Origin of the sequence: Methylobacillus methanolivorans (assembly GCF_044751345.1) — a bacterium.
Classification (GTDB): domain Bacteria; phylum Pseudomonadota; class Gammaproteobacteria; order Burkholderiales; family Methylophilaceae; genus Methylobacillus; species Methylobacillus methanolivorans.
The window spans coordinates 692057-921344 of sequence record NZ_JBIWXY010000001.1 but is presented as its reverse complement, the minus strand read 5'-3'; the positions used below and the strand labels follow the sequence as shown (position 1 = coordinate 921344).

The 229288-nt window shown below is 51.0% G+C and carries 216 protein-coding genes, 6 tRNA genes, 1 other RNA gene and 2 pseudogenes (2 of these 225 cut by a window edge); 150 read left to right on the top strand and 75 right to left on the bottom strand.

From position 1 onward, the window contains the following. The 5 genes from ACIKP9_RS04270 to ACIKP9_RS04250 form a co-directional block, all read left to right on the top strand. Positions 1-323: the 3' portion of a CvpA family protein gene (locus ACIKP9_RS04270; RefSeq protein ID WP_400879720.1), read on the top strand. The gene continues 169 nt to the left of window position 1, outside the view; 323 of the gene's 492 nt are visible here — the last part of the coding sequence; the start codon falls outside the window, past its left edge; it ends in the stop codon at positions 321-323. 58 nt (positions 324-381) lie between these two features. Beyond that, positions 382-1917 (top strand): amidophosphoribosyltransferase, encoded by a 1536-nt coding sequence (purF, locus tag ACIKP9_RS04265; protein ID WP_400879717.1) that lies wholly within the window; start codon positions 382-384, stop codon positions 1915-1917. 201 nt (positions 1918-2118) lie between these two features. Continuing rightward, the gene (locus ACIKP9_RS04260; protein WP_400879714.1) at positions 2119-3297 is read left to right on the top strand and encodes an O-succinylhomoserine sulfhydrylase; all 1179 of its coding nucleotides are present in this window, start codon (positions 2119-2121) and stop codon (positions 3295-3297) included. A 74-nt stretch (positions 3298-3371) separates the two neighbouring features. Beyond that, positions 3372-3662 (top strand): sll1863 family stress response protein, encoded by a 291-nt coding sequence (locus tag ACIKP9_RS04255; RefSeq protein ID WP_400879711.1) that lies wholly within the window; start codon positions 3372-3374, stop codon positions 3660-3662. A 36-nt stretch (positions 3663-3698) separates the two neighbouring features. Continuing rightward, complete coding sequence (locus ACIKP9_RS04250) at positions 3699-3920, top strand: hypothetical protein (protein WP_400879708.1); 222 nt, start codon at positions 3699-3701, stop codon at positions 3918-3920. Between the two features lie 71 nt (positions 3921-3991). Here the strand turns inward: ACIKP9_RS04250 and ACIKP9_RS04245 are convergent, their stop codons facing one another. After that, positions 3992-4594: a peroxiredoxin gene (locus tag ACIKP9_RS04245; RefSeq protein WP_230347456.1), complete on the bottom strand. Its 603-nt coding sequence runs from the start codon at positions 4592-4594 to the stop codon at positions 3992-3994. Positions 4595-4836: 242 nt separating this feature from the next. Here ACIKP9_RS04245 and gyrA point away from each other — a divergent pair, with 242 nt between their 5' ends. The 11 genes from gyrA (at position 4837) to ACIKP9_RS04190 (ending at position 17518) form a co-directional block, all read left to right on the top strand. After that, entirely contained in the window at positions 4837-7401 is a 2565-nt protein-coding gene (gene gyrA, locus ACIKP9_RS04240; protein WP_400879705.1) for a DNA gyrase subunit A, read from the top strand. A 17-nt stretch (positions 7402-7418) separates the two neighbouring features. Next, complete coding sequence (serC, locus tag ACIKP9_RS04235) at positions 7419-8501, top strand: 3-phosphoserine/phosphohydroxythreonine transaminase (RefSeq protein WP_400879702.1); 1083 nt, start codon at positions 7419-7421, stop codon at positions 8499-8501. Between the two features lie 10 nt (positions 8502-8511). Next, positions 8512-9579, top strand: coding sequence for a prephenate dehydratase (gene pheA / locus ACIKP9_RS04230; protein WP_400879699.1), 1068 nt, complete (start codon positions 8512-8514; stop codon positions 9577-9579). A 129-nt stretch (positions 9580-9708) separates the two neighbouring features. Continuing rightward, positions 9709-10860, top strand: a complete 1152-nt coding sequence (locus ACIKP9_RS04225; RefSeq protein WP_400879696.1) for a diguanylate cyclase domain-containing protein — start codon at positions 9709-9711, stop codon at positions 10858-10860. Between the two features lie 43 nt (positions 10861-10903). Continuing rightward, complete coding sequence (hisC, locus tag ACIKP9_RS04220; RefSeq protein WP_400879694.1) at positions 10904-12013, top strand: histidinol-phosphate transaminase; 1110 nt, start codon at positions 10904-10906, stop codon at positions 12011-12013. A 223-nt stretch (positions 12014-12236) separates the two neighbouring features. After that, positions 12237-12308 carry a pyrroloquinoline quinone precursor peptide PqqA gene (pqqA, locus tag ACIKP9_RS04215; RefSeq protein ID WP_081774944.1) on the top strand — a complete coding sequence of 24 codons (72 nt, stop codon included), beginning with the start codon at positions 12237-12239 and terminating at the stop codon, positions 12306-12308. Between the two features lie 69 nt (positions 12309-12377). Beyond that, positions 12378-13295 carry a pyrroloquinoline quinone biosynthesis protein PqqB gene (gene pqqB / locus ACIKP9_RS04210; RefSeq protein WP_400879691.1) on the top strand — a complete coding sequence of 306 codons (918 nt, stop codon included), beginning with the start codon at positions 12378-12380 and terminating at the stop codon, positions 13293-13295. 9 nt (positions 13296-13304) lie between these two features. Then, positions 13305-14057 (top strand): pyrroloquinoline-quinone synthase PqqC, encoded by a 753-nt coding sequence (gene pqqC, locus ACIKP9_RS04205; RefSeq protein WP_400879688.1) that lies wholly within the window; start codon positions 13305-13307, stop codon positions 14055-14057. Further along, on the top strand, positions 14029-14352 hold the full coding sequence (pqqD, locus tag ACIKP9_RS04200; protein WP_400879685.1) for a pyrroloquinoline quinone biosynthesis peptide chaperone PqqD: 324 nt from the start codon (positions 14029-14031) through the stop codon (positions 14350-14352). Before pqqC ends, pqqD begins: the two co-directional genes overlap by 29 nt. Before the next feature lie 52 nt (positions 14353-14404). Next, the gene (gene pqqE / locus ACIKP9_RS04195) at positions 14405-15598 is read left to right on the top strand and encodes a pyrroloquinoline quinone biosynthesis protein PqqE (protein WP_400879682.1); all 1194 of its coding nucleotides are present in this window, start codon (positions 14405-14407) and stop codon (positions 15596-15598) included. A 543-nt stretch (positions 15599-16141) separates the two neighbouring features. After that, the gene (locus ACIKP9_RS04190) at positions 16142-17518 is read left to right on the top strand and encodes a DUF6056 family protein (protein WP_400879679.1); all 1377 of its coding nucleotides are present in this window, start codon (positions 16142-16144) and stop codon (positions 17516-17518) included. A gap of 85 nt (positions 17519-17603) precedes the next feature. On the opposite strand, the gene ACIKP9_RS04185 is transcribed toward ACIKP9_RS04190, so the two are convergent. After that, on the bottom strand, positions 17604-18224 hold the full coding sequence (locus ACIKP9_RS04185) for a phosphoadenosine phosphosulfate reductase domain-containing protein (RefSeq protein ID WP_400879676.1): 621 nt from the start codon (positions 18222-18224) through the stop codon (positions 17604-17606). 173 nt (positions 18225-18397) lie between these two features. Here ACIKP9_RS04185 and ACIKP9_RS04180 point away from each other — a divergent pair, with 173 nt between their 5' ends. The 3 genes from ACIKP9_RS04180 to fabV all read left to right on the top strand — a co-directional run bounded on the left by ACIKP9_RS04180 (position 18398) and on the right by fabV (position 22117). After that, a complete protein-coding gene (locus ACIKP9_RS04180; protein WP_400879673.1) occupies positions 18398-19594 on the top strand; it encodes a class I SAM-dependent methyltransferase in 1197 nt (398 codons plus the stop codon). A gap of 59 nt (positions 19595-19653) precedes the next feature. Then, positions 19654-20847 carry a multidrug effflux MFS transporter gene (locus tag ACIKP9_RS04175; RefSeq protein ID WP_400881852.1) on the top strand — a complete coding sequence of 398 codons (1194 nt, stop codon included), beginning with the start codon at positions 19654-19656 and terminating at the stop codon, positions 20845-20847. Positions 20848-20923: 76 nt separating this feature from the next. Further along, a complete protein-coding gene (fabV, locus tag ACIKP9_RS04170) occupies positions 20924-22117 on the top strand; it encodes an enoyl-ACP reductase FabV (protein ID WP_400879670.1) in 1194 nt (397 codons plus the stop codon). 73 nt (positions 22118-22190) lie between these two features. On the opposite strand, the gene fdxA is transcribed toward fabV, so the two are convergent. The 6 genes from fdxA to ACIKP9_RS04140 all read right to left on the bottom strand — a co-directional run bounded on the left by fdxA (position 22191) and on the right by ACIKP9_RS04140 (position 28191). Then, positions 22191-22514, bottom strand: a complete 324-nt coding sequence (gene fdxA / locus ACIKP9_RS04165; protein WP_230347441.1) for a ferredoxin FdxA — start codon at positions 22512-22514, stop codon at positions 22191-22193. Positions 22515-22633: 119 nt separating this feature from the next. Next, entirely contained in the window at positions 22634-23932 is a 1299-nt protein-coding gene (cysN, locus tag ACIKP9_RS04160; protein ID WP_400879667.1) for a sulfate adenylyltransferase subunit CysN, read from the bottom strand. Between the two features lie 102 nt (positions 23933-24034). Next, entirely contained in the window at positions 24035-24970 is a 936-nt protein-coding gene (gene cysD / locus ACIKP9_RS04155; protein ID WP_400879664.1) for a sulfate adenylyltransferase subunit CysD, read from the bottom strand. A 120-nt stretch (positions 24971-25090) separates the two neighbouring features. Next, on the bottom strand, positions 25091-25714 hold the full coding sequence (locus tag ACIKP9_RS04150) for a DUF934 domain-containing protein (protein WP_400879662.1): 624 nt from the start codon (positions 25712-25714) through the stop codon (positions 25091-25093). Then, positions 25707-27383 carry a nitrite/sulfite reductase gene (locus tag ACIKP9_RS04145; protein WP_400879659.1) on the bottom strand — a complete coding sequence of 559 codons (1677 nt, stop codon included), beginning with the start codon at positions 27381-27383 and terminating at the stop codon, positions 25707-25709. The genes ACIKP9_RS04150 and ACIKP9_RS04145 overlap by 8 nt, the downstream gene beginning before the upstream one ends. A 10-nt stretch (positions 27384-27393) precedes the next feature. Next, the gene (locus tag ACIKP9_RS04140) at positions 27394-28191 is read right to left on the bottom strand and encodes a sulfite exporter TauE/SafE family protein (protein ID WP_400879656.1); all 798 of its coding nucleotides are present in this window, start codon (positions 28189-28191) and stop codon (positions 27394-27396) included. A gap of 155 nt (positions 28192-28346) precedes the next feature. Here ACIKP9_RS04140 and ACIKP9_RS04135 point away from each other — a divergent pair, with 155 nt between their 5' ends. From ACIKP9_RS04135 to ACIKP9_RS04125, 3 genes are all read left to right on the top strand, one after another. Continuing rightward, positions 28347-29285, top strand: a complete 939-nt coding sequence (locus tag ACIKP9_RS04135; RefSeq protein WP_230347435.1) for a CysB family HTH-type transcriptional regulator — start codon at positions 28347-28349, stop codon at positions 29283-29285. Between the two features lie 106 nt (positions 29286-29391). Further along, a complete protein-coding gene (locus ACIKP9_RS04130; RefSeq protein WP_400879652.1) occupies positions 29392-30885 on the top strand; it encodes a helicase HerA-like domain-containing protein in 1494 nt (497 codons plus the stop codon). A gap of 32 nt (positions 30886-30917) precedes the next feature. Further along, complete coding sequence (locus ACIKP9_RS04125; RefSeq protein ID WP_400879649.1) at positions 30918-31478, top strand: IMPACT family protein; 561 nt, start codon at positions 30918-30920, stop codon at positions 31476-31478. An 84-nt stretch (positions 31479-31562) separates the two neighbouring features. Here ACIKP9_RS04125 and ACIKP9_RS04120 read toward each other — a convergent pair whose 3' ends face one another. From ACIKP9_RS04120 to ACIKP9_RS04100, 5 genes are all read right to left on the bottom strand, one after another. Further along, positions 31563-32219, bottom strand: a complete 657-nt coding sequence (locus ACIKP9_RS04120) for an OmpA family protein (RefSeq protein WP_400879647.1) — start codon at positions 32217-32219, stop codon at positions 31563-31565. A 162-nt stretch (positions 32220-32381) separates the two neighbouring features. Then, positions 32382-33188, bottom strand: a complete 807-nt coding sequence (locus ACIKP9_RS04115; protein ID WP_400879644.1) for a formylmethanofuran dehydrogenase subunit C — start codon at positions 33186-33188, stop codon at positions 32382-32384. Next, the gene (gene fhcD / locus ACIKP9_RS04110; protein ID WP_400879641.1) at positions 33185-34093 is read right to left on the bottom strand and encodes a formylmethanofuran--tetrahydromethanopterin N-formyltransferase; all 909 of its coding nucleotides are present in this window, start codon (positions 34091-34093) and stop codon (positions 33185-33187) included. Before fhcD ends, ACIKP9_RS04115 begins: the two co-directional genes overlap by 4 nt. Then, complete coding sequence (locus ACIKP9_RS04105; RefSeq protein ID WP_400879638.1) at positions 34093-35769, bottom strand: formylmethanofuran dehydrogenase subunit A; 1677 nt, start codon at positions 35767-35769, stop codon at positions 34093-34095. The genes fhcD and ACIKP9_RS04105 overlap by 1 nt, the downstream gene beginning before the upstream one ends. 21 nt (positions 35770-35790) lie before the next feature. Further along, a complete protein-coding gene (locus ACIKP9_RS04100; protein WP_400879635.1) occupies positions 35791-37086 on the bottom strand; it encodes a formylmethanofuran dehydrogenase subunit B in 1296 nt (431 codons plus the stop codon). A gap of 258 nt (positions 37087-37344) precedes the next feature. Between ACIKP9_RS04100 and ACIKP9_RS04095 the strand changes: the two genes are divergently transcribed. From ACIKP9_RS04095 to fae, 10 genes are all read left to right on the top strand, one after another. Continuing rightward, positions 37345-38355, top strand: a complete 1011-nt coding sequence (locus tag ACIKP9_RS04095; protein WP_400879632.1) for a beta-ribofuranosylaminobenzene 5'-phosphate synthase family protein — start codon at positions 37345-37347, stop codon at positions 38353-38355. A gap of 94 nt (positions 38356-38449) precedes the next feature. After that, positions 38450-39346 carry an NAD(P)-dependent methylenetetrahydromethanopterin dehydrogenase gene (locus tag ACIKP9_RS04090; protein WP_400881850.1) on the top strand — a complete coding sequence of 299 codons (897 nt, stop codon included), beginning with the start codon at positions 38450-38452 and terminating at the stop codon, positions 39344-39346. Between the two features lie 26 nt (positions 39347-39372). After that, positions 39373-40473: an ATP-grasp domain-containing protein gene (locus ACIKP9_RS04085; protein ID WP_400879630.1), complete on the top strand. Its 1101-nt coding sequence runs from the start codon at positions 39373-39375 to the stop codon at positions 40471-40473. 22 nt (positions 40474-40495) lie between these two features. Further along, positions 40496-41479 (top strand): methenyltetrahydromethanopterin cyclohydrolase, encoded by a 984-nt coding sequence (mch, locus tag ACIKP9_RS04080; RefSeq protein WP_400879627.1) that lies wholly within the window; start codon positions 40496-40498, stop codon positions 41477-41479. Continuing rightward, complete coding sequence (locus ACIKP9_RS04075; RefSeq protein ID WP_400879624.1) at positions 41479-42402, top strand: ATP-grasp domain-containing protein; 924 nt, start codon at positions 41479-41481, stop codon at positions 42400-42402. The genes mch and ACIKP9_RS04075 overlap by 1 nt, the downstream gene beginning before the upstream one ends. Beyond that, entirely contained in the window at positions 42399-43247 is an 849-nt protein-coding gene (locus ACIKP9_RS04070; RefSeq protein ID WP_400879621.1) for a triphosphoribosyl-dephospho-CoA synthase, read from the top strand. The genes ACIKP9_RS04075 and ACIKP9_RS04070 overlap by 4 nt, the downstream gene beginning before the upstream one ends. Before the next feature lie 136 nt (positions 43248-43383). Continuing rightward, positions 43384-44334 carry a transaldolase gene (tal, locus tag ACIKP9_RS04065; RefSeq protein ID WP_400879618.1) on the top strand — a complete coding sequence of 317 codons (951 nt, stop codon included), beginning with the start codon at positions 43384-43386 and terminating at the stop codon, positions 44332-44334. 144 nt (positions 44335-44478) lie between these two features. Beyond that, the gene (gene hxlA / locus ACIKP9_RS04060) at positions 44479-45108 is read left to right on the top strand and encodes a 3-hexulose-6-phosphate synthase (RefSeq protein WP_230347422.1); all 630 of its coding nucleotides are present in this window, start codon (positions 44479-44481) and stop codon (positions 45106-45108) included. Positions 45109-45225: 117 nt separating this feature from the next. Beyond that, positions 45226-45771 (top strand): 6-phospho-3-hexuloisomerase, encoded by a 546-nt coding sequence (hxlB, locus tag ACIKP9_RS04055; protein WP_230347421.1) that lies wholly within the window; start codon positions 45226-45228, stop codon positions 45769-45771. 348 nt (positions 45772-46119) lie between these two features. Further along, positions 46120-46656: a formaldehyde-activating enzyme gene (gene fae / locus ACIKP9_RS04050; protein WP_230347420.1), complete on the top strand. Its 537-nt coding sequence runs from the start codon at positions 46120-46122 to the stop codon at positions 46654-46656. Between the two features lie 85 nt (positions 46657-46741). Here the strand turns inward: fae and ACIKP9_RS04045 are convergent, their stop codons facing one another. Further along, positions 46742-47446 (bottom strand): HisA/HisF-related TIM barrel protein, encoded by a 705-nt coding sequence (locus ACIKP9_RS04045; protein ID WP_400879613.1) that lies wholly within the window; start codon positions 47444-47446, stop codon positions 46742-46744. A 37-nt stretch (positions 47447-47483) separates the two neighbouring features. Here ACIKP9_RS04045 and ACIKP9_RS04040 point away from each other — a divergent pair, with 37 nt between their 5' ends. The 17 genes from ACIKP9_RS04040 to ACIKP9_RS03960 all read left to right on the top strand — a co-directional run bounded on the left by ACIKP9_RS04040 (position 47484) and on the right by ACIKP9_RS03960 (position 62672). Next, positions 47484-48470 carry an ATP-grasp domain-containing protein gene (locus tag ACIKP9_RS04040; protein ID WP_400879610.1) on the top strand — a complete coding sequence of 329 codons (987 nt, stop codon included), beginning with the start codon at positions 47484-47486 and terminating at the stop codon, positions 48468-48470. Further along, positions 48463-49536: a hydantoinase/oxoprolinase family protein gene (locus ACIKP9_RS04035; RefSeq protein ID WP_400879607.1), complete on the top strand. Its 1074-nt coding sequence runs from the start codon at positions 48463-48465 to the stop codon at positions 49534-49536. The genes ACIKP9_RS04040 and ACIKP9_RS04035 overlap by 8 nt, the downstream gene beginning before the upstream one ends. Beyond that, on the top strand, positions 49536-50918 hold the full coding sequence (gene pabB, locus ACIKP9_RS04030; protein WP_400881848.1) for an aminodeoxychorismate synthase component I: 1383 nt from the start codon (positions 49536-49538) through the stop codon (positions 50916-50918). Before ACIKP9_RS04035 ends, pabB begins: the two co-directional genes overlap by 1 nt. Next, a complete protein-coding gene (locus ACIKP9_RS04025; protein ID WP_400879605.1) occupies positions 50905-51534 on the top strand; it encodes an amino acid kinase family protein in 630 nt (209 codons plus the stop codon). The genes pabB and ACIKP9_RS04025 overlap by 14 nt, the downstream gene beginning before the upstream one ends. Positions 51535-51546: 12 nt before the next feature. Further along, a complete protein-coding gene (locus tag ACIKP9_RS04020; protein ID WP_400879603.1) occupies positions 51547-51921 on the top strand; it encodes a 4a-hydroxytetrahydrobiopterin dehydratase in 375 nt (124 codons plus the stop codon). Positions 51922-52136: 215 nt separating this feature from the next. Continuing rightward, the gene (locus ACIKP9_RS04015; protein ID WP_400879600.1) at positions 52137-52328 is read left to right on the top strand and encodes a Flp family type IVb pilin; all 192 of its coding nucleotides are present in this window, start codon (positions 52137-52139) and stop codon (positions 52326-52328) included. A gap of 7 nt (positions 52329-52335) precedes the next feature. Continuing rightward, positions 52336-52830, top strand: a complete 495-nt coding sequence (locus ACIKP9_RS04010; RefSeq protein ID WP_400879597.1) for an A24 family peptidase — start codon at positions 52336-52338, stop codon at positions 52828-52830. After that, complete coding sequence (locus ACIKP9_RS04005; protein WP_400879595.1) at positions 52818-53312, top strand: TadE/TadG family type IV pilus assembly protein; 495 nt, start codon at positions 52818-52820, stop codon at positions 53310-53312. The genes ACIKP9_RS04010 and ACIKP9_RS04005 overlap by 13 nt, the downstream gene beginning before the upstream one ends. Before the next feature lie 41 nt (positions 53313-53353). Continuing rightward, a complete protein-coding gene (cpaB, locus tag ACIKP9_RS04000; RefSeq protein ID WP_400879592.1) occupies positions 53354-54253 on the top strand; it encodes a Flp pilus assembly protein CpaB in 900 nt (299 codons plus the stop codon). Beyond that, a complete protein-coding gene (locus tag ACIKP9_RS03995; RefSeq protein ID WP_400879589.1) occupies positions 54254-55615 on the top strand; it encodes a type II and III secretion system protein family protein in 1362 nt (453 codons plus the stop codon). It abuts the gene before it with no gap. Continuing rightward, positions 55615-56868: an AAA family ATPase gene (locus ACIKP9_RS03990; protein ID WP_400879586.1), complete on the top strand. Its 1254-nt coding sequence runs from the start codon at positions 55615-55617 to the stop codon at positions 56866-56868. The genes ACIKP9_RS03995 and ACIKP9_RS03990 overlap by 1 nt, the downstream gene beginning before the upstream one ends. After that, a complete protein-coding gene (locus ACIKP9_RS03985) occupies positions 56865-58118 on the top strand; it encodes a CpaF family protein (RefSeq protein ID WP_400879583.1) in 1254 nt (417 codons plus the stop codon). Before ACIKP9_RS03990 ends, ACIKP9_RS03985 begins: the two co-directional genes overlap by 4 nt. Before the next feature lie 8 nt (positions 58119-58126). Further along, the gene (locus ACIKP9_RS03980) at positions 58127-59038 is read left to right on the top strand and encodes a type II secretion system F family protein (RefSeq protein WP_400879580.1); all 912 of its coding nucleotides are present in this window, start codon (positions 58127-58129) and stop codon (positions 59036-59038) included. Between the two features lies 1 nt (position 59039). Further along, the gene (locus ACIKP9_RS03975) at positions 59040-59942 is read left to right on the top strand and encodes a type II secretion system F family protein (protein ID WP_400879578.1); all 903 of its coding nucleotides are present in this window, start codon (positions 59040-59042) and stop codon (positions 59940-59942) included. A 2-nt stretch (positions 59943-59944) separates the two neighbouring features. Further along, positions 59945-60706 carry a tetratricopeptide repeat protein gene (locus ACIKP9_RS03970; protein WP_400879575.1) on the top strand — a complete coding sequence of 254 codons (762 nt, stop codon included), beginning with the start codon at positions 59945-59947 and terminating at the stop codon, positions 60704-60706. Beyond that, positions 60703-60975 (top strand): DUF3613 domain-containing protein, encoded by a 273-nt coding sequence (locus ACIKP9_RS03965; RefSeq protein ID WP_400879572.1) that lies wholly within the window; start codon positions 60703-60705, stop codon positions 60973-60975. The genes ACIKP9_RS03970 and ACIKP9_RS03965 overlap by 4 nt, the downstream gene beginning before the upstream one ends. Positions 60976-60983: 8 nt before the next feature. After that, the gene (locus ACIKP9_RS03960; RefSeq protein WP_400879569.1) at positions 60984-62672 is read left to right on the top strand and encodes a TadG family pilus assembly protein; all 1689 of its coding nucleotides are present in this window, start codon (positions 60984-60986) and stop codon (positions 62670-62672) included. Between the two features lie 10 nt (positions 62673-62682). On the opposite strand, the gene sugE is transcribed toward ACIKP9_RS03960, so the two are convergent. From sugE to ACIKP9_RS03935, 5 genes are read right to left on the bottom strand one after another with little or no spacing between them, the layout of a single operon-like run. Then, positions 62683-63000: a quaternary ammonium compound efflux SMR transporter SugE gene (sugE, locus tag ACIKP9_RS03955; protein WP_400879568.1), complete on the bottom strand. Its 318-nt coding sequence runs from the start codon at positions 62998-63000 to the stop codon at positions 62683-62685. A 29-nt stretch (positions 63001-63029) separates the two neighbouring features. Then, entirely contained in the window at positions 63030-63215 is a 186-nt protein-coding gene (locus ACIKP9_RS03950; protein ID WP_400879564.1) for a hypothetical protein, read from the bottom strand. Positions 63216-63243: 28 nt separating this feature from the next. Continuing rightward, positions 63244-66384 (bottom strand): efflux RND transporter permease subunit, encoded by a 3141-nt coding sequence (locus ACIKP9_RS03945; protein ID WP_400879561.1) that lies wholly within the window; start codon positions 66382-66384, stop codon positions 63244-63246. 13 nt (positions 66385-66397) lie between these two features. Then, positions 66398-67450 (bottom strand): efflux RND transporter periplasmic adaptor subunit, encoded by a 1053-nt coding sequence (locus ACIKP9_RS03940; protein ID WP_400879558.1) that lies wholly within the window; start codon positions 67448-67450, stop codon positions 66398-66400. Next, positions 67447-68892: a TolC family protein gene (locus ACIKP9_RS03935; protein ID WP_400879555.1), complete on the bottom strand. Its 1446-nt coding sequence runs from the start codon at positions 68890-68892 to the stop codon at positions 67447-67449. Before ACIKP9_RS03935 ends, ACIKP9_RS03940 begins: the two co-directional genes overlap by 4 nt. A 342-nt stretch (positions 68893-69234) precedes the next feature. Between ACIKP9_RS03935 and ACIKP9_RS03930 the strand changes: the two genes are divergently transcribed. From ACIKP9_RS03930 to ACIKP9_RS03920, 3 genes are all read left to right on the top strand, one after another. Beyond that, positions 69235-71592, top strand: a complete 2358-nt coding sequence (locus ACIKP9_RS03930; protein ID WP_400879552.1) for a TonB-dependent receptor — start codon at positions 69235-69237, stop codon at positions 71590-71592. Positions 71593-71662: 70 nt separating this feature from the next. After that, complete coding sequence (locus ACIKP9_RS03925) at positions 71663-72877, top strand: PQQ-dependent sugar dehydrogenase (protein ID WP_400879550.1); 1215 nt, start codon at positions 71663-71665, stop codon at positions 72875-72877. Positions 72878-72964: 87 nt separating this feature from the next. Continuing rightward, positions 72965-73534: a YbhB/YbcL family Raf kinase inhibitor-like protein gene (locus ACIKP9_RS03920; protein ID WP_400879547.1), complete on the top strand. Its 570-nt coding sequence runs from the start codon at positions 72965-72967 to the stop codon at positions 73532-73534. A 3-nt stretch (positions 73535-73537) separates the two neighbouring features. Here ACIKP9_RS03920 and ACIKP9_RS03915 read toward each other — a convergent pair whose 3' ends face one another. The 3 genes from ACIKP9_RS03915 to ACIKP9_RS03905 all read right to left on the bottom strand — a co-directional run bounded on the left by ACIKP9_RS03915 (position 73538) and on the right by ACIKP9_RS03905 (position 74994). Further along, positions 73538-73786 (bottom strand): hypothetical protein, encoded by a 249-nt coding sequence (locus ACIKP9_RS03915; protein WP_400879545.1) that lies wholly within the window; start codon positions 73784-73786, stop codon positions 73538-73540. A gap of 185 nt (positions 73787-73971) precedes the next feature. After that, positions 73972-74056, bottom strand: a tRNA-Leu gene (locus tag ACIKP9_RS03910). An 851-nt stretch (positions 74057-74907) separates the two neighbouring features. After that, positions 74908-74994: transfer RNA gene (locus ACIKP9_RS03905), tRNA-Leu, on the bottom strand. 79 nt (positions 74995-75073) lie between these two features. Here ACIKP9_RS03905 and rnr point away from each other — a divergent pair. The 13 genes from rnr to der all read left to right on the top strand — a co-directional run bounded on the left by rnr (position 75074) and on the right by der (position 89330). Then, complete coding sequence (rnr, locus tag ACIKP9_RS03900) at positions 75074-77560, top strand: ribonuclease R (protein ID WP_449815900.1); 2487 nt, start codon at positions 75074-75076, stop codon at positions 77558-77560. A 4-nt stretch (positions 77561-77564) separates the two neighbouring features. Then, complete coding sequence (rlmB, locus tag ACIKP9_RS03895; protein WP_400879539.1) at positions 77565-78320, top strand: 23S rRNA (guanosine(2251)-2'-O)-methyltransferase RlmB; 756 nt, start codon at positions 77565-77567, stop codon at positions 78318-78320. A gap of 230 nt (positions 78321-78550) precedes the next feature. Continuing rightward, positions 78551-78976 carry a nucleoside-diphosphate kinase gene (gene ndk, locus ACIKP9_RS03890; RefSeq protein ID WP_230347382.1) on the top strand — a complete coding sequence of 142 codons (426 nt, stop codon included), beginning with the start codon at positions 78551-78553 and terminating at the stop codon, positions 78974-78976. Positions 78977-78986: 10 nt separating this feature from the next. Then, positions 78987-80075: a 23S rRNA (adenine(2503)-C(2))-methyltransferase RlmN gene (gene rlmN, locus ACIKP9_RS03885; RefSeq protein WP_400879535.1), complete on the top strand. Its 1089-nt coding sequence runs from the start codon at positions 78987-78989 to the stop codon at positions 80073-80075. Continuing rightward, on the top strand, positions 80072-80815 hold the full coding sequence (pilW, locus tag ACIKP9_RS03880; RefSeq protein WP_400879532.1) for a type IV pilus biogenesis/stability protein PilW: 744 nt from the start codon (positions 80072-80074) through the stop codon (positions 80813-80815). Before rlmN ends, pilW begins: the two co-directional genes overlap by 4 nt. After that, a complete protein-coding gene (locus ACIKP9_RS03875; RefSeq protein ID WP_400879530.1) occupies positions 80815-81771 on the top strand; it encodes a RodZ domain-containing protein in 957 nt (318 codons plus the stop codon). Before pilW ends, ACIKP9_RS03875 begins: the two co-directional genes overlap by 1 nt. Positions 81772-81774: 3 nt before the next feature. Continuing rightward, positions 81775-83061 carry a flavodoxin-dependent (E)-4-hydroxy-3-methylbut-2-enyl-diphosphate synthase gene (gene ispG / locus ACIKP9_RS03870; RefSeq protein WP_400879527.1) on the top strand — a complete coding sequence of 429 codons (1287 nt, stop codon included), beginning with the start codon at positions 81775-81777 and terminating at the stop codon, positions 83059-83061. A gap of 25 nt (positions 83062-83086) precedes the next feature. Then, on the top strand, positions 83087-84346 hold the full coding sequence (gene hisS / locus ACIKP9_RS03865; protein ID WP_400879524.1) for a histidine--tRNA ligase: 1260 nt from the start codon (positions 83087-83089) through the stop codon (positions 84344-84346). Further along, positions 84343-85176: an ATP-binding cassette domain-containing protein gene (locus ACIKP9_RS03860; RefSeq protein ID WP_400879521.1), complete on the top strand. Its 834-nt coding sequence runs from the start codon at positions 84343-84345 to the stop codon at positions 85174-85176. The genes hisS and ACIKP9_RS03860 overlap by 4 nt, the downstream gene beginning before the upstream one ends. Beyond that, positions 85176-85991, top strand: a complete 816-nt coding sequence (locus tag ACIKP9_RS03855) for an ABC transporter ATP-binding protein (RefSeq protein ID WP_400879518.1) — start codon at positions 85176-85178, stop codon at positions 85989-85991. Before ACIKP9_RS03860 ends, ACIKP9_RS03855 begins: the two co-directional genes overlap by 1 nt. Before the next feature lie 14 nt (positions 85992-86005). After that, positions 86006-86632, top strand: a complete 627-nt coding sequence (locus ACIKP9_RS03850; protein WP_400879516.1) for a YfgM family protein — start codon at positions 86006-86008, stop codon at positions 86630-86632. A 32-nt stretch (positions 86633-86664) separates the two neighbouring features. Beyond that, a complete protein-coding gene (gene bamB / locus ACIKP9_RS03845; RefSeq protein WP_400879513.1) occupies positions 86665-87837 on the top strand; it encodes an outer membrane protein assembly factor BamB in 1173 nt (390 codons plus the stop codon). Further along, on the top strand, positions 87837-89330 hold the full coding sequence (gene der, locus ACIKP9_RS03840) for a ribosome biogenesis GTPase Der (protein ID WP_400881846.1): 1494 nt from the start codon (positions 87837-87839) through the stop codon (positions 89328-89330). The genes bamB and der overlap by 1 nt, the downstream gene beginning before the upstream one ends. 83 nt (positions 89331-89413) lie before the next feature. Here der and ACIKP9_RS03835 read toward each other — a convergent pair whose 3' ends face one another. Then, on the bottom strand, positions 89414-90217 hold the full coding sequence (locus tag ACIKP9_RS03835) for an outer membrane protein assembly factor BamD (RefSeq protein ID WP_400879511.1): 804 nt from the start codon (positions 90215-90217) through the stop codon (positions 89414-89416). Positions 90218-90302: 85 nt separating this feature from the next. Here ACIKP9_RS03835 and rluD point away from each other — a divergent pair, with 85 nt between their 5' ends. Both rluD and pgeF read left to right on the top strand, forming a co-directional pair. Continuing rightward, complete coding sequence (gene rluD, locus ACIKP9_RS03830; protein ID WP_400879508.1) at positions 90303-91367, top strand: 23S rRNA pseudouridine(1911/1915/1917) synthase RluD; 1065 nt, start codon at positions 90303-90305, stop codon at positions 91365-91367. Continuing rightward, the gene (pgeF, locus tag ACIKP9_RS03825; protein ID WP_400879505.1) at positions 91357-92091 is read left to right on the top strand and encodes a peptidoglycan editing factor PgeF; all 735 of its coding nucleotides are present in this window, start codon (positions 91357-91359) and stop codon (positions 92089-92091) included. Before rluD ends, pgeF begins: the two co-directional genes overlap by 11 nt. A 16-nt stretch (positions 92092-92107) precedes the next feature. On the opposite strand, the gene ACIKP9_RS03820 is transcribed toward pgeF, so the two are convergent. The 10 genes from ACIKP9_RS03820 to ACIKP9_RS03775 all read right to left on the bottom strand — a co-directional run bounded on the left by ACIKP9_RS03820 (position 92108) and on the right by ACIKP9_RS03775 (position 100930). Continuing rightward, complete coding sequence (locus tag ACIKP9_RS03820; protein ID WP_400879503.1) at positions 92108-92530, bottom strand: cupin domain-containing protein; 423 nt, start codon at positions 92528-92530, stop codon at positions 92108-92110. 86 nt (positions 92531-92616) lie between these two features. Next, a complete protein-coding gene (locus ACIKP9_RS03815) occupies positions 92617-92979 on the bottom strand; it encodes a VOC family protein (RefSeq protein ID WP_400879500.1) in 363 nt (120 codons plus the stop codon). A gap of 18 nt (positions 92980-92997) precedes the next feature. Continuing rightward, a complete protein-coding gene (locus ACIKP9_RS03810) occupies positions 92998-93798 on the bottom strand; it encodes a heme ABC transporter ATP-binding protein (protein WP_449815898.1) in 801 nt (266 codons plus the stop codon). After that, positions 93795-94898: a FecCD family ABC transporter permease gene (locus tag ACIKP9_RS03805; RefSeq protein WP_400879495.1), complete on the bottom strand. Its 1104-nt coding sequence runs from the start codon at positions 94896-94898 to the stop codon at positions 93795-93797. Before ACIKP9_RS03805 ends, ACIKP9_RS03810 begins: the two co-directional genes overlap by 4 nt. Then, the gene (locus ACIKP9_RS03800; RefSeq protein ID WP_400879492.1) at positions 94895-95737 is read right to left on the bottom strand and encodes a heme/hemin ABC transporter substrate-binding protein; all 843 of its coding nucleotides are present in this window, start codon (positions 95735-95737) and stop codon (positions 94895-94897) included. Before ACIKP9_RS03800 ends, ACIKP9_RS03805 begins: the two co-directional genes overlap by 4 nt. A gap of 7 nt (positions 95738-95744) precedes the next feature. Continuing rightward, on the bottom strand, positions 95745-96788 hold the full coding sequence (locus ACIKP9_RS03795) for a hemin-degrading factor (RefSeq protein WP_400879489.1): 1044 nt from the start codon (positions 96786-96788) through the stop codon (positions 95745-95747). Positions 96789-96821: 33 nt separating this feature from the next. Next, positions 96822-99041 carry a TonB-dependent receptor domain-containing protein gene (locus ACIKP9_RS03790; protein WP_400879486.1) on the bottom strand — a complete coding sequence of 740 codons (2220 nt, stop codon included), beginning with the start codon at positions 99039-99041 and terminating at the stop codon, positions 96822-96824. A gap of 135 nt (positions 99042-99176) precedes the next feature. Continuing rightward, positions 99177-99806 (bottom strand): PEP-CTERM sorting domain-containing protein, encoded by a 630-nt coding sequence (locus ACIKP9_RS03785; protein ID WP_400879483.1) that lies wholly within the window; start codon positions 99804-99806, stop codon positions 99177-99179. Between the two features lie 78 nt (positions 99807-99884). After that, complete coding sequence (locus ACIKP9_RS03780; protein ID WP_400879480.1) at positions 99885-100565, bottom strand: PEP-CTERM sorting domain-containing protein; 681 nt, start codon at positions 100563-100565, stop codon at positions 99885-99887. 146 nt (positions 100566-100711) lie between these two features. Continuing rightward, a complete protein-coding gene (locus ACIKP9_RS03775) occupies positions 100712-100930 on the bottom strand; it encodes a hypothetical protein (protein WP_400879478.1) in 219 nt (72 codons plus the stop codon). A 183-nt stretch (positions 100931-101113) separates the two neighbouring features. On the opposite strand from ACIKP9_RS03775, the gene ACIKP9_RS03770 reads away from it, so the two are divergent. Together ACIKP9_RS03770 and rimO are read left to right on the top strand one after the other, a co-directional pair. Further along, positions 101114-101896 carry a ZIP family metal transporter gene (locus ACIKP9_RS03770; protein ID WP_400879475.1) on the top strand — a complete coding sequence of 261 codons (783 nt, stop codon included), beginning with the start codon at positions 101114-101116 and terminating at the stop codon, positions 101894-101896. A 59-nt stretch (positions 101897-101955) separates the two neighbouring features. Further along, a complete protein-coding gene (gene rimO, locus ACIKP9_RS03765) occupies positions 101956-103281 on the top strand; it encodes a 30S ribosomal protein S12 methylthiotransferase RimO (RefSeq protein ID WP_400879471.1) in 1326 nt (441 codons plus the stop codon). A gap of 33 nt (positions 103282-103314) precedes the next feature. Here rimO and ACIKP9_RS03760 read toward each other — a convergent pair whose 3' ends face one another. Beyond that, entirely contained in the window at positions 103315-103635 is a 321-nt protein-coding gene (locus ACIKP9_RS03760) for a hypothetical protein (protein ID WP_400879469.1), read from the bottom strand. A 65-nt stretch (positions 103636-103700) separates the two neighbouring features. Next, positions 103701-104333, bottom strand: coding sequence for a TetR family transcriptional regulator (locus tag ACIKP9_RS03755; protein WP_400879466.1), 633 nt, complete (start codon positions 104331-104333; stop codon positions 103701-103703). Positions 104334-104463: 130 nt separating this feature from the next. Here ACIKP9_RS03755 and ACIKP9_RS03750 point away from each other — a divergent pair, with 130 nt between their 5' ends. The 19 genes from ACIKP9_RS03750 (at position 104464) to ACIKP9_RS03660 (ending at position 125596) form a co-directional block, all read left to right on the top strand. Continuing rightward, positions 104464-105672: an efflux RND transporter periplasmic adaptor subunit gene (locus ACIKP9_RS03750; RefSeq protein WP_400879464.1), complete on the top strand. Its 1209-nt coding sequence runs from the start codon at positions 104464-104466 to the stop codon at positions 105670-105672. Positions 105673-105684: 12 nt separating this feature from the next. After that, positions 105685-108798: an efflux RND transporter permease subunit gene (locus ACIKP9_RS03745; protein WP_400879461.1), complete on the top strand. Its 3114-nt coding sequence runs from the start codon at positions 105685-105687 to the stop codon at positions 108796-108798. Continuing rightward, the gene (locus ACIKP9_RS03740; protein ID WP_400879458.1) at positions 108795-110240 is read left to right on the top strand and encodes an efflux transporter outer membrane subunit; all 1446 of its coding nucleotides are present in this window, start codon (positions 108795-108797) and stop codon (positions 110238-110240) included. Before ACIKP9_RS03745 ends, ACIKP9_RS03740 begins: the two co-directional genes overlap by 4 nt. Before the next feature lie 153 nt (positions 110241-110393). After that, entirely contained in the window at positions 110394-111791 is a 1398-nt protein-coding gene (gene gltX / locus ACIKP9_RS03735; RefSeq protein WP_400879456.1) for a glutamate--tRNA ligase, read from the top strand. Positions 111792-112053: 262 nt separating this feature from the next. Next, positions 112054-112299 (top strand): RNA chaperone Hfq, encoded by a 246-nt coding sequence (hfq, locus tag ACIKP9_RS03730; RefSeq protein ID WP_400879452.1) that lies wholly within the window; start codon positions 112054-112056, stop codon positions 112297-112299. Between the two features lie 22 nt (positions 112300-112321). Next, positions 112322-113437 carry a GTPase HflX gene (gene hflX / locus ACIKP9_RS03725; RefSeq protein ID WP_400879450.1) on the top strand — a complete coding sequence of 372 codons (1116 nt, stop codon included), beginning with the start codon at positions 112322-112324 and terminating at the stop codon, positions 113435-113437. A 38-nt stretch (positions 113438-113475) separates the two neighbouring features. Continuing rightward, entirely contained in the window at positions 113476-114657 is a 1182-nt protein-coding gene (gene hflK / locus ACIKP9_RS03720; protein WP_400879447.1) for an FtsH protease activity modulator HflK, read from the top strand. Next, the gene (gene hflC / locus ACIKP9_RS03715; RefSeq protein ID WP_400879444.1) at positions 114657-115541 is read left to right on the top strand and encodes a protease modulator HflC; all 885 of its coding nucleotides are present in this window, start codon (positions 114657-114659) and stop codon (positions 115539-115541) included. Before hflK ends, hflC begins: the two co-directional genes overlap by 1 nt. Before the next feature lie 15 nt (positions 115542-115556). After that, positions 115557-115742 (top strand): DUF2065 domain-containing protein, encoded by a 186-nt coding sequence (locus ACIKP9_RS03710; protein WP_400879441.1) that lies wholly within the window; start codon positions 115557-115559, stop codon positions 115740-115742. A 20-nt stretch (positions 115743-115762) separates the two neighbouring features. Continuing rightward, on the top strand, positions 115763-116926 hold the full coding sequence (locus tag ACIKP9_RS03705) for an ATP phosphoribosyltransferase regulatory subunit (RefSeq protein WP_400879438.1): 1164 nt from the start codon (positions 115763-115765) through the stop codon (positions 116924-116926). A gap of 21 nt (positions 116927-116947) precedes the next feature. Continuing rightward, positions 116948-118270 (top strand): adenylosuccinate synthase, encoded by a 1323-nt coding sequence (locus ACIKP9_RS03700; protein ID WP_400879435.1) that lies wholly within the window; start codon positions 116948-116950, stop codon positions 118268-118270. A gap of 7 nt (positions 118271-118277) precedes the next feature. Continuing rightward, a complete protein-coding gene (locus tag ACIKP9_RS03695; protein WP_400879432.1) occupies positions 118278-118826 on the top strand; it encodes a flavoprotein in 549 nt (182 codons plus the stop codon). Beyond that, complete coding sequence (locus tag ACIKP9_RS03690; RefSeq protein ID WP_400879429.1) at positions 118802-120322, top strand: DUF6513 domain-containing protein; 1521 nt, start codon at positions 118802-118804, stop codon at positions 120320-120322. Before ACIKP9_RS03695 ends, ACIKP9_RS03690 begins: the two co-directional genes overlap by 25 nt. Further along, entirely contained in the window at positions 120319-120894 is a 576-nt protein-coding gene (locus tag ACIKP9_RS03685; protein WP_400879427.1) for a DUF447 domain-containing protein, read from the top strand. The genes ACIKP9_RS03690 and ACIKP9_RS03685 overlap by 4 nt, the downstream gene beginning before the upstream one ends. Further along, complete coding sequence (locus tag ACIKP9_RS03680; RefSeq protein WP_400879424.1) at positions 120891-121601, top strand: (5-formylfuran-3-yl)methyl phosphate synthase; 711 nt, start codon at positions 120891-120893, stop codon at positions 121599-121601. The genes ACIKP9_RS03685 and ACIKP9_RS03680 overlap by 4 nt, the downstream gene beginning before the upstream one ends. Before the next feature lie 80 nt (positions 121602-121681). Then, the gene (locus tag ACIKP9_RS03675) at positions 121682-122776 is read left to right on the top strand and encodes an OmpA family protein (RefSeq protein WP_400879421.1); all 1095 of its coding nucleotides are present in this window, start codon (positions 121682-121684) and stop codon (positions 122774-122776) included. Positions 122777-122833: 57 nt separating this feature from the next. Then, positions 122834-124204 (top strand): TRZ/ATZ family hydrolase, encoded by a 1371-nt coding sequence (locus ACIKP9_RS03670; RefSeq protein WP_400879418.1) that lies wholly within the window; start codon positions 122834-122836, stop codon positions 124202-124204. Beyond that, entirely contained in the window at positions 124171-124890 is a 720-nt protein-coding gene (ubiG, locus tag ACIKP9_RS03665; protein ID WP_449815580.1) for a bifunctional 2-polyprenyl-6-hydroxyphenol methylase/3-demethylubiquinol 3-O-methyltransferase UbiG, read from the top strand. Before ACIKP9_RS03670 ends, ubiG begins: the two co-directional genes overlap by 34 nt. A gap of 1 nt (position 124891) precedes the next feature. Next, positions 124892-125596 carry an HAD family hydrolase gene (locus tag ACIKP9_RS03660; RefSeq protein WP_400879416.1) on the top strand — a complete coding sequence of 235 codons (705 nt, stop codon included), beginning with the start codon at positions 124892-124894 and terminating at the stop codon, positions 125594-125596. Here ACIKP9_RS03660 and recR read toward each other — a convergent pair. The 4 genes from recR to ffs form a co-directional block, all read right to left on the bottom strand. Next, the gene (gene recR / locus ACIKP9_RS03655; RefSeq protein WP_400879413.1) at positions 125593-126192 is read right to left on the bottom strand and encodes a recombination mediator RecR; all 600 of its coding nucleotides are present in this window, start codon (positions 126190-126192) and stop codon (positions 125593-125595) included. The two genes, ACIKP9_RS03660 and recR, sit on opposite strands and share 4 nt — an antisense overlap. An 18-nt stretch (positions 126193-126210) precedes the next feature. Beyond that, complete coding sequence (locus ACIKP9_RS03650; RefSeq protein WP_400879411.1) at positions 126211-126537, bottom strand: YbaB/EbfC family nucleoid-associated protein; 327 nt, start codon at positions 126535-126537, stop codon at positions 126211-126213. A 21-nt stretch (positions 126538-126558) separates the two neighbouring features. Then, positions 126559-128259, bottom strand: a complete 1701-nt coding sequence (dnaX, locus tag ACIKP9_RS03645; protein WP_400879408.1) for a DNA polymerase III subunit gamma/tau — start codon at positions 128257-128259, stop codon at positions 126559-126561. A gap of 115 nt (positions 128260-128374) precedes the next feature. Further along, an RNA gene (gene ffs / locus ACIKP9_RS03640) (signal recognition particle sRNA small type) lies at positions 128375-128472 on the bottom strand. A 315-nt stretch (positions 128473-128787) separates the two neighbouring features. Here ffs and ACIKP9_RS03635 point away from each other — a divergent pair. The 5 genes and pseudogenes from ACIKP9_RS03635 to ACIKP9_RS03620 all read left to right on the top strand — a co-directional run bounded on the left by ACIKP9_RS03635 (position 128788) and on the right by ACIKP9_RS03620 (position 133094). Next, the gene (locus tag ACIKP9_RS03635; RefSeq protein WP_400879405.1) at positions 128788-129855 is read left to right on the top strand and encodes an adenylate/guanylate cyclase domain-containing protein; all 1068 of its coding nucleotides are present in this window, start codon (positions 128788-128790) and stop codon (positions 129853-129855) included. Positions 129856-130024: 169 nt separating this feature from the next. Beyond that, positions 130025-130519, top strand: a pseudogene (locus ACIKP9_RS13495) (Tar ligand binding domain-containing protein); the annotation flags it as partial. Between the two features lie 303 nt (positions 130520-130822). Then, positions 130823-131581: pseudogene (locus ACIKP9_RS13490) on the top strand (methyl-accepting chemotaxis protein); the annotation flags it as partial. 202 nt (positions 131582-131783) lie between these two features. Then, the gene (locus ACIKP9_RS03625; protein ID WP_400879399.1) at positions 131784-132335 is read left to right on the top strand and encodes an NADPH-dependent FMN reductase; all 552 of its coding nucleotides are present in this window, start codon (positions 131784-131786) and stop codon (positions 132333-132335) included. A gap of 156 nt (positions 132336-132491) precedes the next feature. Beyond that, on the top strand, positions 132492-133094 hold the full coding sequence (locus ACIKP9_RS03620; protein ID WP_400879396.1) for a DUF5610 domain-containing protein: 603 nt from the start codon (positions 132492-132494) through the stop codon (positions 133092-133094). Positions 133095-133146: 52 nt separating this feature from the next. Here the strand turns inward: ACIKP9_RS03620 and ACIKP9_RS03615 are convergent, their stop codons facing one another. Beyond that, on the bottom strand, positions 133147-134307 hold the full coding sequence (locus ACIKP9_RS03615) for a sigma-54 interaction domain-containing protein (RefSeq protein WP_400879394.1): 1161 nt from the start codon (positions 134305-134307) through the stop codon (positions 133147-133149). Positions 134308-134666: 359 nt separating this feature from the next. Here ACIKP9_RS03615 and ACIKP9_RS03610 point away from each other — a divergent pair, with 359 nt between their 5' ends. The 12 genes from ACIKP9_RS03610 (at position 134667) to ACIKP9_RS03555 (ending at position 147549) form a co-directional block, all read left to right on the top strand. After that, positions 134667-135395 (top strand): class II aldolase/adducin family protein, encoded by a 729-nt coding sequence (locus tag ACIKP9_RS03610; protein ID WP_400881842.1) that lies wholly within the window; start codon positions 134667-134669, stop codon positions 135393-135395. 14 nt (positions 135396-135409) lie between these two features. Next, positions 135410-136468, top strand: coding sequence for an ABC transporter substrate-binding protein (locus tag ACIKP9_RS03605; protein WP_400879391.1), 1059 nt, complete (start codon positions 135410-135412; stop codon positions 136466-136468). A gap of 287 nt (positions 136469-136755) precedes the next feature. Beyond that, positions 136756-137850, top strand: coding sequence for an ABC transporter substrate-binding protein (locus ACIKP9_RS03600; protein ID WP_400879388.1), 1095 nt, complete (start codon positions 136756-136758; stop codon positions 137848-137850). Further along, positions 137847-138893, top strand: coding sequence for an ABC transporter substrate-binding protein (locus ACIKP9_RS03595; protein WP_400879385.1), 1047 nt, complete (start codon positions 137847-137849; stop codon positions 138891-138893). The genes ACIKP9_RS03600 and ACIKP9_RS03595 overlap by 4 nt, the downstream gene beginning before the upstream one ends. Positions 138894-139304: 411 nt before the next feature. Further along, on the top strand, positions 139305-140144 hold the full coding sequence (locus ACIKP9_RS03590; protein WP_400879383.1) for an ABC transporter ATP-binding protein: 840 nt from the start codon (positions 139305-139307) through the stop codon (positions 140142-140144). Positions 140145-140178: 34 nt separating this feature from the next. Further along, on the top strand, positions 140179-141009 hold the full coding sequence (locus tag ACIKP9_RS03585; RefSeq protein ID WP_400879380.1) for an energy transducer TonB: 831 nt from the start codon (positions 140179-140181) through the stop codon (positions 141007-141009). 36 nt (positions 141010-141045) lie between these two features. Continuing rightward, a complete protein-coding gene (locus ACIKP9_RS03580; protein ID WP_400879378.1) occupies positions 141046-141780 on the top strand; it encodes a MotA/TolQ/ExbB proton channel family protein in 735 nt (244 codons plus the stop codon). Beyond that, a complete protein-coding gene (locus tag ACIKP9_RS03575) occupies positions 141780-142187 on the top strand; it encodes an ExbD/TolR family protein (RefSeq protein ID WP_400879375.1) in 408 nt (135 codons plus the stop codon). Before ACIKP9_RS03580 ends, ACIKP9_RS03575 begins: the two co-directional genes overlap by 1 nt. A 36-nt stretch (positions 142188-142223) precedes the next feature. Beyond that, positions 142224-143042: an ABC transporter permease gene (locus ACIKP9_RS03570; protein WP_400879372.1), complete on the top strand. Its 819-nt coding sequence runs from the start codon at positions 142224-142226 to the stop codon at positions 143040-143042. Continuing rightward, complete coding sequence (locus ACIKP9_RS03565) at positions 143039-143821, top strand: ABC transporter permease (protein WP_400879371.1); 783 nt, start codon at positions 143039-143041, stop codon at positions 143819-143821. Before ACIKP9_RS03570 ends, ACIKP9_RS03565 begins: the two co-directional genes overlap by 4 nt. A gap of 79 nt (positions 143822-143900) precedes the next feature. Beyond that, positions 143901-145721, top strand: coding sequence for an ABC transporter ATP-binding protein (locus ACIKP9_RS03560; protein WP_400879368.1), 1821 nt, complete (start codon positions 143901-143903; stop codon positions 145719-145721). Continuing rightward, positions 145711-147549: an ABC transporter ATP-binding protein gene (locus ACIKP9_RS03555; protein WP_400879366.1), complete on the top strand. Its 1839-nt coding sequence runs from the start codon at positions 145711-145713 to the stop codon at positions 147547-147549. The genes ACIKP9_RS03560 and ACIKP9_RS03555 overlap by 11 nt, the downstream gene beginning before the upstream one ends. Here ACIKP9_RS03555 and ACIKP9_RS03550 read toward each other — a convergent pair. The 8 genes from ACIKP9_RS03550 to ACIKP9_RS03515 form a co-directional block, all read right to left on the bottom strand. After that, on the bottom strand, positions 147546-148934 hold the full coding sequence (locus ACIKP9_RS03550) for an exonuclease domain-containing protein (RefSeq protein WP_400879363.1): 1389 nt from the start codon (positions 148932-148934) through the stop codon (positions 147546-147548). The genes ACIKP9_RS03555 and ACIKP9_RS03550 overlap by 4 nt on opposite strands. An 80-nt stretch (positions 148935-149014) precedes the next feature. Next, positions 149015-150052, bottom strand: coding sequence for a sulfite exporter TauE/SafE family protein (locus ACIKP9_RS03545; protein WP_400879361.1), 1038 nt, complete (start codon positions 150050-150052; stop codon positions 149015-149017). A gap of 268 nt (positions 150053-150320) precedes the next feature. Then, positions 150321-150396, bottom strand: a tRNA-Asn gene (locus tag ACIKP9_RS03540). Positions 150397-150632: 236 nt separating this feature from the next. Next, positions 150633-151274 carry a peroxiredoxin gene (locus tag ACIKP9_RS03535; protein ID WP_400879359.1) on the bottom strand — a complete coding sequence of 214 codons (642 nt, stop codon included), beginning with the start codon at positions 151272-151274 and terminating at the stop codon, positions 150633-150635. Positions 151275-151440: 166 nt separating this feature from the next. Then, positions 151441-152484, bottom strand: a complete 1044-nt coding sequence (locus tag ACIKP9_RS03530; protein ID WP_400879356.1) for an ABC transporter substrate-binding protein — start codon at positions 152482-152484, stop codon at positions 151441-151443. A 226-nt stretch (positions 152485-152710) separates the two neighbouring features. Next, entirely contained in the window at positions 152711-154552 is a 1842-nt protein-coding gene (locus tag ACIKP9_RS03525; RefSeq protein WP_400881840.1) for an ABC transporter ATP-binding protein, read from the bottom strand. Then, positions 154542-156278, bottom strand: a complete 1737-nt coding sequence (locus tag ACIKP9_RS03520) for an ABC transporter ATP-binding protein (protein WP_400879353.1) — start codon at positions 156276-156278, stop codon at positions 154542-154544. Before ACIKP9_RS03520 ends, ACIKP9_RS03525 begins: the two co-directional genes overlap by 11 nt. A gap of 207 nt (positions 156279-156485) precedes the next feature. Then, positions 156486-158849 carry a TonB-dependent receptor gene (locus ACIKP9_RS03515; RefSeq protein WP_400879350.1) on the bottom strand — a complete coding sequence of 788 codons (2364 nt, stop codon included), beginning with the start codon at positions 158847-158849 and terminating at the stop codon, positions 156486-156488. A 538-nt stretch (positions 158850-159387) separates the two neighbouring features. Between ACIKP9_RS03515 and ACIKP9_RS03510 the strand changes: the two genes are divergently transcribed. The 5 genes from ACIKP9_RS03510 to ACIKP9_RS03490 all read left to right on the top strand — a co-directional run bounded on the left by ACIKP9_RS03510 (position 159388) and on the right by ACIKP9_RS03490 (position 163896). Next, positions 159388-160077 carry a class II aldolase/adducin family protein gene (locus ACIKP9_RS03510; RefSeq protein WP_400879347.1) on the top strand — a complete coding sequence of 230 codons (690 nt, stop codon included), beginning with the start codon at positions 159388-159390 and terminating at the stop codon, positions 160075-160077. Between the two features lie 267 nt (positions 160078-160344). Further along, complete coding sequence (locus ACIKP9_RS03505; RefSeq protein ID WP_400879345.1) at positions 160345-160983, top strand: HAD hydrolase-like protein; 639 nt, start codon at positions 160345-160347, stop codon at positions 160981-160983. A 252-nt stretch (positions 160984-161235) separates the two neighbouring features. Further along, positions 161236-162294, top strand: coding sequence for an LLM class flavin-dependent oxidoreductase (locus ACIKP9_RS03500; protein WP_400879342.1), 1059 nt, complete (start codon positions 161236-161238; stop codon positions 162292-162294). An 18-nt stretch (positions 162295-162312) separates the two neighbouring features. Further along, complete coding sequence (locus ACIKP9_RS03495) at positions 162313-163482, top strand: LLM class flavin-dependent oxidoreductase (RefSeq protein ID WP_400879339.1); 1170 nt, start codon at positions 162313-162315, stop codon at positions 163480-163482. Between the two features lie 138 nt (positions 163483-163620). Further along, positions 163621-163896 carry a cupin domain-containing protein gene (locus tag ACIKP9_RS03490; RefSeq protein WP_230347298.1) on the top strand — a complete coding sequence of 92 codons (276 nt, stop codon included), beginning with the start codon at positions 163621-163623 and terminating at the stop codon, positions 163894-163896. A 67-nt stretch (positions 163897-163963) separates the two neighbouring features. On the opposite strand, the gene ACIKP9_RS03485 is transcribed toward ACIKP9_RS03490, so the two are convergent. Continuing rightward, positions 163964-166534, bottom strand: coding sequence for a [protein-PII] uridylyltransferase (locus ACIKP9_RS03485; protein ID WP_400879335.1), 2571 nt, complete (start codon positions 166532-166534; stop codon positions 163964-163966). A 5-nt stretch (positions 166535-166539) separates the two neighbouring features. Next, complete coding sequence (gene map / locus ACIKP9_RS03480; protein WP_400879333.1) at positions 166540-167340, bottom strand: type I methionyl aminopeptidase; 801 nt, start codon at positions 167338-167340, stop codon at positions 166540-166542. A gap of 222 nt (positions 167341-167562) precedes the next feature. Between map and rpsB the strand changes: the two genes are divergently transcribed. The 15 genes from rpsB (at position 167563) to rnhB (ending at position 181912) form a co-directional block, all read left to right on the top strand. Continuing rightward, entirely contained in the window at positions 167563-168312 is a 750-nt protein-coding gene (gene rpsB / locus ACIKP9_RS03475; protein ID WP_230347295.1) for a 30S ribosomal protein S2, read from the top strand. A 100-nt stretch (positions 168313-168412) separates the two neighbouring features. Further along, positions 168413-169288, top strand: a complete 876-nt coding sequence (gene tsf, locus ACIKP9_RS03470) for a translation elongation factor Ts (protein WP_400879330.1) — start codon at positions 168413-168415, stop codon at positions 169286-169288. Positions 169289-169392: 104 nt separating this feature from the next. Further along, positions 169393-170109: a UMP kinase gene (gene pyrH / locus ACIKP9_RS03465; protein ID WP_230347293.1), complete on the top strand. Its 717-nt coding sequence runs from the start codon at positions 169393-169395 to the stop codon at positions 170107-170109. Between the two features lie 30 nt (positions 170110-170139). Beyond that, positions 170140-170697, top strand: a complete 558-nt coding sequence (gene frr / locus ACIKP9_RS03460) for a ribosome recycling factor (RefSeq protein WP_230347292.1) — start codon at positions 170140-170142, stop codon at positions 170695-170697. 65 nt (positions 170698-170762) lie between these two features. Continuing rightward, positions 170763-171515: an isoprenyl transferase gene (locus ACIKP9_RS03455; protein ID WP_400879327.1), complete on the top strand. Its 753-nt coding sequence runs from the start codon at positions 170763-170765 to the stop codon at positions 171513-171515. 2 nt (positions 171516-171517) lie between these two features. Then, a complete protein-coding gene (locus ACIKP9_RS03450) occupies positions 171518-172345 on the top strand; it encodes a phosphatidate cytidylyltransferase (protein ID WP_400879325.1) in 828 nt (275 codons plus the stop codon). A gap of 2 nt (positions 172346-172347) precedes the next feature. Further along, the gene (gene ispC, locus ACIKP9_RS03445; RefSeq protein ID WP_400879322.1) at positions 172348-173532 is read left to right on the top strand and encodes a 1-deoxy-D-xylulose-5-phosphate reductoisomerase; all 1185 of its coding nucleotides are present in this window, start codon (positions 172348-172350) and stop codon (positions 173530-173532) included. Continuing rightward, positions 173526-174893: an RIP metalloprotease RseP gene (gene rseP, locus ACIKP9_RS03440; protein WP_400879320.1), complete on the top strand. Its 1368-nt coding sequence runs from the start codon at positions 173526-173528 to the stop codon at positions 174891-174893. The genes ispC and rseP overlap by 7 nt, the downstream gene beginning before the upstream one ends. Before the next feature lie 17 nt (positions 174894-174910). Further along, positions 174911-177256, top strand: a complete 2346-nt coding sequence (gene bamA / locus ACIKP9_RS03435) for an outer membrane protein assembly factor BamA (protein ID WP_400879317.1) — start codon at positions 174911-174913, stop codon at positions 177254-177256. 70 nt (positions 177257-177326) lie between these two features. Then, a complete protein-coding gene (locus ACIKP9_RS03430) occupies positions 177327-177830 on the top strand; it encodes an OmpH family outer membrane protein (RefSeq protein ID WP_230347286.1) in 504 nt (167 codons plus the stop codon). Between the two features lie 25 nt (positions 177831-177855). Beyond that, a complete protein-coding gene (lpxD, locus tag ACIKP9_RS03425; RefSeq protein ID WP_400879314.1) occupies positions 177856-178908 on the top strand; it encodes a UDP-3-O-(3-hydroxymyristoyl)glucosamine N-acyltransferase in 1053 nt (350 codons plus the stop codon). Positions 178909-178936: 28 nt separating this feature from the next. Continuing rightward, complete coding sequence (gene fabZ / locus ACIKP9_RS03420) at positions 178937-179398, top strand: 3-hydroxyacyl-ACP dehydratase FabZ (protein ID WP_230347284.1); 462 nt, start codon at positions 178937-178939, stop codon at positions 179396-179398. A gap of 2 nt (positions 179399-179400) precedes the next feature. After that, positions 179401-180183 (top strand): acyl-ACP--UDP-N-acetylglucosamine O-acyltransferase, encoded by a 783-nt coding sequence (lpxA, locus tag ACIKP9_RS03415; RefSeq protein ID WP_400879310.1) that lies wholly within the window; start codon positions 179401-179403, stop codon positions 180181-180183. A gap of 14 nt (positions 180184-180197) precedes the next feature. Continuing rightward, positions 180198-181334 carry a lipid-A-disaccharide synthase gene (gene lpxB, locus ACIKP9_RS03410; protein WP_400879307.1) on the top strand — a complete coding sequence of 379 codons (1137 nt, stop codon included), beginning with the start codon at positions 180198-180200 and terminating at the stop codon, positions 181332-181334. Further along, complete coding sequence (rnhB, locus tag ACIKP9_RS03405; RefSeq protein WP_400879305.1) at positions 181331-181912, top strand: ribonuclease HII; 582 nt, start codon at positions 181331-181333, stop codon at positions 181910-181912. The genes lpxB and rnhB overlap by 4 nt, the downstream gene beginning before the upstream one ends. 59 nt (positions 181913-181971) lie before the next feature. On the opposite strand, the gene ACIKP9_RS03400 is transcribed toward rnhB, so the two are convergent. The 5 genes from ACIKP9_RS03400 to ACIKP9_RS03380 form a co-directional block, all read right to left on the bottom strand. After that, complete coding sequence (locus ACIKP9_RS03400) at positions 181972-182661, bottom strand: SAM-dependent methyltransferase (protein ID WP_400879302.1); 690 nt, start codon at positions 182659-182661, stop codon at positions 181972-181974. Between the two features lie 17 nt (positions 182662-182678). Continuing rightward, a complete protein-coding gene (locus tag ACIKP9_RS03395) occupies positions 182679-184112 on the bottom strand; it encodes a DUF4139 domain-containing protein (protein WP_400879299.1) in 1434 nt (477 codons plus the stop codon). 25 nt (positions 184113-184137) lie between these two features. After that, complete coding sequence (locus ACIKP9_RS03390; protein WP_400879296.1) at positions 184138-184716, bottom strand: Maf family nucleotide pyrophosphatase; 579 nt, start codon at positions 184714-184716, stop codon at positions 184138-184140. A 107-nt stretch (positions 184717-184823) separates the two neighbouring features. Beyond that, a complete protein-coding gene (gene oadA / locus ACIKP9_RS03385) occupies positions 184824-186674 on the bottom strand; it encodes a sodium-extruding oxaloacetate decarboxylase subunit alpha (protein ID WP_400879293.1) in 1851 nt (616 codons plus the stop codon). A 38-nt stretch (positions 186675-186712) separates the two neighbouring features. After that, positions 186713-188131, bottom strand: coding sequence for an acetyl-CoA carboxylase biotin carboxylase subunit (locus ACIKP9_RS03380; protein ID WP_400879290.1), 1419 nt, complete (start codon positions 188129-188131; stop codon positions 186713-186715). A gap of 73 nt (positions 188132-188204) precedes the next feature. Between ACIKP9_RS03380 and ACIKP9_RS03375 the strand changes: the two genes are divergently transcribed. The 17 genes from ACIKP9_RS03375 (at position 188205) to ACIKP9_RS03295 (ending at position 202664) form a co-directional block, all read left to right on the top strand. Continuing rightward, complete coding sequence (locus tag ACIKP9_RS03375; protein ID WP_400879287.1) at positions 188205-188729, top strand: YceD family protein; 525 nt, start codon at positions 188205-188207, stop codon at positions 188727-188729. A gap of 18 nt (positions 188730-188747) precedes the next feature. After that, positions 188748-188927 carry a 50S ribosomal protein L32 gene (gene rpmF, locus ACIKP9_RS03370; RefSeq protein WP_230341835.1) on the top strand — a complete coding sequence of 60 codons (180 nt, stop codon included), beginning with the start codon at positions 188748-188750 and terminating at the stop codon, positions 188925-188927. Between the two features lie 73 nt (positions 188928-189000). Next, positions 189001-190056, top strand: a complete 1056-nt coding sequence (gene plsX / locus ACIKP9_RS03365) for a phosphate acyltransferase PlsX (RefSeq protein ID WP_400879283.1) — start codon at positions 189001-189003, stop codon at positions 190054-190056. Beyond that, on the top strand, positions 190053-191009 hold the full coding sequence (locus tag ACIKP9_RS03360; RefSeq protein ID WP_400879280.1) for a beta-ketoacyl-ACP synthase III: 957 nt from the start codon (positions 190053-190055) through the stop codon (positions 191007-191009). The genes plsX and ACIKP9_RS03360 overlap by 4 nt, the downstream gene beginning before the upstream one ends. 37 nt (positions 191010-191046) lie before the next feature. Beyond that, on the top strand, positions 191047-191976 hold the full coding sequence (gene fabD, locus ACIKP9_RS03355; protein ID WP_400879278.1) for an ACP S-malonyltransferase: 930 nt from the start codon (positions 191047-191049) through the stop codon (positions 191974-191976). Positions 191977-191997: 21 nt separating this feature from the next. Continuing rightward, the gene (fabG, locus tag ACIKP9_RS03350; RefSeq protein WP_400879276.1) at positions 191998-192732 is read left to right on the top strand and encodes a 3-oxoacyl-ACP reductase FabG; all 735 of its coding nucleotides are present in this window, start codon (positions 191998-192000) and stop codon (positions 192730-192732) included. A 113-nt stretch (positions 192733-192845) separates the two neighbouring features. Continuing rightward, the gene (gene acpP, locus ACIKP9_RS03345) at positions 192846-193082 is read left to right on the top strand and encodes an acyl carrier protein (RefSeq protein ID WP_230347272.1); all 237 of its coding nucleotides are present in this window, start codon (positions 192846-192848) and stop codon (positions 193080-193082) included. A gap of 37 nt (positions 193083-193119) precedes the next feature. Further along, entirely contained in the window at positions 193120-194352 is a 1233-nt protein-coding gene (gene fabF, locus ACIKP9_RS03340; protein WP_400879273.1) for a beta-ketoacyl-ACP synthase II, read from the top strand. A gap of 330 nt (positions 194353-194682) precedes the next feature. Then, positions 194683-195498 (top strand): aminodeoxychorismate lyase, encoded by an 816-nt coding sequence (pabC, locus tag ACIKP9_RS03335; RefSeq protein ID WP_400879271.1) that lies wholly within the window; start codon positions 194683-194685, stop codon positions 195496-195498. A gap of 1 nt (position 195499) precedes the next feature. Beyond that, positions 195500-196504: an endolytic transglycosylase MltG gene (gene mltG / locus ACIKP9_RS03330; protein ID WP_400879268.1), complete on the top strand. Its 1005-nt coding sequence runs from the start codon at positions 195500-195502 to the stop codon at positions 196502-196504. Continuing rightward, entirely contained in the window at positions 196494-197105 is a 612-nt protein-coding gene (tmk, locus tag ACIKP9_RS03325; RefSeq protein ID WP_400879265.1) for a dTMP kinase, read from the top strand. The genes mltG and tmk overlap by 11 nt, the downstream gene beginning before the upstream one ends. Then, on the top strand, positions 197102-198115 hold the full coding sequence (holB, locus tag ACIKP9_RS03320) for a DNA polymerase III subunit delta' (RefSeq protein WP_400879262.1): 1014 nt from the start codon (positions 197102-197104) through the stop codon (positions 198113-198115). The genes tmk and holB overlap by 4 nt, the downstream gene beginning before the upstream one ends. A gap of 8 nt (positions 198116-198123) precedes the next feature. Beyond that, positions 198124-198492: a PilZ domain-containing protein gene (locus ACIKP9_RS03315; protein ID WP_400879259.1), complete on the top strand. Its 369-nt coding sequence runs from the start codon at positions 198124-198126 to the stop codon at positions 198490-198492. 46 nt (positions 198493-198538) lie between these two features. Further along, positions 198539-199315 (top strand): TatD family hydrolase, encoded by a 777-nt coding sequence (locus ACIKP9_RS03310; RefSeq protein WP_400879256.1) that lies wholly within the window; start codon positions 198539-198541, stop codon positions 199313-199315. Further along, positions 199306-200076, top strand: coding sequence for an MBL fold metallo-hydrolase (locus ACIKP9_RS03305; RefSeq protein ID WP_400879253.1), 771 nt, complete (start codon positions 199306-199308; stop codon positions 200074-200076). The genes ACIKP9_RS03310 and ACIKP9_RS03305 overlap by 10 nt, the downstream gene beginning before the upstream one ends. A gap of 64 nt (positions 200077-200140) precedes the next feature. After that, positions 200141-200515, top strand: a complete 375-nt coding sequence (locus tag ACIKP9_RS03300; RefSeq protein WP_400879250.1) for a hypothetical protein — start codon at positions 200141-200143, stop codon at positions 200513-200515. Positions 200516-200756: 241 nt separating this feature from the next. Next, positions 200757-202664 (top strand): putative bifunctional diguanylate cyclase/phosphodiesterase, encoded by a 1908-nt coding sequence (locus ACIKP9_RS03295; RefSeq protein ID WP_400879247.1) that lies wholly within the window; start codon positions 200757-200759, stop codon positions 202662-202664. A gap of 8 nt (positions 202665-202672) precedes the next feature. Here the strand turns inward: ACIKP9_RS03295 and ACIKP9_RS03290 are convergent, their stop codons facing one another. The 5 genes from ACIKP9_RS03290 to gloB all read right to left on the bottom strand — a co-directional run bounded on the left by ACIKP9_RS03290 (position 202673) and on the right by gloB (position 208663). After that, positions 202673-203497, bottom strand: coding sequence for an ABC transporter permease (locus ACIKP9_RS03290; protein ID WP_400879245.1), 825 nt, complete (start codon positions 203495-203497; stop codon positions 202673-202675). Continuing rightward, positions 203494-204513 (bottom strand): ABC transporter permease, encoded by a 1020-nt coding sequence (locus tag ACIKP9_RS03285; RefSeq protein WP_400879242.1) that lies wholly within the window; start codon positions 204511-204513, stop codon positions 203494-203496. The genes ACIKP9_RS03290 and ACIKP9_RS03285 overlap by 4 nt, the downstream gene beginning before the upstream one ends. Positions 204514-204565: 52 nt before the next feature. Beyond that, a complete protein-coding gene (locus ACIKP9_RS03280) occupies positions 204566-206221 on the bottom strand; it encodes a peptide-binding protein (protein ID WP_400879239.1) in 1656 nt (551 codons plus the stop codon). A 12-nt stretch (positions 206222-206233) separates the two neighbouring features. Next, positions 206234-207796, bottom strand: a complete 1563-nt coding sequence (locus ACIKP9_RS03275) for a LysM peptidoglycan-binding domain-containing protein (protein ID WP_400879236.1) — start codon at positions 207794-207796, stop codon at positions 206234-206236. A gap of 114 nt (positions 207797-207910) precedes the next feature. Continuing rightward, entirely contained in the window at positions 207911-208663 is a 753-nt protein-coding gene (gene gloB, locus ACIKP9_RS03270) for a hydroxyacylglutathione hydrolase (protein ID WP_400879233.1), read from the bottom strand. 51 nt (positions 208664-208714) lie between these two features. On the opposite strand from gloB, the gene ACIKP9_RS03265 reads away from it, so the two are divergent. The 3 genes from ACIKP9_RS03265 to dnaQ are packed head-to-tail and all read left to right on the top strand — an operon-like array spanning position 208715 to position 210586. Further along, positions 208715-209437: a methyltransferase domain-containing protein gene (locus ACIKP9_RS03265; RefSeq protein WP_400879230.1), complete on the top strand. Its 723-nt coding sequence runs from the start codon at positions 208715-208717 to the stop codon at positions 209435-209437. Next, entirely contained in the window at positions 209430-209888 is a 459-nt protein-coding gene (rnhA, locus tag ACIKP9_RS03260; RefSeq protein ID WP_400879227.1) for a ribonuclease HI, read from the top strand. The genes ACIKP9_RS03265 and rnhA overlap by 8 nt, the downstream gene beginning before the upstream one ends. Before the next feature lie 8 nt (positions 209889-209896). Beyond that, a complete protein-coding gene (gene dnaQ / locus ACIKP9_RS03255; RefSeq protein ID WP_400879224.1) occupies positions 209897-210586 on the top strand; it encodes a DNA polymerase III subunit epsilon in 690 nt (229 codons plus the stop codon). 10 nt (positions 210587-210596) lie between these two features. Here the strand turns inward: dnaQ and queD are convergent, their stop codons facing one another. The 4 genes from queD to ACIKP9_RS03235 are packed head-to-tail and all read right to left on the bottom strand — an operon-like array spanning position 210597 to position 214133. Beyond that, positions 210597-211037 (bottom strand): 6-carboxytetrahydropterin synthase QueD, encoded by a 441-nt coding sequence (gene queD, locus ACIKP9_RS03250; RefSeq protein ID WP_400879221.1) that lies wholly within the window; start codon positions 211035-211037, stop codon positions 210597-210599. Positions 211038-211083: 46 nt separating this feature from the next. Continuing rightward, complete coding sequence (locus ACIKP9_RS03245; RefSeq protein ID WP_400879218.1) at positions 211084-212007, bottom strand: histone deacetylase family protein; 924 nt, start codon at positions 212005-212007, stop codon at positions 211084-211086. Then, positions 212004-212876 carry a ribosome small subunit-dependent GTPase A gene (rsgA, locus tag ACIKP9_RS03240; RefSeq protein ID WP_400879215.1) on the bottom strand — a complete coding sequence of 291 codons (873 nt, stop codon included), beginning with the start codon at positions 212874-212876 and terminating at the stop codon, positions 212004-212006. Before rsgA ends, ACIKP9_RS03245 begins: the two co-directional genes overlap by 4 nt. 3 nt (positions 212877-212879) lie before the next feature. Further along, positions 212880-214133: a M48 family metallopeptidase gene (locus ACIKP9_RS03235; RefSeq protein WP_400881838.1), complete on the bottom strand. Its 1254-nt coding sequence runs from the start codon at positions 214131-214133 to the stop codon at positions 212880-212882. 105 nt (positions 214134-214238) lie between these two features. Here ACIKP9_RS03235 and orn point away from each other — a divergent pair, with 105 nt between their 5' ends. Then, a complete protein-coding gene (orn, locus tag ACIKP9_RS03230) occupies positions 214239-214787 on the top strand; it encodes an oligoribonuclease (protein ID WP_230347251.1) in 549 nt (182 codons plus the stop codon). Positions 214788-215028: 241 nt separating this feature from the next. Here orn and glgA read toward each other — a convergent pair whose 3' ends face one another. From glgA to hpnC, 5 genes are all read right to left on the bottom strand, one after another. Continuing rightward, on the bottom strand, positions 215029-216486 hold the full coding sequence (gene glgA, locus ACIKP9_RS03225) for a glycogen synthase GlgA (protein WP_400879211.1): 1458 nt from the start codon (positions 216484-216486) through the stop codon (positions 215029-215031). Positions 216487-216613: 127 nt separating this feature from the next. Next, positions 216614-217024: a phage holin family protein gene (locus ACIKP9_RS03220; protein ID WP_400879208.1), complete on the bottom strand. Its 411-nt coding sequence runs from the start codon at positions 217022-217024 to the stop codon at positions 216614-216616. A 17-nt stretch (positions 217025-217041) separates the two neighbouring features. Beyond that, entirely contained in the window at positions 217042-218364 is a 1323-nt protein-coding gene (gene hpnE, locus ACIKP9_RS03215; RefSeq protein WP_400879206.1) for a hydroxysqualene dehydroxylase HpnE, read from the bottom strand. Then, on the bottom strand, positions 218349-219185 hold the full coding sequence (gene hpnD, locus ACIKP9_RS03210) for a presqualene diphosphate synthase HpnD (protein WP_400879203.1): 837 nt from the start codon (positions 219183-219185) through the stop codon (positions 218349-218351). The genes hpnE and hpnD overlap by 16 nt, the downstream gene beginning before the upstream one ends. After that, entirely contained in the window at positions 219182-220036 is an 855-nt protein-coding gene (hpnC, locus tag ACIKP9_RS03205; protein ID WP_400879200.1) for a squalene synthase HpnC, read from the bottom strand. The genes hpnD and hpnC overlap by 4 nt, the downstream gene beginning before the upstream one ends. Positions 220037-220135: 99 nt before the next feature. Between hpnC and ACIKP9_RS03200 the strand changes: the two genes are divergently transcribed. From ACIKP9_RS03200 to ACIKP9_RS03190, 3 genes are all read left to right on the top strand, one after another. Beyond that, on the top strand, positions 220136-220882 hold the full coding sequence (locus ACIKP9_RS03200) for an S-methyl-5'-thioinosine phosphorylase (protein ID WP_400879198.1): 747 nt from the start codon (positions 220136-220138) through the stop codon (positions 220880-220882). Beyond that, the gene (def, locus tag ACIKP9_RS03195) at positions 220872-221405 is read left to right on the top strand and encodes a peptide deformylase (protein WP_400879195.1); all 534 of its coding nucleotides are present in this window, start codon (positions 220872-220874) and stop codon (positions 221403-221405) included. Before ACIKP9_RS03200 ends, def begins: the two co-directional genes overlap by 11 nt. A 64-nt stretch (positions 221406-221469) precedes the next feature. Continuing rightward, a tRNA-Ser gene (locus ACIKP9_RS03190) sits at positions 221470-221557 on the top strand. A gap of 252 nt (positions 221558-221809) precedes the next feature. Here the strand turns inward: ACIKP9_RS03190 and ACIKP9_RS03185 are convergent. Then, positions 221810-222529 (bottom strand): S24 family peptidase, encoded by a 720-nt coding sequence (locus tag ACIKP9_RS03185; RefSeq protein WP_400879192.1) that lies wholly within the window; start codon positions 222527-222529, stop codon positions 221810-221812. 777 nt (positions 222530-223306) lie between these two features. Between ACIKP9_RS03185 and ACIKP9_RS03180 the strand changes: the two genes are divergently transcribed. Further along, the gene (locus ACIKP9_RS03180) at positions 223307-224398 is read left to right on the top strand and encodes a phospholipase A (RefSeq protein WP_400879190.1); all 1092 of its coding nucleotides are present in this window, start codon (positions 223307-223309) and stop codon (positions 224396-224398) included. A 61-nt stretch (positions 224399-224459) separates the two neighbouring features. On the opposite strand, the gene ACIKP9_RS03175 is transcribed toward ACIKP9_RS03180, so the two are convergent. From ACIKP9_RS03175 to queF, 5 genes are all read right to left on the bottom strand, one after another. After that, positions 224460-224535 (bottom strand) — tRNA-Glu (locus ACIKP9_RS03175). A 40-nt stretch (positions 224536-224575) separates the two neighbouring features. Then, positions 224576-224651 (bottom strand) — tRNA-Ala (locus ACIKP9_RS03170). Positions 224652-224725: 74 nt separating this feature from the next. Beyond that, positions 224726-227008: a lipopolysaccharide kinase InaA family protein gene (locus ACIKP9_RS03165; protein WP_400879187.1), complete on the bottom strand. Its 2283-nt coding sequence runs from the start codon at positions 227006-227008 to the stop codon at positions 224726-224728. Positions 227009-227012: 4 nt separating this feature from the next. After that, positions 227013-229031, bottom strand: coding sequence for an LTA synthase family protein (locus ACIKP9_RS03160; RefSeq protein WP_400879184.1), 2019 nt, complete (start codon positions 229029-229031; stop codon positions 227013-227015). A gap of 32 nt (positions 229032-229063) precedes the next feature. Continuing rightward, positions 229064-229288: the 3' portion of a preQ(1) synthase gene (queF, locus tag ACIKP9_RS03155; protein WP_230347238.1), read on the bottom strand. It continues 195 nt past the right edge of the window; the window shows 225 of its 420 coding nt (coding positions 196-420); the start codon falls outside the window, past its right edge; it ends in the stop codon at positions 229064-229066.

Here is a 229288-nt window from a genome sequence, read left to right as displayed (position 1 = left end):
CGGCTGAAGAATTAAAATTCCTTGCCGCCTTTTTAATTTTATTTTTGACCACATTATTGGTATGTAGCCTACTTGCTATTGCGATCGCGCAGATATTCAAGACCATAGGCTTGAGTGCGTTGGATCGTGGGCTGGGTGGCCTTTTTGGATTTGCCAAGGGATTGGTGATTGTACTGACCTTGGTGTTGTTGGGCGGTTTGACATCGTTACCGCAAGATCCGCGTTGGCGGAATGCCATGTTCAGTGCGCCGTTGGAGGCAATGGTGGTGAGCATGTTGCCCTGGTTTCCGCAGGATATTGCAAAACATATTAAATACGACTAGATTGAGCCCAATGGCTTGTCTAGTTGCTCTAGATTTTCGTTTTTAAGGCATATAGCTCATGTGTGGAATTATCGGTGTAGTCGGTAAAAACCCAGTTAACCAGCTGCTTTACGATGGGCTGCTGGTCTTGCAGCATCGAGGTCAGGATGCTGCGGGGATTGTTACCTGCGATGGCAATACCTTCTTCATGCATAAAAACAATGGCTTGGTCCAAGATGTATTCCGGACTAGGCATATGCGTAGCTTGATTGGTAACGCAGGAATTGCCCACGTGCGATACCCGACTGCAGGTTCATCTTCCGCAGCCGAAGCTCAGCCTTTCTACGTGAACTCCCCATTTGGCATCGTGTTGGGCCATAACGGTAATCTGACTAATTCCGCGCAACTCAAGCAGGAGATGTTCAGGCAGGATTTGCGCCACATCAATACCAACTCGGACTCCGAAGTGCTGCTGAATGTGTTGGCCCACGAGATTGAGACTTCCTCGCATAACGCTGTCCTCAATACCGATATGATTTTTGAGGCGGTTGCTGGTGTTCACAAGCGTTGTCGTGGTGCTTATGCCGTCGTGGCCATGATCGCCAATTTTGGTTTGTTGGCATTCCGCGATCCGCATGGTATTCGCCCCTTGGTGATCGGCAAGAATGAATCCGAGCAGGGCACCGAGTACATTGTGGCTTCGGAAAGCGTGGCGCTGGATGTATTAGGTTTTACTCTGGTGCGTGATGTCGAGCCAGGTGAGGCTATTTTCATCGACCTTGATGGTAATTTATTCTCGCGTCAATGTGCTGAGGCGCCGCAGCTATCTCCTTGTATTTTCGAGTATGTGTATCTGGCTCGCCCCGACTCCGTGATCGACAATGTGTCCGTTTACCAGACCCGGTTACATATGGGCGAAAGCCTGGCAGACAAGATTGCGCGGGAATGGAAGCATCTTAAGATTGATGTGGTGATTCCTATCCCGGATACCAGCCGTCCAAGCGCGTTGGAGCTGGCAAACAAGCTTAACCTGACCTATCGCGAAGGGTTCATCAAGAATCGCTATATTGGTCGTACTTTCATCATGCCAGGTCAGGCGCTGCGTAAGAAGTCAGTGCGCCAGAAGCTCAACCCGATTGGTATGGAGTTCCAGGGCAAGAACGTATTGTTGGTAGACGATTCCATCGTACGTGGTACAACCTCACAGCAGATTGTGCAAATGGCGCGTGATGCCGGTGCCAACAAGGTGTTTTTTGCTTCAGCGGCACCTCCAGTACGCTTCCCCAATGTGTATGGTATTGATATGCCCTCTCGCCACGAGTTGCTTGCTACCGGGCGTACCGATGAGGAAATCTGTGCCGAGATCGGTGCTGATGCCTTGATCTACCAAGACCTAGATGCCTTGATTGCTGCAGTGCAAAAAAGTAATCCCGATATCAAGGTATTTGATTGTTCTTGTTTTGATGGCAAGTATATTACCGGTGATATTGATGAAGCTTATCTGGCACGCGCAGAAACCGTGCGAGGCGATGATGCGGCGAAAAAGCGTCCTGCCAATTCGACAACCCAACTTGATCTAAACCTTGTTGGAGCTGAAGAGGAGGAGTTGGTATAGTTGACGCCACACTCTGGCAGGACTAATATCAATCCATGCGCCGATTTGAGGAGTAGTAGCACTCAGCTTGCGGGCGCAATATAAATACTGCTAAAGCGAGTTGACATTGAAAACCCGTTTTAGCCAAGGTGCTACAGCGGGTTTTTTTATGCCCGTCCTTTTTGTTATTGAGCCCAACGTGGGTGGGAAGGTGTAGAAGTTATGAGTCAGCATGAATGGCATGCAGAGACATTGAGCGTGCGTGCAGGTAGCGAGCATACGCCATTTGGTGAAAATTCCGAGGCTATGTTCCTGACCTCCAGTTTTGTTTTTGAAAATGCCGCTCAAGCGGCAGCGCGTTTTGGCGGTCAAGAGCCGGGCAATATCTATTCGCGTTTCACCAACCCGACGGTCACCATGTTTCAGAACAAGCTTGCCGCGTTGGAAGGTGCCGAGTTTTGTGTTGCCACTTCCTCGGGCATGTCTGCCATTCTTGCGTGTGTGATGGGCGTGTGTTCCGCTGGCGATCATGTGGTTGCTTCGCGCAGCATCTTCGGCACCTCGGTGCAGTTGTTTAGCAATATTCTCAAGCGCTGGGGGCTGGAAACTACGTTTGTTCAGCTCTCAGACCCGGAGGCCTGGAAGGCTGCAGTCAAGCCTAATACCAAGTTGTTTTTCCTGGAAACCCCTTCTAACCCATTGACCGAAATCTGCGATATTGCAGCAGTCGCCGAGATCGCCCATCAGGCAGGTGCCTTGCTGGCCGTGGATAATTGCTTCTGCACACCGGCATTGCAAAAGCCCTTGGCGCTAGGTGCCGATATCGTGGTGCATTCCGCGACCAAATATATCGATGGGCAGGGACGTTGCCTGGGTGGTGCGGTGTTAGGGCGCAAGGATGTACTGGAGCCAGTCTATGGCTTTTTGCGCACGGCAGGCCCTACCATGAGCGCATTCAATGCCTGGGTGTTTCTCAAGGGCTTGGAGACTTTGCATGTGCGCATGGAAGCGCATGCGCGTAATGCCTTAGCGCTGGCGCAATGGTTGGAGCAACAGCCCCGTGTCGAACGCGTGTATTACCCGGGATTGCCCTCCCATCCGCAATATGAGCTGGCGCAGAAGCAACAGAAGAGTGGTGGTGCCATCGTGTCGTTTGACGTCAAGGGTGGGCAACCTGCCGCTTGGCATTTGATCGATGCGACCAAGATGATCTCGATTACGGCTAACCTCGGTGATGCAAAAAGCACGATTACGCATCCGGCGACGACAACGCATAGTCGTGTGAGCCCTGAAGCTAGGGCAGCCGCTGGGGTAGGCGACGGCTTGGTGCGTATTGCAGTAGGACTGGAGCATATCGATGATCTCAAGGCTGACCTTGCCTGGCTCGGTACGCAGGATTAAAGTGGGGCACTATTGCAGCGTGAGCTTGTCCTAATGCTAGGATATAACCTGATTGATCAAATAAGGAGAACAATATGAGCTTGAAAGATGAATACGTTGAAAAGCTGAAAGCGCAACTGGATGAATGGAGCGCTGATATTGATGTGCTTGAGGCCAAGGTGCGCAAGGCGGATGCTGAGTTGCGCATCAAGTATGATGAGCAGATTGCTACCTTGAAAGACAAGCGGGAAGATGCCAAGCTGAAACTGGGTGAGATTCAATCTTCAGCAGGTGAGGCCTGGAAAGAACTCAAGAAGGGTAGCGACGAGGCGTGGGATGCTATTAAGCACGCTATTGCAGAAGCTCGGAAGAAGTTCAACGAGTAATTCTATAATTGCTTGACTACAGGCGAGGAGGCCACAATGAAAACATCAATAATCGTTGGAGTATTGCTGGTTGTATTGGGTGCTGCGGCGTTGGTTTACAAAGGGTTCAGCTTTACGACAGAGGAAACGGTGGCACAGATTGGGCCATTGAAAGCTACTGCCGAGGTTGAAAACGATGTGGCGATTCCTGAAGTGTTGGGGATAGTCGCGATTGTGGCAGGTATTGCGGTAGTGGCATTGGGCGCACGCAAGAAATAGTGCATGGCCCATCAGTAAATAAAAAAAACGGGACATGATGTCCCGTTTTTTTTATGACGCTCCTGCTGTGATTACAGGGAGGAAGCGTTTTCTGCCAAATACTTGGCTACGCCTTCAGGAGAAGCGCTCATGCCAGCCTTGCCTTTCTTCCAGCCTGCTGGGCAAACTTCGCCGTGGGCTTCAAAGAACTGGAGTGCATCTACCATACGCAGCATTTCGTCGATATCACGGCCAAGGGGCAGGTCATTGACTACTTGGTGAACAACAACGCCATCCTTGTTGATGAGGAAAGAGCCACGGTAGGCAACGCCACCGTCAGACTCAACGTCATAGGCCTTTGCGATATCGTGCTTGATATCGGCTACCAGTGGGTAACCAACCTTGCCAATGCCACCCTTGTCGACAGGGGTGTTCTTCCATGCAAGGTGAGTGAAGTGTGAGTCAATGGAAACGCCGATCACTTCAACGCCACGAGACTTGAACTCTTCCAGGCGGTGATCAAATGCGATCAGCTCGGAAGGGCAGACGAAAGTGAAGTCCAGTGGGTAAAAGAAGATAACGGCTGGCTTGCCCTTGATGAACTGGGAGAGATTGAAATCTTCCTTGATGGAATTGTCGCCCAATACTGCAGCAGCGGTGAAGTCGGGAGCTGGTTTGCCAACTAAAACGGCCATTGTGTTTTCTCCTTTTAGGTTTGAATGAAGTATGCGAAGCACAATAGCCTAAAGCAACTCCCGATAAAATTCTAATAGATTTTTGCAATCATTAAGCTGAAGACCAAGCAGTTGCTGGTTGCTTTGATGCCTCACTGGGCTGAAATCTCCTGTCGGATCAAGGGTTAAATCCTGGCATGCTTTGGCGGGCGTATCGTGCTAGAATCCATGGCTTTAAGCCACTTTAAAGCCGATAGCAAACAATGGATCAGTTCGCCAAAGAAACCCTCCCTATCAGCCTCGAAGACGAGATGCGTCGTTCCTACCTTGATTACGCCATGAGCGTAATCGTGGGACGTGCATTGCCGGATGTGCGAGATGGCCTGAAACCTGTACATCGTCGCGTTCTCTTTGCGATGCATGAGCTCAGCAACGATTGGAACAGGCCTTACAAGAAATCTGCGCGTATCGTGGGTGACGTGATCGGTAAGTACCATCCTCACGGTGATACTGCGGTATACGACACCATCGTGCGTATGGCGCAGAATTTTTCCTTGCGCTACATGCTGGTCGACGGTCAGGGTAACTTTGGCTCGGTGGATGGCGATAATGCAGCGGCGATGCGGTATACCGAAATCCGCATGGCCAAGATTGCCCATGAATTACTTGCTGATATCGATAAGGAAACCGTCGATTTCGGTCCAAACTACGATGGTTCGGAGCACGAACCACTCATCATGCCAGCGCGCATCCCGAATCTGCTGATTAACGGTAGTTCCGGTATTGCTGTTGGGATGGCGACCAATATCCCACCTCATAACCTCAACGAAGTCATTGCTGGCTGTCTGGCATTGCTCAAGAACCCTGAAACCACGGTGGATGAACTCATTGAGATTATTCCTGCACCGGACTTCCCAACCGCGGGCATTATTTATGGCACGGTAGGGGTGAGGGAAGGTTATCGCACAGGCCGCGGTCGTGTTGTGATGCGCGGACGTACCCATGTCGAAGACCTCGAGAAGGGCAACCGCCAGGCGCTGATCGTCGACGAGTTGCCGTACCAGGTGAATAAGAAGACATTCGTTGAGAAAATCGCCGAACTGGTCAACGAAAAGAAGATCGAGGGCATTTCCGATCTGCGCGATGAATCCGATAAGTCGGGCATGCGCGTGGTGATCGAGCTCAAGCGTGGCGAAGTCCCTGAGGTTGTCCTCAATAATCTCTACAAGCAAACTCAACTGCAAGACACCTTTGGCATGAACATGGTGGCATTGCTGGATGGCCAGCCACGCCTGCTCAACCTGAAGCAGATGCTGGAAGCTTTCTTGCGCCATCGCCGCGAGGTGGTGACGCGCCGCACGGTATACGAATTGCGCAAGGCGCGCGAGCGTGGTCATGTGCTGGAGGGCCTAGCTGTCGCCTTGGCCAATGTGGATGACATGATTGCCTTAATCAAGGCTGCACCGACACCGCCAGAAGCCAAGCGTGAATTGATGGCGCGTACCTGGAAATCGCCAGTGGTTGAGGAGATGCTCAAGCGTGCAGCGATGGAAGCTTCGCGCCCTGAAGGCTTGTCTGTCGATTTTGGCATGACGCCGAATGGTTACAGATTATCTGATGTGCAGGCACAAGAAATCCTGCAGATGCGTTTGCAACGCTTGACCGGCCTTGAGCAAGACAAGATTGTCAATGAATACAAGGAGGTCATGGATGTTATTGCCGACTTGCTTGATATTCTCGCCAAGTCAGAGCGCGTCACGCAGATTATCGTAGAAGAGCTGTCTGTCATTCTCCAGCAGTTTGGCGATCAGCGTCGCAGTGAGATTGTGCACAATGCGCAAGATCTTTCTCTGGAAGACCTGATTACGCCACAGGATGTGGTGGTAACGCTCTCGCACACCGGTTATGTGAAGTCCCAGCCTCTGGAAGAATACCGCGCGCAACGTCGTGGTGGCCGTGGCAAGCAAGCTGCTGCGACCAAGGAAGATGATTTCATCGACAAGATGTTCGTCGCGAATACGCACGATTACATCCTGTGCTTCTCAAGCCGGGGCCGTGTTTACTGGCTCAAGGTCTATGAAGTGCCGCAAGGCAGCCGTGTCAGCCGCGGCAAGCCTATCGTCAACCTGTTCCCCTTGGAAGAGGGCGAAAAGATCAACGCTATCCTGCCAGTCAAGGAATTCGACGAGAACCACTTTGTATTTATGGCAACCGCCAAGGGTACTGTCAAGAAGACGGCACTGACCGAATTCTCTAATCCTCGTCGTTCCGGCATTATTGCCTTGAACCTTGATGATGGCGATTACCTGATCGGTGCTGAAGTCACCAACGGCGTGAATGATATTGTGCTTGTTTCTAACGGCGGCAAGGCAGTCTGGTTCGACGAAGAAGACGTGCGGGCAATGGGTCGTGCTGCGCGAGGCGTGCGAGGCATGAAGTTGCAGGCCAAGCAGCAGGTGATCTCCCTGCTGATCGCGGAGAACGATAAGCAGACCGTATTGGTAGCGACTGAAAATGGTTATGGCAAACGTACTGTACTAGCCGATTTTCGTCATTCTGGCCGCGGCACACAAGGTGTGAAAGCGATTGCGACCAGTGAGCGTAACGGTGTAGTTGTCGGTGCGCGCTTGGTCGGTGACGACGACGAGATCATGCTGATTACTACGGGAGGCGTACTCATCCGTACCCGTGTCAGGGAAATCCGCGAGCTTGGCCGTGCGACTCAGGGTGTGACCTTGATCAATCTGGGTGAGGGCGAGAAGCTCTCCGGCTTGGAAAAGGTCGTGGAAACAGATGATGACAACGAGAACGAAACTATCGCTGAGTAAGGTCAAGTACGGTATTTATGACGCAAATCTATAATTTTTCTGCAGGTCCAGCGGTACTTCCCAAGGAAGTCTTGCAACAAGCCAGTGAGGAAATGCTGGACTGGCATGGCTCTGGCATGTCAGTGATGGAAATGAGCCATCGTGGCAAGGAGTTCATCAGCATTGCACAAGAGGCTGAAGCGGACTTGCGCGAGCTGATGGGCATTCCCGCCAATTACAAGGTATTGTTCTTGCAAGGGGGGGCGCATGCGCAGTTTTCCATGATTCCCATGAATCTATTGCGCGGCAAAAAGACAGCGGATTATCTCGATACTGGTATCTGGGCGCAGAAAGCGATAGAAGAAGCTGCAAAATACTGTGAAGTGAACGTGGTCGCTTCTGCTGCCGAGCAACAATACCGGCAGGTGCCGCAGCAGTCGCAATGGAAGTTGAATCCAGATGCTGCGTTTGTGCACTACACCTCCAATGAAACCATTGGTGGCTTGGAAATGTTCTGGACCCCGCAGGTGGGACATGTTCCCCTGGTAGTGGATATGTCCTCCCATATTCTTTCACGCCCTATAGATGTGAGCCAATATGGCTTGATCTATGCCGGTGCGCAAAAAAATATCGGCCCGGCAGGCTTGACGATCGTTATCGTGCGCGATGACCTCATCGGGCAGACGATCGCTGGTACGCCAACGATGCTGGATTACAAGGTTCATGCAGACAATGAATCGATGTATAACACCCCGCCCACATATGGCATCTATATCGCTGGCCTCGTATTCAAGTGGCTAAAGGCCCAAGGTGGTCTAGCGGGTATTGAGAAGCTGAATATCAAGAAGTCAGGTCTGCTTTATGACTATCTTGATAGCACAGATTTCTATAGTTCTCCTATCGCTTTGGAAAATCGTTCGCGCATGAATATTCCATTCACGCTGAAGAATAGCGACTTGGACGCGGATTTTCTTAAGCAGGCACAAGCACAAGGCTTATTGCAGCTTAAGGGACATCGCTTGCTGGGTGGTATGCGGGCGTCTATTTACAACGCGATGCCTTTGGAAGGTGTGCAGGCGCTGATTGCCTTCATGCAGGATTTCGAGCGTACCAACGGTTAGAGAGGCCTGCATGAGCGACATCTTAAAAAATTGCCGTGACCAGATTGATGCAATTGACGAGCAATTGCTCAAGCTGATCAATGCGCGTGCGGCATTGGCGCGTGAAATTGGTGCTCTCAAGGGAGAGGGGCCGATCTATCGTCCCGAACGCGAAGCGCAAGTGTTGCGACGCCTGCTGGAGAAGAATACCGGGCCTCTTTCTGCAGAAGCTGTTACCTCCATTTTTCGTAGTGTGATGTCGAATTGCCGGGCGCTGGAACGCGAGCTTGCCGTGGCTTTTCTTGGGCCGCAGGGCACTTTCAGCGAAGAGGCGGCCAATAAGCAATTTGGCGGCTTGAGTTCTCCCAAGCCTTGCATCTCGATTGATGAAGTCTTTCGCATGGTCGAGTCTGGTGGGGCTGATTATGCTGTGGTGCCCGTGGAAAACTCTACCGAGGGTGCCGTTGGACGCACACTGGATCTCTTGACCACGACCAGCCTGCATATTTGCGGTGAGATTACCTTGCCAGTTCATCATTGCCTGTTGCGCCGTCAGGATGGCAATGGCGAGATCAGGCGTGTCTATTCTCATGCACAGTCGCTGGGCCAGTGCCATGAATGGTTGAATCTCAACCTGGGTGGGGTAGAGCGTGTCAGTACCGGTAGCAATGCCCAGGCAGCAGAACTGGCAGCGCAGGATCCATTTGCCGTCGCGATTGCCAGCAAGCGTGCCGCCGAGATTTTTGATCTGACTATCCTTGCCGAAAATATTGAAGATGACCCTAAGAATGTGACGCGCTTCCTCGTCCTTTCTCCGCATGAGGTTGAGCCGTCCGGCAAGGACAAGACATCTTTGTTGCTGGCAGCCAAGAATGTCCCTGGTGCCGTCGTTAGTTTATTGGCGCCGCTGGCTCAGCATGGCGTCGATATGACCAAGTTTGAGTCCCGTCCTTCCAAACTCGGCATTTGGGAATATGTGTTTTTTGTCGATATTGAGGGACATTATCAGGATCCCAGGATTGCCAAGGCATTATACGAGCTTGAGCAATGTGCCTCTTTGCTCAAGGTGCTTGGTTCCTACCCTGTTGCCGTAATATGATGCGGTTGTGCCAGATGCAATGTCTGGCGCGGGGTTGGCGCAGCAGTCGCCATGTGATTGACGACACTGTGAACTGAAAAGTATGTGCTGAGTAGTCAGCTAAATATGATCTGCTGTTGAAGGGGAAGTATGCCGATTAGCCAGAACTTGTTATGGTCTGCTTCGCTACGTAAATGGACGCTGAATTTCGAGAATGAGCGCCTGGAAGCGCTATATCAGTTGCATGCCATTTCCAGCCTGCGTCGGCATTCGCGTTTAGCCTTGGTCGTCGGGGCAGTCATGACCATGCTCTATGGTTTGCTCGATCCATTGTTCGTCAAACCAGAAGCTTTTGTCCACGTCTGGTATATCCGTACCATGACAGTCATGTTGTTTTTTGCCGTGTTCTGGCTTTCCTTCTATCGGCACTTCCTGAAATACAACCAGCTGTTCCTCGCTGTCGTATCCTTGTTCGGTGGCATAGGGCTATTGGCCCAGGTCAGTTATATGCCTGTGGCAGCCATCAACTTCTATTACACCGGCTTGGTGGTCATGGTGTTCTGGACGTACACCTTCTCCGGTTTGCGCTTTTTTAATTCGACCTTAGTCGGCATCGTGTTGTTGATTGTGTTCAATATCATGTTCCTGCTATTCAGTGCGTTGCCGGTCTTGCAAGTATTGATCTATGACGTGTTTCTGCTTTCGGCCAATATTGTCGGGGGCTTTGCAAGCTATGTGGCAGAAAAGCAGAGCCGTGAATTGTTCTTGCGTGAGAAAGACCTGGATAACGAACGCCAGCGCCAACAAGAGCGTGCCTTGCATGATCGCCTGACAGGCTTGCCTAATCGGGAATTGTTGCTGGATCGCATTGAGCAGGCCATCAATTTCTCGACGCGTAACGATCAGGTGTGCGCAGGCTTGTTTATTGACTTGGATAAGTTCAAACCCATCAATGATACCTATGGTCACCTGATTGGCGACATCGTGTTGAAGGAAGTAGCAACTAGGCTTAAATATACCGTGCGTGAGGCGGATACTCTGGCTCGGCTGGGTGGTGACGAGTTCTTTGTGCTAGCACGCGATATTGGTAGCCCAGAGGCTGCGGGGATATTGGCTGAGAAGCTCAAGCGGCAGTTCCTTGCGCCTATTATCCTGGATGGCTTGCCGCCGATCCGCGATTTATCTGCCAGTATCGGCATTTGTGTCTTCCCGTACCGCGATGTCTCAGCCGTGGATGTGATTAGACGTGCCGATCATGCCATGTATGATGCCAAGCGTGAAAGCAGGCGTGAGCCAGCTTAAGTCTCTATCAATCTTCATACTTTATCTGTAAAGGAACACTATCGTGACCAGGCTGTGCGACCTCGCGCCGTCCAACATCCGTGCGATTGCACCTTACCAGCCAGGCAAGCCGATTACCGAGCTTGCCCGGGAAATGGGCCTCAAGCCTGAATCTATCGTCAAGCTTGCATCCAATGAAAATCCCTTGGGTGTGAGTCCCAAGGCATATGAGGCTATGCAAGATGCCTTGGAAGACATTGCCCGTTATCCCGATGGCAATAGCTTTGCATTGCGCGACTGTGTGTGCCGCAAATTCAAGCTGCAACCTGATCAACTGGTATTCGGTAATGGCTCCAACGATATCTTGGAGCTCGCTGCGCGTGCGTTCCTGACACCCGGCACTGAAGCAGTCTATGCGCAGCATGCCTTTGCTGTCTATGCGCTTGTGACGCAAGCCACTGGTGCAACAGGCATCAGTGTGCCTGCCAAGGATTTCGGACATGACCTGGATGCCATGCTGGCTGCCGTGACAGATAAGACCCGTATTGTCTTCATTGCCAACCCGAATAACCCAACTGGCACATTGATAGGTAAGCAGGCCTTGCGGCATTTTCTTGCCAGCGTACCGAAGCACGCGCTGGTGGTGCTTGATGAAGCGTATGACGAATATTTGGCTGCGGATATCAAGTCCGAGGCATTGTCATGGCTGGACGAATTCGACAATTTGCTGATTTCCAGGACACTGTCCAAGGCCTATGGTTTGGCAGGATTGCGCGTCGGTTTTGGTGTGACTTCGCCTGCGATTGCAGACTTGATGAATCGTGTACGCCAACCATTCAACGTCAATAGTGTTGCACAGGCTGCTGCAGTGGCTGCTTTGCAGGATGACGAGTTTGTTGAGCGCAGTTATGCGCTGAACCAGGCAGGGATGTTGCAAATTACCCAAGGTCTGGCCAAACTGGGGCTGGGCTATATCCCTTCATACGGTAATTTTGTCAGTTTTCATGTGAGCAACGCAGCAGAGGTTTATCAGCAGCTGCTCAAGAGCGGCGTGATTGTTCGGCCTGTGGCAGCTTATGAAATGCCGGATTACTTGCGAGTCAGCATAGGCTTGCATTCCGAAAATGCCCGTTTCCTTGAAGTGCTGGAGCAGATATTGCAAGCGCGCAGTTAATTTAAGTTTCTACCTTGATCATCAGGCCTCGCAAGAGGCCTGATGTTTTTCCGGCCCTTGTTCTGCTTGGTTGTCCTTCATTGACTCATGATAATCATGAGATGACTTTCGGTGTTTTTGCCCTGTTTCGCCTGTCGTCTGCATTGCACAATGTACCCACGTTGTGACTAAGTGTTTTTCTCGGTGGCAGCGATATAAATCAATTCAATTTAAGGAGAGTATCATGTGGACAAAGCCAGAAGTTACTGAAATGCGTTTCGGATTTGAAGTCACTATGTACGTTTGTAACCGCTAAGTGACGGTAACAGCCGGGAGTTCTCCCGGCTGATTGCCAGTAGTAAATTGAGTTTTAGTAAGGGCTGATATGCATATTCATGTTCTAGGATCGGCAGCAGGTGGTGGTTTTCCGCAATGGAACTGCAACTGCCCGAATTGCGACGGCCTGCGTAAAGGGGCAATCAAGGCAACAAAGCGCACACAGTCGTCTATCTGTGTCAGTGCCGATGGCATCAACTGGGTGCTGTTCAATACTTCTCCCGATATTCTGCAGCAAATTCAGGACTTTGCTCCTTTGCAACCAGGGCGTGCCATCCGCGATAGCGGTATTGTCGGCATCGTGCTGATTGATGCGCAGATTGATCACACCACCGGCCTCTTGATGCTGCGCGAGGGCCAGGTGAAGCGTGAGATTTACTGTACCGATATGGTGTACCAAGACCTCACAATCGGTAATCCACTACTCAATATTCTCGGTCACTACTGTGGCGTGAATCGTCATGATGTGCCGATTGATGGCAAGAATAGCTTTGTTGTTGCCGGTGCCCCCGGCTTGCGGTTTACCGCGGTTGCCCTCAAGAGTGCGGCACCACCATATTCCCCGCATCGCAATGATCCCCATCCCGGCGATACCATTGGTGTGCTGATTGAGGACACCAATAATGGCAAGAAGGCATTTTATGCGCCTGGCCTGGGCGAGATCGAACCGCACTTGCCAGCGCTCATGCAGCAGGCAGATTGCATCATGGTGGATGGCACGTTCTGGACCAATACCGAGATGATCGACATGGGCCTGATGACCAAGAAGGCACGCGACATCGGCCATAACCCGCAATCAGGCCCTGGTGGCATGATGGAGGTGCTGGATGGTTATCCCCAGGCACGCCGTGTGCTGATTCATATCAATAACACCAACCCCATACTGCGCGAAGATTCTGCCGAGCGGGCAGAGTTGAATAGCCACGGTATCGAGGTCGCCTATGACGGCATGGATATCATTCTCTAGGAGTTAAGCATGAATGCACCTGTGATTGGAAATACTCCCTGGACTCGTGAAGAATTCGAGCAACAACTGCGTGATAAGGGCAGGGGCTACCATATCTATCATCCCTTCCACGTGATGATGTATGAAGGCAAGCTCAGCCGTGAGCAATTGCAATGCTGGGTGGCCAACCGTTTTTATTACCAGATCAGCATCCCGCAAAAAGATGCGGCCATCATGTCCAATTGCCCGGACAAGGAAATCCGTAAAGGCTGGATACAGCGCATTATCGACCATGATGGCGATGCCAATAGTGTAGGTGGTATTGAGGCGTGGATACAGCTTGGCCAGGCTGTTGACCTGAGTCGTGAGGATGTGACTTCCCTCAAGTTTGTGACCCCTGGTGTGCGTTTTGCGGTTGATGCCTATGTGAATTTTGCCAAGCAGCGCCCATGGCAGGAGGCTGTTTGTTCGTCCTTGACCGAACTGTTTGCGCCGCATATCCACCAACAGCGCATCAGCTCCTGGCCCAGCATGTATCCATGGGTGAAGGAAGAAGGCCTGGTCTATTTCAAGAAGCGCCTGACCGAAGCGCGTCGCGATGTTGAGCAGGGCTTGGCTGTGACGCTGGATTACTTTAGCCAGACACGGGAATTACAGGAAAAAGCATTGGATATCCTGCAATTCAAGCTGGATGTACTTTGGGTGATTGCCGACGCCATCATGTTGGCCTCTACAGATATAAAGGTTGAAAATAATGTCGACTATCTCAGACAGCCAAGATAACGCCAACCAGGCTAATCCTGGCGTCGCTATTGATGACGTTTACGCGATTGCTCGTCATTACCGCTTTCAATGGGAGGAGGCACAGGGCTGCTATGTGCTGCTGTTTCCTGAAGGCATGATCAAGCTCAATGGCGGAGCAGGCGAAGTGATCAAGCGCGTTGATGGGCAGCGGCGTGTTGCTGATATTGTGGCAGATGTACAAGCCACTTTCCCCGATGTTGCTGATATCGAGGCTGACGTGATCGCGATGCTGAACTTAGCCGTAGAAAAAGCATGGCTGGAAAAGCGTGCGTGAGATATGCCTAATCAGGCGGCCTGTGGCAGGCGCATGATGTGGAGGAGAAAAAATGAGTACACCAGTACAACAAAATAACGGCGTAGCTGCTTCCAAGACCAATACCCAGCCTTTATGGCTGCTGGCGGAGGTGACTTATCGCTGTCCACTGCATTGCGCGTTCTGCTACAACCCGACTGATTACGATAAGCACACCAAAAACGAACTGACCACTGAACAGTGGATACAGGTATTGCGCGATGCCCGCAAGCTGGGGGCCTTGCAGTTGGGGATTTCCGGCGGCGAGCCTTTGTTGCGTGATGATATCGAGGAAATCGTTGCCGAGGCAGGGCGGCTGGGGTATTACAGCAATCTCATCACTTCGGGTGTAGGCTTGACGGAAAAGCGCATCAGCGCTTTCAAGGCCGGTGGATTGGATCATATCCAGCTCTCCATGCACGACATCACCGAGGAGATCAATAACTTCATCACCAACACCCGCACCTTTGAACTGAAAAAGAAGGTGGCGGCGATGATCAAGGATCATGGCTATCCAATGGTGCTCAACGTGGTAATCCACCGGTACAACATCAAGCACGTCAAGGAAATCCTCGAAATGGCAGAGGCGTTGGGGGCTGATTTCGTTGAGTTGGCCAATACCCAGTATTACGGTTGGTCGTTGGTCAACCGTAACCAGCTGATGCCAACCAAGGAGCAGATCGACGAAGCCGAAGCAGTCACCAACGAATTCCGCAAACGAGTGGGCAACAAGATGAAAGTGTATTTCGTCGTGCCCGATTATTTCTCTGATCGCCCCAAGAAGTGCATGAATGGCTGGGGTGAGGTGTTCATGATCGTTACCGCAAATGGTGATGTATTACCATGTCACTCAGCTCGCGTGTTGCCTAATATGGCTTTTCCCAACGTCAAGGCCAATGGCCTCAAATGGGTGTGGGAGGAGTCGCCAGCCTTCAACAAATATCGTGGTGATGCCTGGATGAAGGAGCCATGCCGCAGTTGCCCAGAGAAAGAGAAAGACCTGGGTGGATGCCGTTGTCAGGCCTTCCTGTTGTCGGGCGACGCCGAGGCTGCCGATCCTGTCTGCACCAAGTCACCGCACCGTCACTTCATTGACGAAGCCATTGCCAATGCGCAAAAGCCTTACCTGCAAGCGCAGCCTATTTTCTTCCGTAATGACAAGAACTCGCGCAAACTCATCGAAGGGGAGCACAAGGAGTTGGTGGAGGAATTCCACGCACTACCCTGAAGTGGTTTGCAGGCCCATACTTCCCTATCAAAGTAAGTTGCAATGACTACTTTGATAGGGAGTTAATATATTGGGATGTAGTGCTGACACTTTGTAAAACCCCAGATAAGCAAATTGCACAGTGCTCATATGCCAATCATGCCATTTGTCATTTTTCATGATCGCTTTCCTTCACATCCTCTCTTTACTTATCCTTAAGAATAGATAGTGTCATTTTTCTAAAGTGGATATTGACTTTAATTAAATCTATTTAATTGTAAAAATTGAAACAATAATTGCAAAATTTTTAGCCTTGCCATAGAGTTATTCCTTACAAAAATTTACAAAAAATAACTTAAAGATTTTGTTGGGGAGATGTATGGCAGCATTGGTGATTGTGCCTGGAGGGAGAGGAGCCCTGTCGGTACAAAGCGGGAACTTGTCGCACTATCATTGGGTGGCGGGTGATGGATTAGGCTGGCGGAGAGTCGCACAATGATGGGCGCGGCACGATACTGGCAACGAATCCAGCTGTTCTCTTTGTCACTCGGCATGATGTGCATCATGCGGGGTATATGGATCATGACCCTGGTCTTGTTTTTAGCCTGGGTATTGTGGAATGCATTCCAGGCTATCCCTGCCGTTGATGATTTCTGTTATGGGCACGGCGGTAAGCTCAATGGTGTTCTGGGCAATGTGATTGATGTCTACCAACACTGGAGCGGCCGTTATACGGCGACTTTCCTCATTACATTATTTGGGGGTTCTGAGCGTACGCTGCTGCACTACTATTTCCTGGTGCCGTTGAGTATCTTGCTGTTGAATGTTTATGCAGTCCGGCGCTTGCTCAGCGTATTTTGTGAAGACAGGCTCATCATCTGGTTAGGTGTATCTGCGCTGCTACTCGCTTTTTTCCAGATGCGTCAATCCCTGTTCTGGCTTGCCGGTGGCGCTACCTATGGCATTGCCAGTGGTATCTTTCTATTATTGATCGCGGAAGAATTCAAGATACTGGTTGCCCAGGTGCCTGCGACAACCAAGCGCTTACTCGTCATCTGTACCGGTACTATTTTGCTTGCAGGCTGCAATGAAGGTGCCATGCTGGCACATATTGCCTTGCTGGTTCCACTTTCCTTGTTGTATTACATCAGTCACAAAAGCAAGAAAATGTTGTGGGTTCTGGGAGTTGCTATGCTGGCAGCATTAGTTGCAGGTGCTGCACCAGGCAATTTTGCCCGTGCTTCCATCATGCACGAACATTTAGGCGTTTTTCAGGCAGCATGGCTTTCACTGGTGATGATTGTGCGCCGCTATTTGTTGGCCCTGGTTTTACTGGTGGTGGTGTTTCATGTCTTTTTCCGGCTGTTTCCGTCGACCAAGCCAACACCTGTAGTGGCGCCATCTGATAAGCTGGTATTTGTGCTGTTACTATTCTTTGCGCTATGGGCTGGTATCTTCGCGCGTGCCTATGTCATGGGGGATTTGGGTCCCAGCCGTACGCGCACACAAGACTTCATGCTGATTATTCTGATGGCATTTTGCCTGGCTCGATATGGCTATTTCAAATGGGGGCTTGGTGGAGCTGGTCACCGCGGCATGCCACAGAGTGACAACCAGCCTGCAATATGGGGTATTGTCATGGTGACGATGGTGAGCCTGGTACTCTTAGGCACTTATATACGCTATCCCAACCAAAGCTGGGGCCAAGTGATGGGCGATGTGCGTGCCAGCGCTGAATTACGTCAGTTTATGGACCAGCGTTTTTCCCAAGTCAGCAAGGCGGCTGGTAAATTCTCATCGCTGGAAGTGGATGCCTATGCTGCGCCGCGTAAGCCGATTACCTTCTTCAGCGATATTACGCCTGATACACAACAATGGGAAAATACGTGTTTTTCCAATTATTTCGGTTTGCAGCAAATTCTGACGAAGACCGTGCACTGATCAAGTGGGCACCAAGCCCACTTGTTGTGCTCGTTTCTAATACATGACTTCATGCAGCTAGTCAGGCCTTTGCGGCCGGGCTAGCTTAGTGCGCCAGATGCAGGCCGCATTCGCGGTTTTCTTCACCTTTGGTAGGGTCAACATAATCGAAGTTGTTAGGCAGGTTGTGAGCAGTAAGGTATTGATAGAGGTCTTTTGAGCTCCAGTGCAACAGCGGGGCAACCTTGATGAGGCCATCTGGATTGATGCTCACTGGGTCCATTTGCGCGCGGACGGCAGTATCAGTGGCTCGCAGGGCAGTGAACCAGACTTCTGGTGCGGTTTCTCGTAGCGCGCGGGTGAAAGGTTCTAGCTTTACTTCCTCAGTAAAAGCAGCATGGCGTGGATCATCTAACGCAGGCACAGGGCCATCTACGGCTTCTTGATGGGCGCGCGAACGCTTTGGAAGATAGACAGTGAGGTTCAGCTGGAGTTGTTTAGTGACTTCGTCGGCAAAGCGGTAGGTCGCTGCGGTGTTGTAGCCACTATCCATCCAGATGACCGGAGTATCGGGTTGCACCTTGGCAACCATGTGCAGGATGACGGCTTCAAAAGGGCGAAAGTTGGTGGTAACGATGGCTTTTTTATTCAAACCCAAGGCCCATTCCACAAGCTTTTCTGCGTCGTGGCCGAGTTCTGCGTTGATCTTTCCCAAATCCAATTGCATGTTGTACTCCAGTTTGTCGTGCCCGTATGATAACGGCATAAGGTAAGTGACGTATTGTAGCAAAGCGTTGCGCTTGATTACATTTGAATGATCATCGCCACTGGGTATTTCCATTTGGCGTTTCCATGACATCAGCTTGATAAAGGATTCAACATTTAACCGAGGAGGTCAGGATGTTTAGTGCCCTATTGCAAAGCCAGATCCAGAAGAGTTTGACTGGTTTACCCGTCTCTGTCAGTTGGAATGGTGAACGACTCGCAGGAGATGCTGATGCGAAGGTCGCTATCTTGGTCAAGGACGCAAAAGTGTTGACGGTGCTGGCCAAACCTACCTTGGGTGGCTTGGCGCGGGCTTACGTCGAGGGATGGGTGGATTTGCAAGGCAAGGCGCAGGATATTCTGGCGTTGGGGCAGGCCTATTGCGGTGTTGATGCGAGCGACGATGCCGATACGCGCAAGGATTGGCGATGGTGGCGCCACACCCGCACGCGTGATCGACGCAATATCAATTATCACTATGATGTTTCCAATGATTTCTACGGTTTGTGGCTGGATAAGCGTCGCGTGTATTCCTGTGCCTATTTTGCTAATGGTGATGAAACCCTGGAGCAGGCGCAGGAGAAGAAGCTGGATCATATCTGCCGCAAGCTGATGTTAAAGCCGGGCGAGCGGTTTCTTGATATTGGTTGTGGTTGGGGCGGGTTGGTGCTGCATGCCGTGGAACATTATGGTGTGAAAGCGGTGGGGATTACGTTGTCAGATAATCAGCACGCTCATGTGCAAAGCCTGATTGAACAGCGAGGCTGGCACGATAGGTTAGAGGTTCGCCTGATGGATTATCGCGACCTACCGGAAAGTGAAACCTTCGATAAAATTGCCAGTGTTGGTATGTTCGAGCATGTAGGGAAGAAGAATCTCAGGCTGTATTTTGACAAGATTTACCGCTTGCTCAATACCGGTGGACTGGTGATGAATCACGGTATCACGTCGGTAGCGCTCAAAAGCAGTGGTCTGGGGAACGGTATTTCCGAGTTTATTGATCAGTATGTCTTCCCCGGCGGTGAGCTTACACATGTTTCTCATGTCATGGCCGAGCTTGCCACCTCTGGATTGGAGCCACTGGATGCCGAGAATCTCCGTCCACATTATGGCAAGACCCTATGGCAGTGGGTAGATAGGCTGGAGGCGCATCGTGAGCAGGCACTGGCCATGATAGGCGAAAGCAAGTATCGTATCTGGCGCATTTACATGGCAGGCTCTGCTTATGCGTTTGATCACAATTGGCTGGCGCTGTTCCAGATCGTGGCGGGTAAGCCCGATGCTCAGGGAGTATTGAATTACCCCTATAATCGTAGCCATATCTATCGTTAGACGATATTCTTGAGGCTTTTGCCGTGAAGCATCTTCACGCGATTGCCTTGCTCAAGAATATGCGCCATTCCTTTTTGCTGGTCTATGTGCTTGCCGGTCTCACGGCACTGGCACCATTTACCATTGATACCTATTTGCCAGCTTTCCCACTATTAGAGCGTGACCTTGGTGCGACGACGGTGGAGATTCAGCATAGCCTCACGCTTTACCTCTTGCCCTATGCCCTGATGACCTTGTTTCATGGTGCGATTAGCGATGCGATTGGCCGTATTACGACGATACGCTGGGGGCTGGCAGTATTTGTACTTGCTTCAATCGGTTGCATGCTGGCACCCAATGTCGAAACATTATGGGCAATGCGCGTGTTGCAGGGCTTATCTGCCGGGGCAGGCAATGTCGTGGCCCGTGCCATGGTGCGTGATTTGTTTCAGGGAGTGGAGGCGCAACGCGTCATGGCCACGGTGCAAATGTTGTTTGGCATAGCGCCTGCTATTGCTCCCATCATAGGTGGCTGGTTGCTAGGGATTCACTGGCAAGCGATTTTTGGCTTTCTGGCCTTGTATGCCCTCATTATCGGTTGGGCGGCATCGCGCTATCTACCTGAGACCATGCCCATAGAAAAACGTACACCGTTATCGCTGGGTAATGTCTGCCGCAATTACCAAGCGATTTTTGGTCATCGTGAATTCAGCTTGCTGGTCACGGCCATTGGTGCGAATTTTTCTGCGTTCTTTTTATATGTGCTGGCAAGCCCGGTGTTCCTGATCCATCACTTGGGCTTGAGCTCCCAACAATTTGCCTGGATGTTTATGCCGACGGTTGCAGGGATGGTGCTGGGCTCATGGTTGGCAAAGCGTGCAGCAGGGCGTTACAACGGCAGGCAGATATTGCGTTTTGCCTATGCCTGGATGGCGCTGATGGCGGCATTTAACCTCGTGATTAGCCTGTTACTCTTGATGCACCCTGCGTTGAGTATTTTGCCCATCGCCTTGTTTAATGTTGGCCTAGCATTCGCGATGCCGATACTCTCCATTACTGCCTTGGATTGCCACCCGAAAATCCGTGGTACTGCTGCCTCGGGGCAGGCATTTGTGCAAATGTTGCTTTCCACGATCTCGGCAGGCCTGATTGCGCCGCTGGTATGGCATCACCCAGCTGGGCTGGCTGTGGCAATGCTGGGGTACTTGCTGCTGGGGTGGCTGGTAGTGCAGCGTACCCGCTTATTTATGCAGAAACCCGATAGCCCTTTATAATAGCCGACTTTATTGCTGATACTTCAGCACACCCAACCAGGCAGCCCGGCTGCCACGATTTCGAGAAGAGGTATTCATGGTCATCAAACCCCGCGTGCGCGGCTTTATTTGTGTTACAGCTCACCCGACTGGCTGTGAGGCCAATGTCAAGCAACAGATTGATTATGTGAAAGCACAAGGACCATTCAATGGCCCTAAGCGCGTGCTGGTGATTGGTGCTTCCACCGGGTATGGCCTGGCAGCGCGAATCAGCGCGGCATTCGCCAGTGGTGCAGCCACAGTGGGGGTGTTTCTTGAACGTGCAGGTGAGGGCACTAAGCCAGGCACCGCCGGTTGGTATAACTCTGCTGCTTTTCACAAGCTGGCGGAAGCTGAGGGCTTATATGCCAGCAGCGTCAATGGTGATGCGTTCTCTGATGCCGTTAAGCAGCTGACGATTGACCTCATCAAGCGCGATCTTGGTCAGGTTGATTTAGTGGTATACAGCCTGGCAGCGCCACGTCGCACGCACCCAAAGACTGGTCATGTGTATAACTCCACGCTCAAGCCGATAGGGAAAGTATTGCACCAGCGCGGCCTGGATACCGATAAGGAAGTGATCAAGGAAAACGTGATTGAGCCAGCGACCGAAGAGGAAATCGCCAACACGGTTGCCGTGATGGGCGGAGAAGACTGGCAGATGTGGATGGAGGCGTTGGACCAGGCTGGCGTATTGGCGGATGGTGCTAAGACCACTGCCTTTACTTATTTGGGTGAGAAGATTACCCATGATATTTACTGGAATGGCACGATAGGCGCAGCCAAGAAAGACCTGGATCACCGTGTATTGCAGATTCGCGAGCAATTGGCTACCAAGGGCGGAGATGCACGAGTCGCCGTACTCAAGGCCTTAGTGACCCAGGCGAGTTCAGCGATTCCGATGATGCCGCTTTATCTCTCACTGTTGTTTAAGGTGATGAAGCAGGCAGGAACGCACGAAGGCTGCATTGAGCAAGTGGATGGCCTCTATCGGGATAGTCTCTACAATGACAAGCCGATTGTGGATGAAGAGGGCCGCTTGCGTGCGGATTACAAGGAGTTGGCGCCGGCAATTCAGCAGGAGGTTGCTGCTTTGTGGGATAAGGTCACGGATGACAATGTCTATGAGTTGACTGATTTTGCTGGCTACAAGTCCGATTTCTTGCGCTTGTTTGGCTTTGGTGTTGAAGGCGTTGATTACGAGGCAGATGTGAATCCTGACGTGCAGATTTCTAACTTGGTGCAAGCGTAAAATAGCGCGATCTACACAAAACCCCAATAAAAAGCCCACGTAAGTGGGCTTTTTTATTGCCATGCAGGGTGTTTTATTCAACCAGCAATTCACGCTTGCCTGGCGTACCGTTATTGGCATCGGCATCAGGCAATGGTGATTTACGGGCAGTGATAGCAGGCCAGATTTGGGATAGGCGTGCGTTCAGCTCAATGAATTCTTGTTGGTCTTCGGGGACGTCATCTTCCGAGAAGATAGCTTCCGCAGGGCACTCTGCCACGCACAGTGTGCAGTCAATACACTCATCCGGGTTGATGGCCAGGAAGTTGGGGCCCTCAACAAAGCAGTCAACCGGGCAAACATCGACACAATCGGTGTATTTGCACTGGATGCAGTTTTCAGTCACTACGTATGCCATTGATATTCCTCTAAAGGTCTTAGCGCACTACTTTGTTTTCGTGCGTGGATTATAAGCGATATTAAATTCGGTCTTTATTGATTTTTACAATAAGCCTGTTTGGTTTTGCTGATACTAAATCAGGCCTGAACCATGCCCGCACCGACAGTGTTGTTGGTGGATTCATCGATGATGATGAATGAGCCGGTGGCACGGTTAATCTCATAAGGGTCTACCATCAGTGGCTGTGCCAGCTTAAAGCTGAGGCGGGCAATGTCATTCATGTTCAAGCCGCCTTCGGCTGCCAGTTGCTCGGTGGTGTTGACGTCAATCTTGTACTCGATGGCGCCCACCTTGGCTTTGGATTCGCGTGTGGTATGGCGAATGATGTAAGTACGAGCAGGGGAAAGCGGTGTTTCCGACAGCCAGCACACCATGGCATTCAATTGCTTTGCTGGCGCTGGTGCATGATCTTTTTTCACGATCATGTCGCCGCGCGAAATATCAATTTCATCTTCAAGCAGGATAGTGATGGATTGCTCGGTAATGGCATGTTGCAGTGCGACATCGCCAAGCAGAAGAGACTTAACGCGTGAGTTCAGGCCGGAAGGCAATACTGTGACTTCATCGCCCACCTTGATCTCGCCTGATTCGACGCGGCCCATGAAGCCACGGAAGTCATGTAGCTCAGGGTCATCAGAGGCATGTGGACGGCAAACAAACTGTACGGGGAAGCGGAATGATTCCGTGCGCTCAGAATGCGCAGGAGGCGCTGATTCCAGCAGCTCCAGAATGGTTGGCCCTTGGTACCATGGCATGGCGTCACCGCGGTCGACGATCATGTCGCCATTGAGGGCGGACATGGGGACGAAGTGAATATCACGACCATTGCCTTGCAGGCCGATTTGCTCGGCAAATTCAAGATAGCTTGCGCGAATACGATCAAACTCGGCTTGCGAATAATCCACCAAGTCCATTTTATTGATGGCGACCACGATATGGGGAATGCCTACCAGCTTTGCCAAATAGGAGTGGCGACGGGTTTGCGTCAATACGCCCCGGCGTGCATCGATCAGGATGATCGCAAGGTTGGCGGTGGACGCGGCTGTGACCATGTTACGCGTATATTGTTCATGGCCTGGGGCATCGGCAATGATGTACTTGCGCGTGCCGGTGCTGAAATAACGATAAGCCACATCAATGGTGATGCCTTGCTCGCGCTCGGCTTGCAGGCCATCGGTGAGCAGGGAGAGATCAACCGATTCCATGCCACGCTTTTGCGAGGTGCGTTCGATCTGGGTCAGGGTATCCGCCAGGATGGTTTTGGTGTCGTATAACAGGCGGCCGATCAATGTGCTCTTGCCGTCATCCACGCTACCGCAGGTCATGAAGCGCAGCAGGCTATCGTTGTGTGCAGGTAGATTTTCTAGTTTGGACATCTCAGTACTCTTTAAACTTGTCGCTATGCAGCGGGTTAGTTGGTCGGCAGATGAATCTTGAGTTGATTCACGTTCAGGCCGTCATCTCGTATCGGGAGTGGCCTAGAAGTAGCCTTCCTTCTTGCGTTGCTCCATGGAAGCCTCCGATGTCTGGTCATCCAGACGCGTGGCACCACGCTCGGTGATGGTGGTCGTCGCAGTTTCCAGAACGATCTTGTTCAATGTGTCGGCATCGCTCGGTACTGGCGCTGTGCAGGTAATATCACCTACAGTACGGAAGCGCACCTGCATGCTGATCACCTCCTCATCGGCCTTGGGCTGATTGATGACCTCGCCGTTAGTGAGTGGCACATTGACTGGGAAGATGGAGCCGTTGCGCATGACGATATCGCGGTTGTGCGCGAAGTAGATGCTGGGCAAGCCCAGTTGTTCGCGTTCGATATATTGCCAGACATCCATTTCTGTCCAGTTCGAGATTGGGAAGGCGCGGATGTTTTCACCTTTGTGAGCGCGTGCATTGTAGAGGTTCCACAATTCCGGGCGTTGGTTCTTTGGATCCCATTGGCCGAACTCATCACGGAAGCTCATGATGCGTTCCTTGGCGCGTGCCTTTTCCTCATCCCGGCGTGCACCGCCGATGCAGCAATCAAAACCGAACTCTTCAATCGCCTCAAGCAAAGTCACGGATTGATGCTTGTTGCGTGATTCATCAGCTGACTTCAATACCACGCTGCCGCGCTTGATGGAGTCTTCCACTGAACGCACGATCAGGCGCTCGCCTAGTTCAGCGGCGCGTTGATCGCGGAAGTTGATGACTTCCTGGTAGTTATGGCCAGTGTCGATATGCATCAACGGGAAAGGGAAGCGGCCTGGGCGAAAGGCTTTTTCAGCCAGGCGCAGGATGCACAGTGAATCCTTGCCGCCAGAAAACAGCAGTACGGGGTTGGCGCATTGGCCTGCGACTTCACGCAGGATATGGATAGCTTCGGCTTCCAGCCAGTCAAGGTGGGAGAGGGTGGATTGAGTCAAGATTGTCATATCGATTTTGTGCTGAAACTGCTGCTGTTTGTCAGCTCACATCTCCAGTTAGGATTCCTAAACAAAACTACAACTTGCAAAGCCAGGCTGGCGTGTTTGTGGTGACCAGCCTGCGTAGGGTTATTGTGCCGATGGTTGCCTGTGCACACGGCGCCAGACAGGCAATTGGTTATCAACCGCACCTTGGTAAGGCTGGCTGAAATCATTCAGGCTAGCCAAGGCATCCTCCGCAGAGCGGTCTGCGCGAATCAGGTAGCTGTTGAAGCCACAACGCTTGAGGAAGAACAATTGGTCGCGCAACACATCGCCAAACGCACGCAGGATGTTCTTGTAGTGATGACGTGTACGTAGCAGGTTGCCGATGGAGAAAATGCGGCCATCGGCAAAACGCTCTACGTGCACGGCGATCAATGGCAGGCTGTTGATGTCTTCTACAGAGGCCACCAGGTCTTCAAGCAGTTCGTGCGTATCCAGCCAGATGGCTAATTCGCCAGCAGCATGGCGTGGTGCCAGCTCTGCTTTGCGAGCGATCCATACCGCGAGGGGTACCAGAATCTTGCCTGTAGCAGGGATCTCGGTATTGGCAATTTGTTCTGCGGTATGACTGGCTTCGCCAGTCAGCTTGAACAGGACGACCTTGCCAGCTTGTTTTTTGACGACTTCTTCACCAGCGGGCATGGTGACCAGCGTCCATTCATCCTCAACGATGGCGTTGTTCAGGATCAGGTTTGACTTGTTAGGCATGGGCTACTTCCTTTTTCTTCTCGCCATACACATGGGTTTTGAACGGTGCAACACCCAAGCGGCGCACCGTATCAATAAAGCGTTCTTCAGGGGTGCGTTCGCGCACGTAGACGTCAATCAGTTTTTGTACCACGCCTGGCATTTCTTCAGCGGCAAATGATGGGCCAAGTACTGTGCCGATGCTGGCATCGTTACCTTGCTTACCACCCAGGGTAACTTGGTACCACTCGGAGCCGTCTTTATCCACACCCAAGATGCCGATATGGCCGACGTGGTGGTGACCGCAGGCGTTCATGCAGCCCGAAATGTTCAGTTCGATGTCACCAATGTCATAGAGATAATCAAGATTGTCGAATTGTTGCTGGATAGCTTCGGCAATCGGGATGCTCTTGGCATTGGCCAGTGAGCAAAAGTCGCCACCTGGGCAGCAAATGATGTCGGTCAGCAAGCCGATGTTTGGCGTTGCCAGCCCAGCAGCGCGTGCCTTTTCCCATAATGGGAAGAGGTCCGATAGCTTGACGTCGGCAAGGATCAGGTTTTGCTCGTGAGATGGACGTACCTCGCCAAAGCTGTATTCATCAGCAAAGTCGGCCGCAATGTGCATCTGCTCGGAAGTAATATCACCTGGAGGATGCCCATGAGTCTTGAGTGACAATGTCACTGCACGATAGCCAGGTTGCTGGTGGGCATGGGTGTTGCGTTTAACCCAGGCAGCAAAGGCTGGATTGCTTGCCACTGCGCTGTCAAAGCTGGCGTCATGCGCTGGCAGTGTTTCATAAGGCATCTTGGTAAAATATTTACCAACCCGGACGAGCTCTTCTTCTGTGATGGTGTTGGGGCTGTCCTTGATGTATTGCCATTCTTCTTCCACCTGACGGCGGAATTCCTCAATACCCAGTGCTTTCACCAGAATCTTGATACGTGCCTTGTAGGCATTATCGCGGCGACCATGCAGGTTATAGACGCGGATGATGGCTTCGCAATAGGTCAATACATGTTGCCATTCCAGGTGCTCGCGCACGATGGAGCCCAGGATAGGGGTGCGACCAAGACCACCGCCCACCCAAACGCGAATCGCCATTTTTTCTTCCTGGTCGCGGTAGAACTCCAGGCCGATATCGTGTGCCTGGATCAATGCGCGATCTTGCTTGGTGCCAGAAACAGCAATCTTGAATTTGCGTGGCAGCAAGGCGAACTCAGGGTGGAAGGTGCTCCACTGGCGTGCAATTTCAGCGACAGCGCGTGGGTCAACCACTTCATCAGGGGCGACGCCTGCGAATTGATCAGTCGTGATATTGCGAATGCAGTTGCCGGAAGTCTGGATGGCGTGCATTTCAACCGAGGCAAGTTCTTCCAGGATGTTGGGCACATCTTCCAGCTTGGGCCAGTTCAATTGCAGGTTCTGGCGGGTACTGAAGTGACCATAGCCGCGATCATAACGCTTGGCGATATCGCCCAGTTTACGTAATTGCTTGGAAGACAGCATGCCATAGGGCACTGCAATACGCAGCATCGGTGCATGGCGCTGAATGTACAAGCCGTTTTGTAAGCGCAGGGGGCGGAATTCTTCGTCGGTCAGCTCACCAGCAAGGAAGCGGCGAGTTTGATCACGATACTGCCTGACGCGTTCGTCTACGATAGCCTGGTCAATTTCGTCGTATTTATACATGAGTTCACTTTTATGCTAAAACAAATTTCAAACCGATCAGCAGCAGAATTAATGCCAAGATCGGGCGCAATACTTTCTCTGGGATTTTGGCGCTCAAGTGACTGCCAATCCAGATGCCAGGTAGCGAGCCGATCAGCAGGCTGCCAAGCAAGGTAAAATCCACGTGACCGAGTGTCCAATGCCCAATACCGGCAATGGCAGTGAGCGGAATAGCGTGGGCAAGGTCTGTGCCCACCACTTTTAATGTACTCATCTTCGGGTAGAGCAGGAGGATGGCAATCGTGCCAAGTGCCCCTGCGCCAACAGAAGATAATGTCACCAACGCACCTAGTACCATACCAGTCAAGATGGTCGCAGCGACTTGTGTCGTGCCTGTGAAGCGCCCTGTGCTAGTGGTGCCTTCTTCCACTTCGCGTTGCTTGTTGCGCATGATGATGCTGCGGATCAACAGGGCGCATGCCGTCAGGATCAGCGCAATACCAAGCGCATAGGTAATCACGCCGGTGATTTCCTTGCCTATGGCCATCAAGTGCTTGATGACATATATCGTGGCTACCGATACTGGCAGGCTACCAGCAGAGAGCAAGCCAACTACTTTCCAGTCGACCGATTTATGCGTGCCGTGGTGAACCCATACACCACCAGTCTTGGTCAGTGCAGCAAATAGCAGATCGGTACCAACTGCGACTACTGGCTTGAAGCCAAACAGGAATACCAGCAAGGGCGTCATCAATGAGCCGCCGCCTACCCCGGTAATGCCAACAAGAAAACCTACGGCAAAGCCGGAGAGAATGTAACCTATGTCCATGAGTTGATTGTTGTTTTTATCTGGGACATCTGGTTGTCCAGTTTAAAAACTATGCCAGAAAAAGCCTTACATTATAACAGGTTAATTCAATATTTTAATAGTATGTTATGCTATGTATATGTGATTTTGTTATAACGCTAAGGCTGAACATTACGATGAAAGTACATCAGTTACGGTATATCCGTGAAGTCGCTCGCCAAGGCTTGAGCGTATCTCTTGCCGCCGAGGCATTGCATACTTCCCAGCCGGGGGTGAGCAAGCAAATCCAGTTGCTGGAAGAAGAGCTGAATTTGCAGATATTCAAGCGTAATGGCAAACGGCTAATTGGTGTGACAGAGCCAGGCAAGATTATATTGCAATTGGCAGAGCGCGTCATGATGGAGATGGATAACATTAAGCGTGTTGGTGATGAGTTTTCCCATGAGGATTCAGGCACTCTGACAATTGCCACTACCCATACCCAGGCGCGTTATCGCTTGCCTGCTGCGGTCAAGGAGTTCATGCAGCGTTACCCCAAGGTCAAGTTGACTATTCACCAGGGGAATCCGACACAAGTTGCAGAGCAAGTGCAAAAAGGGGAGGCGGATATCGGTATTGCTACCGAGTCTATCAGCAGCTACGACGATCTTCTGTGCCTGCCATGCTATCAATGGAATCGCTGCGTAGTTACGCCGCAGGGCCACCCTTTGTTGGCAGAGCAGCCAGTCACCTTAGAGAAGATCACGCGTTATCCATTGATTACTTATGATTTCGCTTTTACCGGTGGCTCACTGGTCAGCAAGGTGTTCGAAAAAGCAGGATTGACCCCGAACGTAGTATTGACTGCGATTGATGCCGATGTGATCAAGACCTATGTCAATCTGGGATTAGGGATTGGATTGCTCGCTAATATGGCTTACGACCCACAACGAGATAGTCATTTGGCAATGCTGGATGTGAGTGATTTGTTCCCTCCTAGCACAACCTATATTGGTTTACGTCGTGATGCCTATTTGCGTGGCTATTCTTACGCATTTATCGAATTGCTGGCACCTCATTATTCCCGTCAGGCCATAGAGTCTGAGTTAAAGAACAGCGGTTACAATGCATCGTGAGATGTAATCCTCGTGCCTGTGATATGACGCTACCGGCATGAGCATTCAATACTTCGTCTTTTAAGATTGTGCCCCTGAGGCTAAACACTGGATTATTCGAGGCGATATGACACTGACTCCTTTAGCTAAAAGTGCTGATTTTCTTTATCTGTTGCCTAAAATGGCTAATCGCCATGGCTTGATCGCGGGGGCGACTGGAACGGGAAAAACAGTCACTCTGCAGACCATTGCCGAGAGCTTCTCTCGCATGGGGGTGCCTGTATTCATGGCCGATGTGAAGGGAGACCTTGCCGGCATTAGCCAGGTGGGCGGAGGCAATGCCAGGGTTGATGCCCGGGTGGCCCAACTGGAGTTGCCGGCTTTCAGCTTTAACGCTTGCCCGGTGACGTTCTGGGATGTCTTTGGCAAGCAAGGCCATCCTATCCGCACCACCATTGCCGAAATGGGGCCTTTGTTGCTGGGGCGCATGCTCAACCTCAATGAGGTGCAGTCGGGTGTGCTGACAGCCGTTTTCAAGATAGCGGACGACAATGGCTGGCTGCTGCTTGATCTCAAGGACTTACGTGCCATGATCCAGCATGCTGCCGAGAATGCCGAGCAGTACAGTGCGCAATACGGCAATATCTCCAGCGCCAGCGTTGGGGCAATTCAACGTGCTTTGCTGCAACTGGAGCATGAAGGCGCAGATCAGTTTTTTGGCGAGCCAGCCTTGAATCTGGATGACATGATGCAGACCGATGCCAGGGGTTGGGGCATGGTCAATATTCTTGCTTCTGATACTCTTTACAATTCTCCACGCGTCTATGCGACATTGTTGCTATGGCTGTTGTCTGAGTTATTCGAGAAGTTGCCTGAAGTGGGCGACCTGGAAAAACCCAAGCTAGCCTTCTTTTTTGACGAGGCACATCTTTTGTTTAACGATGCGCCTAAATCCTTGATGGACAAAATTGAGCAAGTCGTGCGCCTCATCCGCTCCAAGGGCGTGGGTGTGTATTTTGTCAGCCAGAACCCGCTGGATATTCCTGATGTGGTGTTGGGGCAATTGGGCAATCGTGTGCAACATGCATTACGTGCCTTTACACCGCGCGACCAAAAGGCAGTCAAGGCCGCTGCAGAAACCTTCCGGGCTAACCCCTCGGTAAAAGTGAGCGAGGTCATCACCGAGCTGGCTGTAGGGGAGGCGCTGGTTTCTTTTCTGGATGATCATGGCCGGCCTGCACCGGTGGAGCGCGCCTTCATTTGCCCGCCAGGCAGTCGCATTGGCCCTGTCACGGCGGCTGAGCGGGAACAGTTGATCAAGAGCTCCATCATTTATGGGCACTATGAAAACAGCATAGATCGTGAATCGGCTTATGAAATCCTCAAGGGGCGCGCAACGGAAGCGCCTGCCGAGCAAGGGGAGGCAGATAAAGGATTTGATTGGGGTGATTTATTCGGTGGTGGTGCCGAATCATCCGCAAAAGGCAAAAAGCCCGCCAATCGCCAAGGCGTGCTGGAAGCCGCAGCCAAGAGCGCTGCACGTGCCATTGGCTCCGAGCTGGGGCGGCAGATATTGCGCGGCGTGCTGGGGTCGATTCTTGGGGGTAAGGGCCGCAAGTGATCGCGGATTAGAGGTCAATTAAGGTAGTAGCGTTGCAGATTATCGTACAGGCAGGTCAGGCCGAGCAGACCATCAATAAATCCCACTTTGTTGCGGTTGCCGAATATTGCGCTGATGAGCGTGCAGTGGGGGTGTCATTACGTCGGCTCGCGGCCGCGCACCAGAGCGCGCACCATCTGGCCTATGCGTTTCGCCTCAAGACACCGCAAGGTATCATCCAACGCTTCAGTGATGCCGGTGAACCATCCGGGACTGCGGGAAAGCCGGTATTGCAGTTTTTGGAAGGACGCGACCTGATTAATGTCTGTGTCGGCGTCATCCGCTATTACGGCGGCATTAACCTGGGGACAGGCGGTCTCGCCCGTGCTTATGGCGGCACGGCAAAAATGGCGCTGGATGCTGCAAGCATCGGGCCGTTTATCGAAATGCAGAAAGTGCGCCTGGATTTGGATTACAAGCAACTGGATACGTTTACCCGCGATGTTGCCCGCATGCAGGGTGAGATATTAGACAAGGCTTTTGCTGAATATGTGACCGTGATTGCTACGGTACCTGCGAGCGAAATTCCATACTTGCAGCAAAAGTATGGCTGATGTCTTCTTGGCAATTACCCATAAAAAAAGCCCGATAAACTCGGGCTTTTTTATTACTTAATCACAGTAGAGTGAGTAAAGGTTTTACTGCGCTGGTGCAGGCTCTGCGACAAAAATCTCTACGCGACGGTTCTTGGCGCGGTTGGCCGCCGTATCGTTGGCCACCAGTGGTTCACGTGAGCCGCGACCATCAATAGTAAAGCGATTGGCAGCAATGCCACGTGCGGTGAGATAATCACGTGTGTTGGCAGCACGGTTGATAGAGAGTGGGTTATTGATGGAATCAGACCCGGTGTTGTCTGTGTGACCAATAATGGTGACCAGAGTACGTGGGTTGTTCTTCAGTGTAGTGGCGAAACTTTCCAGCACCGGGCGGAAGTTAGGCTGGATATCTGCCTTGCCGGAGGCAAAAGAGACATCGCTTGGGATAGCAAGCTTGAGTTGATTGTCTTCAGTTTGAGAGACTTGTACACCTGTGCCTTGAGTGGCTTCTTCCATCTGGCGCTTTTGTTCTTCCATGCGCTTGGACCATACATTGCCTGCAATGGCACCAGCACCAGCACCGACGGCAGCGCCAATCGCTGCACCTTTACCCTTGCCTGCGATAGCGCCTACTACAGCACCTGCACCTGCACCAATGGCAGCGCCTTTTGCAGTACCTTTCTGAGTTTCAGACATATTGGCACAGCCGCTTAATACCAAGGCTGTGACGAGTGCGCTAACGGTCAGTTGAGTTTTCATGATCTTCCTTTATTGTTGGGTAACGCATTGATGCTTTTGTCAGTTTAACTCAGCATAAGTTCGCTATTTCAGTGATTAACATTTGTTGATATTTGATCGGAAAAACAAAAAAGCCCGTCCAGGCAGGCACGAGCTTTTTTGAGTGGTGTGGTGAAATGAAGTTTATTTGAATACCAGGATTTCACCCTTGCCATCATTGGCAATATCGCCAGCATAACGCTGTACGCGGTTTTTGCTGATGCTGGCAAATTTGCTTGGCAAGTTGCGGAATGACTTAAACATCAGGCTGAGGTAAGGCAGGGTGTGCGTGCCGCAGTCTTGCAAGGTGGCATGTAGTTGCGGCTCTTGCGTGAGCAGTAAGGTGCCACGGCGCATGCCGTAACCGACATACTCACCGACGCTGCCCAGCACACCAATGGTACCAGCCAGCATGCGAGAGGCGAGGTAGCTCCCTGCATTGCCTTCAATCAGGATGATGCCGCGACGCATCTGGTCACCCGCGCGCTCACCTACATTGCCGCTAATCAGTACGACGCCACCTTTCATGCCCTTGCGGTCACCTGGCAATGCTGCGGCAAGGAAGTCTCCGGCGTTGCCTTCGATTTCGATGAGACCACCTGCCAGACCACTTGCGGCGAAAGCATCAGCGTTGCCATTGAGCACAATATGGCCGTTACGCATTTGCAAGCCAAGATACGAGCCAGCGCTACCATTGATGGTGATGCGGCCGGATTTCATCTGGCTACCGATAAAATCCAGTTTGCCATTGGCATTATTGAAGACAATCTCTGCGGTATCGTCCCCGGCAATATCGAACAGGCTATCAACGCGCAGCTTTTTGCGGCCGCTATCAAGTAGCAGGCTGCCAATATCCGCCAAGCTTTTGCCTGCCAAGTTGTCAGGCGTGAGCGGGGATAAATCTACGCGTTGTTGCAGGGTGGTGTTGAGTGTGAAGGTCAAAGCGCTCATGCCATGATCTCCCTTAGCTTGAAGTGATAAGGACCGAGTTTTCCACCATAGTTACCTGCGGAAATACGCTTGATGCCGTTCTTGGCACCTAGTTCGCAGGCTGCTGCAATGCCTGCGCGCATGGCAACGCGGATATCGGGGTCGGTGAGGCCATCAATGACGATTTCCATCACGGATTCAATCTCGGGTGAAAGCTCAGTGTTGGTGATGCCTTTCAGTGTGGGGCAGAACGCATCGTTGGTTGATGCGATCAATGCCTTGTACTTGGAGCCGACCTTGGAGCCGGAGCGCACAACGCCGCCGGGGAACGGCATGATGACATTGGGCACTTTGCTCATGGCGTCGATGGCAGCTTCGCACGCTGCCAGGGCTTGTGGCTGGGATTCTGCGAGGATCAGGAAGTTGCCGCCGCCCACGGAGCGGATCATCCCCGTGCTTTCCTCGGTGAGGAATTCGCCGTCCATCACCGGCACGCGCCAGTAACGCTTGCCGTTGAACTGCTTGGAGATTTGGAATCCGTCACCAAAGAAACGCAGGTTCTTGCCGAGGTTGATCTTGGTGATTTCCTCGTAGCCATCATTGATGCCGGAGAATGCCGCTGCGGTAGGGCAGGTCAATACGCATTGCCCCATGCGGGTTTCCAGTTGCTTGATCAACACTGCGCTGCTCATGGCGAACATGAGGATGGAGACGCCAGGGCGGCCATCCGGAGTTTCTTCCTCTGTGAGCTCGCGTTCAATGCCAGCTTCTACGCCGCAGGCAATCACCGAAGTGGCAAAGCCAGTCATGGCGCGTGCTGCGTTGTAGGCCCAGCGCAAATTCTGCGCAGTGATGATGACACGGGTGCCGCGCATGCCGAAGGCTTCGGCAAAGGTGTCGTCTATGGTTACGCCGTTAATAATCATTATGCTGTTTTCTCCCTGCGACCCTTGGCTTCCTGAACAATGACCTTGCCACGGCCACCGTCTTCAAGCTCTGCAGCGTTGACCTTGTAATTTTCCATGTTCATGGTGTGATAGCGGTCGAAATATTGCTTGAGATCCTTCTCGATACTGCGGTCAAAGTCAGGCTTGACGGTATGCGTGCTGCCCCAAGTGACTTTGACCACTTGGCCGTCCCTGACGACCAGTTCGCCGTCCTTGAATACATAATCCGGTTTGGCAAACATGGCTTCGCGGTCTGGATTGTCGGTATAGACGGTGATGTCAGCTGCGCCACCAACGCCAAGATGTCCACGGTCATGCAGGCCGACCAGCTTGGCTGCACCGGCACGTGTCATGATGGCGATCTCGTAGAGGCTATATTCGCGCTCGATAGAGGTCAGCGTGCTCATGGCCTGGGCATCCAGGTTGAGCTTGGTGAACATGTCGTTGCGGAAGCTCTTGTCCATCAGCAAGCGGATCAGGTGCGGGTAGCTGGTAAATGGTGCGCCATTCGGGTGATCGGTGGTAAGGAAGATGCGCCATGGGTCTTCAGTTAACAGGAAGATTTCCAGGCCAATCGCCCATTGCAGCGCATTGACGAAATTCTTGTCTTTATACTTGAAAGGCACAACGCCGCATCCGGAGTCACACTCGATATCCATCAACACTGATTTGTTCGGCGATGCGTGGCCGGAATTGGCGTATTGACGCATATTATCGCCAGAGGCGGTAACGGTTTGGCCGAACAAAATCTGGCCTACGTCTGCCGAGACATTCTTGTGCTTGTTAAGCGCTTCTGCCACGGCTGCTGCTCCGGAGGAAAACTTGCGGTCACCTTCCGTGCCATAGCTGTGGAACTGGATATGCGTGAGGTGGACTGGGTAGCCTTCCACCGCACCCATGGTTTTGAGCGTGGTCTCGACGTTGCCGGGTACGCCCAGGTTATTGCCGTGCACATGCAGCGGGTGGGCAATGCCGAGTTCATATACTGCACGAGTCAGTGATTGCAGCACTTCGCGCGGTGATACCTGATAGTGGACGTTTTGTTCGTCCAAGTTTAATGCGCGCTGGTTAAACTTGAAGGCATTGATGCCGCCCGGGTTGACCACTTTAATGCCGATAGCCTGGGTTGCATGCAATATCCACGCAACGTAGTCATTGATGGCATTCTGGTCTTTCTTGGCGGCGAGCATGCGCAAGAAGTAGTCGTCGCTACCCAGCATGGCATAACCACCACGGTCCAGAATGGGAATATCGCACATTTCCAGGTGGGATTGGCGGGCATTGACTGGGGAAAGCGCAGGCTCAAAACCTGCGGTGTAGCCCATCTCTGCGTAGCGATAGCCGGTATTCAGCGTGGAAGGAGCGGCATGGCCACAGCCTGCACGACAGGCATCGCTATGGCTAGTGGCAGAGCTACGGTGATCTTCAGGCAGCATCAGGCGTGCGATGTTGACTTTGCCACCACCGATGTGGGTGTGCATGTCGATGGCACCTGCCATGACAACCTTGCCGCGCAGGTCGTATTCTTGGTCTATGGTTTCATTGTCGCGAGGGCGATCAATGATGCGGCCATCACGGACATAAATATCCATGACTTTGCCGTCAATCTGGTGCGCGGGATCGTAGACCCGGCCACCTGTCAGTTTAATCAGCATGTTTCTGGTTCCTTGACTTGCTTAAGCAGCCTTGAGTGCAGACTCTATGGAAGAGAGCACATCGGCGAGTGTGGGCAGGCTGGTGTCGCGCAATTTGCGCAGCGGCAATGTGACCGAGCTATCGCTGCGGAATTGCGCACCATTGGCTTCCAGGCCGGGAATCGCGATCGGGATAAAGACATCCGGGGCCTGCTTGAACTGCATGCCCGGATGGCCAATGACAATCGTGGGGCCGTTGCTCTGGGGCGGCAGGCGCTCGGGATTGAAGCTGTTGATCCAGACCAGGACATCGGTTTCACCTTCCGCCAACAAGCGGGCAGTATCGTAATGATATGGATCGTAGTCGGGATAGCCTCGGCGATAGGAGTTGCGGAAAGGATAACCGCTGATCCAGGTGCTGACGTTATACGCCGTGACATCGCCATCATTACCACTGAGTGGCAAGCCTGCGCTACGGGTAGTCTTGTTCAGCTCCTGCACAATACCGACGATATTCTGGATAGCGAGTTCAGCATGTGGGAAATCCAGTGCGCTACCTGTCCATGCCACAACGCTATATTTTGCTGCCTTGAGGCGCTCTGCCAGTTTCTCCAGTGACTCACGCGAAACTCCGGCGATGTTGTCGGCCTTGAGCGGCTTGCCAGCCACAATGGCGCGCAAAGCTGCCAGGACTTCAGGCACTTTGTCCAAGTCACAGGGCAGCACGTCGGGTTGTTTACCCGTAGGGGAAACGCCTGCAGCTGTATTCAGGTTGCGGCCACCCAGGTAAACGATGTCACGCTCAGCCGTATTCTCGGTGAACATGGCTTCCTTGTTCCAGATCATGCGCTCAAAAAAGCGTGGGAAATAACTCACGATATCGGTGCCAACCACCAATAATAGATCTACCCGGTTCTTGACTTCGCTGAGGGTGGTGACATACCAACCGGAGTTCTGCATCACCAGGATGTTCTTCATGGAACTCTTGGAATTCATGTGGTCTATGGTCGAGCCTGTGCTTTCGGCAAGATTCATGACGGCACGCATGCCATATACATCAGTGGCAAGGCCGCTTAGCAGCGGATGCTTGGCATCACGAAACAGTTCAGTCGCTTTCTTGATCGCGGCTTCCAGTGTCGTGACTTGGCCATCGATGGTTGGTGATGCGTCAGCATAGGTACTCTCGAAAAAGGCCTTGCTTTTGGGACAGTCTGGAGATTCGAGGGAAAGATTGCCTGCGCTATCGCGATTGAGCCGAAGGTCGTCGCTCAGAAGCCCGTCGGCGGGATAGGGCACGGCTTCCAGCGTAGCTGCTGGAAAGTGAGTTGATTGCGTCATGTTCTCCATCCGAAAACTGGTTGGTTCCTCAAGGATCATGCCTTGATCAGGCATGGTGCAAACCGGTGACACCGATTGCTATCGTGCAAGCCTGTTGTGCTTGGCTTGGAGGATTATACTCCGTGATTCTGCCTGAAAACAGCTTGAGCGCACGTTAACAGCTACTTTAGATATAGCGGATTTCATTGAGCTTCAAATTAGGAAATTCTTAGTCCGCACTTTTTAAACTTAAGCGGGCTGGGCTACAATGGCGGATTATTGGCATCACAAGTGCCGGTTTCTCGCAAGCTGAAGGAATTTATTATCAATAAGCAGGGCGTCAGTGTTGTTACCACGGCACGGTTGCATATGGGGTTTTTTGATCTCAACGGTAATTTGGGCCGCAAGTTCGGTAGTATCGGCGTGTCGTTGGACAAGCCTGCCACTTCCTTGCAGGTATTTGCTGCAGACACTATTTCTGTTGAGGGGCCCAGTGCTGAGCGTGGCTTGAAAATCGCCCAGGCGATTGCACAATCACTTGATATCCCTCATGGATTTCATATCCGCATTCAAACTGCCATCCCAGAGCATGCAGGCCTGGGGTCCGGCACGCAAATGTCATTAGCCGTTGGCTCGGCAATCAATCAGCTATTCAATCTCGACTTAAGTCTGCGCGACATTGCCGTGCTCACCTCGCGTGGTGCGAGATCGGGCATAGGGTTAGGCACTTTTGCGCACGGTGGGGTCATTGTTGACGGTGGTCGTGGCGAAGGTACGGATGTGCCTCCTATCATCGCGCGATCAGAATTTCCTCAGGAGTGGCGCATTATCCTGATTTTTGATCGTAGCCATACCGGTGTGCATGGCGCAGAGGAGTTGGAGGCTTTCCGCAGGTTGCCAGAGTTTCCTGCCGATAGTGCGGCTATCTTGTGCCGCCATTTGCTGATGCAAGCTTTGCCAGCGTTGGCAGAGCATGATTTACCGGCTTTTGGGCAGGCTATCCGCGAGTTGCAGTGGCGTACTGGCGATCATTTTGCGCCGGCGCAGGGGGGGCGTTATGCCAGCCCTGCCATTTCAAAGATTCTGGGCCAACTTGAGGCCGATGGGGTGGATTGCCTGGGCCAAAGCTCATGGGGACCTACAGGTTTTGCTATCTGTGCCGATGAAACAGATGCACGAGCACTGCTGGACGCGCTAGAATCCCGATATTCCCATTTTCCACAAGTGGAATTTGTGTTGTGTCAGGGGATTAATTCTGGTGCGCAGATCAGTACATGCTCAGTGGAATAGTCGCAAAGATTTTATGGAACGATGGCGGTTGCCATTATTTATTCAACGTGAAGCACCGCATTAAATGAGGGCAAGCGAAATGGAAGGGACCAAATTGGAAAAGCCTTATGTATTACACTTTATTACGCCATCAAAGAACGCGAGTCCTTTTGATGTCAACATGGCATACGATGCAGGTTACGATGCCATTGCACAATACACCAATGTGCAATTGAGCGAAGTGACTGGCCTGGTACAAGATGCCATTTTCTCTCGTGGTCCTCGCGGCGTATGGCGTACCGGCATGCTGATCGGTGGTCGTGATGTTGATTTGGCCATGGATATGCTGGAAACAGCCAAGAAGTCCATGGTGCCTCCGTTCGAGATTTCCGTGTTTGCCGATCCATCCGGCGCTTTCACTACTTCTGCCGCCATGATGGCGCGCGTTGAGCAACTGCTGATCAAGAATTTTGGTGGCACGCTTGAAGGTCGTAAGGTTAGCGTCTTCGGTGCGACTGGCCCAGTAGGTGGCTGTACTGCCGTGATTGCATCCAAATACGGTGCAACTGTGCAGATGGTGGCACACAAGACCATGGCAGATGTTGAAGACAAGGCTGCGGCATACAACAAGCGTTATGGCACCAACATTGTTTGTGTCGACGGTAGCAATGACGCACTGAAAACAGAGATTCTGGCAAGCACTGATATTGCGCTTTGCTGTGCAGCTGCTGGTGTGCGCGTGTTGACCATTGAGCAAATGAAGAGCTCCAAGACCTTGAAGGTTGTTGCTGACGTGAATGCTGTACCGCCAACCGGTGCAGAAGGCGTTGGCGTGATGGCTGATGGTGTATTGATCGAGGGCACTGAAATTTATGGTGTAGGCGCCTTGGCGATTGGCAACATCAAGTACCAAACTCAGCAGCGCCTGTTCAAGCGCATGCTGGAAGGTCAAAGCCATGTTTACATCGACTTCATGACCGCGTTTGAATTGGCACGTAAAGAGCTCGTGTAATTCAACTGCATCATAAAATCGCAATCGTGGCGGCGAATGTCCGCCCTTATGTTATTGCAGCGTCGGCAGCAGGATATCAAGTCCTGGCTGCCGATGTTTTTGGTGACGAAGATACGTTGCAGGCCTGTGCCAGGCACCTTGTGCTGGATTATGGCAAGCAGGGCTTTGTGCCAGATGCAATATTGCATCACCTTTTGCCTGCAATGCGTGAATTCGGCACCGAAGATTTGCTGTATGGCAGCGGTTTCGAGGCTCAGCCCACCTTGCTTGCGCAAGTCGCCTCACAAGTGAATCTAATCGGCAATATTCCAGAGATTGTGGACGCTAGTAAAAACGTCCCTGTTTTTTTTCAGCGATGCCGTCAATATGACATCCCTGTGCCAGACACCTGCGTTGGTCCCTCGGCTATTCCACCACATGACTTGTCTCGTTGGTTATGCAAGCGCCAGGGTGGTTGTGGTGGTATGCACATTCAGCATGCGGATTTATCAGTGCGTGATGACGGCGTCTATTACCAGCGTATTGTCGATGGTATCCCAGTTTCGTTGCTGTTCATGGCTCATGAGTCGGGTGTCTCTGCACTAGGGTTTCAGCGGCAAGTGTTATCCCCGACCAATCAGTTGCCGTATCGTTACGGTGGCTTGGCAGGGCCGCTGGTGTTGTCAGGTAGCGTAAGGCAGGGCTTGGTACAGGCTGCGCGCGATTTATCTGCGACATTGGGATTGCGGGGCTTGAACAGCCTGGATGTGATGGTGCAAGGCGAACAGTTCTGGGTGTTGGAAGTGAATCCGCGCCTGAGTGCAAGCCTGGGCTTGTATCCTGTTGCACGGCAAGCAGAATGGCTAGAGGCGCATATATCGGCAAAGCCTATAATTTCTCAGCCAACAGCGCTAATGCAAGCAGCGGCTAATCTGGTATTCTACGCTCCTTTCGATATACGCATTCCGCAGCATTTCCCCTGGCCTGAATGGGCAGTGGACAAGCCTTTGGCACATACCTTGATCACACGCGATATGCCGTTGTGTAGTGTTCAAGCCGAGGCAGATGATGTGGATGCGGCAGAAGCGCTTGCAAAAAAACGAATGACATTATTGAGCACCATGCTCAAGCCATATTACAACCATTGAATAGATAAATTAGGAGAATCTCATGTCCGAGGCTGCGATTGATACCAGTTACTGGCCTAGCGTTAATCAGCTTACCAATCCCTTGGTTAAATATCTGGTCGATAATGCCAAGACCTTGCGCCTACTGGTAGAAAAATTGCCAAGTGGTGCTACCGTCATTGATGCTGGTATCAAGGCCGAGGGTGGTCTGGAAGCTGGTCGCCTGATTGCTGAAATCTGCATGGGTGGCTTGGGGCACGTCAATCTGCATTCTTCCAGCACTTTCCCGCATTGGCCATGGACATTATCCGTGCATTCAAATAATCCAGTGTTGTCTTGCCTGGGCAGTCAATACGCTGGTTGGAGCTTGTCCCATGAGAAGTTTTTCTCTCTAGGCTCTGGTCCAGGTCGTGCGTTGGCTGGTCGTGAAGAGCTTTATAAAGAGCTGGGTTACAAAGACAGTGCCGATGCTGCTGTCTTGGTGTTGGAAAGCGACAAGGTGCCGCCACAAGAAGTCGTGGAGAAAGTGGCGCGTGATACCGGCGTCAAGGCAGAAAACCTCACTTTCATCCTCACCCCGACGCGTAGCCTGGCTGGTACTGTGCAGATCGTGGCACGCGTGTTGGAAGTGGCTTTGCACAAAATTCATACGTTGCATTTCCCCTTGGAGCATGTTGTGGATGGTGCAGCAAGTGCACCATTGCCACCTCCAGCGCCAGATTTCCTCATTGGCATGGGGCGCACCAATGATGCGATCCTGTTCGGTGGGCATGCACATATCTTCGTCAAGGGTAGTGATGAAGCTGCAGCCAAGCTGGCGAAGGAGTTGCCAAGCAGCGCTTCCCGCGACTATGGCCGTCCATTTGCCGAAGTGTTCAAAGCCGTCAATATGGATTTCTACAAGATTGACCCGATGTTGTTCAGCCCAGCTGCAGTGACCGTGACTGCAGTCGACTCAGGCAAGAGCTTCACTGGCGGCAAGCTGGATGCAGCGCTACTGGATCAATCGTTTGGCTATAGCGCATAGTGAATCAACGCATTCCGGTTTTTACTGATGATCCCGGCTGGCATGGTAAGCGCCTCAAGGAGGCGTTTGCTGCGCGGGGCTATGAAGCGGTATTTGTTTCACTGAAAGAGTGTGCGTTCAATCTGGCGGCAAATGGATTGCCGCCAGTGTTGATTCCAGGTTTTGAGCGTGAGCTACCCAAAGGCGTATTTGTACGTGGTGTGCCTGGTGGTACGTTGCAGCGCGTGATTGCGCGGCTGGATATCCTGCATGCGCTCAAGTTGCTTGGCGTGGTGGTGTATAACGATGGCTATGCGGTCGAGCGCACTGTCGATAAGGCCATGACCAGTTTTCTGCTACACCTGAATCATGTGCCTACGCCGCAAACCTGGGTCTGCGAGTCGCGCTACCAGGCGCAGGAAATCTACCTGCGGGAAACCATGGCCGGGCGTCCGGTGGTGCTCAAGCCTTTATTCGGCTCGCAGGGGCAGGGCATACGCAAGCTTACGCATGAAACGCCATTCCCTATCCCCATGGAGCAATATGTAGATGGTCTTTACTATCTACAGAGTTATATTGATAGCGGCGAAGGGGCTTGGCATGACCATCGCGTGTTTGTGATCAAGGGGCGGGCGGTCGCTGCCATGATCCGCCATGGTAGCCATTGGGTAAACAATGTGGCCCAAGGTGGGCGTTGTGAGGCGATTGAGGCGCAGGGTGAATTGGCACAATTGGCCGAGGCTGCTGCCAGGGCGGTTAATGTTGATTATTGTGGTGTGGATGTGATTCGGGAAGGTGACGGTAAGCTCTATGTGCTGGAGGTTAACAGCATTCCTGCCTGGAAGGGTTTGCAGGGCGCTACCGGCATAGATATTGGGCAGCTGCTAGTTGATGATTTTCTGTCGTGCATGCACACACAGCCAGCCTTGACGGTTGTTTCATGATGCCTCAACGTGTTGCTGAAGCATTTCGTGCGGCTTGCATGGCGGAACTGAGCAGCCTTAAGCCAGGCAATGTACATATTTTTGCCGATGGTCATGGCATGGTCGTGCAGGAATTCATCCACAGTGCCGATGCAGTAGCTGGCGTGATTGCACAGCCTGGGTTATCGGTAGGCCAGCGGATATTGGCCTCTGTTGAGGCTACCTGGCAAGTGGTGAGTTGCAATACCAATCTTGGCATTGTGTTGCTGTGTGCTCCCTTGATTCACGCGGCTTTATCCAATACGACCTCAGGGTCGCTACGCGAGAAATTGCAGTCCGTATTGGCTGGGTTGGATGTTGATGACGCTGAGCTTGCTTTCAAGGCGATCGCCCGTGCTGCTCCCGGAGGTTTGGGTGAGGCTGATGCGCATGACGTGCATGAGGCACCGACGATCAGCTTGTTTGTTGCCATGCAGGCGGCCGCTGAGCGTGACCGTATTGCCTGGCAGTATGCGCATGGCTTTGAGGATGTTTTTGGCGTAGGTCTTGAGTCTTATACGCAGGCGCTGCACAAGTGGGAAAATCCGGCTTGGGCTACGACAGTGCTTTATTTGACATTGCTGAGCGAGTTTCCAGATAGCCATATCCAGCGCAAATATGATCAAGCGCGTGCAGCAGAGGTCAGCCGTCAGGCTGCTGCGCATCTACATGCTTTGCTCGCCCATGAAAACCCCAAATTGTATCAACGTGCATTACTGCAGTTTGATGCGGAGCTGAAGGCGCAAAAGCTCAACCCGGGAACCAGTGCTGATCTGACGGTGGCCACCTTGCTGGCCCATACTTTGTCACACAGTGATGCTCTATAGTTATACCCGAATTTCAGTTATACTAGTCCGATTCCCTGGGAGGGGTCTCGGGCCTATTCGTGGCCTGAACAGCCTCCAAGCTGGGCAAGCAAATTTTCAAGCGTAATATTTCTGTATTTTCTCAAGGAGGAGCAATATGGCTAATTTATTCGATCAACTTAAGGAATTCACCACTATCGTGGCTGACACCGGTGACGTGGAAGCGATCAAGAGCGTTAAGCCCTACGATGCAACCACCAACCCATCCCTGTTGCTGAAGGCAAGCACACTGCCACAATACGCTCCGCTGATCGACGAAGCGATTGCTTATGCTAAGTCCCAAAGCGGTGACAAGGCACAACAAATCGAAGATGCTGCTGACAAGCTGGCTGTGCTGATTGGTCAAGAGATTCTCAAGCATATCCCAGGCAAGATTTCCACTGAAGTGGATGCACGTCTGTCCTTTGATACCGATGCTATGGTGCAAAAGGGTCGCAAGCTGATCAAGCTGTACGCTGACGCTGGCATTTCCAAGGATCGCGTGCTGATCAAGCTGGCTTCCACATGGGAAGGTATCAAGGCTGGTGAAATCCTTGAAAAGGAAGGCATTAACTGCAACCTGACACTGTTGTTTAGCTTTGCTCAAGCACGTGCATGTGCTGAAGCTGGCGTATTCCTGATCTCCCCATTCGTTGGTCGTATCCTCGACTGGTACAAGGCTAAGACTGGTGAAAGCTACACTTCTGAAACTGATCCAGGCGTGTTGTCTGTTCGCAAGATCTACGCTTACTACAAGGAACACGGTTACAAGACCGTCGTGATGGGCGCTTCCTTCCGTAACACTGGTGAAATTACTGCACTGGCCGGTTGTGACCGTCTGACAGTTTCTCCTAACTTGCTGGAAGAGCTGAAGGCTACCGAAGGTAACCTGCCACGCGTACTGGTGGACAATGGTGCAACCAAGCAACGTCCTGCTCTGTTGACAGAGAAGGAGTTCCGTTTTGATCAGAACGAAGATGCGATGGCAACAGAAAAGCTGGCTGAAGGCATCCGTGGTTTCGTGGTTGACCAGAACAAGCTGGAAAAGGCATTAGCTGAAAAGCTTTAATCGTTTCAATCGCCTAGATGCCAGCGCCTCATTGGCGTTGACATCCGGCGCGCTTGGCGATTACCATTGCCGTTCCGCTTTTGTATAAAAAGTAGTTTTGATTTTTAGTAGTACTCAATTTGTAACCCTTTTGGAGGAAGTATCGTGGCATTGACACAAATGGCATTAGATTCACTGGATTTCGACGCAACTGTTGCGCTGGCTGAAAAGGTAGCTCCACACGTTGACATTCTTGAAATCGGTACACCATGCATCAAGCACAACGGTATCAAGTTGCTGGAAACTCTGCGCGCAAAGTTCCCTAACAACAAGATCCTAGTTGACCTGAAGACTATGGATGCTGGCTTCTACGAAGCTGAGCCTTTCTACAAGGCTGGTGCTGATATCACTACCGTTCTGGGCGTAGCTGATCTGGGTACAATCAAAGGCGTAATCGACGCTGCTAACAAGTACGGTAAGAAGGCACAGATCGACCTGATCAATGTTGGTGACAAGGCTGCTCGCACCAAGGAAGTTGCTAAGCTGGGCGCGCACATCATCGGCGTTCACACTGGTCTGGACCAACAAGCTGCTGGTCAAACTCCTTTCGCTGACCTGGCAACTGTAACTGGCCTGAACCTGGGTCTGGAAGTTTCCGTAGCTGGTGGTGTTAAGCCTGCTACTGTTGCACAAGTTAAAGACGCTGGTGCTACCATCATCGTTGCTGGCGCTGCTATCTACGGTGCTGCTGACCCAGCTGCTGCTGCTGCTGAAATCACTGGCCTGGCTAAGTAATTTTTCGCTTAAGCCAAGCTAAAAAAATCCACCATACGTAGCTCGCAAGGGCTAAGTTGGTGGATTTTTTGTTATGGTCTTTTAGAATTTCATCATCGTTTATTTAAGGTGAATGCTATGAACAAATATCAAGAACTCGTGGTCAGCAAGCTGACCAATGTTATCAATAACACTGCTGAAGGCTATGACGACAAGATTCTGAGTCTGGTTGATGCAGCTGGTCGTACTTTTATTGGTGGTGCTGGCCGTTCCTTGCTGGTTTCCCGTTTCTTTGCAATGCGCTTGGTGCATGCAGGTTACCAAGTCAGCATGGTTGGTGAAGTTGTTACCCCAAGCATCCAAGCTGGTGATCTTTTCATTGTGATCTCTGGCTCTGGTAGCACAGAAACCCTGATGCCTCTGGTCAAGAAGGCAAAGAGCCAAGGTGCCAAGATTATCGTGATTTCCATGAAGGCTCAGTCCCCAATGGCCGAATTGGCTGATCTGGTTGTGCCAGTGGGTGGCAACGATGCCAATGCATTTGACAAGACTCATGGTATGCCTATGGGCACTATTTTCGAGTTGTCCACCTTGTGGTTCCTCGAAGCGACTATTGCCAAGCTGGTAGATCAAAAAGGTCTGACAGAAGAAGGTATGCGCGCGATTCACGCTAACCTCGAGTAATCTTCACTCTTGGGGAATGAAAACCCGGATGTGCCGTGAGGCCTCCGGGTTTTTTGTTGTTTATTTTTCAATCCTGTGTGAACTTATTTTTAAAGTATTACACTAACTCGCCGTTACCTTTTTATCATCGTCGGAATTGCAGTTGTGCCGGTGCGGCGGGGTGGAGGTCGTTGTTGAATTTGTATGGAAGCAAATTATTATTGTGCGAATTCACATAGTTTTCATAAACTATGTATAATATTTGCAAATTTTCAGGCTTGACGTTAAACAGACGTAAGGCAGTTAGATGGCATAGCTAACCCAGCAATGTCGACGTGTTTCTACGGAAACTTTATATTGGAGAATGAAATGGCAGTTATTGATCGCGTTTTAGTAGGTGAAGCTCTTGTTATTGACAACCGTCCTGACGGCAGCGGCCTCGACCTGCTGAACGTAGCTCACATCGATCTGATTATTGGCCCACGCGGTAGCGCTGCAGAAGACGCATTCTGCCGTACCCTGACCGATCAGAAGGAAGGCGTGAATGGCCTGTTGGCTATTGTGGCCCCTAACCTGATGGTGAAGCCTGCTACTGTGATGTTCAACAAAGTGACCATCAAGAACGGTAAGCAAGCTGTTCAGATGTTTGGCCCAGCACAACGCGGTATCGCGATGGCTGTGATGGATTGTGTTGCTGATGGCACCATCCCACAAGAAGAAGCTGATGACGTATTCATCTCCGTAGGCGTATTTATCGACAGCCGTGCTGACATCGATGAGCGTATCCAAGAGTGGAACTACCAAGCAACTAAGCAAGCGATCAAGAACGCTGTTGCACGTGAGCCTAAGGTAGCTGATGTACTGAAGAGCTACAAGGAATCTGCTCACCCATTCCAAGCTAAGTAATCATTTAGATTGGGAGATCCGGTATCGCCATCATGATGCCGGACACAAGAAAAAAGCCCTGATATTGCTATCAGGGCTTTTTGTTTTATATGCCGCCCAGTGAATGCAAGCTTGCCGCATCTAAACTCCCTTGATGCAGAGCACTGGCAACGAGGCTGCCTTTTATACCTAATTGATTCAGCAATTTTAGATCGGCTAGGTGGCGAGTACCGCCAGCAGCATAAAGTTGGTGATTGGGAGTGCGGGCGCGCAATTCTTTTAATCGATCAATATCCGGACCATGATTGCTGCCCACTTGCGGCAGGCTCATGATGATGACTTCTGGAGGCCATAAGCTAGCATTATCTAGCAACTCTACCGGGCCTTGGTAGCCAGCGAAGGTAAAGTCTAGTGACAGGATATGGCGGTTCGCACAGGCCTGCGAAAGTTGGTGCCACGTGTTGATGTCAGGAATACTTTCGCTCCCCAATACCGGGCGGAGGCGTTCATGTTGCCAGAGTTCGATAGCTGTCATTGAGTGAAGCCCGGCGTCAATCCATATTTCCAGGCGCGGGTGCGCAGCCAGTAAAGCGTCAACGAGCGGGCGATGATGTCCACGCTGTTGTATGGCATCCAGATCAGCAATGTAGAGGCTGGGGAATGGGTATAATCCAAGCAGGGTATGCACAATATCTGCGGCTGTACTGCCCTGGCACAGGCTGGATACAATTGGCTGATAATGTGCACGATCGCCTTTACGGGCGTGCACGACGACGCCATTCATCAGATCAACCACAGGTATAACTTGCACAAATACTCCTTGTTACTCAACACGATTACCGGCTTCTATGCGTATTCTGGTCTGTGAATACCTGACGGCAGGGGGATTATACCGTGAGCCTATTCCCCCAATGTTGGTGAAAGAGGCTGTCCTGATGCGGGATGCGATGCTGGATGCCATGCGCTGCATTTCTGGGATGCGAATATTCACGACACATGATGACCGTGTGCCATCTCCAGGGCATGTAGATTCTTGCCATGTATTGCAGGGCGATGATTTGCCTTGGCAGGAGTGGGCATTACTCATGGCAGAGGTCGATCTCGTATGGTTGGTCGCCCCGGAAAGTGCTGGCGTGTTATTGCAGATGACGGCGCTGGTGGAGTCATCTGGGAAAATGTTGCTTTCCAGTACTTCATCAGCAGTTGAAGTGGCCAGCAGCAAGTGGCAAACCTTCCAACACCTGCATCGGGCTGGTGTAGCTGTAGTGGAAACAACACGTGCACCAGCTTACCCCGCAGCGCCGCAAGGCTGGGTGGTTAAGCCTGACGATGGCGTGAGTTGTGATGGCGCACGTTATTTTCATGAGGTTGCTGCGTTAGAGTGCTGGTTAAGTGATATGCCAGCGGATTACATCATTCAGCCTTATGTGGAAGGGCAAGCAGCTAGCCTCACCATGCTTTGTCGCGACGGCAAAGCATGGCTGCTGGCGTGCAATCAACAGATCGTTGAGTTTGACCAAGGCGAGATTGCGTACCGTGGTGGTGTCGTCAATGGCTTGGTTGAGCAGTGGCAAGGCTTTGAACAGGTAGCGCGGCAGGTTGCTGCGGCTATTCCTGGATTGTTTGGTTATGTCGGGGTAGATTTGATCGTTGGTCTTGATGGTCGATTGCATGTGCTGGAGGTAAATCCTCGCCTGACGACTTCTTTTGCCGGATTGCAAGCGGCAATGGCCTATAACCCGGCGCGGCTGTTGCTGGACTTGCTTTATAATGCAGACTTCACGCTGCCCGCTGAGTTGCAGCGCAACCGAATTGAAATCAATCTGAATGACTGAAACAACCCCGTCAGCCCAACAATATCTTGGTTGGGACATAGGTGGTGCCAACCTGAAAGCGGCATTAGTGCGCGCAGATGGTGTTGCCGTCAAGGTAGTACAGGTGCCTTGCCCGTTATGGCAAGGGCTTGAGCAGCTGGATGCGGCGCTGGATGCAGCACTTGCACAGTTGAATGTACCGCCGGGTGTACGCCATAGCGTGACCATGACTGGTGAGCTGGCCGATATTTTCCCTGATCGCCCAACGGGTGTATGGCAGATCGCTACATGTGTGCATGCCAAGTTGAGTGGCGAAGTATGGTTTTTTGCCGGTGCTGATGGATTCGTCCCGTTGACGCAGGTGCAGGCTCACAGCCATGCCATTGCATCAGCCAATTGGCTGGCTAGTGCGGCCTTTGTTGCCCAAAAGTTGAAGCAGGGCCTGTTTATTGATATTGGTAGCACCACAGCTGATTTTGTCTTGTTGCAGGATGCGCAACCTGCCAACCTCGGTAAAACAGATGCTGAACGTATGCAGCAGGAGGAGTTGGTTTATACCGGCGTGATTCGTACCTCACTCATGGCATTGGCTTCTCGCATTCCCTTTGCTGGGCAATGGCACAACCTTGCGGCAGAACATTTTGCCACCACTGCCGATGTCTACCGCTTGCTGGGGGAACTTGACCCGCAGGAAGATATGGCTGCAACTGCCGATGGTGCAGGAAAAAGTGTGGAAGAGACTAGTAGGCGTTTGGCACGCATGGTGGGATGGGACGCTGGTGATGCCGACAGGGCTGCCTGGGTTCATCTGGCGCAGGCATTCAAGCAGCAGCAACTGGATTTGCTGCGCCATGCGACTTTGCGCAATCTTTCACGCAACCTGATTCGGCCAGGCACACCATTTATAGGTGCAGGTGCTGGTACTTTCCTGGTGCGCGAACTGGCTCAGCAATTGGGCCATGAGTTTATTGCGGCGAGTTCATTGATCAAGGCCGAGTCTGATCAAGTAAGAAACTGGGCCGGGGTCTGCTTGCCTGCTTATGCGGTGGCTAACCTGGGTATTCCTGCGACTGCTGGGGAGGCATGATGCTCAGACGAGAACTGCCATATCACGCAGATAGTTCCATGTTGTTTGCCAAAATCGCCCAGCGACCTTGGGCAATTTATCTGGATAGTGGGCGTCCCGGCAATGAGCATGGGCACTATGACATCATGGTGGCTGATCCTGTCATGACGTTGACGACACGCGATGGTGTTACTGAAATACATGACCAAGAGGGCGTGCGGGAGTCGGACCTAGATACTTTCTTGCTATTGAAACAGGCCTTACAGCAATACCCTCGCTTAGCGTCAGATTTGCCTTTCACCGGTGGTGCTGTCGGATACTTTGGTTACGACCTGGCACGTAATATTGAATCCTTGCCTGCCCAGGCCCACGATGGTGAACGTATTCCCGAGTTGATGGTTGGTATTTATGATTGGGCAGTTATTGTTGATCACCGTCAACAGCAAACCTGGTTGGTGTCTTGTGCCATCACTGAAGCACGCAAGGCCGAGTGGGAAGCATTGTGTGCATTATTCACACATGCTGCTAAGCAAGCGACTACTGCTTTTTCGATTAATTCGCCTGTCAGTTCCAATCTTGATGTGGCGACTTATCAGCAAGCATTTGAACGCATTCAGCGCTATATCCATGAAGGCGATTGCTATCAGGTGAACCTGGCGCAGCGCTTTAGTGCTGCGGCAGAGGGCGATGCATGGCAAGCATATCAATATCTGCGTGAAATAGGTCCGGCACCATTCATGGCTTTCATGAACCTGCCAGGGGTACAGGTGCTGTCAGATTCCCCGGAGCGCTTTCTTCAGGTCAGTGGTCGCCATGTTGAAACCCGTCCAATCAAGGGTACGCGACCACGCTCGAGCAATGCGGATGAAGATGCCCGCCAGGCGGCAGACTTGCAGAGTAGCCTGAAGGATAGAGCAGAAAACTTGATGATCGTCGATTTGCTGCGCAACGATATAGGCAAGAGCTGTGCGACAGGCTCGGTGCGGGCTGATCGGCTGTTCGCGCTGGAGAGCTATGCCAATGTCCATCATCTGGTCAGCACAGTGACAGGCAAGCTGGCTGAGCAATACGAAGCGGTTGACTTGCTGCGTGGTGCTTTCCCCGGTGGCTCTATCACAGGTGCGCCCAAGCTAAGGGCGATGGAAATCATTGAAGAGCTGGAGCCACATCGTCGAGGCATCTACTGCGGTGCCATCGGCTATATCGGTTTTGATGGCAATATGGATACCAATATTGCCATCCGCACTGCCGTTTATTCGCATGGCGAAATCCGTTTCTGGGCTGGAGGTGGTATCGTAGCGGATTCGGAAGGCGATAAAGAGTATCGTGAAACCTGGGATAAGGCATCAACCATGCTAAAACTCGTCGAACATTTTCGGGGTGACCAAGATGTGGGTAATTAAACTGGGAGGTAGTCTTCTCGGCTCATCTGAGCTTAATCTCTGGCTGGATATTGTCGCGCGCCATGGCGATGGCAAGGTGCTGATCGTGCCTGGCGGCGGTATCTTTGCCGATGCAGTGCGAGATGCGCAGATCAGCAGTGGTATTGATGATGCGACCGCACACCGCATGGCAGTGATGGCCATGGATCAATATGGTGTGCTGATGACGGGGCTTAGCCCACGTTTGGTGACAGCCAAAAGTGAGCTGGAAATCGCCGAGCGCGGCTGGCAGCACCGTGGCATTGTCTGGCTGCCGAGCGACATGATCTGCGCCGATGAAAGCATTCCCATGAATTGGGGCATTACCTCTGATAGCCTGGCTGCCTACTTGGCTGCCAAGCTCAATGCCGAGCACCTGATTCTGGTGAAATCTTCACGCCCTGATGCTGATCAGCAAGTGTCTCTTGAAAAACTCACGAAGGAAGGTTTTGTCGATAGTGCCTTTGGTGATCATATTGCTGGCCAGGCATTCAACACCTGGGTGGTTGGGCGGCAGGATTGCGTGGCATTCAATGATGGCTTTAGCGAGGCAGAACTGGAAAGGGTAGGTTTGCCAGTTCGATGTGCCTGGAACTAAAGGAGAGATGCGATGAGTGAAGCTGAGCGTACCTATAGTGAAGCGGAAATCCAGGCTAGGCTAGAAAAAGAGTTGCCGCACTGGTATTACGAAGACGGCTGGATTCGCCGCAAATACAAAACCAGTGGCTGGAAAGCGACGCTGATGGTGGTGAATACGGTGGGACATCTTGCCGAAGCTGCCTGGCACCATCCCGATCTTACAGTTTCTTATGCTTTCGTCATCGTCAAGCTTTCTACGCATACAGCCAAGGGCATTACCGATAAGGATTGGGAGCTGGCGCACAAGATAGAGTCTGTTATTCAGTGGCAACCTGCCAAGGAGCAAGGCGCTCTGGAAGGCACGCCCAATGAGGATGCGCGCTTCAAATATATCAAATACGATTAGTCGCTAGCGACTTGCTTGCATACCAAAACGGCCAGGATGATGAATCCTGGCCGTTTTTTTATATCTTCCTTAAAGAAATGAATGTTGCTGTCGATAGATATTTTGTAATTATCATATTTTTCATATTTACTGTATTTATCAAAATGTGTATGCTGTGTTTCAGAGTTATGCAAAATACCCAGCATGAATTGACTAAGTAGCTAAAGGAGATAGACATGTTTGCAATGATGAAGCAGTGGCTGGTGAATCTGTACCAGGATGAAGAGGGGGCGAGTGCAATTGAATATGCCTTGATTGTTGCGATGGTGGCGTTGGTTTTGGTCACACTCATGCCTGGAATGCGTACTGCTATTACGGCCGTATTTACTAACATACAAAATGCATTGACTGGAACAGGTACGGCTTAAAAGTTTTATGGAGCTGATGTTTTGTATTTGGGCTGGATTAATGGTGTTTTTTGATCTGGCCCATCGCAAAATTCCCAATCTACTCAGCTTGGGAGCATTGTTATTCGGTTTCAGTTATCTGTTGATTACTGGGCAAGTTTTCTACTACGGCCAACCCATCTCCTCTGCCTTTTGGGGCTTGGCCGTTTCTTTTCTTCTGACAATTCCCGGATATGCCACTAAAACACTGGGTGGTGGGGATGTCAAATTGTTGGCTGCGATTGCAGTGCTTTGTGGAGTGAAGGTGGTCGTGGCGAGTTTTGTGTTGGCTTCGCTCGGCGTGCTGGCAGGCTTGATGATTTGGTGGCAATTGAAGCCGCAGCTGGTGACTTCTGGTTGGGTATCGGTGAGCAGGGAAAGCAACAAGCGGCGGTATATTCCATTTGGTGCCGCATTGGCCTTGGCAATGGGCGTTGTCATCCTGTTTCCGGAAATATGGGGGATGGAATCATGGCATCTATAACACGCATTTCAAGAAAATCGTCATCCAGGCGCAGGCAATCAGGTGCTGCGGCCATTGAGTTTGCCATGCTGTTTATGTTGTTTTTCACTTTGTTCTACGCGTTGGTGACTTATGCCATTTTATTCTTGTTGCAGTCGTCTTTTGTGTTTGCCGCTTCAGAAGGTGCACGCGCTGCCATTGCGGTAGATCCCATGGCGTATGGCAGTAGCGCTCAATATGCCAGCGAAGGCATTGCCTCGCGGGTGAGGCATACCGTCGGTAATGCATTGACCTGGTTGCCACAAGGCGTGCGTGAGCATGTGCTGGGGGCAGGCAATAGCAAGGTGGTGGTGGATGTGGTTGGGAGCAGCCTGACCGTGAGGGTGGTGTACCCCAATTACAACAATAATCCGGTGATCCCCATCCTGAATATTCCTGGCTATGGGCCGATGCTGCCTATGCCACTGGATTTACAAGGTAATGCCAGAATCAATCTCGTTTGAGCTGGTATTACTGCTGATTTCAACAGCGGGCCATAATAAAAATGAGCGGAAATGCATTAAGGATTACGGCAATCCTTCTATTCATCGGGGCGGTATTGGTGGGATGGTATGGCATCCGGGCGAGTCATCGGCAGCCCGAGGTGCAAGCGCCAGCCCCAGTGACTGTCGTGCGCCATTCACAGGTAGTGGCGCGGCAGGATATTCCAGCCGGGCATGTATTGTTGCCGGAAGACCTGGCAATGAAGGAAAGCGACAGCCAAAACTCGTTGGCGTATAGCACCACGGCAGACTTGATAGGTCGCATGGTGGAAACGGCGATCGAGAAAGATGCGCCGGTGCTTTCTACTTACTTTGCTCAGCGTGGCCCGGCCGCGCAATTGCTCAAGCATGGGGAGCGAGGCGTTGCTATCAAGGTTGATGAGGTCATCGGTGTTGGTGGCTTTATCCAGCCGGGCGACCATGTTGATGTGCTGGTGTATATCAATAGCAGTAATGGCATGACAACAGATAGCTCCGCGCAGTCCATCATCAAGGATGTACGCGTGATCAGTTACGGTGAAATGTTGCAGCAGAATGTCTCCTCCTCAAGTATCTCCCCCGGATCAGCCTCTATCCTTGCTGATAGCGAAGGTGGCAAGGCACAGGCATTGAGTGGACATTCTGCTGTCATCGCCGTCAAGGAGGAGGACGTCTCGCGTCTCATGTTGGCAGCCAGCGGCGGTAGCTTGCGCTTATCCCTGCGCGGTGCCAGCCCAGATACACCAAAGACATCCAATGACTTGGTGCGCCTATCCGAAATTACCGGCTTACAACAGTCAAGCAAGCCCCCTGTAGTACCCAAATCAATCAAAGCAATGCCCGCAAAGAAAAATGCCGAAGTGGTCAATGTCATTGTCCACGCCGGTGATAAGACAGAAACCATCAGCTTCAAAGGACGGTAAATGGCTGCATTCTATTCACGGGGAAAACTGGCCGGCGTGGCAGGCGCATGCTGGCTACTGCTGGTGCAATCGGCCTGGGCCGAGGAGATGCTTGTCAGCATTGGGCAGCAAAAGCTTTATGAGCACACAGTGGCATTGCAACGTGTTGCGATTGCCAATCCTGAGGTGCTTGCAGTGACCATGACTAGCCCCAAGACGATGATGATCGTTCCCAAGGCAGTCGGCGCGACAGAAATCAGCTTGTGGGATAGCAAGGCGACCCAGCCATCGCGCGTGCTGCAAGTCAGTGTTACGCCATCGCTTGCATTGGAAAACCAGGGGTTGAAGGCTGCTGATGCCAATGATTTGCATGTGCAACCTGCTGGGAATGGGATAGCCCTAGTGGGTGAAGCTCGGTCATTGGAAGAGCATGCACGCGCATTGGAATCTTTACAGAAAGACCGTAAGGGTGCGCTGGATGTGGCAAGCACCGAATTCGAGAGTCATGTGCAGATTGACATCAAGGTGGTGGAGGTCAGCAGGCAGAATGCCATGAGGTTTGGGTTCCTGATGGGGCGCAACAATAGCAATCACCGTGAAAGTTTTGGCGTTGTAGCACCACCCAGCAACTTGTCAGGTGTTGAGAATACAGGGGATGGCTTTAACTTTACTAGCGGTTCGGGTTTTCTACCCATTCTCAATGCGTTTAATGTGGTATTCGGCAATCATGGTTCGGGCTTACTAGGAAGTTTGAGCATACTTGAAACCAATGGCTTCGCTTACACGCTGGCCGAGCCCTCCTTGTCTGCCATCTCAGGCCAAACCGCTACCTTTCTTGCTGGTGGTGAATTCCCGGTGCCGATCAGGACCGGTGGTGGGTCGGATAGTGCCATCACTATTCGCTACAAGGAGTATGGGGTTCGCCTGATGCTGACGCCCACTATCCTCAGTGGCGAGCGGATTTTTCTCAAGGTGGCGCCTGAAGTGAGTGAGCTGGATTTTGCCAATGCGGTGCAAACCGGAGGTGTCTCTGTGCCAGGCCTCAAGGTAAGGCGCACAGAAACCAGCGTATCGCTTGGCAACGGTGAGAGCTTCGTCATCAGTGGCATGGTGAGCCGTAATACCGTGAACAACATCGACAAGATGCCTTGGCTGGGCAATATCCCCATCATCGGTGCTTTTTTCAGCTCCAAACGCTTTGATCGCGAGGACAAGGAGCTATTGATGGTGGTGACACCGCGCTTGGTCCGCCCGATTGCCCGCAATGCTGAATTGCCAGCGTTACCGGGGGCTGAGCTTAAGCACTTTAAGCCATCATTCAGCGAGTTTTTCCTCTCGCGTGATGCCTATCCAAAACCACATTCAACCGGGATGTCACGCTAATGCAGGAAAGCCGAAACTATATCGTAGTCAGCAATGGCGATGAATGCATACGCTGGCTCAGGAACATTTCCGATCACTCCAGCAAGTTTATCTTTGTGGAGGAGCAGGATATCCGCAAGGTATTGCAACTGGTAGATGCCGTAGATATCAATGCTGTCTTGCTGCATATGCGGTCACAGGATTTCCGTCAGGAGGTCGCACTTTCGCCCGCATTTTTGCAGGAGATCGCTTTCATCGAGGAAATTAGCGCCACGCGACCTGATTTGCCAGTGCTTGCCTTGGCAGAGACTGCGGATGAGCAATTGCTGTTGACGATTATGCGGGCCGGTGCACGGGACTTTATCCGCATCGGTACCAAGGAAAACGAGCTGCTTGCCATTCTGGGGCGCTATAGCCTGCGTAGCGCCATTCGGCGTGAGCAGTCTACCCCTCAGCTGGAGTCTGGGCAGATTACGGCCATTATCAACGCCCGCCCAAGCCCTGATTCGGCGATGCTGGCTATTCACCTAGCCCAGGCAATGCAGGAAACGGAATCGACCCTCTTGGTGGATCTGGGCATACCTCATGCCGATAGCCTGTTGTTCATGGGCTTGCAGGGTAAATACAGCTTTGTGGATGTGATGCGTAACCTCGCACGCGTGGATGCGACCTTGATCGATACTGGTTTTGCACGCCATCGTTCCGGCTTGTCTGTATTGTCTATGCCGGATGATCCAGAGGACGACTTCCAGATTTCACCCGCGGACATTTACACCGTATTGCGCACGTTGAGGAAACATTTCTCCCAGGTGGTGATCAATTTGGGAGGCGTGACACGCGTGGATTTCCTGCAATTGTTGTTGTCAGCAGTGGATCGTACCATCTTGGTAGCGGAGCAAAGCGTACCTAGCTGTAAGCGTAATTACGAGTTGCTGCGTGCTTTGCGGGCACAAAATGAGCTACAAAACACCGGATTGGTGCTGGATCACTATCTCCCACGCTTATTGCCGGATGCGGATAACATCGCTAGCTCATTTGATTTGCCGCTACTGACGATGCTGCCCCCGGCGGGCATGATACGCCTGTCCTCGGTAAATACTGGCGATAGCATTCTGGAGTTAAGTCCCAAAAGCCAATATGCGATTCGCATACGTGAGCTTGCACAGACATTGCAGGACAGCAAAGATAAATACACGCATAAGCAAGGCCTGCTGGCGAGCCTGCAGCGTATTTTCAGTGATTGGCATATCTCCAGATCCAAGTTGCTATCATGAGACTCTCTGAATATCGCTTTGATCTCAAGGCTGCGGAGCAATCGCAAGATACCAAGCTCCTGCTGCATAGCTACCTGATTGCCGAGATCGAGCAGGACAGGGCAGACCTGGCCAATATGTCGCGCCAGCAAATGATCACCTATGTGAATAGCAAGGTGTATCGATATGTGGCGGAAAAGCAATTGGTGGTGAGTGCCTATGACTTGGAAAAACTCACCGAGGAAATGGTTGATGAACTCGCTGGCTTCGGCCCGCTGGAAACCTTGATCAAGGACGACAGCATCAACGATATTCTCGTCAATGGAGCGCGGGATATCTTTGTCGAGCGCAAGGGCAAGCTGGAGAAAAGCCAGTTACGCTTTATTGATGACGAACATGTACTCAGGGTGATTCGCCGTATCTTGTCGCCATTGGGTCGCCGCGTGGATGAAGCCAGCCCGACCGTAGATGCGCGCCTGCCGGATGGTAGCCGGCTTAATGTCATCATCCCGCCTTTGGCATTGAATGGACCTTGTATGTCCATCCGCAAATTCCGCAAGACGCCGATTCTAGGCAATGATCTCTTGGCTTACGGCACCCTGAACTCACAAATGCTGAGTTTCCTCACCAATGCGGCCCAGCGCCGCGTCAATACTATCATCAGCGGCGGTACCGGCGCTGGCAAGACCACCATGCTCAACTTCATGAGCCGCTCCATTCCCTCTGGTGAACGTATTGTTACGATTGAGGATGCTGCTGAATTGCGACTGGAACATGAGCATGTCGTGCGCCTGGAAACACGGCCACATAACCTCGATGGTGTCGGGGAGGTAACCGCACATGACCTCGTTCGCAATGCCCTGCGCATGCGGCCAGATCGCATCATCCTAGGCGAGGTGCGTAGCAAGGAGGTGATGGACATGTTGCAGGCCATGAATACCGGCCACGAGGGGTGCATGAGCACCGTGCATGCCAATAATCCTGCCGATGCCTTATTGCGACTCGAGACCTTGGCTGGCCTTGCAGGATTCCAAGGAGCGGAGGCAACCATGCGCAAGATGATCGCAGCCGCCATTGAGCTGATTGTTCAAGTGACCCGTATGCCTGATGGTCGACGCCGGATTACCTCAATTGTGGAAGTCGTCGGGATACGGGATGACCGCTTTGTGACCAATGAGTTGTTCAATTATGACCTAGAAATAGAGCAGTTTGCCAGCCTGCCAGTCACGCCGAGTAATCCCAAGCTTCGTGGAGCGCTTGCTTTCAGTTAGGAGGAGTCATGAATAGATGGATATTGCTATCGCTGTGCCTCATGTTTCTGGTGCTGGGTTTATTGCTGTGGTCGGCGAGTAAACAGAAAGAGCTACAAGCTAAGGCCAGAGTCAATTTTGAGCAGGCCTTGCCTTATTTTGGACATATAGAGAGTTTTCTACCAGGGCGAGATGAGGGCTGGGTAGCACGTGCCAAGCTGCGTTTTTCTGTTATCTACGGTTTTGATCTTGCACCATGGCATATCGTGACATTTACCTGCCTGGGTTTGCTAGTGCTGGGATTCAGTAATCTCTACATGTCGATGTTGCCTGCATTGGCCTCTACGCTGATATTGGCACTTCTACTGCTTGTGGTGATTCCTTATATCCGCATGCGGCGCCGTCAGCGCATGATCGTGACACAAATCCCCTTGTTTATTGACCAAGTCTCACGCGCCTTGTCCAGCGGAAAAAGTGTGGAGGGTGCGGTACGGGGGGTGACAGAAGATATGCAGATGCCATTGCGAGCTGTCTTGGATCGTGTGGTGCGTGCCACCGACCTGGGGGCAAGTTTTGCCGATGCTATGCAGAAGGCTGCTGAGCTACATCGCGTCAAAGAGTTGGGACTGATTGCATTGGCTATCCGTATCAGCAGTAATTACGGAAGTTCACCACAAGAGATGCTCAAGAGCATCGTGCAGATGATACGCCAGCATGAGCAGGCTCAACGTGAACTGGCTGCCATGACAGGTGAAACCAAGATCACGGCCTGGGTACTGTCACTTACCCCCCTGGCGATTGTCGTTTATATGTTCACTGCCAACCCTGGCTATATCGACATGATGCTGCATGATCCATCAGGAGCGTTCATATTCAAGGCAGCCTTGATCATGCAGGGCGTGGGCATCCTGATCTTCTGGCGCATGATGAAGAGCATCTAGCATGAATGTCTGGGTGTGGATCAGTGTCTTGGGCTTGTTGGCAGGCAGTGCGCTGTTGATGATCGCGGAGTTTTCCAAACGAACCCGCCATGATGCGCATGCACGCTTTGACGAGGTGTTTGGGCGCAAGCGTGGTGTTCATCTGCCATCCCCCAAGCGAGGTCTTGAACATTTCATTGAGCGTCTCTCCATTTTGCCTTCAAGCAAGGATAAGGAAATCCTCAAGCTATTGGTGCAGGCAGGCTACAGAGGGCGTGCACGTATTATTTTCAATGCAGTGATCCGGCTTGGGCCGCTGGTGACAGCAGTGCTGGTGTTATTGATCAATTTGATACAAGGGCATGACTTGTTACGCAGCTTGTCGTTTGCCTTGTTTGGGTTTGCATTTTTTTATGTTGGCATTCGCTACTTGTTGCGGAGGCTGGCAGCTCGCCGCTGCAAGCTCATCAGCAAGGAAATCACGACTTTTCTCCACATGCTGGTCATGCTCTTTGATTCTGGCCTATCCCTTGAGCATTCCCTGCGCATCATGGTGGAGCAGGCAACCGACATCATGCCGCAGCTGGCGCAAGAGTTGGAGCGCGTGCTGGCGCGGATCAGGGCTGGGCAGGATCAGGGCGAGGCTTTGCTGAGCATGAGCCAGATGCTGGATATTCCCGAATTGACGGAAGCCGTGGCAATGCTGAAGCAAGTGGCACAACAAGGCGGCAATGTGCGGGATTCCATCATGCGTTATGCCGCACTGATTGAAGAGCGGCAGTTTTCCATGTTGCGTGAACGTGTTAGCAAGCTGTCGGCCAAGATGACCATCGTGATGATGATCTTCATGTTTCCGGCATTGATGATTTTTATCGCTGGCCCTGGCTTTATCGGCTTGGGCAAGGCATTGAGTGGGCAGGGGTGAGCATGAGTAAAAAACGCTATTGGACTAGGATATTGTGCGCAGCCAGCTTCTCCCTGGCGGCCTTGACAACCTTCGCGGATGGTAAGGAGCAGAAAGACGGCAAGCAGAGTTGTACAGCCGCCAGCCAGGAAAATCGTACGCAATTGGAGATGATTGCCAAGGTGCTGGGAGAAGGCAAAGCCTATGCAGCCTTGGCCTTCCTTGATGCGGCCAAGCTGGATACTCCTGTTGCCCGTTTATACCGAGCCCATGCCTTGCGCCAGACTGCACAATTTGAACAGGCGGGCGACCTATACCAGCAGTTGCTTGCGACTTGTGTCGGTGGCTTGGCTTATCAGGGGCTGGGCTTACTCGCAGAAATGCAGGAGCAGCACGATACCGCCATTGGTTTTCTCAAGGTTGCCAGCCGGATGCTGCCGGTGGATAGCAAGGTACGAGGCGATTACGGCTATGTCTTGATGATGCATGGCGACCATCAGCCTGCTCTCAGTGAGTTGCTTACCGCGATTGAACTGGATGGCAGTAATCGGCTTGCTATCCATAACCTCATCATGCTCATGTACAAGACGGGGCAGGATGAGCGTGCTACCCAGCTCGCAAGCGACTTCAACATCACAGAGCAACATCTGCAAGGTATTCGCCGGGAAAGTGGCTTGCCTGCATTCAAGATCAATCAGCGCCAGCAATTCTCATCGGGTAGCTGCTATGGCAACACCCAGCTTTGCACCGGCATTTTGAGTCCCCAATTGGAGGTAGTGCAATGATGATGAAATTGCAGAAGACAATCACAGTGCTGGCCTTGTACATGGCAACCGCTGCCTTTGCTGATCAACATTCACAGAAGGCAGAAGCGGCCAGTACGCCTTCTCAAGCAGAGGCGTGGTTGGCATTGCAGCGAGAAGGAAGCCAAGCATCGCTCAATAAACAACCTTTGTCCGGCCCTGCCATGGAAAATATTCATAAGCGTTATCTTGAGAGCTTTACCCGCCCCATCCCAGAGCGCTTTGATCCCGGCCAGTTCAACCGACAATGATGTTGACCATGTCTAGACACTCCAAAAAACAACAACAAGGCGCTATCGGCCTGTTTGGCGTGCTTACCCTCATGATGGCTGTGCTATTTGTCGCTGTGGCCGTTGATAGTGGGCGCATGTGGATGATCAAGCGCCAGCTACAGAATGTTGCTGATATGGCCGCGATTGCAGCGGGGGGGCAAGCGGGAGGATGTGGGCAGGGCGGTGGGAGCAATATCCAGCAACAGTTGATCGTGGCGGCTGCCCAAAGTGCTGCCATGGCCAATGGCTTTCAAGGTGATCTCGCTGCCGCACCGAATGCCGTGCAATTGGGGACTTATGCCACAGACGAGGGTGGCGTGCGTACTTTTATGGCAAGCAACACGGAACGCCGTGCTGTTCGGGTATTAGCCACCAGAGAGGTACCTTCCAGTTTGTTTGCAGGGGGTATTTTCAATCAAAGGATATTGCTCCAAGCCGAGGCCATGGCGGCTATTCGTACGCCATTCGCGGCGTTTCGAGTAGGTTCTACTGCTGCGGCAATTGATACCGCAGAATCTGCATTGTTGAATAATCTGCTAGGTCGGGTATTGGGTAGCAACCTGAGTTTAAGGGCAGTGGATTATCGTGGCCTCGCGAATACCAATGTCACCCTGCTGGATTTGGTTAGGGCTGGTGACGCCCGTGACTTAAATGTTGGATCCGTTTCGGAGCTGTTGAATGCACCTATTGCACTGAATAATTTCATGCAGATATTGAACCTTGCTGTGACGCAAGAGGGAAACCAGGCGTCTCTGCTCGGAGGGGTAGACAGGGGGCTTGTGCAAAGTGCCTTGAGCCAGTTACTAGGGTCGGTGAATACGACACAAGTCAGGCTCGGGAATATATTGCAGGTGAGTAACCCAGACTCCAGTGCAGTAGCTGCTACAGGCATCAATCTTCTATCGCTGATCCAGACAGCAGCTTTTGTTGCTAATGGAAATAACTTCATTAGCTTGCCATTAGGCATTAGTTTGCTGGGACTGGCCAATATCAGTACTGATATCCGTGTGATCGAGCCCCCAAGACTTGCCGTTGGGGTTCCTGCTGGTAGAGGTAATCAGGTGGCTTGTACTATTGCTAGAACAGCACAGGTGAGAGTTGAAACTAGTGTCAATGCAAACGTTTTGGCACTTGCGGGAGTAAATTTGAAGCTTAATCTGGAGGTAGCTCCAGGACGTGCAGAGCTCATGGAAATTAATACTAGCAGTATGACCAATGTCACCATGAATGCCTATCCTGGCTTAGTAGCATTAACGCTGACTAACAATCAGAATAATGGGCCTGCAGAGATTACGCTATTGTCTTTTCTTGGCGGTGGCATTCCTTTAGCAAGGATTCGCTTGAATGCACCAATTGCTCAGGCTAGTGCGAGTACGATGGTGTTTGCAGTTGAGCATCCGGTTTCATCTCATTTGCCGATGGCTATGAATAGTTATAGTGGTGTGGGTAGAAGTCTTGCGGGCTTTGCGACGCAGGGCAGTTTGAATATTGAGGTGTTAGGGGTAAATCTTGGATTGCTTGATAGTATTGTCACAGGACTAGTAGTACCTTTGTTGGCAGCAGTTACGAGTTCTGTACTTGATCCATTGCTTAAGCTACTTGGCGTTAATATTGCCGGTATTACTGTGATTCTGGAAGGCGTTGGTTCTGGTAGCTCACAGGCATTATTGCGCTAAAAAAACAGTTTTACGGCGTTGCTAACTTCAGCCCGACAATCCCAATGATGATCATGGCGACGCTGATGAGTCGCATCGCACTGGTAGGTTCGTTAAAAAGGAATATCCCCATGATCACGGTACCTACAGCCCCGATTCCAACCCACACCGCATAGGCGGTGCCCATTGGCAATGAGCGCATGGCCAAACTTAATAGCACGACGCTGAGCACCATGGCGATGACGGTGCCTACGCTGGGCCATAAGCGCGTGAAGCCTTCGCTGTATTTGAGACCAACTGCCCAAACGACTTCAAGCAGACCTGCAATGGCAAGGGTAAGCCAATCCATGAGAAATCCTGATTCTTTGATGCACTGTCTTAATGACGACAGTTGTTGTCCTTGAAGGGGCCTTTGATTTGCACCCAGCCATGACCAGGTGAGGTTTGCAGGCAGACCAGTTTGCTATCCAGCTTGCTTTGCCAGAGGTACCAGGGAGCAGGCGCCGCAGCGAGCGGTGCTGCCCATATTAAACCTAGTAATATCAATCGCCATGCCGGATTCATGGCGATATTCTACAGAGAATCATGACGCTTAGGCCACAGTGTCGTGTTGTTCTATTAGGCGTTTTTCAAAGCGCCCGAGATGCAGCATGATGGCAGGCATAATGAGCAGGTTGAGCAGGGTAGACGTGACTAAACCACCTACGATGATGGTTGCCATGGGGCCTTCGATTTCGCGCCCCGGCTCGCCACTACCCAAAGCCAGTGGCAGCAAGCCCAAGCCTGTTACCAAGGCTGTCATGAGGATAGAGGGTAAGCGCTCCGTTGCTCCGCGGATGGCGGTTTCCAGGTTCCATTCCAAGCCCTCGTGATCAATCAGGTGCTGATAGTGTGAAATCAGCATAATGGAATTGCGCAGGGTGATGCCAAACAGGGTGACAAAACCGACCATGGAACCTATCGATATCCAGCCACCTGCCAGGATGGCGGCAAAAATTCCGCCTATCAAGGCGAATGGCAGGTTGAAAAAGGTGAGTACCAGGTTACGCAGGTTACCCAATGCGATGTATAGCAGGAGGAATATTCCGCCAAAAGCCAGCAGGGAATGCACGATAAGGTCTTGACTGGCCTGGCTCTCGGCTTGTGCTTCACCGCTGAAGGCCAGGTAATTGCCTGGGGAAAGCGTGACCTCGCGATTGATGTTGTGGCGTGCACGCTGGTAGAAGTCGTGGACATCACCTTCCCGCAGGTTAGCCGTGACGGTCTGGATGCGTTTGGCTCCTAAGTGCAATATCTTGGATTGGCCATTCTCCTGCCGTATGTCTGCAACGTCCTGGAGCTGAAGCATACGCCCTTCATTATTGCGCAAGGGTAATTTGCCTACCTGCTGTATGTGTTGCCTAGCCTCAGGCGCGAGCACCACCGCAATACCGATAACGCGATTGCCCTGGTAAACCTGATTGACTGGCATGCTTTCATAGGCAATACGGATGGTATCCAGGACATCGCTGGGATGTAGGCCAAATTGCAGCAGCTTCTCTGGTAATAGCCTGATGACTAGCTGTGGAGTGCCCGGTGGGGATTGAATCATGACATCGGTAGCCCCGGGCGTATCCGCCAGTGCGGCCGCTATTGCTGCTGCATCGCGATTCAGGCCATCAAGGTCACGCCCGTAAATATTGATGACCAGGGCGGCAGCATAGCCAGAGATGGTTTCTTCTATGCGTTCTGTCAGGAAGGTGTTGATGGCAAAGTTGACGCCGACAAATCCGGGATAACCTGGACCATCGTCATCCATGCCGGATAGTTTTTCACGAATATCTTCTAGGATGCGGCGTTGCTCTGCGCCTGACAGGGCACCGATTTCGATCTCGAATTCACTGTAATGAGTGCCAAAGGTATCTGCGCCATTGGGAGCACGCCCTACCCACTGGGCAACCGAACGTACGCCTTCTATGCTTTGTAAGACTTCGGTGACTTTTTTGCCGATACGCAGGGACTCCTGTTCCGATGTGCCAGGCACTGCGGTCATGTGCATGATGTAATGACCTTCATGCAGGCTGGGAATAAACTGGCTCTTGAACAGTGGTAGCGTAGTGAGGCCCAATGCAATGAATAGCAGGGTGCCACCAATCAGCAGTTTGTAATGTGGTTCAATGCTGCGCAGGCAGCGCACATAGCAGCGCTTGATCATGCGGATAATGGGGGAATCCTCAGTTTTCATATTGGCGGATTTGCCAAGTAATAGATAACAGAGGGCGGGGGTGATCGTGAGCGCAATCACCAATGACGCCATGATAGCCAAGATATAAGCAATGCCCAACGGGGCAAACAGCTTGCCAGCGACGCCACCTATAGTCAGCAAAGGCAGGAAAACCAGCGCCACAATGAAGGTGGCATACACCACCGAGCTGCGTACCTCCATGGATGCCTGGAATACCACGTGATGTAATGGAGCAGGGTTAGCCAATAAGCGGTTTTCACGAATGCGGCGGAAGATATTTTCCGAGTCAATAATCGCATCATCGACCACTTCGCCCAGCGCAATCGCCAGGCCGCCCAGCACCATGATGTTGAGACCCATGCCAAAGTGCTGCAAGACCACGATGGCTGCCAGCAAAGAGAGTGGAATAGCCGTGGCGGAAATGAATGCAGCACGCACATTGAACAGGAACAAAAATAAGATGCCGATTACTAGGGCAGAGCCGATGAGAATGTCGATTTGCACGCTCTTGGTGGCAGTCTCGATAAAATTGGCTGGGCGGAATAGTGCAGGGTGCAGCGTGACTTCCTTGGTATCCAGTACCGGGCCAAGTTCAACGAGGGCAGCCTCAACCGCCTGGGTGACGCCCTTGGTATTGGCGCCTAGCTGGGATTGCACCGAGAGATATATCCCCGTTTTACCATTGATAGCCGCAGCGCTAATGGAGGGCACCGCGCCTTCGACAACCTGGCCGATGTCGGCAATGCGCAGGGTTTGGCCTGAGACATGTAGCAGTGCAGTACGTGATAGCTGGTGGGGGTTGAGTGCCTGGCCTTCGGTATTGATGATGATGCGTTGGTTGGTGTTTTCGATAAAACCAGCTCCGCGTATACCGGTGCTGCGGCTCACGGCATCAACGACTTGCTGCAGGGCAAGGTTGTAGCGTACCAATTTGGCTGGGTCGACTTGTATCTGCAGTTGGCGGACTTCACCGCCAAACACATTGACATCCGCAACGCCTTGCACTGCCATCAAGTGCGGTTTGATTGTCCAGTCCACCAGCGTGCGCAGCTCAGTCAAGCTCCTGACGTCAGAGGTAAGGCCTATGCCCAATACGGTGCTGGCGGAGGAGGTGAGTGGCGTAATATTGGGGACAATGCCAGCTGGCAAGGTGCTATTGAGCGTGGCAAGCCGCTCTGCGACAACCTGGCGATTGCGGTAAATATCAGTGGATTCATCAAAAATCACAGTGATCACAGAGAGGCCGGGGATAGATTGCGACCGTATGCTGCTGATACCGACAGTCCCGGCAATGCCGTTCTCTAGCGGCTGTGTGACGAGTGATTCGACCAACTCGGCAGACAGGCCAGGCGATTCAGTCTGAATGATCAGCTGGGTGGGGGCAAACTCAGGGAACACATCAAGGTGGCTATGAATCGTCTTGTAGACGCCATAAACCACCAACATGATGGTGAGCGCCATCATCACGCCACTATGGCGTATTGAAAAACGGATCAGGGCTGACATCATGGTTATTCAGCTCCTAGTCGTCATTTTCGTTCTTGATCTGGTACTTGAGTTCCTCCGAGAGCAGGAGCTGGGCACCATGGATGACGATGCTGTCTCCGGGCTTGAATTTATCCCGGTTAAACCATCCTTGATCACTTTCTTTATCTGTATCAATGGGTTCGCGTACAAATTTTTCTGTCGAGTGCTGACGGTATACCCATGCCTTACCGCCATACCAGACCACGGCTTGTGGCGGTACAATCACACCGCTCATCATGTTGGCCGTATCCAGCTCTTGAGTGCTTAGGCGCATGCCTGCTCGCAGGTTGGCAGCTGGTGCTACATAAAAATAAGTTTTGCCTTGCAGTACAGGGTCTGCCTGTGGCGAGAGGGCAAGCAGGTGCGCCGTAATGGGGGGAATACCGCTGCCAACCGGGGTAACGTGCAATGTGCTGGTGGGTTGGGTTTGTTGTGCGGGCAAGGCGATACGCAACAACACTTGCTTGTACTCCAGCAAGGCATTGATCTCGGCGCTTGGCTTGGGCTCTAGCATGCCTAGCCCAAGGCGATCTCCCCATTGCTGTCGTGCTGTGTAGCGCAGGTTATCAAGTGCCGCTTCATGTGCCTGTAGCTTGGCCAGGTCACTTTTGTAGAGCGCTTCGGCGGCTATGACCATTCTGTCTGAGATGTTGCGGTCATGCTGATTGAGCAGCGACAGGCGTTCGTAGTCATTTTTACTGTTAGCCAGGGCTGCCTGTGCTACGGCGAGATCACCCAGTGCACTCATGTATTGACTACGCAGGCCCAATAAGCCATCCAGGCTTAACACATTCCCCAGGCTTTCTAGCGATGGTTGATATTTTGCCATGCCGAGAGGTTCGGTACGGATATCACTTTGTTGTTGGGTTTCTGCACTCAGGATGATCGTGCTGATGCCAGCCTCGGTATGGACACGCTGCGGGCTTTCAATTTCTTCCTCTTCATTGAATGCCTCGAATTCATCTTTACTGAACAATACCAGTAACCAAAGCAAGACCACGATGAGGCCAGCCTGGATGATGATGATGGCGGTGGCTTTTTTACTCATGACGTGATTTCCTGGTGTGGCTGGGGCGTGTGGTGTTGAGTATTGGCTGGCATTGACTCAAGATTCTCCAGAGGCAGCTGCATGCTATCTTCAAGCGCAGCTGCAGCGCGTTGTATCTGATACTCAGCCGAGATTAGCCGTTGCTTGGCAAGCAGGTTTTCCAACTGATAAGTCCACAACTCCAGGCGATCGGCAAACCCATGCTCAAAGCGTAGCTTGGCTTGCTCGGTCTGGCTTTGCTGCGCTTCATATACATGGCGAGCTTGTTCAAGTACCTGCAAGGCTGAACGGTAAAGGCTCCTGGCGCTGTCCATGGAGGCGATGACGCGTGCCTGCAAGGCTTCAAATTGTGCAGCTTCTGTTTCGCGTAATGCGATTGCCTCGGCAATCTGGCCTTGGTTGCGGTGCAGGATATGCAAGAGGCTGTTAATGCCTAATGACCAGATGTGGAATCCTTCTTCATAGTTATAAGCAGGGGCAAGGCTGATGTCAGGATATTGGCGTGCAATTTCGAGTCGCACGCGTGCCTCGCTTGCAGCATAACTTGCCAGTCCTGCCCGTATATCAACCCTGTTCAACAGTGCCGCATCTTGCGTGGCGGGATTAAGCGTGTTGATCATGGCGGTATCGTGCTGCATGTTCAGCAACTGATCCGCCGTGTCTAGTCTCAACTGCAATTGATCAAATTTATTGAGAGGTAAGCCCGCATTGCTGGCAAGCTGGGTCTTGAGCACATCCGTGCGCCCTTGTTCTTCTACCACTGCCTGCTCTGTTTTCTGCCATTGCAGCTTTGCATTACTCAATTCGACGCTGGAAATCATGCCTGCCTGCAAGCGCAGCGTAAGCATAGTGACAATCTCTTCACGTAACTTGGCTTCTTGCTGAAGCAGGACAAGGTTCTGGTGAGCTGCATTGAACTCAATCCAGCTTGAAAGCAGGCGGTAACGCAGATTCCATGTAGTTTGGGCAATATTGAGGCGAGCGCTTTCTGATAGGTTTGTCGCCATATCAATCCTCGCCTGACGCTTGCCAGCCGTTTCAATCGGGATATTAAAACTCAGGCTATAGACTTCAGGAACCTCAGGCTCATTGCGACGACCGGCACCCATCGATATCCCGGGGTTGGGCCGTTGGGCTGCCGTTGTGATGGAGGCCATGGCACGGCCAAGCTGGGTGCGGGCAACATCAAGGTCGGGATGAAAATACAGTGTGCAGAGCATGAGCTCCTGCCATCCCCATTCCCCAGGTAAGTTGTGATGACCCTCTGCCTGCAAATAAGCCAGAAAGCCGCTATCTCCCGTATCGTGTGCCCGTAACGAAACATGCCCCTGTGCTGCCGCAATGGGATGAGCTTGGTATTGCTGATAGCCACATCCTGTTGCCAGCAAACTGCACAGCGTGATTGTCGTCCATCGTCCGGGCGGCTGTTTTATTGTTTTCATCGCGCCGTCATTATTCACTCCATGCCCGATGGTACAACCTGACAGAGCTGGCGGCAATGGCGTCAAGACACAAGGAAATGAATGTTGCTATCCAATACGCTGCGTGTTCCATCTGCAACAAGGGCGTGTTGCTGTTGTTGCACTAATGGATAAGGTATTTCTGTGGTGCAGTAAAGTTAATGTAGGTATAAAAATATATAAATCATTAAATTAAGAGACATTTTTAATTATTTGCTTTAGGTTATTTATATGGTGGAATGAAATTTGCCATCTCCAAGTCAGCGTCATGCGCTGATCCAGCTTCGTGAGCTGGATCCATAAATTTTCTTGGGGAGTAACACAATGAAGCAAATACCAACGGGTACCAAGCGCTTGAGCTCTTTAGTTCAGCTTGCGCTGGTGCTATATGCCCATCATGGCTATGCAGAGGAGAGTGATGCGGAGGCTGAGCCCGCAGACCTTGGATCAGTCGTCGTGGTGAGTGATAAAAAAATCAGCGATACCTATCTAGGAGATACCAAGATTGAAACAGCGCCAGGGTCACGCGCTACCTTGACCAAGTTTCAATTGGAGAAGCTGGGAGGAATAGGCACTGTATATGATTCGCTAAAGTTTCTGCCGGGCGTGAATTCGCAGGGTGGCAATTCATGGGGGGCTGGTGGTGCAGGTTTCACTGTTCGTGGGTTTAGTGGCAGCCAAATTGGGATTGTGCGTGATGGATTGCCCTTAAATGATCCTTTATTCCAAATGGCAGTTGGCAGTGTGATTGGTGACCCAGAGGACTATGAGTCAATCAGCTTGATCTATGGTTCTTCGGCAATATCCTTACCTAGTGTGACTGCTAGTGGGGGCAGCATCATCCTGAAAACCGTTGCCCCTACGCCAGAGGCTGGAGTGTTTTTCAAGCAGACATTTGGTAATAACGATGTCCAAAAAACCTATGCCAGAGTGAATTTTGGTGAGCATGCTGGATTTTCAGGGTGGATATCGGTTTCTGATAGTCGATATGACAATTGGCAAGCGAGTGACTTGAGGGCGCAAACCAAGCGTGCGGGCGCAAACCTGCAATATGCATGGAATGAAAACAGCATCAACCTGATCATTTCCACACAAGAGCTGGAAAACTGGAGCACCATGCCCAAGACCAAGGCCCAGTTTGATTCATTGCCTTATCGCAGCGGCTATGCGCTGACTACTTACCCGACTTATTCGGGTACTACTGGCGTCAATGACAATGTTGTGAACGGTACGACACCATCGAGCCAATGGCTGATGTCGACAAGCTTTCATGTGCAGAACTACATGATCAATAGCCACTTCAAGCTTGCCGACAATCTCGATCTTTCCGTAGACCCATATTTTCAGCGCATTCGTGGAGGGACATCTTCGGCAGGGCCGTTTGCATTAAATGAAACGCTACTCAATGTCGACCTGAATCGAGATGGTGACCAATTGGACACCGGGGTGCCATTTGCCCGCCAGATGTTACCGGCTCAGTATCGGCCGGGTATTTCAGCAAGATTGGATTGGCAACTTGCCGCAACCAATAAACTGCAGTTGGGGGCTTGGTATGAGCGTTGGCATTCACGTCAGACTTTCTCCTATGTTCCGATCAAGGCTAACGGTAAACCTTATACCACCAACGGAGAGAGCAATATTGCCTCAGATGGGCGTGGCAACCCAATCTATATGTCTGACCAGCGCACTGACTCGCCGACGCTCAAGCTTTGGGCTGAGGATATCTGGAATGCGACTGAGAGATTGAAAGTCACGGCTGCATTGGCATATCAGCATACCAAGCTGGAAGGTAGGAATATTGGGCAAGTCCTGAGTAGTGGTGCAATTAATTACAACAACCCAGGCTATGAGCGTGATGCGACTTATGAGCGCTTTTTGCCGGCTTTTTCGCTGGATTATCAGGCCGACCAGAACAACCAGGTCTATTACAGCGCGTCATCCAATATGCGCATACCTGCAGCAGCTTCGCTATATGGTGCGGTGGGTACTTCGCAAAAACCAGAAACCACTATTAACCAGGAAGTGGGATGGCGCTACCGCGACAGTCGCTTGAGTAGTAGCCTGGCTTTGTTCCTTGATGATTTCAAGAACCGTCAAGTCTCTTACCAAACGCCAAGTTTTGTCACTGCGTATTACAACGCTGGAAAAGTCGAGACCAAAGGGGCTGAATTTGCCTTGAATGGTTTGCTGCCTCATAACTTCAATTATGCCGCTTCGTACGCCTATGTTGCGGCTACCCAAAAGGAAGATTTTGAGCTGGAGGGGGGCGTGACTGTCGGTGGGCTAAATGCCTTGCCAACCAAGGGTAAGCAACTGTTCAACACGCCCAAGCACTTGGCAACAATCGGCATAGGGTATGACGATGGCAGTTTATATGGCGATATCCGTGCCTTTTATAAAGGCAGCCTTTACGGAGACTTAACTAACCATGAAAAGATTGCTGCTGTCACTACCGTCAACCTTGCCTTGGGTTATCGCTGGAATAATCTTAGCCGCTATTTCAAGAATGCGGTGTTTAGCCTGAACGTCAACAATCTGTTTGATAAACAGTACCTGCAGGGAGTGAATACAGGGCGTTTTTCCTCTGATCCCAGCTTGGCGCCGTCTCAACTTGTTGGCCCTGCCACTTATGTATTAGCCGAACCCAGGACTATCGTCGGTAGCCTGCAGCTCAATTTTTAACCAATCCAAGGAATTGGCCTTCGCAGCATGGTCATTCCACTTACATCATATCCGTAGAGGTAAATGAATAATGAATAAGCAATTTTCACTGGTCATGAGTGGTCTGACGACTGCTTTTTACCTGTTTTCTATGCCTGTGATTGCTGGTACGGCAACTACTGCTGATCTGCCTGCTCCCTTAAGAGTAGCCCCTAGTATCAAAGGCGAGCGTCAGCAGGCTGGCTCACAACTAGGAACAATCCATCACACCAAAATCGCGGACAAGCTTTCTTATCCTTGGGCGATTGCCTTCTTGCCTGATGGCAATTTCTTGGTCACAGAGAGAACGGGAAAGTTACGCCGCATTACTCCGCAAGGTGAGGTTTCTGATCCCATTCAAGGCGTGCCTAAGGTCTTTGTTGGTGGTCATGGCGGCTTGCTGGATGTTGCATTGGCGCCGGACTTCAAGAAAAGCCAGACAGTTTATCTGTCGTATTCGGAAGGTACTGGCGATGATGAGCCTGTTGGGCTTGCTGTAGCAACGGCAAGATTGGAGCAAGGTAGCCTTGAGGATGTTAAGGTGATCTATCGTCAGGAGCCCAAGCAGGCAGAGTCTCCTTACTGGGAGTTTGGTGGCCGCTTTCTATTTGATGACAAGGGTCATGTATTCATCACGCATGGCGACAATCACGTTAATCTTGCCCCACAACAACTGGATAAACTTGCCGGTAAAGTCGTGCGTCTGAGTCTTGATGGATCTGTACCCAAGGACAACCCATTTGTTGGCAAGAAGAATGCTCGCCCAGAGATTTGGTCTTACGGCCATCGCAACGCCGAGGGCATAGGTTTTCATCCTATTACAGGCCAAATCTGGACCACTGATCAAGGACCGCGTGGTGGGGATGAACTCAATATCGTACAGCCTGGTAATAACTATGGTTGGCCGATCGTGAGTTATGGCGTTGATTATACGGGCAAGCAGACTGCAGAAACCAAAGGTCCTCACCGGCATGGCGATGGATTTGAGCCGCCGATTTATTACTGGGCAAAATCACCGGCATTATCCAGCCTCACATTTGTGACTGCTGACTCAGCGTGGAAAGGCAATTTGCTGCTAGGGTCGCTCGCGGATAAACAGCTGATTCGTCTGGAGCTGGATGGTAACAAGATCATTCATGAAGAGCGCCTACTGGCCCATTTGGCACAGCGCATACGCGATGTGCGTCAAGGTCCTGATGGGTTTTTTTATGTGCTGACAGATGATCCCAATGGAGCGCTTTACAAGCTCGAGCCGCCAAAGCGTTAATTGAACTATGCCCCGCAATATATTGGCGTGGTTTTTATTTTAAGTCAGGAGAATAATGTGAAAAATTTATGGATATGGGTGTTAGGAATGATGATTGTCAGCAGCCAGGTGGCATTGGCAGATCAAGTAAAAGCGGAGCTGACATATCACAGTATCCAGGCAAAGAGTGCCAATGTTCTGGAAGTCAAATCGGCGGCATTCAAGCATAGTGAAAGTATTCCCTTGGAAAACTCAAGCTATGGTGCCTCATTATCTCCAGCACTATCCTGGAGTGCTGGACCAGCAGGTACCAAGAGTTATGCGATATTGCTGGAGGATGAAGACGGTATTAAGGATGGTAAGCCCATCGTGCATTGGGTGGTCTACAACATTCCTGGCTCAGTGACTTCTTTGCCTGCCAATTTGCCTAAAGATGGCAAATTGGCAACACCGGAAGGCGTATTACAGGGAGTTACCATTAATGGTAAGACTGGTTATCTTGGCCCGCGTCCGCGGCCCGCAACAGGTACTCATCATTACCATTTCCAAGTGTATGCCTTTGGTAATATCTTGGAGCTGCCAGAGGGAGTATCGCGGGAACAGTTTGTAGAAGCCTTGCGAGGAACAGTGCTGGCAAAGGGCAAACTTGAGGGAATCTATGAGTCTCCCCGCGAGTAGCGTTTAGCCCGCAATAATAGCCTGAACCGAGTTCAAGGCATCTTGCAGCGTTTCCTCTGAGAGGTTGTTGATGTTGCTTGCAAGTAACTCAGCAGCCTCTTCAGTACCTGCTGGTAGATCATGGCTATCCAGCTCAGCAATCAATCCCGCAGCCGCACCAGTCACTTTCAATAATGATTGGCGCTCCCGCATGAGAATCTCAAGTTCGGCGCGCAACATATTGATTTCATCTTGATTGATCGTGCTTTGCATAAGCTACTTTCTTTAGTGCGTTGAACAGTGTTGATATTGTCTAGCTTTGAGGAATGTGTCAAATAAGCCAAGCCATAGAGAAATGGATTGAAAGGACTAGGCTTTTGTCTTGATGGGGTAATGATTTTTACTACACAAGTGACTACACGCTTTAATTCGACCGAATTAATCACTTAATAAGTCACTGGTGCGAAAGGAGAGACTCGAACTCTCACGCCTCGCGGCGCTGGAACCTAAATCCAGTGCGTCTACCAATTCCGCCACTTTCGCTTACCACGTTCGTAGTGTAGATACGTCTCTAAGCATCTACGAAGGGATCGGATTATAGCGCAGTTTTAATTGTGTAGCTAATCTAAGTACAGATTTTCTGAGTAACGCTGTAAATTCTTGACTAGTCTTTCTCGGTCGTGGCGCTTTTGCTTTTTAGGGATTGTATTTTGACGAATCTACGGCCTAAATCAGTCAATACTAAAATGGACACTTTCTCAATTTGCCAAGGGTATTCGTGGGATGCGCTTGTAACGAACCAAGGTTGTTTAATCAGACCTTGGCGGTGGGCATATTGCAAGCATACAACCTCTACTTGGAATCGAACCATATCCTGCTGATTAGTAGGTTGGAAGGTAGTTTCCCCATTCTCTATCCTGCGTAAAATTTCCAAAAGTCTGTCCATGATCATTCTCCTCAAAGCGTAGGGCACTCTGAAGCGGGGTATCACATATTTTGTTGATCATTTTGGTCATGTAGATCGTCAGCAACATGCATACACGGCGCTTACTGTCATCGTGCAGAAATTACAAAATCAATTTGCTGTACGTGATGCTAATGTAGGTGCTTTGCTCAGGCGCTACTATCAGTGCGGATGCCGAGCTTGTGTAAGATAAGTCCGACCATTAGATACTGAATGAGGGGTATAGACGGATTGCTCTTGCAAAGGTTGGTGGGCAATCAAGGCAAGTGGCGAGGATATTGTCTTAGACCTGTAATGGTTTTAATGGGACAATGCCTGCTATGAGATTACAGTTTTGGTTTAGGGACGTGCTGGAAGGTATAGTTTTAGGTATAGAAACAAAAAAGCACCGCCTGAAATTCAGTAACGGTGCGTATTTTGATCAATCATTTGGTGCCCAGAAGAGGACTCGAACCTCCACAGTGTTACCACCACTAGGACCTGAACCTAGCGCGTCTACCAATTCCGCCATCTGGGCATCGAACATCGATGAGCCGCGCATTCTATAGGAAAGTTATATTTTGTCAACGAAAAAAAAGCAGATTAAAACGATAGCTGTGAAAAAAGCCACTTCGCCGCGCAAGCCCAAAGGAGTTCGGGCCAAGGATCCTCATGCGGAGCGAGAGATCGCTAAGTACGATAACCCATTGCCTAGTCGAGAATTTATTTTGTCGGTGATGGAGGAGCAGGGGGTGCCTGTGACCGTGGATCAGCTTTATAAGCTGGTTGGCATTAAAAAGGCTGAGCAGGAGATTTTTGGCCGCCGCTTGGCTGCGATGGAGCGAGATGGGCAGATTTTGCAGAATCGCAAAGGGGCGTTATGCATTACTGGTAAGGTGAATCTGCTGGCAGGTAAAGTGCAGGGGCATCAGGATGGTTTCGGCTTTTTCATTCCCGATGGTGGAGGGGATGATTTGTTCCTTTCCCCGCGTGAAATGGCCCAGGTGATGCATGGTGATCGCGTCATGGTGCGCCCCGCTGGGGTGGATCGGCGCGGTCGGCCAGAGGGGCGGATTGTCGAGGTGTTGGAGCGTTCGACCAAGACGCTGGTAGGGCGTGTGGTTAGTAGTCATGGCGTTACTATCGTGGCAGCCGAGGATAAGCGCGTTAACCAGGACATCCTGATTCCTTATCACCTTGATATGGGTGCGAAGGATGGGCAGGTGGTGACCGTGGAGCTAACAGAGCAACCATCCCCGCATGCCAAGCCAGTAGGTAAAGTGATTGAAATTCTTGGGAATTATGCTGATTCTGGCATGGAAATCGAGATCGCCCTGCGCAAGCATCATTTACCCTATGATTTTTCCGAAGCTGCGCTCAAGCAGGCGCAAAAATATCCCAAGCAAGTGCGTGCGGCAGATTGGAAGGGGCGCATAGATTTACGCGAGCTGCCTTTGGTGACGATTGACGGTGAAACTGCGCGTGACTTTGATGATGCGGTTTACTGTGAGCCACAGGGCACAGGATGGCGGTTGGTGGTAGCGATTGCTGATGTCAGTTTTTACGTCAAGCCAGGCGATGGTTTGGATAAAGATGCCTATGAGCGTGGTAATTCAGTTTATTTCCCGCGTCGGGTTATTCCCATGCTGCCTGAGGCGTTGTCGAATGGTTTATGTTCGCTTAATCCTGATGTCGACAGGCTTTGCATGATCTGCGATATGCAAATCAGCAGCACTGGCAGCATCAAACAATATAAGTTTTATCCCTCGGTGATGCGTTCCAAGGCGCGGATGACATATACCAAGGTGTTTGACATCATCAGCAACCCTCAGGGCGAGGTTGCGCGTGAATATGATTGGTTGGTGCCGCATGTGGGCCATTTGTATAAGTTATACAAGATCATGCTTGCGGCGCGTGAGAAGCGTGGTGCGATTGAGTTTGAAAGCAACGAAACCCTGATGGTGTTCAACGATAACGGCAAGATTGAGCGCATTGAGGCGACTTCGCGCAATGAGGCGCATCGCTTGATTGAGGAGTGTATGTTGGCTGCCAATGTCTGTGCCGCAGATTTTCTTGGCAAGCGCGAGCATCCTGCCCTGTATCGTATTCACGATGGCCCGACCGAGGAAAAGCTGGAGGCCTTGCGTACCTTCATGGGTGAGTTTGGCTTTACGCTGGGTGGTGGTGATAGCCCGCATGCCAAGGATTACGGCAGATTGTTGGCTCAAATCAAGGGGCGGCCCGATGAGCAGTTATTGCAAACTGTCTTGCTGCGCTCTATGCAGCAGGCGGTATACAGTCCAGATAATATTGGTCATTTTGGCTTGGCGTATGAGGCTTATGCACACTTTACTTCGCCAATTCGTCGCTATCCGGATTTATTGATACATCGCGCTATCAAGGCCGTGTTAAATGGTGAAACCTACAAGGCAGGTGATTGGCAGGAGCTGGGTAAGCATTGCTCCATGACCGAGCGGCGTGCCGATGATGCGACGCGTGATGTGGAAGCGTGGCTCAAGTGCTACTACATGCAGGATAAAATAGGTGAGGAGTTTGATGGTACCGTGGCTGGTGTGACCGGTTTTGGCTTATTTGTTGCGCTGGATGGTGTCTACGTGGAGGGCTTGCTGCACGTCACTGAGCTGGGAAATGATTACTTCAATTTCGACAAGGTACGGCATGAAATGCTGGGCGAGCGGACTGGAGTGCGCTTCCGCTTGGGAGATAGGCTGCGCGTCAAGGTGGCGCGTGTCGACCTTGAAACCAGTCGTGTGGATTTCAGCCTAGTTGCCAGAGAGGATCAATTGCAGGCATCATCCGCTCCCGAAGATTCATCTGCCAAGCGTCGTCGCAGCAAACAAGGTGTTGCAGTTGAGGCTGCTAATACCGTGACTGAACAGGCGCTGGAAAAGCCTAAACGTCGCCAGGCTGCAGCCAAAGAGCCTTTACCTTTATTGGAAGTGTTGGTTAAAGAAGTAGTTAGCAAGCCGAAAACACGCAAAGTAGCCACGACGCCAACGGCCAAGAAGTCGCGGACAAAGCCGCCGCGCGCAAGTAATGGAAAATCCCGCGCTAAAGTAACCACCAAGAAGAAAGCTAGTTAATTGAATGAGTGATGCACGTATTTTGTTTGGCTTTCATGCCGTATTGAGTCGTTTGCGCCAGCATGGGGCGAGCATTCAGGAAATCCTGATCGACAAGGACAGGGTGGATGCGCGGATGAAGGATTTATTGCAGATGGCAGAAAATGCCAATGTGCGTGTGATGCAAGTGGAGCGTGCCCGGCTGGATGGGATGGCGGGTGGTAATGCGCGCCATCAGGGGGTGATTGCACGGGCGGTTGATACGCCAATTCCCTACAAGGATATTCACGATATTCTCGAATCCAACCTCAAAGAACCACCGTTTTTCCTGGTGCTGGATGGTGTGGAAGACCCGCATAATCTCGGTGCATGTCTACGCGTGGCAGATGCAATGGGTGTGCACGCCGTGATTGCACCTAAGGATAGGGCGGTGGGCTTGAATGCCACCGTGCGTAAGGTTGCTTGTGGTGCGGCAGAAACTGTGCCATTCATCGCTGTGACCAATCTGGCACGTACCCTGCGTGAGCTCAAGGATGCGGGTGTTTTTGTGGTCGGTACTGCTGCTGAGGCGAGTGCAGACTTGCCTGCTACTGATTTATCAGGCCCGTTGGCGCTGGTGTTGGGGGCAGAGGGCACTGGCTTGCGCCGATTGACACAGGAAAGCTGTGATAGCTTGATTAGCATCCCCATGTTTGGGTCGGTTGAGAGTCTGAATGTATCAGTGGCAAGCGGCATTTGCTTGTATGAAGCACGTAGGCAGCGAATATTGCAGCAGGGTTAATCATCTACCACGTGGTGAGATTCTTTTAAATCTCGAGATTGAGTTTTTGAATGCAGCTCAATCTGTCGTGAGCCTATCATGATGCATGTTGATACTAGTGGGGTAAGCGCGTGGCGCTTGCTCCAACATACAGGGTAAATATTGTGCCCTGGCTTTATTTTGGGCCGCTAAAATGTTATTTTATCGGTCTTTCCGTAGTTGTTTTCTCAAATATTATCTTTGGAGTCATCATGGCTGTTGAACGTACCCTTTCCATTATCAAACCCGATGCAGTTGCCAAGAACGTGATCGGCAAGATCTACACCCGTTTTGAAGACGCTGGCCTCAAGATCATTGCTTCCAAGCAGGTACAACTGTCTCAGGCTGATGCTGAGGGTTTCTACGCTGTTCACAAAGAGCGTCCTTTCTTCAATGACCTGGTCAAGTTCATGATTTCTGGTCCAGTGGTTGTGCAAGTGCTGGAAGGCGAAAATGCTGTGCTCAAGCACCGTGATCTGATGGGTGCAACTGATCCTAAGAAAGCTGATGCGGGCACGATTCGCGCTGACTTTGCTGACAGTATCGATGCTAACGCTGTTCACGGTTCTGATTCCCTGGAAAACGCTGCGAACGAAATCGCTTACTTCTTCGCGCAATCCAACGTATACAGCCGCTAAGGTATAGCGCATGACGGTCAATCTCCTTAACTTGAACCAGGCTGCGCTCGCCGAATACTTCCAAAGTATTGGCGAGAAGCCTTTTCGTGCCAAACAGATGATGCGTTGGATGCATCACTTTGGCGTGAATGAGTTTGGGGAGATGACCGATATTGCCAAGGCGTTGCGTGAAAAGCTCGCCAAGGAGGCCGTGATTGTGCCTCCGTCAGTCCATCTAGAGCAAATATCGGAAGACGGTACTCGCAAGTGGTTGATTGACGTAGGTGCAGGCAATGGTGTTGAAACCGTTTTTATTCCCGAGGATGAGCGTGGGACGTTATGCGTTTCATCGCAAGTGGGCTGTGCGCTAGATTGCACATTCTGCTCGACCGGTCGGCAGGGGTTCAACCGTAACCTCAGCGTGTCCGAGATTATCGGTCAGTTGTGGGTGGCGAACAAAGCCTTGGGGCGTGACCCCAAGGGTGACCGTATCATCAGTAATGTGGTGATGATGGGAATGGGTGAGCCGCTGGCCAATTTTGACAATGTCGTCACTGCCATGAGTATCATGCTGGATGACTCCGCTTATGGTTTAAGTCGCCGCCGCGTGACCTTGTCTACTTCTGGCATGGTGCCTGCGATGGATAGGCTGCGTGAGGAGTGTCCGGTGGCATTGGCGGTTTCCCTGCATGCGCCCAATGACGCATTGCGCGATGAGATTGTACCCATCAACCGCAAGTATCCTATTGCTGAATTAATGGCAGCTTGCCAGCGTTACCTGGAAAAAGCGCCACGTGATTTTGTGACTTTTGAATACGTGATGCTGGATGGTGTCAATGATACTGTCGAGCATGCCAAGCAATTGCTGGGCATCGTCAAGGATGTGCCATGCAAGTTTAACCTGATTCCTTTTAACCCCTTTCCCAATAGCGGCTACGATACTTCCAAGCCAGATAATATCCGTCGTTTTCGCGATATTCTCATGCAGGCAGGCTATATAGTCACGACACGCAAGACGCGTGGCGAAGATATTGATGCAGCTTGCGGCCAGTTGGCTGGCAAGGTGCAGGATAAGACCAAGCGCTCGTTACGCCGTATCAAGGTGGAGGCGATTGCATGAAGCAGTACCTGGTTGCTGTTGCCGGGTTGTTGCTTGTTGCATGTGCCGCTACTGAAACCAAGCAAGATACCGAAGCCAGTCGCGAGCGTGCCCGTGTGCATACTGAGCTGGGGGCCGGATATTATGCCCAGAACCAGATTGCAGTTGCACTGGAAGAATTCGAGCTTGCTGCGCAGATCAATGCTTTCTATGCCCCTGCATATAATGGATTGGGCTTGGTTTACGGCACATTGCGCGAGGATGAGAAGGCGGATACAGCTTTTCGCAAGGCGTTGCAGCTAGACCCCAAAAGTTCTGAAACTCGCAATAATTACGGTAGCTTTCTCTGTGCGCGCAACCGCATTGATGAGTCTATCGTTCAATTCACCGAGGCAGTCAAGAACCCGCTGTACGTGACGCCTGGCGTGGCCTACATGAATGCTGGTACTTGCTTGTTGCGCAAGAAGGATATCAAGCAAGCCGAGCTTTATCTGCAACATGCGCTGCAATTGCAGCCACAGCTATTCCAGGCTAGTTATCAATTGGCAGTTATTGCGCATAGTCGTGGCGAGTATGGTGTTGCGCGTAATTACCTCAACCCCGCTTTGGAAAGCAATAGCCCGACTGCCGACATGCTATGGTTGGGTATCAAGCTTGCGCGAGAGGCTGGGGATAGGGATAGTGAAGCCAGTTATGCCTTGCAGTTGAGAAGAAAATTCCCTAACGCCGAGCAAACAAAACAATTATTGTCAGGACAGTAATGATGAGTGAGCACGATTCTCCTGAACAGGATATACAAGTAGCGTCAATTGATCTTGACCGCATTGGGCCAACATTGGTGGTCGCGCGGGAAAATCTTGGGTTTGCGGCGGAAGATATTGCCAACCGGCTGCGTCTAAGTCTGCGCCAAGTGCAGGCCTTGGAAAATGATGATTTTGCGGTATTGCCTGAAGCTGTCATCACGCGTGGTTTTATTCGTAACTATGCACGCCTAGTCAATATTGATGCTACACCGTTGTTGCGGGTTTATAGCCAATATGTCCCTGCCCAAGATGGCCAGGCGATTAGCATTCCCTCGGCCAATATCGTGATTTCCGGTGAGCCTGGTATGTCATGGCGACCTTATGTCTGGTTTGGTGTGTTGCTGGTAGTGTTGCTCGCAGCTTGGGTGCTCTATGTCGATTTTTTCCAGAAGCATGATGCTGCGCCGGCATTAGCAGATTCGCCGGTGTCTAGTATCGTTGAGCAGGAGAGTGTGAGCGAAGGTCAAGCATTGGAAAATGCAGCGCCATCAGAGCCGGTATCCCCTGCGTCCGCTGAAAGTGCAGTTGCGCCAGAGCAAGCAGCACCTTCTGTTCCGGCAGCCGTACCACAAACTACGACAGAGCCTGCAACATCACCTGCCCAAGCGGCTATGCCGCAACCTTCATCCAGTGAAGGGGGGCAAGCTTTACCACAACAGTCCTCACCACAGGTGGAGGGTTCCCGGCTTAAATTTTCTGTGACTGAAGAGACCTGGGTCAGCGTTTTTGATGGTAATGGCAAGCAAATCTTGAATAAAACACTAGCCCCGAGTAGCGAGGAAATGATTGCTGGTCAGCCTCCATTCAGGATTGTGGTCGGCAATATTCATGGCACCAAGCTCGAATACAACAATAGCCCCGTTGACCTTGCTCCTTATACCAAGGTAAATGTGGCTCGGCTGAGGTTGGAGTAAGTTTTGGACTATCAAACGCTCAGTCGCCGAAATACCAAGACCGTCATGATCGGCCATGTGCCGGTTGGCAGCAGCTCACCGGTCGTGGTGCAATCCATGACCAATACCGATACTGCAGATGCAGCTGCGACGGTAAAGCAAGTATATGAGCTGTGGCGTGCAGGCTCCGAAGTAGTGCGTATTACCGTGAACTCGCCAGAGGCTGCTGCACAAGTGTCTAGCATCCGCCGTCAGCTGGATGATTTTGGCTGCAATGTGCCCCTGGTTGGTGATTTCCATTTCAATGGGCATCGCTTGTTGGCGCAATATCCTGATTGTGCCGAGGCCTTGGCAAAGTATCGCATCAACCCCGGCAATGTTGGCAAAGGCTCCAAGCGTGATGAGCAGTTCTCTGCCATGATCAAGGCCGCGATTGATTACAACAAGCCAGTACGTATTGGCGTTAACTGGGGTAGCCTGGATCAAGCCAAGATGGCGCGCATGATGGATGAAAACTCCAAGCGTGTAGCACCATTGACGGCAGATGCCTTGATGCGCGAAATGCTGATTCAATCTGCCTTGGAAAATGCGGCCGAGGCAGAGGACTTGGGCTTGCCAAGTGATCGCATCATCATTTCTTGCAAGGTGAGCGCGGTGCAGGACTTGATCAAGGTCTATCGTGATCTGGGTAGTCGCTGTGATTATCCATTGCACCTGGGCTTGACTGAAGCTGGCATGGGATCTAAAGGGATTGTGGCATCCACGGCAGCATTGTCCGTGCTAATGCAGGATGGCATAGGCGATACCATCCGCGTGTCTTTGACACCCGAGCCAGGCGAACCTCGCACCAAGGAAGTCGTGGTCGCGCAGGAAATCTTGCAAACCATGGGTATACGCTCTTTTACGCCTTTGGTGACAGCTTGCCCTGGATGCGGGCGTACGACGTCAACTTTTTTCCAGGAGCTTGCACAAAGCATCCAGCGTTACCTGCGTGACCAGATGCCGATCTGGCGTAGCCAATACCCTGGCGTTGAGACTATGAGTGTGGCCGTGATGGGCTGTGTCGTGAATGGTCCTGGTGAATCCAAACTTGCCAATATTGGTATTAGCCTGCCAGGGACTGGAGAAGTGCCAGTTGCGCCAGTGTATGTGGACGGCGAGAAAACCGTCACCCTCAAGGGCGAAGCCATTGCTGATGACTTCAAGGTAATCGTGGAAGAGTATGTCCGCGTCAATTATGCCGAAGGCGGGCGTTTGCGCCAGCAGGTTTCCAGCAAGGGCTTGAAAACCATCCCGGTTAAAGCCATCTAGAACACTATAAATTCATTAAGTATCTATGTCTGATAAGTTGCAAAGCATCAAGGGTTTTTACGATATTCTCCCAGCCGATACCGCGCTGTGGCAACGCCTGGAGGATGCTGCCCAGCGTGTACTGGCCCAGTATGGCTATCGTAATATTCGCCTGCCTATCGTGGAGCCGACAGAGCTTTTTATCCGAGGGGTAGGTGAGCACACCGACATTGTCGAAAAGGAAATGTACTCCTGGGAAGACAAGCTGAATGGTGATCGTCTTACCTTACGTCCAGAAGGGACTGCGGGTTGTGTCCGTGCGGTGGTTGAGCATAGCCTTACTTACAACGGGCCGCAGCGCCTTTGGTACATTGGCCCGATGTTCCGGCATGAGAATGTGCAGAAGGGCCGCCAGCGCCAATTCCACCAAATTGGTGCTGAAGCATTTGGTTATACCGGGCCTGATGTCGATGCTGAGCAGATTGCCATGCTCGCCCGATTGTGGAGTGAGCTAGGCGTGGCAGATGCAGTTGAACTGCAATTGAATACCATTGGTGATGCTGCGGAGCGTGCTGAGTATCGCCAAGTGCTGATCCGTTATTTTGAGCAACACGCAGATACCCTGGACGATGACGCGAAGCGTCGCCTGCATGCCAACCCCTTGCGTATCCTGGATAGCAAGAACCCTGCGATGCAGGCCATGATAGAAGCTGCACCTAAATTGTTGGACAGCCTGGGTGAGGAAAGCCGCGCTCACTTCGCGGGCGTGACCCACCAACTTGACCAATTGGGCGTTAAGTGGACCTTGAACACGCGCTTGGTACGTGGCTTGGATTACTACAATCGCACCGTGTTCGAATGGGTGACCAGCAAGCTGGGTAGCCAGGGCACGATAGCAGGCGGTGGGCGTTACGATAGTCTGGTGCAAAGCCTTGGTGGCAAGGAAACTCCTGCTTGTGGTTTTGGCATTGGCCTGGAGCGTGTATTCCTGCTCATGCAAGAGTGCGGTATTGAGGCAAGCAATAGCCCCGATGTATATCTGGTGAATGTCGGTGATGTTGCCAGCAAAGCGGCGTTAACGGTTGCGGAAGCGCTGCGGGATACTGGTTTGAGTGTTAACTTGCATGCGGGCGGTGGCAGCTTCAAATCACAAATGAAAAAAGCCGACCAGAGTGGCGCACCTTATGCCTTGATTCTGGGTGATGATGAAGTGGCAGCGAATGAAGTCTGCCTGAAACCATTGCGCGAAAATGGTGAGCAACGCAGAATGTCGCTGTCCCAAGCGATAGAGGCATTACATAGATGACCGAACTGCTGCGCATTGAGAACCTGACTATTACGCCCAAGGCTGAGCCGGAGCGCTCGTTGGTTAAACAGGTTTCTTTTGCGCTCGAAGCGGGTAAGACCACTTGTATTGTGGGGGAGTCGGGCAGCGGTAAAAGCCTAACTGCGTTGGCGGTGATGGGCTTGCTCTCAGATCAATTGCAATTGAAAAGCGGCAGCATTCATTTCAAGGGGCGTGACATTGCGCAGGCCAGCCATGCCCAGTTGCAGAAAATCCGCGGCAAGGAAATCGGCATGATTTTCCAAGAGCCCATGACCTCGCTCAACCCAGTGTTGACCGTAGGCTATCAAATAGGTGAAAGCCTGACCCAGCATCTCAAGCTCGCTGGCGCTACGCTCAAAGCGCGCGTAGCCAGTTTGTTGCAACAGGTTGGTATCCCGCCAGAACGTGCCAATAGTTATCCGGATGAGTTATCCGGTGGCCAGCGTCAGCGTGTCATGATTGCCATGAGCATTGCCTGTGAGCCTGCCATGTTGATCGCCGATGAGCCGACGACCGCACTGGATGTGACGGTGCAGGCACAAATACTCAAGCTATTGGATGATCTAAAAACGCGGATGAATATGGGTATGTTGTTTATCACGCACGATTTTGGCGTGGTGGCGGACATTGCTGATAACGTGGTGGTCATGTTCCGCGGCGAGATTGTCGAGGCAGGGCCAGTACAAGCTGTGCTACAACATCCGCAACATCCTTACACCCAAGCTTTACTTGATTGCGTGCCTGATGCTGAGGGCATGAAACCACTCAAACCTATCGATTATGCCTGGTTGAACACAGGAGTTGCGTGATGAGTGCTACACCAGACAAATATATCCTGCTGGCCCGCGACCTTAATAAATCCTATACCCAGCGTAGCGGACGTTTTGGCTTTGGCAGCACCAAGGTCAAGGCGTTGGATGGAGTGAATGTTTCGCTGCGTGCAGGCAGTACGCTGGCGGTAGTGGGGGAGTCTGGTAGCGGCAAATCCACTTTGGCGCGTTGTCTGTTACAATTGCAGCCCTTGGATAGTGGTGAAGTCATTTTTCAGGGCAATAATCTGGCAGGTCTTTCGGGTAGTGCACTGCGGCAAGAACGTCGGCACTTGCAGATGATTTTCCAGGATCCATTTGCTTCACTCAACCCGCGCATGAAAGTGCGGGATATTGTCGCCGAAGGCTTGGTGATCCATGAAGTTGGCACGGCAAAAGAGCAGCAAGACAAGGTCGTGCAGATGCTGGAGCGAGTTGGCTTGAGCGCTGCCGATATGAATAAATATCCCCACCAGTTTTCCGGCGGTCAGCGTCAGCGCATTGGCATTGCCCGTGCACTCGTGCTGCAACCCAAGGTAGTGGTGTGTGATGAACCAGTTTCTGCCCTGGATGTATCAATACAGGCGCAGATTTTGTTGTTGTTGAAAAGCCTGCAGCAGGAAATGGAATTGAGCTATATCTTTATCAGCCACGACCTGCGCGTAGTACGTCATATTGCGGATGATATTGCTGTGATGTACAAGGGGCGCATTGTAGAACAGGGAAAAGTGGAGAGTATTTACAACACTCCGACCCAAGACTACACCCGTAATTTGTTGAATTCTATCCCTGGACGCAAGTCCTTGGCAGCGTAATTTTAGGAAAGAGCATGGCATACGATTTGGAAGAACAGGATCAGCTGGATGCACTCAAAAGCTGGTGGAAGCGTAATGGCAATGCCATTGTTGGCATAGCAGCTGTTGCCTTGGTAGGCTTTGGCGGCTACGAAGGCTGGAAGTACTACCAGTATCAGCAATCGGCTGCGGCTTCTGTGCAATACCAGAATATGGCCAGCACCGATATTAAAGATGCTGCCAAGATCCGTGCATTGTCTGCTGAGCTGATCGATAAATATTCCTCTACGCCATATGCAGGCCGCGCTGCAGTTGCTGTCGCCAAGCTCAATTATCAGGAGCAGGATTTGGAAAGCGCCAAGTCACAACTGACTTGGGCAACCAAGAATGCGAAGGAAGACGCTGTGCGTGCCATTGCATCACTGCAGCTGGCTTCTATCCAGTATGAAGAAAAAGCGTATGACGCAGCACTAAAGACCTTGTCTGAAAAGCTTGACGCAGGGTATGCAGGATTGATTGCCGACCTCAAGGGCGATGTGCTCGTGGCACAAGGCAAGACAGAAGATGCCAAGGCCGCTTATAAAGACGCGCTGACCAAGCTTGATATGCAGGGTGATTACTACAAGTATACCGAGCACAAGCTGGAAGCACTCGGCAGCTAAGCCGATATAAAGCGAATTAAGTGGAGCTAAGTTTGCGTTCAATTTCATTGCTAGTTGCCGCCGCCCTGATGGTGGGCGGTTGCAGTACCATCACTGATCTCAAGACCGATATATCAGAGCGAGTATTCGGGCGTGACCAGGTTGACCCTCCTGCAGAACTGGTCGATTTCAAGCCGACATTAAAGCCCAAGATCGTCTGGTCTGCCAAATTGGGAAACTCAGAATTGGCAGACTTTATGCCAGCGACCTCTGAAGGTGCGGTTTATGCCGCGAGTGGAGATGGTGAAATTGCCAGGTTTGACGCGATCACTGGTAAGCAGGTCTGGAAAATCAATGCAGGCGAAACGCTAACCGGCGGTGTTGGTTTGGGCAGCGAATTGGTGCTGGTCGGTACCCCCAAGGGCTACGTGCTGGCGTACAACCTCGACGGTAAGTTGTTGTGGAAATCCAAGGTCAGTAGCGAAGTATTGAGCGCACCACAAGTGGATAACGGTGTGGTGGTGGTACGCTGTGGCGATAGCCGGATTTTTGGTTTGAATGCCAAGGATGGTGCGCGTAAATGGGTGTACGAACGCGCAACACCAACCTTGACCTTGCGCAGCAGTGCTGGCGTGACGATCGCTGACGGTGCTGTGTATGCTGGGTTTGCCGGTGGCAAGCTTGTTGCCTTGCGGGCAGAGGATGGCAAGACATTGTGGGAAGCATCGGTGGCCTTGCCCAAGGGAACCACAGAGTTGGAACGAATTGCCGACATTACCAGTCTGCCTGTCGTTGATGGCCCGCTAGTTTATGCCGTTGCGTATCAGGGTCGAGTGGCTGCTGTTGAGCGTACTACTGGTCGAGTAACCTGGAATCGTGATATTTCGAGTTATACCGGCTTAGGTGCAGAAGAAGCGCGCGTCTACGTCTCACATGCGAGCGGCGCTGTATTTGCGCTTGATTATTCCAGTGGCCGTACTTTCTGGCGCCAGCCTGATCTCAAGAACCGCTTGTTGAGTGCACCATTGCCTATGGGTGGCGTGGTTGCCGTGGGTGATGTTGAGGGCTATATCCATTTCATGGATAGGGACGAGGGTAATTTCGTTGCCAGAATACAAACAGAAAAAAGTGCCATCATGCCTCAGCCAGTGGCAATTGGTACCAATGGCTTCCTGGTTCAGACCCGCAAGGGCGGCCTGTACGCAGTGTCAGTAGTTCCACAATGATGTTACCAACGATTGTTCTCGTGGGGCGGCCCAATGTCGGCAAGTCGACATTGTTTAACCGGCTGACTAAAACCCGTGATGCCTTGGTTGCTGATCTGCCAGGGTTAACGCGCGATCGCCACTATGGCCGCGGCGTCGTTGGCAGCAAGCCTTATTTGGTTGTTGATACAGGTGGTTTTGAGCCATTAGTCGATAGTGGCATTCTCAAGGAAATGGCGCGCCAGACATTGCTGGCGATTGATGAAGCCGATGTGGTGATTTTTCTGGTGGATGGCCGCAATGGTCTGGCTCCTCAAGACAAAGTGATTGCTGAGCGGCTACGCAAGAGCCAGCGGCCTATCTTGCTGGCTGTCAATAAAACAGAAGGTATGCAACGCGCCATCGCCAGTGCCGAGTTTCACGAGCTGGGCTTAGGACATCCCTTGTCGATTTCCTCCGCCCATGGCGAAGGTGTCCGTGACCTGGTAGAGCTTGCGCTGGAGAACTTCCCTGATCCGGATGAGGAAGAAGAAACCAAGGAAAACCAGGTGCCCAAGGTGGCGATTGTCGGTCGCCCGAATGTGGGAAAATCTACCCTAGTCAATGCCTTGTTGGGCGAAGAGCGCGTGATTGCATTCGATCAGCCTGGTACTACCCGTGACTCGATCTATCTGGATTTAGAGCGCAACGGCAAGCATTACACGATTATCGATACTGCCGGTGTGCGTAAGCGTGGCAAAGTATTTGAGGCAGTTGAGAAGTTTTCCGTGATCAAGACCATGCAGGCAATCGAGGAGGCGAATGTTGCCATCTTGGTGGTTGATGCACAGGAGGGGATTACCGAGCAGGATGCGCATGTATCAGCTTATATCCTGGATAGTGGTCGTGCATTGGTGGTCGCGGTGAATAAATGGGATGGCCTGGAAGAGGACAAGCGTGAGTGGATCAAGCGAGAAATTGACCGCAAACTGCAGTTCCTTGATTTCGCCAAGTTCCATTATATTTCTGCCTTGCGTAAAAAGGGTTTGGGCGAGTTGTTTGGATCTGTCGATGGTGCCTATAAAGCTGCCATGGCCAAGCTATCTACCCCACAGCTTACACGCGTGCTGGAGGATGCCACTATGCAGCACCAGCCGCCGATCAGCAAAGGGATACGTCCTAAGCTCAGGTATGCCCACCAGGGTGGTAGCAACCCGCCTATCGTGGTCATACACGGTAATCATGTAGATGGCATCAAGGAAAGTTATCGCCGCTACCTGGCTGGGGTATTCCGCCAGGCCTTCCAGTTAACTGGTACGCCACTACGCGTGCAGTTCAATCAGGGCAAGAATCCTTTTGCCGAGCCAGAGGAGCGCAAGCAGGGTGAGGGTATCGTCAGTATGCGTAGGCGTAAGACAGCTGAGCGTGCTGCCCTGAATGCGCGTAACAATGAAGAGCAGGGCCGCAAGGTCAAGAAAAAGCCCGGTGTTGTCGCTAATGCTCGTAATGTAAGAAAGCCATCAATCAAAAAGTAATCGATGGGTCTTAATGGTGAGACATGAAATAATTTGGCCGGGCATTGCCCGGCCAAATTATTTAAACTTTTTGCTGATGTCGCTTAAAACAGGCTTTCCCAGAATTTCCACCAGACGCGTTCGTCTTTGGGAACATTAGCACCTAGCATTGGGCTGTTAGGATAGTTTTGTGCCAGCACGCGCTTGGTATCGTCGCGCAAGTCATTCATGCCCATTTCATCATAGGCGCTGATCAGAATCACTAAGGCTTCTTCGATGTGTGGGGTGTCAGGGTAGAACTCCATCACGTATTTGCAGCGATTGGCGGCAGCAACATACGCTTGGCGCTTCATGTAGTAACGCGCAACATGCAGTTCATGCTCGGCGAGGGAGTTCACCAGATAGCTCATCCGTAAGGTAGCATCCTTGATGTAGCGGCTATTGGGGAAACGGTTTACCAGTTCCTTAAGGGCCAGGAATGATTCGCGCAGTGATTTTGGGTCGCGGTCGCTGATTTGCTGCTTGGTGAGTTTTTCTATGATGCCGCGTTCATTAAATGTGGCTAGGCCTTTCATGTAATAGGCGTAGTCTACATTCGGATGATTGGGGTGTAGCTTGATGAAGCGGTCTGCCGCAGCCATGGTGGCAGCAGGGTCGTTCTTCTTGTAATGCGCGTAAATGACTTCGAGCTGTGACTGGGTGGCATAGCGGCCATGTGGGTAGCGCGACTCAAGAATCTGGAAATACTTGATAGCTTTTTCATAATCTCGGGTGGTCATGTTTTCTGTCGCAGCTGCATATATGCGCTGTACTGGCCAGCCTTTTGTTTCATCCAGTTCTGTTGGAGAGCCGAAAATCGCGCAGCCTGTGAGCCAGAGTACTGCAATTAACGCTAAACTATGCTTCATTTACAAAATCCATGATTAAGGTTGTGGGTGCCGTTTAACACAATGCCGCCGCTTTGATGCGGCGCATAAAGATTGATTATAACCGATGAGCAACACCGCAACGCCTATTACACTCACAATTACCCAGGAGCTTGGGGGCATGCGCCTTGACCAAGCGCTGCAACGCTTGATGCCCGAACATTCACGTTCCCGTATTCAGGGCTGGATCAAGGATGGCTTGGTCACGATTGCCAATGAAACCCCAACGGCTAAATTCAAGGTGTGGGGAGGGGAGCAAGTACAGATTACCCCACAAACAGCACCTGAAACATTGGCATTTGAGCCTGAGAACATCCCGCTGGACGTCGTGTTCGAGGATGAGCATATCTTGGTGATCAATAAGCCTGCTGGCCTGGTAGTACATCCTGCTGCGGGCAATTGGAGCGGTACATTGCTCAATGCCTTGCTCTACCATGCGCCCCAGCTTAAGGATGTGCCGCGTGCTGGTATCGTGCACCGGCTAGACAAGGACACCAGTGGATTGTTGGTGGTAGCCAAGACGCTGGCAGCGCAAACAAACCTGGTGAGGCAATTGCAGGCACGTACCGTCAAACGCGAATATCGCACTATTGTCTGGGGGCAGATATGGCGTAATGGCAAGGTTGATCAGCCGATTGGCCGTCACCCGCATGCCCGCACCAAAATGGCCGTGAATCGCATGGGCAAGCCAGCCGTGACTCATTATGAAGTGCTGGACCGCTTTGCTGTGCATACCTATATGCGCTGCCTGCTGGAAACCGGGCGTACGCATCAGATTCGCGTCCACATGCAGCACCTCAAGGCACCGATTGTGGGTGATCCTGTCTATGGCATCCGTGGCATATTGCCGCTACGTCATATCTCTGACAATCTCAGGAGTGTCTTGCTCGATTTCAAGCGCCAGGCATTGCATGCTATCCGGCTTGGGTTGAAGCATCCTGCTACTGGCGAGCCTATGGAGTGGCAGGTAGAGCTTGCGGCTGACATGAAGGTGCTGCTGGAGGCGATTCGTGCCGAGAATGTGCCGCCGGAAGAGGCAGAGGCGTTCTATGTTGATGATGACGAATTCGCCTATGAATATGACGACGAGGGTGATGACTGGCTCGACGAGGAAGATGAAGATGCTGAATGATCAGGACCTGATCATTCCTGACTGGCCTGCACCTCCCAATGTAAAGGCGCTGCAAACTACGCGCCAGGGCGGCATCAGCAATGCACCTTACGATAGTCTCAACCTTGGCATGCATGTGTCCGATGCGCCACTGGACGTGGCTGCCAACCGCCAGCGGTTGAATCGCTACGTGCCTACAGAGCCCGTATGGCTCAATCAAGTGCATGGAGTTACTGTGGTGGATGCAAGCACAGCCAGCTGTGTGCCAGATGCCGATGCCGCTTTTTCCCGTACGCGTCACACAGTATGTGCGGTGATGACGGCAGATTGCCTACCCGTGCTACTTTGCGATAAGGCGGGCACCATTGTGGCTGCGGTGCATGCTGGCTGGCGTAGCCTGCTGGATGGTGTGATAGAGGCTGCAGTGGTGGAAATGGCTAAGCCCGGCGATCAGCTTTTGGCCTGGATGGGCCCCGCGATCGGGCCGGACGCCTTTGAGGTTGGCGATGAGGTTAGGGAGGCATTTGTGGCGCGAGACCCCGAGGCGGTAAAAGCCTTCAAGCCGACATCTGCTGGCAAGTGGCTGGGCGATATCTTTATGCTGGGACGTCAGCGTCTGGCAACCATGGGCGTTACCAGTATCCATGGCGGTGGCTTATGTACTTACCAAGACGCGGAGCGGTTTTTCTCTTTCCGCCGCGATCAGGCGACTGGCCGTATGGCTAGCCTGATCTGGCTTGAATAGCGCTGCCATCACCCGCTTATTGTTCTTCCAGTAGCGGAATGCCTTCGCCGCCAGCATAGAACACAATCACGACAGCGGGACTACTTCCTGTATATCCACGGTGCACGGCATGCACCATTTCGGGGAGTGCTTGCCCCGGACCGAGCCGCATTGTTTCACCAGTGCCTTGCTTTTCTACGGTAATTTCACCAGACAGGATATACGCAACATTAGGAATAGGGTTGCTATGCCATGGCAATGAAGTGTTGGCTGGAATGGTAAAGCGCAGCACGCTCAACTCTGGCTTACCGCCAGGATAATTGGCGTAGCCTTTGCCATCCCAAGCCTTAACGGCTCTCAGCACAGGCTCAACTTGCAGTTGTGGCTCAGAGGCCGCCAATACAGTTGTACTAAAAAGATGAAGTCCTGCAATACAGCATAATGTCCAGAAAGCTTTCATGGGGCACCATTCCTTTCTTACTGATAGCAATGTCTTACAGTGCTATTGAAGCAAGGAGTGGGCCAAGATGATTGTTGAGCAGTTGCCTAGATATTTTGCCCGATACGCCAGAGTACCCCACTGGGGTCGTTGAAGACGAAATCGCGCATGCGCCATGGCTGGTCGACCAGTGCAGAGATTTTACTGCCGTATTTTTCTGCAATACCAGATTGTTGGATATGGGCATACCAGGCCGCGACATCTTCCACCTGTAGATGCATCATGAAATTGTCAGCATAGGGTTGCACATAAAAATCTTGTAGCAAGAAAGCGCAATGCTCTACGCAGAAATAGGCTACGCCGTCACCTTCGGAGCGTTTTTCAAAGCCAATGTCCTGGTAGAACTGCTGGGAAAGCTGGAAATCCTTGGCCGGTACAAAGGTTTTGATTTCAATCGTCTTGAGTGTCATGTTGTGCTGCTCATGGGGTTAATGATGTCGGCGTGCAGCAATCATGGGAGTGCCGCCGTCAGGGTGGTTAAGCAATAAACACGGGAGATCGAAACAGGCTTCTACCATGGCAGGAGTCATGATGGCTTCCACCCGGTCAATCGCCTGTAGCCGACCATCGCGTAGTAGCGCAATACGGTCAGCATACTGCGCTGCGAGGTTGAGATCATGCACGATAGCGATGACAGCCACATCACCTTTGTTTGCCCATTTGCGAGCGATATTGAGGATGCGATGCTGTTGACGCGGGTCAAGTGCCGCAGTAGGTTCGTCAAGCAGCATCAGCCTCGGGCCGTCACCAGGCTCCCATATTTGCGCCAATACGCGTGCCATTTGCACTCTCGCTTGTTCGCCACCTGAGAGCGTGGTGTAGACCTGTTCCGCCAGGTGTGTTGCATCTACCTCTTGCATGGCGGCCATGGCAATCTGGTAATCCTGTGGTCGATTTGCACCTTGATGGTGCGGATGGCGCCCCAAGAGAATGATTTCCAGGGCAGTGTAGGCAAAGCCGACTTCTGCGTGCTGCTGCATGAGTGCGCGCTGGCGTGCGAGCTTGAGCAGATTCCAGTCAGAGAGGCGCTGATTGTCCCAAGATACTTTGCCATGAGTGGGTTTCAACTCTCCAGACAGCAGGCGGATCAAGGAGCTTTTGCCAGCGCCATTGGGGCCGCAGATCGCGACGAGCTCGCCCGGGACAATCGTAAAGTTGATGCCCTGTAACAAGGTTTTGTTGCCGATATTAAGCCCGGTGTTGATGACTTTTAGCATGGGTGCTCCTATAAACCGATCTTGCGCCGCATGCGGAACAGCAAGGCAAGGAAAAAAGGCACGCCGAGCAGGGCCGTAATAATGCCGACGGGGACTTCTGTTGGCACGGCAATGGTACGTGCCAACAGATCTGACAATAATACGAGGATGGCACCGACCAGTGCCGAGGCTGGCATGACCAGGCGCTGATCCGGGCCAATGGCGAGTCTAACCAAATGAGGGGCAACCAGACCAATAAAGCCGATGATGCCAGTGACCGATACTGCTGCGCCTACTGCTAAGGCAATCGCCGCAATACATACTTGATTGAGGCGGCGTACGGAAACTCCAAGCAGGCTGGCTTGAACTTCGCCAAGCGCCAATGTATTGAGCGCGCTGGATTGCCTAAGTAGTATCAGGACAGCACTGCCGCTAAGGCATGCCACCATCGTGACCATGGGCCAGGTGGCTGCGCCCAGGCTACCAAGTGACCAGAAGTTGAGTGAACGCATTTGCAGATCCGAAGCGATGAATGTCATCAAGCCGATCAGCGCCCCGCACAATGAACCAATCGCAATCCCTGCCAGCAGCATCAAGGCAATAGAGGTACGCCCTTGGCGCGTTGAAATGACGAAAATCAGGATGGTGGCAAGCAGGCTGCCGATGAAGGCGAAAATGGGGAGGGCGAACTCACCGATCACATTGTGCAATGCTGTCATCCAAGTGCCGCCCAGTACGATGGCAAGCGCTGCAAACAGGGCTGCGCCTCCTGATACGCCCACCAGACCAGGCTCTGCTAATGGGTTGCGTAGTAAAGCCTGCATTGCAGCGCCTGATACCGCGAGTGCTGCGCCAGTGAGCACGCCAAGAGCAATGCGGGGCAGGCGGATGTTCCACAGTACCATGGCTTGTTGCATGTGCTCTTGCGGGATGGATTGCCAACCGGAAGAGCCAGGCGGGATCAGCAGCAGCTTGATGACATGGGCCGGGGGAATGCTCACCGCACCTATCCCCGCTGCTAATACAATCAGCAGACACAAACTCAGGCCCAGGCCAATCAGCACTCGGCTGCGTAGCTGCAGGCTGCGGCTAGCTGGTAAAGCCAAGGGTAGGGTAGAGGCTGCCTTGCTCATTGTTTTCGGATGGCTTGCCCTAGCTCAACAAGTGCAGCGGGCAGGCGCGGGGTAAAGCCAAGAATATATTGTGTATCCATGCTGACAATCCGATTGTGCTTGCCTGCAGGCGTCATGCCGATGCCCGGGGTTTTCAGAAAACCATTTAATCCACCACTGGCTTCCAGGCCTTCATTGGTGGTGATAATGACATCAGGGGCCGCAGCCACCAAAGCCTCAGCGGTAAGAGGGCGATAGCCTTTGTATTGTCCTGCGACGACATTTTCGGCATGCACCAGCTTGATGACTGCGGAGGCTGCTGTCTCATCACCAGCGACTTGAGCGCCGCGGCCAGAATTATTCATGACGAATAGCACTCTTGGTTTGCCAGGTAACTTCGCAAGTTTAGCCTCTGCGTCTTTCCAGGCGGCTTCAAATTGCTTGGCAACTTGTTCCGTATTGGCTGCGCCTAATTGTTGGCCTACGGCACGAATATCAGCGGCGACTTGCTGTGGAGTATGGGCAGACTCTGGTAACTGCAATATCTTGACCCCTGCATTCCGCACTTGTTCAATCACATTGCGTGGTCCTGCGCCAGCTTCAGCGATGATCAATGTTGCCCCAGTGGAAACCAAGCCTTCGGCAGACAGGGTGCGCATATAGCCCACCTTGGGCTTGCTTGCTGCTTCCTGCGGATAGACGCTGGTAATGTCATTGGCAATGACTTCATTGCCCTTGCCTAGGGCATAGACAATCTCAGTCACCGCGCCGCCTACTGTCAGCAGCTTTTCTGCGGCAAGAACCGGATGGCTACCTAGCAATAAGCTGGTAGCCAACAGGAGGGATCGTATGTTCATCATCTTCCTTTTATGCCTGGGCTGGCAATTGCGCGACGATATGGCGCCATGCCTCAAGCTCGGGCTTACCTGGTTTACGCTCACCAAAGAACTGCGCCATGATCTCACCATGTTGATCAAACACTTCCAGCGAAGTCACAATGCCGTCATCAGTAGGTTTTTTGACGACCCAGGTTTCCACAATCAGGTCGGTGCGCAGATGCAGGTTAAAAGTCTCATCCAGCACGTTGATCCAAGGGCCGAGTTCCTTCACATTCTTGATCGGGCCGGTATGAATCTGGATATTGCCCGGATTGCCGACAAAGCACATGATGCTGGTGCCGTCTGCTGCGGCAGCTTCCAGCATTTGCTTGGTGGCATTGTTATTTACCTTATATGCATGGCCTTCAGGCGCTAAACGCAAACCTTGGGTGCGGCCAACGCCGAATTTGCGCAACAGCATGAAGAAATCGTGCGTATCCTTCATGGCGAGCCAGGCAGCCTTAAAACCGTCTTGATCAATTTCACTGTCAGGTTTCACGCTGGGGGGAGGTTTTGCCGCTTCAATTTCCTGACCGGGCGACTGGTCGTCACTGCGATATTGCTGCAATAGCTCATGCCAGCCATCGACATTGCTGAAATCCTTGAGATGAATCTTGTGAACGGCAGTACCTGTGGCATCGTAGAATTGCAGGCTACGTTGCACACCTTTTTCTGTTTCTTCTGTTACCGCGTAACCATGCTTCCACTGCGAGTAGAAAATGCGCAGGTCAATATCCGGGCCAACCACCAGCCCTAGGTGATCGTATGAGACATTCTCATATTTCCCGATTTTTTCATGAACAGTACTTTCGTTACGAGTCAGCGCCATCACGCGCCCCAGCTTGGGTACATCGGCGATGATTTCGTGGAATGGGTCTTTCAGGCGCACTGCTTCGCGCCCAATCGCATTGGCAATTGCCTGGCCTTCGCTGATGCCTATGGCCTGGGCGGCTTCACGGTTGCGCAGTTTTTGCTCTTTCTTGGCTGTGTGGAAAGCCTGGTATTGTTGTTCAGTTTGATGCGTGGATTGCATGATGATGTATCCTCGTTTTGTAGGGGTAATAAATTAATAAGTCAATTCAACCATAAACTTGATATTGCGGCCTGCTGCATACATGCCTTGACCACCCATGGTGCCATCAAGGAAATACTCTTTGTTTTTCAGGTTTTCACCGATGAGCCTTAACCCTAGCTGTTGGGTTGGTTGCCAACGCATGCCGGCATTCCATACTTCATAGCCATCTTGGATGCCAAATACTAATGGCAAGCCAGAACCACCTCCTGTGACCACGTTTCTTTCAGAGATTTTTCTGTAAGTTAAGTTGACTTCCACGGTTGGACTTAGCTGAGCTCCAAGATTGATGTTGGTGGCATTACCCGGCACGGTATAAAGAGGTACATATTCTGATCCATCGAATAGTGTGCCACGAGTCCGCGAGTGGGTGGCTCTGAGGAATATGGATTTATACTGCAAAAAACTTTCAAACTCTACGCCGTTTCTTCTTTCCCAGCCGTTTTGACTGATCGAGCCATCGGCCTCTTGCTGTAACGATAAAAGTAGGTTGGAGGTATGAATATGGAAAAAGTTGATTTTTCCGAGCACATCAAGCGCAGAGCCTAGGATGCCTGGATTCTGGTAGGTGAGTCCTGCCTCTGTCGATTCAGATCGTTGAGGTTTATATAAGTCACCGCAAATGCGAGAGCTTGGGCCGTTGGGCATCAAGGCTGGGCTACATCTGCTAAAAATGCCTCGTGTAAAGTACTCATCAATTAAGGGAGGGCGAAACCCTTGTCCATAGTTGCTATAGAGTGTTAATTTTTGCCGTGAGTTTTTATCGAAGAGATCATAAGACAGCCCTAGGCTCCAGGTTTCCTCAGTCAGTTTAATTTTATTTGCTTGGTTAAAGGCAGCAAGCGTCCTTAATGTGCCGCCATCTGCTTCAATCTCATAGTCATCACGACGATAGCCTGGGATTATGCTGAGTTGACCGAACTCTAGGCGTGGTTGTACATATACAGCATGAAAAGATTTTGTTCCAGGTGGTGCGGAGGCATTAAATCCATTCGGATATTGATTGGTTTGAGTGCTTGATTGTCTGTTCTCAAAAAAACGCTCGATTTCCCGTTTACTCTCGTTGAATTGATATCCTGTTAATAAGGCAATCTTTAGCCAACCATTTGACTTGATTTGCGCAGTATTTGAGATATCGATACTTTTGGTCTTGTATACATAATAATCATTCAGATCTCCGCGGCAAAAGCGCCTGTCTGAAGGATTGGATATTCTAATGATGCCATTGCAGCCTGGTTGCGGTGGATTAATTGATGAATTCATATCCTGAGCAATCAGATCGTGCAGTTTTGTATGCCCCATACCAAAGGCTGCTTTCAGATCAATCCAGCGTGTTTCTGGTGAGAAATGAACGCTATGTGACCACGTGAAATCATCAATGTCGCGGAGTACATTGCCAAATGTGCCAGGCTGGCCACCCGTCGCATCATAGGGTTGTAAACCTGTATCTTTGAATGAGACGAGAGAGGTTGTTATTTCCAGGGAGTCTATAGGAAAAATGCCAATTTTTAATAGTTCTGAAACAGACTGGATGGCTGAGCTTTCAAGCTTGGTGCCATTTGCTAGCAGGATATTGTTAGATTGACGATTGGAATAGTTGTACAAAATATCCACCGCATCATGTGGGCGACCATAGGCCATATATGATCGTGAATATTCATCATTATTGTTGCCATAGCCGAATTTGATTTTTGCGCCATAGCGCTGGCCTGGGCGCAATAGGTCAGCTGCGTTTTTTGTGGTGGCGATAATCGTGCCTCCAAGCGAGCCAGATCCACTACTGATTTGTGGGCCTCGTTGCACCTCAATACTTTTGAGTAGTTCGGGCTCTATAAAGGTGCCTCCCATACGGTACTTTTCAAACCCCTTAGGAACGCCATCTACTTTGACCATAACATCTTCATTGTCTGCGAAGCCCCGTATGCTGAAAGACATACCACTGGGGCGCGGACCGCCTGAAATGGATACCCCTGGCGCTGATCTGACAGCTTCAAAAATATTGCTGGCTTGAGTTCGTTGTAAATCCTCAGTCGTAATTGTGGTGATCGCCTGATTGGAATTAATGCCAGAGTCTTTGGTTTTTGTCACTTTGACAGCGATTTCTGGTAGCGTAGCGCTAACTGATGAGTTAGCTGAATCCTCTTGATTCTGTGCTGGGTTGACATCCTTATTATCATGTTCGCTGGCAAAGGAATGGTTGCTTGAGGTAAGCATCCAGTATCCAGCCATGACAAACAGACAAACGTAGGCTTTCCTCAATATAAGCATTGATAAAGTGGAGTAAAAGAGGTGGGTAGAAAGATGGCGTGAGGTAGTGTGATCACGCCATTCTTTGTTTGTGTCTATCTATCAGGCCATGGAAGCTTGTTTGCGCTTGCGCCGGGTGGCAATACCTATAGCACCAAGACCTAATGCCAGCATTGCATAGCTACTAGGTTCTGGTACAGCCACTACAGCTAGTGCCAATTGATCCAGGCTCAAATGAGTTTCAGTGGCGCGAAAATTGAACACATACATATTGCTTGCCGCAACATTGCTCCATTTCCAGTAAGCCTCTTGCTCCACGCCGCGGCCAGTGGAAAGGTAAGTTTCTACGAGCGTGGCTGAGATACCATTCAATGTCGCAGTAGTGTCAAGCAAAGTGCCTGTCGTGGCTGTGCGTAAGTAAACGTCAAAAGTACCGCTGGCAGATCCCAGTAGGGTGGCGATAAAGTTGCTAGTGCCAACAGCGTTATAAATGTTCTTACCGCTGGTCAGGCTTGCCACGGTGCTTGTTTCAGTCAACGTGGCCCCTGTGCCGTACTCCGGGGATGCATTATGGACAGAAAAGGCAAAGTTGTCCCAGGCTGCATATTGTGCAACTAAGGTTGAATCCCAGGGAGTAGCAGAGTCCCATACGTTGCTAGTAGCAAATGCGGACGTTGTAAAAGTGGCGCTGATTGCCAGTGCAATGGCAGCTATTTTGGTTGATACAGTCATGATAACCCCGATAAATAAATATACTCCCTCCCGTGCTGCATTCGCATGGGAGGGATTTAGACTAAGCTAAGAGTTGATTTAGGCTTGATTCTTGCGCGTGCGGCGACCTGCATAAGCAAGTACGCCTAAACCAAGTGCCAGCATGCCGTAGGTACTTGGTTCTGGCACTGCCGCAACAGCTACGGTGGCAAGAGCAAGTTGATCTAGACTCATGCTGGAGCTAGTAGCATTGAAATTAAAGGTGTAAAGGTCTGCACCAGCAACGTCTTTCCAAAGCCAGTAAACCTCTTGTTCAGTAGATGCGCCACCCATCATGGTGCCAGCGCTGCGGCTGAATTGAATGGTGGAAGTTGCTGATACGCCATTAAGCAGTGCGGAGGTGCTGGAAATAGTACCCAGGGTGGCAATTCGCAGATAAACATCAAACAGTCCACCTGTAGTGCCACTTAAAGTAGCCGTAAATGCCATTGGCAAAGAGAAGCTGTAGATATTTCCGCCACTGGTCACAAAAGCACTTTGGCTAGATTCGCTGATGGAGGCTGACGTACCTGAACTCAGCCCAATATCAGGGTTGCTATCGGTCAAGAAAATACCAGTATCTTCACTAGCAGGGTCATAAAAGCTTCCCCATTCTGCATACTGAGAGGTGTTGGAGATATCGCCCCATGGAGCTGCAGTATCCCATACTGCTTGGGCTGCAAACGCAGAAGAAGTGAATGCCAATCCTGTGGCGAGAGCTAAAGCTGAAAGTTTCATCATGAATACCTTTAATTAAATGAATGCCGTTAGGCCCTTCCCCGAGAAGGCGCGGACATTCAATTCAACATTTAGGCTCACGGACCCACACCGTTGAGCAATTAATGATCGACACTCTATGAGCGAGTGCGATCAGAAAACCAATTCCATTAATCGGTTGTGTGATGCTTATTGTTATTTGCATCATTGCTGGCAGGCTGAAAATCCACGACAAAGCGATATTGCTTTCCACAATCAATGATGATTTCTTTTTGCCCACGACGTAGCAGGCGGATATCGACCTTGAGGCTGCCAAAGCCATCGTGCTCAATCAATTCGTCTAGGAGATTGATTAAACAGGTTTTAACAGGGGCTTTGGTTGGCAGCATGAGTCAATATCTACTAAAGGGCGATTAGGTATTTTATTTAAATATTAAAGTTAATAATAACAATTACTATTAACGATTGCAATGTTGAGTGTGAAAATATTGATTTTTATTTACATTTTTAGATGAAGATAAAACAAATTATCACCAGCAGAGACAGGCACCTATCCCGTATAATTCCCGGCTATGCCGATATTGCTACTGATTATTCTGGTTTGTCTCGCTGGCGGGCTGTTAAGCGTGTTGGCAGCTGCATTTTTTGCACTAAAAGCTAAGGCCGCTTGGGTGCCCATGCTGATTAGTTATGCGATAGGCGCATTACTGGGCGCTGTTTTCTTGGAAATCCTGCCTCATGCGTTTCAGATTGCTAGCAGTCTTGAGGTCATGTCTGCCACAGTGCTGTTGGGCATCTTGCTGTTTTTTATGTTGGAAAAGCTAGTGTTATGGCGACATTGCCATGGCGACACATGCGAGGTGCATGCGGCAGAGGTGGAGCATCACCACCATGGTGCGCATGATCATGGCCGTAGCGGGTTGATGATCATGATCGGCGATACTTTTCATAATTTTGTCGATGGCATATTGATCGCTGCCGCGTTTTTGGTAGATGTGCGTCTAGGGTTCGTGACAGCTGTTGCTATCATTGCGCACGAGATTCCTCAGGAAGTTGGTGATTTTCTCATCTTGCTGCATTCCGGGTATAGCAAGCAGCAGGCGTTGCTGTTCAACTTGGTTTCAAGTATGGCGACCTTGGTGGGTGGTGTCGGAGCTTATTTTGCACTTGGAATGTTGCAGGGGTGGATTCCTACCATTCTTGGTCTGGCTGCTGCCAGTATGATTTATGTCGCAGTCGCGGATTTGATCCCGGGCTTGCACAAGCGAACAGAGTTGCGCGCTACCTTGCAGCAGGTGTGCCTCATCGGCCTCGGTGTCGCTTCCATATGGCTTGCTGGCGAATTGGTGCACTGATTTGACATGCTCTTTTAAAGCATGCTTTCTATTTAATGTTAACTAAACTGAATTGATATATGAGTTTGCAAAGTCCAAAAGTTGGTTTTGTGTCCTTGGGATGCCCCAAGGCATCTTCTGATTCTGAGCGTATCCTGACCCAGTTGCGGGCTGAGGGTTATGCAATTTCTGGTAGTTATGATGACGCAGACCTGGTGGTGGTGAACACCTGCGGGTTTATTGATAGCGCTGTCGAAGAGTCGCTAGATGCGATTGGCGAAGCCCTTGCTGAAAATGGCAAGGTGATTGTAACGGGTTGCCTGGGAGCCAAGAGTGATGTGGTTAAGGCTGCACACCCTGGGGTGCTTGCGGTGACAGGTCCTCATGCCCTGGAAGAGGTGATGACGGCTGTACATGCCAATTTGCCCAAGCTGCATGATCCTTATACTGACTTGGTGCCGCCACAAGGGATTCGTCTGACGCCGCAGCATTATGCCTACCTCAAGATATCAGAGGGCTGTAATCATCGCTGTAGCTTCTGCATTATTCCCTCCATGCGTGGTGACTTGGTTAGCCGTCCGATTGGTGATGTGATGACCGAGGCGGAAAATCTCGTCAATGCTGGTGTGGCTGAGCTGTTGGTGATTTCGCAAGATACCAGTGCCTATGGCGTGGATGTGAAGTATCGTACTGGTTTCTGGAATGGCCGACCGGTCAAGACCCGGATGACTGAATTGGCGCGTGCATTAGGTGATTTGGGTGTGTGGGTGCGTATGCACTATGTTTATCCCTATCCTCACGTGGATGAAATCATCCCGTTGATGGCCGATGGCCTGATCCTGCCTTATCTGGATGTGCCGTTACAGCATTCCAGCCCGCGTATTCTCAAGGCCATGAAGCGTCCTGCCAGCAGCGAAAATAACTTGGTGCGCATCAAGGCGTGGCGCGAGATTTGTCCTGACATCACTATTCGTAGCACGTTCATCGTTGGATTCCCCGGCGAAACAGAAGATGATTTCGAGCACCTGCTTGAGTTCCTGCAAGAAGCGCAGCTGGACCGCGTCGGATGCTTTGCTTATTCTGCGGTAGATGGTGCTGCAGCTAATGCGCTGGATAATCATGTACCTGAATCCCTGAAGCAGGAGCGTTTGGCGCGCTTCATGGAGGTACAGGAGGCGATTAGTGCAGAAAAGCAGAAGAGCAAAATTGGGCGTATCGAAACAGTATTGATTGATGAGGTCAATGGCAATGAGGCGATTGGCCGTACTGCGGCAGATGCGCCAGAGATTGATGGGGTGGTTTATCTTTCCGGTGCGGATGGTTTGCAGCCTGGTGATTTGGTTGAAGCTCAGATTACGAGTTCTGATGGCCCCGATTTGTGGGCGTCACCCCCAGTACGGGATTAAAGCGGTAGGTCGTATAGAAGAAACGTGCCTGGCTTAATTGAATAAGTCAGGCATGATGGGGGCAGGGCGTTCGGAATCTGCCCGCTCTTCAAGAAAATCCAGTGTCAGAGGGCAGCGTGTAGGGTTGCGCATGGATTTACGCTTTTTGCCTGTGGCCTGCATATTCACGTAGGGGGTCTGGCTAATTCGCACATAGCCCGACGCTTGCAGTTTGGCTGGCGTAGTCTCAAATAGGCTGAGCGGATTATCTATGTTCTGCAAAGTGATGGATTGCTTGCCAACCTTCAGCACGTTATACATGACAAACTTGCTGCCCGTTTGCTTGCCATAAATTTCGCCAGCGTGAATGTCCAAGATATTTCCTTCCCAATACTTTTTTAATCATATCGTTATGGGATGGACTTTACAAGGTGCTTGAATCAGATTTGCGGTCGAAGAATTCGACGCAGGCGGATATGTTGCTTGATATGCTCTATGGCTTGATCACGATACCCTAGATTTGAGTTGTCTTTGATCCAAAGGTGAATCAGCCCTCCGAAGAAAAGGTGAGTATCCATCGCAAGGGCAGAAGGGGAAATGTCTGGGTGAATCAGGCCTTTTTGTTGTGCCTTATCATAGAGTAACTGCGTTTTTTCGATGAATATTTGGCAGTTGATCAGCAGTTGCTGTAGTACATCGTTGAATTCATCTACATATTCGCATTTCGCCATCATGATTTCATAGGTTTGGCGCGTGGAGTCACTTTGCTGCAGCGTACTAATAGTGTTGCAGAAATACTGTTCCATTGATGTTAAGGGGTCTTCCGTTTGATCGTCTAATACTGCGGCGTTCATTTGCTCAATAAAGGGCGACATGGCCTGATCGCGCATGGCATGAAACAGTTCAATTTTATTGGCAAAGTGCCAGTAAACTGCGCCGCGGGTAACTTGAGCATGTGTGGCGATTTGCTCCATCGTGGTGTGGCTGACGCCACGTTTCGCAAAAACTTCACGAGCGGCAGTAATAATCCGCTGACGGGTGAGTTCAGCATCCTCTTTGGTTTTACGTGCCATGTGCTTAATATATCCCTAACGTCAAAACAGTTTTACATACAAACATGATTGTATATAATATACATTCTTTGATGAATGTAAGCAAGTAATTTGTTTATAAGACATGGGGTTACATATGAGGGTGCGCGTGATGAGTCAAGTTCATACCAATACAAGAAGATTTGATTTGAATAAAAAAATCCTGCTTGCCGTGATGGCGGCTTGCACGTTGGCATCCTGTGGCAAGGGTGAGCAACAAGCGGCGCAGGCCGGGCCGCAGGCATTACCTGTTAGTGTTGTTGAATTGCAACCTGCCAGTGTGCCTGTTTCTGCAGAGGCCGTGGCGCAGACAGAAGGTGCGCGTGAAGTGGAGATTCGTCCTCGTGTGGGAGGGATTTTGCTGAAGCGTTTATATGAAGAGGGCTCCTCGGTAAAAGAAGGGCAAGTGTTGTTCCAGATCGACCCGGAGCCATATCAGATCGCACTGGAGCAAGCTAAGGGGCAATTAGCCCAGGCTCAGGCGAAAATCGCGCAGACGCAGCGCGAAGCTGGGCGATTGAAGGGCTTGTTGGAATCCAACTCCATCAGCCAGCGTGAGTATGACAATGCGACTTCAGATAATGATGTCGCCAAGGCTTCTTTGGTGCAGGCGCAAGCCAGTGTGCGAGAAGCAGAGTTAAATCTTTCTTATACCAAGGTGACAGCGCCTGTGGGCGGTGTTTCAGGTCGCTTCCAGTTTTCTGAAGGTGCATTGGTTTCAGCCAACAGTAGTTTGCTCACTACAGTCGTGCAATTGTCTCCAATCTGGGTGCGATTCAGCCTTTCTGATAACGAAATCCAGCAGCTTGGCGGTCCAGTGACTGAAAAGACGGTTAAAAAGATTAGCTTGAAACTGCCGGATGGCTCCGAATATGGCGAAACTGGGAAGTTGAATTTTGCTTCTAGCCAGATTGATCCTGCCTTGGGTACACAACAATTGCGTGCAACATTTGCCAATGCAGATAAAAAGCTGCTGCCTGGTCAGTTTGTGCGTGCCAAAGTTGTCGTTGGGGAGCGTGATGGCGTTTTCCTAGTGCCGCAAGTTGCTGTTATGAATTCCCAGCAGGGTCGTTTTGTCTATGTGTTGGATGAGAGTAATCACGCTACTGTGCGTCCTGTAGTCACAGGTGATTGGATGGGGCGTGATTGGGTGATTCTCAAGGGCTTGAATGCAGGTGAGAAGGTGGTGGTAGATAACCTGATCAAGATCCGCCCTGGTGCTCCATTGCAGCCTCATCCTGCTGCTGGTCCGCAAGATGCTGCTACAGGGAAAGTTGAACCACAGAAGTCCGCAGCCAATACCAGCCGTAAGTTGGCTTAAGCGAGAACAATCATGACGAGATTTTTTATCACGAGGCCGATTTTTGCATCGGTTGTATCGATCATTATTGTGCTGGCTGGGTTAGCTGCGGCTTTCCAGTTGCCAATTGCACAATATCCACAAATTGCGCCGCCGACAGTCATTGTGACGGCAACTTATCCTGGAGCCAGTGCTGAAACGCTGGCCAAGACAGTTGCAGCGCCGATTGAAGAACAGTTGAGCGGTGTGGAAGGCTTGCTGTACTACCAATCCAGTGCTGACTCTAGTGGCACATTGACAATTACCGTCACATTTGAGACTGGTACTGATGTCAATCAAGCGACTTTCAACGTCAGTAACCGCGTCAATATTGCGACGCCACGATTGCCTGAAGATGTACGCCGTACAGGCTTGATTGTGCAGAAGCGCTCTAATGACATTTTGATGGCATTGATGCTGGTTTCACCTAACAAGACCTATGATCCGCTTTATCTCAGTAACTACGTTACGCTGAATGTGCTGGATGAGCTCAAGCGTATCAAGGGTGTGGGTGATGCGACAGTGTTTGGTACCCAGGATTACTCCATGCGTGTCTGGTTGCGTCCAGACCGCATGGCTCAGCTCGGTGTGACTACCAGTGATATTGCGGCGGCCATTGCAGCGCAGAATGCGCAGTATGCCGCTGGCCGCATAGGGCAGGACCCAGCGCCGGATGATCAGCAAATTGTTTACACGGTCACGGCAAAAGGACGTTTGATCGATCCTGAACAGTTTGCCAATATTATCGTCAAGGCCAATGGTCCGCGCGGTGTGCTATATCTCAAGGATGTGGCTAGAATCGAGCTGGGTGCGCAGAACTACAATATCCGTACGACCCTGCAAGGTCAGCCTGGTGTGGGCATTCCGGTATTCCTGCAAACGGGAGCCAATGCGCTGGAGACTGCTGAAGCAATCAAGGCCAAGATGGAGGAATTGAAGCAGCGTTTCCCTGAGGATATTGATTACCGCATCCCTTATGACACCAGCGATTTCGTCAAGGCTTCGATTGGCGAAGTAGTGCACACCTTGGCTGAAGCTATGGTGTTGGTCGTGCTGGTGGTATTTGTGTTCCTGCAAAGCTGGCGCGCTACTTTGATTCCGATTATTGCGGTGCCTATTTCCTTGGTTGGTACATTTGCAGGGTTGTGGCTGTTTGGTTTTTCTATCAATACCCTGACCTTGTTTGCCATGGTACTGGCGATCGGTATCGTGGTTGATGATGCGATTGTTGTACTGGAAAATGTCGAGCGCCTGATGAGCCAGGAAAAACTCTCGCCATTGAATGCTGCGATTAAGTCGATGGAGCAGGTATCCAGTGCCGTGGTAGCGATTGTGCTGGTGCTGTGCGCTGTATTTATCCCAGTTGCGTTCATGGGCGGTATTGCCGGTGAGTTGTATCGCCAGTTTGCCGTGACTGTCGCGGTGGCGGTTGTGATTTCTGGTGTGGTTGCGTTGACATTGACGCCAGCGCTTTGTGCCATCCTGCTCAAGCATGTCCATGGCGAATCCAAGTTCTTCAAACCATTTAACCGTGGCTTTGATAAGTTGACCAACTTCTATACTGCTGTCGTTGGCTTAACCTTGAGGCACCGTATCATAGGCGCGCTGGTGTTTGCTGGCATTATTGCTGCCGGGATTTACTTGTTCCGTGTCGTGCCAACCAGCTTTGTGCCACCAGAGGATCAAGGCTATGTGGTAACAGCCGCGATCATGCCTGATGGTGCAAGCCTGACACGTACCAGCAACACGATGGAGAGTGTGCGCAAGACCATCGCCGAAGATCCCGCAGTCGCCAGCCAGTTCGTCATCAATGGTTTTGACCTGATTGGTGGTGGCAATAAGACGAGTGCAGCGACGATGTTTGTGCGGTTGAAAGATTGGGATGAGCGCACGACGACTGCCGAGCAGATTGTGCAACGCTTGTTCGGCATCGGCATGATGCAGCCTGACGGCATGGCCATTGCGTTCAATCCTCCAGCCATTCGTGGTCTGGGTAGCTCCGGTAGCATGGAAATGTACGTGCAGAGTCGTGAAGATACTAATCCGCAACATCTTGCCGAAGTGGTCAATAGTTTTATTGATGCCTTGCGCAAAGAGCCGCGTCTGGCTGGTATCAATACTTTCTTCCGCCCGACCGTGCCACAACTGTTGATTGAAGTGGATGAGGCCAAGGCTTTGTCTCTCGGTGTGCCGATTGCTGATGTTTATGCGACTTTGCAAAGCACTATGGGTACTTTGTATGTCAATGACTTCAATCGCTCTGGGCGTACTTATCGTGTGCAATTGCAGGCGGAGCCAGCCTATCGCATGAAGCCAGAAGATATTGGCCGGGTTTACGTGCGCTCAGCAGGGGGTGAAATGATCCCTATGTCAGCCTTGAGTAAGGTGCAAGAAGTGATTGGTGCCGAGCAGTTGGAGCGTTACCAAGGCTTGTTGGCTGCCAAGGTGATGGGCGGCGGTGCTTATGGTGTCAGCTCAGGCGATGCGATCAAGTTGATTGAGCAGGTCGCCAAGCAGACCTTGCCAGATGGCTATCAGCTGTCGTGGACTAGCCAGGCTTACCAGGAAAAGCTCACTGGCAATGCCGCGATCTTTGCCTTCAGCTTTGCCATCATCATGGTATTCCTGATTCTGGCTGCACAGTTTGAAACCTGGGCCTTGCCTTTGGCTGTCATCATGGCAGTACCATTTGCCTTGGTCGGTGCTTTGTTGGCTGTGATGTTCCGTGGCATGCCCAATGATATTTATTTCCAGATTGGGTTGGTGACATTGGTGGGGTTGGCAGCGAAAAACGCCATTCTGATCGTTGAGTTTGCGAGCCAGAAGCTGGAAGAGGGCTTGCCAATCAAGCAGGCTGCGATTGAAGCCGCACGCTTGCGCTTCCGTCCAATTGTCATGACGTCCATGGCATTTGTATTGGGGATTGTTCCCTTGGTGATTGCAACAGGGGCAGGCGCTGCTGCCCGTCGTTCCATGGGTACAGGCGTGTTTGGTGGCATGTTGCTGGCTACTTTTATTGCCACCATCTTTATCCCGATGTTCTTTACCTGGTTGTCTGGGAAGACCAGCAGCCATGTGCATCACGATGATCAAAAGGAAACAGCATGATGATGCGTCATAACTTAATTTATGCTGCTGTAGCATTGGCCTTGTCTGGGTGCATGGTCGGGCCAGATTACCATCGGCCTGAGACGAAGCTGCCAGCGCATTTTAATGTTGCTGAAGCTACGCAGGCAGAGGGGCAGGCGGCATTAAATCTGGATAAATGGTGGGAAACTTTCCAGGATCCAGTGCTGAATGGGTTAATGGATAAGGCTTTTGCCGATAACCTGGATATTGCCAAGGCGGTCGCGCGCATCGAAGAGGCTGATGCTGCGATGCGTGAGGCAGGGGCTGCCCTGTTTCCTGAGGTGACCCTGAGTGGAAACGGTGTACGCCAGAAAGTGACGCAAACTGGAGCTTTCCCGCTGCCGTCTCATGTACCAGCTCTGCGCGAAAACTATAACTTGCAATTGGGAACCAATTTCGAGTTGGATTTCTGGGGCAGATTACGCCGTGCACGTGAAGCGGCACGTGCCCAGGCCTTGGGTACTTACTTTGCCAAGGACACGGTCAGCTTGTCACTATCAGGACTGGTCGCCAGCAATTATCTCTTATTGCGCAGTCTGGAAGCGCAGATTGCCGTGTCTCGGGACAGTCTGAAAAGCCGTGAGGAAAGCCTGGCGTTGACCAAGCGCAGGTTGGAAGGCGGCGTGGCATCCATTCTTGATGTGCACCAGGCGGATGTTGCCAATTCCAACTTGGTGGCGCAGATTGCAGATCTAGTGCGTCAGCGCGAAATTGTGCAGCACCAGTTGGCTGTGCTGACTGGTGATCTTGAGCTCAAGGTGCCGGCAGGTGGTGATATACATCAATTACCAGCACCTCCCGTGCCACCAGCAAATTTGCCTTCCAGCTTGTTGGAAGCGCGACCTGATATCCGGCAAGCCGAGCAAACCTTGATTTCTGAGAATGCTCAGATTGGTGTTGCCAAGGCGGCTTTGTTCCCAACCATCAGCCTGACAGCAACTTATGGTGGTGAAAGCGCAGCCTTGAATGAAATCATGCACGCACCATCGCGTATCTGGTCTGCCGGCCTGGGCTTGAGTTTGCCCATTTTTAACGCTGGCAGATTGTCCGCCCGGGTTGATCAGGCAACGGCAAGGCAAAAGCAGGCTTTGGTCAGCTATCAAAGCTCTATCCAAGCCGCATTCAGGGAGGTAAACGATGCCCTGGTCACGGTGCGCCAGAGCCGAGAGCGTGAAGATGCCCTGAATATTAGCCAGGAGGCAGCAAAGAAGGCATTACAGGTGTCAGAAAATCGTTATAAATCAGGTTATTCTGCTTATCTTGATGTGCTTGATTCACAACGAGTCTATAACGATGCTGCATTAGCTTTTATCCAGAGCCGCCAATCCAGGTTGACGGCAACCGTGGATCTTTTCAAGGCATTGGGTGGTGGATGGAAAACTGCTCAGTATGATCAACCTGAAAAGCAGGCAAGTAAATGAAAGCACTGATGTCTGCTAGCGTTTAAAGCTCAATATAAAAGAAAACCGGGCTTGCCTCGGTTTTCTTTTATGCGCCAGTCTTGTCATTCATCAATCCCGCCTCTGGCGGTGCCATGGTAAAATTGCCTGTTTATATCCATTGTGATTTCCCCCATGACTGTTCGTACCCGTTTTGCTCCTAGCCCCACTGGATTTTTACATATTGGTGGTGCCCGTACCGCCTTGTTTTCATGGGCCTATGCCCGTAAGCATGCTGGGCAGTTTGTTTTGCGGATCGAAGATACAGACGTGGCGCGTTCGACACCTGAAGCTGTGCAAGCGATCCTCGATGGCATGAACTGGCTGGGATTGAGCTGGGATGAAGGCCCTTTCTACCAGATGCAGCGCATGGAGCGTTACAAGGAAGTAATCCAGAAGTTGCTGGATGAAGGCAGCGCTTATTACTGCTATTGCAGCCGGGAAGATCTGGATGCAATGCGTGAGCAGCAGATGCAGGAGGGTAAAAAGCCACGTTACGATGGTCGCTGGAGGCCCGAGCCAGGCAAGGTGTTGCCAGCGGTGCCTGCTGACGTTCCTCCGGTGGTGCGCTTCAAGAATCCACTGACGGGCAATGTAGTCTGGGATGACCTGGTCAAGGGGCAGATCAGTATCTCTAATGAAGAATTGGATGACTTGATCATTGCCCGGGCCGATGGTACGCCGACGTATAATTTCTGCGTTGTTGTCGATGATTGGGAGATGGGGATTACGCAGGTCATACGCGGAGATGACCACGTCAACAACACGCCACGCCAGATTAATCTGTTGCAGGCCCTTGGCGCTAGCATTCCTCAATATGCCCACCTTTCCATGATTCTGGGTGATGATGGACAGAAGCTATCCAAGCGCCATGGCGCTGTGAGTGTGATGCAATATCATGAAGAGGGCTATTTGCCTGAGGCTGTGTTGAATTATCTCGCCCGCCTGGGTTGGTCGCATGGCGATGATGAGATATTCAGCATGGATCAATTCTGTGAGTGGTTTGGTCTGGATCATGTCACGCCTTCGGCAGCCAAGTTTAATACGGAAAAACTGAACTGGCTGAATGCGCACTATATCAAGCAGGCTGATTTGCAGCGCTTGGCTGTAGATATTGCCGAACGACTTACCATTGCTGGGGTTGCCGTTGATGGTGGTGTGGATTTGCAGGCTGTGATTGCGTTGTACCGGGATCGTGCGAACACGCTCAATCAACTTGCCAGCAGTATTGCCTACTTCTACCAGATGCCGCAGGTTGATGCAGCAGCATTAGAGAAGCATGTTACGCCTGAAATTTTGCCTGTCATGCAAGCTTTATTTGACGAGCTGAAGACCTTGGATTGGACGCAAGAAGCCTTGCATGCGGCAATTGAGTCCGCTGTGACAAGTCATGGGCTCAAGTTTCCCAAGGTGGCCATGCCTTTGCGCGTTATGCTGACTGGCGGCGCGCAGTCGCCTAGCATTGATGCTGTGATGGCTCTTTTGGGTAAAGAGGTGGGTTTGGCACGGATGCAAGCGGTTTTGCAAGCATAGTGACTGGGTGAGAAAAAGCCTGTAAAGAGGCAGAACAATTTGCGCTCTGTGTAGTCCTAAGAGCAGGCTGATGTGCTTTGTCTGAATAGAAGAGGTAACGAGCACTTGTTTTTCAGCTTGCAGGCCCCACTAAAGATTGAGTAACTAAGGAATTGCTGGTTATCGGTGGCAAGCGCTAGCTTGGGGAAAGTTTTTCACGTAAAGTGGCTTTTAAGAATAAAACTCCCTATATATACAACTACAAAGGTAAAGGAGCATCAAAATGAGCGTTAAAGGGCAGATGTTACAAGACCCCTTCCTGAACACGTTGCGCAAGGAGCACGTGCCAGTTTCTATCTATTTGGTGAATGGAATCAAATTGCAAGGACAAGTCGATTCTTTTGATCAGTATGTCATCCTGCTCAAGAATACAGTCACTCAAATGGTCTACAAGCATGCCATTTCAACCATTGTTCCAGGTCGTGCTGTATCCATTCCCCATGGGCCAGCTGCCTCTGCTGAAGGTTAATTTTTGCTAAATATTTGTTCTTATGTTTGATCGGCCAGTCGGTGGAGATGCTGCCGTACTGGTAAGCGTGGATGTAGGTGATCCTGGATACGAGGAAAGCCTGCAGGAGTTACGGCAGCTAGTAATCAGTGCAGGTATGATGATCGTCGGGACGGTGGAAGGTCGCCGTCCCAAGCCTGATCCAAAATTTTTCGTAGGCAGTGGCAAGGCGGAAGAGTTGCTTGCGACGATGCAGGCGGCGGATGCCAAGGTCGCTGTGTTCAACCACGATTTAAGTCCCTCTCAGCAACGAAATCTTGAGCGCTTGCTTGAGGCGCGTGTCATAGATCGTACTGGTCTGATTCTCGATATTTTTGCACAGCGGGCACAAAGCCATGAAGGCAAGCTGCAAGTGGAGCTTGCCCAGCTGGAGCATTTGTCTACACGCCTAGTGCGTGGGTGGACTCACCTTGAGCGTCAAAAAGGTGGTATCGGTGTTCGTGGTGGTCCAGGCGAAACCCAGCTTGAGCTGGATAGGCGGATGCTGCGTATACGCGTGAAGCAGTTGCGGGAGAAGTTGGCTAAGCTCAAGCTGCAACGTGGCATGCAGCGCCGTGCACGTCGCCGTTCCCTGGTGTTGTCTGTCTCGCTGGTCGGGTATACCAATGCTGGTAAGTCTACCTTGTTCAATCGCTTGACCCAGTCTGGTGTCTATGCGGCTGATCAATTGTTCGCAACCCTCGATACCACGTCGCGCAAGCTTTACATTCCCGATGGCGGGCCTGTCGTCATGTCAGACACCGTTGGTTTTATCAAGCATTTGCCGCACGCCTTGGTCGAAGCTTTTGGTGCAACATTGGAGGAGGCCGTGCAGGCTGACTTGCTGTTACATGTTGTTGATGTGGCGAGTGATAGTCGTGATGATCAAATTGAGCAAGTCAATTTGGTACTTTCTGAAATTGGTGCCCAGGATGTTCCGCAGGTGTTGGTGCTGAATCAGATTGATCGTGTCGGCATCCCGTCAGGGCTTGATCGCGACGAGTATGGTAGAATCTCGAAAGTGCGAGTTTCTGCCAAGACAGGCGAGGGGCTTGATCTTTTGCGCCAAGTTTTGCTTGAACATCAGCAAGGCTTGCAAGAAAAGCTGGCGCTATCCTAATCTAATCGCATAATTTTTTGATTTTTTCGGAGTGATGCATGGCTAACGATCCCGGTTGGGGCAATCGTAACAACGATGGTCCGCCCGATTTGGATGAAGTATTCCGACAGTTCAGCAGGAAGCTGAATGGCTTGTTCGGCAAGAGTGGTAATGATGGCGGCGGCCCGGCTCCTGAGTCTAGGGCGATCCCTGTATTGCCTGTATTGGGACTGATTGCTGTCATTTGGTTTGCCACTGGCTTCTATATCGTTGACCAGGGTTCTCGTGGCGTCGTGTTGCGTTTTGGCAAGCATGTCGAAACCACTATGCCTGGCCCCCGCTGGCATTTGCCTTATCCAGTGGAAAGTGTGACCGTGGTAAATATGGAGCAGGTGCGCACCATTGAAGTGGGGTATCGCTCCGCAGAGGGCGGTGCTGGTCGTGGTCGTGAGCTTCGAGAGTCCCTGATGCTGACCGATGATGAAAATATCATCGACCTGCAATTCGCCGTGCAATACAACTTGAAGAATGTTGAAGAAGCCTTGTTTAACAATCGCTTCGCGGAAGAGTCCGTAAGAGGCATTGCAGAAACCGCGATTCGTGAGATAGTCGGCAAGAGCAAGATGGACTTTGCGCTCTATGAAGGTCGTGAGGAAATTGCGGTATTGGCCAAGCAATTGATGCAGGAAATTCTGGACCGTTATTCCACCGGTGTAAATGTTGTCAATGTCACCATGCAGAATGCCCAGCCGCCAGAGCAAGTGCAGGCAGCATTTGATGATGCCGTGAAGGCAGGGCAGGATCTTGAGCGTCAAAAGAACGAAGGTTATGCCTACGCCAATGACGTGATTCCACGTGCTCGTGGTACTGCTTCGCGCTTGTTGGAAGAGGCCGCGGGTTACAAGCTGCGTGTAGAAAATGAAGCGAAGGGTAATGCCAGCCGCTTTGAGCAGGTGCTGGCACAGTATCAACGTGCTCCTGAGGTGACGCGTCAGCGTTTATACCTAGATGCACAAGAGCAGATTATGTCTAGCGTCAGCAAGGTGGTCGTTGATCAGAAGGGTAACGGTAACAACAGTTTGCTGTATTTGCCTCTGGATAAGCTACTTTCAGCCTCGGGAGCTAGCCCAGCAGGTAGTGCTACCGTACAGCCAGTAGTGCCAAGCACTACGCCTGAACTTGAGGCCAATATTCAGCGTTCACGCGACTCGTTCCGTAGTCGAGACAGGGAGAGCCGATAATGCGTAATCTGGGAACAGTGCTCTTAGGCTTGATTGCAGCTTTGCTGTTGCTGAGTCTATCTGCGTTTAGTGTAGATCAACGCGAATATGCCCTGGTATTCCGCCTGGGTGAAATCGTTTCGGTGAAGAAAGAACCAGGCCTTTACTTCAAGGTACCCTTGGTAGATAACGTACGTTATTTCGACAAGCGTATTCTCACATTGAACTGGGTGGAGCCTGATCGCTTCTTGACCAGCGAGAAGAAGAACGTGTTGGTCGACTCCTTCATCAAGTGGCGTATCGTTGACCCGGCGAAATATTATGTTTCAGTGAAGGGTGACGAGTTGCAGGCGGAGCGCCGCTTGTCTCAGACAGTTAATGATGGTTTGCGCGCCGAGTTTGGTAAACGCACTATTCACGAGGTTGTGTCTGGTGAGCGTAGCAAAATCATGGAAATCCTGCGCCAGCGTGCAGACCGTGATTCACGCCAGATGGGTATACAGGTGCTGGATGTGCGTTTGCGCCGTGTAGACCTGCCGCAAGAAGTGAGTGAATCTGTGTACCAGCGTATGGAAGCCGAGCGTAAGCGAGTCGCCAATGAGCTGCGCTCCAAGGGTGCTGGAGAAGCTGAAAAGATTCGTGCCGATGCCGATAAGCAGCGTGAAGTGATCATCGCCGAAGCGTTCAGTGAGGCTCAGAAGACCAAGGGTGAAGGTGATGCCAAGGCTGCGGAAATTTATTCCCAGGCTTACAGCAAGAACCCTGAGTTCTATGCCTTCTATCGTAGTCTTGATGCCTATCGTAATAGCTTCAAGAGCAAGAGTGATGTCATGGTACTTGACCCTAGCTCTGACTTCTTTAAATACATGCGCAATTCTGGTCGCGCTGGTAGTGCAGCCAAATAAGCAGGAACGCCCATCTTGATTTCCAGTCTGTTGCTTGCCTTTGGTTTGGTGTTGGTAATTGAAGGCGTGTTGCCTTTAGTTGCTCCCCAGGCCTGGAGGCAGACATTTCAACGGATGGTGGAAATGAAGGATGGGCAGTTACGTTTCGTCGGGCTGGCATCCATGCTGGCAGGCTTGTTGATAGTGCTCTTTGTGCACTAACTCTTAAAATCTCATAGAAAATGCGTAACTGGTTACTTCCCGAATACATCGAAGATGTACTCCCAGCCGAGGCTGCGCGCGTAGAGCAATTGCGTCGCAGCTTGCTGGATTTGTTCAAGGTTCATGGTTATCAGTATGTGATTCCACCCATGATGGAATACATGGAATCACTGACGACTGGTATTGGCCATGATCTGGATATTGCGACTTTCAAGGTAGTTGATCAACTGACCGGAAAGCTCATGGGTATCCGTGCAGACATGACACCGCAAACTGCGCGTATTGATGCCCACATGTTGAATAACCAAGGTGTGACACGCTTATGTTATGCCGGTAGCGTGTTGCGCACTGCGCCGGATGGCCTTGCGCGTAGTCGTGAGCCTTTGCATGTAGGCGCAGAGCTATATGGTCATGCAGGCGTTGAGAGTGATATCGAAATCCAGCGCCTGATGATCAAAGCCCTGCATGCGGTTGGCTTGAGCACTTTATATATAGACGTGAGCCATGTCGGTATCTTTGCTAGTTTGCTGGAGCATGCTGGCGTTGCTGAGGAGCAGGAGCAAGAGCTCTATGCTGCCTTGCAAAGCAAGGATCAGTCGGCAGTACGTGAACTGGGCAAGAATTTAAACCAGGAAACATTAGCGGCATTGTCCAGCCTGACTGAATTGAACGGTGATGTCAGCGTGCTTGAAGAGGCAGCCAAGTGCTTGCCAAAGATTGAAGCCATTCAGCAGGCACTACGTGATCTCAAGTCAGTTGGTACAGGTTTGGCAGATCTTGATGTGAAGGTCTGCTTCGACCTGGCAGAGTTGCGTGGTTATCATTATCACAGTGGTATCGTCTTCGCTGCTTATGCGCAAGGATATGCAGGGCCATTGGCTAGGGGCGGTCGCTACGATGAAGTGGGCGCAATTTTTGGGCGCGCCCGACCAGCCACTGGCTTCAGCCTCGACTTGCGTGGCGTAGTGAGTTCCTTGCCAGCCGCTGAAGTGGCTGCTGCGATTTTTGCACCTGCCGTTGCCGATGTTTCATTGAGCTTGGTGGTTGAGCACCTGCGCTCTCAAGGGCAAGTGGTGATTCAGGAATTGCCTGGGCAAGAGTCTTATCGTGCGGAGCTGGGTTGCGATCGCATCCTGGTGCAGCAAAATGGAGAGTGGGTTGTAGTGGCCGCTCCCGCGTTATAAATCTATCTATTGGATCTATTCATGAGCAAGAACGTCGTTGTTATCGGTACCCAGTGGGGCGATGAGGGTAAAGGTAAGATCGTTGACTGGTTGACTGACCATGCACAAGGTGTTGTGCGTTTTCAAGGTGGTCATAACGCTGGTCATACCCTGGTGATCGGTCAAGGTGCCTCCCAGAAGGAATATAAACTGAATTTGGTTCCTTCCGGTATTGTGCGCGAAGGCGTCAATTGCTATATCGGTAACGGCGTGGTGCTGGATGCAAGCCACCTTTTGTTCGAAATCGATGGCCTGGAAAAGGCTGGTCTGGAAGTGCGCAACCGCTTGAAAGTAAGCCCAGGTTGCCCATTGATTCTGGATTATCACGTGCGTCTGGACAAGGCGCGTGAAGCAGCGCGTGAGCCAGGCCGCAAGATCGGCACGACAGGCAAGGGCATTGGCCCAACCTATGAAGACAAGGTGGCGCGTCGTGCATTGCGTGTCTATGATTTGTTCTATCCAGAGCGATTTGCAGAAAAGCTGCGCGAAGTGCTGGATTATCACAACTTCGTTCTGACCAAATACCTGAATGCGGAAGCGGTAGATTTCCAGCAACAACTGGACAGCGCCTTATCCAAGGCAGCATTGCTTCAACCATTGGTCACGGATATTTCTGCTGCACTTTATGATGCAAACAAGGCTGGTCAAAACCTCCTGTTTGAAGGTGCGCAAGGGACATTGCTTGATGTTGACCATGGTACATACCCTTATGTCACTTCCTCCAACTGTATCTCTGGTCAGGCTGCCGCAGGTACAGGTGTTGGCCCCAGCATGCTGCATTACGTCCTTGGGATTACCAAGGCCTATACCACACGTGTTGGCGGTGGGCCTTTCCCTAGTGAGCTGGATATCGAAACTGAGGATACTCCCGGGTTCCAGATGTCTGACAAGGGTCGTGAAATCGGCACAGTGACCAAGCGTAAGCGTCGTTGTGGCTGGTTTGATGCGGCTGCATTGCGTCGTTCTGCCCGCATCAACGGCTTGACCGGTTTGTGTATCACCAAGCTGGACGTGTTGGATGGTATCAAGGAGCTCAATATCTGTACCGGCTATGAGCTGGATGGCAAGCCTGTTGATTTGCTGCCGGTTGGGGCTGATGATGTCGCTCGCTGTAAGCCTGTTTATGAAACCTTGCCAGGCTGGGATGAAAATACTTTCGGTGTTAGCCGCTGGGAAGACTTGCCGCAGAATGCCCGTAACTACCTGAAGCGTTTGGAAGCATTGTGTGAAGTGCCTGTGGATATTGTCTCCACAGGCCCTGAACGCGATGAGACTATCGTATTGCGCCATCCTTTCGGCGTGTAAGGTTAGCGTGAAAACAGTAGAAAAACCAAGGCTGGCCTGGGCTATTACTGGCTCCGGTCATTACCTCCGTGAATGCATTGAAATTATTGACGGCCTAGAAGATGTGGATTTGTTCCTGAGCCGCGCAGGGGCGGAAGTGCTCCAGCAGTATGGCTACCGACATCAGGTTGCCAAGGTGTTTCAGGATAAAACGGCAAGTGCTGTGCCAGTCGAGATGTTTTATTACGGCAACTATCACACGGTCGTCATCGCGCCCGCAACCTCCAATACCATTGCCAAGATGGTATGCGGCATCTCTGATACCTTAGTGACCAACGTCTATGCCCAAGCTGGAAAATGTGGCGTACCCAGCATTGTATTCGCCTGTGATACAGCGCCTGAGATTGAGTCTGAGGCGCCTCGCGACAATATGGTCAAGGTATATCCGCGTAGGGTGGACCTAGAGAATATCGAAAGACTTCAAACATTTGAAGACACCACGGTAGTCAGTGATATGCAGCAATTGCAGGCCGCGATCCAGGCCAGACTCGCATGTCTGAAAACCTCCTCTTCCTGACCGGAAAGCTTGCGGAAAAAAGCCTGCACAAAGTGCTGGCAGATATGCAGCCGACGGAATTCAATTATAGAGTTGCCCAGCTTGGGGTTTCAGTGGCGGCATTGCTGACGCCGCAACTGATTATGCGCAGGTTGCCAGATGCTGGCGATGCAGATCGGATCATTGTGCCAGGCTTGTGTCGTGGTGATTTGGCACCACTGGAAGAAAAGTATGGTGTGCCAGTCCAGCGTGGGCCGGAAGACCTCAAGGATTTGCCGCAGTTTTTTGGTCGTGGAGGCCGTCAGGCAGATTTATCCATGTATGACGTCAAGATTTTTGCCGAGATTGTAGAGGCACCACAGCTTTCTGTAGAAGGCGTGGTTGCGCGTGCGCAGGAGTTTCGTCGGCAAGGTGCAGATGTGGTGGATCTGGGGTGTTTGCCCAATACACCTTTTCCTCACCTTAAGGACTCAATACAGGCCTTGAAGCAGGAGGGCTTCAAGGTTAGCGTAGACTCCTTAAATACAGATGATTTACTGTTGGCGGGCAGGGCAGGTGCCGATTATCTATTAAGCCTGACAGAAAAAACCTTGTGGATTGCCGATGAGGTTGAATCTACCCCTATCCTGATTCCTACCACTCCCACCAATCCTAGATCTTTATATCGTGCGATTGAAGGCATGTTGAAACGTGAAAAGCCATTCATTGCCGATGCTATCCTAGACCCTATTCCGTTTGGCTTTACTGACTCTATCGTGCGCTATCAGCGCCTGAGAAAGCGCTATCCAGATATCGAGATCATGATGGGCGTGGGCAATCTGACTGAGTTGACTGACGCTGATACTACCGGCATTAATGCGATGTTGTTTGGCATGATTACTGAGCTCAAGATCAATGCTGTACTCGCCACCTCAGTAAGTGCCCATGCCACGTTTGCTGTTGCCGAAGCTGATGTGGCACGTCGCGTCATGTATGCCGCACGCGAAGAAAACCGTTTACCCCGTGACTACAGTAATGGTTTGTTGGGGCTGCATGACCGGAGGCCTTTTACCTATACGCCTGAAGAAGTGGAAGAGTTGGCAAGCCAGATCAAGGATCCTAGCTTCCGTATCATTATCAGCAAAGACGGCATGCATGTGTTCAATCGCGATGGCATTCATTGTGAGACTGATCCTTTCAGGTTATATCCTTACCTCAATGTAGATCAGGATGGGTCGCATGCTTTCTATCTTGGGGTTGAGTTGGCGCGCGCGCAAATTGCTTGGCAGTTAAAGAAGCGTTATAGCCAGGATGAAGAACTAGAGTGGGGATGTGCCACATTGGCGAAAGACCCTGAGGGTAGGGTAGAACACCGGGATGCGGCACTAAAGGATAAAAAAGAGAAGCGGGCCGAGCACAATAATACAGACGCGACGTGTGGCCCTCGCCGTATTGAAAAAGAGCCTACTAATATCGAGCCGCCTGTCGAGGATGTGACCTGCGGGCCGCGTAGCACCAGAAAGATGCCAGACGCATGATTTACGAAAGCATATTGACTACATTAAGCCTGGAAGGTGTTCCCCACATTGCACCTTTTGGTGTGAGGGAGCGTGATGGCTTGATATTGATTGCCCCATTTCGCCCTTCAGTGACGTTGGATAATCTATTGTCGACCCGCCATGCGGTGCTTAATTTTACGGATGATGTACGCGTGTTCGCTGGTAGTTTATCTGGACATCGTGATTGGCCGTTAACCAAAGCCAGCAAGATTGATGGCGTGGTGCTGAGTTCAGCATTGACGCATCGAGAGTTGGCACTGGTTGAGGTGAAGGAAGACCAGGTTCGGCCTGAGCTTTATTTCCGGGTTGTGTACGAAGAAATGCATGCCCCATTTCGTGGTTTCAACCGCGCACAAGCAGCAGTGATCGAATTGGCTGTGCTGGTCAGTCGTTTGCATATGCTTCCGCTAGATAAAATCGAGACCGAGCTTAATTACCTGAAAATTGCGATTGAGAAGACCGCGGGGGAGCGTGAGTTAGAGGCTTGGCAGTGGCTGGTCGATAAGGTTGAAAATTATAAAGCCATGATCACAGGGGAAAACCAAGCATGAGTAAATTGCTGATCAGTGTAACTTCGGCTGAAGAGGCCTTGCTGGCTTTGGAGGGCGGTGCGGATATCATTGATATGAAAAATCCCCACGAGGGTGCATTAGGCGCATTGCCGCATTCAATCGTCAGGCAGGCAGTTGAGGCAGTTGATGGTAGGCGGATAACCAGTGCGACGACAGGTGATCTGCCTATGCAACCTGAATTGATTTGCCAGGCTGTCATGCAAATGAAAATGACAGGCGTGGATATCATCAAGGTCGGTTTTTTTGGGAGTGAGCGCGATAATATGGCGTGCATTCATGCCTTGCAGCCGTTAATTGCTGAACACAAGCTGGCAATGGTTGCAGTGCTTATGGCGGATATTGCTCCGCAGCTTACCTTGCTGCCATTGCTGCGGGAGGCTGGTTTTTGGGGTGCGATGCTTGATACGGCACACAAGGATGGGCGTAGCTTGCTTGCGCATATGAGCGAACAAGAACTGCGAGAGTTTGTGCATTTAGCCGCAGGCATGCAAACTGGCCTGGCCGGATCATTGAATATTGAAAATATTGAAAATATAGTTAAAATGAAACCATCTTACGTGGGCGTTCGTGGCGCGGTATGCGAAGGGCTTGATCGTGTTGCAAAACTCTGTAAAAGCAGGGTGTCTGCGTTAAGGGTGTTGTTGTATAATTACAACAAGTCGGTTGAAAGTGCCGATCTGGCTTGATTTCCTCGACTATATCGTTGCGTGGCTTTTATGCATTGAGTATAGTCAAGTCGTCCGTTAGTCATCAGGAGTTAAATCGAATGAAAAAAAATCTGATTGGTCTTGCAGTTGCTAGCGCATTTGCATTTGCTACTTCCGTAGCGAGTGCTGATGACGTTGCATACAGCGGTGCTTGGTATGCTTTGCCAGGCGTTAATGTGCTGAATGCTGACAACGATGCCAAGGCTGAAAATCAAAGTGTTGGTGGTTTCTTGAAGTTTGGTAAGGAAATCAGCGAGCACTGGGATGTTCAAATCGGCTTGAGCCACAACCGTGCTGATGAAAACCGTTCCCAGTTCAGCGATGGTAAATATCGCCAGACTCTGTTCGGTGTAGATGCACTGTACTTCTTTAGCCGTGACAAGTTCCGTCCGTTCTTGCTGGCTGGTGTGGGCGCTGCACGTAATAAAATTGATTACACTGAAACTGCAACTGGCGCTGACTGGGGTGGTAAGAAGACCTCTTGGATGGCTAATGTTGGCTTCGGTGCACAATACCTGTTCAACGAATCTTTCGGTTTGCAAGCTGACGTACGTCAAGTTTGGAGCCGTGGTGAGACAGGTGTTGTAGGTGACCGCAATACTTCAACACTGAGCAATACTTACCTCAACCTGGGTGCGATCTTCCGCTTTGGCGCTCCTAAGCCAGCACCGGTAGTTGAGCCAACTCCAGAGCCAGTTGCTGCTGTAGAGCCAGCTCCTGAACCAGTTGCTGAGCCAGCTCCAGCACCTGTTGGCCCTGCTGAGCCAGCATTTGAGAAGGTTACTCTCTCTTCTGAAGTTCTGTTCGGTTTCGACAAGGACAACCTGAAGGAAGAAGGCAAGTCTGCACTGAATGCTGATGTTGTTGAAAAGATGAAGGCTCATCCAGAAGTTGAGCTGGTTCTGATCACTGGTCATACTGACCGCATTGGTAACGACTCCTACAACCAAAAGCTGTCCGAGCGTCGTGCTAACACTGTCAAGAAGTACCTGGTTTCTCAAGGTATTGAAGAAAGCCGTCTGCATGCTGTTGGTAAGGGTGAAGCCGAGCCTGTTGTTGAGTGCACAGGTGTTCGTGGTAAGAAGGCAATTGAGTGCCTGCAACCTAACCGTCGTGTAGTGGTTGAAATCGAAGTACAACGCGCTAGCGAATAATTAAAGCTTGAGTGTTGAAAAAGCCCCGCTATGCGGGGCTTTTTTATATGGTCATCCATGAGTCAAACTTTAAAACATCAATATTCCGTTGAGCAATCTAATGTGTTTGCATTAGAGGCACGATGGGTCGTACCAGTGCTACCGCATGGGCAAGTGCTCGAGCAGCACAGTGTCATTGTTCAAGCTGGTCGCATTCTCGACATTCTTCCGTCAGAACAATCCAAGAGCAAATATCCATTGGCACAGGTGATCGTGCTAAATGACCATGTGTTGATTCCTGGGTTAATTAACTTGCATACTCATGCGGCGATGAGCCTGATGAGAGGGCTGGCTGATGAAAACCCCCTGATGCAATGGTTGCAGCAACATATCTTGCCCGTGGAAAAGCGTTTCGTTTCGGAGCGATTTGTGCGCCAAGGGAGTTTGCTTGGATGTGCTGAAATGCTGGCTGGCGGTACCACCTGTTTCAGTGATATGTATTTCTTCCCGCAAGCGGTAGCTGAGGCTGCGACTCAATCTGGTATGCGCGCCAATATTGGCTTGGTGGTCATGGATTTTCCAACTGCTTATGCGCATGATGCGGAAGATTATTTGCAAAAGGGTTTGCAGGCCAGGGATGATTGGCGTGATAGCGAGTTGTTGAGGGCAAGTCTTGCGCCTCATGCGCCTTATACTGTTAGCGATAGCACGTTTAAGAATATTGTGACTTATGCAGAGCAATTGGGGTTGAATATCCATACGCATTTGCATGAGACACGTACAGAGATTGAAGATAGCATCAAGCAATATGGCGTGCGACCCTTGCAACGCTTAGAGGCACTTGGCGTACTTGGCCCTAATCTAGTGGCGGCACATGGAGTGCACTTGACGGAGGCTGAGATGAAGACGCTCGCGACAAATGGCGCTCATATTGCACATTGTCCCGCTTCTAACCTCAAGCTTGCCAGTGGCATTGCATCTGTGACAGCACTTGTTAATGCTGGGGTAAATGTAGCAATAGGCACCGATGGGGCCGCAAGCAATAATCGCCAAGATATGTTCGCGGAAATGCGCCTAGCAGCGTTGCTAGCCAAAGGAGCCAGTGGTGACGCGGAAAGTGTCTCTGCTACAGAGGCTTTAGCCATGGCGACCATTAATGCTGCAAAGGCTTTGGGCCAAGAGGCAGACATTGGCTCATTGGAACGTGGGAAATGTGCTGATATTGTCGCAGTCAATCTGGCTGCCATTGAGCTACAACCTTGTTTTAATGTCATTTCGCATTTGGTCTACAGTGCGGGACGTGAGCATGTGAGCCATGTCTGGATAGCGGGTGAATTGAAATATCAGAAGTTACAGGGGCAGGCAGGCATTTATGCCAATATGGAGCCTGCTGAATTAAAGGAGATTAGTAGCGAATGGCAAACCCAACTGAGTCAGTATCTGGCATGAATGTAGACCAGGCAGAGTTGCAGAAATTTGCCGAGCTGGCCCACAAATGGTGGGACAAGAACAGTGAATTCAAGCCATTGCACGAAATAAACCCTTTGCGTCTCAATTATATAGATGAGCATGCAGGGTTGGCTGGCAAGCGTGTATTGGATGTTGGATGTGGCGGCGGGATATTGTCAGAGTCCATGAGTGAGCGTGGTGCAGAGGTTACTGGTATTGATCTCGGCGAGAAGGCGCTCAAAGTGGCGCAACTGCATCAGTATGAAAGTGGGGCAAAGGTAGATTATCGCTTGATCTCAGTGGAGGCCTTGGCTTTAGAGGCTCCTGAAAGCTTTGATGTCGTGACCTGCATGGAAATGCTGGAGCACGTGCCGGATCCGGCAGCCATTGTCCGTGCTTGCGCCCAATTGGTAAAGCCTGGTGGTAAGGTGTTTTTTTCTACCATCAATCGCAATCCCAAGGCGTATCTGTTTGCGGTACTTGGGGCTGAGTATGTGCTGAATCTGTTACCGCGAGGCACTCATGAGTATGAGAAGTTTATCAAACCATCAGAACTAGCGGCTTGGGCACGTGCTGCTGGCTTGGATGTTACGGGTTCAAAAGGAATGGGATATAACCCACTGACCAAACAGTACAAATTGAACGACGATATTTCGGTTAACTATATCCTGCAAACGGTGAAGTAGTATGGCAAGTGTGGTGTTATTTGATCTAGATGGGACTTTGGCAGATACGGCCCCTGATCTTGGGCTAGCATTAAACCTGCAACGCAAGCGGCATGGCTTGCCTTTCCTAGATCAGGAAATCATCCGTCCTTACGCTTCACATGGTTCTAAGGGTTTGTTGGGCATAGGGTTTGATATTACGCCTGAGGATGCCAATTTTGCAGCCATGAGGGATGAGTATCTGGCTTTATATGATGAGCTGCATACACGTGCTCCCTTGTTGTTTGATGGGATGGATGCATTGTTGCATCGTATTGAAGCGGCAGGCATGCAGTGGGGTGTGGTCACCAATAAGCCCAGGAGGTTCTCCGCTCCATTGCTTGCGGCATTGAAGCTCGATCAACGCATGGCATGCTTGATATGTGCAGATGATGCGCCTCGTGCCAAACCTCACCCTGATTCATTATTGATGGCGTGTGAGCAAGTCGGTGTGCAGCCTGATGATTGTATTTATGTTGGTGATGCCCAGCGTGATATAGAGGCCGGAGTGGCTGCTGGTATGCCAACTATCGTTGCATTGTATGGATATTTGGATCAGGCAGACCGCCCACTCGAATGGGGTGCTGATTATGTGGTGCACGAGGTCCCGGAGATAGAAACCTGCTTGGTTGCCTGGCAGCAAGCGCTAGCGAGCCGCAGTTCTGTTTCTGTAACACCAGCTAACTAGCGTACGTTGCGGCGCTCCAATAGGGCTTGCGCCAAGGTGCCGCTATCCACATGCTCGATTTCTCCACCCATGGGCAAGCCGCGTGCGATGCGGCTTACCTTGATGCCACGGGCACGCAATAGTTCGCTGACATAATGCGCTGTTGCTTCACCTTCGACCGTATAGTTGGTAGCGAGAATAACTTCTTCCACCTCACCGTCCTGGGCGCGCTTGAGTAGCTTGTCCAGGTGAATATCGCGAGGGCCGATGCCATCCAAGGGCGATAGCCTGCCCATCAGGACAAAATACATGCCTTGGTAAGATTGGGTTTGCTCAAGCATCATGAGATCACTAGGCATTTCCACGATGCAGAGCAATGTATGATCGCGAGCAGGGGAGGCGCACAGCGGGCAAATCTCTTGCTCGCTGAAGTTGTTGCATAGACTGCAATGACTCACCACCTGCAAGGCCTGATCTAGAGATTTGGCTAATAGTCCTGCACCTTTCCTATCCCGTTGCAACAGATAATACGCCATACGCAAGGCGGATTTTGGGCCTACGCCGGGTAGGCAGCGCAGGGCTTCAACCAATTGTTCCAGTGCAGGTGGATTACGCATGATGCTTGTAAACCTAGATCAGAAAGGTAGCTTCATGCCAGGTGGAATAGGCAGGCCAGCGGTGAGGCTACTCATACGTTCCTGGCTTGTGGTTTCTGCCTTGCGTGCCGCATCATTGAATGCGGTGGCAATCAAGTCTTCCAGTAGTTCCTTGTCATCTTGCAGTAGGCTATCGTCAATGCTGACGCGACGCACTTCATGGCGGCAGGTCATGGTGATCTTGACTAGGCCTGAGGCTGATTGGCCTTCAACTTCAACCTTGCCCAGTTCCTCCTGCGCACGTTTCATGTTTTCCTGCATTTGTTGGGCCTGCTTCATCAGATTGCCCAAGCCGCCTTTCATCATGTGTTTTTCCTCCGAACGTAATTATTGAAGTGGTTTGATGCTGGATGGAATGATTTGGGCACCAAAGTCCTTGATGAGTGCCTGTACAAAGCCATCGTTATGAATAGCATCTTCTGCATCAGCCTGTAAGGCTGCTTTTTCCTGGCTCATTAATTGGGCAGGAGTATTACCGCTACCTCCCAGCGAAAATGTCATCTTGATCTTGCGGCCAAAGTGCTGTTCAACTGCGCTTCGCAATTTTTCTTCATAGCCCATATTGAGCAGATGCTTTTGCGAAGGGGGTACTGAAAAGGCAATATGTTCTTCATCAAAGCTTGCCAGCTCACAGTTTTGTGCCAGTGCTCGTGCCAACCCCAACTTTAGACGATCGACCAACACGCGCCAATTGCCGTCAAATGCGCGTGTAATCGTTGGTGTGGAAGACTCTTCAATAGGTGCTGGAGTAGCAACAACTGTTGGCTGAGGTGGCGTTAATGCTGTTGCGGGTGGAGGTGTTATCTCCAATGCTGGCGCGGTGGTGCTGGGTGCAATTACCTTGGTGGCTGGTTGGCTGATAGCCAGGGCCGCACTGGCACGAGGTGGAACATGTTCTGTGGCTGCGGCAGGGGCTGGTTTTGCTCGTGCGGGAGGCTTTTGTTCTCCTGGGTTAAACGCCAGCATACGTAGCAGCGCCATTGTAAAGCCTGCAAATTCGTCAGGCGCCAAGCCCAAGTCGCGTCTTGCCAACAGGGCAATCTGGTAATACAGCTGTAATTCTTCTGCCCCCATGCGAGATGCGAGATCAAGCATGGATTGGCGTTCTGGATGATCGTGCGCGATGCTATCAGGAACGGCTTGTACAATCGCAATCTCATGCAGCAGATTGGCCAAGTCATTCAATGCTGCATCGAATGAGATCGCGCGTTGCTCCATGGCGCGGGCTTGGCTCAATACGGCATTGCCATCTTGAGAGAGTAGGGCATTGAGCAAGTCGAAGAGGTAACTCTGGTCAATGGCGCCCAGCATCGCACGGACTTCTTTTTCATTGACGCTGTCGCCACCGTAGGCAATGGCCTGATCCAGCAAGGAGAGCGCATCGCGCATGCTGCCATTGGCTGAGCGGCCAATCAGCTGTAGCGCTACCGGCTCAAAGGCAATGTTTTCTTCGGATAACACATGCTGCAGGTGCTCGGCGATACCGCTGCTCGACATCTGACGTAAATTGAATTGTAGGCAGCGCGAGAGGATGGTGACTGGTACTTTTTGTGGATCAGTCGTGGCTAGGATGAACTTGACGTGTGCCGGTGGTTCTTCCAGCGTTTTCAGCATGGCATTGAAGGCATGGCCTGTCAGCTGGTGCACTTCATCAAGCATATACACTTTATAGCGGCCCTGTGTCGGAGCGTAAATAGCTTTTTCCAGCAACGACGTCATATCCTCTACGCCGCGGTTGGATGCAGCATCCATCTCGACATAATCCAGGAAGCTGCCTTTATCAATCGCAACACAGGCTGCGCATTGACCACAAGGCGTTGCGCTGACGCCCTGTTCACAATTCAATGATTTTGCCAGGATGCGGGAGAGCGTAGTCTTGCCAACGCCACGTGTACCAGTGAATAGGTAAGCGTGATGCAAGCGTTGCTGTTGCAGGGCATTGGTGAGCGCACGAACCACGTGTTCCTGGCCTACCAGCGCATCAAAGGATTTTGGGCGCCATTTGCGGGCAAGAACCTGATAGCTCATAGGTGTATAAACTCAATGGGTGTCATGCGTTGCAGGTACCTGCCGTTGCTTGCGGTTGATGCAATGCCAATACTACTTCGGCGCGATCTTTTCTGGCAGGTTTTTCGATTCGTTAAGAGGCGAGCCAAACCCCCGGCACTTGCTTCAATAGTTGTGGCTGCTTCCTTCCGGACCTGACCAGGTTCACTACTTTGCAATGCGGGGAGGCCCGCCAGACAGCATTCTAACTCAAATGGACGTGCGTCAGCCAGTGCTTTCATCGGCCAAGAGAGGGATGGATTAACGATCGACCTTAAGCTATATTGATCGAATCAATTGAATTACAAGAAAAAAGAGAACGTCATCATGTATCAGGCTGACCGTTATTTCCTACGGCTAATCCAGCCTTTTCTGGGGAGTAAGCCACCTGAGGTTGCCAGGACGGTAGTGCTTGGCGTGGTGATCTTGTCTATTCTGGTGCTGGCAGAAAGCTTGGCCTGTGTATTCTGGATATTCAGCTTATCCAGCCTGGGTGAAGGCTATGCGGTAATGGCTGCTGTGCCTTATATCTACATCATCATTTCCTATAGTAGTTTATTGGTGTTTTACCATTTCAAGCGATTTGATGCGTTCACTTTTACTCAGTTGGTGATGCTGCTGGTGATGCCATTTTTCATGCAGTGGATCATCGGTGGTTTTCAGGCTTCTAGTGGCGTTGCCTTCTGGGCGATCTTGTCTCCCGTAGGGGCCCTGATGATATTAGGGACTCGGCAATCAACCCCTTGGTTTATCTTGTTTGGTGTATTGGCCGTGTTGTCATGGTGGCTGAACTCCCTGTTTTCCATGCACGCACTGCCTATTCCCAGCGATATCAGGGATGCCTTTTTCGCGATCAATATGACCGGAGTATCGGGCATCCTTTATATCGTGATGCGTTATTTTCAATCACAAAAAGCAAAAGTGCTGGAGGCACTTGCGATTGAGAAATCACGATCAGAACAGTTATTGCGCAGCATCTTGCCCGATTCAGTCGCGCAGCGGTTGCATGAAGCGCAGGGCACTCGCATCGCGGACAGCCATGAGGCAGTTACTATCTTATTTGCTGATATTGTTAACTTTACCCAGATATCTGCCACGTTGAGTCCAACTCAGGTAGTTGATATGCTCAATCACGTATTTTCACGTTTTGACCAACTTGCTACGCAATATGGCGTAGAAAAAATCAAGACGATAGGAGATGCCTATATGGTAATTGCGGGAGCACCGAACCCTCGTCATGACCATGCTCAAGTGATTGCGGATATGGCATTGGCGATGCCAGCTTTATTGAGGGAGGTTTCCCATGAGATTGGCCAATCATTGGAGATGCGCATTGGTATTAATAGTGGAGCAGTCGTAGCTGGAATCATTGGTAACACAAGATTTAGCTACGATTTATGGGGCGATGCTGTGAATTTTGCCAGCCGGATGGAGCATACAGGGCTCCCCAACCAAATTCAGGTTTCTGCTTCGACTTACGCGTTATTAAATCAGGATTATGTTTTCGAACCTCGCAACGGGGTCGAGATTAAAGGTAAGGGTGTGGTGAATACTTATTGGCTTAAAAGCAAAAGGTAATTGTTAGTGGTGACGCGAATAGTCTAATAAAATCAGTAAATTCAGCAAATATACAAAATATTACAGACTGTAACATTTTGTTAAATTTTCCCTTTTTTCCTCCGTTATTTTAGTTAGATGGTGCGATTGTTTCGCTTACCAATAAATGAACATATAACGAAGGGTCAATATGAAACAGTACCTACGAGATATCACAGTGCATCGCATGGTGCTTATTGTACTGGCGTTTATCAGTATCATGATCCTTACGCTTTCAGGGGTAGGCTTAAAGGGAGTGACGACAGCAGGGCATGAGCTGGATCTTAGTTATTCAATGCTACAACAAACCCGAACCTTGGCTCAGGTCAATGACCAGTTGCTACGTGCAAGGCTGAGAATAGTGAGACTGGCAGAGAGCCTTGAGGTAGGTGATCACGCCGCTAGTCAGGAAGAGGCAAGAAGTGTTAAGGAAGCATTGGGACAAGCCAATCATGGTTTTGATGACTTCATGCAGCATGCAGCATCTGTGGATGCCGGACAGATTCAGCAACTCAAGGCTCACTACAACGCCTTGGTGGACGAGGGCTTGGGAACATTGCTTGAGTTACTGGAACAGGGAAACCTTGCGCAATATAAGCAACACGATATTGCGGTTGTTGTGGGGGCTAGCCGTCAGTTTGCCAACACCATCCAAGAGATGGATGGACAATTAGAACAACGCTATACCGAGATGCTACAGACGGCAAAAAATAACCGCATGCAGGTTATTGTGGTTGTTGCTGTAGTATTGCTGATCTGCCTGATTCTTTTGGTATTGGCAGATCGCTATATTGTGTATTTTGTAAGAACTCCTTTAGATCAGGTAAAAGAGTATTTTCAAAAAATTGCCGATGGGGATTTAACGTTTCATATCGAACCATTCGGTAAAAACTGCCCTGGCCAGATATATCCATACTTGATCGATATGAAAGATAGCCTTGCAAAGATGGTGCTTCAGGTACGAGCAGGCGTTGAACAGATCAACAGTGGTACTGGTGAAATTGCGGTCGGTAACAATGATTTGTCTCACCGTACTGAGGAACAAGCTAGTTCGCTTGAAGAAACAGTGAGCAGTATGGAGCAGTTGGCAGAAACTGTCTCGAATAATGCCGAGAACGCACGTGCCGCAACAGCGATGGTACAAAATGCCAGCCAAGTTGCCCAGCAGGGAGAAAGCGCTATGGGTGAGGTGGTCCAGATCATGCAGGAAATCAGTAACAAATCTGGGCAGATTGAGGAAATCACTGGCTTGATTGACGGAATTGCATTTCAGACCAACATCCTTGCACTGAATGCTGCGGTGGAGGCGGCGCGGGCAGGTGAGCAGGGTAAAGGGTTTGCTGTTGTGGCGAGTGAAGTACGCTCATTAGCCCAGCGTAGTGCAAGTGCTGCGAAGGAAATCAAGACCTTGATCGCATCTTCTGGTGAGGTCATTGAGACTGGAACTCGTAAAGTGACTGCGGCAGGTAACACGATTCTTGGGGTCTCAACTTCTGTAAACCAGATTGCTACTTTGATTGAGGAAATTGCATCTGCCTCTAGTGAGCAGGCTACTGGGATTGAGCATGTGAAGATTGCCATCACACAAATTGACGATGCGACCCAGCAAAATTCTGCGCTGGTAGAAGAGTCAGCTGCGACAGCTACTGCACTGGATGAGCAGGCAAACAATCTGAAGAAAGCCGTAGAAATATTCAAGGTTGCTTGATAAAAACAAAAGGATGTGCTGATTAAACAGCAGTACTGTTGAAGTGATGTTGGTTAATCAGCACCTTATCCAAGGCGCTTGGCATATTGGTATTACTCCTAATTGATTTATAATCATATTTTGCCCTGGCACTTTTATTGCTGAATTTATTCAATGCATGCCTTGGCATGAGTTGAGTTAATTAATGGAAGTAGGAGTTGGTATGGCAAAAATAATAGGTATCTCAGGCAGTTTGTCGCAGCCGTCCAGGACAAAATCGCTCGTTGAGGAAATTACTGCCCGTGCATCACATCAATTACATGCACCTGCCGAGGTGATTGATATTGCCGAGATTGCACCAGTATTGGGTAGCACCGTGTCTTATGGAAGTTTTCCAGCAGAATTAACGGAGATATATAAAAAAGTACAAGAGGCAGATTTGCTTGTGATTGCAAGCCCTGTATATAAAGCTTCTTATACGGGTTTGCTGAAGCATTTTTTTGATTTGCTTGACCCTAAAGCCTTGGTCGGTAAAGTGGCCATCTTGGCTGCAACTGGCGGTAGTGATCAGCATGCCATGGTGGTTGACTACCAGTTACGCACGTTGGCAAGTTTTTTCAATGTCTATACCACTCCTACGGCGATCTATGCCAAGGATACCGAGTTTAGTCATTATCAATTAACAAGCGATGCCATACGTCAGCGCATAGATGTTGCTGTTGAGCAGGCAGTTTTCTTGTTGAGACAAGATGTACCGCATACCTTGGTTGCATAAAGACGCAGCGTAGGTTTATACAAAAAGGGAGCCGTTTTCGGCTCCCTTTTTGCTTATTGAGCTTTGTACTACATTGATTAGATTGAAAATGACTTCATTTATTCTGATGATGGCCGATATAGATAAATACCATCGAGATAATTTGAGGAGGGCACTATGGTTGCATCCAGCAACAGCATTACTACTGGCAGCATGACTCCAGTAACTTCGATATCTGCTAATGACACGCTTAATGAAGCGAAAAAAGCTGCAGAAGCTAGTCCAGGTGGGCAAAAATCAGTGCTTAACGCACAAATCCTGCAAGCTTCACTACAGGTTTCGATTCAGTCAGGGAATGATGGCTTGGCCTTGTTGTATCGCTCAGCTGTCGAGCACTTGAATGCCGTGCTCCAGCCTGAACTTGGTGCGAATGCCATTGGGAACGCGATGGGGCAGGATAATAGTGCCGAAGCTACAGCCGGACGTATTTTGTCGATGTCTACAGGTTTTTTTGATGCCTATGCTGCGCGCTACCCGGATAAAGATCCGGAAACAGTAGCGCGTGATTTCGTGGCATTAATCCGGGGTGGCTTCGAGAAGGGCTATGCTGAGGCCAAGGATATCCTGACTGGGCTGAATGTATTGGGAGAGGGTAGTGATATTGCTGCGGGCATTGCCAAAACCTATGATCTGGTGCAGAAAGGATTTGATGATTTCCTTGCGACAAAAATAGCGGCCATCCGTGGAGAGAGTGATCAGTCGGGCGCTTCACAAGAGTAAAGATCCAAGAAAATAACAAAACCACCTTAGGGTGGTTTTGTTATTTCAGTGATTAGGCAATCAGGTTGAGTTCCTTTAATCTTGCACGTAGGATATTGCGGCTAATCCCCAAGAGCTTGGCGGTGTGTACCTGGTTTTTATTACTGAACTCATAGGCCTTTTCTACCAAAAGTGCATTGACCAGCTCAAATAGATTGGGTGGAGGTGATTCAAAAAACTGGTTAAGAACGCGTTCTAGCTGGTAGGTCTCCAGCGTGGTCAGTGATGGTGTTGAACCACTTGTCGGAGAGGTAGTATTTTCTACCTTGCCGGCTCCATATGATGTCAATACCGGTTTTAATTCTGGTTTTTCGAGTGGTGCTGTTCCTATCGGTGGCAGGCCTAAATCTTTTGGGTGCAAGGTTCCAGAGGTCGAAATCAGTAATGCGCGATGAATAACATTTTCGAGCTCTCGAATATTTCCTGGCCAAGGATAGTGCAGTAATTGCTGAATGGTGTCGGGTGCAAGCTTGGGAATATCTGTATGCAAGCGTGACTTGTAGACATTCAGGAAGTGCTCTACCAAAGGCAAGATGTCACCAGGACGTTCGCGTAAAGGAGGCAGGTCAATAGGTACTACCTTGATGCGGTAGTATAAATCTTCACGAAATCGGCCAGCACGTACCGCTTCTTCCAGATCTACATTGGTAGCGGCAATCAGGCGTACATCTATTGGTGTAGCCTTACGTGAACCAAGTCGAACGACTTCACGCTCCTGCAACACTCTTAATAATTTGACCTGGGTTGACTGGGGCAGATCTCCAATTTCATCAAGAAACAATGTGCCGCCGTTGGCTGATTCAAACCATCCTGTCTTGGCACTGGTTGCGCCGGTAAAGGCACCACGCTCATAGCCGAACAACTCACTCTCTACTAAGGTTTCTGAGAAAGCTCCGCAATTGATTGCCTGGAAAGGGCCATCTCTCCTGTTACTGAGTGCATGGATATGACGGGCAATCAGTTCCTTGCCGGTACCTGTCTCGCCAATAATCAGAGCGGTGGCGTTGCTGGCGGCAATTTTCTCAATCAGGTTCAATAAAGCCTGTGACCTTGGGTCGCTGAAAACCAGTGCGCTTGCGCGCACAGAGAGGCTGACAGAACTGGGATTAGGGTGCGTGATGACGTGATCAGCACTTTCGAATGCCCGCTCATAATTCCATAGTTCAGCATGCATTGCTTGGGGACTTTCAGTGTAGAAACTTTGCCCAATATACTCATAATCCTTTAGCTGGTCTAAAACTATATTTTCATATCTATATTCTTATTTGAAATAAAGAAATGTCGCCTTACTGCATGTTGTTGATTCTGACGCAGTTCAGTGACGAAGTTCACTGTTGATTCTGCAGCAGGTGTTGATTTTGTAGCAGGGTGGCGTGAGAAGTCATTTTTGCAAATGAATAATTATCTATATGAAATGAAACAATTATTTTATTTGTAATGAGTGCTTGTTGCTCTTGGCATGTGTTTTGCCAACTTTGTCATCAAGATGCTTGCAACTTTGCCAGCCTTTCATGATGACTACAGAGGTGAATGATGACCATAACCGCAATTGATACAGAAAACGATCTAGAAGCTTTTGCTGCACAGGTCTTGGCTGACGCCAAGATCGCGTTTGCCGCGTTTCGCAACACCGGTACCATTACTGCGAATGGGACGGTAGGTTTTGTCGAGCGCGTACCTGGCGAGGAGAAGCTGGTCATCGTAAACGACCCGGGTCCTTTTAATTGGGATGGCCGTGAATTACAGGCTGTTGTAGTAGATTTTGAGGGTAATGTGGTGCTGGGTAAGGGCACTGGGGCCGGCTCCACTCGTTATACCAAGCTGTTCAAGGAACATGCGGATATCACGACGATTTCACATGTGCACTCCCCGTATCTGGGGGCCTGGGCACAAACCCATCGTACATTGCCGATTCGTTATGTACCTGTGCAGCGTTATAACCTGATTCGTGAAATTCCTATTTATATAGATCGCCGACAGCAGGAGGTGGATTTCATCCTGGACCAGATCAAGCTCAATCCGCACAACACTGCAATCCTGGAAGCCAATGGAGGCTCTACCGTCTGGGGCAAGCAAGGCTTGCGCAAGACTGCTGAATTTATCCTCATCCTTGAAGAGGGGGCACAAATCCAGACCTTGGCAGACGCAATTGGAGGATCCCGTGATTACGGTCCTGGCGTATTGGCCCAGCAATGGAAGATGGCCAAGATTTACGACCAGGCCAAGGGCTTGAACCTGTTGCCTGCGACTGACCTGGGTTAATCGAGGAGGCGGCAATGAGCGAACTAATAAATAGTGTAGACCAGATATGGTTTACCCGTTGCCCAGTGCCGACTGCGACCGGCATTGCCTATAAGTTGGGCTGGCTGGACGAGGAGTTTGCAAAGGATGGCATTACCGTCTCCACTCTGCAGGAAGGCCCACGAGAATACAACCGGCATCACTATGATCACCAGTTGCCTACTCTCATACGTGAGGGAGGCAATTTGCTGGCGATCGCTGCACGTGCGCAATATGCGCCTACGCGCCTGATTGGCCTGACATGGATAGATGAGTGGCAGGCGATTTTGGTGAGGCCTGATTCCGGGATTACAGAGCCGCACCAGCTCAAGGGAAAACGCCTGGCATTGCCTGCTTTCGTTGATCACCCGATCAAGGACCATGTGCGTGGCAGCAGCATCGCGCGCGGCATGAGCTTGCACGGATATAAAGGCGCACTCGGTATCGCGGGCTTGACGCTGGATGATGTCGATCTCGTCGAAGTGGCCGCTGCCGGGGCAGGCCGTGGAGATGGCAGGCGTAGCCGTGAGGTGGTGGGTAGCTTGTGGGCGGGACTGGACGAACTGGTGGCAGGCAATGTTGATGCGGTCTACGTCAAGGGTGCTTCCGCTGTCGAAGCAGCCAAGCGCTTAGGGCTTGTGGTTGGGATTGATCTCGACAGCTATGCCGATAAAAGCGTGCGGGTGAATAATGGCACGCCTCGTCCTATCACTGTGCATGAGGATTTGCTGGAGAACCATTTCGATCTGGTGGTTCGCTTCCTTTACCAGACGCTGCGTGCGGCTGATTGGGCCAAGCACAATTTGGAAGGCGTACGCAGCATTCTGCAGGATGAGACCTTTGCAGGCGCCGAGAGTGTGGCGACGGCATACCGCAACGATTTCCACCTGCATCTTGAACCGACATTGACACCCGATCGTCTCGAGCTATTCCGCAAACAGAAGAACTTCATGTGGATTCATGGTCTCTTGGATCGCGATTTCGATTTTGATGCATGGGTGGATCAACGTCCGTTGCAGGAAGCCAAGAAACAATTAGAGGCCAAGGTCGCTTAAGTGCTGTTCACAATACTCTTCTGGCCTTGTTGCTCTGCCTTGTCGTGCTAGTTGTACTACCTAAGGCAGAGCACCTAGCCAGGACAGCTTCGCTGAGTTTTGTGAGCTGCTCTATTCAGTTACATAGTCGTGTCGTGAGCAACAGTAATGATTTTCAAGACTGTCTCTTTATGGTGTGTTTTACCCGACAACGGGCGAGCACACTGTTTTTTCATTGAATTCTCGAGAGCTTCAAATACCCCGCACTGGATTTTGAAGCAGGACTGACATGTTTTGGAGTGAGTTAAATGTTGCATAGAAAAATTTATCATCTGGCGCTGGCCGCCATGATGGCATTGCCGGCTTCAGTGGGCTTTGCCGAGGAAACACCCAAGGTAGTGCGGATTGCAGCTGTGGTATACAACATCGCGGGAAAAACCACTTACCTCAACGGCGCCGCAGTGCTGACCGAAGGCGGGCTGGAAGAGACGCTCGCGAAAAAGGGCGTGAAAATTGAATGGGTGCCTGCCTCCCATTCCGCCGTGGGCCCAATCATCAACGAAGGTTTTGCCAGCGGTAAAATCGATTTCGCCTCCTATGGTGACTTGCCTCCGGTGATCCTGAATGCCTCCAGGCCCACTGTGCAATTGGTGGCGCCCTGGGGACGCAGCGGCAACTCTTATCTTGTCGTGCCGGCAAAATCCAAGGCCAGCACCATTGATGACCTGAAAGGCAAGAAAATTGCCTTGCATCGCGGCCGACCCTGGGAAATCGCTTTTGCCAACCTGATTGAGTCCAAGGGGCTCAGCTTCAAGGATTTCAAGATCGTTAACGTGAATCCCCAGGTCGGCGCAGCCGCATTGGCGAGCGGCACGGTGGATGGGTTCTTTGGCCTCAACGATGCGCATATCCTCGAGCAGCGCAAGGTCGGGCGCATCATCTGGTCTACCAAAAATGCGCCGCCAGACTGGAAACTGATGGGCGGGCTATGGGCCAGCAACGATTTCGTCAAGAAATATCCCGAGCTTACCCAGACCATCGTAACGGCTTATGTGAAGACTAATTACTGGACTTCGCAGGATGCGAACAAGGACAAGTACATTAAGGAATATGCCACCAATGCCTTGCCGGAAGAGGTGGTGCGCAAGGATTACGACAATGACATCGTCGCTTGGAAGGACCGTTGGTCCCCGCTTTATGACGATGCCCTGAAGACGCATTACCATCGGGTAGCGAGTTATGCCAAGCAATCAGGCTTGGTGCGCAACGAGGTCAAGCTGGATCAGTTGCTTAATCCGCAATTCGTCGAGCATGCGCTTAAGGAGCTTAACCTTGAACATTACTGGCAAAGCCAGCAGATCAAGCAGGCTCAACTCAGTCCAGCAGCGGGTAAGGGGAAATGATGAAGTTGACTGTATTGCCTGCCTTATTGCTGGCAGGGCTTCTGGGCTATTTCCCTACTGCCCATACCGAAGACCTCAAGGTGGTGCGTATTGCTTCGGTAGCGACCAACGTCGGCGGCAAGACGGTGTATACCGGTAGCGCCTCTCTTGTCGTCAATGGTGCTTTCCCGGAAGAGCTGCGCAAGCAGGGTATCAAGGTGGAATGGGTGCCTGCGGCAATGGCGTCGGTCGGCCCTGTGATCAACGAAGGCTTTGCCAGTGGCAAGATCGATTTCGGCATCTACGGCGATTTGCCGCCCATCATCCTCAATGCCAGCAAGCCCACCGTGCAGCTAGTAGCGCCCTGGGGCACAACTTCCAATTCCTATTTGGTTGTGCCCAAGAACTCTACAGCCAAGAGCATCAAGGACCTGAAAGGCAAAAAGATCGCCTTGCACCGTGGTCGCCCGTGGGAGCTGGCTTTTTCCAACCTGTTGCAGAGCGAAGGCCTGACGTTCAGGGATTTCAAGATCGTCAATGTCAACCCGCAAGTCGGCGCTGCCGCCTTGGCGAGCGGCACTGTCGATGGTTTTTTCAGCCTGTTTGACTCCTATATCCTGGAGGATAGGGGAGTAGGCAAAATCATCTGGTCCACCAAGACTGCGCCGGTCGATTGGAAGCTGATGGGTGGGGTATGGGCGCGCAATGATTTTGTGAAGCAGAACCCCGAGGTGACCCAGGCTATCGTCACTGCCTACCTGAAAAGCGTGCACTGGGTAGCGCAGGATGAAAACAAGGAAACCTACATCCGGGAATATTCCAACAAGATCTATCCCGAAAGCGTGAACCGCAGAGAATACGACCAGGACAATGTCAGCTGGCGCCAGCGCTGGTCGCCGCTCTACGATGCGGCCTTGCAGGAGCATTATCGCAAGGCGGTGGCCTATGCGCAGGCATCAGGGTTGACGCGCACGCAAGCGGATGCCCAGCAGATGCTTAACCCGCGATTTGTCACCACGGCATTGCGGGAACTCAAGCTTGAAGGTTTCTGGGTTCCACACTAAGGGCAGGGCAGCGATCCAGGCGATAGGCCCTGTCGGAGATGGTCATGAGGCAGGGCACGCGCCTGGATAATTGCTTCATTGCTCTAGATTGTGACTTAAACAGCAGCGCTGCTTTTACGCTGCTGTTTCATTTCCACCAGCAGGACCTGTTTTTATAGCAACAGTTTGATTGATTTTTTTGATGCTATCGCAACAGTTTTGTCGCTGGTAACCGTTCTGATTTTTTCCAAGTCAATGAATTTTAATGACAAGTCGATTTTTCCGAGGATTTGGCACGGGGATTGCAAATATATAACCAAATTGTATTTTTGATTCTCTTTATATGTTTTTTTATTGAGAGAAGTTGAAAAAAGTTATTTGGAGTGATGTGCCGCAGGGCACCCGAAGCCCAGGCGGCAGAAAGAAGCAAAAATGAGTGCATTGAATACAGTGCTGAGTTTTAAGCGTGAGCAGGCGCTGCATGATGGGCTGCAAAGCGAGCACAACGCAAAGCAGCAATTAAACCTAAGCCCGGTAGCCTTGAAGATAGAGCGTGTCGAAAAAGTTTTCCAGCTTTCTGGCGAGCGCTTGCAAGTGCTCAACGACATTAACCTGGAAATTCGTGCCGGCGAGTTTATTTCTATCGTGGGTGCCAGCGGTTGCGGTAAATCGACATTACTCAAGCTGCTCGCTGGGCTGGATACCCAGTATGGAGGAGACCTTGTATATCAGGGTAAGCGTATCCAAGGCACCGATCTTGGTCGCGGGATCGTATTTCAGGAGCATCGTTTGTTTCCGTGGTTGACGGTGGAAGCCAATATAGAACTGGCTTTTGCCGCCACCGATACCACTAAGGCGGAGCGTAAGCGTCGCGTGCAGGCGCAGATTGATCTGGTCGGATTATCGGGTTTTGAAAAAGCTTATCCCCACCAGATTTCCGGCGGGATGTCGCAACGCGTGGCGATTGCCAGGGCCTTGGTATTGCGTCCGCAATTGCTGTTGCTGGACGAGCCATTTGCCGCATTGGACGCGTTGACCAGGCTGAAATTGCAACAGGAGCTGCAACGCTTATGGGAGCAGGAGGGCTTAACCACCATCTTGGTAACCCACGATGTGGAAGAGGCGGTGTTTTTGGGTGACCGTGTAGTGGTGATGCAATCCCACCCAGGTCGCATCAAGCGCATTGTGCCCGTCGACCTGCCGCGCCCACGCGTGCGCTCCACGCTGGAATTCCAGCGTATCAAGGATGATGTGCTGACGGATTTTGTCTAGCACGCCGCAACGGAATATTTAAAGGAGGATAAACGTGTCTACATCTGCCTTGAGGCCTGCTGGCAGGTTGATTGAGAGTGGCGACATCCTGCCGAGAAGGGATGAGCTGGCGAAGCGCGTTGCCGAGGCAGGCAAGCGGCTGGACCAGGCATTTGCCTTACGCCAGAAAGAGTTTCAGGAGGAAGCTACTGTCCCGGGTAGCGGCAGGAATTACCTGGCCCTGGGCCTGGTGGTGATCGCCGTGCATGTGGTCGGGGCTTATTTTTATATCAATGCGGAGCATGCGCCTATCGTGCCCAAGCCGCGGCCGGTGGAAATCGAGATCATCAAGCCAGTCATTGAGCCACCGCCTGAGGTAAAGCCACCACCGCCTCCGCCGCCACCACCTAAAAAAGTGGTGAAGCAGCCACCACCACAACCGAAACCACAACCGGCGTTGAAAACGCCGCAAGCTGAGCCCGACATTAAGCCGGACGATATTGTGGTGCAGGAAAACACCAAGGTGGAAAGAACCACCGCGCCGGTAGAGGCAGCGCCGCCCGCGCCCCCACCGCCGCCCGAGCCGGTGAAGGAAGAGCCGGTGACAGAGGCCATGGGCTATGCAGGTTATTTGAACAACCCTGCGCCGAAGTATCCATCCTTTGCGCAACGTCAAGGCTGGCAAGGCACGGTGGTATTGCGGGTGCGGGTATTGGCCAGCGGCAAGGTCCAGGCCGTAGAAATCAAGAAATCCAGTGGTCGCAAGACATTGGATGAGGCTGCCATAGAGGCAGTTAAAGGCTGGGAATTTGCGCCTTCCAAGCGTGGAAATACACCAATCGATGGCTGGGCTACTGTGCCTATTGAGTTCAAGTTAGCTTCATAAGCCTTCATTTAGTCATTTAGTTGAGGAAATATAAAGATGTTTAATATTGCAGAATCCAATTCATTGATTGTTGATAGCGTACTGTATGCGCTGATTGCTTTTTCGGTAGTGACCTGGACCTTGCTGTTGGTCAAGGGATATCAGCATTGGCGTGCAGCTAGCCAGACCAAGCGTTACAAACAGGCATTCTGGAGTGCCCCTAATATTATTGCTGCCTCTGAAATCCAGGATGTAGATGGCCCTGCAGCACGTGTGGCGCAAGCGGGTTTCAATACCCTGCGCGATGTAGACAGCCATTCATCCCACGACCTTGAGCATACTGGTGACCGCCAAGATTTGCTTGAGCGCTCCCTGCGTCAGCAAATCCTCAAGGAGCGTCGCAGCTTGGACAGCGGTCTTGCCGTATTGGCCAGTATTGGCAGCACCTCGCCATTTGTTGGCCTGTTCGGCACGGTATGGGGCATCATGAACGCGCTGACCAATATCGGCGCGCTGGGCTCAGCCAGCCTGGAAGTCGTCGCCGGACCGATCGGTGAAGCTTTGGTGGCAACAGGTCTCGGTATTGCAGTGGCGGTGCCTGCAGTGCTGGCCTTCAATTTCTTTACCCGTCGACTCAAGTTGATCAACGGCGATCTCGATGATTTTGCCGCCGACCTGATCCGCCTTTCCCGCAAGGCCAACTTCTCTGGCAGCAAGCCTGTCGAGCTTGGGTCAATCAAGCAAGAGACTTCTTCTTCCGTGGTCAACCTGAAAAATGAGGCGGTTGCATAATGGCTTTCTCGACAACGAATGAATCAGATGACGTATTAAGCGAAATCAACATTACACCCTTGGTGGACGTGATGCTGGTGCTCTTGGTGGCTTTCATCGTCACCATCCCGGTACTCAACAATGCCATTACTGTAAACCTGCCCAAAACGGCAGCCACTCAGCCGCCCGAGCCAAAAAAGCCGGTGACGGTGAGCGTGGATGCGCAAGGCAATGTGTTCGTGGACAAGCAGGAAGTGCCAGTAACGCAACTGGAGGCTGAGTTGAAGTCGCGTCATGCGGCCAATCCCGACCTGGCATTGCACTTAAGCTCTGACGAAGCCGTGAATTATGGCGTGGTGGCCAAGGTCATGGCTTCTATTGAACGTGCTGGCATTACCAAATTGGCTGTACTGACACAGGCTGAGTAGGCAGATTCTATTATCTAGCGGGAAAGAACTATATTTATGAGCATAGGGATCAGGGTTGCACTTGGCATTAACCAGGCCGACCCGGTGTTTCGCCGACGCAGCAGATTGAGGCTGGCGGCGTTTATCTCCCCGATAGCATTTCTATTGCTGTGGGCATGGGTTACCAAGCTGGAGATTTTTTCTCCGCAATTGCTGGTGTCGCCGTGGGAAGTGTTGGCCAGCCTGCATGAGTTGCTTGATTCGGGCGAGCTGTGGGCGCATTTGTCAGTCAGCTTATCTCGCTTAGGGCTAGGTTTCTTGATCGGCGCAGGCTCTGGCTTGTTGTTCGGTATCCTGATGGCGTTGTCGCGTACGGTAGAAGACTTTTTCTCACCGCTGTTTCAGGCGTTGCGTCAGGTGCCAACCATTGCCTTGATACCGATCTTTATCCTGCTGTTCGGTATCGAAGAACTGTTCAAGATTGCTGTCGTGGTCAAGGCAGCCTTCTTTACCGTTGCGCTGGCCTCATACGAGGCGACTAAGGGTATACCCAAGCATTATTTCGAGGTGGCGCAGGCATACCAACTGCCTAACCGTACCTTGTATACAAAGATGGTGATTCCCGCGATTCTACCGCCCATCCTGACGGGATTTCGCATTGCCTTTGCACGTTCATGGACCATCTTGGTGGCGGCGGAGCTGCTCGCAGCCGATAGCGGGCTCGGCCATATGATGCAGATGGGGCGCGAGATTTTTCGCATTGATATCGTGATGGTCGGTGTGGTGCTGACCGGACTCATCGGTTTCGGCATCGACCGCTTGTTCAAGTGGGGCGAGGCTAATTTGATTCCATGGCGCAAGGTTGAAGCCAAATGACAACGCAAACTTTATCCAGATACCGCATTTTGCAAAGTGGCCGTGGCTGGCTGATTCCTGTGGCCTTGCTACTGGTGTGGGAGTTGATGTCGCGCCAGAGCGCGGAACACTCTTATGCATTTGCCTCTATCTCGCAGATTTACCACGGCTTGCTGGAAATCATTTCCACAGGCGAGCTGCAGCAAGGTATTGCCGCCAGCCTCCAGCGTGCTTTCCTTGGTCTGCTGATCGGCGGCTCGATTGGCTTCGGTGTTGGTGCGGTGATGGCCTTATGGCGCGTGGCGGATGTATTGATCGGGCCGCTTTACCATATGCTGCGCCAAGTGCCTTTGATGGGGCTGGTGCCTTTGTTTAGCCTCTGGCTGGGCAATGGCGACCCCTCCAAGCTGCTGGTAGTGTGCCTGTCGGCGTTTTACCCCATGGTGCTGGCGACTTACGAAAGCCTGCATCAGGTAGAGGACAAGTACAAGGAAGTCGGCGATGTCTATAAGCTGGGTCGTCGCAAGGCCTTTTTCAAGATACTCCTGCCCGCGGCATTGCCCAGCATTTTTACCGGCATTTCATTTGCACTGGCATTTGCCTGGCTGGCGACCATTGGCAGCGAGATTTTGTTCAGCGCTGGTGCAGGTCTCGGCAACATCATGATGAATGCGCAGGCCGCGTCACGGATGGATATCCTCATCATTCTCACCGTCTTGATCGGCTTGCTGGGCTACTTGATGAACCTGGTCATCCAGCTTGTAGGCCGCTACTTGTTCCGCTGGCGTAACCTGCGCTAGTCTATATCCCCAATAACGCAGTGCGCTCCTGCACTGCCGCCATGCCTGGCTCCCCGGGCATGGCGCATAACCCCGCTGTATGAAAGCCCGGTTTGTGAATCTCCGTTCCTATCCCCTGTTGCGATGTTTGTGGCTCTATCGGCGTACGCCAGTACGTTTCTGGATTTCCGCCGCCTTGTTTGCCCTCGCCAATTTTATGCTGGCCTGGCAGCAAGGGATGATCGCGCGTGCCGTGCACGATGTTGAGCAGGGCGTGGCCGTCGTGGCGGATGCGTCTGGCAACCTAGATGCCAGCGTTGCCTGGCACTGGCTGCTGGTTATCGTGAGCATCGCTGCAGGCCGTGCATTGCTGATGTATTTTGTCGGCTGGCTATCGTTGGTGATCCAGCAAGATCTGTTGGGATATTTGCGTGAGATGATCCTGGTGCAGGTGCAGCGTCTCGACCTGGCCTACCATTGGCTGCACGGCGCGGGCGAGATCGTCACACGTACCACGCGCGACGCCGATAAGCTGCGCGATGCCTTGATCAGCTTCTGGCGGCAGGTGGTCGACACATCATTCATCGTTATCGCCGCGGTTGGCTTTCTATTCTGGTATCACCCGTTGCTGGGTGTTGGTCCCTTGTTATTGACGACCCTGGGCTTCTACATTTTGTTCCGCCAGACCGACCACTTGGTACAGCTCGACCGTGCCGTGGGGCAGGCGTTCGACAGTGTCAATCAAGACCTGACAGAAGGGGTAAGCGGCGTGCGTGTGATCAAGGCCTTCAGCCTGGAGTCCACCCGCGTGGCGCAGTTTGAGCGCCATGTACGTTTCTTCGTCGGCCAAGCCCTGGAAGCCTTGCGCTACTCGGCAAGCAGGATCCCCATTCCCCAGTTCGTCGTGGGGCTCGGGCAGGTATGGGTGCTGAGTGTGGGTGCATATCTGGTTTACACCCAGCATTTGAATTACGGCGAGCTGGTGGCTTCCCTGCTGATGGCCACCACGCTGGTATTCAGGGTGGAAGGGGTGGGCAGGGTGATGCAGGTGTTTGCCGATGCGCGCTCGTCGGCGGCGCGCATATGGGAGCTGCTGGATGCCTTGCCCGAAATTGAAGGTGGAACGCTGAATATTCCCCAAGGCAAGGCGCTTGGCGTCCGGCTGCAGCAGGTGGGTGTCGAGCCTCCAGGCGGAGGCAACCCGGTGCTCGACCAATGCAGTTTTGAACTCAAGCCTGGCGAGGTTGTGGCGCTGGTCGGGGCGACAGGCTCCGGCAAAAGCACGCTGGCAAGCTTGTTGCCCAGGCTTGCCGATGCCAAGACCGGCAAGATTGAGCTGCGGTGGGATGATGAGTGGCACGATATCCGCGATTTCACGCTGGACGCCTTGAGGCGCGCGATCCATGTCGTGCCGCAGGAGGGATTCTTGTTTTCCGACAGCCTGGCCAGCAATTTGCGCCTCGCGGGCCAGGACGCAACGCACGATGAGCTGCTGTGGGCATTGTGCATGGCGTCGGCAGAAGAGGTGCTGGCACGGTTGGCGTCGGGCTTGGAGACGCGAATTGGTGATAGGGGTATTACGCTTTCGGGCGGACAACGGCAGCGGATCTGCCTTGCCCGTGCCTTGATAGGCAAGCCCTCTATCCTGGTGCTGGATGATGCCACCAGTGCGCTGGATGCCGTGACCGAGCGCACGGTATTGAACAATATTCGCCGCCTGTCTGAAGACAAGGGCCAGGCGGTGTCAGTGCTGATGATTGCCAGCAAGCTATCTACCATTCTGTTGGCGGATCGTGTGCTAGTGCTGTCGGGCGGCAGGATTATTGCAGAAGGGACGCATGCAAGCCTGGTGGCGAACAGCGCGGAATATAGGGAATTGATGGGGCTGCAGGAGTGGATGGAGGTGGACAATGGCCAATGATAAAGCACCCGCACTGCGCGTCATGTCCGACATCGAGCTTGAAGAAATGCTGGCGCAGCAGAAATTGCAGCGCGGCATGTTCTGGCGCCTGCTGCCTTTGCTACGCCCGGTAAAGCATTTCGTGGCCGGGGCCATCATTGCTGAGATAGTGCTGGTCGCGCTCGTGTTCCTGCGGCCTTACCTAATCGAGCAGGTGATCGACCATGGCCTGGTGAAAAGCCTGGCGGGAAGCTATAGCCTCAATACGCATCTCATCCTGTGGGCCTTGGTCGGCATGACCGTTTCCTGGGCTGGGCGTTTCGGGCTGGCTGGCGTCTCCCAGTTCCTTTCCGGCTCGGCGGCGATCCGGGTATTGAACAGCTTGCGCGTGAGCGTGTTCAACCATGTGCAGCACTTGAGCGTGGGCTATTTCGACCGAACCAAGTCCGGCCGCATCGTCTCGCGCATAGACCGCGACGTCGACAGCCTGGAGCCTTTGATGATACAAGGGCCGCCAGAGCTATTATCGGCCTTGCTGCGCAGCGTGGTGGCCGGGATACTGCTTTGGCTGACCTCGCCGGTGTTGTTCCTCAGCCTGGCCTCGGTGATTCCCTTGCTATTCGGTGCGACATGGCTGTTTAAATATCTGGCGCAGAGCAACTACGCCAGGGTGGCGGAAAATCGCGCCCGCTTCACGGCACACCTGGTCGAGACGGTGGCCGGCGTGCGCCTGATCAAGCAGGCGGTGCAGGAAGAAAGCAACCGCGCCCGCTACCGCGTGCTGATCCAGGACTTCATCAATGCCTTGATCCGCAATACCCTGATGTCGGGCTGGTTCTCGCATTTCACCGGCGTGCTGACGACCCTGGGTATGATGCTGCTGATCGTCTTCGGTGGCCGCGAAGTCGCCTTGGGCCATATCAGTTTTGGGCAGATGGCTGCGAGCATGTTCTATGTCTTCATGTTCCTCGGGCCATTGCAGGAGCTGGGCGACCTCTTCGAGCGCTACATCAACGGCGTGGCCTCCGCCCAGCGCATCTTCCTGCTGCTCGACACCCAGCCAGAGATTCGCAATGCCGAGCATCCAACGCCGTTGCCGCAGGTGCGGGGCGATGTCGAATTCCGCGATGTGGTGTTCTCCTATCATCCGGACGGCGAAAACCCGGTTATACGTAACCTGAATCTCAAAGTAGAAGCAGGCGAGGTGCTGGCGATTGTCGGGCCTACGGGACACGGCAAGAGCACGCTAGTGCAATTGCTGACGCGCTTCTACGAGGTGCAGGGCGGTGCGGTGCTGGTTGACGGCAAAGATGTGAAATTCGTGGCGCAGCATGTATTGCGCCATCATGTTGGTGTGGTGTTGCAGGACAATGTTCTGTTCAGCGGCACGATTGTCGACAACCTGCGACTAGCAAGGCCGCACGCCAGCGATCATGCGCTGATCGCCGCAGCGGAGGCATTGGGCGTACATGACATCATTAGTCGTTTGCCCCATGGCTACCAGACGGAGGTGGGCGCCCTCGGTAGCCATTTAAGCCATGGTCAGCGGCAATTGGTCTGCCTGGTGCGGGCCTACCTGGCAGACCCGGCTATCCTGATTCTCGACGAGGCCACTTCCGCCGTGGATATCCAGACCGAGCGCAAGATACAGCACGCCTTGCGGCGCTTATGCGAAGGGCGCACGGCTATTATCATCGCCCACAGGCTGGCCACCATCCGCGATGCCGACCGCATTGCCGTGATCCGCGACGGCCAGGTGGTAGAGCAGGGCGCACATGATGTATTGATGCGCCAGGGCGGACATTATGCCGCGCTGTATCATGCCTATGAGGCCGGTCAGGAGTTTTAAAGCTGCAGCAATTGCAGGCCGGGTTTGTTGAGCTGTTTCAACAGCAGTTTGTAGGTATCGATATCGAAGATGAACGACGTATTGGTATGGCTGATCATCTCCAGGCTGTCGTGATCGTCTGCCGTGCCAAGGTAGCACCAGTGCTCAAATACATGCACTGCGGATTTCCCGTTCTTGGCATTGGTTTCGCGGATGCCGATCTTGCCGGGGTAGGGCCACGATTTCAATTGGTGGCTGATCAGTGCCTGCTTCAGGCGCAGGTAGTGCAATTCTGGCACCTCCTGATTGCAGCATACGCCCTTGCAACGCTTGAGTTGATATGAAAAGCAAGGGCCATTGCCGCTTTCCAGCCCCAAATATTGCGGACAAAGTGCGTGTGCCTGAGCAAGCTGGCGTAATGCGGCAATGGCCTGGCGCTTGGTGCGATAAGTGCCGTAAAGTGTGCCCAGTAATTCTTGAGTCATGTCATTTTGGGTGACTAAGGTGAGCAGAGGGTATTGGTCGGCAGAAAATGCTAAGTGCCACGAGCAAAGCTGTTGCTCCCGTCGCAACTGCTGGTTATGTATCGGCTGGCGCTCCTTGATGAGCCTGGCCTCCAGCAGTAAGGCACCAAATTCCCCGGCGGTTTCTATCCATTCAATATGCTTGATTTCCTGGGCGATACGCATGCCGCGAGCACGCGAATGATCGCTGTTGAAATGTGATAGCACCCGGTTGCGCAGGTTGACGCTCTTACCTACATAAAGCGGCAAAGCGTTCTCGCCGTAGAAGAGATAAACGCCGGGGGTCTCCGGGATATCCTCGATCAACTGCGGGTCGATATCAGTGGGTATGGACTGGCCCTTGAGCAATTCCTCTGCCGTGGCCTGCAATGTTTCCAATCCATGCTCTGCTTCTGCAATGTGCAGGAATTCTGCCATCACCTCCACATCGCCCATGGCGCGATGTCTGGCTGCACAGACGATGCCGTGGCGCGCAATGATGGCATCTAGGCCATGGCTTTTATATTCAGGGTAAAGCTTGCGTGACAGCTTCACGGTGCAGAGCACATGTTGTCGCAAAGTGATGCCTAAGCGCTTGAACTCGTTCTTCAGAAATCCATAATCGAAGCGCACGTTGTGGGCGCATAGCACTGTCCCGTGTATTTGTGAGAGAAGCTCTTGGGCGATGTCTTGAAATAAGGGGGCGTCCTTCACCATGGCATTGCTGATGCCGGTAATGGACTGGATAAACGGCGAAATGTGCATTTCTGGATTGATCAAGGTTTGCCAGCGGTTTACCTCAACCCCATTCTCGTAACGGATCAGGCCGATTTCGGTAATGCGGTCCTTGACAGGAGTTGCACCCGTGGTTTCAAGGTCTAGCAATACATAAGCAGATAACATGAATAGATATGGATTTAGGGATAGTGTCTATGGTTGTTTCGTAAAGGAGATGATGTGCATGGGGTAGTGGTTTGATATGCTCAGGGAAACTTGATCTTCTTGATGAGCTGATCTCCGTGATCATAGTAATATGCCTCGTAGGATATTTTTTTCAAGGCGTAGACTTTCTCAATCACAATTTTGGCAGCTCCTGAATCTTGTGAGCGTACATAAGCCTGTCTCGCTTGATCAAGATCTGAGAAGGGAATGATTTTCTCGAACTCAAAACCTTCTCCATACTTGAATTCAATGGTGTAGATCAAGTCATCCCAGTTGAATGTGGCGTCGTAACCTTTTGATACCCTGGCAATGTCAATATTGGGGTTGTGGGCCTCCTGAATTCTTACTATTGCACTGTTCAAGAGTAATACACCTGACAGTACCATGGCACTATAGCCAAGCTTGCTAAATACCTTGATGGATATCTTGGGCAGCACATATTTCATTAGGTAGGTGGAGGCGACGGCTGCTACTGCGACCAACATGCCGATATAGAACGCTTTTATCGTGAACAGCCCAAATGAGGCATATAAGCATAATTTGACAATATGCAGGATGATCTCATTAGCCGCCCGGGTTGCGACGATTTCTTCTTTTGACAGCCCATAACGCAGATACACTCTATTAAACAACACGCCTATAGCACCAGTAAGTGCAGAGATGAAGCCAGCTAAGAACCCGATTAGTTTTAGAAAGTGATTTGAGAGCGTGGGGTGATTTCCCCCTGAGGTTGCAGGTTCTTTTCTGAAAAGATAGGGTAAGTTAGATACAAGGAATAGTGCCATGCATAACTCTATATACATGGGTGCCAGATAACTTAATAGCCATGCTCCAACCAGAACGCCAGGCAGTGCAAATGGCAGAAAGTGTTTCACAATATTCCAGTTAATCTGCTGGAAGAATAGATAAAGCTTGGTAATGGAACTGATGGATGTCCCGATGGATAGAGCCGCGGGAACCTGTGCTGCTGGTAGGGCGTAACCTAGAATAGGGATTAACAAAAGTCCGGCACCCCCACCGCAAATCATACTCAAAGCAAATGCGAGAAAAGCGACAAGGAAAATATTTAAATACACCATTAGATGACTAACTGAGAGTTTGATATCAGCTGATCATGATAAAAGATTTGGCAAATCTTAGAAAACCTTATGAGATCAAGACCGGCTATTAAGTTTTGTAGTGCAATATATTATCGACGGATAGTCAGTAAGACTGTTAAGTAAGTTTTGATGGAGTGGTAAAAACGCAACAAACAGCTCTATTGATCAGCGGAAAGTGATTTGCGGAAGCTACGAAGATTGCCGTAAAAAGAAAAAAGGCCCACATTTCTGTGGGCCTTTCTCTATTTGGCTCCCCGACCTGGGCTCGAACCAGGGACACACGGATTAACAGTCCGTTGCTCTACCGACTGAGCTATCGGGGAATCGAGAAGCCGCTACTATACTGGCCTGGCGGGGAGTGGTCAACTATTTTCTGCAAAAAAACGATAGTTTTTTAATGTCGGTTTTATGCTTATTTTGCCTGAGTAGAAATTTCCTTTTTGAATCAAATATTCTCGTCTAGATCAGGCTCTTGGTTTTTGTATATGTCGGACATTTATTTATATGCCCTGAAGAGCAATGTACGGGCTGAGCGGACATTGCTTTGCTACATAACTGGTTATTTGTTTGGCTGAGGGGTGAGCCTCAAGTACGGCTTGATGGCTTTATAGCCTTTAGGGAATTTCTGGTTGAGCACTTCCGGGTCGGTGATCGAGGGCACGATGACGACATCGTCACCGTCTTCCCAGTTAGCCGGGGTGGCAACGCTGTGATATTCGGTCAGTTGCAGCGAGTCGATCACGCGAAGGATTTCGTTGAAGTTGCGACCGGTGCTAGCGGGGTAGGTCAGCGTCAGGCGGATTTTCTTGTTCGGGTCGATGATGAATACCGAGCGCACGGTGGCGGTGGTGCTGGCGTTGGGATGGATCAGGTCGTAGAGCTCCGACACCTTACGGTCGGCATCGGCAATGATGGGGAAGTTGACTTTCGTGCCCTGGGTTTCATTGATGTCGGTGATCCAGCCCTTGTGGGAGTCTACCGGGTCAACGGAGAGCGCAATGGGTTTGACATTACGCTTCTTGAATTCTTCCGCAAGCTTGGCAGTGGCACCGAGTTCTGTTGTGCAAACTGGCGTGTAATCCGCAGGATGGGAGAACAGGATGGCCCAGCTATCACCCAGCCATTCATGGAAGGATAGTGTGCCAATACTGGAATCCTGGGTAAAGTCGGGTGCGGTATCGCCTAAGCGTAGTGTTGCCATGATAAGGCCTCCTAAATCTAAATAAATACAGCTGTTGCCGTAATGGCTAGCAACTTGGCGAGCAAGATGCTAGCCGGAATAAATAAGGCAGCTTCATGCGATGTGAAGCTGCCTTGATTTAACCATAGCCAACAACGAGTTGTTATGATTGTTTGTTATAACCTTATTAGGCCGCTTTTTGCGAGAGCGAGCGTAGCACTTCGGCCAGCGGGGCTGGGTCTATCCAGGCCTTAACGTCGAAGTCGGCCTTGATGAAGCCCCATTCCAGCAGGAAGTTCTTGTAGCCCTCCAGTGCGGCGATGAATTCTGGGTTCAGCTCAGTTCCTTGGTTCAGGTGGATGTCGTTGCCGTAGGCCTTGCGTACGTAGTCGTCGGTGGAACCAGATTCCTTGGCAATGTAGGCTACGGTTTCAGCTTCGTGGGCTGCTGCCCAGTCGCCAGCATCAACGATGCGGCGCAGGAAGCGGGCTACCAGGTCAGGCCGCTGGCGCAGGAGCTCGCCATCGACCGTGATGGGGCGTGGAGCGCCGTTGTTGGCGCGGACTTTGGGGTCGGGGTGGTTGCGTACGTCATAAACAATGGTTAGCCCATTGGCTTCAGCAGTTTCGTAACCGCGCGCGCCCTTGGTGAAAATGATATCAACCTTGCCACTATTGAGCGCTTCCAGCTCGGTTGCATAAGCTACGCGGGTGCCGCTGCCCCAGCCAAAGCCAGGCGCGGATTGCGGCACTTCAAAATCGATCAATTCCACATCTTTGGTGGAAAGGCCAGCTGTTTCCAACGTAACGACAATGCCGCGCAATGCGCTGGCGCGTTGATGGTCGATACTGATGCGGTTCAATGGCAATGCGATTTTCTTGCCTTTGAGGTCTTTTGGCTCCTTGATGCCGGAAGCAGGCAGGGCGAGAATCAATTGGGCTTCGTCAACCCAGTTGAGGCCGATGACCTTGGTATCTGCGCCATTGGCGCGCGCCCAGATAGCAGGGACGTTGCCGCCTTGGCGGAAGGAATGCGGCAGCTTGTGGTCATAGTGCGATTCGAGCAGTTCCGGGTCGCGGGTTTCCTGTAGCGTGTTGATCGTGATGTTGTCGGGCTGGAATTCCTGTTTGAACCAGTCCTGGCGGGCTGCAAGGCCGAGCGGGGTAGGAACAGGGCAGCGTGTGTACCAAAGGGTATCAACGGAAGTGTTTTGAGAGCTTGCTGACGACATGGGGAGTCTCCTTGTAATTGAGCCTGCGCAGATGAACAGGTTGGAGCCTTAGTAGTGGCATGTTCCATGCCAAAATTAAAATAGATAGGATAATTGTTAAAATTATATATTTATCAATTAATTAAATTAATTTATTAATGTTATTTATTATTTATTGATGATCGTAAATCAACAGTAACCAGGGCTACTGTTGATGATGAAACAGTAGCCCTGACTGTGCTTGAAGCTAGGCAGGTTGGTTGTTGGCGTTGGAAGCTTCTTCGTATGCCTGGTAAAGCCTGGAGTAGGGGCCGCCCTGGTGGATAAGTTGTTGATGGTTGCCTAGCTCCTGGATATTGCCGTCCCAGATGACGGCAATACGGTCTGCATCGCGGATGGTAGCCAGCCGGTGCGCGATGATGATGGCGGTGCGGCCTTCACACAAGCGGCGCAGGGCGGTCTGGATGCGGCGCTCGGTATGGATATCCACGGCAGAAGTGGCTTCGTCCAGCACCAGCACAGCCGGGTTGGCGAGATAGGCGCGTACCAGGCAGACCAGTTGCCGCTGCCCGTGGCTGAGGAATGCGCCTAGCGGGCCGACTGCGGTACGGTAGCCCGCAGGCAGCCGTTCCAGCACTTCATCGGCACCCAGTTCGCGCGCGGCAGCAATCAGGACTTCATCGCTGGCTTCAGGGGCTGCCAGGCGCAGGTTGTCCAGCACTGTGCCTGAGAACAGGACGTTGTCCTGCAACACGATGCCGACCTTGCGGCGCAAATCCTGCTGCGCATACTCGCGCACGTCCTGGCCGTCGATCCTGACCGCGCCCGCATTGACCTCATAGAAACGCGTCAGCAACTGCACCAATGTGCTTTTGCCATGGCCGGTCGGCCCGACGATCGCTAGTACTTCTCCAGGATGGATGTCGAGGTTAAAGCCGCGGATAACGGGCTTTTCCGGCAGGTAACCGAAAATGACGTTATCGAATTCCACCTTGCCGGATTCCTGTTTGGGTGTCGCAGGCGTTGCCGGGTCCTGGATTTCAGGCTCGGTATCCAGCATCAGGAAGATACGCTGCGCCGACGAGGCACCGGAAGTGTAGCGCTCGAACAAGTCGTTCAGTTCCTGCAGCGGGCCGAGGAACAGCTGGACATAGAACAGGCTCTGCGCGAGCTGACCTACCGTCATTTCCTGGTCCGCGATGCCGATACCGCCCACCATGAGCAGGAAGGCCATGCCGACCGTGCTAAGCACCTGCGTCAATGGCAGGAACCAGCTTGACTTCATGGAGCCCCTGATGAGGATATTGTTGAAGTCTTCCAGCAATCCGCGATAACGGCGCGCGTTGCTGGATTCGTTAACCGTCTGCTTGAGGATGCGCACGCCGGAGACGGTTTCCACCAGGTGCGCGGTAAAGCGCGCACGCGCCTCGGCGACACGTCCCCATATCTTTTCCGAAATGCGCTTGAACAGCCAAGTACCCAAAATCAGGAAAGGCACGATGCTGGCCAGGGCTAGAAACAGCTTGGGCGAAATCCACCACAGGGCAATCGAGGCCACGACCAGGCGCAGCAGCGCCGAGAATAGCTCGGGTGGGCCTTGTACCAGCAAGGGTTCCAGCGTATCGATATCGCGGTCAGCGCGGGAGATGATGCGGCCAGCCTTGGTCTGGTCGAAATAGCGCACGCTCAATGCTTGTACATGGCTGAACACGCGGATGCGCAGCTTGTTGAGGATGTCGATGGCTGCAGTGCCGGCGAGGTATTGCGAAAAGTTGCCCAGGCCGAAGCGCAACGCCCAGCTCAAGCCGGTGGCGACCGACATCCATACTAGGAGCGGGGTGTTGAGGACGATGCCTTGCGCGGTCTGGATGAAGCCGTTGTCGATTACCTCGCGCAGGAACCACGGGCGGATGAAGATCACGCCCACCAGCACGATTTCGAGCAGGATGACGGCGAGAATCCGACCCTTGACATCCTGCAGCAGCGGCAGCAGGCGCCAGAACATGCTGCGGTCCAGCTTTTTGCGGGCGAAGGCCTGTTCCAGTTCGATGTCATTGAGCGGCTTGTCGCCGCGGAAATCATGTGCCATGGCTGACTCCCAGCAGGTCGCGGTATTGCGCATTGGTGGTGGATAAATGCTCATGTGTGCCCTGGGCGCTGATGCGGCCCTGGTCGAGCATGGCAACGCGGTCGGCGAGCAGTATGGTGGATAGCTTGCTGGCAATCAGGATGACGGTGATGGGTTGGCCGTTGCTGTTGCGCAGCTGGCGGATGTTGTCCAGCACTTGGCGCTCGGTAATCGCATCGAGGGCGCTAGTGGAGTCGTCCAGCACCAGGATGGCAGGCTCGGCGAGAAATGCGCGTGCCAGGCTGATGCGCTGCCTCTGCCCGCCAGACAGGGTGATACCGCGATCACCGAGTCTAGTCTGCAGGCCGTCACTCAGCCGCTCGAGTACTTCTGTTGCACCTGCTTGTTCCAAGGCTTGCAGGATTTGTTGCTCGCTTGCCTCCGGCTTGGCTAACCGCAGGTTGGCCTCCAAAGTATCGGAGAACAAGAAACTTTCTTGAGGAACAACATTAATTTTTTTTCTTAATTCATTTAATTTAAATGAATTTATATTGCTCCATCCAGCCCATGGCGAGCCGATTTCTACACTGCCGACATCTGCATCCAGCAAGCGCGGCAGCAATCCCGCCAGGCTGCTTTTGCCTGAGCCTGTCATGCCCACGATCGCCACCACCTCACCAGGGGCGACTTCCAGATTGCAATCTTGCAATATCGCATTGCCCTGGCCGGGGGATTGAATGCCGACATGATTCAGGCGAATGCCTAATGCGCCCTCTGGAACGGAATCGGTGCCTGACTTGATTGTCGGCTGCTCGTCGAGCAGCTCCCAAATACGGGCGGCCGATGCGCGCGCATCGGCAAAAATCTGGATCACCCGGCCGATACCCTCGATGCGGAACACCAGCGTATTGGCGACCAGCACCGAGGCAACCAATTCGCCGATATTCAGCGTACCTTGCTGCACCAGGTATGCCCCCGCAGCCAGGATCCAGACATGACTCAAGGCGACCACAGTCTGTGGCAGGGGGATACGCGAGGCGGCATAGGCCAGTGCGCTACGCGCGTTTTGCATGAAGCTCTGTACCAGCGTGGTGAAAACTACGACGCGTTGCTGTTCCAGGCCAAAGGACTTGATCACACGTACGCCATTCACGCCTTCGCTTAGTTCCTGGTTGACCGCATCGTAGGCTGCACCTACGGCACGATCCAGCGTTACCAGTTTTTCTGTCTGTGTGACGAATAATGCAATGCCACCCAGCGTGAATGCCAGCGTGCCCAGGCCCAGCCACGGGTGGTACCAGGAGAGTAGGGCGACAGAAACCAGTACCCAGAGGCTGGCCTCGAACACCTGGCGCCAGAAGTTGATCAATGCATCGCGTACCTTATCGGCATCCCGTGTAGTACGTGTGACCATTTCGCCCATGCCGTGCCGCCAGTGGTAGGCGAGGTCTAGCCGCTGCACCTGGTGCAGGATGCGCTCGCGTAATATGGTGAGCAGATCCTGGCCAATGATCAGCGACATCAGGCCGCCGATATATTGCAATACGCCCCTGCCAAAGGCGACCAGCAACAATAAAACGATCCAGTGCAGTGCTTGTGAGTATTCCAGGCTGCCATCCGCCAGCCTGCTAATGGCATTGCCGCTCTGTACATCGTTGACCGCTTGGCCGACTAGCCATAGCTGCCATGCCATGCCGATATTGACGAGGGTGAACAAGGCTGCGGTCAATGCAAATTTGTACGGCATATAGCGATACAAAAGCAGGCAGCGAATGAGAGGGTATTGCTTCATTAGGGTGGGCTACTCATTAAGGTTTAACACTTGCTTGCCAGGAAGTTGGCAAGACAATCAGTTGTATTGATGTTGCAAGCGCGCAAAGATAAAGAACAGCCTGATGTTGAGGCTGTTCTTTTTCATGTGTGCCTATGCTTTTGTTACCAGGCGATGGAATGCCTAGAAACGGAAAGTCAAAGAAGCACCAATTGTTCTTGGGTTGCCCCAATACACTGTGTTGCCTGAAATAGCTGTGCCTGCGGGGGCGCTAGCTGGCAGGGCGTGGTAGCGATATTCCTTGTCGAACAGGTTGTTGACGTAACCAGTCAGCTCAACCTTATCGTTCTTGGTCAGATAGCTGATACGTGCGTTTACCAATGTGTAGGCGCCTTGATTCAACAAGTCGTTATCCTGTGGCACAACAAAGAAATATTGCTTGCCCTGATAGCGTGCATCCGCTCCCAGCAATACTCTGCTGCCGTTTGCCAGCGGAATGTTGTAAGTGCCACGCAATTGAGCGCTCCAGCGAGGTGCCCGTACAAACTCATTGCCATCGTGGTTGCCGCCACCATTCTGGATGTCGAATTTTTCGAATTCCGTCTTGAGTATGCCGATATTGGCATTCAGGTGAAGGTTATTGGTAGGCAGGGCTTCAACTTCAAATTCGGCACCCTTGACGCTGGCTTTTTCCACGTTCTGCAAATAGGAAATAGGCACCGCCAGATTCGTACCGACGACGTTGACCTGAACATTGCTGTAGTCGTAGTAGAAGGCGTTAGCATTGAAATTCAAGCGCCCATTCAACCACTCGGACTTATAGCCGATTTCATAGGCGTTCAATTCTTCCGGCTTCAATGTATTCAAGGCCAATGGATTGGCAGCAGCAGTATTGTAGCCGCCAGACTTGATGCCACGAGAGAATTTGAAGTAAACGCGATCAGTCTCCGTGATCTTGTACTGCGGCGTGATGTCGTAAGTAAAAGCGTTCCAGCGCTTACTGCGAGCATCAGTGAATGTGCCTGTACCACCAATGCCACCGTTGTAGCTGCTCCACCATGATCCCAGGTCAGACCAGGAGGCTGTTCCAGTCGTATTGTTCAAGCGATTGAGGTTGTATTCCTTTTCCTCAGTCGTCCAGCGTGCGCCAAGCGTGGTGTCGAATTTGTCAGTAAAGTTATAGGTTGTGCTACCAAAAATGGCATAACTTTCAGTGTGATGTGACAAGTCGGTGGAGTTGAAACTCACGGGTTGGGATGAGCCTGCCAGCTGCGGTACAGTACCGTTAGGCAGTCTTGCAGCAGCCGTAAACGAGTCGATATCCTCCTTGAAATAGAAGAAGCCTGTCAGCCAATTCCAGCGATCTTCACGAGGAGACGCCAATCGGAATTCCTGTGTCCATTGCTTGCTTTTGGCATCTGTGTATCCACGGCCAATTTCCAAGGGGGAATTGTCAGTATCGGTAAAGGCCTCGGTTTTGTAGTCTGCATATGCAGTGATTGAGGTAAGGGTCAGCTTGCCGAGTTGCCAATTGACATTCAATGAAATCCCGTTTTGTGTAACATCGTTACTTTCTTCGGCATTGCTGCTGACATGATTGATATTCCGGCTGGGTCTGTAACCATTGCGGAATTCCCCCGTCCGGCTGTAGACCGTACCGACATTGCCATCGGTTTTGTATTTGCGGTGATATACATTCAATAAGGCATCAAGGTCAGGCGTCAGTGCGAACAACAATTGCCCACGAATCACTGAATCTTCAACGCCGCCACTGGTTTTGCCATTGAATTGATTGGTGAAGCGGCCATCGAGATCCTGGTTGTAGAAGGAGATGCGACCCGCGATGCGCTCATCAACAATAGTGCCGCCTACGGCACCTTGAATTACCTTGTCGCCAAAGCTACCGTAATCCACTTTGGCATAGCCTTCAGGGGTTTCCGAGAAGGTAGGTTTCTTGGAAACAATATTGATCGCACCGCCGGTTGTATTTTTACCCCATAGCGTGCCTTGTGGGCCGCGTAATACCTCCACACGTTCCAGGTCAAAAATGGGAAGGCCAGTGGCACTCGCATTGCTGATGAATACATCATCAATATAAAAGCCGATAGGGTTGGGAAAGTCCAACTGCTGCTGACCTGCGCCCACTCCACGGATCCACCAGCGTGGTCGACCATTCTGGATAGTACCAGCGGATGAGTTTGGAACATTATTCAGGATTTCACTGGCGGAGCGGCCTATACCTCTTTGTTGCAGCTCTTCGCCGCCCAGCACGGAAATCGCGGTTGGTACCTCTTGGGCATTTTCTTCGCGACGCTGCGCTGTAACAACAACGCTACCCAGGGAAGACTCGATTTCCTTAGGTTGGGCAGGAGTGATATTGCTGTTTTCTTGAGCGTTGGTTTGTGTTTCGGCAGAGTTTGTTGTTTTCTCTTGCTCATCCGCGGCATAAGCAACGCCAATGATCAAGCTACCAGTCAACGCACTGATGACGGCGTGTGTGATGGGTTTGCGAATAAAAGACTGATATGGTTTTTTATGTGATGGCATACATTTCCCTGCGATTAAATAGTTGCGAACTCATCTAGTGAGATGTCAGCTACGATTGGCAGGAAATGTGCCAGCCAGGAAATGGATACTTAATTATCTGATATTAAATAAATTTTATTTTTTCTGAGGTTTTTTGAAATTCCATTCTGCTGATTAGGCAGCAGCGGCGAGTGTTGTTTGGTCATCATCTGTTGTTTTTCATACACATCTTGATGGTGATGTTGTTAACTAAGCAAATGGCGGATAAGGGTTGATTAAGATAGGTGAAGATGAGTGGCTGTTTCTTTTTCAGCAGGTGTTGAGTGCGGTGCAGGCGATTGTTGGCTGGCAAGCAGCATGAGGCGATGTTTAATCAGTGGTTATTTTTAATATTAATTAAAAAAATCATAATGTTAATTATTAAATGTAATGTGAATTGTTGATATTTTTCATGGCATTGTGCTGGCATGTACTTTGCAAAACTTCAGGCTAGGCCTGCGCATTAGCATCCTGAAATGTGCGCATAGGTATTGATTAACGGAGCCGAGGAGTTTTTGCAATGAGTGATATTTTGTCCGAGATTGATTTGATCTCTTATATTGATGATGCTAAAGCCGATGCTATCCATGCATTTAATGTGTTGCGTGAAAATCGCACCTTGTCAGCGACACTGACATTTCATGTGACACATCGAATTCCCGGTGACGATAAGTTATTGCACATCCGTTTTCCGGGCGGATTGGCACGCGATCAAACGCCAACCATCAACATTACGCGCTTCTCTGATGAGAAGCAGCACATCCTCAACGAAGCCCGCCTGGATGCCGATACTGCGATTCATGTCCATACCAATTATCTTTCAGCCTGGTCATTGGCACACAAGCCTTTTCCAATTCTTTATGTCGCTGCTGCCCGGCACATCCTTGCACGTGAAATTCCTAACCACCTAGATCGTACAAGATCTGTGTTGGATGTGATCCGTGAACGCCTGGATAAACACCCACAGCTGGCTCCTCCACCTGCCTTGCTTGAATCCAATGGCGGTGTAAATTTCTGGGGCAAGGGCATTTTGCGTACATCCGAACTTATCTTGTTTGTAGAAGAAGCAGCGCGCTATCAAGCGATTGCAGAGCAAATTGGTGGTGCGCAGCTTTATACCCCAGGTGCCTTGGAGCTTCAGTGGAAGCGTACCGGCTTGCTGGAAAAGTCTAAGGAATATAGCGGGCGTTATCTTGAGGACATTGCCTGACCATGTAGATTGGACATTAACTTATTAAAGTTAAATCAATTTACCCGATCATCCATCGCTGATGCATATAATCCTCGTGTCTCAGTGACGGGTGATCGCGTCCATATGAGGTTAATTACATTCTGGGGGTGATGATTGAAATATGGATTGTCATTATTGGTAAGCAGGATGATGGTGATGCGTTGCTTGAGGGTATCTAATTACGCGAATTGCCAACTATAAAAAAGCCACTTGCCTGTTTTATTGAAGTTTTTTGGGGGAAGCGTAATGCAGCATGATGTGCTGCTATTTGATCTCGATGGCACCTTGAGCGATCCGTTGCCGGGTATTGCTGCCTGTATTAATTATTCATTGAGTCACTTCGGCCATGCAACTTGGAGTGAGAGTGCGCTGGCGAGTTTTATTGGGCCTCCATTAGATCGCAGCTTTCAGCAGATACTAGGCAGATGCACTGAAGAGGAAATTTCTGCCTTGGTCCTGAAGTATAGAGAGCGATATCAGCAGGTGGGTTATGCCGAGAATCGTTTATATGAAGGGATAGTCGAGAGCTTGCATTTTCTTGAAAAGGCTGGCGCAGTAATGGCGATCTGCACTTCAAAACCGGCATATCTCGCGCAGAAAATCTTGCAGCATTTTGCACTCTCACGCTATTTCACATTCGTTAGTGGCGGTGGTATTGGGGTCGAGAAGTGGCAGCAAATAGCTACCCTAAAGCGGGAAGGCCATATTAGCAATCGTAGCCTGATGATTGGTGATAGAGCCGTGGATTTGCGAGCAGCGCATCAAAATGGTCTCCAGTCTGCCGCTGTATTGTGGGGTTATGGCAGTATCGACGAACTTCAGCATGAAGCTCCTGCGCACTACTTTCATCAGGCATGTGATTTCCAACAACTAATCCAGTGTTGATTTTTTCACTCGCTGACTGGAAACCAACATTGCGATCACGTTTGCTGCTTCATATTCAACAGAAATGACATCAAGACAGTTCACTCAGGATGGTGATTGGTATCAATGAATTACACTTTTTGAAAATTAATTATCTTTAAAAACAATAAGATAAAAAATACATTATTTTTATTATGGGTATTTTATCTTGATGGCATGTTTTCTGCGATATTCCGGTACGACAAATGAAAGAGTGTTGTTAGGAGACGATGCATGAGTACCCAGTTTTTCTGGTTGGTCCCGACCTCAGGTGATGGGCGATATGCCGATGCACAAAAGCGAGTGCGAGGTGAGCGCAGGGACGACGAACCTTATTTTCTCCCGGGAGTAACAGACCCCAGGGGCAAGCGATTCAATTATTTTGATCATCTACATCAGATCGCGAAAGCGGTTGAGTTGGCGCGATTCGATGGTTTGCAGGTGCGGAATGATCCTGAAGGGGATGAGTCTTGGATTGTGGCTGGTTATTTGAGCCGTGCTACGCGTCATATTACCGTGCTTGCCGAGTTTGACGCTTCGCGAGGGTCTGCTGTGTATGCGGCAAAAAACGCGGTGAGTTATCAACGGTTCACAGGTGGTCGCTTTGCCTGGCAGATTAGTGTGGAGCGTGATGCGCAGCGTCGCCATCAGCAAGGTGATTTTATTGATGCCGCTGACCTAGATGCGCGTGTCGAGGAGTTTGTGACGGTGGCCAGGAGTGTCATTACGCGCACCGGTTATGATTTTGAAGGGCGTTTTTTCCAGGTATTGCAAGGTGGGTTCCAGGGGCCACTGTCTGGGCAAAAGGTACCGCCTGTCTATCTCACGGGCAGTAGCCTGGAGGCTTATGGTATTTCTGCGCGCTTGGCGGATGTGCATGTCCTGGACGCACAACCCTTGCAGGAGGTTCAGCAAGCAATCACAACGCTACAAGCGCTTGCAAAGCAGGCTGGGCGCAGCTTGCAGGTGGGGTTGCGTATTGATGTGTTAGCGCGCGAAACCGAGGAAGAGGCGATTTTTGACGCCAAGCGACATGCTGAGCAGGCACAACTACCTGAATCAAGTCGTGCAGGTTTATGGGAGGGCTTGACCACGGCGCACACCGGTGCCAAGGCGAGTTTGGTGGGTAGTTTCGAGCAAGTGCAGCAGCAATTGGCAAGTTATGCGGATGCTGGGGTGACCCAGTTCATCCTGGGTGCCGTGCCCAGCCTGGAAGAAGTCTATCGTGTTGGCGAGAATGTCTTGCCAGCCTTGCGCGCAAGACTGGGTTTACAAACCCAGCAGGCCGCCTGATCCAAGGAGTAATGAATAATGACAATTGATGTGTTCTGGAGAATTCCTACCCACGGTGAGCCAAGCTCTTTACGCAATAAGTTGCATCATCGTGGCGACTGGTCGCAGCAGGAAGGTGATCATATTGTGCATAAAGGCTTGAGTGGTGGCCATGGCGATGGCTTTACCAATCTTGACTATATTGCGGAAGTGGCGCGCGCTGCAGAGATTTCCGGCTTTCAGGGAGGGTTAATCCCTTCTTTTCCGATGACGGATGAGCCTTGGGCTATTTCCTCTTTTCTTGCACGCGAGACTAGCACTTTCCGCTTCATGATTGCCTTCCAGCCTGGTTTTCTTAATCCCGTGGTGGCTGCTCGCATGACGGCCAGCCTGCAACGCGCTACTGGTGGTCGGGCGTTGTATAACGTCATTACCGGGGGCGGCGGCCCGGCTCAGTTGTGGTGGGGAGATGTTGCAGGCCATGATGATCGCTATGCTCGTACCACTGAGTTCCTTGATGTGTTACGCGGGGTGTGGAGTGGTCAGCGCTTTTCCTATCAGGGTAAGTTCTATCAGGTTGAGAATGCAGCTTTGCCGACACAGTTGCTAGGTCAGGAGTTTCCGGAGATTTACTTCTCCGGCTCATCGGATGCTGCGCTGGCATCAGCCTCCAAGCATGCTGAGTATTATCTCTCGTGGCTGGAGCCTTTCGATCAGTTGCGCGAGAAGTTTGATCGGGTTAAAGAGCGTACAGCAGCATTGGGCCGCAAGATCAAATGCGCAGTCAGGGTAGACATTATTGCACGCCGTACTGAGGAAGAGGCATGGCGTGAAGTGCAGCGAGGATTCGAGAGTCTGAGTGATGCTGAGCGCGAGCGCTATAAGCGATTTGCGCAGCAGACAGGCGATTCGGTAGGGGCGAGCCGCCAACGAAATAATGCCCCGAAGGAGCTTAACAACTATCGTGATTTCATCATCCATCCTAATGTCTGGTCAGGCTTGAGTTTGCTGCGTGGAGGCCAGACTCAGGGGCTTGTCGGAAGTTACGAGCAGGTGGCAGAAAGGTTGGATGATCTGGTCAAGCTAGGGGCTGATGCATTCATATTGGCGAGTACGCCTCATTTGGAGGAGGCTTATCGTGTAGGCGAAGAAGTGCTGCCATTGGTGAGGGGGCACGTTGGTGCACCTGCATTGCGCGCGATTGGCTGATTGATTAGAAAGCAACTTTGTCTGACCCTAATGCAGTTTAGCGGTGCGTGAATCATCCCCTGGAGGTGGTCTACATGCTAGAATTCTGCCAAGTCGTTTTATGCGGCTATTCAATTTTTAGAAAAGAAGGATGTTTAAATGAGCCAAATCATCATCGAGCACAACCCAAGTGAAGAAAAGCTGAAGGAACTGGGCGTTGCGAACTGGTCCATCTGGGAAAAGGAAATCTCCAAGTTCCCACTGGATTTCGGTATCAAGGAAACCGCATATGTTCTGGAAGGCGAAATCTTGGTTACCCCTAAGGGCGGCGAACCAGTACGTATTGTTCCTGGTGACTTGGTTGTGTTCCCTGTTGGCCTGCAAAGCAGCTGGGAAGTAGTCAAGCCACTGCGCAAGCACTACAAGCACGGTTAATCTGATTTACTGTGCAATGAAAAAAGCCCCGCTATCATGGCGGGGCTTTTTTTATGCCTTGGCACCATTAAAGCTGCGTATGAAGTGATGCTTCCAATTGTTTGAGTATATTTTGATTTAAGCGTTGTCCGGATTGATCTGAAATCAGGAAGGTATCTTCGGCGCGATTGCCTAGCGTATTGATTTTTGCTGTATGCAGGCGGATATGGTGTTGCTGCAATACGTGAGCAATACGGGAAAGGAGCCCAGGCCTGTCATTGGTGGCAATGTCCAGCAGCGTATACTGGCCTTCGGCTTCCTGCTTGATGGTAATTTCAGGCTTGATCGGCATGTGTTTGACTTGGCGGCTGATACGGCCCTGCACTGGCGCATCGGGGGGCGCTTGGCTAATCAGCTTTTGCGTCAGTTCATATTCGATAAAGCTTAATAAATCACGATAAGTAATCTTGTTATCTGACTGATCAAGAACTAAAAAATTATCTAATGCGTAGCCATGTTGTGTCGTGTATACCTTGGCTTCAACGATGTTGTAACCCAGGCGGCCAAAAAAGCTGCAGATGCGGACGAAAATGTCAGCTTGGTCAGGCATGTAGATCATGGTCTGGATGCCGTCGCCAGCCGGGCTGAGCCTGGCACGTACAATCGGGGTCTGGGTGTTGATGTGGGTGAGCAACAGCCTAGTATTCCACGCAATCAGCTGGGCTTCGTGGCGCATGAAGTAAGCAGGCCCCATTTGCTGCCATAAGGGCTGGTAGGCTTGTTCTACAACGCCGTAATAGCTGAGGATTTCCTTGGCTTGTTGCTGTCGTGCATTGAGTTCTTCATTCAGGTTGCTACCACGCAGGATGCGCTGTGTGGCGCGGAACAGGTTTTCAAGCAGGGAGCCTTTCCATGCATTCCATATCTTCGGGCTGGTGCCGCGAATATCGGCCACGGTAAGCAAGTACAGGGCGATTAAGCGTTGCTCGTTAGCGACATACTGGGCAAATTTTTCGACGACAGCCGGATCTGACAAGTCAGATTTTTGCGCGGTGCTGGACATCACCAGATGGGCTTCTACCAGCCATGCAATTAGTTCAGTATCTTCTGCAGGTAGCTTGTGCTGTTTGCAGAAACGTCGCGCATCAATTGTACCTAATGTTGAATGGTCGCCGCCACGCCCTTTGGCGATGTCGTGGAACAATGCGCCCAGATATAACAAATACGGCTTGGGAAACTCTTGAAATAAACGACTGCAGAGCGGGAATTCATGTGCGCATTCCGCTCGTGCAAAACGCCTTAGATTAGCGAGCACGTTGAGAATGTGTTCATCAACGGTATATACATGAAACAAGTCATGTTGCATCTGGCCTGATACTCGGCCAAAAGCTGGAATATAGCGCCCAAGTATGCCATAGCGATTCATGCGCTTCAGGGTGTGGGTGATGCCCCTGGGTTGTTGCAGGATTTCTATGAACAGGGCTTTGTTCTTGGGGTCGCTACGGAACTGTGGCGTAATTTCATGCTTGGTACGATGTAGTGCGCGCAACAGTTCAGCCCCCATGCCTTTGAGCTCATTGTGCTGTTGCAGGACAAGAAAGCTCTCCAAGATGGCGGAAGGTTCGTCATAGAGCAGGGTGGGGCTCTTGGTTTCCAGTAAGCCATTAACAGCTTCAAAACGGTTGGTGATGCTGACGACTGTGTGCTGTTCAGGATAGATGCGCTCACGCAGTACCTGCAGCAGGATTTCGTTGATCAATCCGACGAACTTGGCACTTTGGTAGAAACGAAACATCAATTGTTCGCTGGCGCGTTTACGCGGCGTAGTAGTCAATCCAAGTTGGGCTGCAAGCTCGTTTTGGAAGTCAAACAGTAGTCGGTCTTCACGGCGATTTGCGAGGTAATGCAGGCGTGTGCGCAGCATTTGTAGGTTGCGCTCATGGCGGCGTAATTGCTGCGCAGCATGCTTGGACAGGATGCGGTTCTTGACGAGTTCTCGCCAGTTGCTGCCAAGATGAAGGGCGCGTGCGATCCAGATGATATTCTGCAAGTCGCGCAGGCCCCCAGGGCTTTCCTTGATGTTGGGTTCTAGGTTGTATGCGGTATCGTTGAAACGGGCATGGCGCTGGTGCTGTTCTTCTACCTTGGCCTCGAAAAACTTTGCCACATTCATTGCGGAGGCTACCGTTTGGAGGAAATTGGCATAGAGCGCCTGATGCCCATCCAGATAGCGCGCTTCCAGCAGGTTGGTCTGCACTGTCACATCGCTTTGTGCTTCTATCAGGCATTCTTGCAGGGTGCGAACACTATGGCCGATTGCAAGGCCGGTGTCCCATAACACGCCAATCAGTTCTTCGATCTTGCGATTGGTCTTTGGCGATGCCTCGTTTGCCAGCAGGATCAGAATATCAACATCGGAATAGGGGAATAGTTCCCCTCTACCGTATCCCCCCACGGCGATGAGGGTCGCTTCATTATCCAGTTCAAAGGTTTGCCACAACGCGCGCAGAATGCGGTCGGTCAATGTGGCTTGGGCTTGCAACAGGCGGCTCACATTGGGTTTTTGCATGAACGCCTGCTGGAGCGCTTTTTGCTCGGCCTGCAGCTCCAGGCGCCAATGGCGTGCCAAATTGTTATCTGCGCGAGTGGCTGGTTGCATGCTGATTATTTGATCAATGCAGGGGCGGGCGGGGTTCCTGCTGAAACCGTGAGCACTTCGTATCCGGTTTCAGTAACTAGGATGGTGTGTTCCCATTGCGCGGATAGGCTGTGGTCTTTGGTGACGATGGTCCATCCGTCACCCAGTTGTTTGATGTCGCGCTTGCCTGCATTGATCATTGGCTCAATGGTGAAAATCATGCCAGGCTTTAATACGGAACCTTTGCCAGGCTGGCCGTAATGTAACACTTGTGGGTCTTCATGAAAGTTTTTGCCAATGCCGTGACCACAGAACTCACGCACCACGCTAAAGCCATTTTTCTCAGCGTAGGTTTGGATGGCGTGGCCGATGTCGCCTAGAGTTGCGCCTGGCTTGACTTGGTTAATGCCCAGCCACATGCAATCGTAGGTGATTTCAGACAAGCGCTTGGCCTGGATGGAAATGTCACCGACATGGAACATGCGGCTGGTGTCGCCGTAGTAACCATCCTTGATCACTGTGATGTCGATATTTAATGTGTCGCCATTCTTGAGCACTTTTGTGCCAGGAATGCCATGGCAGATTTGATGATTGACTGAAGTGCAGATGGATTTGGGATATGGAGTATGCCCATGAGGGGCGTAATTGAGCGGTGCCGGGATGGTTTTCTGCACATTGACCATATAGTCGTGGCAGAGCTCATCAAGCTTGCCGGTGGTAATGCCGGGTTGAACATGTGGTGTGATAAAATCCAGCACCTCCGCAGCCAATTTGCAGGCTACGCGCATTTTCTCGATATCTTTTTCAGTCTTGATGTTGATTGCCATGGTATTGCAAGGCTTGCGCCCAGGTTTTCCTTGAGTTCGTACAGCTGCTTATGGTAGCATACCGCACCCGTTTGGCAGGAATAATGCTTGTCAGGCGTAACTTGCAGCCAACTCTAGCGTGAGGAGGCTGCCAAATCTGCACATATACCCCGTACAGGGTGTCCGCTGAGAATGCGGATGTTGTTGGGTGTATGGAAGCAATAACCCTTACTGGAGATTAAAATGTCCGTTACCATGCGTCAAATGCTGGAAGCCGGTGTCCACTTCGGCCACCAAACTCGCTACTGGAACCCGAAGATGTCTCAATACATCTTCGGTGACCGCAACAAGATTCATATCGTCAACCTGGAAAAGACCCTGCCGCTGTTTGAAGATGCATTGAAGTATGTGCGTCAACTGGCTGCAAACAAGGGCCGTATCCTGTTCGTTGGCACTAAGCGTCAAGCACGCGACATCATCAAGGAAGAAGCTCAACGTGCTAACTGCGCCTATGTGAACCATCGCTGGTTGGGCGGCATGCTGACGAACTTCAAGACTGTTAAACAGTCCATCAAGCGCCTGACAGAATACGAAGCACTCTTGCAAGATGGTGGCATTGAGAAGTTCGGCAAGAAGGAAGCTTTGGGCTACAAGCGCGAAGTTGAGAAGCTTGAGCGCTCCATCGGTGGTATCAAGGAAATGGGTGGCTTGCCAGATGCTATTTTCATCATTGACGTTGGTCATGAAAGTGGTGCGGTAACTGAGGCTGCTAAGCTGGGTATTCCAGTGATCGGTGTTGTTGATACCAACAACTCTCCTGATGGCGTAGCTTACGTTATTCCTGGTAACGATGACTCCAGCCGCGCAATCCGCCTGTATGCACGTGGTATTGCAGATGCGGTGTTGGAAGGTCGTAACCAAAGTATCAATGAGATTGTTAAGGCAGCGTCTGAAGAGGAATTTGTCGAGGTTGAGGAAGCCGCGGCAGAGTAAGACCCTGTTCAAAGGGGGCTTTGGCCCCCTTTTTTTGTATCTGAATTTGGCAAGTCAAACCTGGCAAACTGCCAACAAAATAATGTTCAAGGAGTAAACAATGGCTGAAATTACCGCAAGCATGGTTAAGGAATTGCGTGAGCGCACTGATGCGCCCATGATGGATTGCAAAAAAGCGCTGACAGAAGCTGAGGGCGATATGGCGCGTGCGGAAGAAATCTTGCGCGTACGTTTTGGTAACAAGGCAAGCAAGGCTGCTGGCCGTGTTGCTGCTGAAGGTGTTGTCGCTGTTAGCATCAGTGCTGATGGCAAGCTGGGAGCAATCGTTGAAATCAACTCCGAAACCGACTTCTGTGCCAAGAATGCCGATTTCCTGGCGTTCACTGGTCAGGTGGCTGATGTTGCTGCCAGCGCAAAGCCAGCTGATGTTGCCGCTTTGTCCGCCTTGAATATTGAAGGTGGTAGCGTTGAAGATATCCGTACACAATTGATCGGCAAGATCGGTGAAAATATCACTGTGCGCCGTTTTGTTGTGACAGAAGCACAAGGTAAGTTGGTGAGCTATATTCACGGTGCCAGGATTGGTGTTCTGGTTGATCTGGTGGGTGGTGACGAGGCGCTTGGTAAGGATATCGCCATGCATATTGCCGCTGCAAAGCCAAAGTCTCTGGATGCCAGCGGTATTCCGGCCGAGCTGATTGAGGCTGAGCGCCGTGTTGCGATTGAAAAGGCCAAGGAAGCTGGTAAGCCAGAAGCGATGCTGGACAAGATCGCTGAAGGTACCGTGCAGAAATTCCTGAAGGAAGTAACCTTGCTGAGCCAGCCTTTCGTCAAGGATGACAAGCAATCAATCGAGCAGTTGCTCAAGGCTAACAATGCTAGCATCGCTTCTTTCACTATGTATGTAGTTGGTGAAGGCATTGAAAAGGTTGTTACCGATTTTGCTGCTGAAGTTGCTGCTGCAGCAAAGGTGTAAACTGATGGTCGCACCTGCGACCTGCCTGTAGTCAATGAACGTGGATCGTCTTTTGTGTGGGATGATTCACGTTTTGCACAATTTGCATAACAATAAGGAGCCCCATGAGCACTCCCGCCTATAAACGCATTTTATTGAAACTTTCTGGTGAAGCCCTAATGGGTGATGATAGCTATGGTATTAACCGAGCGACCATTTCCCGGATTGTGGAAGAGGTCAAGGAAGTGGTTGATCTCGGCGTGGAAGTGGCAGTGGTGATTGGTGGCGGTAATATTTTCCGTGGAGTGGCCCCAGCAGCAGAGGGCATGGATAGGGCTACTGCCGATTATATGGGCATGCTGGCAACCGTCATGAATGCACTAGCCTTGCAGGATGCCATGCGGCATGTCGGCTTGGTAAGCCGAGTACAATCTGCATTGAATATTGAACAAGTGGCTGAGCCTTATATTCGTGGCAAAGCGATTCGTTATCTTGAAGAAGGCCGTGTGGTCATTTTTGGGGCTGGGACGGGCAACCCGTTCTTTACCACCGATACTGCGGCTGCGTTGCGTGGTATGGAAATCAACGCTGATATCGTATTGAAAGCAACCAAGGTGGATGGGGTCTATACGGATGACCCAAAGCGCAACCCCGAGGCAATGCGTTACAAGACGCTGACTTTTGATGAGGCGATCATCAAGAACCTGAAAGTGATGGATGCGACGGCATTGACACTATGCCGCGATCAAAAGTTACCAATCTCTGTATTCAGCATTTTCCGCCAAGGTGCGCTGAAACGGGTTGTGCTGGGTGAGGATGAAGGCACTCGCGTTCTGCCATAACCACCCCATACACGCTTAGTAGGAGACATCATGATACAAGACGTAAAAAATACTGCAGATCAGAAAATGCAGAAATCCATAGAAGCATTAAAGGCTGACTTGAGCAAAGTGCGTACTGGTCGTGCGCACACCGGTTTGCTTGATCATGTCATGGTTGAATATTATGGTTCAATGGTGGCCATCAACCAGGTGGCCAATGTGAGCCTGGGCGATGCACGTACCCTCAATGTGCAGGCCTATGAGAAAACCATGACAGCCAAGGTGGAAAAAGCGATTCGCGACTCTGATCTTGGCTTGAACCCTGCGACCAATGGTGAAACCATCCGTGTGCCAATGCCAATGCTGACCGAAGAGCGTAGGCGTGACCTGATCAAGGTCGTGCGTGGTGAATCGGAAAATGCAAAAGTGGCGGTACGTAATGTGCGCCGCGACGCCAATGATGCCTTGAAAAAGCTGGTGAAGGACAAGGAAATCAGTGAGGATGATGAGCGTCGTGCACAAGACGAAGTGCAGAAGCTGACAGACAAGTTCGTTGCTGAAATCGACAAACTGTTGCAAACCAAAGAAGCCGAGCTGATGGCTGTTTAATTGCGGCACTGATTTTGTTTTTCTTGATTTGCAGTTTTAATTGATTCTACCCTGCGGAGCATTGAGTGGCACTTTTTTCCAGCTCCACCCAAACTATCCCGGTAACGGGTGAGGTTCCCCAGCACATTGCCATGATTATGGATGGTAATGGTCGTTGGGCTAAAAAGCGATTTCTGCCCCGTGTGGCGGGACACAAGCGCGGTGTTGAGGTTGTGCGCGAGGTCGTGCGATTGTGCGCTAATCATGGCGTGAAATATCTCACCCTATTTGCCTTTAGTAGTGAAAACTGGCGTCGTCCCGCAGATGAGGTCAGTTTTCTCATGGGCTTGTTCATGGAAGCATTGCAGCAAGAGGTTGGGAAGCTTGCTGAAAACAATATCTGCCTACGCATGATCGGGGATTGCTCTCGTTTTGATCCTGCGCTGGTTGCCAAGATTGCAGAGGCAGAGGCACAAACCGCTAATAAAGATGGCCTGACCCTTACTATTGCCGTCAATTATGGTGGCCGCTGGGACATCATGCAGGCGATGAGGCGCCTTTTGGCAGAGAGGCCAGAACTAGCTGAGAGCTTTACCGAAGCTGATCTGGCGGCTTATCTCAGCATGCACTATGCTCCAGAGCCGGATTTATTCATTCGTACAGGTGGTGAGCAGCGGGTGAGCAATTTCCTGCTATGGCAGCTTGCTTACAGCGAGTTGTATTTTACCGAGACCTTATGGCCTGATTTTGACGAGGCTGAATTTAAGCGCGCCATTACTTCTTATCAGCAGCGTGAGCGCCGGTTTGGGCGTACCAGCGAGCAGTTGGTTGCAGACTAAATATGTTAAAGACACGTTTATTAACCGCTGCGGTCCTGATTCCTGCTTTTCTGGCTGTCCTGTTTCTTCTGCCTGAGCCTTACTGGTCTTTACTCATGCTGGTTGGGGTTTTGATCGGCTTGGGTGAGTGGGCTCACATGGCTGGCTTCAAGCCAGCAGTACGCTACCTTTACATCGCAGCATCTGCTGTGGCTGGTGTGTTCTTCACTTTCTGGCAAGGGCCGGAAAATGCGTTTATGCAAGAGTATGCCTTGTACTGGGGGTTGCCGCTGGCGGCTGCTTTCTGGCTTTTTCTAGCTCCCTTATGGCTATGGAGTCGAGCACGCATCCAGAATGTCTATCTCATGATGCTTGCGGGATGGTGGATTGTGCTGCCCTTATGGCTAGCATTGGTCAGCTTACGAGCTATCAGTCCTTGGTTACTATTGGCGATCATGCTTGTGGTCTGGATCGCTGATAGCGCGGCTTATTTCGCTGGCAAGCGTTTTGGCAAGCGTAAACTTGCAGTCAATATAAGCCCTGGAAAAACCTGGGAAGGTGTATTGGGCGCGTTGGTGGTAGTGAGCTTGTATGGTTTGGCGCTCTGTTTCGCTTTTCAGCTCAATCTATTGCTGATCGTAGGTTTCTGGATTTTGACGATCTTCAGCATTATGGGAGATTTGCTTGAATCCCTGATCAAACGCCAGGCTGGTTTTAAGGATAGTGGTAGTCTGCTACCGGGCCATGGCGGTATTCTCGATCGTGTGGATGGCTTGACTTCCAGCCTACCTATTGCTGCATTTTTTCTGCATTTCCCTCTTTATTATCAGGCGTGGATGCATTCCGCGTAATCATGCCCATGCTACAAAATGTCACCATCCTGGGGGCAACTGGCACGATAGGCCTCAATACTTTGGACGTCATTGCAAGACATCCTGAGCGCTATCGTGTCTTTGCACTGACTGCTCATTCTCGAGTTGATGAACTGGCTGAGCTTTGCCTGCGTTATCGCCCTCGTTATGCGGTGATGCTTGATGAGCATGCAGCACAGAAGCTTCAGCATCAATTGCAAGGAAGCGATACACAGGTGCTTGCGGGTGTGGAGGCTTTGGAAGAGGTTGCGGCGCACCCTGAGGTGCATGTGGTCATGGCTGCGATTGTAGGTGCGGCTGGATTAAGGCCGTCAATAGCTGCAGCTTATGCTGGCAAGCGTATTTTGCTCGCCAACAAAGAGACGCTGGTGATGGCAGGCAAGCTGTTCATGCAGGCGGTGGAAGAGGGCGGGGCCACCCTCTTGCCGATCGATAGCGAACATAATGCTATCTTTCAAGTGATGCCACCAACTCGCTTGGCTGCCCTTGAAGATGGCGGTGTAAGGCGCATTTTGTTAACGGCTTCTGGTGGGCCTTTTCGTAAAGCTAGCGCTGCAGAGTTGATTGCCGTCACGCCAGCACAGGCGCTCAATCATCCTAATTGGGTCATGGGTCCCAAGATCACGATTGACTCTGCCACCCTTATGAACAAGGGGTTGGAAGTGATTGAAGCGCATTGGTTGTTCAATGCACCTGCAGACAAAATTGAGGTGGTTGTGCATCCGCAAAGCGTCATTCACTCCATGGTGGAATATGTGGATGGCTCGGTACTGGCGCAGATGGGCAATCCTGATATGCGTACCCCGATTGCATTTGGCCTGGGGTATCCAGAACGATTGGATGCCGGGGTCAGGGCTTTGGATTTGTTCCAGGTTGGACGGCTGGATTTCGAGGCACCAGATATGGCACGTTTTCCATGTTTACGGCTGGCTTTCGGTGCATTACGTCAGGGTGGTACCGCTCCTGCTATCCTAAATGCAGCGAATGAGGTGGCTGTTGAGGCTTTTCTCAATGAAAAGATTGGTTTTCAGGATATTCCTCGTTTGATTGAGTCGGTATTGGCACGCATGGATGTTGAGGCGGTGACATCCATTGCGCAATTAATCGAGGTAGATACCATGGCGAGAGCATATGCCATGGAGTGGAGGCAGCTGGAAGCATGCTGACTTTACTCGCCTTTCTTGTCACGCTTGGTATCCTGATAGCCGTTCATGAGTACGGACATTTTCAGGTGGCGCGTTGGTGCAATGTCAAAGTACTGCGTTTCTCGCTTGGATTTGGCAAGCCAATATTCAGGCGGCATTTCGGCGTGGATAATACCGAGTTCGTTATTTCTGCGTTGCCACTGGGTGGATACGTCAAGATGCTGGATGAGCGCGAATTAGCAGCCCCTAGCAATGTTGCAGAGGCTGACTTGGCTCGGGCCTTTAATCGACAATCTGTCTGGAAAAGAATAGCCATTGTTTCTGCTGGGCCCGCAGCCAATTTGCTGCTGGCAATTTTCTTGTATTGGATATTATTCATGCAGGGCGTCCCTGGTATGAAGCCCATTATTGGCGATGTTCCAGTGCAAACACCTGCTGCCCAGGCAGGCTTGCAAGAAAATGACTTAATCACGGCAGTAGCGGGTCAGCCAGTCTCCAGCTGGACGGATGTGCGCTGGATATTATTGCAAGAAGCAATCAAGTCTCCTTTGGTGGTCGTCAAGGTGAGAGATGAAGCACTACATGAGCATGATGCGGAGTTGAGGCTTGATAGCATTGAGAAGGAAGACTTCGAGTCTGATTTTCTTGGGAAGCTTGGTTTAAGCCCTTATCGACCTCCTATGCCGGCTCGTCTGGGGGAGATTGTGCCTGATGGTGTGGCAGACAAGGCTGGTTTGCAAACTGGCGATGAAGTATTGGCGGTTAATGACAAGCCTATTACTGAATGGGAGCAGTTTGTGACCTTGGTGCGCGAACGGCCTGAGCAGCCGTTGACACTAAGATTGAAACGGGACGAGCAAGAGTTGGATGCGGTGGTTATCCCGCAAGCTATTGATGAAAATGGCATAAAGATAGGCCGGATAGGCGCAGCTTTTCAAGTGGATGAGGCCTTGATGGAAAAGTTGAGTATCACGGTCAGTTATGGGCCTTTGCAATCTTTTACCCGTGCCGTGGATAAGACCTGGGAAACCTCGGTGTTTAGTATCAAAATGTTGGCGCGTATGGTGACAGGGGAGGCGTCGTGGAAGGGCGTAAGCGGCCCGGTAACGATTGCGAGCTATGCGGGGCAGAGTGCCCACATCGGCTGGAAGTCATTCATTGGCTTCCTGGCCTTGATCAGCATTAGCCTGGGTGTGCTCAATCTCTTGCCTGTGCCAGTGTTGGATGGGGGGCATTTGTTGTATTATACGATAGAGATTCTCAAGGGCAGCCCCGTCTCTGAAGCCACTATGGAAGTGGGCCAGCGTATAGGCTTGGCAATATTGGCTTTATTGATGGCGGTTGCTTTTTACAATGACATAACCAGGTTTATAACAGGTTGATATTAATGAAGTTTGGCATGAAGCTTAAGCATATCCCACTACTTGTCCTGGCTCTATATTCCACTGCGGCACTAGCCCAAGATCCTTTCGTGGTAAAGGATATCCGCGTAGAAGGCCTGCAACGTACTGAAGCTGGCACGGTATTCAACTATTTGCCTGTCCGTGTCGGCGATACCATGACCGAGGAAAAGGCTACTCAGGCTATCAAGTCCCTTTACGGCACAGGTTTTTTCAAGGATGTCCGCATTGAATCCGACAATGGCATTGTCGTGGTGATGGTGCAAGAGCGTTCAGCCATTGCCCAGCTGGTATTCAACGGCAACAAGTCCTTTCCCACGGATAAAATGAAGGAAGGCTTAAAGCAAATTGGTTTGGCGGAAGGGTTGATTTTTGACCAATCCATGCTGGATCGTGCCGAGCAGGAAATCAAGCGTCAATATCTATCTCAGGGTAAGTATGGTGCTTCGGTCAAGACATCAGTGACGCCACTGGAGCGTAACCGCGTTGCTGTCAGGTTTGATATTGAAGAAGGTGCAGTCTCCAAGATTCGCAATATCAACATTGTCGGCAACAAGGAGTTCACCAAGGATGAGTTGCTGGAAAAGCTGACGCTGACAACGCCTAACTGGCTGACCTGGTGGAATAAAAATGATCAATACTCTCGCCAGAAACTGACAGCCGACTTGGAGGCATTGCGTTCCTTCTACATGAATCAGGGCTATCTTGAGTTCAATATTGATTCCACTCAAGTCTCTATTACTCCTGATAAGCGTGATATTTATATCACTATCAATGTTACCGAGGGCGAAAAGTACACCGTTACGGACGTCAAGCTAGCCGGTGAAATGTTGATTCCTGAAGCAGAGGCGCGCAACCTGATTTCTGTGTCATCTGGTGAAGTGTTCAATCGCCAACGTGTGACTGAATCTAGCAAAGCCATCAATGATCGCCTGGGTAATGATGGTTACGCATTCTCCAATGTCAATGCTATTCCTGAGGTGAATAAGGAGAAGCATACAGTTGCCTTTACTTTCTTTATTGATCCAGGTCGTCGAGTTTATGTTCGCCGTATCAACCTAACGGGCAATACGCGGACACGTGACGAAGTGTTGCGTCGCGAGATGCGGCAGCTTGAGTCTGCATGGTATGGTGCGGACAAGATCGAGCGTTCAAAGCAGCGTCTTGAGCGTTTGCAGTATTTCTCGGATGTGAACGTCGAAACACCAGCAGTGCCTGGTACTAATGATCAGGTTGATCTCAATATCAACGTGACTGAGCGCTCGACAGGTAGCGTGATGTTTGGTGCTGGTCTTTCTAGCTTTGAAGGTGTTGTGCTGGGCGTAACCATCAACCAGAATAACTTCCTTGGGACTGGTAACCGAGTGGCTGCGCAGGTAAATACGGGTCGTATCAATACGGTTTACTCACTGACCTATACTGACCCTTACTTCACACCCGATGGTATCAGCCGCGGTTTCAATGTTTACCATCGTAAAGTCGACACAACCTACCTGCGTACAGGTGATTACAAAACTGCATCTTATGGTGCGGGTGTAAACTTCGGTATGCCATTGAATGAGCGTGATTTTATCAGTGCAGGCCTGACTGTTGATTACACGGATGTTGAACTGAGTAGCAATAGCCCACCACAATTTAAGCGCTACTGCAGTAGCGCCGAGGATGCGAATAGTTGTAGCAACAGTTCTTGGTTTACCAACCTGGCTTGGACGCACGATACGCGAGATAACATCATGTTCCCCAATAAGGGTGTTTTGCAGCGTATTAGCACCGAGATTGCTTTGCCTGGCCTAGATTTGCAGTACTACAAGCTTGAATACAAGCATGCTTGGTACAAGGATATTAGCAAGAGTGTGACCTTGATGCTGAATGGTGAATTAGGCTATGGCAATACCTATGGCAATAAAGATTATCCATTCTTCAAGAACTTCTATGCCGGTGGTGTGAATTCCGTGCGCGGTTATGAACAAAGTTCAATTGGACCTCGTATCTATGACACCCAAAATACTGGGTATCGTGATTTTGCTGCTGGCGGTACAAAACGTATGCTGGCTAATGCTGAACTGTATTTCCCAATACCTGGCATGAAGGATAATAATGCCTTAAGGTTGAGTACTTTTGTTGATGCTGGTTCTATTGCAGGTGATGGTATTGATTGTAGCCGGTCCACTAAGGCAGATTGCGGTTACTCAACAAGTTTAAGTGATATCCGCTATTCCACTGGTGTTGGGGTAAGCTGGTTGTCACCATTTGGTCCAATCAAGTTGGTACTGGCCAAGCCACTGAATAAACAGGACGGTGATCGTACACAAATGCTGCAATTCCAGATGGGGCAACAGTTTTAAGCTCGTCTAAATACGATTTGGTTAAATTTGAATTATTGAAGCAAAAGCTTGTATATCAGGAGAAAGTCAATTGAATAAGTTGTTGAAAAGTCTGTTGGTCGCTAGTGCTTTATCTTTTGCTGCCAGTACTCAGGCCGCAGAGTTGAAAATTGGCTATGTGCAGGTTGACAAGATCCTGCAGGAAGCGCCACAAACGGCGGAAAGCGGCAAGAAGCTGGAAAAGGAATTTGGTCCGCGTACGACAGAGTTGGATCGCTTGCAAAAGCAGATTCGTGATCTGGAAACTGCGCTGGAAAAAGATAGCTTGACCATGTCTGAGGCTGATCGCCGCAACAAGGAGCGAGATGCTTCCAACCTTAAGATCGAGTTTCAACGCAAACAGCGTGAATTGCGCGAAGATGTGAACCTGCGCAAGAACGAAGAACTGGGCGTGTTGCAGGATCGTATTAACAAGGCAGTGACCTCTGTGTCTGAAGCTGAGGGCTATGATCTGGTGGTATACGGTGGTGTCGCTTATGCCAACAAAAAGATTGATATTACCGACAAGGTATTGAAGTCATTGGGCAAGAAGTAAGCTCAGTTCGTCGCTATTTTATTCAATGAGTACGTCGTATTCCCTGCGGGAGATTGCATCTAGGCTGGGAGGGGATGTGTTGGGGGTGGATGATATCCATATCTCTCGCGTTGCCTCCCTTGCCAATGCCCAGGCAGGCCAGATTAGTTTCCTGACCGATTCTAAGTATCGCTCCGTGCTTGCTACAACCAAGGCAAGTGCAGTGATATTGACCCCAGAGAACCGTGATATCACCTCCTTGCCGAGAATAGTCACGGATAATCCTTACGCCTATTTTGCCAAGGTATCAGACCTGCTGAACCCCCAGCCTCAATATGAGGCTGGCGTTAATCAGGCCGCTAGCATTGCACCAAGTGCGACAGTGCCTGCCAGTTGTACCATCATGGCCCACGCAGTCATTGGGGCCAATGTGGTACTGGGTGAGCGTGTAGTAGTGCATCCAGGCTGTGTGATTGGTGAGGGGGTTGAGGTCGGCGCAGATTCGGTATTGCATGCCAACGTCACGCTATACCATCACTGCGTGATTGGTGAGCGCTGCAGCATATTTTCAGGCAGTGTTATTGGTGGCGATGGCTTCGGTTATGCACCGGACAATGGGCGTTGGGTAAAGATTCCCCAGGTCGGGCGTGTCGTGATTGAAAATGACGTGGATATTGGTGCCAATACCACGATTGATCGCGGCGCGATCGACGACACCATTATCCACGAGGGTTGCAAGATTGATAACCTAGTACAGATCGGGCATAACTGCCGCATCGGCGCTAATTCCGTGATCGCTGGGTGTGTGGGCATTGCTGGAAGTGCTGTGCTGGGCAATCATTGCCGGATTGGTGGCGCAGCCATGATCCTGGGACACCTTGAAATCGCTGATGGCGTGACCGTGTCGCCAGGTAGTATGATTACACGTTCGTTAACCAAAACGGACACCTATACGGCATTAATGCCGTTCCAGAGTCATGATGAGTGGCTCAGGACTGCTGCGGGTATTAGGAGACTGGGAGAGCTTGCAGAGCGGGTCAAGCAATTGGAAAAGCAATTGTCATCCCTGCAAGCACCTGATGCCCAGCACGATAAATAATATTTGATGTTGAGAAACGAGAAAAGCCATGACTGAACAAGCTATGACGAGCATGGATATTCATGAAATACTGAATTACCTGCCACACCGATATCCTTTTGTATTGGTGGATCGTGTGCTTTCGCTAGAGTTGAACAAAGAGATCGTGGCTGTAAAAAATGTCACGATCAACGAACCTTTCTTCCCTGGTCATTTTCCTTACCATCCAGTGATGCCCGGCGTGTTGATCGTGGAAGCCATGGCGCAGGCTGCTGCTATCCTGTCGTTCAAAACCATGGATACCAAGCCAAATGATAAGTCTGTCTATTATTTTGCCGGTATGGATAATGTTCGGTTTAAGAAGCCGGTTTCACCAGGGGATCAATTGATTCTCAAGGTCAGCATTGATCGCGTTTTACGTGGCATTTGGAAATACAAAGGCGAGGCTCTAGTAGATGGGGCTGTCGTTGCCGAAGCTGAAATGATGTGTATTCTGAAGGCGATTGCTTAAGTATGACAGAACCCAGGATACATCCTACAGCGATTATTGATCCCAAGGCTGAGCTGGACTCCAGCGTTGAGGTAGGGGCTTTCAGTATTGTGGGGCCGGGTGTTCGCATTGATGCTGGTACCCGAGTGGCCAGCCATGTGGTGATCAAAGGCCCAACCACGATCGGCAAGGATAATCAGATATTCCAGTATTCATCACTGGGGGAAGTACCTCAGGACAAGAAGTTCAAGGACGAGCCAACGCTACTGGAAATTGGTGATGGCAATACGATCCGTGAGTTCTGTACCTTTAATCGCGGGACCGTACAGGATAAAGGCACAACCAAGATCGGCAATCATAACTGGATCATGGCTTATGTACATATTGCCCATGATTGCTTGGTGGGCGATCACACTATTTTTGCCAATAACTCCTCCCTGGCAGGCCATGTCGATGTGCATGATCACGCCATTCTTGGCGGTTTCACCTTGATTCATCAGTTCTGCAAGATCGGCTCCCATGTGATTACTGCTGTGGGCTCGGTGGTATTCAAGGATATCCCGCCTTATGTCACCGCTGCTGGCTATGATGCCAAGCCGCATGGTATTAATTCTGAAGGCCTGAAACGACGCGGATTTTCTGCCGACAATATCTTGCAGATCAAGCGTGCATACAAAACTTTGTATCGTAATGGCCTGACACTGGAAGAAGCCAAGCAGCAGTTAGCAGAACAGCAGAAGACATCACCAGAACTCAATATCCTGGTTGATTTCCTTCATCATTCAACGCGCGGTATCGTCCGCTAGAAGCAGGGTGTTGTATGCCGACCATTGGTATTGTGGCCGGAGAGGCTTCTGGCGATCTATTGGGTAGTCATTTAATCCGGGCGTTGAAGAAGCAACGTCCCGATCTCAAGTTTGTAGGCATTGCTGGCCCGAAGATGATTGCCGAAGGGGCGGAGACCTTGTTCCCGATGGAAAGGCTTTCTGTACGTGGCTATGTTGAGGTCCTGCGTCATTTGCCAGGCCTGCTCAAGATTCGCAGGCAGGTAGGGGACTATTTTCTTGAACACCGCCCGGATGTGTTTATCGGGATTGATGCGCCTGACTTCAATTTTTCGCTGGAACGCAAGCTCAAGCGCCAGGGCATTCCCACCGTACATTATGTGAGTCCATCTATCTGGGCTTGGCGGCGTGGCAAGATCAAGAAAATCCAGCAAGCCGTATCGCATATGCTGGCGCTCTTTCCTTTCGAGCCGGAAATCTACAAGCAAGCGGGCGTGCCTGTGTCCTATGTTGGTCATCCATTGGCGGATATGCTGCCTATGGAGGCTGATATCGAAGGCGCGAGAGAGGAGCTTAAGTTGCCAGCTGATAGCCTGGTGATTGCCATGCTACCTGGTAGTCGCCAGAGTGAAGTGCAGCAGCTGGCTGACCTCTACATCAAGACTGCCAAGTTGATTGTGGCAGAGCGTCCCGATGCACGGTTCCTTGTGCCCTTGATTACCCGTGAGACACGCGCCATCTTTGAGCGCGCCTTGTATGCGAACGAGGGTTATGATTTACCCATCAATATTATGTTCGGTCATGCTCATCGAGCCATGGAGGCCGCAAATGCTGTGATTGTGGCATCGGGTACGGCCACCCTGGAAGCTGCCTTGATTAAGCGACCCATGATTATCACTTATCGCATGCCTAACTTGAGCTGGCAGATATTGAAACGCATGAAATATCTGCCTTATGTTGGCTTGCCGAACGTCTTGGCTGGCCGCTTTATTGTGCCTGAATTATTGCAACACGATGCCGTGCCGGAAAAACTGGCGGCGACCTTGTTGCAGATGCTCAAGGATAAAAGCCAGATCGCCGATATTCAGACCGAATTCCGTCGCATGCATGAGTTACTGCGGCAGAACACTGAAGAAAAGGCTGCCCAGACAGTGTTGTCGTTTATAAAATGAATAACGATCGCAGCATCATCTGTGGTGTGGACGAGGCTGGTCGCGGACCTCTGGCAGGTGCTGTTTATGCGGCAGCTGTGATTCTGGATCCTCAGCGCCCGATCATTGGGCTTGCTGACTCCAAAACCTTGAGTGAGAAAAAGCGCGATGCATTGGCCATCGAGATCAAGCAATATGCGCTGGCTTGGGCGATTGCCTCTTGTAGTGCTGAAGAGATTGATGAGATAAATATCTTGCAGGCCAGTTTGCTGGCGATGAAGCGCGCGATTGAGCAATTGACTGTGCCGCCTACACAGGTGCTGGTTGATGGCCTGCATTGCCCGAAGATCGGCATCCCGTCACAAGGGATAGTCAAAGGCGATAGCAAGGTGCAGGAAATTGCTGCGGCTTCCATTTTGGCGAAGACAGCGCGGGACCATGAAATGGTCGAAATGCATGCACGTTATCCGCAATATGATTTTGCCAAGCATAAGGGCTATCCTACCGCCCATCATCTTAAGCTACTCGCCGAACATGGTGTTTGCGATATTCATAGGCGCAGTTACGCACCAGTCAAGAGAATCCTGGGCCTGATCTAGGTGCGATGTGTGCCTAGGTCTAAGCTAGGCATGGTTTAGCTTGAAGAGCCAGCCTAGCCTCAGGCCAGCAGCAGGAATACCGTGGGCTGTTTATGTAGCTCTGGCAACTCTGATTTTTTCCAGTCTTTAATAGGTTTGCTCATAATCAGTTCGGTGGGCAGGCTAATATTGCGTGCAATGCATAGCCTGGTCTCCGGCGCGCAATGTTCCAGTATATCTTCCAATAAATGCTGGTTGCGATATGGCGTTTCAATGAAAATCTGCGTTTCCTGATGCTGTCTGGAGTGGCGCTCAATTTCCTTGATCCGGTGAATTCTGGCTTGTTTATCACTGGGGATATAACCCAGAAAAGTAAAGCGCTGGCCATTGAGCCCAGATCCCATTAGTGCCAATAAAATGGAAGATGGGCCCACTAGCGGGGCGACACGGATGTTTTTCCTGTGGGCGAGCTCTGCCAGTCGTGCACCTGGATCGGCAATACCAGGGCACCCTGCCTCCGACATCAAGCCAACATGCTTTCCTGCCAACAAAGGCGCCAACAGAGCTGGGAGTTCGGCGTCAGTCGTATGTTCATTCAGCGTCAGTAGGGTGAGCTCCCGCACGGGTTTGGCGGTCTTGATCAAGCCCAGGAAACGCCGCGCGGTTTTCTCGTTTTCGACAATAAAGGTGTCCAGGCCTTGTGCCAGTTGAATGACCTCTTGTGGCAATACCTGCAAGAGGTTGTCTGCTCCCAGTGTGACTGGGAGCATATATAGCGTGCCCGTACTCAATGCTTCACCTGTACCCTGTAAGTGAGTGTCGTACTGCCATTGGCTGGGATAGTGATGTTCCAGCTCGCGCTATTGCTACTGCTCTTGGTGCTTGGGTGACTTTGGGCCAAGAGATTCCAATCGCCTGGAATCGGCTCAATGACTTTGACCGTGACTGGCTGAGGCTTGGCATTCTTGAGAACGATTTCGTAAGCACTCTCGAACTGACTACTGCCCTTGGCTGGGCTGGGCAGCTTTTTGAAGTCGGTCTGCTTTTTATTTGCGGTGACATCAAAAGCTTCGCCCAGCTTGAGGCGAACGATTTCATTTTTTGCGGTATGGTCAATATTATCTTCGCCGACGAACTGGGCATTGCCTTGGCTATCTTGTTTGTAGACGCGCATGATGCCCTTGGGAAGAGGCTTGCCGAGCTTGGCGCTTTCCTTGTTATCGAATTCGACAAAGACCCCTAGTTTAAGGGTTTGTCCCAGGTCCCCTTGGCTGGAGTTGTAATAATAAGGTGATCCTCTTAATACCAGTTCCTTACGCACAGGTACTGATTGTGCACTGAGCAGCGCAACTTGCTTGGTTTGATTTTCGGCAAGAGTCGTGGGGCGTTCCAGTGAGTAGAGGTGATATTCCAGCAAGGCTTCTTCTGCCATTGCAGGAGCTGCGGCATCCGCCATCATCAATTCATTCTTGCGCATCAATGCCATTGGGACAGGGGGCGGGGTCACTCGATTTACATCACCAGCGACCAATTGCAGTTTTGCATCCCGGTAGGTGGTGCCGCTGGTGTTGGTAAGGGTAACCCAGCCAGACAAATCAAGGCGGTCTTCAGCAGCATTGAGCTCTGCCACATAATCGGCTTTCCAGCCTAAGCCATGGGTCAGGTAGCTGAGTTCTACCTCTTGTGGACCAGATTGCTTGCTGGAGACCAAGGTAACCAACGTAGGGCGATCGCGCAAGTTGCCGGGAACATCCGGGTAGACAATACGGCCAGGAATGCCGGTCTCAATACGGTTGCCCATCTTGAGTACAGTGCCATTGTTGGCCGCCAGTACCAAGGCAGGCTCTATGGTTTCTGCCCCTGTTGCTGAGTTGGTGCGGATGACTTGCACTGTTTGGCCGATATATTTTTCCAGCAATTTTTCCGGGCTGAGCAGGTCGTAGTCGAAATTCTGTTCCAGCGTCTGCAATTGCCCTTTCAAGCTACGTAGCAAAGCGGTTTCTGGGCGAATCTGCGCACTGACGTCACGCAATGCCAAGGCATTAACACCAGATTGCAAATTCACCTTGCGCTGATCCTTGACCAGGGCTAGGTCGTTGTTATAAATCGTGACAGCGACACTTTGCTGATCATGTAGGGTGCTACGAATCTCGTCCTGGGCAGCCATTACCTGGAAAGTAGTCATCAGGCAGATGGCGATAGTCGTACGCTTCAAGATCATGGAATCTCCTCAATCAGGGACAAGGTTATATAACAGTGACGCCTTGCTGCGCCAGCATGTCGATCAGGCGGATTAATGGCAGGCCAATCAGGGCATTGGGGTCATCGCCTTGCATGCTCGCAATCACGGCGATTCCCAGGCCTTCTGATTTTGCGCTGCCAGCGCATTGATAAGGCTGTTCTTTTTGTAGATAGTTCTCGATCTGTGCGTCGCTCAGATTGCGGAAAGTCACCGTGAAAGGCACAACCTCTGCCTGCATCTGCTGGTTGCTGGCATTGTACAGGCACAACGCACTATGAAAAATAACGCTGCGACCACGCATCAAGGTGAGTTGTTTGACTGCATTGTCATGTGTCAGGGGTTTGCCAAGTTGCAAGCCATCCAGGGTAGCAACTTGGTCGCAGCCAATGATCAAGGCTGCCGGATATGCTTCGGCAACCTTACGAGCCTTGGCCTGGGCAAGACGTAATGCGGTTTGCTCTGGTGCTTCACCTACCATTGGTGTTTCGTCGATACCAGGGGACTGTACAGTAAAAGGGATTTGCAGGCGGGAAAGCAGTTCACGTCTGTAGGGTGATGATGAAGCCAGGATAAGAGGTTGCATAAAAGTTGGCGTTTAAAACTTCATTGTGGCATGTAGCATTCATTGAGGGAAAAAATGCCAATAAAAAAGCCGGCCCGGGCCGGCTTTCTATGGCAGATTAGTAAGACTTAGTCTGGCTGAATTTCCAGCAGGGTTTCGTCGGGAGTAACGCTATCGCCTTTTTGTACGTTGATGGCAACCACCACGCCGCTCTTTGATGCCTGGATTTCATTTTCCATCTTCATGGCTTCAATCACCAGGACAGCATCACCAGCCGTTACCTTGTCACCAACATTGACTTTGACGTCAACGATGGTGCCTGGCATTGCGGTAGTGACGCAACCTGGGTGTGATGGGCGAGGGCGGCCACTGCCTGTATTGCTGCTGGCCTTTTTCTTCGCCTCGCCATTGCTTTGGCCACCGGAAACCTCAATTTCATTGAGTGTTTCCACGACTACTTCTTCTGCCACACCATCAACGGATACATAGAATGGGCGCTGTTCTTCACCATGGTGACCGCTACCGGTCAGCTTGATGTGGAAAGTTTCGCCGTGCAATGTGACGTTGAATTCAGTTGGTGCAAAACGTGAGTGCGATTCGCTGGAAGTTACGGCTTCCTTGTCTAGCAAAGGTTCTGGCTTGAGCGTACCTGCATTACGCTCTTGCAGGAATGTCTTGGCCAAATCCGGGAACATGGCATAGGTGAGAACATCTTCCTCGCTCTTGGCCAGGCCTTCTACTTCATTACGCAGCTTTTCCATTTCTGCTGTCAGCAGGTCTGCTGGACGGCATTCGATGACCTCTGCATTGCCTACAGCCAAGCTACGCACGTCAGAATTGACGGTGGAAGGTGCCTTGCCGTAATGACCGAGCAGATAGTTTTTTACTTCATTGGTGACCGACTTATAACGTGCACCAGTCATCACGTTCAATACTGCTTGGGTACCTACGATTTGGGATGTAGGCGTGACCAGCGGAGGGTAGCCCAAATCTTCACGCACACGAGGAATCTCATCCAGCACTGCATCCATGCGATCCAGTGCACCTTGTTCCTTCAATTGGTTGGACAGGTTGGAAATCATGCCGCCTGGTACTTGATTCACAAGCACGCGGGTATCTACACCTGTAAATTCGCTTTCGAATTGCCAGTATTTCTTGCGTACTTCGCGGAAGTAGGCAGAAATTTCCTGCAACAGGCCGATGTCAAGGCCAGTGTCGTATTCGGTGCCCTTGAGTGCCGCCACAATACTTTCAGTGGTAGGTAGGCTGGCACCCTCAGCAAATGAGGAGATGCAGCCATCAACAATGGCAACACCATTATCCACGGCACGCTGAATCGACATGCTGGCCAGGCCAGAGGTGGCGTGAGCATGCAAGTGAATCGGCAGGCTCACAGCTTCGCGTAAGGCCTTGACCAATTCGCCGGTGATCTCTGGTGTCAGCAGGCTGGCCATGTCCTTGATGGCAATGGTGTCGCAACCAAAGCTTTCCAGCTCTTTCGCCAAGTTAACGAAATAAGGGATGTCATGCACAGGGCTTGTTGTGTAGCTAATCGTACCTTCTGCGTGCTTGCCAACTGCCTTTACGGATTCAATCGAGACCTTGAGGTTGCGCAAGTCGTTCATCGCATCAAAGATACGGAATACATCAATACCGTTGTCTGCGGATTTTTGCACGAAAGCACGCACGACATCGTCGGAGTAGTGGCGGTAGCCTAGCAGGTTCTGACCACGCAACAGCATCTGGAGACGACTGTTGGGCAAGGCTTTGCGCAGCTTCTTCAGGCGCTCCCATGGATCTTCACGCAAGTAGCGTACGCAGGCATCGAATGTTGCGCCGCCCCACGCTTCCAGCGACCAATAGCCGACTGCATCGAGTTTGGAACAGATGGGCAGCATATCGTCAGTGCGCATGCGGGTCGCAATCAGCGACTGATGACCATCACGTAGAACTACATCGGTTACATGTACTTTTGCCATAATCTTTTCTACCACTTCAAGGTGTTAATTATTAAGCCTCAGATACCCTCGTGGGCAGCTATGGCGGCTGAAATCGCCGCAGCAATCAGTTCGCGGGGGAACTGAGTCGCATAGTTGGCAAGCTCGGGGTGCGCTTCTACAAAGCTAGTATTGAACTGAGCATTGCGGAAGTCAGGGTGCTTAAGGATTTCCTGATAATAAGGAATCGTTGTCTTGACGCCATAGACTACGGTGTCATTGAGTGCGCGGCGGCCACGTTCGACCACGCTTTCCCAATTCAGTGCCCAAACGGTGAGCTTGGCACACATGGAGTCGTAATAGGGTGGAATGACATAGCCACTATACATGGCGGCATCCATGCGGATGCCTGGGCCACCTGGGGCATAGTAACGCGTAATCTTGCCGAAGCTGGGCAGGAAGTCGTTCTTGGGATCTTCTGCATTAATGCGGAATTCCATGGCAAAGCCACGATATTGCACTTCGGATTGCTTGTATTGCAGGCGCTGGCCATCGGCCACACGAATCTGCTCTTGCACGATATCGATACCGGTGATTTGCTCCGTGACGGTATGCTCAACTTGCAAGCGGGTATTCATTTCCATGAAATAGAAGTTATTGTCGGAGTCCAGCAGGAACTCGACGGTGCCAGCATTCTTGTAACCCACAGCCTTGGCAGCCTTGACTGCCAAATTGCCGATGTACTCACGTTGTGCCTTGCTGAGCTGAGGCGATGGGGCAATTTCAATCAGCTTCTGATTGCGACGCTGGATGGAGCAATCACGTTCAAATAAGTGAATGACGTTGCCGTGACTGTCAGCAAGCACCTGTACCTCAATATGGCGTGGGTTTACCACGCATTTTTCCAGGAAAACTTCAGGTTTGCCGAAAGCCTTGCTGGCTTCTGAAATTACACGGTCATAGTTGCCCAGCAATTCTTTTTCGTCATTGCATCGACGAATGCCGCGGCCACCGCCACCGTTAGTGGCCTTTAGCATCACAGGGTAGCCGATCTTAGCGGCTAGCTTGCGCGCTTCTTCCAGATTTTCCAGGTTGCCATCACTGCCAGGCACGCAGGGAATGCCAGCCTTGATCATGGCAGTGCGAGCCTGGATCTTGTCGCCCATTTGACGAATGACCTTGGCGTCAGGGCCAATGAATTTGATACCGCGACGAGCACAGATTTCTGCGAGCTCTGGATTCTCGGAAAGAAAGCCATAGCCCGGATGTAGTGCATCGCAACCCGATGCAACGGCCAAATTGACTATATTATGTGCATTCAGGTAACCCAATACTGGATCCGACCCAATGTTATAAGCTTCATCAGCTTTCTTGACATGCAATGCATGGCGGTCAGCATCTGAATATATAGCAACGGACTTAATGCCCATCTCTGAGCAGGCGCGAACGATGCGCACGGCAATTTCGCCACGATTGGCAATTAGAATTTTTTTGATCACGTAGTAAACCTAAACCTGAAAAATGGTACTGATTTTTGACAGGGAAACCGGCAAATTATATCATGCGCGGCTTATGACTGCACAAGCAATCAATATGCCTGTTATCAACAGCCTCGACTTCTCGAGAAAAGCGCAAGAGTTTCGTGATATACTCCCGCTCTTGCGATTTTCTCGCCTGGGTGAGTATCTGGCCGATACCAATGGTTCGCTGGAGATCACCTTGATTGGTAGGGCGGACAAGTCAGGTAAGCCAACACTTCATCTAGAAGTGCATGGTGTGCTCAAGATGACTTGTCAGCGTTGCCTGGATTCATTTGAATACCCGCTGGATGTGGCTGCAGATTTTGTAATCGTCACCAGTGAAGACGCGATTCCATCGCCAGATTCAGATGAATATGACGATGAGGTGGATTACTTGGTGGCGGAAACGCAAATGCCGGTGATAGACCTGGTAGAAGACGAGATATTGCTGACCTTACCATTGGCTCCTAAGCATGCTGAAAAAGAGTGCGTGGGTGCTGGCAAGGTTGAGTTGGAAAAACCAAGTCCTTTTGCTGTGTTAAAAGGGTTTAAAGCTGGCAAAAGCCAAAACGATTAGTTTAATTAGGAGTAAATTATGGCCGTTCAACAAAATAAAAAGTCACCATCCAAGCGTGGCATGCACCGTTCACACGACTTCCTGACAAACCCACCATTGGCTGTTGAGCCAACGACTGGCGAAACTCACCTGCGTCACCACGTTAGCCCTAATGGCTACTACCGTGGTCGCAAGGTATTGCCAGCCAAGGGTGAGTAATCTCCCTGGTTTTTCAGGTATATGCGCCAGCCTCCACGGCTGGCGCTTTTGTATTTAACCTCCGATTGTGAGCATGGATATAACTGTTGCTATCGACGCGATGGGAGGCGATCATGGCCCTCATGTCACCATTCCCGCAGCGCTCAACGCTATCAAGCAAGATAGCCAATTAAACGTCATTCTTGTCGGATTGAAGGATGTCATTGATGCGGAGTTAGCTGCCCATCAAGCAGTCATCGGTCCTCGTCTCCGGATTCATCATGCCAGCGAAGTCGTGGCCATGGATGAGTCACCACAGAGTGCACTCAAGAACAAAAAAGATTCTTCCATGCGTGTGGCGATTAATCTCGTCAAGAGTGGTGAAGCCAACGCATGTATCAGTGCTGGCAATACCGGTGCCTTGATGGCGACCGCACGATTCGTCCTTAAGACATTGCCAGGCATTGATAGGCCCGCGATTGCAGGCATTTTGCCGACTCAGAAGGGAACGGTGCATATGCTGGATCTTGGTGCCAATGCCGATTGCACACCAGAGCACTTGTTGCAATTTGCTATCATGGGTGCCATGTTGGTTTCCTGTGTCGAGCAGAAGGAGCGCCCCAGTGTTGGCTTGCTCAATATCGGCTCGGAAGATATCAAAGGTAATGAGGTGGTGAAGCAGGCTGGTGAGTTGCTGCGTGCTAGCCATCTTAATTTCTATGGCAATATCGAAGGTAATGACATCTATAAAGGCACTACCGATGTCGTCGTCTGTGACGGTTTTGTCGGCAATGTTGCTCTCAAGACCTCCGAAGGCTTGGCGCAGATGGTCAACCGTTTCCTTGTGCAAGAATTTAAGCGCAGTTGGTTGACTAAGCTCATGGCGCTGGTTTCCATACCAGTACTCAAGGCCTTTAAGCGCAGGCTAGATCCGCGTCGCTATAATGGTGCTTCCTTCCTTGGATTGCGTGGCATTGTGGTAAAAAGCCACGGTGGGGCCGATAGCCTGGCCTTTCAATACGCTATCCGCGCTGCGGCAGAAGAGTCCCGTAGTGGTGTATTGAGCCGTATTACAGAACAACTTGAAATTGAACATCTCAAGCCACAGGCTGCTTTACAAGATGTTGAAACCACAAAAGAGGGTATATGACCATTTACTCGCGTATCTTGGGCACAGGTAGCTACTTGCCGGAAAAGATCCTGACGAATGCTGATCTTGAAAGCATGGTCGACACGACTGATGAATGGATTTACACCCGTACCGGCATTCGTCAACGCCATATTGCAGCAGATGATCAATGTACTAGTGATCTGGCATTCCATGCCGCACAGCGTGCTCTTGAGGCAGCTGGCATTGCTGCCGGTGATGTGGACTTGATCATCGTCGCTACCACGACGCCTGATCGGGTATTCCCTAGCACAGCCTGTTTGTTGCAGCACAAGCTGGGTAATTCCGGTGCTGCCGCATTTGATGTGCAGGCCGTGTGTAGCGGCTTTATTTATGCGATTGCGACAGCAGAGAAATTTATTCGCAGCGGCTCGGCTCGCACTGCGCTGGTTGTCGGCGCAGAAACCATGTCTCGCATTACCGACTGGACTGACCGCAGTAACTGTATCTTATGGGGTGATGGGGCTGGTGCGGTAGTGCTGGGCGCTAGCGATCAGCCAGGCATCATTTCCACCCACTTGCATGCGGATGGCAGTTATACCAAGCTTCTTAATGTACCTAGCGGTGTTTCTAACCGGGGCGATGGTAAAACGATTCACATGGAAGGCAATGCCGTATTCAAAATAGCGGTGAATACGCTGGATGCCATTGTTGATGAAACGCTAGAAGCCAATGGCATGCAGAAGTCTGATATTGATTGGCTGGTGCCTCACCAGGCCAATATCCGCATCCTGCAATCCACGGCTCGCAAGCTGGGCATGGATATGGACAGGGTGGTGGTGACTGTCGATCAGCATGGCAATACTTCGGCTGCCTCCGTTCCGCTGGCGCTGGATGTTGCCATACGTGATGGCCGTATCAAGCGTGGCGAAACAGTCCTGATGGAAGCTTTTGGTGGCGGCTTCACTTGGGGCTCCGCGCTCATCAAGTACTAATTCAAACGATTTCTTACGACCTAAAAAGGCCGCATTCATGAAATTTGCTTTTTTCTTTCCCGGACAAGGTTCCCAATCCGTCGGCATGATGCAGGGATTTGGTGATCTTGCCATCATCAAGGATACCTTTGTTGAGGCCTCCGATACTTTAGGTGTCGATTTCTGGCGCATGGCGACCGAGCCTAACGATGCGTTGAACCAGACGACTAATACCCAGCCCTTGATGCTGGCTGCTGGTGTGGCAACATGGCGCGCATGGCAAGCCCAGGGTGGAAACCTGCCCTCAGTATTTGCAGGTCATAGTCTTGGCGAATATACGGCGTTGGTTGCCGCGGGCATTGTGTCTTATGAAAAGGCCTTGCCTCTGGTGCGTTTCCGTGCCGAGGTGATGCAGCGTGCTGTCGCTGAAGGTGTAGGCGCAATGGCAGCTGTCTTGGGATTGGATGACGATACTGTGCGCGCAGCTTGTGCCGAAGCGGCACAGGGGGAAGTGCTAGAGGCTGTTAACCTGAATTCCCCGGGGCAAGTGGTCATTGCTGGTCACAAAGCTGCTGTAGAGCGTGGTATCGAGGCCGCCAAGGCCAAGGGTGCCAAACGTGCTTTGTTGCTGCCAGTCAGTGTGCCGTCGCATTGTGCGCTGATGAAGCCAGCGGCAGACGAGTTGGCGGGTTACCTACAAGATATAGACTTTGCATCTGCTCAAATTCCGGTACTACATAATGCAGATGTGGCTGCGTATGACGACGCAGCCAAAGTGAAAGATGCCTTGGTACGCCAGCTTTATAATCCTGTGCGCTGGGTTGAGACGGTACAGGCTGTACATGCGTCTGGTGTCGTTGCGAGTGCAGAATGTGGTCCAGGCAAGGTGTTGGCTGGCTTGGTCAAGCGCACAGTCGCTGAGTTGCCATGTCTGGCGTTGGTTAATCAAGAAGCGCTGGCAGAAGCTCAGGCGCAATTCAATCAATAGAAATTAAGAGGAGAGGCCATCATGCTGGAAGGACAAATTGCATTGGTCACTGGCGCTAGCCGTGGTATTGGTGCTGCAATTGGATTGGCGTTGGCAAAGCAAGGCGCTAAGGTAGTGGGCACTGCGACCAGCGAGTCTGGAGCGGCCAACATCACGCAGGCGCTGAGTGCGCATGGTGGCATTGGTTTGGCGCTTGATGTCAATGATGCAGGCCAGGTTGAGTCTGTATTGAAGAGCATCGCAGACCAGTTTGGCGATGTCAGTATCTTGGTAAATAACGCCGGGATTACCCGCGATACCTTGCTGATGCGCATGAAGGACGAGGATTGGGATGCTGTGATTGCAACGAACTTGACGTCGGTTTATCGCATGTCGCAGGCTGTCTTGCGCCCGATGATGAAGGCGAGAAATGGTCGTATCATCAATATTTCATCCGTGGTCGGCCATATGGGCAACCCTGGTCAGGCTAATTATGCTGCAGCCAAGGCGGGCATGGCAGGATTTACGCGCTCGCTGGCGGCAGAGGTTGGTAGCCGTGGCATTACCGTGAACTGCGTAGCGCCTGGCTTTATTGATACGGATATGACACGCGAACTACCTGATAATGTGCGCGAAGAGCTATTGAAGCGCGTGCCAGCAGGGCGTTTTGGTGATGTTGCGGATATCGCCGCTGCCGTTGGCTTCCTAGCATCATCGGCTGCTGGTTACATTACTGGTGAAACATTGCATGTGAATGGCGGCATGTACATGGCTTAATGCCATGCATGACGTGCTATATCACTTAGTCATTCTGTTTTTGAATTCCTCGGGACTTTTGATAGAATAGCCCGAGCTTTTTTAAGCGACTTAACTTGAAAGGAATAATTTAGATGTCTGACATCGAACAACGCGTTAAAAAGATCGTTTCCGAACAACTGGGTGCAAACGAGGCTGACGTTAAGAACGCTTCCTCATTTGTTGACGATCTGGGTGCTGATTCTCTCGACACCGTGGAATTGGTGATGGCGCTGGAAGAAGAATTCGACTGCGAAATTCCTGACGAAGAAGCCGAAAAGATCACCACAGTTCAGCAAGCGATTGATTACGTCAACGCAAACCTGAAATAAGCTTTTTTACCAATTTCCGTTTTTACTTGGAGTCGCCTTGTCCAAGCGTAGGGTAGTTGTAACTGGCCTAGGCGTTGTGTCACCAGTCGGTATCGGTGTACAAACATCCTGGGCCAATCTTGTGGCCGGTCAATCCGGTATCACCAACATCACTAAATTCGATGCCAGCCCTTTTTCCTCGCAAATTGCAGGTGAAGTGAAGGGCTTTGACGTATCGCAATATCTTCCCGCCAAGGAAGCCCGTCGTATGGATACTTTTATCCAATACGGCATGGCGGCCGCGATTGAGGCGGTGAAGGATGCGGGCATCGAGGTGACTGAGGAAAATGCTGAACGGATTGGAGTTTCCATCGGTTCTGGCATTGGTGGCCTGCAATTGATTGAGGATACAGACAAGATTTATCACGAGTCTGGTCCGAGAAAAATCTCGCCTTTCTTCATTCCCGGTACCATCATCAACATGATTTCGGGCAACCTTTCCATCATGTATGGATTCAAAGGGCCAAATGTTGCCATCGTGACTGCCTGTACTACAGGTACGCATTCGATTGGTGACGCAGCTCGCATGATTGAATATGGTGATGCCGACATTATGGTGGCGGGTGGTGCCGAAGCACCAATTACAGAGCTCGGTGTGGGTGGCTTTGCTGCTGCGCGTGCCTTGTCGACCCGTAACGATGATCCCGCAACGGCCAGTCGTCCTTGGGACACTGACCGCGATGGGTTCGTGATCGGGGAGGGGGCTGGTGTATTGGTGCTCGAAGAGTATGAGTCGGCCAAAAAGCGTGGCGCCAAGATTTATGCTGAAGTCGTAGGTTATGGCATGAGTGCTGATGCTTACCATATGACTGCTCCGAGCATGGATGGGCCTCGTCGCTCTGTGGTGAATGCCTTGAAGAACGCAGGCCTTAATCCTGACCAGATTCAGTTCGTGAATGCACATGGTACGTCCACACCGCTTGGTGACGTGAACGAAACCAATGCCCTCAAGGCTGCATTTGGTGACCATGCCAAAAACTTGGTGGTGAACTCAACCAAGTCGATGACTGGTCACTTGCTTGGTGGTGCAGGCGGGTTGGAGTCTGTATTTACAGTGCTCTCCATTTATCATCAAATTTCGCCTCCTACCATCAATATCTTCAATCAGGATCCTGAGTGTGATCTGGATTACTGCGCTAACGAAGCTAGGGATTTGAAGATTGATGCGGCGGTAAAAAACAACTTTGGTTTTGGTGGTACAAACGGTAGCTTGGTGTTCCGCAAGATTTAATTTTCCTGCTTCAATATGAAGCAAAATCATAAAGGCCCGTGCACTCTTTATAAGAGCCACGGGCCTTTATGCACAGATTTGTTGCATATGACAGTAAGAAGTCGGCTTTACTACTTGTTTATATGGATGTTTTTTTAAGTTATTGATATTAATAATAAAAAATATCTGCCTAAAAACTGGGCGATTCCAGAAAACTATAATGGTGACGGTGGTTTAGCCATGCTTTCCGAAGTCCATCCACAAAATTATCCACAGCTTTTGTGGAGAGAAATTCTTTCTAAGCTGGTGCATATGCTTTAGCATGAACGGCTGTTGATTTCATCTACTTCCATGAGCACAACGACATTCCTGATCAATGGTGTATCTGATGCCTTGATTTCGCCGCTGGATAGAGGCCTTGCCTATGGTGATGGCATCTTTCGCACTATCCGCGTCATCAATGGGCAGCCAATTGCATGGCAAGCACATTACGCCAAACTGCTTGCGGATAGTCGGCGTCTCTACTTACCCTGCCCAGAAGCTGCTAGCTGGCAAGAGGATTTGGGCCGATTATTTGCGGATCAGGGCGATGGTGTTGCCAAGCTTATCTTGACCCGAGGCATTGCCGAGCGTGGCTATGCAGTGGGGGATCATGCCATTCCTACGCGTATCGTCATTCGTAGTTCGCTACCACTCTACCCTGACCGTAATGCAAGTCATGGCATACGCGCATACTTGTGTAAAACCAGGTTGGCACACCAACCTTTGCTGGCAGGTATCAAGCACTTAAATCGATTGGAAAATGTGCTTGCCAGGCAGGAGTGGAGTGATACCGTCATCAGTGAAGGCGTGATGCTGGATCAGGATGGCTTGGTGATAGAGGGCGTAATGAGCAATATCCTGATACGCTCAGGTACAATATTGGCGACACCTGATCTGGAGCGTTGTGGTGTTGATGGTATTACCCGCCAACGTATTCTAGCTATCGCCCCCAGCCTTGGATTGATTCCAGCCATTACATCGTTGACGCTCACCGAGTTGATGAATGCTGATGAGGTCTTGATGTGCAATAGCTTATATGGCGTCTGGCAGGTCGTAGATTTCAATGGTCGCACCTGGCCGTTGGGCCAATTGGCTGGCAGGTTGCGGCAATTTTTGCAGGAATAGCATGCGCATATTGAAAAGTTTTTTGGTACTGGTGACTTTGCTGGTCATCACCTTTGCTGCATGGATGGCTTACTTCGTTACCACCCCATTGCAGTTTCCTACCAAGACAGTTGAATTCGATCTGCGCATGGGCAGCAGTCTGCGTACCATTTCCCAGCAATTGGTCGATCAGGGCGTGTTAAATGAGCCTTGGAGTTTCATACTCCTTGTGCGCGCCATGAAAATGGCAGGAGGGATCAAGGCAGGTAACTATTTGCTGGAGTCTGGCCAGACGCCTTATGAGTTATTTATTACCCTCAGTAATGGCAATGTTACTCAGGATAGCATTACCTTTATTGAGGGCTGGACATTTAGCCAGATGCGCCAGGCGCTGAATAACCATGACTCGGTGCGCCATCTCACCATGGCTTATACCGATGAAGAAATCATGCGCAATATAGGTGCTGCTGGTCAATTACCAGAGGGCTTGTTTTTTCCTGATACCTATTTTTTCAGTAAAGGCATGAGTGACCAGGATATTCTCAAGCGCGCCTATCTCGCGATGCAGAATCGTCTACAGGCAGCTTGGGAGCAACGTTCAGCCGGTTTACCTTATGCATCGCCTTATGAGGCGCTGATTATGGCGTCTATCGTAGAGAAAGAGACGGGTAAGGCCAGTGAGCGCCCAGTCATTGCCGGCGTATTTCTCAATCGCTTGCGCATTGGCATGCGCTTGCAGACTGACCCTACGGTGATATACGGGCTGGGCGAGGCATTCGATGGAAATTTACGAAAGCGCGACTTGCAGCGCGATACCGCGTTCAATACTTATACACGGGCAGGCCTGCCGCCTACACCGATTGCCATGCCGGGTAATGCGGCAATTACGGCGGCATTGCACCCAGCCAAGACCGATACACTGTATTTTGTCGGCAAGGGCGATGGCAGCCACCAGTTCTCCCGGACTCTCAACGAACATAATCGCGCCGTGGTGCGCTATCAATTGAAGGGCGGCAATGCGCGGTAGATTCATTACGCTGGAAGGCATGGATGGTGCAGGCAAGAGCTCGCATATAGAAAGCATTATCGCAACCTTAAAAGAGCGAGGGCTAGAAGTGGTATCCACACGTGAGCCAGGTGGTACCCAGCTGGGCGAGAAGCTCCGTGAGCTATTGCTGCATGAGAGCATGCACGCTGAAACAGAAACTTTGTTGATGTTTGCGGCGCGGCGCGAACATATTGCGACCGTGATAGAGCCTGCCTTGGCAAGCGGTGCCTGGGTGGTGTCTGATCGATTTACTGACGCCTCATTTGCCTATCAGTGTGGTGGGCGAGGTGTTCCGCGTGAAAAGGTGGAAACCCTGGAAGCATGGGTGCAGCAAGGCTTGCAGCCTGACATGACGCTATTGTTTGATGTGCCGGTAGAGGTCAGCGTAGCGCGCTTGGCCGCTGCCAGGGCGCCCGATAAATTCGAGCGCGAGAGTGCCGAGTTTTTCCGTCGTATCCGCAATGGTTATCTTGCCCGTGCCACAGCCCAGCCGCAGCGCTTTCGCCTGATTGATGGCAATCGCCCTCTAGATACCGTTAGGCAAGATGTAGTGGATATCCTGCAGAAGTTTTGTGCATGACGGACCAGCGTTATCCTTGGCATGCCAGCACTTGGCAGCGCTTGCAGCAGTCACGCCAGCGCAGGCACCACGCCTTACTGCTGCGGGGCAAGCAAGGCATAGGTAAGCTGGATTTTGCCAACACCTTGGCGCAGGCCCTATTGTGTCAAACTCCAGATCAAGCAGGATATGCGTGTGGTCACTGCGTTAGTTGCAGTTGGTTTTTACAACATAGTCACCCTGATTATCGCTTGCTGACGCCTGAGCAAGAATTACCTGATGCCACTGATTCTGCACCTGCCACTAAAAAACCGGTACGTAAGAGCTCGCAAATATCTGTGGCGCAGATTCGCGAGTTGGCAGGTTTCCTTGAACTTTCAAGCCACCAACAAGATGGCGTACGCATTGTTGTGATTCATCCGGCAGATGCTTTGAACCAGACGTCGGCCAACGCCTTGCTGAAAATGCTCGAAGAACCGCCAGGGGATGTGATGTTTATCCTCGTCACCAGTCATCCCCAGCGCCTGCTGCCAACCATCATGAGTCGTTGCCAGCAGCTTGAAATGCCTGCCCCATCTGAGCAAGAAGCATTGGCATGGCTGGGGCAGCAGGGTGTGGAGCAGGGGGATTACTGGCTTGCTTATAGCGGTGGTTCGCCTCTAAATGCCGCAGACTTGGCTCATGCGGGCAATGAGCGTGTGCAGTTAATCGCTACACGCCTTGCCCAGGGGCACAGGCTTGATCCCTTTACATCTGCTGGTGAGTTTTCTGCCATTGGCATGGAGGAAGTCATGACGGCTTTACAGAAGTGGCTGTATGACTTGCTGGCTGTCAGCTTGAATGCAGCAGTGAGATATCATGTGCGCGATATTGCTGCTTTGCAGGCTTTGAGCAAGCGCGTAGACTTAAGCATGTTGCTGGCCTTCCAGCGGCAGGTAGATGACGCAAGGCGTTCGGCTAATCATCCTTTGAATAATGAGCTGCAACTTGAGCATTTGTTGTTGCAGTACAGCAAGTTGTTTTCCAGCTAGAGGTCAACATGAGCGAGCAAGACACAGTAGGTAAGCAATCGGCAAAGCCCAGTGTCATGTCGCTTGCCATCAAGGAAAAAGCAGCCTTGTATGCTGCCTATATGCCTTTTATCCAGGGTGGCGGTTTGTTTATTCCAACCAATAAGGCCTTCAATATTGGCGATGAGGTCTTCATGTTGCTGAGCCTGCTGGATAGTCCGGACAAGCTCAAGGTGGCGGGACGTGTGATCTGGATCAGCCCGGTGACGCATGGTAATCGTCCACAAGGTATAGGTGTGCAGTTAAGCGAGAAAGAGGGTGGTCTGCAGGCTCGCAACCAGATCGAAGGCTTGCTAGGTAACGCTTTAAAGTCGCAGCGCCCTACACATACAATGTAATCTCTTAGGTTATATTTATTTTTCAAGTTATTGATTGTATTTATTTATGCTGGTTGATTCCCACTGTCATTTAAACTTCCCTGAGTTACGCCAAAACCTACCTGCCTTGCGTGCCGCTATGCAGGAGGAACGTGTCGGGCATGCGCTATGTATCTCTGTCACCTTGCCTGATTTCCCCGAGGTGCTAGCCGTCGCTGAGGCACATGATAACTTTTACGCTTCTGTTGGCGTGCATCCTGATTATGAAGATGAGCCGCTATTCACTGAAGACCAATTGGTGAATCTGGCAGCACACTCAAAAGTGGTGGCCATTGGCGAGACAGGCTTAGATTATTTTCGGCTAACCGGCGATTTGGAGTGGCAGCGCGAGCGTTTTCGTCTGCATATCCGTGCAGCTATCCGCGCCCAGAAACCCTTGGTGATTCATACACGTAATGCAGCAGAGGACACCTTGCGCATCATGCGCGAAGAGAGGGCAGATCAGGTCGGTGGCGTCATGCACTGTTTTACTGAGAGCCTGGAGGTGGCCCAGGCTGCGATAGCGCTTGGATTTTATATCTCTTTTTCCGGCATTGTGACGTTCAAGAACGCTGTGGCATTGAAAGAGGTGGCCAAGGCTGTACCATTAGATCGTGTCTTGGTGGAGACGGATTCCCCTTACTTGGCTCCGGTGCCGTTTCGAGGCAAGCTCAACCAGCCTGCTTATGTACGTTACGTTGCCGAGGAAATCGCTCATCTACGAGGAATCAGCTATCAGGAAGTAGAGCAGGCGACTACGGAAAACTTCTTTCGCCTGTTCAAGGATGCGCGCCCATGCGCCTGACCATGCTGGGCGTAGGCTCAAGCGCCGGAACCCCGGTGATTGGCTGCCAATGTGCCACTTGCATGTCCGACAACCCCAAGAACAAACGTAGCCGTTGCTCTTCATTGATCACCCTTAGTCATGGCCAGAATATCCTGATTGATACTGGCCCTGATATTCGCTTGCAAGCTTTGCGAGAAGGCATTTCGCATGTTGATGCCGTGCTCTATACCCACACACATGCGGATCACCTGCACGGCATTGATGATCTGCGTGCGTTTTGCCAGAAGCAGCGTCAGCAAATCCCGTTATACGGAAAACCTGATGCGATGGAACATATTGTCAATAAATTTGGCTACGCCATTCGCGAAGCCGGGGATTATTGGGATTTGCCCATTCTCAGTGTTAACCCTGTTGAACAGATGTTCGAGTTATTTGGCACTCAAATTGTGCCAGTGCCTATCTTGCACGGGCGATTGGAGATGTATGGCTACCGTATAGGCAAGCTGGCATATTTGACCGATGCTTCTGCGATTCCGGAAACCTCACTGGAACTGCTGCACGATCTGGATGTCTTGTTGTTGGATTGTTTGCGTTACACGCCACATTACACGCATTTTAGCTTGGAGCAGAGTCTAGAGCAGGCTGCGATTATTGGCGCAAAACAAACATATCTCATCCATATGACCCATGAAATGGAGTACGAAGCTGTCAGCAAAATGCTGCCATCCTCAGTGCAGGTAGGGTATGATGGACTCAAGCTTGAAATAGCTGATTTTTAATGACAAGGGTTTGCCAAAACTAACGGACAAGCCTGATACACAGAGGATAGAAGGAGTTGTTGTAATGGTATTGCGCAAGAAATTTTTATTGGTCATGGGTGCTTTGCTTGCATCTATCATGGTCGTTGCACCGGTGATGGCTGAGACTAAAAAAACAACCTATACTGAAGAAGAGTTCCTGAGTGCGTTTGGTAACAAGACGCGTAGCGTAGTTGCTAAGCAATTAGGTGAGCCACTCAAGAAAGAACAGTCAGTTAAGCCAAGCAATGCATCTACGGTGATTGGTCGCCCTACAGATAAAGAGGGAAAGCCAGATCAGGTAGAGATGTGGTATTACAAAGACCTCGTGAAGTATGATGCCAAGCGAACTTATAAAACCATTGAATTGACGTTTGTAAATGACCGATGTGTCAATATTGCATTCTTTAATAACAGATAATCAAAGCCGGGATTTCCCGGCTTTTTTATTTCATTCAATGAGATATTAATCAGTCGTTTCATTATTAAAAATCATGAATAGGCCAAATGTACTAATTCTTATTTGCAGAAATTGATTGACGCTTTATTTGGTAGCAATTTAAGATGAAATCTTGGATTGTAAGAATCTGATACAAATTGCGGGCCTTGTAAAGTTTGTGGATATATTTTTGCCAATATAACCACTTTTATATAGTGGTTATATGTTTGCAGTCGTCACACTATTAATAAAAACCGAAAGTGATGGAATGACGTTTTTCATGGGGAATACTAGTAGTAGGCTTGTGTTTTTTGATTTCTTGGTGGGCATGCAAAGCTTCAAATGGCCACAATGGCTAGAGAAATTGGCTAAGCACTTATTGCCCAGTATGGAGCTGCAAGAACAGTATGATCTCCTGCAACAAGAGATTACAGATTTGAAAAAGCAGCTTCTTGAGGCAGAAAATGAACTCAGGATTACACGGCATGCTTTTGAAAGCCAGGATGGTATCTTGGTAACAGATGCCAACAATATCATTTTGAAGGTCAACAGCGCTTTTACCCGACTGACTGGATATCGGCAGGACGAGGTATTAGGTATGACCCCCTCATTGTTGAAATCGGGGCGGCAGAATGCAGACTTTTACCGCAAAATGTGGACTGAGTTACGCGAGCATCATTATTGGCAGGGAGAGGTTTGGGATAAGCGCAAGGATGGCACAATTTATCCTAAACTTTTGACGATCAAGGCGATTACTGATGACAGCCATCACGTCATTAACTATATCGCCACGTTTTCTGATGTGAGCCAGCAGAAGGAAGCCAAAGAGAACATCTATCGTCTGGCTTTTTATGATCCATTGACCCAATTGCCAAACCGCCGGTTGTTGATGGATCGGCTTTCACTTGCCTTGGTGAATAGCCAGAAAAACAAAAGCTATGGTGCTATTTTGTTTATCGATCTGGACAATTTCAAGACACTTAATGATACCAAAGGGCATGATTTCGGCGACTTGCTACTGATGGAGGTAGGTTCAAGGCTAAGTAGTTCAGTGCGGCAGAGTGATATGGTGGCGCGCTTCGGTGGGGATGAGTTTCTCGTGATATTGGAAGATATCAGCAGTGATGAGCAAATTGCTACACAAGGTGCTTTGAGGGTGGCGGAAAAGGTATGTCAGGCAATTCGCCATACTTATGAGATCAAAGGCTACCATTATCACTGCACGGCCAGTATCGGTATTAGCTTGTTGAGTGGCGGAAATAATATTCATGAAGTCCTGCGTCGTGCAGATACCGCGATGTATCACGCCAAGCAGACAGGGCGAGATGCTTATTGCCTATTTGATCCGCAGATGCAAGCGATGATAGAGCATAAGGCCGGACTGGAGGCAGACCTACGAGTGGCGGTTAATCAAAATCAGCTTCTTCTGTATTATCAGATTCAGGTTGATGCTGAGCAACGTGCTTACGGCGCTGAAGTGTTACTACGCTGGCTACACCCGGAGCGTGGTCTGGTACAGCCAACACAGTTTATCTCCCTGGCGGAGGAAACTGGCTTGATCCTACCGATTGGACATTATGTTTTGATGAGTGCCTGCCAACAACTCAAGGCATGGGAGCAGAGTGAAAGTACTCGTGATTTAGTATTATCGGTCAATATCAGCATTCGCCAGTTATGTCAGGATGACTTTGTTAAACAGATCAAGGATATACTGGAGGTGACTCAAGTGAATCCATCTAAGCTGAAAATTGAGCTGACCGAGAGCCTTGTTATGGATGGAACTTCAGACAATGCCAAGAAAATGCTGGAGTTGCAGCAACTTGGCATTCACTTTGCCATGGATGATTTTGGCACTGGCTACTCTTCCCTGGTGCATCTCAAGCGTTTACCTTTGAATCAACTCAAGATTGATCGTAGTTTCGTGGGGAATATCGTTAACAACCCTAATGACGCCGTGATCGTGCGAGCTATTATTGCAATGGCAGCTGCACTCGACCTAGAGGTGATAGCCGAAGGTGTAGAGAGCCAAGAACAGATGGAAATTTTGCGGCAATACGGCTGCAAGGCATTCCAAGGGTATCTTTTCTCAAGGCCCTTGCCATTAGAGGAATTTCATGGGCTGCTGCATTAATGTAATCACTAGCTTGATTGCGAAGAGCGTGGGTCGTAGACATCACGCAGGCCTTCACCGAACAGGTTATAGCCAAGCACCGTAATCAGGATTGCTAGTCCAGGGAATAAAGATAGCCACCAGGCGAATTGGATATATTCCTTGCCGTCAGTGAGAATATTGCCCCACGAGGCTTGTGGGGCTTGCACACCTAAGCCAAGGAAACTCAAGCCGGACTCGATCAGCACTGCACTAGCCACGCCAAGCACAGAGCTAACAATGACTGGCGTCATGCTGTTTGGTAACAGGTGCTTGAAAATCAATCGATTATCGCTGGCTCCCAGGGTTTCTGATGCCATGACGAATTCACGATTACGTAGGCTGAGAAATTCGGCGCGAACGAGTCTCGTGACGCCCATCCAGGAAGTGAGCCCGATGATGATCATGATGTTCCAGATGGATGGTGTCAGGAAGGCGATCACTGCCAGAATCAGGAAAAAGGTGGGGATAGATAGCATCACGTCTACAGTGCGCATGATCACCACATCGACCCAGCCGCGATAATAGCCTGCAATCGCGCCCAGGATAATGCCAATGAAGGTCGCGATGCCAACAGCGACCAAACCCACCAATAGCGATATACGTGCACCGAACAGCATGCGTGAGAAGACATCCCTCCCCAATGCATCTGTACCCATCCAGTGACTGGATGAAGGGCTGAGCAAGATGGCCTTGACGTCAATTGCATCTGGATCGTAGGGCGAGATTAAGGGGGCAAGCAACGCCAGCAGGAAGATGCTGGTGATAATGATGAAACCGGCAAGTGCCAAGGGGTTGGAAAGTGCACGTTTCATTGCATGACTCCACGGCGAACACGAGGGTCTGCCCAGGCATAGGCAAGATCAGCCAGCAAGTTGCCGATAAGCGTGAGTGCAGAGCCTATGGTGAGTATGCCCATGATGACAGGGAAGTCGCGCATTAGCACGGCATCATAAAATAGTTTCCCCATACCAGGAATGGCAAAGATAGATTCGGCAATTACGGAGCCTCCAATCAACCCAGGGATGGATAGGCCAAAAATCGTGATCAGCGGCAACAAGGCATTGCGCAAGGCGTGGCCATAAACCACGCTGTTCTCTGGCAAGCCTTTGGCACGAGCCGTCGTGATGTAGTCCTGATGCAATACATCCAGCATGCCATTACGTACAAATAGCGAAATGCCAGCCAGGCCGCTCAATGCAGAAATGAAGACGGGCAAAGCCATGTGTTTCAACGCATCCCAAGCATAGGCCAGCCAGTGCATATGCTCTGCACCCTGGCTATGTAGCCCTGAAATAGGTAGCCAGTCATTGATCACGCCAGTCCAATACATGAGTAACAGTGCTAGCCAGAAACCGGGGATGGCGAATCCGACAAAAACGAAGAGGGTAATGGCACGGTCCGGCAAACGATTCTGCGTAAGCGCCGAGATGACACCTAGTGGTAGCGCAACGATAATAATGAGCCCTAGGCTCAGGACATTGATCAGCAAGGTGATAGGTAATGCTTCCTGGATCATCCCTGGGGTGACATTGCCGTCCTTGTCCTTGGTTTGCCAGAACACGGGGCGCTGATGCGTGGCAAAGGAAGTACCAAAGTCTAGCTTCACCATGCGCTCTAGCCACAAGCCATATTGCACGATGACGGGTTTATCCAGGTTGTACAGCTCGCGCAGTTTTTGGCGTGATTCTTCACTGGCCTTAGGGTCAAAACCAGCCTCGGTCATGGTAATGTCACCGGGAGCAAGGTGGATAATGAGGAAAGACACCAAGCTGATGCCGATCAGCAGCGGCACCATCCAGAAAAGACGTTTCAACAAATATTTCAGCATGTTGCAGCTTCCAGGCGAGCTGATAGCGTATCAGTCGAAATGGCGATCAATATCACTGGCTGATCTCCGTGCGTCGTAATGGCCTAGGAATGTACCAGTCCTGCGAGTTATGCCCAATGCCAGCTGGTGGCGCCGGGTTGTCTATGCCCTTGATGCGTTTATGCATGGCCTGTAAGCCATAGCCAGCAAATAGGTAAACGATCGGGCTGTCTTCCAGGAGGATTTCGGCAAATTCATGATAGATGCTCATGCGTTTGTCGGGGTTGAGCTCCATGCGGCCACGTTCCAATAGGCGATCAACGCGTTGATTTTTGTAGCCAACAAAGTTGAATTGGCCCGGCGCTTGTTGTGAGGAGTGCCAAATGGCATATTGATCAGGATCAATCGCAAGCTGCCATCCAAGTAATACTACATCGAAGTCACCAGTCTTGATAAAACGGCCAATAAAGCTGGCCCACTCCAGTACCCGAATTCTCACATCAATGCCGATATCCTTGAGCCTGCGCTGAATCAGGACGGCACTCATCTCACGCTGTTTATTCTGGTTGGTAAGGATTTCAAAGGAAAGAGGCTTGCCATTTCGCTCCAGAATGCCATCCTGGTTTTTCTTGAAGCCAGCTTGCTTTAGTAAAGCGAGTGCTTTTGCAGGGTCGTAAGCATAAGGTTTCAGGTTGGGATTAGACCAACGTGTGCCTGGTTTGTAAGGTGAGGCAACAGGCTCACCCATGCCTAGCAATACACCATCAATCAACTCTTGTTTATCAATAGCGTAATTGATGGCTTTACGCACGCGAATATCATCAAACGGCTTGTGCTTGAGGTTAAAGCCTAAATAGGTATAGCTATTTCCTAGTTCCTTATAGAGCGAGAATTTTTTTTGCAACTCAGGGCGTGCCGGGAAGATACGCGCATATTGCACAGGCGAGAGACTCATGGTGTCGATATTATTCGCCATTAACTCGAGGAATTGCGAGGCTTCATCCGGGATAAAGCGGCTCACCAGCCGGTCTATGCGCGGCTGGCCCTGTGTCGAGAGCAGATTACGTACCAATGATATCTGCTCGCCTGGACGCCATTTTTCGAGTTGATAGTAGTGACTACCGACGGGGTTACGGGCAAACGCTGTATTGTTGATATCCTTACCCTCAAGCAGATGCTTGGGCAGGATGTCGAGACCTGCCCAGGAATTGACTGCCGGAGCATACGGTTCGGCATAACTGACCCTGAAAGTACGGGCATCTGGGGTTTCAGCCTTGATGACGAGTTTGTAGTCGGAGGCGTAGGGTGTGCGTGTTTTATCGTCGGTAATCAGTTTCCAGGTAAACAAGACATCTGCGCTGGTCAGCGGCTTGCCATCAGCCCACTTGAGATTGGGCTTTAACTTGAACGTGATGATTTTCTGGTCCGCGGATATGTTCCAAGATTCAGCCAACTCACCTTCAAACTCCAGGTTCTTGTCATAGCGTAGTAAGCTGCTGAAGATATTCTGTGCGACGGCAGATGCTGCAGCTTCGCCGGCAATCATGGTAATCAGGCCACTCGGCTCACCACGCGTGGCATCAATCATCGTGCCACCATTTTCTGGTGGATATTCCAGATCGTAATTGACTACTTGATCCGCGCTAGGGCGACCACAGGCTGACAGGCCTATTGCCAATAATAGGCTCAATAGGGCGGGGTATTTCAAAACAGAAGGATATTCACGCATGAAAAACCAGCATTAAGCCTCGCCAGGGCGGGAGACGGTCAGTTTATTGCCAGGGGATATCTGGGAGCCGGTCAGGTTATTCCAACGCCTCAAATCTTTACTTTGAACATCAAATTTACGTGCAATGCTATCCAAGGTGTCCCCACGCTTAACCACATAATGGCGGGTTGCTACGGGCTTGGCTTGGCTCGGGATTGATTGGCTGCTAGTAATGGCAAGGATTTGACCAGGCTTGAGGTTGCTGGACTTCAGGCCGTTAGCACTAAGAATTTGCTGGTTACTTAGGCTGTATTTCTTGGCAATGCTGCTGATGGTATCGCCGGCTTTGACAATGTGTTTGATTGTAGTGGAAGGGGCGGAGATAGTGCTTGGCATGGCAATTTGTCCGTGGTCTGCAATGGCAATCATTGCATCACTATTACCCTGTGACTGAACAGGCACCAGCAATGGGGTGTTGTTAGCGATATTGTTTGCACTCAAGCCATTAATATCCCGCAACTTTGCCGTATCAATGCCGAATTTCCGCGCGATGCTGTCCATACGCTCGCCTCGTTTCGCATGATAGGTTTGCCAACTGACGAGTGGTTTGTCATAAACAGCTAAATTGTTGCTGAATATTTCGGCAGCACTGATAGGTAGCAGGATTTCATGCACCTTGCCATTAGCTGTTAGCACAGGGCGATTGTATTCAGGGTTGAGCGAAGCGAACTCTTCTGCAGAGATTTCAGCCAATTCTGCCGCAAGCTTGGCGTCAATTTGCTGTGGTGCAGTGACTTTGACGAAGTAAGGTCGATTGGGAATGCTTTGTATATTTAATCCATAACGCTGTGGATTGGTCATGATATTTTTGACCGCTTGCAGCTTGGGGACGTAATTTTTTGTTTCGTCCGAAAGTTCAAGGCTTTGATAGTCGGTTGGCAGCCCTAGGCTGCGGTTGCGTGCAATTGCACGGCTTACTGTACCCTCGCCAGCATTGTAGGCGGCCAGGGCAAGATCCCACGTACCAAACATGACATATAGTTTTTGCAGGTAGTTGAGTGCCGCATTGGTGGCGGCGGTGACATCACGGCGACCATCACTCCACCAATCCTGTTTCAGGCCGAAATTCTTGCCGGTAGATGGGATGAATTGCCAGATGCCAGAGGCGCTACTTCGGGACAGCGCCTGCGGGTTGAACGCGCTTTCTATCATGGGCAGCAGGGCAATTTCAGTAGGCATGCCACGCTTTTGCACTTCTTCAACGATATGGTAGAGATAGCGCTGGCTGCGATCTATCATGCGCTTGACATAATCAGGGCGAGATGAATACCAGCTCTCATGAGTGCTGGTGATTGGTGATTGCAATTCAGGGATGCCATAGCCATCGCGAATGCGTTGCCATAGATCAAGGGTAGCCAAGCTATCCTGGCTTTTGAGATTAGTGCCATCCGGCATGTATCCGGCAATATCGTCACTAGGATAATCGCCAAGGATGACGATTTCGTCGCCGACCACATTGGTGACAGCGTAAGCTGCGGGAGCTGTAATAATGGGTGATGCTAGTAATACCAGCTTCAGCAGGGACTTCACAGTCATTCACACTTCTCGTGATGGCTTCGGGTGCTAGGATAGTAGCGAATGATGGAATGCAGCGTCAAGTCTATAGGGGAAATAAACATCTCACTTGAAGTCATATCATTATCTCAATGATTAAAAATGATTTCTTAATTCCCGGATGGTTGTAAAAACACTAAGGGGATCACGCTCTTTACTACCTGATGCTTGTGCCAAGCCAGGCTCATGACAACGAAGGAATGGATTGGTAGCTAGCTCTAATCCGATGCTTGACGGCAGGCTGGGTAAGCCTTGGGCGCGCAGGGTGCCTGTAGCTTTTGCTCGTGCCAGTAAAGCGGCATGATCAGGCTCTAGTGATAGGGCAAACCTGAGGTTGTGTTGAGTATATTCATGGGCACAATAAACAGCGGTATCGACAGGCAGGCTTGCGAGCTGTTGTAACGAAGCCAGCATTTGCGAAGGCGTGCCTTCAAACAAGCGGCCGCAACCAGCTCCAAATAAGGTATCACCACAGAATAATATGCCCTGGCCATAATAGGCGACATGCCCCAGGGTGTGCCCGGGTATCTCCAATACGGAGAGTGATAGCCCCAATGAAACAAAGTCTAATTGATCTCCCGCGCTGATAGCATGGTGAGGGAAAGCGTATTGTTCTTTCTTTGGTGCGTAAGCTTGAGCAGAGGTGGCAGAGATCAATACTTCAACACCACCAATATGGTCAGCATGATGGTGGGTGACCAAGATGGCATCTAAATGTAGGCTCAATGCTGTTAATACATTGAGTACGGGTTGTGCATCCCCAGGATCAACCACGATGGCATGGCCATCATGATGTAATAGCCAGATATAATTGTCGTCAAAAGCGGGAATCGGGATAATTTCAGGCATCGAAGTGATTAATCAATAGATGATGCCTATTAATGATAGGTTAGGGCCCTGATGTCAACAGAGAAGCAAGAGGAATGGCTTGCCAGCCCATTGGGGCAATACCTGCAGGAGCAGGAACAAGCATTGTTTGACAGGGTTGTGCATGATATTTTTGGCTTTCATGCCATGCAATTTGGCATGTTGGGCATGCCCTTATTAAGACATTGCCGTATTCCTTTTCAATTCAATGCGGATGTTGATCACGGGGTAATACAATGCGCGTCACATCAACTGCCGATTCAAGCTGATAGCCTGGATTTACTCTTATTGCCGCACGCCCTGGATTTCAGTGAGCATCCGCACCAGACGTTGCGCGAAGCAGCCCGTGTGCTGGTGGCGGAGGGGCATATCGTCATTACTGGTTTCAACCCAGTGAGTACATGGGGTTTACGTCGGTTGGCGAACGATACCGACGATTATCCTTGGGATGCCAACTTTCTTAGCCTGATGCGTGTGAAGGATTGGCTTACCTTACTGGATTTTGAAATTATTGAGTTAAAGATGGCATGTCATATGCCCCCATTGCGTAATAGCTCTGGGCAAGGCCGCCTAAGCGCGATTGAGCGCCTGGGATCACGGTTTTGGCCATTGATGGGTGGGGTATACTTTGTCCTGGCGAAAAAACGCGTGATCGGTATGCGCCTCATCAAGCCAGCCTGGAACAAATCCAAGCTCAAGGCTGGCCTGTTGCCAACACCAACCCAAAGAACGGATATACAGAAAAAACATGAGTGATAGCAGTGTAGTAGAGATTTATGCCGATGGTGCCTGCAAAGGCAACCCTGGGCCTGGTGGCTGGGGAGCCTGGTTGTCGATAGCAGGGCATGAGAAAGACCTGTACGGTGGGGAGTTGAATACTACGAATAATCGTATGGAGCTTACCGCGGTGATCCGTGCGCTGGAGGCTTTGAAGCGGGAATGTAAGGTAAAGATTTATACCGATTCCGTGTACGTGCAAAAAGGCATTACGGAATGGGTGCATGGCTGGAAGGCAAGAAACTGGACGACTAGTGATAAAAAGCCAGTCAAGAATGTAGATCTCTGGAAAAACCTTGATCGCTTGGTGCAACAGCACCAGATCGAGTGGATATGGGTAAAGGGGCACGCGGGTAACGCTGGTAATGAGCGCGCTGATGCGCTTGCCAATAAGGGAGTTGACCAGGTGCTTGGGCGAGAGGTGGCATAAGAATGGGCATGAGACAGATTTTCCTCGATACCGAAACTACCGGGCTTTATCACGCTCAGGGGCATCGTATTATCGAAATTGCCGGGGTTGAGTTGATCAACCGCAGGCTGACCAACAACCATTTCCATGTGTATCTCAATCCAGACCGTGAGATTGATGAGGCCGCGCAGGAGGTGCATGGCATCACCCTGGAGTTTCTGCAGGATAAGCCTCGTTTCCCCGATATTGTGGATGACTTCCTGCAATTCGTATCTGGGGCAGACTTGATTATCCACAATGCGCCTTTCGATATTGGTTTCCTGAATGCCGAGCTGACGAGGATAGATAGACGCAACATTGAGCAGAGTGTCGAGGAAATTATCGATACGCTGAAAATGGCCAAGGAAATGCGGCCTGGTCAACGCAATAACCTGGATGCTTTATGTAGGCACTATGGCATAGACAATTCTTCGCGCACGTTACACGGCGCTTTGCTGGATGCGGAACTGCTGGCTGATGTCTACATGGCCATGACCCGCGGCCAGGAAAGTCTGATCATCGACATGCTGGACCAAGGCCCTGCGGACAATATTCATGAGCTTCAATTAACGCGAAGCAAGCCACTAAGGGTCTTGAGCGCGAGTGATACTGAGCAGGCCGCGCATCAGGAGTATTTGCAAGCACTGGCCAAAGGTGGTGCTTGTATATGGTCGCAATGACCATAAGATGTCAGGCTAGGGCATCCGCCCAGCTATTGGGCGTTTCATAGAGGCGCACCCGCTCCAGCTTGAGTTGGGTGCCATAGGTGTCGTGGTATTCCGCCTGGAGGATACGGAATGCTTCTGCCGCCATGTTTTCAGCCGTGGGAACACGATTGAACACTACTGTTTTATGGTTGGGCAGGCTGCGCAAAAAAGCTAATACTGCTGTATCGTCCTGATACACCAGGAATGCATGATCCCATTGGTCGACCACGCAGCGCTTGGCAATCGCCTTGACGTCAGAAAAATCCATCACCATCCCGTTGTCAGAAGCGCCTTCCAGCTCGATGATGTTGCCAGAAAGCGTAATCTCCATCGCATAGCGATGTCCATGCAGGTTGCGGCATTGGCTTTTATGGCTGGGGATACGATGACCAGCATCGAATTCAAGGCGGGTGGTGATTTGCATGGCGCGATTATATCAGCAAAGACTGCGACAGCTTCATGCCACTGAATCAAAGCCCGGCAAGCGTGCGGATGTGCATGGTAGCGGATGCCGCCAATGAGGGCAGGTGATAGCCGCCTTCGAGCACAGAGACAATGCGCTGCTGGGCATGCTGCTTTGCTATGGCCATAGCAAATTCGGTGATCCAGCGGTAATCCTCGGTGTTGAGTTTCAGCTGGGCCAGTGGATCGTTTGCATGTGCATCGAACCCGGCGGAAATAAATAACATCTGTGGCTGGAACCTCTCCAATGCTGGCGTAAAGTGCTGCAATACCGCCTCGCGAAATACCTGCCCATCACTTCCTGCAACCAGAGGTACATTAATCATATGGCCAGAGCGAGTATCCGCACCACGATGTGGATAGAAGGGGTGCTGAAAGGTGGAGCAAAGCATGATGCGTGGATCGTTGCGGAAAATATCCTCGGTACCATCTCCATGGTGCACATCGAAGTCAAGAATGGCGATACGATCAAGTGGGTAACTTGCCAACGCGTGCGCAACACCAGCAGCAATATGGTTGAAGATGCAGAATCCGGCAGCACGTGATTTCCCGGCATGATGTCCTGGTGGCCTGACGCAGCAAAACGCGTTGCGAGCCTGGCCTTGCATCACCAAATCGGTGGCTTTGATGACTGCGCCTGTCGCATGCTGGCAGGCGCTAAGTGACATTGGCCCCATGGCAGTATCGGGATCTAGTCGCACGATACCCGCACGTGGGGCAATACTGCGGATGTGTTGAACATACGCGGCATCGTGCACACGCAACCATGCCTCATCGCTTGCTAGGGGGGCGTCATGACGTTGTAGCTTATCAATAAGTTTTTGCTCGGCAAGCGCATCCATGATGGCAGTGATGCGCGCTGGGGATTCCGGGTGCTTGCCATCCATGACATGTAGCAGCGTATCAGGATGAGACACCAGTGCCGTTTTCATGTCATTTCTTGCCGCAATTGCTGATAGAAGCCAAGGCGCCGTGGCGATATCGCTCCGGCATCAACTGCTGCTTGGATCGCACAGTCAGGCTCTTTTAAGTGGCGACAGTTGTTGAAGCGACATTGGCCAAGATACGGACGAAACTCGACAAAGGCTAGCTCCAGTTGCTCGGCATCCAGGTGGTGGAGGCCGAATTCCTGCAACCCAGGGGAATCGATCAGCTTACTTTGGGCATCGAGATGATAGAGGTGTGCCGCCGTTGTCGTGTGCTTTCCGCTATCCAGGACAGTAGAGACTTCCTGCGTTCTTACCATTTTATCTGGCAGCAAGGCATTGACGATGGTGGATTTTCCCATCCCTGATTGACCGACCAAGACGCTGGTTTCGCCTTGTAGCCATTGCTTCAAGGGGGCAATGTTGTCGCGTGCCGAGAGTGGCTGTATGGTGTAACCCAAGCCAGCATAGTCTTGTAGCCGTAGTAGCACGTCGTCGGCATTATCCAGATCACACTTGTTGAGTACGATCACAGCCTTGATCCCAGCAGCCTCGCAGGCAACCAAGCAACGATTCAGCAACTCTTCATAAAAGCTTGGCTGCGTCGCTAGCACGATCACAGCTTGGCTCACATTGGCGGCCAGCATCTTGCTGCGGAAGCTGTTGCTGCGGTATAGCAAACTACTCCTGGGCTCCAGTTGCTCGACTACGGCTTCATTCGGGCCAGTCAGTTTGACCTTGACCTTGTCACCACAGGCAAGATCGGTTTTCTTGCCCCTGGTGACGCAGCTTAACTCAGTGCCATCTTCTAGTTCTACGCCATAGCGCTTGCCGTATGAGGCAATCACCAGACCGTTTAATAATGCATTTGACAAGGTTTACTGCGCTGTAAAAGTGCTGAGCCTAGCAATGCGGATGCTGGCTGGCGGGTGTGAATCATAAAATGCCGAATGTAGCGGGTCTGGCGTGAGCGTGGATGCATTGTCACGATATAGCTTGACCAATGCCTCCACCAAGTAACGTGCATCTGCATTTTGTGCGGCGTATGCGTCGGCCTCGAATTCATTCTTGCGAGAATAGCCAGCCAGTAATGGACGCAAGAGAAATAAGAAAATCGGGCTGACCAGCAAGAATAAAATGAGTGCCATGTAGTTGCTAGGCTGCTCAACGCCCAGCCCTGCGTAGAACCATGACTGTTGCGTTAACCAGCCGAGCAGTGCCAGGCCAATGAAGCTGACGAAAAACATCAGCGCAATGCGCTTGATCACATGCTTATGCTTGAAGTGGCCGAGTTCGTGCGCCAACACAGCCTCAATTTCATCACCACTCAAGCGATCCAGTAGCGTATCGAAAAAAACCACGCGCTTGCTTGCGCCAAAGCCGGTGAAATAGGCATTGCCGTGGCTGCTGCGTGTGGAGCCATCCATCACGAACAGCCCTTGCGACTTGAAACCGCACTTGGTCAGCAAGGCTTCAATACGGTTTTTCAGGGACTCATCTCCGAGTGGCGAGAATTTATTGAACATAGGGGCGATGAAGGTTGGGTAGATCGCCAACATCAGCAGGTTAAATACACTCCAGACTACCCATAGATATAGCCACCAATAGTCACCCGCTCCCTGCATCAGCCATAGCGCGGCGAACAGTAGTGGAGCACCGAGTAACAAACCGACGATGGCGTGCTTGACCATATCCTTGAAGTACATGGCAGGCGTCATTTTGTTAAAGCCAAAATGCTGGTCAACGACGAATGTGCGGTAATAGTCGAAAGGTAAATCAATAATGCTGCTGACCAGCAATGCACTCAGGATGACGACTGCACCACGAATGATATCGTACTCCGGCAATACGCCGCGCCAGGCGCTATCGATGAGTTGCAATCCGCCACCAATGGTCAGTAACAACAAAAGCACTGCCTGCGCAATGGTTTCAATCAGCGCCAGCCGTGTCTTGGCAGATGAGTAGTCGGCGGCTTTTTGGTGGGCCTCCAGGCTAATGCTTGCGCTGAATGCATCAGGTACTTTGCTGCGGTGCTGTTGGATATAGTGCACATGTCGCCGACCCAGCCATAGCCGAATCATTGTAGTTAGCGCCAGGAGCGAGATGAACAGGATAGTGAGGTTCGTAGCCATCATTGTGCTTATTTATCAGTTAAAATATTGTGTTTATTTTGAAGCAAGAACCGGGTGGAAGGTTCACCTTTATTTACATTCGGTCACATTTTAATGGAAATCATTATGGCACAACACAACGACAACCTCATCTGGCTAGATATGGAAATGAGTGGCTTGCAGCCGGATAGCGACCGTATTTTGGAATTGGCGGCTGTGGTTACCGACGCTGAACTGAATGTTTTAGGAGAGTCGCCAGTATTGGTTGTGCATCAGTCCGATGCCGTTCTTGATGGTATGGATGCCTGGAATAAGGGCACGCATGGGCGTTCTGGCTTGATTGACAAGGTGAAGGCATCTACTTTGGATGAGGCGTCAGCTTCACAACAGATGATCGAATTCCTTAAAGAGTTTGTACCCGCGGGTAAGTCGCCAATGTGCGGCAATTCCATTTGCCAGGATAGGCGCTTCATGGCGCGTTATATGCCTGAGCTGGAGACTTATTTCCATTACCGTAACCTGGATGTCAGTGTGTTCAAAGAGTTGGCAAGACGCTGGCGCCCAGCCCTGATTGCCGGCTTCAAGAAAAGCAGCAAACATGAGGCTCTGGCTGATATTTATGAATCTATTGATGAGCTCAAATATTACCGTGAGCACTTCATTCGCATGGAGTAGGTGCAGGAATAGCGGGCAAAAAAAAGGGGTGCGTCAGGCGCACCCACTAAGGGAGGAGAAGTATAGCTTTGGAGAAAGCTCGCATTTCAAAGAGTAGTGCTGCATGTCATTTACTCTGCGTTAGGTAGCATAATAGGGTGGAAGTGTTGCTGAATTATTGCCGAGGCGGGTGAAATGGTTAGCAAACTGTTAAATAGTTGTAACAGTTTGCTATTTGATCTGATTTGCTGAGCCTTTTGCTCTAGGGGAGCCTTGCCAATGCCTTGTATAGATCAAGGTAAAGTTTAGCGCTATTGGCCAAGCTAACGTCGCGGCGCATGCCATTACGCTGGATTTTGCGCCAAGCCCTAGGATCATGGTAATACACCAAGGCACGCTCTACAGCGCTTAATAATTGCTGAGCCTCAGCTGACTCCATGACAAATCCTGTTGCCGTGTTGTTTTTCATGGTACTGCTATTACTATCGCGCACTGAATCGGCAAGGCCACCGGTGCGCGTGACGATAGGTGGAGTGCCATAGCGTAGGCCATACATCTGGTTCAACCCGCAGGGCTCAAAGCGTGAAGGCATGATGAATATATCCGCGCCAGCCATGATCTGGTGCGACAGAGGCTCTTTATAGCCGATACTGACACTGACTTGACGTGGATGGCGCTTGGCGAGTTCCTTGAAGCCATTTTCCATCTGTGTTTCACCGCTGCCCAGTACCGCAATTTGGCAATGTTTTGCCAACAGTTTTTCTGCAACCTCCAGGAAAATATCCAATCCCTTCTGGTGCGTGAGCCTGCTGACTACGCCAAGCAATGGCTTATGAGGGGCAGCCTCCAATCCCAACTGTACTTGAAGCGCTTTTTTGACAATTTTCTTGTCAGCCAAGTGTTCGAGATTATACGTTTTGGCGAGGTAAGGATCGGTAGCCGGGTTCCACTCTTGAATCTCAATGCCATTCAAAATGCCACGAATCTCGTGACCTCTCGCGGCAAGTAAGCCTTGCATGCCAAAGCCATATTGCTCGGTCTGTATCTCTTGAGCATAAGTCGGGCTCACCGTGGTGATGCTGTCAGCGTAGTAGACGCCAGCCTTGAGAAATGACATCTGACCATAATATTCCACGCCATTCATCTGGTAACTATCTGCGGGCAAGCCTAGGCGCTGTACCCAATCAGGAGAAAAATTACCCTGGAATGCCAGGTTGTGAATACTGATGATGGAGGTTGCGTGACGAGCACTCGAATGATGCAGGAATGCGGGGGTAAGGCCGCTTTGCCAATCATTGCAGTGGACAACATCAGGGATCCAATCACGAAGAGGGGAATCCTCGCTACTTAATAGTGCAGCTACCTTGGATAGTATGCCGAAGCGCAAGGCATTATCGTTCCAATCATTACCATGGCTGTCGGTGTATGGGCCACCGGGTCGATCAAATAATTGAGCGCTTTCAATGACCATAACATCAACACCAGTATCAGGCATCTTGCCTGCTAACAAGTTGATGCTGCCAACTTCTGGCAGATGGTGTATCTGGGTAATGAGGTGCTTTTCTTGCAGCTTTGCCAGTACTGCGGGATAGCCTGGTAGCAAGATACGGATATCCATACCCAGATCACGAATGGCGGCAGGCAAGGAACCGCTGACATCGGCCAGGCCGCCGGTCTTGATTAAAGGATAAGCTTCGGAACTGACAAAAAGGATACGCAAGATGATGGACTCTTTGCTTTTTTGAAGTAGAAGTGGCTCTGTGTTGGCGCGTTATCTATTGAAGCATATCAAATAACCATGGCAGCGAACATCCACCATTAAAGGCAGCTTGAATGACCGAGGGGCATTAGATCGAGATAGTATCCGGGCTGTTGCCAATCGGCATTGTCAGTGCAACACCTTGGCTAGGCAGGAGCCATTCAATCAAAAAGCCGAGTACAGCAATGAAAATGCTGGCAAAGAAAGCGGTCCAGAAGCCAGATAGCTCAAATCCCTTAATAAGCTTGGCTACCAGCATAATCATCAAAGCGTTCACGACCAGTGCGAAAAAACCGAATGTCACCAAGGTGAGTGGGAAGGTAAGCACAAGTAATAAAGGGCGGATAACGGCATTGACGAAGCCTAATGCCAGAGCCGAGATCAGCAAGGAAAGCCGCGAAGAAAACTTGAGGCCAGGGAAAATCAAGCTGGCAATCCATAAGGATAGGCTCATGATTCCCCAATGTAATATAAAGTCATAAATTTCATTTGAAATCATAATATTGTATTTTTAAGTTAATGTGAGTTAATAATATTTTTTGCCGCTTGAAAGCCACTTCTGATCGCGCCTTCTATGGTGGCAGGATAGTCCAGTAAAGGGCTGCCAGTCCCTACATAATCCCCAGCTAGCTGTATGGCTGGGTACATCGTGGCTTGGCCTGGGCGCTCCTGCGCTGCTGTGCAGGCAAAAGTGGCGCGCTTTTCTGCAATGACTTTATGCCATAGGGGGGTAGTCTTTAGCAGTGCTGGAAAAACAGTTTGTAGCTCTTGATGTAGCTTGAGGGCGAGGTCGGACTGAGTCAATGTCTGATGTTTGCCCTCCGCACTGATGACAATCGCGAGCAAGCCCGCTTGCCCATACAGCTGCCCACGGTCGAACACCCATTGTCCAAGCTTGCCAGTCAAGCCGTGCATGGCTTGGGGTAAGGCTATTTCAGGAGAGTATTGCAGATATATCGTATAAATAGGCTGATATTGCAAGGATTGGCATTGAGTGACGATATTTTCCGTACCCGGTAACGATGCCAGCAATCCAGTCACTCGAAAAGGGGAGGTAGCGATAATCACATGGCTAACATCCTGCCATTCGTCCTTGAGTTGCAGTTCTACCCCATGCGCTAGCGACCGTAAACTTTCTACGGGTGCATTGAGGTAAATCTTGCCGCCATGTGACTCAATGAATTTGGCCGCCGGGTCAGCGATGAGTGTGGATAGGTCAGCACGAGGCAGGAGTAAGTCACTATCTGATTTCTTGTGTGCAAAACTATCCCGCAGCACGTTGAGAAACGCTTGCGCGCTTGCGGTCGCAATCGGAGTGTTAAGCGCTGCGAGGCAGAGCGGCTCCCACAGCATGCTGATAAGTCTAGGCGGCTGGTTTGCTAGCAGCTGTTGTAATGCAATGTCTTGGGGCAGGCTGAATCGCTTCAGCCTCAGGCTTGCCATGAAGCGTACGGCAGCCAAGCGCTCACGTAAGCTAAGGCCTTGGGCTTGCAATAGCCCAACTAGAATATGCAAGGGGGCAGGCAGGCTGGACTGACTTGTAAGTGAAAATTCACCTGGTATTTCCAGCTTCAGGGGCAAGCGTAGTAACGCAGCTTCAACATCTACGCCACACGTGTGCAGCAATTGCAGTGTCTGCGCGTAAGCACCAAGCAGGATATGCTGGCCGTTATCCAGTGTTGTGTCTTGCCAGGTGATACCGCGTGCTCGCCCACCCAGTTGATGGCTGGATTCAAATAGGGAGGTCTGGATGCCAGCTTCAGTGAGCCTGACGGCAGCGGCTAATCCTGCGCAACCGCCGCCAATCACCGCGACATGCGGTGCTAATTGCGAACCCATGTCAGCCAGGCGAGCCAGAGTTTGCGAATAGGAGTGAGGGATACACGGGCATTGAGTACTACCTGAATATCATCTGACTTGATTTCCTTGAGCAAGGTACGGTAAATCGCAGACATGATGAGGCCAGTGCGCTGCGGTTTGCGATCTTCTGGAGGCAATTCAGCCAGCGCTTTATCGTAATAGCGCTCAGCACGTTCTGCCTGGAATTCCAGTAGTTGTCGCATATTGTCAGAGGGCTTGCCTTGCAGGATATCCTGCTCACTGACACCGAAGCGCGCAGCCTCGTCTAGCGGCAGGTAAATTCTACCTCTACGGGCATCTTCACCCACATCGCGGGTAATGTTGGTGAGCTGGAAAGCCATGCCCAAATCCAGCGCATATTGCAGGGTTTGTGGATTGGTGTAGCCAAAAATAGAGGCAGAGAGCAGGCCGACTACGCTGGCAACGCGATAGCAATACAGCTCAAGTTCGGCAAAATCACGGTAACGATTTTGCTCCAGGTCCATTTGCATCCCATCAATGATGTCGAGGAAGTGCTGCTGTTTAAGGTTGAGTACGCTGACCGGGGTTTGCAAGGCTTGAGTGACAGGGTGCTGAGGCTCGCCTGCATAAAGGTTGATGATTTCCTCGCGCCACCAATTAAGCTTGGTCTGCGCGACATTTATATCCTGCACTTCATCAGCAATGTCATCGACTTCGCGGCAAAAAGCATAGAGTGCAGTGATCGCCTCACGCTTGGGTTTGGGTAGAAACAGGAAGCTGTAATAAAAGCTGGAGCCGCTGGCTGCGGCCTTCTTCTGGCAATATTCTTGCGGACTCATTTTTTCCTCACCGCGCGGTAGAGCATATAGGCCCAGTCTGTTGGTTTAAGGACTGGACGTTGGTTGAAAACATCACCTCGTGCATGGTGCAGCTTTTTCAGGATGCGCTCCCCGCCGGCAATAATCATGCGCATTTCCAAGCCGATGCGCCCAGGCAAGGCCAAGCCTAGTGGTGCACCTGATTGCAGTAGCTTGCGAGTACGGTTGACCTGGAACTCCATTAACAAGCTCCATGTGCCCTGGGTGTTTTGACTGGCAATCTGCTGTTCGCTCACCTTGTATTTTTGCAACTCATCCAGCGGCAGGTAGATGCGATCCTTGCGATAGTCGATCTCAATATCCTGTAGAAAGTTGATGAGCTGCAATGAGGTGCAGATTGCGTCCGACAAAGCAATGTTGCGGGGAGTGGCAGCCTGGTATAGATGCAGCATCAACCGCCCGACCGGGTTGGCTGAACGGCGGCAATAATCGATGACTTCGCCAAAGTTAGCGTAGCGTGCCTTGACGACATCCTGGCTAAATGCTGAAAGCAGATCATAAAACGGCTCCAGCGGCAGGCTACGTTCCTTGATCATGGCTTGCAACGCCTTAAATAAAGGAGTGTCAGGCGTTGTATTGCTCCTGATTTGATCAAGTTGTGTGCGAAAGCCATCGAGCAAGGCCAGGCGCTCTTCGGAAGATAAATCACCTTCGTCGGCGAAGTCATCCGCCTGGCGAGCAAAAGCGTAGATCAAGCCAACGGGAGCACGTAGATCCTTGGGAAGAAGCACAGAGGCGACTGGGAAATTTTCGTAATGGGCTTTGGCAAGCGCCATGCTCTGCTGGATAGTAGCTTGGGTGGATGTGGTCATAAGCGGCCTAAAGTATGCCATAAAACGCCTGTCATCGCGTCTTGTGGCAAGTGAAGATTGTTGCGCTACAATGTGTTCATCCGTCACAGTGGAGTTTTCATGCTAGGTATTATTGGTGGTACAGGGCTAACCAAGCTGGCCAATCTCAAGATTAAACGCAGGCAGATTGTACGTACGCCTTACGGCGAACCTTCTGGGCCATTAACCTATGGGGATATTTGCGGCTACGAAGTCATTTTCCTGCCACGGCATGGGCATGGCCATACCATTCCACCTCATATCGTCAATTATCGTGCGAATATCTGGGCGCTACATTCTGAAGGCGTGCGTGACATTGTCTCTGTTGCAAGCGTTGGCGGTATTCATGAGAGCCTTAATCCAGGTGCGATTGCTTTGCCAGACCAGATCATTGATTACACGCATGGTCGCAAAAACACCTATTATGATGGTGGCGAATTGCCAGTGAAACATATTGATTTTACTGAGCCTTATAGCGCAAGGCTGCGTAACTTGTGCCTGGAGGCAGCGGTGAATATTGATGAGGTGGTGATTGATGGGGGAGTCTATGCTTGCGTGCAAGGTCCTCGCCTGGAGACGGCAGCGGAAATCAATCGCCTGGAAAGGGACGGAGCGACCATGGTAGGCATGACGGGGATGCCGGAAGCAGCGCTCGCACGCGAGCTCGACATGCATTACGCCGCCATTTGCCCGGTAGCCAATCATGCGGCAGGCAGGGGCAGCAGCGCACATGGAATCCAGTACGATCACATGGGTGATGTATTGAATGAAGCCATGCAACGCGTTCGCAACCTCATCGAAAGGGTAGTGGTCGGCCATGCCTGTTAAGCCTGTATTGAAAATGGGGGAGCCGCTGCTGTTGCAAAAAGCAGCCCCCATCGAGCAATTCGATACACCTGAACTCCATGCCTTGATCAAGGATATGGAGGACACCATGGCGCACTTGAACGGTGCTGGTATTGCCGCACCACAAATCGGGGTAAGCCTGCGTATTGTGATTTTTGGCGTGGGGCATAATCCACGCTATCCAGATGCCGAGCAAGTACCGTATACTGTACTTATTAACCCAACGCTGACCCCAATTGGTGAAGAGCTGGAGGATGGTTGGGAAGGGTGCCTTTCGGTTCCTAGTATGCGCGGCGTGGTGCCACGTTATCAAAGGCTGCATTACAGTGGGTTTGATCAATATGGCAAGCCTATAGATCGCCTCGTGAGCGGTTTTCATGCAAGAGTGGTGCAGCATGAATGTGATCACCTTGATGGCATTCTCTATCTCATGCGTATTCGCGATCTGGCACAGTTTGGCTTTACAGATGTACTTTTCCCTGGGATGGTTGTTGAAGACGATTAATCTTGTGCTAGAATGGCGGCCTTTCAGCCAAACCACGGTTGAATGGTATTAAACTCTCAAAAACGGAAGTGTGGCCGAGTGGTTGAAGGCACCGGTCTTGAAAACCGGCGACCCGCAAGGGTTCGTGAGTTCGAATCTCACCGCTTCCGCCAGTAAGTTCTCCTCATCGCGCCGTTTCAAGCCCATTCATAATTTCCTGGGGCATTAAGGGCTTATTTACTTTATGCCCTCTCAAAAAACTTGCCCAATCATCCTATTTCTGTAGCTATTCCATAAACAGCTGCTAGATTTTTCCCTGATGACCCATTGAGATAATTTTTGAGATTATTAGCAGGCATTCATGAAACGGGGTGGCGGCTAGTGTCGCTACCCCGTTTATTTATTCCAGCTTCAAAATAGCTCTACTATAACTTGAAGCGGCCAAACTTAAATGGAATGACTTTTCCGATGACTTTGAAGCACTTAGCTTCCTCTGCGCTGTAGATTTCCGGGGGCAAGTCTCCGTCATTGTCATTCCTGACAACAACGGTGCCATCCAAGCGTAATTGCACGCGTTTTATTCGGATAAAGTCATTCTGGCCAATCACATATACCGCATTGTCATCGAAAGCACGGCAGCGTATATCAACCAATACCTCATCACCATCATGCATGGAAGGTTCCAGGCTAGTTCCTTTCACCGTGAATATCTTTAGATGCTGAAATGGAGTATCTAATTGGCTGCTGGATGGATTGAAGTCAATACTTTCTACCAAATATTCATCCAGGGATTCATAACGATAATTAGGTTTTTTGTATCGATCAACTTTGCTGGAGGAAACCAAATAATCATTGGCGATATGTGCTTTGCTGCCTGAGCCTGTTGTATATCGATAAGGGGCAGGGCGGCCATTAGGATATTGCTTATTGATTAACTGCAACACACTAGAAGGTGGTAAGTATTTCTTTGTCCGGCCTTTTCTACCTCGGCTCGCCACTTCGATATAAGGCCATTTTTCCGCATTAACAATCACATCCCAGCCTTGGCGGGTGCCAGGCTTTCCGGGTAGGCGTAATTCAGCAAGTTCTTTGCACGAGAAATAAGATTCTTCATTCTCAACTTCAGGGGGGGTAGAGGTTTTCATAATAAATTATCGATTTAATATTTGACAATTAACACTTGCTTATTTACTATCGTGTTTGGATTTGATTGGTATAGTGTTAAATACAATCAAACCATTCTCCCCGATAAATTATGTAGCTATGTTCCAGTGAAAACTGGAATTAAAGCAAGCAGTGTCAATGGATTATCATACTCTTGATGTCCCTATATGCAACCCATATATAGAGCCGTATGCTTTTGTTTTATTAATAAGGCATCTGTAATTAATAAATCCTTCGCTACCATCCAGTAGCCCCGAACTACTTCAAACCATCCAGCAGATATTGGCTACATAGGCTATTTTTACTCATCTTCTTGAGGAAAATTATCTGTACCTTCCGCAATATATTGGCGTATCAAAGGAAGATTTTTTGCACATATGCGGCCGTTTCTTATGCCGTGCATATGGGGAGCAAAACCAAAGCTGGGTTGCGATAAGATTCGGTGCAGTTATCTTGCAGCAGAGCGGGATGTATTGTCGCTTGCGAGATACTGGCAATGTGTGGAGTGATGAAGATGTTGCCATTTTTCAGGCGGCATTGCGGTATCTAGAATATCAAGTGCAAGTTCATGATGAACAGCGGGCACAAAATATCAGCTGAATTGTCCAATTTAAAGAATATCCCAATTAGTATGACGACATATCATTAACTTTTAGATCAGGAAAAACATGCATTTTCCTCATTATCTGCGCGCGGTAGTGATGAGCTTTATATTGGTGACGCCATCTCATTTAACATGGGCAGGAGCACAGTGGCTGATGGTTGCCCAAAGTGAGTCTGTCAATGTTGGGCAAGCCCTATCAATCCAGATCATCAAGCCCAACAGTCATGAAGCTTGGCCACAAGTTATGCGATTAAGTTTGACGGGGGCAGGTGTTAGTGATGAAGTCGAGTTAACACTGCAGGAAAGTAGCGATGAAAATCCACTGGGCAGGATATACATTGGAATGCCTCGGCAAAGCTTTGCTGGCGTGGTGCGCGCGACATTGACAGGGCAATCTTCCAATACTATTTTACTATTAGCTAATACTGAAAATACACCTGTAGAAACTGCTGTATTGCAAGCTGAAGAGCTGGATAAGACTGCAGCATCCTCCAATGTAGCACCGCAGGTTGTGATTGCAGCTCCAGGTGATGAACCTGCATTAAGCCCAGAAGAGCCGATTTATTTTATCTTTGGCAATGGCGAGGAGCATGGTGCCGATGCGCGCTTTCAGATTAGTTTTAAATATCGCCCATTTGAGCCTAAAGGTTCTGTGGCGCAATATGCCCCATTCCTGAGTAATTTATATTTCAGTTACACCCAAACCACACTCTGGGATATTGGCGGGGACTCTAGCCCATTCCGAGATACTAGTTATCGGCCTGGATTATTCTATCGCTGGGCAGGAAGCTCCCAGGGCTTGTTTCCTGATAGTTGGCGTCTAGGTATTGAGCATGAGTCAAATGGGCAGGGCGGGGTAGACTCTCGATCACTTAATATTGCTTACCTGCGCCCGAGTTGGCATATGGACTTCGCGAATGGCCGTCGATTGACATTTTCTCCCAAAATTTATGCCTATCTCGACAAGGATGAAAACCCTGATATTCAGCATTATCGTGGATATGCAGATTGGCAGCTACGGTATGGGCGAGAAGATGGCTTAATGGTCACGGGGCTTTATCGGCAAGGCACCAAGGGTTACGCTTCCGGGCAACTAGATATTTCATATCCTTTGAGTGACCGCATTCTGTCGCGTACGGGCACATTTGCCCATCTACAACTTTTCTCGGGCTATGGAGAAACGCTGCTTGATTACGATAAGGAAAGGGATACCCAGATTAGATTGGGGATTTCTGTGACGCGATAATGATGATCTAGCGTTATTGTAGGCAATAAAAAACCCAGCATTAGCTGGGTTTTTTATTTACTGGCGTCCCCACGGGGATTCGAACCCCGGTTACCGCCGTGAAAGGGCGATGTCCTAGGCCTCTAGACGATGGGGACTTCATCGTCAGATATCCGGAATAATCCGAATATCTAGTTTTGGTGGAGATAAGCGGGATCGAACCGCTGACCTCTTGCATGCCATGCAAGCGCTCTCCCAGCTGAGCTATACCCCCGAAAAAGAGCCGCTATATTAATGATCCAGATGTTGCCTGTCAACGCTTACAGGCCAATTAATACAAATAAAATGCTATTTCTTCTTAAACAGGCGTTTGATCGCTTTGCGCCCAATCCGCTTCTTCATGCCAACCTTGAAGTCATAAAGATGAAAAGGCAGTCGTTGACGCCACCCAAACGGCTGATTGAGCTCCTTTAAGTACATGCCAACCAGTTGATTACGACTGTGCCAGGGGAGCTTTACGCACACGCGCGTAAGGTCCGAAAGCCTCTTGGGCAAAGGTGTGCCATGGTTAAAGAAATGGGCGCGATTGGTATCGATCAGGGAGAATCCCAATTGGCCATTCTCGAGCTTTGTCACCAGGATATTGCCGCCAGAAAGATCACGGAAAAATACACCCTTGGCATGCATGTTGAGCAAGTAGCGTGTCAGTTGCGGGTAGATTTGCTCAGCAGTCACTCCCAAATAGGCAGTCTCGCCATTGTTGAAGGCCGCAAAAATGTCCCGGATCGAGAAATCTGTAGGAACAAATTCACAGATATAGTAGTTCTGTAGCAAGGAGCGATCACCATGCATTTCAAAGTAGGCAACAGGTGCCGCGGCATCTACACCTCGACGTAATAGCTCGTTGGTACCGTTCCAGCTGCGCTTGGCTTTGGATAACTTGAATTGATCAAACAGTTTTTTGTGAACATGCATTTTGACCGGTTGCTTGACCACCAACTTGCGGCCAGGGTCTCGTGGATCATCTATCATCCAGATGGCATTGCGTGCCTTGCGCAAGATAGCATCCTTGGATGGCTTAGGTAGGCGCGACGGATGCAGGGCATTGCTAAGCAAAGCAGCTTCTTCGTCATTGCTTGCGACTAGGATGCCACGCCATTCATGATCTTGATAAGCGTGATGGTGCTTTTCTTCGCCGTGTCGCTGAATCGATAGGTTGGCGAATAGGCCTTTTTCTGTTTTCAAGGTGATGTTCCTTCCCGATGGCCAGGTGATATAGAGTGGCGATTCGCTTGCCAAACCAGGCCTTGCCGATAACTCTTTCCCTTCACGGCTGGTGTATTGGGCTTGCTGCAGCTCGTTGAGTTGATAATGGTCCGCCAGTACAGCGCCTTTGCCGTTGGTAGTCCAGACCGCATGCACCATGGTGTTCTGGTCTTTGAAGGCATGTATTTCCAATCCATGGCTGCTGCGCAAAGCACCTAGATAATGGCGGCCGGGAATCAGGCGGATAAAGGCTTGCATGGTGTAAAAGCTCGGCCTGGGTCTAAACTGCCTAATATCTCCCGTCACACTAGCATAGTGGGTGATGCGCTCCAGTTCGGGGTAGCTTTCGCTGCCGTCATCAATCAGGCCTTCGCGGTAGCAGATCAGTGGCCCCCAAAAAGCTTGGCTTAAGGCACCTGAGGCGGCACAAAGGATCATGTAGCGTGCCAGGTAATCGGCTTGTTTTTGCTCGCCATCTGGCAATAGGCGCAGAATGCGCGGCAAAGTCCAGAAGGCGGACGGCGACATGACCTCTTGAACACCATGATCGGCCGTGATTTTGTGCAACAAGCGTGCCTTTTTGACCAGATTGAATTTCAGCGCGGTGGCTTGCCGATATTTCAGAATACGATGATCAAAGCGCTCAGGCTCTGTGGAGCGCTCGCTAAACAGGTTGTTGGTATGCACATCAGGTAACTGATCACGCTCCTGTAGGATTTCTAGCAGGCCAATGTTGTATAGCGGTTCAAAATCGCTGATGTTAGGCCCGGCTAATTTGATGCCATGCTGTTTGATCTCGCGGTAGGCAATCTCCCAGGTCTTGAGGAAGCCCTGCGGGGTGTAACCTGCCCAACGTTTGCGATTAATCGTCGAGCCAATTTCTATCATCTCAACGCGGTTGCCATACTGTGCTAGCACCTGTTGTAAAAAGTGATGCCACGTTTGTTGGGCTGCAGCACTCTCCATATTGATGGCCGCATCAAATGGCTGAACCAGGTGCAACATGACGCTAAAGCCCCTCTCAAGGAGGCGCTCCAAAAAACGAGCTGCATCATGCCCAATATCACTATAGGTGAAGTCGAGCCGTACTTGGCGTAGGCCGAGTTCATCCAGGCGTGCAATCACATAATCATCAACTTCTGGATTGCTCGACGTCGCCACGCCAACACCCGCAAAGTTAACAGGGACATCATGTGCTGCCGGTGGCAAGTGGCTATCTGGCAGCATCATTTTTCCCTTGAGGATATACGCCAATCCTTTGCGTATGATTTCCCAGGTCAGCATCGAAGGTTGACGCGATTGTGTCTTGGGGCCGCTGGGCTGAGCGTATTCCTGTGGTGATGTTGTTTTATGAATGATGTCCATCTAATTATTCTTGGTGATGAGTTTCTTGAGGCAGGACATGGTAAAGACGCTCACGGTACAACAAAGAGGGGAGAAGCGAATTCGCCAATGCCCGTTCTGCAAATGCTTGGCTATCTTCCGTCAGTTGTTGCGACAAGGTGAATTTCTTTTGCTTCAGATTCCATGTGCCGTGTGCTGGCTCTTTGCCAGGGCGCAATACAACCACTTGATTGCCTTCCATCCAGGCAAAGTTGTTCTCGAACTGCATCATGGCACGACCAGCTTGCTGACCGTCACCAATACTAAGGTCACGCCCCGTCATCGGGTGTTGCGCCTTGATGCCCATGAGCGAAAGAGCCGTTACTGGCAGGTCAATCTGGCTTGCCACGGTTTGTATTTTTCTGGGCTCAATATCTGCGCCCAGAATCAGCGCAGGGATATGAAAGTGGTTAATAGGCACCATGTCGTGACCATGCACGCGAATATCGTGGTCGGCCACAACGATGAATAGAGTGTCTTTCCAATAGTCACTTTTCTGTGCCTTGGCAAAAAATTGTCCTAGTGCATAGTCGGCATATTTGACCGCATTGTTGTCAGTGGCCTTGACCGGATCATAAATATCTATACGACCATCTGGAAATTCAAATGGCGCATGGTTGGATGAGGTGAATACCAAGGTAAAAAATGGCTGGCCGCTAGCGTGGCTGGCGCTGATCTCATCATGGGCCTTGTTGAGCAAATCTTCATCCGAGACTCCCCAGCTACCAACAAACACGGGCTTAACGTAATCTTTCTGGTCTTGCACGCGCTGGAAACCATTGCCCATGAAGAAGCCGACCATATTGTCGAAGTGAGACTCGCCACCATAGATAAACTCGGTGCTATAGCCATATTGCTCAAGCAGGGAGGCTAGCGTAAAAAAGTGTTGCTGGGACAGGGATAGCTTGACGACGCTTTGTGCTGGCGTGGGCTGAAAACCTGTCACGACAGCTTCAATGCCCCTTACTGAACGGGTGCCCGTTGCATATAGTTGCTCGAACCACCATCCTTGTTCCTTGAGTTTTTCCAAGTTAGGGGTAACCGGTACGCCACCTAGGGACTCCACAAATGTTGCACCCAGGCTTTCCTCCAGAATGATGACGAGGTTGAGCGGGCGTTCCCGTGTGCGTGACGGCGTGAGTTGGGAGAGTGTCGGCAGGCCGGGATGGTCTACAGGGGCAAAGCTAGCATCGAACCGTGCGCGGGTTTCTCGCACAATACGATAGACGTCTTCATCAGGGAGAATGCCATACATTTCACTCGACTTGTTTTCATGCTTGAGGCTATATACCGCATGCACGAGCGACCAAGACGAATTGAGGATGATGCTATTGACCATGGAGTCGCTAGTGCGTGAAAACATGGCTGGATTAGCAGGGCGATGGCTAATCGTGCCGCGTACAACCAAGGCTGCCATTAAAAAGATCAGGGGCCAACTCAGCCAGATGATCCAGTTTTTCCAACGTGCTTCCTGCTTGAGCCATGGAGCCATTAACCATCCGGCGGCGATGGTTACCAGCAGGGTGCCGATGACACCTATAAATAGGTGAGTCCTGAAGCCATTCCACAGCATGGAGAATACTTCGTTGGGGTATTTTAAATACTCTACAAAAAGTCGGTTAGGCCGGGCATCGTATTCGGCAATAAATCCGGGAGTTGCCAGCTCCAGCAATGTAATGATGCTGATGCAAAGGACTACCCAGAAGAATGTCACGCCACGCCAAGCGCGCCAGAACTTGCCGACAGCCAGTACAGGCGCTAGAAGTAACGGCGGAAGCCACATCAAGCCGATCTGGATACTATCAACGCGCAGGCCGTCGAGCATGATTTCCTGCCAGCTGGAGACGGCAGAAATGCGGGGGTATTGCCAGAGCAATAAGCCTGCCCGGGAAAGGCTGAAGATAGCAAAACTCACCACGGTCATGACCAGCAAAGGTGCGTAAGGCCCCAAGCGACCTGCAAAGCTCCAAAGCGAATTGCGGCTACGTCCTAATACACTTGCCATGATGAGCGTTCTTTCCTGAGCGTGCGAAATAATTAGCCGCGAATATTGGATTGTGGCGCAAAATCAGCCAGCTCTACGCGAGGCTGAGGCTGCCAACCCGGCTTGCGGTGCTCGGCAACTACATTAGTGAAAATGCCGCCACGCACATAAAACTTGGCGGTGAGGCGCATGAACTTGGGGTCAGTCGCAGAAACCAAGTCATCCAGAATGCGGTTGGTTACAGCTTCATGGAAGCAGCCTTCGTCACGGAAGGACCA

Excerpts from the sequence above, each read along its gene's own strand:
- purF (WP_400879717.1), top strand. The coding sequence starts at position 382 with ATGTGTGGAATTATCGGTGTAGTCGGTAAAAACCCAGTTAACCAGCTG.
- ACIKP9_RS04260 (WP_400879714.1), top strand. The coding sequence starts at position 2,119 with ATGAGTCAGCATGAATGGCATGCAGAGACATTGAGCGTGCGTGCAGGT.
- ACIKP9_RS04255 (WP_400879711.1), top strand. The coding sequence starts at position 3,372 with ATGAGCTTGAAAGATGAATACGTTGAAAAGCTGAAAGCGCAACTGGAT.
- ACIKP9_RS04250 (WP_400879708.1), top strand. The coding sequence starts at position 3,699 with ATGAAAACATCAATAATCGTTGGAGTATTGCTGGTTGTATTGGGTGCT.
- ACIKP9_RS04245 (WP_230347456.1), bottom strand. The coding sequence starts at position 4,594 with ATGGCCGTTTTAGTTGGCAAACCAGCTCCCGACTTCACCGCTGCTGCA.
- gyrA (WP_400879705.1), top strand. The coding sequence starts at position 4,837 with ATGGATCAGTTCGCCAAAGAAACCCTCCCTATCAGCCTCGAAGACGAG.
- serC (WP_400879702.1), top strand. The coding sequence starts at position 7,419 with ATGACGCAAATCTATAATTTTTCTGCAGGTCCAGCGGTACTTCCCAAG.
- pheA (WP_400879699.1), top strand. The coding sequence starts at position 8,512 with ATGAGCGACATCTTAAAAAATTGCCGTGACCAGATTGATGCAATTGAC.
- ACIKP9_RS04225 (WP_400879696.1), top strand. The coding sequence starts at position 9,709 with ATGCCGATTAGCCAGAACTTGTTATGGTCTGCTTCGCTACGTAAATGG.
- pqqB (WP_400879691.1), top strand. The coding sequence starts at position 12,378 with ATGCATATTCATGTTCTAGGATCGGCAGCAGGTGGTGGTTTTCCGCAA.
- pqqC (WP_400879688.1), top strand. The coding sequence starts at position 13,305 with ATGAATGCACCTGTGATTGGAAATACTCCCTGGACTCGTGAAGAATTC.
- pqqD (WP_400879685.1), top strand. The coding sequence starts at position 14,029 with ATGTCGACTATCTCAGACAGCCAAGATAACGCCAACCAGGCTAATCCT.
- pqqE (WP_400879682.1), top strand. The coding sequence starts at position 14,405 with ATGAGTACACCAGTACAACAAAATAACGGCGTAGCTGCTTCCAAGACC.
- ACIKP9_RS04190 (WP_400879679.1), top strand. The coding sequence starts at position 16,142 with ATGCGGGGTATATGGATCATGACCCTGGTCTTGTTTTTAGCCTGGGTA.
- ACIKP9_RS04185 (WP_400879676.1), bottom strand. The coding sequence starts at position 18,224 with ATGCAATTGGATTTGGGAAAGATCAACGCAGAACTCGGCCACGACGCA.
- ACIKP9_RS04180 (WP_400879673.1), top strand. The coding sequence starts at position 18,398 with ATGTTTAGTGCCCTATTGCAAAGCCAGATCCAGAAGAGTTTGACTGGT.
- ACIKP9_RS04175 (WP_400881852.1), top strand. The coding sequence starts at position 19,654 with ATGCGCCATTCCTTTTTGCTGGTCTATGTGCTTGCCGGTCTCACGGCA.
- fabV (WP_400879670.1), top strand. The coding sequence starts at position 20,924 with ATGGTCATCAAACCCCGCGTGCGCGGCTTTATTTGTGTTACAGCTCAC.
- fdxA (WP_230347441.1), bottom strand. The coding sequence starts at position 22,514 with ATGGCATACGTAGTGACTGAAAACTGCATCCAGTGCAAATACACCGAT.
- cysN (WP_400879667.1), bottom strand. The coding sequence starts at position 23,932 with ATGTCCAAACTAGAAAATCTACCTGCACACAACGATAGCCTGCTGCGC.
- cysD (WP_400879664.1), bottom strand. The coding sequence starts at position 24,970 with ATGACAATCTTGACTCAATCCACCCTCTCCCACCTTGACTGGCTGGAA.
- ACIKP9_RS04150 (WP_400879662.1), bottom strand. The coding sequence starts at position 25,714 with ATGCCTAACAAGTCAAACCTGATCCTGAACAACGCCATCGTTGAGGAT.
- ACIKP9_RS04145 (WP_400879659.1), bottom strand. The coding sequence starts at position 27,383 with ATGTATAAATACGACGAAATTGACCAGGCTATCGTAGACGAACGCGTC.
- ACIKP9_RS04140 (WP_400879656.1), bottom strand. The coding sequence starts at position 28,191 with ATGGACATAGGTTACATTCTCTCCGGCTTTGCCGTAGGTTTTCTTGTT.
- ACIKP9_RS04135 (WP_230347435.1), top strand. The coding sequence starts at position 28,347 with ATGAAAGTACATCAGTTACGGTATATCCGTGAAGTCGCTCGCCAAGGC.
- ACIKP9_RS04130 (WP_400879652.1), top strand. The coding sequence starts at position 29,392 with ATGACACTGACTCCTTTAGCTAAAAGTGCTGATTTTCTTTATCTGTTG.
- ACIKP9_RS04120 (WP_400879647.1), bottom strand. The coding sequence starts at position 32,219 with ATGAAAACTCAACTGACCGTTAGCGCACTCGTCACAGCCTTGGTATTA.
- ACIKP9_RS04115 (WP_400879644.1), bottom strand. The coding sequence starts at position 33,188 with ATGAGCGCTTTGACCTTCACACTCAACACCACCCTGCAACAACGCGTA.
- fhcD (WP_400879641.1), bottom strand. The coding sequence starts at position 34,093 with ATGATTATTAACGGCGTAACCATAGACGACACCTTTGCCGAAGCCTTC.
- ACIKP9_RS04105 (WP_400879638.1), bottom strand. The coding sequence starts at position 35,769 with ATGCTGATTAAACTGACAGGTGGCCGGGTCTACGATCCCGCGCACCAG.
- ACIKP9_RS04100 (WP_400879635.1), bottom strand. The coding sequence starts at position 37,086 with ATGACGCAATCAACTCACTTTCCAGCAGCTACGCTGGAAGCCGTGCCC.
- mch (WP_400879627.1), top strand. The coding sequence starts at position 40,496 with ATGTCCGAGGCTGCGATTGATACCAGTTACTGGCCTAGCGTTAATCAG.
- ACIKP9_RS04070 (WP_400879621.1), top strand. The coding sequence starts at position 42,399 with ATGATGCCTCAACGTGTTGCTGAAGCATTTCGTGCGGCTTGCATGGCG.
- tal (WP_400879618.1), top strand. The coding sequence starts at position 43,384 with ATGGCTAATTTATTCGATCAACTTAAGGAATTCACCACTATCGTGGCT.
- hxlB (WP_230347421.1), top strand. The coding sequence starts at position 45,226 with ATGAACAAATATCAAGAACTCGTGGTCAGCAAGCTGACCAATGTTATC.
- fae (WP_230347420.1), top strand. The coding sequence starts at position 46,120 with ATGGCAGTTATTGATCGCGTTTTAGTAGGTGAAGCTCTTGTTATTGAC.
- ACIKP9_RS04040 (WP_400879610.1), top strand. The coding sequence starts at position 47,484 with ATGCGTATTCTGGTCTGTGAATACCTGACGGCAGGGGGATTATACCGT.
- ACIKP9_RS04035 (WP_400879607.1), top strand. The coding sequence starts at position 48,463 with ATGACTGAAACAACCCCGTCAGCCCAACAATATCTTGGTTGGGACATA.
- pabB (WP_400881848.1), top strand. The coding sequence starts at position 49,536 with ATGCTCAGACGAGAACTGCCATATCACGCAGATAGTTCCATGTTGTTT.
- ACIKP9_RS04025 (WP_400879605.1), top strand. The coding sequence starts at position 50,905 with ATGTGGGTAATTAAACTGGGAGGTAGTCTTCTCGGCTCATCTGAGCTT.
- ACIKP9_RS04020 (WP_400879603.1), top strand. The coding sequence starts at position 51,547 with ATGAGTGAAGCTGAGCGTACCTATAGTGAAGCGGAAATCCAGGCTAGG.
- ACIKP9_RS04015 (WP_400879600.1), top strand. The coding sequence starts at position 52,137 with ATGTTTGCAATGATGAAGCAGTGGCTGGTGAATCTGTACCAGGATGAA.
- ACIKP9_RS04010 (WP_400879597.1), top strand. The coding sequence starts at position 52,336 with ATGGAGCTGATGTTTTGTATTTGGGCTGGATTAATGGTGTTTTTTGAT.
- ACIKP9_RS04005 (WP_400879595.1), top strand. The coding sequence starts at position 52,818 with ATGGCATCTATAACACGCATTTCAAGAAAATCGTCATCCAGGCGCAGG.
- cpaB (WP_400879592.1), top strand. The coding sequence starts at position 53,354 with ATGAGCGGAAATGCATTAAGGATTACGGCAATCCTTCTATTCATCGGG.
- ACIKP9_RS03995 (WP_400879589.1), top strand. The coding sequence starts at position 54,254 with ATGGCTGCATTCTATTCACGGGGAAAACTGGCCGGCGTGGCAGGCGCA.
- ACIKP9_RS03990 (WP_400879586.1), top strand. The coding sequence starts at position 55,615 with ATGCAGGAAAGCCGAAACTATATCGTAGTCAGCAATGGCGATGAATGC.
- ACIKP9_RS03985 (WP_400879583.1), top strand. The coding sequence starts at position 56,865 with ATGAGACTCTCTGAATATCGCTTTGATCTCAAGGCTGCGGAGCAATCG.
- ACIKP9_RS03980 (WP_400879580.1), top strand. The coding sequence starts at position 58,127 with ATGAATAGATGGATATTGCTATCGCTGTGCCTCATGTTTCTGGTGCTG.
- ACIKP9_RS03975 (WP_400879578.1), top strand. The coding sequence starts at position 59,040 with ATGAATGTCTGGGTGTGGATCAGTGTCTTGGGCTTGTTGGCAGGCAGT.
- ACIKP9_RS03970 (WP_400879575.1), top strand. The coding sequence starts at position 59,945 with ATGAGTAAAAAACGCTATTGGACTAGGATATTGTGCGCAGCCAGCTTC.
- ACIKP9_RS03965 (WP_400879572.1), top strand. The coding sequence starts at position 60,703 with ATGATGATGAAATTGCAGAAGACAATCACAGTGCTGGCCTTGTACATG.
- ACIKP9_RS03960 (WP_400879569.1), top strand. The coding sequence starts at position 60,984 with ATGTCTAGACACTCCAAAAAACAACAACAAGGCGCTATCGGCCTGTTT.
- sugE (WP_400879568.1), bottom strand. The coding sequence starts at position 63,000 with ATGGATTGGCTTACCCTTGCCATTGCAGGTCTGCTTGAAGTCGTTTGG.
- ACIKP9_RS03950 (WP_400879564.1), bottom strand. The coding sequence starts at position 63,215 with ATGAATCCGGCATGGCGATTGATATTACTAGGTTTAATATGGGCAGCA.
- ACIKP9_RS03945 (WP_400879561.1), bottom strand. The coding sequence starts at position 66,384 with ATGATGTCAGCCCTGATCCGTTTTTCAATACGCCATAGTGGCGTGATG.
- ACIKP9_RS03940 (WP_400879558.1), bottom strand. The coding sequence starts at position 67,450 with ATGAGTAAAAAAGCCACCGCCATCATCATCATCCAGGCTGGCCTCATC.
- ACIKP9_RS03935 (WP_400879555.1), bottom strand. The coding sequence starts at position 68,892 with ATGAAAACAATAAAACAGCCGCCCGGACGATGGACGACAATCACGCTG.
- ACIKP9_RS03930 (WP_400879552.1), top strand. The coding sequence starts at position 69,235 with ATGAAGCAAATACCAACGGGTACCAAGCGCTTGAGCTCTTTAGTTCAG.
- ACIKP9_RS03925 (WP_400879550.1), top strand. The coding sequence starts at position 71,663 with ATGAATAAGCAATTTTCACTGGTCATGAGTGGTCTGACGACTGCTTTT.
- ACIKP9_RS03920 (WP_400879547.1), top strand. The coding sequence starts at position 72,965 with ATGATGATTGTCAGCAGCCAGGTGGCATTGGCAGATCAAGTAAAAGCG.
- ACIKP9_RS03915 (WP_400879545.1), bottom strand. The coding sequence starts at position 73,786 with ATGCAAAGCACGATCAATCAAGATGAAATCAATATGTTGCGCGCCGAA.
- rlmB (WP_400879539.1), top strand. The coding sequence starts at position 77,565 with ATGAGTGATGCACGTATTTTGTTTGGCTTTCATGCCGTATTGAGTCGT.
- ndk (WP_230347382.1), top strand. The coding sequence starts at position 78,551 with ATGGCTGTTGAACGTACCCTTTCCATTATCAAACCCGATGCAGTTGCC.
- rlmN (WP_400879535.1), top strand. The coding sequence starts at position 78,987 with ATGACGGTCAATCTCCTTAACTTGAACCAGGCTGCGCTCGCCGAATAC.
- pilW (WP_400879532.1), top strand. The coding sequence starts at position 80,072 with ATGAAGCAGTACCTGGTTGCTGTTGCCGGGTTGTTGCTTGTTGCATGT.
- ACIKP9_RS03875 (WP_400879530.1), top strand. The coding sequence starts at position 80,815 with ATGATGAGTGAGCACGATTCTCCTGAACAGGATATACAAGTAGCGTCA.
- hisS (WP_400879524.1), top strand. The coding sequence starts at position 83,087 with ATGTCTGATAAGTTGCAAAGCATCAAGGGTTTTTACGATATTCTCCCA.
- ACIKP9_RS03860 (WP_400879521.1), top strand. The coding sequence starts at position 84,343 with ATGACCGAACTGCTGCGCATTGAGAACCTGACTATTACGCCCAAGGCT.
- ACIKP9_RS03855 (WP_400879518.1), top strand. The coding sequence starts at position 85,176 with ATGAGTGCTACACCAGACAAATATATCCTGCTGGCCCGCGACCTTAAT.
- ACIKP9_RS03850 (WP_400879516.1), top strand. The coding sequence starts at position 86,006 with ATGGCATACGATTTGGAAGAACAGGATCAGCTGGATGCACTCAAAAGC.
- der (WP_400881846.1), top strand. The coding sequence starts at position 87,837 with ATGTTACCAACGATTGTTCTCGTGGGGCGGCCCAATGTCGGCAAGTCG.
- ACIKP9_RS03835 (WP_400879511.1), bottom strand. The coding sequence starts at position 90,217 with ATGAAGCATAGTTTAGCGTTAATTGCAGTACTCTGGCTCACAGGCTGC.
- rluD (WP_400879508.1), top strand. The coding sequence starts at position 90,303 with ATGAGCAACACCGCAACGCCTATTACACTCACAATTACCCAGGAGCTT.
- pgeF (WP_400879505.1), top strand. The coding sequence starts at position 91,357 with ATGCTGAATGATCAGGACCTGATCATTCCTGACTGGCCTGCACCTCCC.
- ACIKP9_RS03820 (WP_400879503.1), bottom strand. The coding sequence starts at position 92,530 with ATGAAAGCTTTCTGGACATTATGCTGTATTGCAGGACTTCATCTTTTT.
- ACIKP9_RS03815 (WP_400879500.1), bottom strand. The coding sequence starts at position 92,979 with ATGACACTCAAGACGATTGAAATCAAAACCTTTGTACCGGCCAAGGAT.
- ACIKP9_RS03805 (WP_400879495.1), bottom strand. The coding sequence starts at position 94,898 with ATGAGCAAGGCAGCCTCTACCCTACCCTTGGCTTTACCAGCTAGCCGC.
- ACIKP9_RS03800 (WP_400879492.1), bottom strand. The coding sequence starts at position 95,737 with ATGATGAACATACGATCCCTCCTGTTGGCTACCAGCTTATTGCTAGGT.
- ACIKP9_RS03795 (WP_400879489.1), bottom strand. The coding sequence starts at position 96,788 with ATGCAATCCACGCATCAAACTGAACAACAATACCAGGCTTTCCACACA.
- ACIKP9_RS03790 (WP_400879486.1), bottom strand. The coding sequence starts at position 99,041 with ATGCTTACCTCAAGCAACCATTCCTTTGCCAGCGAACATGATAATAAG.
- ACIKP9_RS03785 (WP_400879483.1), bottom strand. The coding sequence starts at position 99,806 with ATGACTGTATCAACCAAAATAGCTGCCATTGCACTGGCAATCAGCGCC.
- ACIKP9_RS03780 (WP_400879480.1), bottom strand. The coding sequence starts at position 100,565 with ATGATGAAACTTTCAGCTTTAGCTCTCGCCACAGGATTGGCATTCACT.
- ACIKP9_RS03775 (WP_400879478.1), bottom strand. The coding sequence starts at position 100,930 with ATGCTGCCAACCAAAGCCCCTGTTAAAACCTGTTTAATCAATCTCCTA.
- ACIKP9_RS03770 (WP_400879475.1), top strand. The coding sequence starts at position 101,114 with ATGCCGATATTGCTACTGATTATTCTGGTTTGTCTCGCTGGCGGGCTG.
- rimO (WP_400879471.1), top strand. The coding sequence starts at position 101,956 with ATGAGTTTGCAAAGTCCAAAAGTTGGTTTTGTGTCCTTGGGATGCCCC.
- ACIKP9_RS03755 (WP_400879466.1), bottom strand. The coding sequence starts at position 104,333 with ATGGCACGTAAAACCAAAGAGGATGCTGAACTCACCCGTCAGCGGATT.
- ACIKP9_RS03750 (WP_400879464.1), top strand. The coding sequence starts at position 104,464 with ATGAGTCAAGTTCATACCAATACAAGAAGATTTGATTTGAATAAAAAA.
- ACIKP9_RS03745 (WP_400879461.1), top strand. The coding sequence starts at position 105,685 with ATGACGAGATTTTTTATCACGAGGCCGATTTTTGCATCGGTTGTATCG.
- ACIKP9_RS03740 (WP_400879458.1), top strand. The coding sequence starts at position 108,795 with ATGATGATGCGTCATAACTTAATTTATGCTGCTGTAGCATTGGCCTTG.
- gltX (WP_400879456.1), top strand. The coding sequence starts at position 110,394 with ATGACTGTTCGTACCCGTTTTGCTCCTAGCCCCACTGGATTTTTACAT.
- hfq (WP_400879452.1), top strand. The coding sequence starts at position 112,054 with ATGAGCGTTAAAGGGCAGATGTTACAAGACCCCTTCCTGAACACGTTG.
- hflX (WP_400879450.1), top strand. The coding sequence starts at position 112,322 with ATGTTTGATCGGCCAGTCGGTGGAGATGCTGCCGTACTGGTAAGCGTG.
- hflK (WP_400879447.1), top strand. The coding sequence starts at position 113,476 with ATGGCTAACGATCCCGGTTGGGGCAATCGTAACAACGATGGTCCGCCC.
- hflC (WP_400879444.1), top strand. The coding sequence starts at position 114,657 with ATGCGTAATCTGGGAACAGTGCTCTTAGGCTTGATTGCAGCTTTGCTG.
- ACIKP9_RS03705 (WP_400879438.1), top strand. The coding sequence starts at position 115,763 with ATGCGTAACTGGTTACTTCCCGAATACATCGAAGATGTACTCCCAGCC.
- ACIKP9_RS03700 (WP_400879435.1), top strand. The coding sequence starts at position 116,948 with ATGAGCAAGAACGTCGTTGTTATCGGTACCCAGTGGGGCGATGAGGGT.
- ACIKP9_RS03690 (WP_400879429.1), top strand. The coding sequence starts at position 118,802 with ATGTCTGAAAACCTCCTCTTCCTGACCGGAAAGCTTGCGGAAAAAAGC.
- ACIKP9_RS03685 (WP_400879427.1), top strand. The coding sequence starts at position 120,319 with ATGATTTACGAAAGCATATTGACTACATTAAGCCTGGAAGGTGTTCCC.
- ACIKP9_RS03680 (WP_400879424.1), top strand. The coding sequence starts at position 120,891 with ATGAGTAAATTGCTGATCAGTGTAACTTCGGCTGAAGAGGCCTTGCTG.
- ACIKP9_RS03675 (WP_400879421.1), top strand. The coding sequence starts at position 121,682 with ATGAAAAAAAATCTGATTGGTCTTGCAGTTGCTAGCGCATTTGCATTT.
- ACIKP9_RS03670 (WP_400879418.1), top strand. The coding sequence starts at position 122,834 with ATGAGTCAAACTTTAAAACATCAATATTCCGTTGAGCAATCTAATGTG.
- ubiG (WP_449815580.1), top strand. The coding sequence starts at position 124,171 with ATGGCAAACCCAACTGAGTCAGTATCTGGCATGAATGTAGACCAGGCA.
- ACIKP9_RS03660 (WP_400879416.1), top strand. The coding sequence starts at position 124,892 with ATGGCAAGTGTGGTGTTATTTGATCTAGATGGGACTTTGGCAGATACG.
- recR (WP_400879413.1), bottom strand. The coding sequence starts at position 126,192 with ATGCGTAATCCACCTGCACTGGAACAATTGGTTGAAGCCCTGCGCTGC.
- ACIKP9_RS03650 (WP_400879411.1), bottom strand. The coding sequence starts at position 126,537 with ATGATGAAAGGCGGCTTGGGCAATCTGATGAAGCAGGCCCAACAAATG.
- dnaX (WP_400879408.1), bottom strand. The coding sequence starts at position 128,259 with ATGAGCTATCAGGTTCTTGCCCGCAAATGGCGCCCAAAATCCTTTGAT.
- ACIKP9_RS03635 (WP_400879405.1), top strand. The coding sequence starts at position 128,788 with ATGGCTGCTGTGCCTTATATCTACATCATCATTTCCTATAGTAGTTTA.
- ACIKP9_RS03625 (WP_400879399.1), top strand. The coding sequence starts at position 131,784 with ATGGCAAAAATAATAGGTATCTCAGGCAGTTTGTCGCAGCCGTCCAGG.
- ACIKP9_RS03620 (WP_400879396.1), top strand. The coding sequence starts at position 132,492 with ATGGTTGCATCCAGCAACAGCATTACTACTGGCAGCATGACTCCAGTA.
- ACIKP9_RS03615 (WP_400879394.1), bottom strand. The coding sequence starts at position 134,307 with ATGCATGCTGAACTATGGAATTATGAGCGGGCATTCGAAAGTGCTGAT.
- ACIKP9_RS03610 (WP_400881842.1), top strand. The coding sequence starts at position 134,667 with ATGACCATAACCGCAATTGATACAGAAAACGATCTAGAAGCTTTTGCT.
- ACIKP9_RS03605 (WP_400879391.1), top strand. The coding sequence starts at position 135,410 with ATGAGCGAACTAATAAATAGTGTAGACCAGATATGGTTTACCCGTTGC.
- ACIKP9_RS03600 (WP_400879388.1), top strand. The coding sequence starts at position 136,756 with ATGTTGCATAGAAAAATTTATCATCTGGCGCTGGCCGCCATGATGGCA.
- ACIKP9_RS03595 (WP_400879385.1), top strand. The coding sequence starts at position 137,847 with ATGATGAAGTTGACTGTATTGCCTGCCTTATTGCTGGCAGGGCTTCTG.
- ACIKP9_RS03590 (WP_400879383.1), top strand. The coding sequence starts at position 139,305 with ATGAGTGCATTGAATACAGTGCTGAGTTTTAAGCGTGAGCAGGCGCTG.
- ACIKP9_RS03580 (WP_400879378.1), top strand. The coding sequence starts at position 141,046 with ATGTTTAATATTGCAGAATCCAATTCATTGATTGTTGATAGCGTACTG.
- ACIKP9_RS03575 (WP_400879375.1), top strand. The coding sequence starts at position 141,780 with ATGGCTTTCTCGACAACGAATGAATCAGATGACGTATTAAGCGAAATC.
- ACIKP9_RS03570 (WP_400879372.1), top strand. The coding sequence starts at position 142,224 with ATGAGCATAGGGATCAGGGTTGCACTTGGCATTAACCAGGCCGACCCG.
- ACIKP9_RS03565 (WP_400879371.1), top strand. The coding sequence starts at position 143,039 with ATGACAACGCAAACTTTATCCAGATACCGCATTTTGCAAAGTGGCCGT.
- ACIKP9_RS03560 (WP_400879368.1), top strand. The coding sequence starts at position 143,901 with ATGAAAGCCCGGTTTGTGAATCTCCGTTCCTATCCCCTGTTGCGATGT.
- ACIKP9_RS03555 (WP_400879366.1), top strand. The coding sequence starts at position 145,711 with ATGGCCAATGATAAAGCACCCGCACTGCGCGTCATGTCCGACATCGAG.
- ACIKP9_RS03550 (WP_400879363.1), bottom strand. The coding sequence starts at position 148,934 with ATGTTATCTGCTTATGTATTGCTAGACCTTGAAACCACGGGTGCAACT.
- ACIKP9_RS03545 (WP_400879361.1), bottom strand. The coding sequence starts at position 150,052 with ATGGTGTATTTAAATATTTTCCTTGTCGCTTTTCTCGCATTTGCTTTG.
- ACIKP9_RS03535 (WP_400879359.1), bottom strand. The coding sequence starts at position 151,274 with ATGGCAACACTACGCTTAGGCGATACCGCACCCGACTTTACCCAGGAT.
- ACIKP9_RS03530 (WP_400879356.1), bottom strand. The coding sequence starts at position 152,484 with ATGTCGTCAGCAAGCTCTCAAAACACTTCCGTTGATACCCTTTGGTAC.
- ACIKP9_RS03525 (WP_400881840.1), bottom strand. The coding sequence starts at position 154,552 with ATGGCACATGATTTCCGCGGCGACAAGCCGCTCAATGACATCGAACTG.
- ACIKP9_RS03520 (WP_400879353.1), bottom strand. The coding sequence starts at position 156,278 with ATGCCGTACAAATTTGCATTGACCGCAGCCTTGTTCACCCTCGTCAAT.
- ACIKP9_RS03515 (WP_400879350.1), bottom strand. The coding sequence starts at position 158,849 with ATGCCATCACATAAAAAACCATATCAGTCTTTTATTCGCAAACCCATC.
- ACIKP9_RS03510 (WP_400879347.1), top strand. The coding sequence starts at position 159,388 with ATGAGTGATATTTTGTCCGAGATTGATTTGATCTCTTATATTGATGAT.
- ACIKP9_RS03505 (WP_400879345.1), top strand. The coding sequence starts at position 160,345 with ATGCAGCATGATGTGCTGCTATTTGATCTCGATGGCACCTTGAGCGAT.
- ACIKP9_RS03500 (WP_400879342.1), top strand. The coding sequence starts at position 161,236 with ATGAGTACCCAGTTTTTCTGGTTGGTCCCGACCTCAGGTGATGGGCGA.
- ACIKP9_RS03495 (WP_400879339.1), top strand. The coding sequence starts at position 162,313 with ATGACAATTGATGTGTTCTGGAGAATTCCTACCCACGGTGAGCCAAGC.
- ACIKP9_RS03490 (WP_230347298.1), top strand. The coding sequence starts at position 163,621 with ATGAGCCAAATCATCATCGAGCACAACCCAAGTGAAGAAAAGCTGAAG.
- ACIKP9_RS03485 (WP_400879335.1), bottom strand. The coding sequence starts at position 166,534 with ATGCAACCAGCCACTCGCGCAGATAACAATTTGGCACGCCATTGGCGC.
- map (WP_400879333.1), bottom strand. The coding sequence starts at position 167,340 with ATGGCAATCAACATCAAGACTGAAAAAGATATCGAGAAAATGCGCGTA.
- rpsB (WP_230347295.1), top strand. The coding sequence starts at position 167,563 with ATGTCCGTTACCATGCGTCAAATGCTGGAAGCCGGTGTCCACTTCGGC.
- tsf (WP_400879330.1), top strand. The coding sequence starts at position 168,413 with ATGGCTGAAATTACCGCAAGCATGGTTAAGGAATTGCGTGAGCGCACT.
- pyrH (WP_230347293.1), top strand. The coding sequence starts at position 169,393 with ATGAGCACTCCCGCCTATAAACGCATTTTATTGAAACTTTCTGGTGAA.
- frr (WP_230347292.1), top strand. The coding sequence starts at position 170,140 with ATGATACAAGACGTAAAAAATACTGCAGATCAGAAAATGCAGAAATCC.
- ACIKP9_RS03450 (WP_400879325.1), top strand. The coding sequence starts at position 171,518 with ATGTTAAAGACACGTTTATTAACCGCTGCGGTCCTGATTCCTGCTTTT.
- ispC (WP_400879322.1), top strand. The coding sequence starts at position 172,348 with ATGCCCATGCTACAAAATGTCACCATCCTGGGGGCAACTGGCACGATA.
- rseP (WP_400879320.1), top strand. The coding sequence starts at position 173,526 with ATGCTGACTTTACTCGCCTTTCTTGTCACGCTTGGTATCCTGATAGCC.
- bamA (WP_400879317.1), top strand. The coding sequence starts at position 174,911 with ATGAAGCTTAAGCATATCCCACTACTTGTCCTGGCTCTATATTCCACT.
- lpxD (WP_400879314.1), top strand. The coding sequence starts at position 177,856 with ATGAGTACGTCGTATTCCCTGCGGGAGATTGCATCTAGGCTGGGAGGG.
- fabZ (WP_230347284.1), top strand. The coding sequence starts at position 178,937 with ATGACTGAACAAGCTATGACGAGCATGGATATTCATGAAATACTGAAT.
- lpxA (WP_400879310.1), top strand. The coding sequence starts at position 179,401 with ATGACAGAACCCAGGATACATCCTACAGCGATTATTGATCCCAAGGCT.
- lpxB (WP_400879307.1), top strand. The coding sequence starts at position 180,198 with ATGCCGACCATTGGTATTGTGGCCGGAGAGGCTTCTGGCGATCTATTG.
- rnhB (WP_400879305.1), top strand. The coding sequence starts at position 181,331 with ATGAATAACGATCGCAGCATCATCTGTGGTGTGGACGAGGCTGGTCGC.
- ACIKP9_RS03400 (WP_400879302.1), bottom strand. The coding sequence starts at position 182,661 with ATGCTCCCAGTCACACTGGGAGCAGACAACCTCTTGCAGGTATTGCCA.
- ACIKP9_RS03395 (WP_400879299.1), bottom strand. The coding sequence starts at position 184,112 with ATGATCTTGAAGCGTACGACTATCGCCATCTGCCTGATGACTACTTTC.
- ACIKP9_RS03390 (WP_400879296.1), bottom strand. The coding sequence starts at position 184,716 with ATGCAACCTCTTATCCTGGCTTCATCATCACCCTACAGACGTGAACTG.
- oadA (WP_400879293.1), bottom strand. The coding sequence starts at position 186,674 with ATGGCAAAAGTACATGTAACCGATGTAGTTCTACGTGATGGTCATCAG.
- ACIKP9_RS03375 (WP_400879287.1), top strand. The coding sequence starts at position 188,205 with ATGACTGCACAAGCAATCAATATGCCTGTTATCAACAGCCTCGACTTC.
- rpmF (WP_230341835.1), top strand. The coding sequence starts at position 188,748 with ATGGCCGTTCAACAAAATAAAAAGTCACCATCCAAGCGTGGCATGCAC.
- plsX (WP_400879283.1), top strand. The coding sequence starts at position 189,001 with ATGGATATAACTGTTGCTATCGACGCGATGGGAGGCGATCATGGCCCT.
- ACIKP9_RS03360 (WP_400879280.1), top strand. The coding sequence starts at position 190,053 with ATGACCATTTACTCGCGTATCTTGGGCACAGGTAGCTACTTGCCGGAA.
- fabD (WP_400879278.1), top strand. The coding sequence starts at position 191,047 with ATGAAATTTGCTTTTTTCTTTCCCGGACAAGGTTCCCAATCCGTCGGC.
- fabG (WP_400879276.1), top strand. The coding sequence starts at position 191,998 with ATGCTGGAAGGACAAATTGCATTGGTCACTGGCGCTAGCCGTGGTATT.
- acpP (WP_230347272.1), top strand. The coding sequence starts at position 192,846 with ATGTCTGACATCGAACAACGCGTTAAAAAGATCGTTTCCGAACAACTG.
- pabC (WP_400879271.1), top strand. The coding sequence starts at position 194,683 with ATGAGCACAACGACATTCCTGATCAATGGTGTATCTGATGCCTTGATT.
- mltG (WP_400879268.1), top strand. The coding sequence starts at position 195,500 with ATGCGCATATTGAAAAGTTTTTTGGTACTGGTGACTTTGCTGGTCATC.
- tmk (WP_400879265.1), top strand. The coding sequence starts at position 196,494 with ATGCGCGGTAGATTCATTACGCTGGAAGGCATGGATGGTGCAGGCAAG.
- holB (WP_400879262.1), top strand. The coding sequence starts at position 197,102 with ATGACGGACCAGCGTTATCCTTGGCATGCCAGCACTTGGCAGCGCTTG.
- ACIKP9_RS03315 (WP_400879259.1), top strand. The coding sequence starts at position 198,124 with ATGAGCGAGCAAGACACAGTAGGTAAGCAATCGGCAAAGCCCAGTGTC.
- ACIKP9_RS03310 (WP_400879256.1), top strand. The coding sequence starts at position 198,539 with ATGCTGGTTGATTCCCACTGTCATTTAAACTTCCCTGAGTTACGCCAA.
- ACIKP9_RS03305 (WP_400879253.1), top strand. The coding sequence starts at position 199,306 with ATGCGCCTGACCATGCTGGGCGTAGGCTCAAGCGCCGGAACCCCGGTG.
- ACIKP9_RS03300 (WP_400879250.1), top strand. The coding sequence starts at position 200,141 with ATGGTATTGCGCAAGAAATTTTTATTGGTCATGGGTGCTTTGCTTGCA.
- ACIKP9_RS03295 (WP_400879247.1), top strand. The coding sequence starts at position 200,757 with ATGTTTGCAGTCGTCACACTATTAATAAAAACCGAAAGTGATGGAATG.
- ACIKP9_RS03290 (WP_400879245.1), bottom strand. The coding sequence starts at position 203,497 with ATGAAACGTGCACTTTCCAACCCCTTGGCACTTGCCGGTTTCATCATT.
- ACIKP9_RS03285 (WP_400879242.1), bottom strand. The coding sequence starts at position 204,513 with ATGCTGAAATATTTGTTGAAACGTCTTTTCTGGATGGTGCCGCTGCTG.
- ACIKP9_RS03280 (WP_400879239.1), bottom strand. The coding sequence starts at position 206,221 with ATGCGTGAATATCCTTCTGTTTTGAAATACCCCGCCCTATTGAGCCTA.
- ACIKP9_RS03275 (WP_400879236.1), bottom strand. The coding sequence starts at position 207,796 with ATGACTGTGAAGTCCCTGCTGAAGCTGGTATTACTAGCATCACCCATT.
- gloB (WP_400879233.1), bottom strand. The coding sequence starts at position 208,663 with ATGCCTGAAATTATCCCGATTCCCGCTTTTGACGACAATTATATCTGG.
- ACIKP9_RS03265 (WP_400879230.1), top strand. The coding sequence starts at position 208,715 with ATGTCAACAGAGAAGCAAGAGGAATGGCTTGCCAGCCCATTGGGGCAA.
- rnhA (WP_400879227.1), top strand. The coding sequence starts at position 209,430 with ATGAGTGATAGCAGTGTAGTAGAGATTTATGCCGATGGTGCCTGCAAA.
- dnaQ (WP_400879224.1), top strand. The coding sequence starts at position 209,897 with ATGAGACAGATTTTCCTCGATACCGAAACTACCGGGCTTTATCACGCT.
- queD (WP_400879221.1), bottom strand. The coding sequence starts at position 211,037 with ATGCAAATCACCACCCGCCTTGAATTCGATGCTGGTCATCGTATCCCC.
- ACIKP9_RS03245 (WP_400879218.1), bottom strand. The coding sequence starts at position 212,007 with ATGAAAACGGCACTGGTGTCTCATCCTGATACGCTGCTACATGTCATG.
- ACIKP9_RS03235 (WP_400881838.1), bottom strand. The coding sequence starts at position 214,133 with ATGGCTACGAACCTCACTATCCTGTTCATCTCGCTCCTGGCGCTAACT.
- orn (WP_230347251.1), top strand. The coding sequence starts at position 214,239 with ATGGCACAACACAACGACAACCTCATCTGGCTAGATATGGAAATGAGT.
- ACIKP9_RS03220 (WP_400879208.1), bottom strand. The coding sequence starts at position 217,024 with ATGATTTCAAATGAAATTTATGACTTTATATTACATTGGGGAATCATG.
- hpnE (WP_400879206.1), bottom strand. The coding sequence starts at position 218,364 with ATGGGTTCGCAATTAGCACCGCATGTCGCGGTGATTGGCGGCGGTTGC.
- hpnD (WP_400879203.1), bottom strand. The coding sequence starts at position 219,185 with ATGAGTCCGCAAGAATATTGCCAGAAGAAGGCCGCAGCCAGCGGCTCC.
- hpnC (WP_400879200.1), bottom strand. The coding sequence starts at position 220,036 with ATGACCACATCCACCCAAGCTACTATCCAGCAGAGCATGGCGCTTGCC.
- ACIKP9_RS03200 (WP_400879198.1), top strand. The coding sequence starts at position 220,136 with ATGCTAGGTATTATTGGTGGTACAGGGCTAACCAAGCTGGCCAATCTC.
- def (WP_400879195.1), top strand. The coding sequence starts at position 220,872 with ATGCCTGTTAAGCCTGTATTGAAAATGGGGGAGCCGCTGCTGTTGCAA.
- ACIKP9_RS03185 (WP_400879192.1), bottom strand. The coding sequence starts at position 222,529 with ATGAAAACCTCTACCCCCCCTGAAGTTGAGAATGAAGAATCTTATTTC.
- ACIKP9_RS03180 (WP_400879190.1), top strand. The coding sequence starts at position 223,307 with ATGGTTGCCCAAAGTGAGTCTGTCAATGTTGGGCAAGCCCTATCAATC.
- ACIKP9_RS03165 (WP_400879187.1), bottom strand. The coding sequence starts at position 227,008 with ATGGACATCATTCATAAAACAACATCACCACAGGAATACGCTCAGCCC.
- ACIKP9_RS03160 (WP_400879184.1), bottom strand. The coding sequence starts at position 229,031 with ATGGCAAGTGTATTAGGACGTAGCCGCAATTCGCTTTGGAGCTTTGCA.